General features: G+C 39.5%; 187 protein-coding genes, 1 tRNA gene and 6 pseudogenes. 94 read left to right on the top strand and 100 right to left on the bottom strand.

Features of this window, described 5'->3' with window-relative positions; all coding sequences use genetic code 11:
* Positions 1–62: 62 nt before the first annotated feature.
* From AC559H_RS18070 to AC559H_RS18055, 4 genes are all read right to left on the bottom strand, one after another.
* A complete protein-coding gene (locus AC559H_RS18070) occupies positions 63–506 on the bottom strand; it encodes a hypothetical protein (protein WP_026795381.1) in 444 nt (147 codons plus the stop codon).
* A gap of 66 nt (positions 507–572) precedes the next feature.
* Positions 573–2621, bottom strand: coding sequence for an FHA domain-containing protein (locus AC559H_RS18065; RefSeq protein WP_026795382.1), 2049 nt, complete (start codon positions 2619–2621; stop codon positions 573–575).
* 84 nt (positions 2622–2705) lie between these two features.
* A complete protein-coding gene (locus AC559H_RS18060; protein WP_148292257.1) occupies positions 2706–4325 on the bottom strand; it encodes a tetratricopeptide repeat protein in 1620 nt (539 codons plus the stop codon).
* Between the two features lie 218 nt (positions 4326–4543).
* Positions 4544–5140 (bottom strand): hypothetical protein, encoded by a 597-nt coding sequence (locus AC559H_RS18055; RefSeq protein ID WP_026795384.1) that lies wholly within the window; start codon positions 5138–5140, stop codon positions 4544–4546.
* Positions 5141–5542: 402 nt separating this feature from the next.
* Here AC559H_RS18055 and AC559H_RS18050 point away from each other — a divergent pair, with 402 nt between their 5' ends.
* Positions 5543–5812: an FmdB family zinc ribbon protein gene (locus AC559H_RS18050; RefSeq protein WP_026795385.1), complete on the top strand. Its 270-nt coding sequence runs from the start codon at positions 5543–5545 to the stop codon at positions 5810–5812.
* On the opposite strand, the gene AC559H_RS18045 is transcribed toward AC559H_RS18050, so the two are convergent.
* The 5 genes from AC559H_RS18045 to AC559H_RS18025 form a co-directional block, all read right to left on the bottom strand.
* Positions 5796–6347 (bottom strand): hypothetical protein, encoded by a 552-nt coding sequence (locus AC559H_RS18045; RefSeq protein WP_051319862.1) that lies wholly within the window; start codon positions 6345–6347, stop codon positions 5796–5798. The genes AC559H_RS18050 and AC559H_RS18045 overlap by 17 nt on opposite strands.
* A 32-nt stretch (positions 6348–6379) precedes the next feature.
* On the bottom strand, positions 6380–8536 hold the full coding sequence (locus AC559H_RS18040) for a DUF3769 domain-containing protein (RefSeq protein ID WP_237746369.1): 2157 nt from the start codon (positions 8534–8536) through the stop codon (positions 6380–6382).
* 245 nt (positions 8537–8781) lie between these two features.
* Entirely contained in the window at positions 8782–8898 is a 117-nt protein-coding gene (locus tag AC559H_RS18035) for a photosystem II reaction center protein I (protein ID WP_071782591.1), read from the bottom strand.
* A gap of 340 nt (positions 8899–9238) precedes the next feature.
* Entirely contained in the window at positions 9239–10672 is a 1434-nt protein-coding gene (locus tag AC559H_RS18030) for a hypothetical protein (RefSeq protein WP_026795386.1), read from the bottom strand.
* A gap of 91 nt (positions 10673–10763) precedes the next feature.
* Positions 10764–11999 carry an RNA-guided endonuclease InsQ/TnpB family protein gene (locus AC559H_RS18025; RefSeq protein ID WP_026795387.1) on the bottom strand — a complete coding sequence of 412 codons (1236 nt, stop codon included), beginning with the start codon at positions 11997–11999 and terminating at the stop codon, positions 10764–10766.
* Between the two features lie 153 nt (positions 12000–12152).
* Here AC559H_RS18025 and AC559H_RS18020 point away from each other — a divergent pair, with 153 nt between their 5' ends.
* A complete protein-coding gene (locus tag AC559H_RS18020; protein WP_052349348.1) occupies positions 12153–12800 on the top strand; it encodes a hypothetical protein in 648 nt (215 codons plus the stop codon).
* Entirely contained in the window at positions 12782–15415 is a 2634-nt protein-coding gene (locus AC559H_RS18015; protein ID WP_052349349.1) for an alpha-mannosidase, read from the top strand. Before AC559H_RS18020 ends, AC559H_RS18015 begins: the two co-directional genes overlap by 19 nt.
* Before the next feature lie 112 nt (positions 15416–15527).
* Here the strand turns inward: AC559H_RS18015 and AC559H_RS18010 are convergent, their stop codons facing one another.
* On the bottom strand, positions 15528–16142 hold the full coding sequence (locus tag AC559H_RS18010) for a LysR substrate-binding domain-containing protein (protein WP_027255188.1): 615 nt from the start codon (positions 16140–16142) through the stop codon (positions 15528–15530).
* Positions 16143–16167: 25 nt separating this feature from the next.
* Between AC559H_RS18010 and AC559H_RS18005 the strand changes: the two genes are divergently transcribed.
* From AC559H_RS18005 to AC559H_RS17935, 15 genes are all read left to right on the top strand, one after another.
* Positions 16168–16362, top strand: coding sequence for a hypothetical protein (locus AC559H_RS18005; RefSeq protein ID WP_026795388.1), 195 nt, complete (start codon positions 16168–16170; stop codon positions 16360–16362).
* A gap of 437 nt (positions 16363–16799) precedes the next feature.
* Positions 16800–17198 (top strand): fluoride efflux transporter CrcB, encoded by a 399-nt coding sequence (gene crcB, locus AC559H_RS18000; protein ID WP_026795389.1) that lies wholly within the window; start codon positions 16800–16802, stop codon positions 17196–17198.
* 60 nt (positions 17199–17258) lie between these two features.
* The gene (crcB, locus tag AC559H_RS17995) at positions 17259–17666 is read left to right on the top strand and encodes a fluoride efflux transporter CrcB (RefSeq protein WP_026795390.1); all 408 of its coding nucleotides are present in this window, start codon (positions 17259–17261) and stop codon (positions 17664–17666) included.
* 328 nt (positions 17667–17994) lie between these two features.
* A complete protein-coding gene (locus AC559H_RS17990; protein ID WP_233423100.1) occupies positions 17995–18801 on the top strand; it encodes a ligand-gated ion channel in 807 nt (268 codons plus the stop codon).
* Positions 18802–18807: 6 nt separating this feature from the next.
* Positions 18808–19266 carry a chemotaxis protein CheW gene (locus AC559H_RS17985; RefSeq protein WP_026788174.1) on the top strand — a complete coding sequence of 153 codons (459 nt, stop codon included), beginning with the start codon at positions 18808–18810 and terminating at the stop codon, positions 19264–19266.
* Positions 19267–19368: 102 nt separating this feature from the next.
* Positions 19369–20967, top strand: a complete 1599-nt coding sequence (locus AC559H_RS17980; protein ID WP_026795391.1) for a methyl-accepting chemotaxis protein — start codon at positions 19369–19371, stop codon at positions 20965–20967.
* Positions 20968–20975: 8 nt separating this feature from the next.
* Positions 20976–22259 (top strand): CheR family methyltransferase, encoded by a 1284-nt coding sequence (locus AC559H_RS17975; protein WP_026798565.1) that lies wholly within the window; start codon positions 20976–20978, stop codon positions 22257–22259.
* Position 22260: 1 nt separating this feature from the next.
* A complete protein-coding gene (locus AC559H_RS17970) occupies positions 22261–23970 on the top strand; it encodes a HAMP domain-containing methyl-accepting chemotaxis protein (protein ID WP_026795392.1) in 1710 nt (569 codons plus the stop codon).
* Between the two features lie 17 nt (positions 23971–23987).
* Positions 23988–24728: a chemotaxis protein CheW gene (locus AC559H_RS17965; protein ID WP_026795393.1), complete on the top strand. Its 741-nt coding sequence runs from the start codon at positions 23988–23990 to the stop codon at positions 24726–24728.
* Positions 24729–24730: 2 nt separating this feature from the next.
* Positions 24731–26977 (top strand): hybrid sensor histidine kinase/response regulator, encoded by a 2247-nt coding sequence (locus AC559H_RS17960; protein WP_026795394.1) that lies wholly within the window; start codon positions 24731–24733, stop codon positions 26975–26977.
* A gap of 87 nt (positions 26978–27064) precedes the next feature.
* A complete protein-coding gene (locus AC559H_RS17955; RefSeq protein ID WP_026795395.1) occupies positions 27065–28099 on the top strand; it encodes a chemotaxis response regulator protein-glutamate methylesterase in 1035 nt (344 codons plus the stop codon).
* 133 nt (positions 28100–28232) lie between these two features.
* A complete protein-coding gene (locus tag AC559H_RS17950; RefSeq protein WP_026795396.1) occupies positions 28233–28577 on the top strand; it encodes a hypothetical protein in 345 nt (114 codons plus the stop codon).
* 188 nt (positions 28578–28765) lie between these two features.
* Positions 28766–29104 carry an EF-hand domain-containing protein gene (locus tag AC559H_RS17945; protein WP_081694806.1) on the top strand — a complete coding sequence of 113 codons (339 nt, stop codon included), beginning with the start codon at positions 28766–28768 and terminating at the stop codon, positions 29102–29104.
* Positions 29105–29183: 79 nt separating this feature from the next.
* Positions 29184–31199 (top strand): histidine phosphatase family protein, encoded by a 2016-nt coding sequence (locus tag AC559H_RS17940; RefSeq protein WP_051319712.1) that lies wholly within the window; start codon positions 29184–29186, stop codon positions 31197–31199.
* 16 nt (positions 31200–31215) lie between these two features.
* Positions 31216–32502 carry a globin family protein gene (locus AC559H_RS17935; RefSeq protein ID WP_148292362.1) on the top strand — a complete coding sequence of 429 codons (1287 nt, stop codon included), beginning with the start codon at positions 31216–31218 and terminating at the stop codon, positions 32500–32502.
* Positions 32503–32724: 222 nt separating this feature from the next.
* On the opposite strand, the gene AC559H_RS17930 is transcribed toward AC559H_RS17935, so the two are convergent.
* The 5 genes from AC559H_RS17930 to hemC form a co-directional block, all read right to left on the bottom strand.
* Positions 32725–33246 (bottom strand): phycobiliprotein lyase, encoded by a 522-nt coding sequence (locus tag AC559H_RS17930; protein WP_026795399.1) that lies wholly within the window; start codon positions 33244–33246, stop codon positions 32725–32727.
* A 243-nt stretch (positions 33247–33489) separates the two neighbouring features.
* Positions 33490–34389, bottom strand: coding sequence for a S66 peptidase family protein (locus AC559H_RS17925; protein ID WP_026795400.1), 900 nt, complete (start codon positions 34387–34389; stop codon positions 33490–33492).
* A gap of 54 nt (positions 34390–34443) precedes the next feature.
* Positions 34444–35511, bottom strand: coding sequence for a glycosyltransferase family 4 protein (locus AC559H_RS17920; RefSeq protein ID WP_026795401.1), 1068 nt, complete (start codon positions 35509–35511; stop codon positions 34444–34446).
* A 6-nt stretch (positions 35512–35517) separates the two neighbouring features.
* Positions 35518–36165, bottom strand: coding sequence for a glycoside hydrolase family 108 protein (locus AC559H_RS17915; RefSeq protein WP_026795402.1), 648 nt, complete (start codon positions 36163–36165; stop codon positions 35518–35520).
* A 111-nt stretch (positions 36166–36276) separates the two neighbouring features.
* Positions 36277–37239: a hydroxymethylbilane synthase gene (gene hemC, locus AC559H_RS17910; RefSeq protein ID WP_026795403.1), complete on the bottom strand. Its 963-nt coding sequence runs from the start codon at positions 37237–37239 to the stop codon at positions 36277–36279.
* A 207-nt stretch (positions 37240–37446) separates the two neighbouring features.
* Between hemC and AC559H_RS17905 the strand changes: the two genes are divergently transcribed.
* The gene (locus AC559H_RS17905) at positions 37447–38538 is read left to right on the top strand and encodes a hypothetical protein (protein WP_026795404.1); all 1092 of its coding nucleotides are present in this window, start codon (positions 37447–37449) and stop codon (positions 38536–38538) included.
* A 331-nt stretch (positions 38539–38869) separates the two neighbouring features.
* The gene (locus AC559H_RS17900) at positions 38870–39100 is read left to right on the top strand and encodes a type II toxin-antitoxin system HicB family antitoxin (RefSeq protein ID WP_026795405.1); all 231 of its coding nucleotides are present in this window, start codon (positions 38870–38872) and stop codon (positions 39098–39100) included.
* Positions 39101–39193: 93 nt separating this feature from the next.
* On the opposite strand, the gene AC559H_RS17895 is transcribed toward AC559H_RS17900, so the two are convergent.
* Entirely contained in the window at positions 39194–39550 is a 357-nt protein-coding gene (locus tag AC559H_RS17895; protein WP_026795406.1) for a zinc ribbon domain-containing protein, read from the bottom strand.
* Between the two features lie 134 nt (positions 39551–39684).
* Here AC559H_RS17895 and AC559H_RS17890 point away from each other — a divergent pair, with 134 nt between their 5' ends.
* Together AC559H_RS17890 and AC559H_RS17885 are read left to right on the top strand one after the other, a co-directional pair.
* A complete protein-coding gene (locus AC559H_RS17890; RefSeq protein ID WP_026795407.1) occupies positions 39685–40011 on the top strand; it encodes a phasin family protein in 327 nt (108 codons plus the stop codon).
* 90 nt (positions 40012–40101) lie between these two features.
* Positions 40102–40662, top strand: a complete 561-nt coding sequence (locus AC559H_RS17885; RefSeq protein WP_026795408.1) for an FKBP-type peptidyl-prolyl cis-trans isomerase — start codon at positions 40102–40104, stop codon at positions 40660–40662.
* Between the two features lie 91 nt (positions 40663–40753).
* Here AC559H_RS17885 and AC559H_RS17880 read toward each other — a convergent pair whose 3' ends face one another.
* The 7 genes from AC559H_RS17880 to glnA form a co-directional block, all read right to left on the bottom strand.
* Positions 40754–44668 (bottom strand): replicative DNA helicase, encoded by a 3915-nt coding sequence (locus AC559H_RS17880; RefSeq protein ID WP_026795409.1) that lies wholly within the window; start codon positions 44666–44668, stop codon positions 40754–40756.
* A gap of 267 nt (positions 44669–44935) precedes the next feature.
* A complete protein-coding gene (gene rpoD, locus AC559H_RS17875; protein WP_026795410.1) occupies positions 44936–46126 on the bottom strand; it encodes an RNA polymerase sigma factor RpoD in 1191 nt (396 codons plus the stop codon).
* Positions 46127–46629: 503 nt separating this feature from the next.
* Positions 46630–49248 carry a M1 family metallopeptidase gene (locus AC559H_RS17870; protein ID WP_026795411.1) on the bottom strand — a complete coding sequence of 873 codons (2619 nt, stop codon included), beginning with the start codon at positions 49246–49248 and terminating at the stop codon, positions 46630–46632.
* Between the two features lie 147 nt (positions 49249–49395).
* Positions 49396–50550, bottom strand: coding sequence for a pyridoxal-phosphate-dependent aminotransferase family protein (locus tag AC559H_RS17865; protein WP_026795412.1), 1155 nt, complete (start codon positions 50548–50550; stop codon positions 49396–49398).
* A 216-nt stretch (positions 50551–50766) separates the two neighbouring features.
* A complete protein-coding gene (gene trpC / locus AC559H_RS17860) occupies positions 50767–51657 on the bottom strand; it encodes an indole-3-glycerol phosphate synthase TrpC (RefSeq protein ID WP_026795413.1) in 891 nt (296 codons plus the stop codon).
* A gap of 141 nt (positions 51658–51798) precedes the next feature.
* A complete protein-coding gene (locus AC559H_RS17855; protein WP_026795414.1) occupies positions 51799–54039 on the bottom strand; it encodes an FdhF/YdeP family oxidoreductase in 2241 nt (746 codons plus the stop codon).
* Positions 54040–54320: 281 nt separating this feature from the next.
* Entirely contained in the window at positions 54321–55742 is a 1422-nt protein-coding gene (gene glnA / locus AC559H_RS17850) for a type I glutamate--ammonia ligase (RefSeq protein WP_026795415.1), read from the bottom strand.
* 178 nt (positions 55743–55920) lie between these two features.
* Here glnA and apcB point away from each other — a divergent pair, with 178 nt between their 5' ends.
* On the top strand, positions 55921–56430 hold the full coding sequence (gene apcB / locus AC559H_RS17845; protein ID WP_026787797.1) for an allophycocyanin subunit beta: 510 nt from the start codon (positions 55921–55923) through the stop codon (positions 56428–56430).
* Positions 56431–56633: 203 nt separating this feature from the next.
* On the opposite strand, the gene AC559H_RS17840 is transcribed toward apcB, so the two are convergent.
* Positions 56634–56756, bottom strand: a complete 123-nt coding sequence (locus AC559H_RS17840) for a hypothetical protein (protein WP_267879853.1) — start codon at positions 56754–56756, stop codon at positions 56634–56636.
* Between the two features lie 60 nt (positions 56757–56816).
* Here AC559H_RS17840 and AC559H_RS17835 point away from each other — a divergent pair, with 60 nt between their 5' ends.
* The gene (locus tag AC559H_RS17835) at positions 56817–57650 is read left to right on the top strand and encodes a TlyA family RNA methyltransferase (protein WP_026787796.1); all 834 of its coding nucleotides are present in this window, start codon (positions 56817–56819) and stop codon (positions 57648–57650) included.
* 71 nt (positions 57651–57721) lie between these two features.
* Complete coding sequence (locus tag AC559H_RS17830; RefSeq protein ID WP_233423102.1) at positions 57722–58357, top strand: hypothetical protein; 636 nt, start codon at positions 57722–57724, stop codon at positions 58355–58357.
* 178 nt (positions 58358–58535) lie between these two features.
* Here the strand turns inward: AC559H_RS17830 and AC559H_RS17825 are convergent, their stop codons facing one another.
* Positions 58536–58949, bottom strand: a complete 414-nt coding sequence (locus tag AC559H_RS17825; RefSeq protein WP_026795417.1) for a hypothetical protein — start codon at positions 58947–58949, stop codon at positions 58536–58538.
* 199 nt (positions 58950–59148) lie between these two features.
* On the opposite strand from AC559H_RS17825, the gene AC559H_RS17820 reads away from it, so the two are divergent.
* A complete protein-coding gene (locus AC559H_RS17820) occupies positions 59149–59355 on the top strand; it encodes a hypothetical protein (protein WP_036834177.1) in 207 nt (68 codons plus the stop codon).
* A gap of 55 nt (positions 59356–59410) precedes the next feature.
* On the opposite strand, the gene AC559H_RS17815 is transcribed toward AC559H_RS17820, so the two are convergent.
* Together AC559H_RS17815 and AC559H_RS17810 are read right to left on the bottom strand one after the other, a co-directional pair.
* Positions 59411–60646, bottom strand: a complete 1236-nt coding sequence (locus AC559H_RS17815; RefSeq protein WP_026795419.1) for an RNA-guided endonuclease InsQ/TnpB family protein — start codon at positions 60644–60646, stop codon at positions 59411–59413.
* 263 nt (positions 60647–60909) lie between these two features.
* Positions 60910–61710: a class I SAM-dependent methyltransferase gene (locus AC559H_RS17810; RefSeq protein ID WP_043938054.1), complete on the bottom strand. Its 801-nt coding sequence runs from the start codon at positions 61708–61710 to the stop codon at positions 60910–60912.
* Positions 61711–62020: 310 nt separating this feature from the next.
* Between AC559H_RS17810 and AC559H_RS17805 the strand changes: the two genes are divergently transcribed.
* The 3 genes from AC559H_RS17805 to AC559H_RS17795 all read left to right on the top strand — a co-directional run bounded on the left by AC559H_RS17805 (position 62021) and on the right by AC559H_RS17795 (position 64879).
* On the top strand, positions 62021–62626 hold the full coding sequence (locus tag AC559H_RS17805; RefSeq protein ID WP_330943250.1) for a bile acid:sodium symporter family protein: 606 nt from the start codon (positions 62021–62023) through the stop codon (positions 62624–62626).
* Between the two features lie 547 nt (positions 62627–63173).
* Positions 63174–64115 carry a spermine/spermidine synthase domain-containing protein gene (locus AC559H_RS17800; protein ID WP_026795421.1) on the top strand — a complete coding sequence of 314 codons (942 nt, stop codon included), beginning with the start codon at positions 63174–63176 and terminating at the stop codon, positions 64113–64115.
* Positions 64116–64282: 167 nt separating this feature from the next.
* A complete protein-coding gene (locus AC559H_RS17795) occupies positions 64283–64879 on the top strand; it encodes a M23 family metallopeptidase (protein ID WP_026795422.1) in 597 nt (198 codons plus the stop codon).
* Between the two features lie 346 nt (positions 64880–65225).
* Here AC559H_RS17795 and AC559H_RS17790 read toward each other — a convergent pair whose 3' ends face one another.
* On the bottom strand, positions 65226–65603 hold the full coding sequence (locus AC559H_RS17790; RefSeq protein WP_026795423.1) for a hypothetical protein: 378 nt from the start codon (positions 65601–65603) through the stop codon (positions 65226–65228).
* A 387-nt stretch (positions 65604–65990) separates the two neighbouring features.
* Between AC559H_RS17790 and AC559H_RS17785 the strand changes: the two genes are divergently transcribed.
* From AC559H_RS17785 to AC559H_RS17765, 5 genes are all read left to right on the top strand, one after another.
* A complete protein-coding gene (locus AC559H_RS17785) occupies positions 65991–67460 on the top strand; it encodes a CIA30 family protein (RefSeq protein ID WP_026795424.1) in 1470 nt (489 codons plus the stop codon).
* Positions 67461–67541: 81 nt separating this feature from the next.
* Complete coding sequence (locus AC559H_RS17780) at positions 67542–68429, top strand: carbohydrate ABC transporter permease (protein WP_036831596.1); 888 nt, start codon at positions 67542–67544, stop codon at positions 68427–68429.
* 769 nt (positions 68430–69198) lie between these two features.
* A complete protein-coding gene (ppsA, locus tag AC559H_RS17775; protein ID WP_026795426.1) occupies positions 69199–71742 on the top strand; it encodes a phosphoenolpyruvate synthase in 2544 nt (847 codons plus the stop codon).
* Between the two features lie 135 nt (positions 71743–71877).
* Positions 71878–72705 (top strand): DUF8758 domain-containing protein, encoded by an 828-nt coding sequence (locus tag AC559H_RS17770; RefSeq protein WP_051319511.1) that lies wholly within the window; start codon positions 71878–71880, stop codon positions 72703–72705.
* 8 nt (positions 72706–72713) lie between these two features.
* On the top strand, positions 72714–73142 hold the full coding sequence (locus AC559H_RS17765; RefSeq protein ID WP_027255203.1) for a DUF488 domain-containing protein: 429 nt from the start codon (positions 72714–72716) through the stop codon (positions 73140–73142).
* Positions 73143–73505: 363 nt separating this feature from the next.
* Here the strand turns inward: AC559H_RS17765 and AC559H_RS17760 are convergent, their stop codons facing one another.
* The gene (locus AC559H_RS17760; RefSeq protein ID WP_026787781.1) at positions 73506–73856 is read right to left on the bottom strand and encodes a DUF5615 family PIN-like protein; all 351 of its coding nucleotides are present in this window, start codon (positions 73854–73856) and stop codon (positions 73506–73508) included.
* The gene (locus tag AC559H_RS17755) at positions 73840–74214 is read right to left on the bottom strand and encodes a DUF433 domain-containing protein (protein WP_026787780.1); all 375 of its coding nucleotides are present in this window, start codon (positions 74212–74214) and stop codon (positions 73840–73842) included. Before AC559H_RS17755 ends, AC559H_RS17760 begins: the two co-directional genes overlap by 17 nt.
* 529 nt (positions 74215–74743) lie before the next feature.
* On the opposite strand from AC559H_RS17755, the gene AC559H_RS17750 reads away from it, so the two are divergent.
* Positions 74744–80926, top strand: a complete 6183-nt coding sequence (locus AC559H_RS17750) for a translocation/assembly module TamB domain-containing protein (protein ID WP_026795428.1) — start codon at positions 74744–74746, stop codon at positions 80924–80926.
* Between the two features lie 13 nt (positions 80927–80939).
* On the opposite strand, the gene AC559H_RS17745 is transcribed toward AC559H_RS17750, so the two are convergent.
* Both AC559H_RS17745 and AC559H_RS17740 read right to left on the bottom strand, forming a co-directional pair.
* A complete protein-coding gene (locus AC559H_RS17745) occupies positions 80940–81437 on the bottom strand; it encodes an ATP-binding protein (RefSeq protein WP_026795429.1) in 498 nt (165 codons plus the stop codon).
* Positions 81438–81597: 160 nt separating this feature from the next.
* The gene (locus AC559H_RS17740) at positions 81598–81987 is read right to left on the bottom strand and encodes a hypothetical protein (RefSeq protein ID WP_026795430.1); all 390 of its coding nucleotides are present in this window, start codon (positions 81985–81987) and stop codon (positions 81598–81600) included.
* Positions 81988–82137: 150 nt separating this feature from the next.
* Here AC559H_RS17740 and AC559H_RS17735 point away from each other — a divergent pair, with 150 nt between their 5' ends.
* Both AC559H_RS17735 and AC559H_RS17730 read left to right on the top strand, forming a co-directional pair.
* The gene (locus tag AC559H_RS17735; RefSeq protein WP_158442079.1) at positions 82138–82275 is read left to right on the top strand and encodes a hypothetical protein; all 138 of its coding nucleotides are present in this window, start codon (positions 82138–82140) and stop codon (positions 82273–82275) included.
* Positions 82276–82294: 19 nt separating this feature from the next.
* A complete protein-coding gene (locus AC559H_RS17730; RefSeq protein ID WP_026795431.1) occupies positions 82295–82681 on the top strand; it encodes a hypothetical protein in 387 nt (128 codons plus the stop codon).
* Here AC559H_RS17730 and AC559H_RS17725 read toward each other — a convergent pair.
* Together AC559H_RS17725 and AC559H_RS17720 are read right to left on the bottom strand one after the other, a co-directional pair.
* Entirely contained in the window at positions 82678–86445 is a 3768-nt protein-coding gene (locus AC559H_RS17725; RefSeq protein WP_051319509.1) for a CHAT domain-containing protein, read from the bottom strand. The genes AC559H_RS17730 and AC559H_RS17725 overlap by 4 nt on opposite strands.
* The gene (locus AC559H_RS17720) at positions 86446–87900 is read right to left on the bottom strand and encodes a P-loop NTPase fold protein (RefSeq protein ID WP_237745547.1); all 1455 of its coding nucleotides are present in this window, start codon (positions 87898–87900) and stop codon (positions 86446–86448) included.
* A 48-nt stretch (positions 87901–87948) separates the two neighbouring features.
* Between AC559H_RS17720 and AC559H_RS17715 the strand changes: the two genes are divergently transcribed.
* Together AC559H_RS17715 and AC559H_RS17710 are read left to right on the top strand one after the other, a co-directional pair.
* The gene (locus AC559H_RS17715; protein WP_026795433.1) at positions 87949–88164 is read left to right on the top strand and encodes a DUF6888 family protein; all 216 of its coding nucleotides are present in this window, start codon (positions 87949–87951) and stop codon (positions 88162–88164) included.
* Complete coding sequence (locus AC559H_RS17710) at positions 88148–88372, top strand: DUF6887 family protein (RefSeq protein ID WP_026795434.1); 225 nt, start codon at positions 88148–88150, stop codon at positions 88370–88372. The genes AC559H_RS17715 and AC559H_RS17710 overlap by 17 nt, the downstream gene beginning before the upstream one ends.
* Before the next feature lie 115 nt (positions 88373–88487).
* Here the strand turns inward: AC559H_RS17710 and AC559H_RS17705 are convergent, their stop codons facing one another.
* The 5 genes from AC559H_RS17705 to AC559H_RS17685 all read right to left on the bottom strand — a co-directional run bounded on the left by AC559H_RS17705 (position 88488) and on the right by AC559H_RS17685 (position 90344).
* Complete coding sequence (locus tag AC559H_RS17705; protein ID WP_026795435.1) at positions 88488–88916, bottom strand: type II toxin-antitoxin system VapC family toxin; 429 nt, start codon at positions 88914–88916, stop codon at positions 88488–88490.
* Positions 88913–89182, bottom strand: a complete 270-nt coding sequence (locus tag AC559H_RS17700) for a hypothetical protein (protein WP_026795436.1) — start codon at positions 89180–89182, stop codon at positions 88913–88915. Before AC559H_RS17700 ends, AC559H_RS17705 begins: the two co-directional genes overlap by 4 nt.
* Before the next feature lie 201 nt (positions 89183–89383).
* Complete coding sequence (locus AC559H_RS17695) at positions 89384–89719, bottom strand: element excision factor XisI family protein (protein ID WP_026795437.1); 336 nt, start codon at positions 89717–89719, stop codon at positions 89384–89386.
* Entirely contained in the window at positions 89704–90123 is a 420-nt protein-coding gene (locus tag AC559H_RS17690; protein ID WP_026795438.1) for a XisH family protein, read from the bottom strand. The genes AC559H_RS17695 and AC559H_RS17690 overlap by 16 nt, the downstream gene beginning before the upstream one ends.
* 62 nt (positions 90124–90185) lie before the next feature.
* On the bottom strand, positions 90186–90344 hold the full coding sequence (locus AC559H_RS17685) for a hypothetical protein (protein WP_155806325.1): 159 nt from the start codon (positions 90342–90344) through the stop codon (positions 90186–90188).
* A gap of 45 nt (positions 90345–90389) precedes the next feature.
* On the opposite strand from AC559H_RS17685, the gene AC559H_RS17680 reads away from it, so the two are divergent.
* Positions 90390–90818, top strand: coding sequence for a DUF29 family protein (locus AC559H_RS17680; protein WP_026795439.1), 429 nt, complete (start codon positions 90390–90392; stop codon positions 90816–90818).
* Between the two features lie 127 nt (positions 90819–90945).
* Here the strand turns inward: AC559H_RS17680 and AC559H_RS17675 are convergent, their stop codons facing one another.
* The 4 genes from AC559H_RS17675 to AC559H_RS17660 form a co-directional block, all read right to left on the bottom strand.
* Positions 90946–91152: an element excision factor XisI family protein gene (locus AC559H_RS17675; RefSeq protein ID WP_026795440.1), complete on the bottom strand. Its 207-nt coding sequence runs from the start codon at positions 91150–91152 to the stop codon at positions 90946–90948.
* Positions 91140–91733, bottom strand: a complete 594-nt coding sequence (gene leuD, locus AC559H_RS17670) for a 3-isopropylmalate dehydratase small subunit (RefSeq protein WP_026795441.1) — start codon at positions 91731–91733, stop codon at positions 91140–91142. The genes AC559H_RS17675 and leuD overlap by 13 nt, the downstream gene beginning before the upstream one ends.
* 155 nt (positions 91734–91888) lie before the next feature.
* Positions 91889–93292 carry a 3-isopropylmalate dehydratase large subunit gene (gene leuC / locus AC559H_RS17665; RefSeq protein ID WP_026787770.1) on the bottom strand — a complete coding sequence of 468 codons (1404 nt, stop codon included), beginning with the start codon at positions 93290–93292 and terminating at the stop codon, positions 91889–91891.
* Between the two features lie 139 nt (positions 93293–93431).
* Entirely contained in the window at positions 93432–93614 is a 183-nt protein-coding gene (locus AC559H_RS17660) for a hypothetical protein (protein WP_148292126.1), read from the bottom strand.
* A gap of 557 nt (positions 93615–94171) precedes the next feature.
* On the opposite strand from AC559H_RS17660, the gene AC559H_RS17655 reads away from it, so the two are divergent.
* Positions 94172–96709, top strand: coding sequence for a glycogen/starch/alpha-glucan phosphorylase (locus AC559H_RS17655; RefSeq protein ID WP_026795443.1), 2538 nt, complete (start codon positions 94172–94174; stop codon positions 96707–96709).
* A gap of 93 nt (positions 96710–96802) precedes the next feature.
* Entirely contained in the window at positions 96803–97915 is a 1113-nt protein-coding gene (locus tag AC559H_RS17650; protein ID WP_051319508.1) for an S-layer homology domain-containing protein, read from the top strand.
* Between the two features lie 50 nt (positions 97916–97965).
* On the opposite strand, the gene AC559H_RS17645 is transcribed toward AC559H_RS17650, so the two are convergent.
* Positions 97966–98412 (bottom strand): SRPBCC family protein, encoded by a 447-nt coding sequence (locus AC559H_RS17645; RefSeq protein ID WP_026795445.1) that lies wholly within the window; start codon positions 98410–98412, stop codon positions 97966–97968.
* A 147-nt stretch (positions 98413–98559) separates the two neighbouring features.
* On the opposite strand from AC559H_RS17645, the gene AC559H_RS17640 reads away from it, so the two are divergent.
* From AC559H_RS17640 to AC559H_RS17615, 6 genes are all read left to right on the top strand, one after another.
* The gene (locus AC559H_RS17640; protein ID WP_026795446.1) at positions 98560–100710 is read left to right on the top strand and encodes a Tex family protein; all 2151 of its coding nucleotides are present in this window, start codon (positions 98560–98562) and stop codon (positions 100708–100710) included.
* Positions 100711–100764: 54 nt separating this feature from the next.
* On the top strand, positions 100765–100923 hold the full coding sequence (locus tag AC559H_RS17635; protein ID WP_158295768.1) for a hypothetical protein: 159 nt from the start codon (positions 100765–100767) through the stop codon (positions 100921–100923).
* A 77-nt stretch (positions 100924–101000) separates the two neighbouring features.
* Complete coding sequence (locus AC559H_RS17630; protein WP_026787765.1) at positions 101001–101240, top strand: hypothetical protein; 240 nt, start codon at positions 101001–101003, stop codon at positions 101238–101240.
* Positions 101241–101242: 2 nt separating this feature from the next.
* On the top strand, positions 101243–101590 hold the full coding sequence (locus tag AC559H_RS17625) for a DUF433 domain-containing protein (protein ID WP_026787764.1): 348 nt from the start codon (positions 101243–101245) through the stop codon (positions 101588–101590).
* The gene (locus tag AC559H_RS17620; protein WP_026787763.1) at positions 101568–101927 is read left to right on the top strand and encodes a DUF5615 family PIN-like protein; all 360 of its coding nucleotides are present in this window, start codon (positions 101568–101570) and stop codon (positions 101925–101927) included. The genes AC559H_RS17625 and AC559H_RS17620 overlap by 23 nt, the downstream gene beginning before the upstream one ends.
* A gap of 495 nt (positions 101928–102422) precedes the next feature.
* Positions 102423–104267, top strand: coding sequence for a hypothetical protein (locus tag AC559H_RS17615; protein ID WP_141293300.1), 1845 nt, complete (start codon positions 102423–102425; stop codon positions 104265–104267).
* 338 nt (positions 104268–104605) lie between these two features.
* Here the strand turns inward: AC559H_RS17615 and AC559H_RS17610 are convergent, their stop codons facing one another.
* Together AC559H_RS17610 and AC559H_RS17605 are read right to left on the bottom strand one after the other, a co-directional pair.
* The gene (locus tag AC559H_RS17610) at positions 104606–105004 is read right to left on the bottom strand and encodes a type II toxin-antitoxin system VapC family toxin (RefSeq protein WP_233427956.1); all 399 of its coding nucleotides are present in this window, start codon (positions 105002–105004) and stop codon (positions 104606–104608) included.
* Positions 105005–105015: 11 nt separating this feature from the next.
* A complete protein-coding gene (locus AC559H_RS17605; protein ID WP_036831580.1) occupies positions 105016–105636 on the bottom strand; it encodes a bilin-binding protein in 621 nt (206 codons plus the stop codon).
* Between the two features lie 132 nt (positions 105637–105768).
* Here AC559H_RS17605 and uvrA point away from each other — a divergent pair, with 132 nt between their 5' ends.
* Positions 105769–108900 carry an excinuclease ABC subunit UvrA gene (uvrA, locus tag AC559H_RS17600; protein ID WP_051319507.1) on the top strand — a complete coding sequence of 1044 codons (3132 nt, stop codon included), beginning with the start codon at positions 105769–105771 and terminating at the stop codon, positions 108898–108900.
* Positions 108901–108977: 77 nt separating this feature from the next.
* Here the strand turns inward: uvrA and mrdA are convergent, their stop codons facing one another.
* Complete coding sequence (gene mrdA / locus AC559H_RS17595; RefSeq protein ID WP_026795447.1) at positions 108978–110771, bottom strand: penicillin-binding protein 2; 1794 nt, start codon at positions 110769–110771, stop codon at positions 108978–108980.
* A 104-nt stretch (positions 110772–110875) separates the two neighbouring features.
* Between mrdA and AC559H_RS17590 the strand changes: the two genes are divergently transcribed.
* Both AC559H_RS17590 and AC559H_RS17585 read left to right on the top strand, forming a co-directional pair.
* Positions 110876–113266, top strand: a complete 2391-nt coding sequence (locus AC559H_RS17590) for a DNA phosphorothioation-associated putative methyltransferase (RefSeq protein ID WP_081694766.1) — start codon at positions 110876–110878, stop codon at positions 113264–113266.
* Between the two features lie 82 nt (positions 113267–113348).
* Positions 113349–114146, top strand: coding sequence for a pentapeptide repeat-containing protein (locus AC559H_RS17585; RefSeq protein WP_026787759.1), 798 nt, complete (start codon positions 113349–113351; stop codon positions 114144–114146).
* Positions 114147–114175: 29 nt separating this feature from the next.
* On the opposite strand, the gene AC559H_RS17580 is transcribed toward AC559H_RS17585, so the two are convergent.
* Positions 114176–116713: a phospholipid carrier-dependent glycosyltransferase gene (locus AC559H_RS17580; protein WP_026795448.1), complete on the bottom strand. Its 2538-nt coding sequence runs from the start codon at positions 116711–116713 to the stop codon at positions 114176–114178.
* A gap of 189 nt (positions 116714–116902) precedes the next feature.
* On the opposite strand from AC559H_RS17580, the gene AC559H_RS17575 reads away from it, so the two are divergent.
* A tRNA-Phe gene (locus tag AC559H_RS17575) sits at positions 116903–116975 on the top strand.
* Between the two features lie 25 nt (positions 116976–117000).
* Here the strand turns inward: AC559H_RS17575 and AC559H_RS17570 are convergent.
* The 4 genes from AC559H_RS17570 to AC559H_RS17555 form a co-directional block, all read right to left on the bottom strand.
* A complete protein-coding gene (locus AC559H_RS17570; RefSeq protein WP_026787757.1) occupies positions 117001–117432 on the bottom strand; it encodes an NUDIX domain-containing protein in 432 nt (143 codons plus the stop codon).
* Positions 117433–117554: 122 nt separating this feature from the next.
* Positions 117555–118106 (bottom strand): shikimate kinase, encoded by a 552-nt coding sequence (locus tag AC559H_RS17565; protein ID WP_233423105.1) that lies wholly within the window; start codon positions 118104–118106, stop codon positions 117555–117557.
* A 78-nt stretch (positions 118107–118184) separates the two neighbouring features.
* Positions 118185–118889: an ABC transporter permease gene (locus tag AC559H_RS17560; protein ID WP_026787755.1), complete on the bottom strand. Its 705-nt coding sequence runs from the start codon at positions 118887–118889 to the stop codon at positions 118185–118187.
* Between the two features lie 96 nt (positions 118890–118985).
* Complete coding sequence (locus AC559H_RS17555; RefSeq protein ID WP_026795449.1) at positions 118986–121280, bottom strand: ribonuclease R family protein; 2295 nt, start codon at positions 121278–121280, stop codon at positions 118986–118988.
* A gap of 436 nt (positions 121281–121716) precedes the next feature.
* Here AC559H_RS17555 and AC559H_RS17550 point away from each other — a divergent pair, with 436 nt between their 5' ends.
* The gene (locus AC559H_RS17550) at positions 121717–122505 is read left to right on the top strand and encodes a slr1353 family protein (protein WP_051319506.1); all 789 of its coding nucleotides are present in this window, start codon (positions 121717–121719) and stop codon (positions 122503–122505) included.
* Between the two features lie 8 nt (positions 122506–122513).
* On the opposite strand, the gene AC559H_RS17545 is transcribed toward AC559H_RS17550, so the two are convergent.
* Both AC559H_RS17545 and AC559H_RS17540 read right to left on the bottom strand, forming a co-directional pair.
* Positions 122514–122930, bottom strand: coding sequence for a secondary thiamine-phosphate synthase enzyme YjbQ (locus tag AC559H_RS17545; RefSeq protein WP_026795450.1), 417 nt, complete (start codon positions 122928–122930; stop codon positions 122514–122516).
* A gap of 52 nt (positions 122931–122982) precedes the next feature.
* On the bottom strand, positions 122983–124095 hold the full coding sequence (locus AC559H_RS17540; protein ID WP_026787752.1) for a hypothetical protein: 1113 nt from the start codon (positions 124093–124095) through the stop codon (positions 122983–122985).
* A 133-nt stretch (positions 124096–124228) separates the two neighbouring features.
* Between AC559H_RS17540 and AC559H_RS17535 the strand changes: the two genes are divergently transcribed.
* The 12 genes and pseudogenes from AC559H_RS17535 to AC559H_RS17480 all read left to right on the top strand — a co-directional run bounded on the left by AC559H_RS17535 (position 124229) and on the right by AC559H_RS17480 (position 134081).
* Positions 124229–125812 carry a B12-binding domain-containing radical SAM protein gene (locus tag AC559H_RS17535; protein WP_026795451.1) on the top strand — a complete coding sequence of 528 codons (1584 nt, stop codon included), beginning with the start codon at positions 124229–124231 and terminating at the stop codon, positions 125810–125812.
* A gap of 520 nt (positions 125813–126332) precedes the next feature.
* Positions 126333–128564, top strand: coding sequence for an adenylate/guanylate cyclase domain-containing protein (locus tag AC559H_RS17530; RefSeq protein ID WP_071782808.1), 2232 nt, complete (start codon positions 126333–126335; stop codon positions 128562–128564).
* A gap of 119 nt (positions 128565–128683) precedes the next feature.
* Positions 128684–128852: pseudogene (locus AC559H_RS17525) on the top strand (slr1658 family protein); the annotation flags it as partial.
* Positions 128853–128896: 44 nt separating this feature from the next.
* Positions 128897–129092 (top strand): annotated as a pseudogene (locus AC559H_RS17520) (slr1659 superfamily regulator); the annotation flags it as partial.
* A 187-nt stretch (positions 129093–129279) separates the two neighbouring features.
* Entirely contained in the window at positions 129280–130134 is an 855-nt protein-coding gene (locus tag AC559H_RS17515; protein WP_043937757.1) for a GGDEF domain-containing protein, read from the top strand.
* A gap of 172 nt (positions 130135–130306) precedes the next feature.
* Positions 130307–130987: a DUF305 domain-containing protein gene (locus tag AC559H_RS17510; RefSeq protein ID WP_036831574.1), complete on the top strand. Its 681-nt coding sequence runs from the start codon at positions 130307–130309 to the stop codon at positions 130985–130987.
* 122 nt (positions 130988–131109) lie between these two features.
* On the top strand, positions 131110–131433 hold the full coding sequence (locus AC559H_RS17505) for a hypothetical protein (RefSeq protein WP_026795453.1): 324 nt from the start codon (positions 131110–131112) through the stop codon (positions 131431–131433).
* Positions 131434–131471: 38 nt separating this feature from the next.
* Positions 131472–131606 (top strand): hypothetical protein, encoded by a 135-nt coding sequence (locus AC559H_RS17500; protein ID WP_264477055.1) that lies wholly within the window; start codon positions 131472–131474, stop codon positions 131604–131606.
* A gap of 79 nt (positions 131607–131685) precedes the next feature.
* Positions 131686–132081, top strand: a complete 396-nt coding sequence (locus AC559H_RS17495) for a phosphomannose isomerase type II C-terminal cupin domain (RefSeq protein ID WP_026795454.1) — start codon at positions 131686–131688, stop codon at positions 132079–132081.
* 70 nt (positions 132082–132151) lie between these two features.
* Entirely contained in the window at positions 132152–132667 is a 516-nt protein-coding gene (locus AC559H_RS17490; protein ID WP_026795455.1) for an adenine phosphoribosyltransferase, read from the top strand.
* A 58-nt stretch (positions 132668–132725) separates the two neighbouring features.
* Positions 132726–133715: an ABC transporter permease gene (locus AC559H_RS17485; protein WP_051319504.1), complete on the top strand. Its 990-nt coding sequence runs from the start codon at positions 132726–132728 to the stop codon at positions 133713–133715.
* Positions 133716–133796: 81 nt separating this feature from the next.
* Positions 133797–134081, top strand: coding sequence for a hypothetical protein (locus tag AC559H_RS17480; RefSeq protein WP_026795457.1), 285 nt, complete (start codon positions 133797–133799; stop codon positions 134079–134081).
* A 191-nt stretch (positions 134082–134272) separates the two neighbouring features.
* Here the strand turns inward: AC559H_RS17480 and AC559H_RS17475 are convergent, their stop codons facing one another.
* Together AC559H_RS17475 and AC559H_RS17470 are read right to left on the bottom strand one after the other, a co-directional pair.
* Positions 134273–134647: an HNH endonuclease gene (locus tag AC559H_RS17475; RefSeq protein ID WP_237157151.1), complete on the bottom strand. Its 375-nt coding sequence runs from the start codon at positions 134645–134647 to the stop codon at positions 134273–134275.
* Between the two features lie 116 nt (positions 134648–134763).
* The gene (locus AC559H_RS17470) at positions 134764–134979 is read right to left on the bottom strand and encodes a hypothetical protein (RefSeq protein WP_051319503.1); all 216 of its coding nucleotides are present in this window, start codon (positions 134977–134979) and stop codon (positions 134764–134766) included.
* Positions 134980–135085: 106 nt separating this feature from the next.
* Between AC559H_RS17470 and AC559H_RS17465 the strand changes: the two genes are divergently transcribed.
* The gene (locus AC559H_RS17465) at positions 135086–135244 is read left to right on the top strand and encodes a hypothetical protein (RefSeq protein ID WP_158442080.1); all 159 of its coding nucleotides are present in this window, start codon (positions 135086–135088) and stop codon (positions 135242–135244) included.
* Positions 135245–135317: 73 nt separating this feature from the next.
* The gene (locus AC559H_RS17460; RefSeq protein WP_026795459.1) at positions 135318–135560 is read left to right on the top strand and encodes a hypothetical protein; all 243 of its coding nucleotides are present in this window, start codon (positions 135318–135320) and stop codon (positions 135558–135560) included.
* Positions 135561–135585: 25 nt separating this feature from the next.
* Here AC559H_RS17460 and AC559H_RS17455 read toward each other — a convergent pair whose 3' ends face one another.
* Positions 135586–137259, bottom strand: a complete 1674-nt coding sequence (locus tag AC559H_RS17455) for an ABC transporter permease (RefSeq protein ID WP_081693742.1) — start codon at positions 137257–137259, stop codon at positions 135586–135588.
* 137 nt (positions 137260–137396) lie between these two features.
* Here AC559H_RS17455 and AC559H_RS17450 point away from each other — a divergent pair, with 137 nt between their 5' ends.
* Positions 137397–138485 carry an ABC transporter ATP-binding protein gene (locus AC559H_RS17450; RefSeq protein ID WP_026787741.1) on the top strand — a complete coding sequence of 363 codons (1089 nt, stop codon included), beginning with the start codon at positions 137397–137399 and terminating at the stop codon, positions 138483–138485.
* On the opposite strand, the gene AC559H_RS17445 is transcribed toward AC559H_RS17450, so the two are convergent.
* From AC559H_RS17445 to AC559H_RS17435, 3 genes are all read right to left on the bottom strand, one after another.
* A complete protein-coding gene (locus AC559H_RS17445) occupies positions 138469–139422 on the bottom strand; it encodes an alpha/beta fold hydrolase (RefSeq protein WP_087882108.1) in 954 nt (317 codons plus the stop codon). The genes AC559H_RS17450 and AC559H_RS17445 overlap by 17 nt on opposite strands.
* 88 nt (positions 139423–139510) lie before the next feature.
* Complete coding sequence (locus AC559H_RS17440; RefSeq protein WP_026787739.1) at positions 139511–139717, bottom strand: hypothetical protein; 207 nt, start codon at positions 139715–139717, stop codon at positions 139511–139513.
* Between the two features lie 86 nt (positions 139718–139803).
* Positions 139804–141309, bottom strand: coding sequence for a hypothetical protein (locus tag AC559H_RS17435; RefSeq protein ID WP_071782594.1), 1506 nt, complete (start codon positions 141307–141309; stop codon positions 139804–139806).
* A 662-nt stretch (positions 141310–141971) separates the two neighbouring features.
* Here AC559H_RS17435 and psaA point away from each other — a divergent pair.
* Together psaA and psaB are read left to right on the top strand one after the other, a co-directional pair.
* Entirely contained in the window at positions 141972–144227 is a 2256-nt protein-coding gene (gene psaA / locus AC559H_RS17430; protein WP_026787738.1) for a photosystem I core protein PsaA, read from the top strand.
* A gap of 91 nt (positions 144228–144318) precedes the next feature.
* Positions 144319–146547, top strand: coding sequence for a photosystem I core protein PsaB (gene psaB / locus AC559H_RS17425; RefSeq protein WP_026795460.1), 2229 nt, complete (start codon positions 144319–144321; stop codon positions 146545–146547).
* Positions 146548–146648: 101 nt separating this feature from the next.
* Here psaB and AC559H_RS17420 read toward each other — a convergent pair.
* Positions 146649–146987: pseudogene (locus AC559H_RS17420) on the bottom strand (MvaI/BcnI family restriction endonuclease); the annotation flags it as partial.
* Between the two features lie 52 nt (positions 146988–147039).
* The gene (locus tag AC559H_RS17415; protein ID WP_036831569.1) at positions 147040–147789 is read right to left on the bottom strand and encodes a DNA-methyltransferase; all 750 of its coding nucleotides are present in this window, start codon (positions 147787–147789) and stop codon (positions 147040–147042) included.
* A gap of 355 nt (positions 147790–148144) precedes the next feature.
* Between AC559H_RS17415 and AC559H_RS17410 the strand changes: the two genes are divergently transcribed.
* The 3 genes from AC559H_RS17410 to AC559H_RS17400 all read left to right on the top strand — a co-directional run bounded on the left by AC559H_RS17410 (position 148145) and on the right by AC559H_RS17400 (position 152011).
* Positions 148145–150157, top strand: coding sequence for a DICT sensory domain-containing protein (locus AC559H_RS17410; protein WP_026798563.1), 2013 nt, complete (start codon positions 148145–148147; stop codon positions 150155–150157).
* Between the two features lie 180 nt (positions 150158–150337).
* On the top strand, positions 150338–151297 hold the full coding sequence (locus AC559H_RS17405) for a protochlorophyllide reductase (RefSeq protein ID WP_026787734.1): 960 nt from the start codon (positions 150338–150340) through the stop codon (positions 151295–151297).
* Between the two features lie 156 nt (positions 151298–151453).
* A complete protein-coding gene (locus tag AC559H_RS17400; RefSeq protein WP_026795462.1) occupies positions 151454–152011 on the top strand; it encodes a Uma2 family endonuclease in 558 nt (185 codons plus the stop codon).
* Between the two features lie 31 nt (positions 152012–152042).
* Here the strand turns inward: AC559H_RS17400 and AC559H_RS17395 are convergent, their stop codons facing one another.
* Together AC559H_RS17395 and AC559H_RS17390 are read right to left on the bottom strand one after the other, a co-directional pair.
* The gene (locus AC559H_RS17395) at positions 152043–153467 is read right to left on the bottom strand and encodes an ABC transporter substrate-binding protein (protein WP_026795463.1); all 1425 of its coding nucleotides are present in this window, start codon (positions 153465–153467) and stop codon (positions 152043–152045) included.
* A 99-nt stretch (positions 153468–153566) separates the two neighbouring features.
* A complete protein-coding gene (locus AC559H_RS17390; protein ID WP_026795464.1) occupies positions 153567–154649 on the bottom strand; it encodes a PstS family phosphate ABC transporter substrate-binding protein in 1083 nt (360 codons plus the stop codon).
* Between the two features lie 146 nt (positions 154650–154795).
* Here AC559H_RS17390 and AC559H_RS17385 point away from each other — a divergent pair, with 146 nt between their 5' ends.
* Complete coding sequence (locus AC559H_RS17385; RefSeq protein ID WP_026795465.1) at positions 154796–155365, top strand: Uma2 family endonuclease; 570 nt, start codon at positions 154796–154798, stop codon at positions 155363–155365.
* A 17-nt stretch (positions 155366–155382) separates the two neighbouring features.
* Here AC559H_RS17385 and AC559H_RS17380 read toward each other — a convergent pair whose 3' ends face one another.
* From AC559H_RS17380 to AC559H_RS17370, 3 genes are all read right to left on the bottom strand, one after another.
* Complete coding sequence (locus AC559H_RS17380) at positions 155383–156780, bottom strand: protein kinase domain-containing protein (RefSeq protein WP_026795466.1); 1398 nt, start codon at positions 156778–156780, stop codon at positions 155383–155385.
* A gap of 178 nt (positions 156781–156958) precedes the next feature.
* Positions 156959–157972: a LysR family transcriptional regulator gene (locus AC559H_RS17375; RefSeq protein WP_042154343.1), complete on the bottom strand. Its 1014-nt coding sequence runs from the start codon at positions 157970–157972 to the stop codon at positions 156959–156961.
* Between the two features lie 76 nt (positions 157973–158048).
* The gene (locus tag AC559H_RS17370) at positions 158049–159038 is read right to left on the bottom strand and encodes a LysR family transcriptional regulator (RefSeq protein WP_026795467.1); all 990 of its coding nucleotides are present in this window, start codon (positions 159036–159038) and stop codon (positions 158049–158051) included.
* A gap of 127 nt (positions 159039–159165) precedes the next feature.
* On the opposite strand from AC559H_RS17370, the gene AC559H_RS17365 reads away from it, so the two are divergent.
* Together AC559H_RS17365 and AC559H_RS17360 are read left to right on the top strand one after the other, a co-directional pair.
* Positions 159166–159879, top strand: a complete 714-nt coding sequence (locus AC559H_RS17365; RefSeq protein WP_026787726.1) for an NnrU family protein — start codon at positions 159166–159168, stop codon at positions 159877–159879.
* Positions 159880–159927: 48 nt separating this feature from the next.
* Positions 159928–160305 (top strand): thioredoxin family protein, encoded by a 378-nt coding sequence (locus AC559H_RS17360; RefSeq protein ID WP_026787725.1) that lies wholly within the window; start codon positions 159928–159930, stop codon positions 160303–160305.
* A gap of 125 nt (positions 160306–160430) precedes the next feature.
* Here the strand turns inward: AC559H_RS17360 and AC559H_RS17355 are convergent, their stop codons facing one another.
* The 3 genes from AC559H_RS17355 to AC559H_RS17345 form a co-directional block, all read right to left on the bottom strand.
* Positions 160431–160871, bottom strand: a complete 441-nt coding sequence (locus tag AC559H_RS17355; RefSeq protein WP_042154337.1) for a hypothetical protein — start codon at positions 160869–160871, stop codon at positions 160431–160433.
* Between the two features lie 177 nt (positions 160872–161048).
* A complete protein-coding gene (locus AC559H_RS17350) occupies positions 161049–161291 on the bottom strand; it encodes a hypothetical protein (RefSeq protein WP_026795468.1) in 243 nt (80 codons plus the stop codon).
* A 19-nt stretch (positions 161292–161310) separates the two neighbouring features.
* Entirely contained in the window at positions 161311–162321 is a 1011-nt protein-coding gene (locus tag AC559H_RS17345) for a M28 family peptidase (RefSeq protein ID WP_026798562.1), read from the bottom strand.
* Between the two features lie 137 nt (positions 162322–162458).
* On the opposite strand from AC559H_RS17345, the gene AC559H_RS17340 reads away from it, so the two are divergent.
* Positions 162459–163559 carry a class I SAM-dependent methyltransferase gene (locus AC559H_RS17340; RefSeq protein WP_237745546.1) on the top strand — a complete coding sequence of 367 codons (1101 nt, stop codon included), beginning with the start codon at positions 162459–162461 and terminating at the stop codon, positions 163557–163559.
* Positions 163560–163815: 256 nt separating this feature from the next.
* Positions 163816–165996 (top strand): transglycosylase SLT domain-containing protein, encoded by a 2181-nt coding sequence (locus tag AC559H_RS17335; protein ID WP_026795471.1) that lies wholly within the window; start codon positions 163816–163818, stop codon positions 165994–165996.
* Between the two features lie 205 nt (positions 165997–166201).
* On the opposite strand, the gene AC559H_RS17330 is transcribed toward AC559H_RS17335, so the two are convergent.
* Positions 166202–166657, bottom strand: coding sequence for a GNAT family N-acetyltransferase (locus tag AC559H_RS17330; protein ID WP_026795472.1), 456 nt, complete (start codon positions 166655–166657; stop codon positions 166202–166204).
* A gap of 6 nt (positions 166658–166663) precedes the next feature.
* Positions 166664–168343, bottom strand: a complete 1680-nt coding sequence (locus tag AC559H_RS17325) for a glycoside hydrolase family 10-like protein (protein WP_043937749.1) — start codon at positions 168341–168343, stop codon at positions 166664–166666.
* Between the two features lie 238 nt (positions 168344–168581).
* Between AC559H_RS17325 and AC559H_RS17320 the strand changes: the two genes are divergently transcribed.
* Positions 168582–169028 carry a hypothetical protein gene (locus AC559H_RS17320; RefSeq protein ID WP_026787719.1) on the top strand — a complete coding sequence of 149 codons (447 nt, stop codon included), beginning with the start codon at positions 168582–168584 and terminating at the stop codon, positions 169026–169028.
* A 5-nt stretch (positions 169029–169033) separates the two neighbouring features.
* The gene (locus AC559H_RS17315) at positions 169034–169864 is read left to right on the top strand and encodes an Rpn family recombination-promoting nuclease/putative transposase (RefSeq protein ID WP_026795473.1); all 831 of its coding nucleotides are present in this window, start codon (positions 169034–169036) and stop codon (positions 169862–169864) included.
* Between the two features lie 11 nt (positions 169865–169875).
* On the opposite strand, the gene AC559H_RS17310 is transcribed toward AC559H_RS17315, so the two are convergent.
* Positions 169876–170595 (bottom strand): M15 family metallopeptidase, encoded by a 720-nt coding sequence (locus AC559H_RS17310; protein WP_026795474.1) that lies wholly within the window; start codon positions 170593–170595, stop codon positions 169876–169878.
* Between the two features lie 163 nt (positions 170596–170758).
* Positions 170759–171421 (bottom strand): class I SAM-dependent methyltransferase, encoded by a 663-nt coding sequence (locus AC559H_RS17305; RefSeq protein ID WP_026787716.1) that lies wholly within the window; start codon positions 171419–171421, stop codon positions 170759–170761.
* A gap of 156 nt (positions 171422–171577) precedes the next feature.
* On the opposite strand from AC559H_RS17305, the gene AC559H_RS17300 reads away from it, so the two are divergent.
* The 4 genes from AC559H_RS17300 to AC559H_RS17285 all read left to right on the top strand — a co-directional run bounded on the left by AC559H_RS17300 (position 171578) and on the right by AC559H_RS17285 (position 175396).
* Positions 171578–173101, top strand: a complete 1524-nt coding sequence (locus AC559H_RS17300; protein ID WP_026795475.1) for a DEAD/DEAH box helicase — start codon at positions 171578–171580, stop codon at positions 173099–173101.
* A gap of 78 nt (positions 173102–173179) precedes the next feature.
* On the top strand, positions 173180–173653 hold the full coding sequence (locus AC559H_RS17295; RefSeq protein WP_173401014.1) for a hypothetical protein: 474 nt from the start codon (positions 173180–173182) through the stop codon (positions 173651–173653).
* Between the two features lie 50 nt (positions 173654–173703).
* Positions 173704–174945: a DUF790 family protein gene (locus AC559H_RS17290; RefSeq protein WP_026795477.1), complete on the top strand. Its 1242-nt coding sequence runs from the start codon at positions 173704–173706 to the stop codon at positions 174943–174945.
* Between the two features lie 34 nt (positions 174946–174979).
* Entirely contained in the window at positions 174980–175396 is a 417-nt protein-coding gene (locus AC559H_RS17285) for a DUF29 domain-containing protein (RefSeq protein WP_051319502.1), read from the top strand.
* Positions 175397–175594: 198 nt separating this feature from the next.
* Here the strand turns inward: AC559H_RS17285 and AC559H_RS17280 are convergent, their stop codons facing one another.
* The 7 genes and pseudogenes from AC559H_RS17280 to AC559H_RS17250 all read right to left on the bottom strand — a co-directional run.
* Positions 175595–177535 carry an ABC-F family ATP-binding cassette domain-containing protein gene (locus AC559H_RS17280; RefSeq protein WP_026795478.1) on the bottom strand — a complete coding sequence of 647 codons (1941 nt, stop codon included), beginning with the start codon at positions 177533–177535 and terminating at the stop codon, positions 175595–175597.
* Positions 177536–177708: 173 nt separating this feature from the next.
* Positions 177709–178566, bottom strand: coding sequence for a prohibitin family protein (locus AC559H_RS17275; protein ID WP_026787710.1), 858 nt, complete (start codon positions 178564–178566; stop codon positions 177709–177711).
* Between the two features lie 82 nt (positions 178567–178648).
* Positions 178649–180163 carry a family 10 glycosylhydrolase gene (locus tag AC559H_RS17270; RefSeq protein WP_026795479.1) on the bottom strand — a complete coding sequence of 505 codons (1515 nt, stop codon included), beginning with the start codon at positions 180161–180163 and terminating at the stop codon, positions 178649–178651.
* A 115-nt stretch (positions 180164–180278) separates the two neighbouring features.
* Positions 180279–180680: a photosystem II protein Psb27 gene (psb27, locus tag AC559H_RS17265; RefSeq protein ID WP_026787708.1), complete on the bottom strand. Its 402-nt coding sequence runs from the start codon at positions 180678–180680 to the stop codon at positions 180279–180281.
* Positions 180681–180795: 115 nt separating this feature from the next.
* Positions 180796–181767 carry a carbohydrate kinase family protein gene (locus AC559H_RS17260; protein ID WP_026795480.1) on the bottom strand — a complete coding sequence of 324 codons (972 nt, stop codon included), beginning with the start codon at positions 181765–181767 and terminating at the stop codon, positions 180796–180798.
* 57 nt (positions 181768–181824) lie between these two features.
* On the bottom strand, positions 181825–182400 hold the full coding sequence (locus tag AC559H_RS17255; RefSeq protein WP_026795481.1) for a Uma2 family endonuclease: 576 nt from the start codon (positions 182398–182400) through the stop codon (positions 181825–181827).
* Between the two features lie 83 nt (positions 182401–182483).
* Positions 182484–182612, bottom strand: a pseudogene (locus tag AC559H_RS17250) (Uma2 family endonuclease); the annotation flags it as partial.
* Here AC559H_RS17250 and AC559H_RS17245 point away from each other — a divergent pair.
* Positions 182579–182773, top strand: a complete 195-nt coding sequence (locus tag AC559H_RS17245) for a hypothetical protein (protein ID WP_237745545.1) — start codon at positions 182579–182581, stop codon at positions 182771–182773. The pseudogene AC559H_RS17250 and the gene AC559H_RS17245 sit on opposite strands and share 34 nt — an antisense overlap.
* Positions 182774–182832: 59 nt before the next feature.
* Positions 182833–183168 (top strand): hypothetical protein, encoded by a 336-nt coding sequence (locus tag AC559H_RS17240; protein WP_026795482.1) that lies wholly within the window; start codon positions 182833–182835, stop codon positions 183166–183168.
* Positions 183169–183347: 179 nt separating this feature from the next.
* Here AC559H_RS17240 and AC559H_RS17235 read toward each other — a convergent pair whose 3' ends face one another.
* Positions 183348–185756, bottom strand: coding sequence for a DUF1565 domain-containing protein (locus AC559H_RS17235; RefSeq protein ID WP_026787706.1), 2409 nt, complete (start codon positions 185754–185756; stop codon positions 183348–183350).
* A gap of 167 nt (positions 185757–185923) precedes the next feature.
* Positions 185924–186919, bottom strand: a complete 996-nt coding sequence (locus tag AC559H_RS17230; protein WP_026795483.1) for a ribbon-helix-helix domain-containing protein — start codon at positions 186917–186919, stop codon at positions 185924–185926.
* A 484-nt stretch (positions 186920–187403) separates the two neighbouring features.
* Between AC559H_RS17230 and AC559H_RS17225 the strand changes: the two genes are divergently transcribed.
* Positions 187404–187667 carry a hypothetical protein gene (locus tag AC559H_RS17225; RefSeq protein WP_026787704.1) on the top strand — a complete coding sequence of 88 codons (264 nt, stop codon included), beginning with the start codon at positions 187404–187406 and terminating at the stop codon, positions 187665–187667.
* Here AC559H_RS17225 and AC559H_RS17220 read toward each other — a convergent pair.
* Positions 187654–189027 carry a helix-turn-helix domain-containing protein gene (locus tag AC559H_RS17220; RefSeq protein ID WP_026798561.1) on the bottom strand — a complete coding sequence of 458 codons (1374 nt, stop codon included), beginning with the start codon at positions 189025–189027 and terminating at the stop codon, positions 187654–187656. The genes AC559H_RS17225 and AC559H_RS17220 overlap by 14 nt on opposite strands.
* A 197-nt stretch (positions 189028–189224) precedes the next feature.
* Here AC559H_RS17220 and AC559H_RS17215 point away from each other — a divergent pair, with 197 nt between their 5' ends.
* From AC559H_RS17215 to AC559H_RS17205, 3 genes are all read left to right on the top strand, one after another.
* Positions 189225–190718 carry a DNA methyltransferase gene (locus AC559H_RS17215; protein ID WP_026795484.1) on the top strand — a complete coding sequence of 498 codons (1494 nt, stop codon included), beginning with the start codon at positions 189225–189227 and terminating at the stop codon, positions 190716–190718.
* Between the two features lie 156 nt (positions 190719–190874).
* The gene (locus AC559H_RS17210; RefSeq protein ID WP_026787701.1) at positions 190875–191165 is read left to right on the top strand and encodes a type II toxin-antitoxin system Phd/YefM family antitoxin; all 291 of its coding nucleotides are present in this window, start codon (positions 190875–190877) and stop codon (positions 191163–191165) included.
* Complete coding sequence (locus AC559H_RS17205) at positions 191149–191475, top strand: type II toxin-antitoxin system RelE/ParE family toxin (RefSeq protein ID WP_026787700.1); 327 nt, start codon at positions 191149–191151, stop codon at positions 191473–191475. The genes AC559H_RS17210 and AC559H_RS17205 overlap by 17 nt, the downstream gene beginning before the upstream one ends.
* 99 nt (positions 191476–191574) lie before the next feature.
* Here AC559H_RS17205 and AC559H_RS17200 read toward each other — a convergent pair whose 3' ends face one another.
* The 12 genes and pseudogenes from AC559H_RS17200 to murA all read right to left on the bottom strand — a co-directional run bounded on the left by AC559H_RS17200 (position 191575) and on the right by murA (position 199129).
* A complete protein-coding gene (locus AC559H_RS17200; RefSeq protein WP_081693744.1) occupies positions 191575–191979 on the bottom strand; it encodes a type II toxin-antitoxin system VapC family toxin in 405 nt (134 codons plus the stop codon).
* Complete coding sequence (locus tag AC559H_RS17195) at positions 191967–192224, bottom strand: AbrB/MazE/SpoVT family DNA-binding domain-containing protein (protein ID WP_026795486.1); 258 nt, start codon at positions 192222–192224, stop codon at positions 191967–191969. The genes AC559H_RS17200 and AC559H_RS17195 overlap by 13 nt, the downstream gene beginning before the upstream one ends.
* 36 nt (positions 192225–192260) lie before the next feature.
* On the bottom strand, positions 192261–192419 hold the full coding sequence (locus AC559H_RS17190) for a hypothetical protein (protein ID WP_158442081.1): 159 nt from the start codon (positions 192417–192419) through the stop codon (positions 192261–192263).
* Positions 192420–192431: 12 nt separating this feature from the next.
* Positions 192432–192833 carry a type II toxin-antitoxin system VapC family toxin gene (locus tag AC559H_RS17185; RefSeq protein WP_026795487.1) on the bottom strand — a complete coding sequence of 134 codons (402 nt, stop codon included), beginning with the start codon at positions 192831–192833 and terminating at the stop codon, positions 192432–192434.
* Between the two features lie 6 nt (positions 192834–192839).
* A complete protein-coding gene (locus AC559H_RS17180; RefSeq protein WP_026787698.1) occupies positions 192840–193136 on the bottom strand; it encodes a hypothetical protein in 297 nt (98 codons plus the stop codon).
* Positions 193137–193405: 269 nt separating this feature from the next.
* Positions 193406–193645, bottom strand: coding sequence for a hypothetical protein (locus AC559H_RS17175; protein WP_026787697.1), 240 nt, complete (start codon positions 193643–193645; stop codon positions 193406–193408).
* 37 nt (positions 193646–193682) lie between these two features.
* Positions 193683–194144: a hypothetical protein gene (locus AC559H_RS17170; protein ID WP_199918582.1), complete on the bottom strand. Its 462-nt coding sequence runs from the start codon at positions 194142–194144 to the stop codon at positions 193683–193685.
* A 177-nt stretch (positions 194145–194321) separates the two neighbouring features.
* Positions 194322–195338 carry a galactose-1-phosphate uridylyltransferase gene (galT, locus tag AC559H_RS17165; protein WP_026795488.1) on the bottom strand — a complete coding sequence of 339 codons (1017 nt, stop codon included), beginning with the start codon at positions 195336–195338 and terminating at the stop codon, positions 194322–194324.
* Between the two features lie 70 nt (positions 195339–195408).
* Positions 195409–195711: pseudogene (locus AC559H_RS17160) on the bottom strand (transposase family protein); the annotation flags it as partial.
* A gap of 330 nt (positions 195712–196041) precedes the next feature.
* Positions 196042–196842: pseudogene (locus AC559H_RS17155) on the bottom strand (ISAs1-like element ISPlr1 family transposase); the annotation flags it as partial.
* A gap of 147 nt (positions 196843–196989) precedes the next feature.
* Positions 196990–197646, bottom strand: a complete 657-nt coding sequence (locus AC559H_RS17150) for a DUF4340 domain-containing protein (protein WP_026795489.1) — start codon at positions 197644–197646, stop codon at positions 196990–196992.
* 136 nt (positions 197647–197782) lie between these two features.
* Positions 197783–199129: a UDP-N-acetylglucosamine 1-carboxyvinyltransferase gene (gene murA / locus AC559H_RS17145; RefSeq protein WP_026795490.1), complete on the bottom strand. Its 1347-nt coding sequence runs from the start codon at positions 199127–199129 to the stop codon at positions 197783–197785.
* A 217-nt stretch (positions 199130–199346) separates the two neighbouring features.
* Here murA and ald point away from each other — a divergent pair, with 217 nt between their 5' ends.
* Positions 199347–200432 carry an alanine dehydrogenase gene (ald, locus tag AC559H_RS17140; protein WP_026795491.1) on the top strand — a complete coding sequence of 362 codons (1086 nt, stop codon included), beginning with the start codon at positions 199347–199349 and terminating at the stop codon, positions 200430–200432.
* Positions 200433–200461: 29 nt separating this feature from the next.
* Here ald and AC559H_RS17135 read toward each other — a convergent pair whose 3' ends face one another.
* The 4 genes from AC559H_RS17135 to lipA form a co-directional block, all read right to left on the bottom strand.
* Positions 200462–201349 carry an ATP adenylyltransferase family protein gene (locus AC559H_RS17135; RefSeq protein ID WP_202806344.1) on the bottom strand — a complete coding sequence of 296 codons (888 nt, stop codon included), beginning with the start codon at positions 201347–201349 and terminating at the stop codon, positions 200462–200464.
* A gap of 291 nt (positions 201350–201640) precedes the next feature.
* Complete coding sequence (locus AC559H_RS17130; RefSeq protein WP_042154279.1) at positions 201641–202276, bottom strand: DJ-1/PfpI family protein; 636 nt, start codon at positions 202274–202276, stop codon at positions 201641–201643.
* 297 nt (positions 202277–202573) lie between these two features.
* Positions 202574–202690, bottom strand: a complete 117-nt coding sequence (gene psaX, locus AC559H_RS17125; protein WP_071782595.1) for a photosystem I protein PsaX — start codon at positions 202688–202690, stop codon at positions 202574–202576.
* 27 nt (positions 202691–202717) lie between these two features.
* Complete coding sequence (lipA, locus tag AC559H_RS17120; protein WP_026795493.1) at positions 202718–203677, bottom strand: lipoyl synthase; 960 nt, start codon at positions 203675–203677, stop codon at positions 202718–202720.
* A gap of 141 nt (positions 203678–203818) precedes the next feature.
* On the opposite strand from lipA, the gene AC559H_RS17115 reads away from it, so the two are divergent.
* The 3 genes from AC559H_RS17115 to AC559H_RS17105 all read left to right on the top strand — a co-directional run bounded on the left by AC559H_RS17115 (position 203819) and on the right by AC559H_RS17105 (position 206435).
* Positions 203819–204388 carry a response regulator gene (locus AC559H_RS17115; protein ID WP_026787687.1) on the top strand — a complete coding sequence of 190 codons (570 nt, stop codon included), beginning with the start codon at positions 203819–203821 and terminating at the stop codon, positions 204386–204388.
* Positions 204389–204451: 63 nt separating this feature from the next.
* Positions 204452–205477: a bifunctional heptose 7-phosphate kinase/heptose 1-phosphate adenyltransferase gene (locus tag AC559H_RS17110; protein WP_026795494.1), complete on the top strand. Its 1026-nt coding sequence runs from the start codon at positions 204452–204454 to the stop codon at positions 205475–205477.
* 259 nt (positions 205478–205736) lie between these two features.
* Positions 205737–206435, top strand: a complete 699-nt coding sequence (locus AC559H_RS17105) for a CADD family putative folate metabolism protein (RefSeq protein ID WP_026795495.1) — start codon at positions 205737–205739, stop codon at positions 206433–206435.
* The last annotated feature ends 82 nt before the right edge of the window (positions 206436–206517 follow it).

The following is a 206517-nucleotide window of genomic DNA, read 5'->3' as shown; positions in this document are numbered from 1 at the left end:
TCTAATCTTGGCTATAATTCAGAATGGTTGGGTTGAGTGCCATAAAACCCAACCTACGTTGGTTAAATCGGCCATTTTCCCATCCATTCTCCCCCCCGAAACCGCCAACGGGGAAATAATAACCGCATTATCACCCAAGCGGATAAATAAACCGCCAACCACACTAAACCATAATGTTTAATGAAGGTAATTAAATCAAATTCAGTTTTAGGAATATTGGGTAAACCGATATTGGCAATCAATAAAGCTAAAACTAATCCCTCCACAACTCCGGCATAAAATTGGAATATTCCGGGCCAATCATGATCCCACAAATATTTTTGTAGAAAATCATATAACACATCCCAAGCTATTCCCAATAAACCCACATAAAACACAATCCAAAAATAAACAAAATCAGACTTAACGCCTAAATATCCCCAAGAAAAAGGCAAAGAAACTAAAATTCCCACCGTTGCTAATAGAAAAATTCGTGTTTGCCAGCGTCCGAATAAAGTTGGAGTCATGATAATTAATATAGTAGGGAACAGGGAACAGGGAACAGGGAACAGGAAACACCGCAGGAAAAGAGTTCAAGGAGCGATATTCAGGGCCCATTTTAGCCATTGCCAGAGAGAATAAATCCCATCAATATAGCGAATTCGAGGCGCTCTGGCTTTAACCAAAGATTCCACAGACCGATGGGCAGCATATTGTAACCCTAAAAACGTATCCACTGGCGCATAAGGCCCCCCTAAAGTGATAATTCCGGCTGCATAAACGCGAGAATTTTGATTCCGCAATTTTTGAATTTCAAAATTATTTTCAACATGGAAGCGTCCCTGGGGGTTAAGGTTTAAGTCATAATGATCAATTAAATCTTTCAAAAGAGGACTTTCTAAGGGGTCTGAAACCAACCCCGTACAGTCTATTACAAAATCGGCTACAACGGTTTTTTCTCCTTGGTTAGTGACTAAATAGGTAACAACTTTACCCTGATTATTGCGTTCTAATTTTTTCACTAAACCATAAGGAGTGTCATACCATTTTTGGGATTTTCCTTGCTTAACAATGCGTCGCCATTTCTTCCGACTAGCTGTTGTTGTTCCACCCCAAGCCTGCAATAATTCCCGTCGTAGTAAGGGATCTGCCGCCTCTAACATAGCCCGCATATCACCGCCCCAAGTCCCTTTCGGCCAGTTAAAAGGTTGAAATTCCCAATCATTATCAACCTGGCGTTGGGCTGACTCAAATCGGTTGCCCTTGCGAGGTTCTCGGTTTAAATGAATTACTTTAATATTAGACTGGATTTTATGGGCTTCATACAACCGTTCAAATATTTGTGATGCCACAATTCCCGATCCTCGAATCACAACCGTACCGCCATATTTTTCTAACTTCTGATAAATATAATCATGGGATTCATAACCTTGAACCACTGTTTTTTGCTTTCCAGATTCTTCAGGATATTCTCGACGATATTGTTCCAGATCAGTCAACAGTTTAATAGCCGGATAACCCGTACTGAGATGAACATATTTAGCCAACAAAAATTGGTAATTATCCTGACCCGATGACGAGCCACAATAGGCAATACAATAGCGACCATCTTCTGTTTTCCGAATGCTGCGAATACTACCATATTCAAGCATTTTATCCCAACTAATGCGATCGCCTTCTCGATCCATTGAATCAAATACATCTTCAGCACGAGGAGTATAGGTATCTGCATAAATAGGTTCGGCAAAAATCTGCCACAAAAATCCTAACGCTGCACCAGCTTGTCCAGAAAAAAAGGCTTTCCAGGCATCTCTTAGGGCGTATCCCGGCCATCCCCAAATATTATCAGGACAGGAATCCGACCCAGAACGAATCCGTTTATATCGAGGAATTTGGCAATTGCGAAGTAAGGTTTCATAGCGTTTATAAGGCTTATCTTGAATGCTCAAAACCTTAATATTTTCTGGTTTAACTCCAGCAATTCTCAGCATATCAACCCAGACAAAACTGCCCATTCCTCCCCCACAAGCAACATATTCTGTTTCCCGGCATGGAATTCGACTATTACTAATTTTATCAACGGAAACCCGTTCTTCATTCCAAAAATCGAGAGTATAAGGAAAACTGGGGGGTTGACCCGATGCAGCAGGGCTGGTTTGCGGTTCTAAAATACCCGTATAGGGGTTAAAGGCGATAGAAGATTGGGGACTCGCTGACTGCTGGACATTCGATGCTGAAACCACCTGAGATTGGGGATTAAAAATCGTTGAAGTGCTTTGAATTACAACGGTCGCATTGGGATCTCCAGGTGGGATGAGAATAACCGTAATCGTGTAGTTTCCGATTCTGAGTATATCTCCATTTTTTAACGGGCGTCGTTCTTTCCGCAGCTTTTCATCGTTGAGTTCAGTGCCATTGGCACTTTTGTCCTCAAGATAAAATACACCATTTTCTAAGGTAATCTGAGCATGAAACCGAGAAACCTGCTGAGTAGAATCTAATAAAATCACAGGAGAAACCGTTTCGCCATTCAGGTTGGCTGGAAGTTGACTGAGATCTCGTCCTATCCCCACAGGTAGGTTGAAAACCTGCTCTTCCTGCTCCCCTGTAACCGTGTTTTCCGAAATGAGTTTGATTTGCATAAAGTTTGATCCTCCTATCTACACCGCTCACGTCTGATTATTTTACTGTGAAATTTCTGATTTCTGAACCAATTTGAGATCAGTTCATTTCTGAATCATTAATTGATAGCCTTGATGGATGATTTTTACAGACTCAGAGATAGTTTCAAGAAACTGATCAATTCCTTTACGAGTATCTTCTTCTGGATGTTCAGGATCTCGATATTCATAATCATCAAAAATTATAATTCCCCCCGGTTTTAGCAAATTCCAAGATAGTAAAGCATCCTGTAATACCACTGAGGCTAAATGACAGCCATCAATATAAACAAAATTGTAGGTATTAGGAGTAAGAGTTGATAATATTTCTTGGGAATACCCTTCTAATTTGGTTACTTTTTCAGCTACTCCGGTTTTAGCAATATTCCCATCAAATTCTGGCTTAAAACTTAAATCAATACAGGTTATTTTTGCCGTAGGATGGGTTAAAATATGATCCAGTAACCAACAAGCCGACATCCCTTGAAAACTACCAATTTCTAAGCCTTGAATTTCAGGAATATCCGCGAAAGAATATAATGCTTTTTCCCAGTTGGGAATATTAACACTAAACCAATCTTTGGTAAAATGATAATCTTTCTCCAGACTAGAATTCCATCCCCTTAAATGATGGGATTTTTGATGGGCTTGGATGGCGGTTTCTAATTCCCCAATTTCCGATAAAAAGTTACCTAAATGGGTATGAGCATGGGGTAAATTAGGACTTAATAGGAGGGCTTTTTGAGAAGCTGCGATCGCTTCTTCCCATTGTTTTTTATAACTATAAGCTCGACTTAAAGATAAATAGATAAATGGATTTTTATCTTCTACTTTCAGCGCATCTTGATAATAAGCGATCGCCTGATCCCATTGCTGTAATTTAAACTTAATTTCCGCAATTTGAAAATAGGGCAAATAGGCTGTGGGATTTAATTCTATAACTCTTTGATAAGAATGAATTGCAGTTTCCCACTGATTTAATTGTTTATTCGCATTTGCTAAACCCATATAGGAAGGAAACTGTTGATTATTCCTTTCAACAGCTTGACTATAAAATTGAGCCGCATTCTCCCACTGTTGGAGTTGAAAATAAACTTCCCCTAAATTGTGATAGGCTTCATAAGCATTAGGGTTGGCTTGAATCGCATTTTGATAACAAAAAATTGCTGGGTTAATTTTGCGTTTTTGAAATAGTCGATTTCCCAGGTTTAAATAGTCAGTAAATGTCCCTAAACTGGGCTCTAAATGTAAGGCTTTATACCAGAGTTCCTCCCCTTCATCCTGTTGATCAATTTGGATTAAAACCTTGGCTAAATTTAGATAAATTACCGCTAAATTAGGATTACATTCAATCGCTTTTTTGTAATTAAAAATAGCCGTTTCCCAGTCCTGTTTTTGACTATAAATATCTCCTAAATTCCCATAAACTTCTGCATAATTAGGCTGTAGTTTCAGGGCTTTTTGATACCAAAATTCCGCCTGTTCAAAATCCTCTTGAACTTGCCAAATTACCCCTAAAGTTTTAGAAATGGGTGCATATTCTGGATCTAAATTAAGAGCCACTAAACAAACAGAAAGGGCTTGATCAACCTGTTGATGGGCTAAATGATAATTAGCCTGTTGATACAAATACTTAACAAAATTCTGAGGATTTAAAGATGAGTCCATGGGGTCAGTTTGAGTCAAGGGTTGAGGGTTTAGGTTAACAGTTAGAGGTTAACTATAGCAAGTCTAAATCAGTTGTACAAATAGCTAGAAATCCAAATCATCGTAGGGGCGAGGCGCGCCTCGCCCCTACGCAACGAATTTGTGTCCATTTTTTGGGGTTAATAATCTTGATTATTATGAGTGTACAATTCATTTAGACTTGCTATATCTACCTAAACCACTATCTGTTTTTTTAATTAACCTAAGCGGTGATTACTTTCCATTTGAACAGTGCTTTCTTCAGGGGAAGGAGAAGTTAATAAAGGACTATTTTGGGGTTTCAATACTGCTTGAATGGTTCTTAAAAAACGATTAGGTTTAGGCGCTTGACCATTTAATAATTGACGTTCTTTAACTTTTTTAGCCAAATTACGCATCACGGATAAATCCAATTCATCAATGAAATGATCCGCTATTCTTTCCCCCATGAATTCAATCGCTTCAGAATACTGTTCCATCAAAGATTCTACAGCTTGGGAAGCGTCCGTTGTAATCTGATCAGAAACGGGATTTTGATCAATAATAGGTGGCTGAACTTCTACCGTAGCTTGGACTCGATTTAGGCGATGATTTAAGAAACTTTGATATTCGTCAACGGTCATCCCCAAATTATAAATATGATGATGAACATGATCAATTAAGTCAACTTCCGCCGGGACAAATATATCATTTTGTTGACAAATTCCATGCAAACTCGCCCAAGTTTTGAGGGTATTAGCATCATGGAGTTGATAGCGGTCTAACAGTTGAGTGGTTGTCATATTGGTTTCAGGAGTTGGCTTAAAATCACTCATAGATTTGTCCTCATTTACAGCTATATCTGACAGTTTGTTTAACACTTTTAATTACATTTAATTTAGCATAACAAGTACCAAAAAACCAAATATTTTGATCTGATTTTCCCTGAGATGTTCAAGGATATAGCAATGAGCAGGTTATTGTTCACAACAACTTCCGTGTCTTTGTGTCTTTGTGGTTAAATTAAGTCTTACCGTTGTCAACATAGCCACAATAACTGCTATAGCATCCCGTTGAGTCAATTACCTAAAATTATCACCTCAACTTTTGTATTATCACCGATTTTGGCAAAATTGTATCCGGTTTTCTTTCCCCTTCCCATTTCCTAAAAGTTTGGATAAAATTATCCATAATCGGGATAACACCAATTTGTCGTTATTGAAATCCAACCCTTTGCTATGCCAATCTACGATTATTTCTGTCCCAGCAACAACCAAACCATAGAAGTGATGCACTCCTATACCCACGAGATTACCACCTGGGGCGAGGTTTGTCAGTTAGCTAACTGTGACCTCGGAGATACTCCTAAAGATGCTCTAGTGCGTCGGGTGGTGAGTGCGCCGATGCTATCTATTCCCACTTCTAATGCTGATTACAAAAACGCCGGATTTACGAAGTTAGTCAAACGAGACAAAGGAGTTTATGAAAATGTCACGGATTCAGATTAACTGAACTAGATTGGTGTTTAGCTTTTTCTATTTTTGGATCACCCATAAATCCCTTTAACTTCCCGTGAAAATCAGGATGTTTTAGGGATAATTTATCGGTTTGATTTGGTTCTAATCCCTGGCTTTCTGGGGTTTCATCTATTATTAATGTATCTTCGTTTTGACTTTCTGATAACAAATTTTGGGGGAACCGATGACAAATTAAACGTTCAAATTCTGAAGTAAAATGATGAATTTTTTGTCCTCGTCTTTGCCAATAAATTAAGATATGTTCCACAGAAATTGCTTTATAACGTCCCTGATATAAAGATTCTAAAATAGCAGGTAAAAACCAATCTGGATCATACTTTTTTTCCCAGTTATCTATAATTTGTTCCGGTGTCTGCTCTGCTAATTCAAAACCATAATATTTAAGCAAATCAGAGGGTTTGACCGAACTAGAAATGTTCCAAGGATCTTCGATCGGCGCTGCTGCGAGATATTTACGAGGTTCTTCATCCCTAAAAGGAAATTCTAAAGCAAACAGAAAAATCACCTCCTTGATATTATCACAATAAACTTTATACCCTAATTTTCGGTTTTAGGAGTAGAACCCAAATAGGGGTCTGGAGTTCCGATCCAGTTAAAATCACTAATTCTGAGATTAATACTCCCAATCCGACGCACTGGATTAATCCTCAAAACCACCCCATAGGTACGGCGACTATATTCTAAGGTTAATTCATTATTTAATGATAAACCATTATCCAAATTAACCGCCGATTCAATCCCCGCCCTTAACCCCCCATAAATTTGTTGAACTAACCCCATACTTAATACTCGTTGATCCACTAAACGATCAAACAAAAAGGGTGATTGTCCATCTAATACAACTTGAGTATAAAAGAGGCTAAACCCCGTATAGTCTAAAAAGTCTTTAGAAAAATGACCTAATTGTCCTTGCACCCCGACGGAGGTACTCAGATAGGATTGGGAATAATCTTGACTATATTGGGTGGTGACTCCTCTGGTAATTAATGCTAATTGTACGAAGGGAATCACAGGTCGAGGGGTATAGCGTAAACCTTCCGTAGCCGTTGCTGGTAAGCCTTCCCCCCGCCACAATAATACCGGATAAATTAAAGTTCCCAACGCCTCATAACGATCTAAAGTAACTCGATTATTCAGACGAGTGGGTTTGAGTAATTCCGGGCGATCGCTATCAGCAGTTACTGATTGATAGGAGGTTTGAAAGCTAAATGTAGCGCCTTGTTCGTTTAAACGAATCTTAGGAGAAGTCAGCACCGTCCCTAAACTACTCCAAACGGTACGATACCCCAAAGTTCCATTAAACAAACGGTTACGATAACTATATTCTCCATTCAGAGCAAACCCAGCCCCCAATTCTTGGCGGACTCGGATACTACCGCGAAGGGCTTTTTCATTCAGATCGGGGAAATTTTCTAAGGTATTTATGGATAAAAACCCACTTAATGCCGTAGTTGGGGTAATTGATCCCGAAATCTTGGCTTCTAACCCCAAGGTTTTCGGATCGAAGGGGGTGACATGATCTTGAAAAGCCCGTTGGAGTAACAATCTAGGCGCCACTTGCAGGGTCAACGGGCCCAGGGGAACAGAGGGAAGATTGCCTTGAATATAATATCCCCCAAAGTCCTTGAGATCATAACCAAAGGAAAAGGGTAGGGGTTCTTTTTGGCTTCGATCAATGACGGTACGTTCTCGAAATAGAGGGACATTAAGGGATTGATCTAGTACCAGCCTTGATTTAGTGGTGATCAGTTCATCGCGTAGGGGTGAAACTCGGTTAAATCGGGCGGTATCGGCCCTTAATTCTAGTTCCGGGGGGGAAAAGGGATCGTTGGTAAGTCGCACCTGTTGGGCTTCCCATCCCCCATCCCCAAACAGATCAATTCGTTCGGCGGCAAATCTCAAGCGATTCACACTGCCTTTTACCCCAAAGGTTTCCCCCCCTCCGACCGAGACTCCGGCGTTAAGCCCCCCATCAGCTTTGACTTTGGCTAAGGGTTGGGCGGCGGTAATTCGGTCGCTGATCGGGGCATTTAGTAGGGGAGTAACCCCTGGAGTTAGGGGGTCAACTACGGTTAAATCGGTGTCGGCGGAGGGGGTATAAACAACGCCGTTGGCTTGGTAAACTGACCCGGTACCGACAACGAAGTTATAGTCCATGCGATCGCCCCGAATCACCTGATTTCCCCGGGTTAGGGCCACATTCCCTTGGGCAATCACTTGACGGGTATTTAGGTTAACTTGGGCCTGCTCTGCATTAATTAAGGACTGGCGAAACCTCACCATCACGTTCCCTTGGGCGGTGACGATTTGCCTTTGTTGATCATATTCTTGCCGATCGGCGGTGATTTCGACTATATCTGCGGGGGTGGGAACTGGAATAACGGTCGATTCTTGGGTGGGAGTTTTAGGGGGGGTGACAACTATTCTGTTACAAGGACTCTGACAGGAATTATCGCTATTGGTAAAGGAAAAGGAGGCATCAAACCGATATTGATTCTCGGTTAAAGGTGGGGCGGTTTCTATGGTGACGGCCGACCCCAGTAGTTCTGCGGATACAGGGTCGGATGCCTGAATCTGATCTTCAGGTAAAGGATAGCTGATGGTTCTTGGGGTTTTTACCCGGGAAGATATTTGTGGTTCTAATCCGATTATCCCCGTTTCAGTGGTCTGTGGTTGGGGAAGATGACGAATCATTGGGGGCAGGTCAGGGGGTGGTAGCGGGTAGGGCATATTTGCTGTAACGGAATTTCACAGAATAGCCAGAACTCAACCCCTTTAGGGAACAGGCTAAAACAATGTCATTAGCTATCAGCCCATCGGGATGATCACTAATGACACTCCAGGTTTTTATCATATCAGGGATTTTGTTCACAGAGGTTGTCGGCATCTGGTTTTGATTTTCAAGCCCTAACTTCTGTTTGGACAACTTCCATGTTTCTCTACTCTAAGTCTCTGCGTTTCGGGTTCCGGGCTGGGTCATTCGACAGGAATCCAAACACGAATAAACTAAAGAAGAACAGAACTACGATATTAACAACGATTTTTAGGGTCAGCATTTGTGAATTTCTCCGAGGCTGCAAGAGTTTATTTATAGCTGTTATGCCGTAAGCACAACTTTACCATCATATCCCAAAATACCAACTGGTTTAAGGATTCTTTTTCTACCCCCTTGACACAAGTTCATTTTGTGTTATTATTATAATGGGGAATCTATGCTCGCCTATAAAGCCTTTTTTCGGTTTCGGCATCTGCCAGAAGGGTTAGAACAATTACGTTACAGTATTCTTCCCATTACCCATTCCCGATCACGGATTTAAGAGGATGACGCAGATTAACACAGATTAAAATCCGTGAAATCTGTGAAATCCTCCTAAATCCGTGATCCCTATTACCCCATTACTCATAATGAGTTAACCAATACCAAGTTTTAGCGATCGCCTCCTCAACTTTAACCATAACCTGATCTAACCATCCTAAAATCTTCTCTAGGGGATGTTGAATATATCCGGTTGATGTCACCTGAGCTTCTAGCCAGTCGGGGGAATCGGTCGCAGTTGCGGTTTTCTTGGATTCTATAACACAGTTTTGCGTTTTTGTCAAGGGGTTTTGAGAATTTTCAGAAATTAAACCGATATTTTCCGGGGTCGTTTTTGTGGGGAAACGGTTTAAGGAAGATTGAAGTTTCTGAAAAATCCGATTATTTTCGATAGGGTTATTTTGGGTCTTAGGTTTTTTGAGTTTGGATAAAATATTATTTGTCCGAGTATCAATAGTTGACCAGGGGTCTTCTAGGGAAGAAGATTTTGAATTGGAAATTACCCCGGAATATTCTTCGGGGATATGCTCAGAATTAATAGTATGCTGATGGTCTTTGAAGAAATAATCTATCGCCGCCAGAATTAGGGACTGAACTTTATAAAAATATTGATCAAAACCCGTTTCTAGGGAAGATGAAGATTCTGATTTTACCGATAAATGGGGATGTTTCCAGGTTTGAATTACGGTTTTTCCCAGGGTTTGACTTTGTTGGACTAAGCTATGGGTAGCTTGGGAGATGGGAATAATAGAATAATCTTCGACTTGCGCGATCGCAAAATCTAAGTTATGAATAAATTCAGGAGAAGGCTGGGGGAGAGAAACCGACTCAACAAAATTAGATTCTCCAAAACAATTAATTTTGACTGCTACAGGACTGGTTTGTACCCAACATAGGACTTGCCAAAATCCTCGAATCGCAGATACAACATTAATAGGATGGCTAAAAGGTTGTAACTGGGGTTGAAAGGGTTTGGGATGTTGTGCTGAATTTCGATAATAATAGTGATAGTCTGCGACTTCTAAACTAATCCGTTGTTGAAGTTGATATTGTTGTTCAACGGTGAGACTATCTAAAATTTGATTATCTTTTTGAACTAATACTAAGGTTTGGGAATCAATTTTACTAGCTACCCCTTGAATTTCTCCTGCTGCGGGTTGGGAAATTATCGAATTTTCAAAGCCTCCCGTGTACGGGGGGTTTGGGGGAGCGGTTTCGGTGGTAACGGTATTTAGAATATGAATAATAGGAGTATCAACATTAGGAGGTTGGGACTTGACCTCAGAATTGAGTTGGGGTAAATGCTGTTTAATTGCCGTCCCTAATTTTTGGGTAGTGACTCGAACGGTTTGCAGGATAAAATAAACTGGGTATAGTGCTGTTTGCAGGGTAATCTCGGTGGCGAACTTAAAATAGCGCCAACTGCGACTGCCCTCATCGGTAAATTTCTGTGCCGTCTGAGAGATAAAATTAAAGAATCGACTTTTGTATGGCCCGGATTCAGCAACAGACATGGTTACACCAAGTTTGATCTATATTCTCCCCTATTAACTATAACATTGACATACTCCCCACGCATAAATGCGGGGGATTCTTGTTCATGGTTCACAGAAATCCACTTGCTATCTCTGGTTTCCCATCAATAGTAGAGGCGGTCTTCTCCCCATGCTTTCCCGATTGCTCGGCAGATCCCTTTTGCCCAAAGGTACTGTTTTGGCACCTTATTCCCAGAATTCCCATGCCTTTTTTAAGAATATTAATTGCCGCATTTGTATCACGACAAATCTCTATTCCACAATTAGCACAGGAATGGGTTCTGGTACTCAATGACTTTTTCGCCCGATAACCGCAACTAGAACAATCTTGAGAAGTATAGTTAGGCGAAACAGCCACAACTGCCTTATCCCATATTTTTCCGTAGTAGTCTAACCATTGGGTGAATTGATACCAACTAGCATCGGAAATCGACTTAGCCAAGTGATGATTCTTGACCATGTTCGACACCTTTAAATCTTCATAGACAATCACATCGTTAGAGTGAACTACGCACCGAGCTTGCTTAATCGCCCAGTCTTTACGCTGTCTTTGAATCTTTAGGTGGATTTTACCCAGTCTTTTCCGAGCTTTATGATAATTATTAGATTGGGGTTTTGCCCCTTTCACAAACTTTTTACTTAATTGTTTTTGAGCTTTTTTTAACTTCCGCTCAGATTTTCTTAGGAATTGGGGATATACTACAGCATTGTCATTTTGATCTTTAAAGAAATACTTTAATCCCAGATCTAAACCGACAACATTGCCAGTGTATTCAAATTGCTCTTGGCGGTCAGTATCAAAGCAGAATTGAGCGTAATACCCATCTGCTCTTTTGACCACGCGAACACGATTAATTTTTAATCGAAATAGGTCTTCCCTTGTTTCTTTGTTGCAATAAATAGACAAAGTTCCGATCTCAAAACCATCGGTGAAAGCAATATTCATGCAGTCATTAGATAGTTTCCATCCCGAAACTTTATATTCTACAGAGCGACAATGTTTTTTGAATTTAGGATAGCCTTTTTTCTTTTCTTTCTTTCTACAACGACTGTAGAAACTAGAAATAGAAGCATAAGCTCTTTCTGCACTAGCTTGACGTGCCGCCGAATTTAACTTTTTGGCAAAAGGAAATAATGCGGCTAAATCTTTGCATAGCGCATACAAACCAGCCTTACCTATTCCTTGATTATCCATCCAGTACCGAACACATTTGTTTCTGATAAATTGTGCGGTACGAATGGCTTCATCAAGAGCTAGGTATTGCTCCTTGGTTCCGTGCAGTAGTTTGGCTTCTCTAACTATCATGATTCTATTTTATCATAAGGTATTGCAGATAAAGCTATTTTTGTGACAAACTTCTTCAAGGTGGCTAAAGGCTCTCCTGAGCGTAGTCGAAGGGCCACCACCGTGTTCATCCCCACGCCTAAAGTCGGGGGCTTTCCACTCGCTTTTTGGTAAATGTCTTTTTCTACCCCTACCCTGCAATTAAAGATTTCGGAAGTTGCTCAACGGTTACGTCTGTTGACTCAAATTAATCTGCAACTCCATTGGCAAATTATCAACCCTGGGGAGTCTGATCACCCAGTTGAAATCAATGAAAAAGGACATATTCCTTGGGCGGCGGGAAAACAGGTTTTGAAATTAAGACAAAAAATTATAGTTCCCAGGGAGTTACAGGGTTATCCGTTAACAGGTTTAACTTTAAGATTAGTCTTAAGTTGGTGGGCACAGGATGCTCAAATCTATATTAATAACCAGTTTGTACAAGCCGGAGACTTGTTTGATAGTTATACCCGCATTCTATTAAGTTCGTCGGTACAGCCTGGGGATGAATTTGAAATAGAGTTATCTTTAATTAGTCCGGGACACGACCCCGGGGCAGTGGTTAGTTCTTTCTGTTGGTATGAGGTTTCGGACGCCTCCAAAATTGATCCTAGTTTCTTAGCTGACGAGTTAGAAATTTTAGGACTATTTTTAGCATCGGAAAATCACCAACCCGACCTAGAAACCGACTTAACTTCCCTAGGGAAGATTTTAGATATCATTTCTGGCTATATCCTCCCAAAAGTCCCCCGTACACGGGGGGTTTGGGGGGACAAAATCTAACTGAATTTGAAAATAGCCTGACCCAAGTTCGTCAGATATTAAAATCAGTTATCCCTAAATTAGACTCCTACAAAATTTCCCTACTCGGTCACGCCCATTTAGACTTAGCTTGGCTATGGCCGATAACAGAAACCTGGATAGTCGCGCAAAAAACCTTTGAGTCAGTTTTGCAATTACAAACAGACTTTCCAGAATTAATCTTCTGTCATTCCTCCCCTATTCTTTATGAATGGATAGAAAAACATCGTCCCGATTTATTTAGTCAAATTCAAGATAATATTGCAAAAGGAATCTGGGAAATCGCCGCCGGACTCTGGGTAGAACCGGAATTGAATATTATTAATGGAGAATCTATCGTCCGTCAGGTATTATACGGACAGCGATATGTTTTAGAAAAAATGGGTCAACTTTCCACCGTGGCGTGGCTACCCGATACCTTTGGTTTTTGTTGGCAATTACCCCAAATTTTCCAACAGGGCGGTATTGATTATTTTATTACCCAAAAACTGCGTTGGAATGATACAACTAAATTTCCCTACGGGTTGTTTGAATGGCAAGGGTTAGATGGGACTAAAATTATTAGTTTCATGACCGCTTTAATTGGAGAACGGGTTGACCCGGTGAAAATGTTTAAATATGCTCTGGAATGGAAAAACCAAACGGGATTAAATCAGAGTTTATGGTTGCCCGGAGTCGGAGATCATGGGGGAGGGCCGACCCGTGATATGTTAGAAATAACTAGACGCTGGAATCAATCTGCTATTTTTCCAGAGTTTAAGTTTCAAAAGGTCACAGACTATTTAACAGAAGTCCTAAATAATACCCCCGCACCCCTTCCGATCTGGCAGGATGAATTATATTTAGAATTTCATCGCGGTTGCTATACTACCCACGCAGATCAAAAACGGTTTAATCGTCGGGGGGAAACCCTATTATATGAAGCAGAACTATTTGCAACTATAGCTACCCTTTACTCCGGTTCTATTTATCCCCAAAAGTCAATAGAAATAGCTTGGAAGCAAATTTTGTTAAACCAATTTCACGATATCCTACCCGGAACTTCCATTACTGAAGTCTACCAGCAGGCAAATCAAGACTGGGAAAGTGCTATCAAAACCGCCGAGGAAATTCTCCAACAGTCCTTCGATGCCATTGTTGCGTCTATTTCTGTTAACTTCCCCTCCCAACCTGACGCGCAACGAATTTTTATCTTTAACTCCCTGAACTGGTCACGGTCGGAAGTTGTGGCTGTGCCTATTCCTAATTCCGATAGCTGTTGGCAAATTTATGACCATCAGGGAATACCCCAAACCGCCCAAACACGGGGGGAAAGGTCGGAAAAACCGCAACTGCTATTCCTGGCAAAAAATGTTCCGAGTCTAGGATATCAGGTGTATTGGTTGGGGCGCAAACAGGCTGAAACCCTTGAAATCTCGCAGAAATACCCCTATATGGGCAAACCTATTCCTAATTATACTGAAAGTATAGCAGAAAAAAACGAGGTTGTCAAATATTATCAGTTAGAACCTAAAAATATTAGCTTTGAAAATGATATTTTGCGGGTAATTGTAGATACGGAAACCGGAAATTTAGAACAGGTTTTCGACTTAATTAATCAAAGAAATATCCTCCAACTAGGACAGGGAAATCAATTACAAGTCTTTGCAGATTCAGGACAATATTGGGATGGGTGGAATATCAACCCCAATTATCAAGAATATCCCTTAGATTTACCGCAATTAGAATCAATTGAATGGATAGAATCAGGGCCGATAGTTTGGCGACTGAGAATTATTAAACGGTTAAATCAATCAGAGTTTTGCCAAGATTATATTTTAGAACAAGGTTCACCCCAATTAAAAATAGAAACCACCGTCAATTGGCAAGAACGTCATACTTTAATTAAAGTTGCTTTTCCCCTAACTATTACGGCGGATTTTGCTAGTTATGAAATACCCTGTGGTGTAATTCAACGACCTACTAACCCCAAAAACCCCCCAAGCCCCCCGCCCCCCCTGCCCCCCGTGTACGGGGGGTTTCCGGAGGGGAAAGCGAAATGGGAAGTTCCGGCAATTCATTGGGCAGATATTAGTACACCTGATTATGGAATTAGTATATTAAATGATAGTAAATATGGTTATGATGCTCAACCCGATCAACTGCGGTTAACATTATTAAGAGGTTCAACCTGGCCCGACCCAGACGCCGATTTAGGATGGCATCAATTTAGTTATGCAGTTTATCCCCATGGGGGAGATTGGAAACAAGCAAAAACTGTTCAACAAGGCTATGAATTCAATCGTCCGTTACAGGTTAAAGTCTATCCTCCCCGACCCTCAACCGCTAATTTAGAATCATCGAGTTGCCAGAGTTTCCTAGAGTTGGGTTCTGAACATTTAATTTTAATGGCATTCAAACAGTCAGAAACCCAGTCCGAACAATGGATATTAAGATGTTATGAATGTCAGGGAGAAGAAACTATGTTAGAATTAAAGAATAATCTGGGATTAACTATAGACTATTCTGTAAATATATTAGAACAACCCCAGGAAACAACTGTTTCTATATCCGCTTGGAAAATAGTTAGTTTTGCTCTAACTTCTAGGGAGAGCTAGATATAATATAGCAATCCTAAATAGGTTGTAATATTTTAATAGGGAACAGGGAATAGGGAATAGGGAATAGGGAATAGGGAATAGGGAATAGGGAACAGGGAATGATTGTTTCTTAGATGTCTTGAGTTTGGATTCTGATCAAATTGCGGAGCCAGATTTGAAAGGGAACATGATCAGAATGCTTAGACCAAATTTGCATATAGTTATACTTACCCAAATCAATTGGGGGGTCAAATATGGTGATATTAGCAATATTCGCAAATATCAAAGCAATCCGACGGGGTAAAGTCAAAATCATATCGGTTTGACCAACAATTAGAGCCGCAGATAAGAAATGGGGTAACTTTAACCTGACTCGACGTTCGACTCCCAATTCTTCTAAAATGTGATCAACATGACTTTTAGATGATTTCTTAATTGAGTTAATTGGTAAGCCTGTAACCGTAATTAAAGCGTGGGGCCAAGCAATATAGGATTCCAGAGTAATACCTTGTTTAATAATAGGATGCTCTAGCCTGACGATCGAAACAAAATCCTCCGTAAATAAATTTTCATATCCAAATTCATTAGTTTCATCTAAATTTGCTATCCCCAAACCGAGATCAAGCTCTCCACTTTTGATCCGATCCAAAGTTTCAGGATGCCAGTCATAACATTCGATATCAATATAAGGATTCTTCAAAGAAAGTTCTCTTAAAACCGATACAGGTAAAGGTTTTGTTAGCATTGACGGGCAGGAAGTAGGTTATAGCGTGACAGGGACTTACAAAGTTAACAATGATGGCACATTTTCTCTGGATGCTACCCAGTCTTATGAAGATGGAAGAACATCTCAACCATACAAACAGTTTGGTGTCGTGATTCGCGGTGGTAATGAAATCCTTGTCATCCAAACAACTGATGGTAAAAACCAAAGCGGAAAATATCAGAGCCAGACTGATTACTAAGAGAAATAAAGAGAATTTTTAAGTCAAAAGCTTAAATTGATCCTCACCTCCGTCAAGCTTAAACTTGCTTTGACGGAGGTTTCTCAATTCACAGGAACCTGATTTTGTATCCAAACACTAAGAATTTAGATTAACAAATTTAAGTCTATTTGTTGCATATCTATTTGCTGCATACCTATAATTAAAAATATTCATGTAGCCAAGATACAAATTTCCAAATTTCATAGTAAAATTCCGAAGCACAGGTAAAAGTTGTTTGAATTAAAAAAACACAACTTTTTTGGGAATAATGAATATAGATGAAACTGATGTTGATAAAAATAGAGGATTTTTGGTTCTCTAAAAACAACATTTTGTGCTTTCAGCTACATTTCCATCGTCAACCCAAAATATCCCAAAAAACCGAAACTTACTTAGCATAGGGTGAATTTTAACCAATGTCAGACATTACTAATGTTTTAGCGATCGCCGCCGGGGCAGTTCCTGGGGCGCTATCTCGGTATCAAATTACCGAATGGACGAAAGCTAAATTAGGGCCAAAATTTCCCTACGGAACATTTATTATTAATTTAACTGGATGTTTGGCTATGGGTTTCTTCTTCACTATTTCCAAAGGAATTACAGGCTATCCCAAAGAGTTAGATTTACTGATTAGAACTGGATTTTTAGGTTCTTATACCACATTTTCAACCTATGGTTTTGACACCCTAAGTTTATGGCGGAATAAAGAAACCTTTCTCACAGCTTTTTATTGGGCTGGGAGTGCAATTTTAGGACTAGGAGCAGTGATGATAGGTGTTGCGATCGCCAATGCTGTTGTCCCCCCTTCATCATAAAAAACAGTTGAGATGTAGCTGACAAAAACTAAACACAATCAATATCTTAGGAAAAAAATAATGGAATTTTTGAAAGGACGTTATTCACTAGCTATAGCAATCGGGGCGATTTTTGGTGCATTGAGTCGTTTCTATTTCACCGAAGCCGCCAAAGCAATTTTTGGTAAAGATTTTGGCTTTTATGGCACATTTTTTATTAACGTGACGGGCTGTTTGTTGATTGCTTATATTTTAACTTTAGCGATCGAAAATATTCGACAGATCTCACCTGAATTGCGACTAATGACAACAACCGGTTTCTGCGGAGCCTATACAACCTTTTCTACCTATGGTTTAGAAACCAATGGTTTTTTAGCCAAGGGAGATAACCAAACGATGTTCCTTTATTTTTTCGGAAGTGCCGTAGTCGGTATGATTTGTGTCCAAATCGGTGTTTTATTGGCAAGAGCAAGTCTGCAAAGGACTTAAATTGTAGGAGGTTTGTCGTCAAAGGAGGTAGACTTGCCGTGGCTCTAATTCTGATGAATAAAGGAGTTGAGGGTTGAGGGAAAATATTTCTAAACTTCAGCATCCTGCTGTCAGAGCAGTGGTCAATAAATTATATCTCATCGGTTGCTTACTGACCGTTAGTTTTAGTTGCTGGATATATCAAATTTTGCCCGTTCGTGCGGAGCCTTTGACCCCGCCCAAAACCTGTCAAATTGGAGTTTATTTGACATCATTGCGAGATTTTAATCCAGCAGAGAACTCATTTGCTGCAAATTTCTGGATCTGGAGTGTGTGTCCTTTTGATAATATGAAACCTTTAGAAACCCTGAAGGTTTTAGATAGCAAGGAAGTTAGCAAAAATTACGATAGGTTTTCCCGCAATGAAAATCTATCAGATCTATTTGGAGCGAGTAAAAATGTCTTCTGGTCTGGACAAGAGATCGGCACAACTCTCTATTACAACTGGGACACAAATAACTATCCATTTGATCGCCATATATTGCAAATTATACTAGAGGAAACCCAGTTAGACGCATCTAATTTTGTTCATACCCCAGATTATTCTGGCTCCAGCTATCAGAAAGATATGAATTTGGCGGGTTGGAAAATTACAGATTTTAAGATTTCTCAAGTTAATTTTCCTTATCAAACCAGCTTTGGTAATCCGTCAATCCCAAAAGATAACAATTACCGTTCCCGCATCGTGATTTCAGTTACGATTAATCGCGAGAGCAAAGTTAGCTTTTTTAAACTTTCTTTGGGGGTTTATGCGGCGGTAGCATTGTCAATCATTACATTGCTGCTGGATGAAGATTTTGGGGATCGAATGGGTATTTTTGTCGGGACTTTGTTTGCCGTTTTAGTTAATATGCAAACAGCAACATCCGAGTTAGGAAGTAGCAATTCCGTCACCCTAATTGATTTCATTCACATCATGGCAATTATTTACATTTTCATTACAGCCAGTCTGCTAGTTTATACTCGATTTTTAAGCGAATCAGAACAGGAACAGTTATCACGGGATTTAATGCGGCGCTTTGCTGTTCCGATCCTGTCCGGTTCATTTGTTGTGCTTAATATTGTTGTTATTGCTCACGCAGCAATCGTGGGTTAAATAAAAATGCTAATTCTACTTTTCTACGCTGGAAAAGACCTCTTTGCAATTAGTAGTTCCTATATTGTTGAGGTAATTCCGCGAGTTAGTTTCAGGAAAGTACATCATGTACCCGAATATGTCGCGGGTTTATTTAATTACCGAGGAGTAATTCTCCCCGTCATTGACCTGTGCCAATTAATCCAAGGAACTCCAGGGCGATCGCACCTTAGTACCCGGATTATTATTGTTAAATATCCTAATCAGAAAGGAGATCCACAATATTTAGGTCTGATGGCCGAGCGGGTGACGGAGACTCTAAATATATCAACTACAGACATTAAAGATTCCAGTATTCGGGTTGATGAAGCCCCCTACTTAAGCGGCACAATCATTGATGAAAAACGGATTATTCAATGTCTTCAACTTGAGAAACTTTTCAGTGATGAACAACACGCTTATTTGCTCATGGGTGAAAACACTTAATTAAATGGGCAATAGGCAATAGGCAATAGGCAATAGAAAAAATAACGATTGTCCAGTAAAGCTCAATTTCCAATTCATTTCCAATTCGTAATTCCTAATACCATGTTTAACAATATTACTAGCCGCCTGATCCTGGGTTTTTCCGTTCCGATTCTGTTTCTAATTATCCTAGGCTCGATGCTATTTTCCGGCATCGGAAACTTAGTCCAATTGCAGTTAGACTCAAAGCAAGCAGGTGATCACATCAGCAATACAGATGCCTATGCTTACGATGTCGCCAGGATTATCGCTAGTATCCGAGGATATGCTCTTTATCCTAAAGATCCTTACTATCGTGGGACTTATGAGAAAGCCCGAGAAAGTATGCTTGCGAACAAAGAGGAATTGGCAAACATTGCCGATCCACAGTTGCGAGAAGCCGTAAACGCCATGCTCCAGATTGGTGATGAGTACGATAGCGTTGCAGCAGGTGTTTATACCCTAGTCGATGCCGATAAGATGAATGAAGCCAAACAACAAATTTTAATTCCTCGGATTGCCAGACTAGCTGAAGCCAGCGAGCGGGCGCATACTATTCTTGAAGCTAAACTCAATGAGAATTTACTCCAAGCCCAGAAAGCCAAGCAGTTTCAGACTTTGCTAATCATTTTAGGAACCCTAGTAACGATTGTGGCAAGTCTGGCGGCGGCCTTTATGATCACATTGCCCATCCGACGAGATCTACCCAAGGTGGTGAAAGCAGCAGAGCAGATTGCTGAAGGAGATTTACAACAAACCCTTGAAGTCAGCAACGATACTACCGAAATTGGTAAGTTGATGGCCGCGTTTCACTATATGTCCAAAAAACTTAATTCCCTGATTCTCCAGATGCAAAAGTCAGGAGTTCAGATCAGTACATCTTCCACTCAAATTGCCGCCGCCGGGAAAGAATTAGAAGCCACCGTTGTTGAACAACTGGCTTCGACGAATGAAGTTAGTGCTACCTCCCAGCAGATTGCCGCCACCTCAAAAGAACTGGTCAGAGTCATGGAGCAGGTGACACAGATGGCACAGTCCACAGCCACATCCGCCGGAGCCAGTCATAATGACCTCAACCGCATGGAAACCGTCATGCGCGAACTTTCGGGAGCCACCACCAGCATTACCAGCAAACTGGGGGTGATGAATGAAAAGGCAAATAACATTAATAGTGTGGTGACTACTATTAATAAAGTTGCTGATCAGACGAACCTGCTTTCGTTGAATGCGGCGATCGAAGCCGAAAAAGCCGGGGAATATGGGGCCGGGTTTGCGGTAGTTGCACGGGAAATTCGCCGACTAGCCGATCAAACCGCCGTCGCCACCTTAGAAATTGCCCAGATGATTAAAGAGATGCAGTCCGCCGTTTCTACGGGTGTGATGGAAATGGATAAATTCAGTAAATCAGTGGTTGATAGCGTTGTCGATGTCAGCAAAATTAGCGAGCGGGTGACTCTGGTAATTGAGCAAGTACAAGGATTGACCCCCCGCTTTGAGCGGGTGAGTCAGAGCATTGAGGAACAATCCCAAGGAGCCCAACAGATTAGTGAAGCCATGGGACAACTCAGTCAAGCATCCCAGCAGACAGTAGACTCTTTACGAGAGACAAACAATGCTGTATATCAGCTTGACGAGGCGGCAAATGGATTACGAAAAGAAATTGCTAAGTTCAAAACCGCATAGGGTTAGATATGGTATTAGATAAAATCGCCAGATTGTTAAGCCAAACTATCGGCTTAGATCCCGATATCGCCAGCCCCAATCAGATTGCCAGATCGGTCGAGACTCGTCGAGTCAAATGTAAATTACCGGATCAGTCGAGCTATTGGGCAAGATTACAAACCTCTGCGACCGAATTAGAGGAATTGATCGAAATTCTGATCGTTCCCGAAACTTGGTTTTTCCGAGATGGTAAACCCTTTGATTACCTCAAAACTTATGTCACCTCAGAATGGCGACCATCGCCAAACCGCAATATTCTGCAAGTGCTAAGTGTGCCATCCTCTACGGGGGAAGAACCTTACTCCATCGCGATCGCCCTATTAGAAGCGGGTCTACATCCCAAACAATTCGAGATTGATGCCATAGATATTAGCCATCGATCGCTTGCCAAAGCAAGGCGGGGAGTCTACACTAAAAATTCCTTTCGGGGCGAGGACTGGAAACCGCGATCGCGCTACTTTCAGCAAACGGATCAGGGTTATGAACTCTCCGAATCTATTCGTAAGTTGGTTAATTTTCAGCAGGGAAATGTCTTAACCGCCCTTGCTCTGACTCAAAAGCAATACAACATTATCTTCTGTCGTAACTTATTAATCTATTTGAAATCCGAAGTTTGCGAACAAGTATTAGCAGCCCTTGATCGCTTGCTGATCCCCGGAGGATTACTGTTTGTTGGAGCATCTGAAACCGGAAAAATTGTCGCAGACCCCTATAAATCCATCCGTCAGCCCTTCACCTTTGCCTATCGCAAGCAAGAGGGAGTTGGGGAGCAGGGGGAGCAGGGGAGGCAGGGGGAGCAGGGGAGAGGGGGAGAGGGGAGATCAGGGGGAGCGTCCTCGCTCGCTGACAGTCAACAGTCAACCGTCAGTAGAGACGCGCCATGGCACGTCTCTACACAGTCAACCGTCAACCGTCAACCCTCTATTAATTTACAAGCCGTGAGACAACTGGCGGATGAAGGGCGACTAGCAGAGGCAACCACCCTTTGTCAGAGCTATTTGAGTGATCATCCCACCAGTGCGGATGCTTATATTCTTTTAGGGGAGTTATATCAAGCTAACCAACAAAATAGGCAAGCAGAACAGTGCTTTCAACGGGCTATCTATCTCGATCCCAATTCCTATCCCGCTTTAGTTCACCTAGCATTGTTGAAAGAAAATCAAGGCGATCCAGTTGGAGCCAACCTCATTCAGCAGCGAATTTCAGCCCTGGGATCACGGTTTCAGAACAGAATCTTAGAAGGGGAAACCTAATATGTTCAAAAATCAATCCATGCAGGCTCGCCTGATCGTCGCTTTCATCTTTATGGGGCTTTTGGTGCTGATTGTCGCCTTGGTCGGTCTGAGCGGTAGTTCTCGGTTGAGTAAGCATATCAATACCTTAGCCAAGAATAATGTTCCTAGTATTTCTGGGCTGTGGAAAATTAACGAAGGAAAAACCCAGATTCAATCATCAGAAAGGGGTTTGCTGGATATCAATCTCAACAAAGAAGGGCGACAGAATGAAATCGGTCGCATGGATAACGCTTGGAAGCAAATTCAAGAGGGATTTCATCAATACGAAGCGGCTCCTAAGTCGAACGCGGAAGAAGAGAAAGTTTATAAAGACTTTTTGACTCAGTGGGATGTGTGGAAGAAAGCCCATGATCAGTTTTTGAGACTTAATCTGCGGTTCGAGAGTCAGGGAACTGTCAATGTAGTGGACAATTTTACTGGAGGATTTCAGCCCGTAGACTCTGGATTAAAAGCCCTGGAGAACCAAGTTGAGGCAAACCGTCAACCCTCTCAAGCTGTAACGAATCTGCTATTGACACTGTTAAAAATTAATGAAGACTTGGCATCCCAAACCGAAAAAATCTCAGAACAAGATGTTTCTCAAGTCGGATTTTGGGCTTTTGTAGCGATTATTATTGGGCCGGGAACGGCTATTTTATTTGGAATTTTCTTTAGTAATACCATCGCTAAACCCCTTGGGGCAAAGATTGCCGGGGTTGTTGATATTGCTCACCGGATTTCATCGGGAGACTTAACCAGTGAAATTTCCCTAGCGGAACAGGAAGATGAAGTCGGGCAATTACAGAATGTCTTTTACACCATGAATAAAGATCTGAATGCCCTAGTTAATCGGATTCAACGCTCAGGAAATCAAATCACCAGTTCTACCGACTTAATTACCGCTTCTGGTAAAAACCTAGAAGCAACTGTGGCTGAACAGGTGGCTTCAACTAATGAAGTCTCAGCAACGGCCCATCAAATTGCCGCGACATCCAAGCAGTTGGTGAAAACAATGGAGCAGGTGGCGGTGATGGCTGAACAGACAACCATAGCCGCAGGTAACAGTAAAGACAATCTGCATCACATTGATTCTGTAATGCGCCAGTTGTTAGAAGGGACTCAGGTAATTTCTTCCAAGCTGGAAGTTATGCACCAACGGGCTAACAATATCAGCCAGGTGGTGACAACTATCACGGTTGTAGCCGATCAAACTAACTTACTGTCCCTGAATGCTGCTCTCGAAGCAGAGAGAGCCGGAGAATATGGGGCGGGGTTTGCGGTGGTAGCCAGGGAGATCCGGCGATTAGCAGATCGCACCGCCGTTGCTACTTTAGAAATCGAGCAGATGATTAAGGAGATGCAATTAGCCGTGTCTATTGGTGTAACAGAGATGGATAAGTTTACGAAATCCGTCGTTAACAGCGTCGAAGACGTAGACCGCATTAGCGACCAAGTGGCGGAAGTGATTCAACAGGTACAGGGATTAACTCCCCGCTTTGAACAGGTGAGTCAGAGCGTTGATGAACAATCTCAGGGAGCGCAGCAAATTAGCGAGGCGATGGAACATCTGAGTCAGGCATCTCAGCAGACAGCCGACTCATTACGAGAAACCAGTCATGCCTTAGAACAGCTTGACGAAGCAACTCATAGCTTAAAAACAGAGATTTCACGATTTAAAGTAATAGCATAAAAATGAGGAATTAAATCATGGAAAGTTATATTAATACGGTATCTATCATACCCGAAAATTCCGAGCCTCCAACTCTCAATGATTGTTGGAATAAAATTGGGGTGATGGGCGATCGCTCCTGTGGCGAACTCAAGACCGTGATCCACTGCCGAAATTGCAAGGTTTATTCGGCGGCGGGACGCAGTTTATTAGAGCGCGAGGCTCCACCCGAATATCTCCAAGAATGGACGGATATTTTATCAGAATCTTCCACCCAGCAAACCGAAGTGGGAGAAGGTACGTTAGTGCGGGCAACAGACACCCTTTCGGTGATTATTTTTCGTCTGGGTAACGAGAGACTGGCATTGCCCGTTAACATCCTCCAAGAAGTGACTCCCCTCTACACAATTCATACCGTCCCTCACCGTAGAAACTCGGTGTTTTTGGGATTAATAAATATTCGCGGTGAAACCCTGCTCTGTATTTCGATCAGAGACTTGCTGGGCTTAGAACCCGTCACCGAATCCGTAGATTTATCGAATTCGATTAATCCACAACGGATGATTGTAGCGGGGAAAAATGAGAACAAGTGGGTTTTTCCTGTGGATGAAGTTCATGGAACCTATCGCTTCCATCTCAATGAATTTAAAGACGCTCCCGTTGTCATTTCCAAGGCATCAGAAGCTTACACCAAAGGAGTTGTGACCTGGCAAGGCAAGAAGATCAACTTTTTGGACTCCGAACTCTTGTTCTACACCCTAAGTCATAAGGTTTTTTAATCATGAGTGATGATTCGATGATCGAGCTATTTCGCCAAGAAGCTCAGACGCAGGTTGCGATCTTGACTCAGGGACTCCTGATCTTGGAAACCAATTCTCAATCCGAGGAAATCTTACAAGCCTTAATGCGAGTCGCCCATTCCATTAAAGGTGCCGCTCGGATTATTTCTCTGGATGCGGTGATTAACTTGGCTCACTGTATGGAAGATTGTTTTGTAGCCGCACAGAACAAGATTATTACCTTGGGCCCAGAACAAATTGATGTTTTACTCCAAGCCGTTGACTTATTTCAGGCTATCAGTCAGGTTCCTGAAGCCGAGATGCTCTCTTGGCTAACTGAAAACATCGGAGAGTTTGAGGCTTGTTGTGCTGCAATTAGAGCACTGCTACCTCCAGATTTTAACGCTCGTCGATCATCCTTAGTCAACGTTGATCAGAGTTTGGAGATCACTCCAACTCCTCCTCAAGAAAAGGTCGCTTTAGAAGCAATTACCATCCCCAATGATCGGGTTGTGCGGGTGAGCGCCGAGAATTTGAATCGAATTATGGGGCTCGCGGGTGAATCTTTGGTTGAGGCCAATTGGCTGCAACCCTTTGCCGATTCCTTTACGGCCCTCAGATACCGCCAATTAGAGCTTTCCCGACTTCTGGAAACCCTCCATACTGCCTTAGCGAACACGGCGATTAGTCCCGAAAGCCAACAAGTTGTGGATACGGCTCGAGGGAAAGCCCAAGAATGCCGGGAAATTCTCACCGATCGTTTGAGTGAACTGGAACTCTATGCCCGTCGCACTACTAACTTGAGCGATCGCCTTTACCGAGAAGTGATTGCTTCCCATATGCGTCCCTTTGTGGATGGCGTACAGGGACTTCCGCGCATGGTTCGTGACCTCTCCCGACGATTAGATAAACAGGTGAAGTTCCAGATTGTCGGTCAGTCTACTCTGGTTGATCGGGATATTCTCAAAAAGCTAGAAGCTCCCCTGACTCATATAATCCGCAATGCTGTTGATCATGGGATTGAATCTCCAGAAGCTCGTGAGGCATCAGGGAAGCCAGTGGAGGGTAATATTCGCCTGGAGGCTTTTCATCGCGGTGGAATGCTGGCGATTAGTGTTTCTGATGATGGTAAAGGCATCGATCCCAATTACATTCGTCAACATATTGTTGATCGAAATTTAGCTTCATCGGAGACGGCGGCGCAACTGACGGAAGCTGAAATCATTGAATTTCTGTTTCTCTCTGGATTTTCTACCACTAACCAGGTGACGGAAATTTCCGGGCGAGGGGTGGGATTAGATATTGCTAAGAGCATGGTGCAAGAGGTGGGTGGCACTATCCGTGCTGTCTCTCAATTGGGGAATGGAACCAGTTTTCACTTTCAGCTTCCCCTGACGCTATCGGTGGTGAGGACGCTAATTGTCACGATTTCTGATGAACCCTACGCCTTTCCCTTGGCACGGGTGGATCGAATTGTTAAACTCGACAAGTCGGAGATTTATGTTGTCGAAGGTCGCCAATATTTTACCAAGGATGGTCAAAATATTGGGTTAATCGCCGCCCACGATATTTTAGATTTGCCAGAAACACTCCCCGATTCCGATGCGCTTTGTGTGGTTGTGATTAGTGACCAATCTAACGCTTATGGTCTTTTTGTAGATGAGTTTCTCGGTGAGCGAGATTTGGTGGTGCGTCCCCTTGACCCCCGTTTGGGTAAGGTTCGGGATATTAGTGCCTCTGCCTTGATGGATGATGGCTCCCCGGTTTTAATTTTGGATGTTTCTGATTTAGTCCGAACCATTGACAATATGCTCAACAGTGGTCAATTAAGACCTGTTGATATTAATAAAGCCAAAGCTAAAGCCAAAAAAGCCGACGACCATAAACGTATTTTAGTTGTGGATGATTCGATTACGGTGCGAGAAATGACCCGGAAATTGTTACAAAATCGGGGCTATAATGTTGATGTTGCCGTGAATGGGATGGATGCTTGGACGGCTATTCGCAGCAATCCTTATGATTTGATTGTTAGCGATATTGATATGCCTCGGATGAATGGGATTGAATTGGTGAAGCAAATCAAAGAACATCCTAAATTTCAGGTTATTCCTGTGATTATTGTTTCCTATCGCGATCGCGAGGATGACCGCATTCAAGGCATGGAAGCCGGGGCAAATTATTACCTGACCAAAAGCAGCTTTCACGATGATACATTAATCAATGCAATCATCGATCTGATTGGAAAATAAAAGGCTGAATCCCCCATTTATAATTCGTAATTCGTAATTCGTAATTCCCCATTCCCCATTCCCCATTCCCCATTCCCTATTAAAAGTATGAGAATCGCGATCGTCAACGATACAGCTATGGCTGTAGAAGCTCTTAAACGAGTGCTTTTAACTGTTCCTAATTATCAAGTTATCTGGATTGCCCGCGATGGTAAAGAAGCCGTTGACCGTTGTGCAAAAGATACTCCCGACTTGATTTTAATGGATTTGTTTATGCCTATTATGGACGGTGTGGAAGCGACCCGCCAGATTATGCAGCAGAGTCCCTGCATCATCTTGATCGTGACAGCAAGCGTGGGAAATCATGCCGGAAAAGTGTTTGAGGCGATGGGATATGGGGCGCGCGATGCGGTGGATACTCCGATTTTAGGAACTCAGGAAAGCTCAAATTCTCACCAACCCTTACTTGCCAAAATTGTTACCCTCAGCAAGCTGATTGGCAAATCATCGACCCCCTCCACACCCCCACTCCCAACCTCAAAACTGACTTCATTCTCCAAACCCTCTACCCCACTTCCTCGCCTCGTGACTATTGGCTCCTCAACGGGTGGGCCAAAAGCCCTGGCGACGATTCTCTCCCGACTTCCTGCCAATTTTGGGGCGGCAATTGCCATTGTCCAGCACGTCGATATGCAGTTTTCTGCGGGTCTGGTGGATTGGCTGAATCAACAAACCCCTCTGACGGTACGATTGGCTAATATTGGCGATCGCTTAGAAAAGGGTATTGTTCACATTGCCGGGACTAACGATCACCTTAGTATCCGGGCTGATCTCACATTGTATTACACAAAAGAACCTATTAACTATCCCTGTCGACCCTCAGTAGATGTTTTTTTTAAGAGCCTAGCCCAACACTGGCATCATAAAGAAATTGCTGTATTACTTACGGGGATGGGACAAGACGGTGCTGATGGACTCAAGGTTTTGCGTGAGACTGGATGGCACACGATCGCTCAGGATGAAAAAAGTTCTATTGTCTATGGTATGCCTAAAGCGGCAGTTCAGTTAAATGCTGCCATTGAAGTTCTGCCTCCTGAAGCGATCGCTAATACCTTAATTCAGCGAATTAATAATGGTAGTTAGTTAGATTGAGGTTAACTAAAATTAACAATTAGTAAAGATTTAAAGGGCAATATAATGGTAATCTATAATTAAATTCAGTCCTAAACGGGCAAAATATCCATCTGATATCACCTAACAATACTACGGAAGACGGATGAACAAGAAAAAATTAATTGATGCTGTAGAGAAGCTGTCAAAGGAAGCCCATCGCAGTCCAGAAGAACAGTTTTTTATTAGAATGCTAAAACAGGTTTGGGAAATTGACTGGTCTGTTCCTCCATCTGATGTCTGGCGTAATTTGATCGCACGGAATCAAGACTATTTCTTTGGTTTTATGGAACTTGATGATGGAGATGAAAAAGAAGAAAACTGGTTACTCGGTTCTTTAGATGCGATCGTTGAGTCGTTAATTCAGAAAAATAGCGATAGTCAATGGAAAACTAAAATTGTAAACACCATTGATGAGTTAAATCAATTGCGTTTAAAGATTCAAAAGTAAATAGCGATAGTAATTTTGATCATGCCGTATGAATAGATTTTTTAAAAGTTTAGAGAATTTTGTAGAACAATGTCTTTGGTTACTTCGATTTATCACACTGGTTCCAGTTGTCTTTAGTATCCTGAGTGTATTCATATTGTTTATCTTGGGAAGCATCGAGATTTTAGGAAGTTTACGAATACTTCTACATATTACATAAAGCCAATCAAACACTATCGGAAGCAGAATTGACTTATCTCTTTTCTAGTATGGATATTGACGGTAGTGGCGAAATTGATTTTGAAGAATTTGGTGAACTCATGTTACGGCATCGCCGCTTGATGTCAAAATATGAAGAGTTTATCACCTATTTTATACCTATTGATACTGATGAAGACGAGTCCATAAGTGTGGAAGAAATGAATATTGCCTTATCCAGTGTTGGAGAACTACCGTTAACACATGATGAGGTTAATTTTTTACAAGCAAAAACTGGGGGAAAACCTTTGACTTGGCATCGGTTTATTGAATTACTGCTTGTAACTTAGAAAATCTGTGATAATATAGACGCTATGTATTCTGTATGAAATTTTTACAATAGTTTCTGAAGTAAAAAAAGAGAAAAAAATGAAACAAGAGCATCTATCTTCAAATATAATTCCTAACTTGGAAACATCTGGCCCAGTAGCAGAAAATAATCACCAGGAAGGAAAGGTTTATTTTATTCGCCATGGTGAAAGTACCAGCAATGAACGCAATATTTTTGCAGGTGTATTAGATGTAGATTTGACTGCATTTGGTAGATTGCAAGCGCGTCAAGCAGGTTCTGACCTCAAGAAAAAAGGGATGAAGTTCGATGCAGTATATGTCTCTCACATGAGACGCGCAAGACAAACCTGCGAAATTGCCCTGGCTGAAAGTCAATCTTTGAAATCCGCCGATACTCCTATACAAATAGACCATCGAATTAGCGAAAAATCCTTTGGCATTTTTGCAGGTCGTAACCTAAATTTGCTGCGTTTAGCTTTGGGCTACGAAGGCTTTGAGGAAATGTTACATTCCCATAACGAAGCACCTCCGGCTGGCGAAAAAATTGCACAAGTTTATCGACGCGCTGCAAATTTTTATCAAGAGCGAATTGTACCACATTTAGAAAGAGGTGAAACTGTTCTGGTGGTGTGTCATCAATATGTATTAGAGCCTTTAGCACTTTATTTAAGTGATTTACCACCAACGGCTTATAAACATCTGAAACTTCCTAATGGTAAAGCCCTCAGTCAAGAGGAGTTAGTTAAGTTTCGTGATAAGGAATCCGGTGGTGCTTCTTCCCTACGTAAACAGATCAATGATCTGTCAATTATGTGGGCAATTTTTCTGTATGCTGCTGCTTTCCTATTAGGATGCTTGGTAAGGTCGTTAACTGCCTCGGAATGGGGAATGCCATCAGAACTATTTCGAGGAATAATTGTTGTTTGTTTGGCTGCTTCCACCTTTTATACTTACCTGGATATTGACTTTGCAGCGAGTAAACGCAAAGTAACTTCAACTGTAAAATATATAGTCTATGGGTGGATGTTAGTAAGATGGATAATTGGGCTATTGTTAATATTTTCGGGAATTTTGTATCAAAGCCCAGGGGATTTGTACAAAGTGATGTGGGTGCTGTTTTTGATGGTTCCACCCGCCCTTACTTCTCCAGTTTTATCGGTACTTTGGGGCGGTAATCTTTATCCTTCGGCTATTTTATCCAGGACTTTATCAATCATCACTCCCGTGGCACTGGTTGTGACATTTGACTTGGCAAAACAACTACCAATTAACAATTCAAGCCTGATATTTTTCGGGATTATTCTCATTTTTGGTCTGGCAATACCGGGAGCTTTAGCCCAATTTTGGCGTGATAAATCTCCTGTTGAATCAAACCACCACAGTAAAAACTGGAAATTTATTGGAGTGCTTGCTGTGGCATTCATGGCTTTGGCAACTGGGTTTCAGTTTACTCCATCAACATTCATTTCTGATTTATTTTCATCAACAGATCCGAATCGTTCACTAGCCTGTTTGCTACAATTAGCAGTAGCAACATTAGTTTTTATCTTAATCCGTGTCTCTGCCGTATTAACTTCAGTATTTACAACAGGCAAGCTGAATAAGGCAGAAGCTAAGGATGCTTATATTCTGCTTGTGAATCCCAACTTTTTCCTGTGGGCATCTCTTTTCCTGGGAGTTACTACAACTGCAAATCCAGAAGCTGTAAAATATGCAATTTTTTGGGCAGCATTAGGGTTTTTCTCTATACCACTCATCGAGCAGATATTGTTTATGAATTCATTTAGTAATGAATTATTGAGAGAAACCCTACGATCTTCGAGAATGGCAACAGAAGATATCAGAAAGCTTTTCCTTGAGTTGGATACAGATGGAAGTAAGTCCCTCGATAAAGAGGAAATTATGGAACTTTTAGGTCGAATAGAGGATATGACAACAGGTGAACGTAGCTCCCAAGAAGTCAGGAGATACATAACTGATTATCTGTTCAATACTCTTGACACAGATAAAAATGGCACAGTTGATTTGCAAGAGTTAGAAGATTATGTATCAACCTATGGGTTAGTTGCTAACCTTAATGTTGTTTCTGTATGAAACTAAGGAAAAAAATATGTCTTTAAATGTTGAAATTTTAGAACAAAGCTTTGATAAAGTCAAACCTCGCGCTAATGAATTTGCAGCCAGTTTCTATGAAAATCTTTTTCAAGATTACCCAGAAGTGAAACCACTGTTTACTAAAACAGATATGAAAAACCAAGAGAAAAAACTGTTAAATTCTCTGGTTTTGGTAGTAGAAAATCTCCGCAACCCAGAGGCTTTAAGTCCAGTTCTTAAGGCTCTAGGAGCTAGACACGTCGGCTATGGAGCCATTCCTAAATATTATGGGCCTGTGGGAGAAGCACTGCTAATGACGTTTGAGCAGTATCTCCAAGAAGATTGGACTCCTGAAGTCAAAAAAGCTTGGGTTGAGATTTATACAAAAACCTCTCAATTAATGTTAGAAGGGGCCGGGGTAGACATTTCTAAGTTAAGCACACAGTCAGAGACAGAAAAACCTCCCTCACCGCCTAAAGTGTCCGTTTCCTTAGCCCAAGAAACAACCCCGCAATTATCTACAACTGCACAAATAGAACTCGTTGAAACCAGCTTTGAGAAAATCAAGCCCCGGGCGGTCGAATTTGTCTCTAGTTTTTACCAAAATCTGTTTGAAACTTATCCAGAAACTCAACGTTTGTTTGGCAAAACCGATATGGATAAGCAAGGAAAAAAACTGCTTAATTCTCTAATTTTATTAGTAGAAGGTTTACGCACACCTGAAGCGCTGATTCCCGTGTTAAAAGATTTGGGTGCTAGACATAAAGGCTATGGTACAATTACAGAATATTATCCCCTGGTTGGCGAGATTTTACTCAAAACTTTTGCCGATTATTTGCAAGAAGATTGGACTCCAGATGTCGCACAAGCTTGGCTTGAGATTTATACAAATACCTCTAATTTAATGTTAGAAGGTGCAGGGGTAGATGTTGCTGTAAAATCAGAAAAACCGGAAATCAAAGCTATACCCTTTCCCTCATCAACTGGGGAAACGGTTTTCCCCCAATCTGGAAGAATGGGTAGGGAGAAAACTGCACCACAGCAACGGAATTTAAGTCAAGTCATTAGACTAATATTAAAACCCCTAAAACTAATTCAAAATAGTTTTAAATATATTTTCAAAAAAATTCTGGATTGGTTTTGGGAATCACCTACATGGGTCGTAGCCATTACCATTGCTTTTATGTTGGTGGTTTTAGTTATTTTTACCCCTGATGATTCGGTACTATCGAGAATTTTATCAGACATTGAACCGATTAGTATTATCGTGGCTATCATTATTTTGTGTAGATATGCAAAATAAAAATAATATAGCAGGGAACACCGGAACACCGGAACACCGGAACAGCCCCCCCAAACCCCCCGTGCACGGGGGGCTAGGGGGGGAGGGAACAGGGTGGAGGATGTGTAATTAATTTTGTTTAGGTACTTAGAGCGCTACGCACTAGGAAACAGGGAACAGGATTTAGAAGTATCCTAACTGTAATGCGTAGCGCTATAGATTAAACTTAACCCACCCTTAATATTATTGGACTCCCATGCGAATTTCCGAACAAAAAGAAGCCTGAGTTAGTCCAGTATTGTTTTTAACAATGCTAGTTCTAAGTCGGAGATTTGGCATCAAATACCATAACCTTTCTTCTACATAAAAGTTAGGAGATTCTGTAATTATGGTTAATACTTCATCCTCTCCGAAACTATAGCTTCCCGATAGAGATTGATTCGGGTTAGTACCTTGAGATTGGAGTAATTGACCTGTTTGGGGATGTTCAGGATTAATAATTGGAACTAAAATAGCCGAGCCTTTTTGTTGATTAGAGTTTCCTTCTGTTGTTCCATCCCAGGTCAAGCGAAACCCCTCGGAAATTGTGGTCGGGTCAATATGATGCTGTTGACAAAGTTGAATAACTTTAGCATCAGTTTGGGGTAAACTCTCAATAATCAGATTAGACTTACCCGCCTGTAATTGTCCTGATTTTAAATTGTGTAAAGTGCGTTGGGAAAACCATTTTCCAGCACTTAATTCAAAAAATTCAATAATATTCATCTTTGATAAACTAAAAAAGGAAAAGCTGATTTCACTTAGTTTTATTGCATAAAGAAGTTTGATGCAATTGCTTCTTATTGTAGCACAGTCTATTCCAAATTAGAAATAGGGGCGGGTTTAGATAGTTTTGGGGTGAAAATCAAAGATAGTCTCGAACCCGCCCCTACGATGATAATTTATATAATGTTTATAACAATTTCTTTGTGTCTTTGTGTCTTTGTGGTTAAATTAAATAAACTCTCCCTAACCCCAACTTAATGTTCCCTTTTCTCCATCAAGATTAACCATCATCCCAACGGGTAAAATAGGATTAGATCCTTGATGACCAAAGGGTAAATTAGAGACAATGGGAATGCCTAAATCCCCTAAGCGATCGCGTAATACTTCTTCTAGGGTAAAACTATTATTATTCCCTTTAGCATGACAATCACTAAATCTTCCTAATCCAATTCCTCTAACTCCTTTAAACCCTCCGACCATGCGCCAATAGGTTAACATTCGATCCAAACGATAGGGTTCTTCGTTAACATCTTCAAAAGCAATAATAGTATCAGTTAAATCCGGTTGATAGGCTGTTCCTAATAAGTTGGTTGCCACAGTTAAGTTAGCTGGAAATAATCGACCTGAAACCGATTTTCCACCCCAACCTTCTCCTTGTAAAGTATCAAAAAATCCGGTTTCTATTCCTTTAAATAAACGTTGAATTGACCAATCTGGCTCAGTAGCTAAGGTGGTAATAACTGGGCCATGAATGCCGATAATTTGGGGGTGATTTGCAAAAGCCCATAATAGTCCGGTAATATCAGAAAATCCGATTAAAAATTTAGGATCGGGGGAAATTTGGGTGATATTTTCCCATTTCCAACCTTCTAATAATCGAGTTGAACCAAACCCGCCCCTAGCGCATAAAATCCCGCGACAATTGGGGTCGGTTAAGGCTTCTATTAACTGTTGTCGGCGGTTTTCATCGGTTCCGGCTAAATAGCCTGTAACTTGATCAAAACCCGATGTTAATTCAATATTATAACCATGCGATCGCCAAATTTCAAGCCCAGCCTCAAACCTTTCCCATTCTCTTAATGCTCCACTGGGGGTAATTACTTTTAATTTATCTCTGGGTTTTAATCTTGGAAAATTGTTCATGATTGTTTGTTTGTGATATAAAATAATAATAATAAGAAAGCCCTGAAGGGCTTACTACGGGATGAGTTGAAATAACCATTGTTCCATGCGATCGCCTAATCTATCTAAAGAATATTCGGTTTCTGCCTGTTTACGACACACAGAACGGTCAATTTTATCTATATTATTGATAGCATGAACTAACTGATTAATATTATCAGGTTCTACTAACCAACCTGTAATTCCATCTCGAATAATTTCTGTTGGCCCGCCTCGACGATAGGAGATGACTGGAACACCACAGGCTAAGGCTTCAATTGCAACATTTCCAAAGGCTTCTATCCAGCGATGGGTCATTAGTAAAGCCCGACATTGACCTAGTTTTGCTTGCAGTTTTTCTGTTGATAAAAAGCCTAAATATTCCATAGGAGCATCGACATAATTATTCAGAATATTTTCCCAATAAACCGGGTCTTGAATTTTGCCCATAATTATTAAGGGTATACCCGTTTTAGCTGAAGCAGCCACCGCATCTTCTAAACCTTTTTCTGGCGAAATTCTACCTACCCAAGCCAATTGATTTTGGGGTTGACTGCAAAAACAATATTGAGATAATTCAATAGCACTACTTAAACAAAAATAACCCTCTTTTAAGCCAAAGGTTTCCCCTTGACTATGGGTATGAAAAGCAATAGAACCCGGACAGTGTTTGATTGCTTCTTGAACCGCCCGATCCATCACATCCGTTAAAGAAGCCATGCTGACTAAATGGATTAATTTACCTTTAAAAAAAGGTGTTAAAAATAAAGGCAACCAATCATAAGCAAAATTGACAATAATATCATACTGATCCGCTATTTTTATGGTATAATTCCACATATTGGCTAATACGGAATTATTGGGTAAAATTACTGGATCTTGACGACTTTGGGTTTGGGCTAAAGTTTGTAATTCTCCTGGAATTTCTACTATTGAAAATGATTCTAATTTAGAAGTTTTAGGAGCAACAATTGTAATTTTATGACCCCGTTTTCGCAAAATCTTTGCCAGATTTAATACCGTTAATTCCACACCTCCTCCCAACCCAGACCCCAAGGGCCCAACCGGAGTAGATACTAATAATAATTTTAAAGATTTGTTCATATATAGTTATTGTTTTTTGAGTAAATCCACGGCTTCTTGTAATAACTGAATAGCCTGTTCTACTTTACTCAATATTTCGGTTTGATTGACGGGTTTTGGTGTTGGTTTCGGTGTTGTTAATCCGCCTAATTCATTCACATAGAGCAATAAATCCTGATCTCGTCGTAACCATCCCGCTAAGAAAACTTCTTGACTGGGGTTAGCTTTTACCCGTTGATAGCGATAGTCAATTCGATTTTGACAATAGCGTTGGGCGGTTTGTAAATTATTGACTTTTTCTAAGGCGACTTTTGATTTGGCGCCGAAATTCCCATCAACTGTTAACCCGCCAATGGCTTCTTGGAGAAATTCTAAACTACCTTTGACACTAAAATTAACGGCGGTATCAAAATGGGCTACGGCTAAAGGTAACACCATTAAATCTGCTAAACAAGGTTTCCAAAATTGTTCATAATAGACTGCTTCTACTTCGGTTGAGGTAATTTGTAAAACTGACTTAGAAGCTAATTTTTTACCTTGTAAATAGTTATCATAGGTGGGTTGAGAAATGCCATAATTTACTGTACCTGCTAAATCTCTAGTATCACCTACGCCAGCTTCCCATTTTAAGGTAAATTTTAACGCGGTTTTAAAGGCTTCAGGATATTCAGGCATGATTTTAATTTAGGTAATAGGTAATAGGTAATAGGGAATATTGCAATAGCGAGGGGGGATGCTCGCACTACAACAAATGGAAAGACGATCAACCCCCAAATTTGATTAAAACTAGCTACGCTGAATTTCAGCAAAGATTTCGTTTAAGATTTCTTGGGCTCCTTGATCTTTGAGTTTATGGGCGAGTTGAATACCCAAATCTTCAGCATCAGTGGTATTTCCAATTACAGTATCTTTAATTAACCGTTTGCCATCAAGACTTGCCACCATTCCTACTAAAGTGAGTTGGTCGCCCTCAATAAAAGTATTAACTCCAATGGGAACTTGACAACCGCCTTCCAACTCGCGTAAAAATGCCCTTTCAGCATAACATCTTTGGGCGGTGGGAGTGTGTTCGAGGACTTTAATAATATCAAGAATATCGCTATCTCCTTCTCGACATTCTATCCCTAAAGCACCTTGTCCGACGGCGTGGAGAGAAATTTCTGGGGTGATGACTTGATGAATGCGATCGCCCATATCCAAACGAACTAACCCAGCAACGGCCAGAATAATTGCATCATATTCTCCATTATCCAATTTTTGCAAACGAGTATTCAGGTTGCCGCGAATATCTTTGAATTCTAAATGGGGATAATGATATCTAAGTTGGGCTAGGCGTCGCAGGGAAGAAGTCCCAATAATAGCACCCGATGGCAGGGTTTCCAGTTGTTTATCTTTGTGGTTTTCATGAACAACTAAAGCATCTGCTGGATCTTCGCGTTCCGAGACACAGCCTAACATTAATCCTTCGGGAAGTCGAGTTGGTAAATCCTTGAGGGAGTGCACCGCAATATCACTGCTACGGTCAAGCATCCCTAATTCTAATTCTTTGGTAAATAGTCCCTTATCGCCAATTTTAGCCAGGGCGACATCGAGGATGTTATCGCCTTGGGTGGACATGGTTTGCACTTCAAAAGTGATATCGGGGAAGTGTTTCTGAAGTTCTCCCTGTACCCAATGGGTTTGGACTAGGGCGAGTTGGCTTTTGCGCGATGCAATGCGGACGGTACGAGTCGGGGCAGATACAGACATACTAAAGCAATAATACAAGCTAATAAAGTCACTTGATCTAGCCTACCGCAAGGAGGGACGTCAATGTTGTTAAGGTGTGTGACGGGGGAGGGTGTTGAGTTAAAAGCAATAGTTGTTACAAAACTTAATATCTTTGACACAAAAGATCTATAGGTAGGAAAAGCCATCTAGCATTGTGAACAATAAAATTTTATGGAGACAATGATCATGGCTAGAACTCAAGATGTGATTACTAAAAAGTTACCTGAGCTTTTACAAAATTGGCCCAGTCAAGGTTATCTGCAATTATGTTTGACAGAAGACCAAAAGGAAGATTTGAAAAAAAATAGAGAATGGAATGTCTTACTTTCTCAAGCATTAGAAGCAAAATTTACAGGTCAAGATGGCATATTTGAGCAAGATTTGGAAGATAAAGGAATTGATCCTTTAAAAACACAAGCTATTTGGAAAACAATCGATCAATACATAATTTTATGGGAAATTATTCAACTAACAGAACCCTATTTAAAAAAATTCTATTCTGAAAGGGCTGCTTTACACTATCAAGAGCTACAGGATCAATCATCATTTCTAAATCGGTTTCGGTATAGAATATCGTCTAAAATGTTAAAAGAAGAATATAAGTTTTTATCTCCTGAAGATTTGTTTATAGCTACAGTTAAAGAAGAACAAGAAATGATATTCATGGATTCTTTAGGGTTGAACAATACTCAATTTTCGGTCAATAAACTTCGTGAAACTTTAACTAGCTTTAAAACTTGTATTTTTCCCAGTAAAAATGAAATCCTTTCTCCTTCTAAATATAAAGCCAAAGTTGATAAAGTGATTGATTATGTACAATTAAATCAACTCAGTTATGGTTGGAAGGAAATGATATTCTTTGTTTGTTTTTTTTATATCAGAACTGATTTTCGTTCATTTGATCGAGAATTACTAAAAAAATTAGGAGATTATTATCAATTAATTTTCTTTGGTATGATTCCTTTGGTTTTAACTGCTTTACGAAAGCGGGATTCAAAAACCTGGAAAAAACCTCGATCATATAGATGGAATAATGGTCATAAAATATATGGTAATCATCAGGTTAAAACTTTGCCTTCAACCTTTAATGAATACCAAGAAAAAAGCTATCATGAGCTTGAGAAAGAAAATCAAGAACAGAAAAGTGAAATAGGATACCTAAAAAGGGTGATTCAAGATAAAGATCAAAGAATTCAAGAGTTAGAATGTTTACAAAATCCTTATTCTTCTGATGGAGATGCAATTTGTAACTCATATTTTGAAGAATTAAGCGATTAATCTTGAAAAATGCGATCGCATTTCTTAAAATTAGCCTAATAAATTCCCCCTTGTCATGCTGAACGAAGCGCAGCGTAGTGAAGCATCTCATAGAGATTTCTGCTATCAGCAAATAACCCTTGAGATCCTTCGCTTCACTTCGTTACGCTCAGGATGACATTGAAGATTTAACGGTTTAAATTTGGGAGATGCGATCGCATTTATCCCTATAAAATTTCACAGCCAACGTAGGGGCGAGGTGCGCCGCACCCTTACAGGGTTTAGATTGTTAGCAAAGATTTAAAATGTTAAAATTAACAGATTATCCGTGTATTAGATTTGGAGATTTGGTATGCAGAACATAAAAACACAAAGTAAACCCTTAGAATATTACTTAAATTTACCTTATCCAATTACACTATATCCTGAACCCCAAGGAGGTTATGTTGCTGAAATCAAAGATTTGCCAGGGTGTATAACCCAAGGTGAAACCCTAGAAGAAGTTATGGCAAATTTGCAAGATGCGAAACACCTCTGGTTAGAAACTGCTTATGAATTTGGTGATAAAATTCCAAACCTATAAATAAGAATAAGGATTAATTGTTGTTGGGCTTTAGCCCAAGGATTTATGGGCTAAAGCCCAACAACGGAGTTTTTAAGTTAATCAAAAAAAAGGTTATAAAAGAGTTATAATAAAACTAATAATTAATAACCCTAAAACAACGATCCAAATAATATTCTGTTGTAGCCAAATTCTGAAGGCAACAGATAAATTTTGCTGAGATTTAATCGGATCAGAAACTAATAGTTCAGAACGATTTTGATAGAGGGTACATTCCTTGGCCAAAGGACGTTGGGGAAAGTTGCAGGTATCATCCTCATGATAGAGACAGGTTTCACAGAGATATTCCTTCCCCGTCGAACGATAGAGGGGAATACCGGGATGTCCAAAGGCTTTGAGTTGAGCTTGACAATGGGGACAACTTAACGCCTGAGAATCAATCAGTTGGTGACACCGGGGACAATGGGACATTTTGAAGATTTAAACCTGGAAAAATCGAATCGGCGAATTTGGGAAAAATACCACAAAATAGAAAATGTGAGTCAGTCTAAACATAAAGCCTAGCTTTATCTTTGCACTTTAGCAGCCTAATCAGGTGAGAAACAATGGATAATCAAAATAATTTACTCCGACAACTACTGATGATTGGAATTGGGACAACTTCCTTAGTAGCGGAAAAATTGCAGGAAGCCACCGATCAGTGGGTCAAAGACGGGACGATGAATACAGACCAAGCCAAAAAGTTTGTCGATGACATGATGCAGGGTCTCAAACTCGATCAAACCAGTTTAGAAGACCTGATGCAGCGCCAATTCCGCAATTTAATGCAGGATGTGGGGGTTCCCCGTCAGTCGGAACTTGATGAGTTACGCGGACGCCTAGACCGCTTAGAACGTCAGATGAGAGACTTGGAAAATCGTCTTTGGCGTTAAACAGTTACCAAATAATGTCAAACTTGAATCTTGGGTTTTCCCTGAAACAACAATCCTAAAGGTACATCAGTAGATGCAGGAGGATGAATTTTGCGAGAAATTCTAATTAGCTTAGGAGTGATTATTGTTTGTACGGTTGTGTTAGTTGTAGCTCAAATTACAACATCAATACAACAGGCACAAGCGGTTAATCAAAATACTCCAATTGCAGTGCAACAGACGGTAGCAACCTCTAGTATTCCTTTGTTTGCACCCGATATGGTTGCCAATGATCAAACTCTTATTGCTCAAAACATGACAAATTCAGAAGAAAAAGTAATTACAACTGACTCCGGTTTACAGTATGTGGATTTAATCGTAGGTGAAGGTGCATCTCCTAAGCAGGGTCAAGCAGTTACGGTTCACTATACGGGAACTTTAACAGATGGTAAAAAGTTTGATAGTTCTCGCGATCGCGGAAAACCTTTTGAATTCAAAATTGGTATTAGTCAAGTAATTAAAGGTTGGGATGAAGGCGTTATGAGCATGAAAGTGGGCGGACGTCGCAAGTTAATTATTCCACCGGAATTAGGGTATGGTTCTCGCGGTGCGGGCGGTGTGATTCCTCCGAATGCAACGTTAATTTTTGATGTGGAACTATTAAAAGCTTGATTATTTCATCCTTAAAGGTTAAATAAAAGCTCCAAAAAACCGGGTTTCTAGTCGTTATATATATGAAGAAACCCGGTTTCTGTGTATGAATTTAGCTAGAACGAGGATTGGCTAAATTTCTGAATTTAGTGAATTGAGGGTCAAATAATAGTTTAATGGTTCCTGTGGGGCCGTTCCGATGTTTAGCCATAATAATTTCGGTAATACCTCGGTCTGGGGTATCGGGATTATAATAGTCATCTCGATAGATCATCATCACTAAATCCGCATCTTGTTCGATGGAATTGTGAACAATGATGTTATTTGCTACAAAATTATGTAACCTAGGAACAGTTAAGTCAAATACTTCTTCTTCTCCATCAGGTATAATTGAAACTATTTCATCCCAATACACATCACTGTTGCTAAGGGCAAGTAGGTCATTTGATTGAACAATATTGGCAACTTTTAATGCTCTTTCTCGACTTAAATTTGCTTTGTAAAGCGTAGAGCCACAGTAGGACTGTCCTAGACGAGATTGTATTTCTCGTGTTGTCATACCAATAATTTGCATTGCAGGTACAACTTGGTTTTTCCAAACTTCTTTGGGAATTACATCTCTATTAGGGTTGTGAATGCAATTTTCAAAGTGTTCAGATATTTCTTGTAATGAACCTAGTTTGTATTCTCCTACTGCTCCAACTTTTTGAATAAATAATTCCAGATCAATTTTGCCTGTAATCGTGACATGATATTGATCTCTGCCCTTACCAGGTTGAGGAATCATTCTGAGTGTTGCATTAATACCCAGTCTCAATAAAAGTGTCTGAACATCAAACGCTAGTCTTTGACTACTACTTGCATAATAAGCAGTGGGTCTTGGTTTTTTTCCCGCAACCAACTTAATAGAACCATCTGTACTCCAAAGGTGTCTTAAAAAGCAAGCTATTAACTCTTGCGGTTGTGAAAACAAGTCTTGAGGCACAAATTTTTCATGAGATCTTAAACCAAAAATTCCAAGAGAGTCTAGCCATTTGGCTATTGGATTTCTAACACCATGAGTTAAGTGTTGTGTTGCTGGTAAGTAAACCTGATACCAGTCACGTTCAGGGGAAATTCTAGGAACAATGGCATCTCCAAACAATTCTTTTGACAGAAATGCAACATTTTCAGCTAAATCAATCTCCCTAGTCGTGTACTGTATGACATGACGTGGCAGTGTACAACCATCACCTATTAAATGTCCTAGTAATGCCACCTCAGAACAAGTCATGGTTTGCTTACCCGAAATAGACAGATATCTTGGTAAACAGATATGTTGTTTAAAACTTAACTCATCCAGTCTTTTCCAACCCTGAATTGTTAGAAATTTGTGATTAGCTGTGGCTCTAATTTTTCTTCCGAGTCGAGTTGTTAACGTAAATACAGGTTTTATACCTGTAGAAAAGGCATTACTCACAATAGCTGTTTCTAGCTTCATTGTTTCTTCATTTAATGCCCAAACTGGAAAACCAGATTTACCTATTAATTCTTTAATTGGTACTTGTAATCCGGTATCTGCTAATGTGATTAAGCTATCACCTGTTAAACATCCAGATTCTCTTAAATCCGATAACATCGGCCGTTTATTGGTACGAGATTCAACGCTACGACTTAACTGGGATAGGGCAATAACAGGTACACTTAATTCTCTGGCTAATCCTTTTAATGACCGGGTAATTCTCGATAATTCCTGTACCCGATTATCACTAGCACCTTCCATTAATTGTAAATAATCTATTAAAATTAACCCTAATACCCCCCCATTTTCAGCTTGCAATCTTCGAGCTTTGGAACGCATTTCGGTAACGGTAATATTGGGGGTATCATCAATAAAAATGGGTAATTCTGCTAAGGAACTAATTGCCATGGTTAAAGGTTCCCATTCCGATTGACTAATTCTACCTGAACGAATGCGGTTACTTTCAATTTTTGCTTCACTTGATAATAGTCTTTGGACTAATTGCCCTTTCGACATTTCTAAACTAAAAACGGCAATGGGGAGTTTTTGACCCTTAGCAATATTATGTCCTAAACCGACAGCAAAACTGGTATTATGAACACAAATATCATTTGCAACAAAATTATGGGTTTCAGGAATAGTTAAGTCATAAACCTGTTTTTCCCCCATAAATTCAATTGAGACAATTTCATCCCAATAAATTTCGCTGGTTGCTAACTGTTGTAAGGGTAAATTATCTAAAGTAGTGGCTAAACTCCAGAGTCTTTCCCGTGATAATTGCCGTTTACCAACATGAATATTACTATAGCCTGGAATCCCTGCCCTTTTTGCTAAACTTTGCCAAGATTCATCGCCTTTAACCGTTGCGATTTCTTGCCAAATTTCTATGGGAATCAAATCTCGATTGGTTTGATAGCGTTTATTCATTAACGCATTTTCTATTTTTAAAAGTGCTTCTTCTTTACTAAAAATCCCAATTTCTGAGATGAAGATTTTGATAGATAAAGCATCAGTAATATCCAGTTGCCAAGCCGTTTGAATCGTTTCTTTATATTTAACAGAACGCTTTTTCAGTGTTGCAATAATCCCAAATCGTAATAATAAGTGTTGAACTTGTCGGGCTAATTCTTCGCTAACACTGCCATAACCCAATTGACATTGACCACTGGCTAATATTGTTGCCCAGCCATCGGTTGCAAACAGACGATTTAGAAATAATGCTATTTGCGATCGCTCTAATTTAAAGATAATTTCAGGAATCGTTTTTTGATGAGAATTTTTACCCCAAAATCCAATTGTTTCCATCCAAATAACTAACCCATCCCTAACCCTCCCCTTAGTAAGGAGAGGATAAATTTCGGGTTTATTTTCAATCAATTGTTGAATAGACTCAACAAAATCCTGTTTAATTCTATAATTATCTCTCTTAGCCCCCACTTGACAAGGGGGGGATGGGGGGGTCGATTTAGGGGAATCCTTGAATGATATTCTATTAATATTCGTCAACCCTCCATCTCCTAGTAAATAACCTAAAATTTTAACTTGATATTCAGGTAATTTTTCCGATCCAAAGCTATTAAATTGACGAGGAACAGCAATTTTATCTCCGGGTTTAATTTCTCCTAAAGGTCGCCATCCTTGAATCGTTAAAAACGGATGGGTGATGGTAGATTCTACAAAACGCCCTAGTTTTGTGGTAACTCTAAATACGGGTTTAATTCCATCATCAATAAAGTCAGAAGGTTCAGTAATTTTGAATTTCCAATTATTTTCTAACGTTAAAATTTGAGCTTTTTGACGATTATAAATATCTTCAATCGTGACAACACTCCCATCCGATAAAACAATTTTACTATCAAAACTTAAACATTTACCCATCGACGGCCGACCCGCAATAATAATTAAATCAGACCGTTGAAAACCTCCTGTCAGGGCATCTAAATCATAAAATCCGCAGGGAATACCGGGTAAGGAAATTCCCTCATTACGGTCTTCAATTTCTTGGAAAGTATCAATTAAAGTTTCACCAATAGAAACTAAATCCTGTTGCGGTCTAACTTGAGAAATATTAAAGATTTGTTGTTCGGCTTTATCGAGAACTGTTTCTAAATCTTGACTGGTATCATAAGCTAATTCAATAATAGTGTGTCCGCCAGTAATCAGACTGCGACGGATTTTTTTAGCTACAACTAATAAACCATATTGATCAATATTAACCGCCGAAACCGTGCGATCTACCAGTTGAGTTAATTTTAATTGTCCCCCCACTTGTTCGAGTAATTTTTGATCCGCTAACCAAGTGGTAACGGTCATTAAATCGGTGGGTTTTCCTTGGGAATGTAGGGTTAAAGTTGCCCGATAAATAATTTGATGGGATTTGAGGGCAAAGGATTCTGGTTGTAATAATTCTGCTACCCGACTAATGGCTTCTGGATCGAGGAGAATGCCCCCTAAAATGTCTTCCTCCGCTTCTATATTTTGCGGGGGAAGGCGATCGCTACTACTGGAAAATTGAGGTTCATTCATCGGATGAGTTAATTGATCAGCAGATTAGACCATTTTATGTTAAACTCTATTATAGAATGGTTATTAGAACTCTTGCAAAATAATTTTATGGTATTATGATAAGTTTTGCTCAATAGTCCTGAGTATGTTTCAACAAGTTAATTTTTAACCTTAATCTTTCAAAAAACGGGTTGATAAATTGCAGCCTGAGTTATCCTCCGTTGAGGATAATTAAAAAATTTATTTCTCAGGATCAAATTGTTTCAACCCGAACAGAAATAACGGCAATTAACGGATATACTCTTTCAAAATACTATTGCGGTTAGGATGACGTAACTTTCTTAACGCTTTCGCCTCTATTTGACGAATCCGTTCCCGGGTGACATTAAAAATCTGACCAATTTCTTCTAATGTCTTCATCCGACCATCATCTAACCCATAACGCAGACGCAATACATCTCGTTCTCTGGGACTGAGGGTATCTAATACATTTTCTAAATCTTCTCGTAATAGATTCTTAGATACTTGATCTTCAGGAGTTTCGCCATCGGATTCAATAAAATCTCCTAAACGAGAATCTTCCTCTTTCCCAATCGGTGTTTCTAAAGAAATCGGAAGTTGAGCCGATTTAGCAATAAACCTTAACTTCTCGATGGTCATTTCCATGCGAGTTGCGATTTCTTCTTCCGTGGGTTTGCGACCCATTTCTTGAGACAATAACTTGGTAGTTTTTTTAATTCGAGAAATGGTTTCATACAGGTGAACTGGTAGTCGAATAGTCCGAGATTGATCGGCGATCGCTCTAGTAATTGCCTGACGAATCCACCAGGTCGCATAAGTGGAAAATTTGTAACCTTTTTCGTGATCAAATTTCTCGGCGGCGCGAATTAATCCTAAACTGCCTTCTTGAATCAAGTCTTGAAAAGAAAGACCCCGATTCATATATTTTTTGGCAATAGAAACCACCAGTCGTAAATTAGACTGTACCATCTTATCTTTTGCCCGACGGCCAATATAAAGACGGCGGCGGAATTCTGGCAACTTCATTTCAACGGCGGTTGCCCATTCTTGCTCATTGGGTTCGCGGTCGTAATGTTCCATCAATTTTTCCCGAATTCGCTCTAGTTCGAGTAAGTCGGCAATTTTACGAGCGAGTTCAATTTCTTCATCTGCGCGTAATAAACGAATCCGACCAATTTCTTGCAGATAGAGACGAATCGAATCTTCTGTAAAGTGTTTTTTCTTCGTCTGAGTTCGACGGCGAGATTTAGCTCCTTTTGCAGCTTTATTCTCGTCATCTTCCTCCCCGACCACATCCTCTGAAGTTTCTTCTTCTTCAATTAGATCTTCTGCATCTGGTTCTCCAATATCCTTTAATAAATCCTTGTCCCTGTCCCTGGCTTTATTGTCATTTTTAGGGATATCAACTTGTTTCTCCAGTGGAAGTGTGGTTGCGAGTCCGTTGTTACTTTGGGTCATGCCGCGTTCCTCATGCTCCTCAATTAGTAAAAATTAATTACAGAATAAAGATGTCTATTCATAGACTCCTGAACCAGTGAAACACCGAATCCAGGTTTAAATATTTACCCAGCGAGTTACTGAGTGAGTTATCGTAACCCACCTCAGTCCTAGCATAGTGAAGGTAAATATTCAAAGGTGATCATTGGATGACGCCAAGACCTTTTCGATTGTAGCCTTTTTAACAAAAATTGCACGGTTTGTCAAAAAAGAAATCTGATCATCGTTCATTCACCGACGGAGAATTGATCAAGTAGGGGGTTGAGTACAACTATCTAACCTTTCGGATTGTTCTTTACTGTAAGTTAACTCAAATCTCTCCTTTTGTGACTCAATCAAACGTTAAATCACGTTAAGTTTTTGACGCCGTTAGGTTGAATCATTATTCAATAGGGGGGAAATAAGTTCTATACAACGTTTATACCCTTCAAGATCAAGAAATTGATCGCGCCTAGCATCCGGTTTTACGATTTGCTGGATTTACTTTTTGCTTCTAAAGTTTCCAGACGACTGCGAAGGTCTTGATTTTCCTTTTTGATTTTGTCGAGTTCCTCCCGCAGTTTTTTCAATGCGGGTTCTGAACCGATTTTTCCCTGAACAGTCTGAATCGCTTCCTCTGCTCGACGGCGAACTCGTCCGTCTAGGGTTTGGTCTGTTAAGGACTGAAGTACATCCATGGCTTTCGGGGTTTCCATCTGTTCCAGGGAGGCAACAACAGCCACTTGCGTCAGGAAAAAGGCTTCATTAGATAGTTCTTCTAACCGTTGTACAATCCGTTCGGTATTTGTCGAGGTTTGACCAGTGGAAATACTGCCCAAAGCCCGAATCGAAGTTAACCGTAATGCCTGGGGAATACCGGGGGCGGTATACTTTAAAATCAGGTTTAAGGCGTCTTCTGAGGTTTTGATTTTACTCAGTCCTGAAATTGCCCCGGAACGCACCACTTCATTCCAGCCTTCCCGTTCTTTCAGGACAGATTTTAACAGTTTTACAGTTTGTTCAAGTAAATGTTTATCCTCCAGATGAGTTGCGGCGATTTCTCCCAGGGCTGCGGCGGTGGTCGCTTCAACTAAATAACTGGGATCTCCTTTTTCTAAAAGGGGTTTTAAGACTTGATAACTTTCTGTAGTTTTCAGTTTAGCTAAACTATTAATTACCGCCCGTCTGACCCGGGCATCCTGATCATTTAATCCTTCAACTAATCCTGGGAAAACTTGATCTAATTTTACTCGCACTAATTGTTTGGCAACTTCTACCCGTACCCCCCAAAAACCATCATTTTTTAGAGCATTTGATAGGGCTTTGACGGCTTCTAATCCACCTTTTTTAGCCAAAGATTTAGCGGCATAAATTCGAGAAATCGGATCGGGATCATAATGTAATTGAGCTTTTAACTCAGCCACAGCATAATCTAAAGTTACGGTTTTGAGGATATTATTATTCACATCAAAACTAATAAAATCGGGTTTTTTTTCTAAGGGGAAATAGAAGGTTTGTTCTTTTTCATGAACCTGCACCGTAAAGGTTTTGAGTTTTACTTCCGTTTCTGGGGATTTTTTATCGGGTTTATAGCCAAAACCAATCGGAATTTTTAAATCAAAGAGGTTTGTCTCGCTGAGTTTATCGCTATCTTTGGCTTGATTTTGTTTAATCGTGATTTTGGCTAATTTATCATGATTATCCCAACTGTAGGATACTTTATAATCAGGATGTCCGCCTCGGAATACATATTGATCAAACAGGGGAAGTAAATTAGCTCCGGTTGATTTTTCTAGCGCCCGTAATAAATCAATGGTTTCTACGGTTTTATGGGCATTATCCTGAACAAAAGTTTGAATTGCTTTTTGGAATAGTTCATCTCCTAATTCTGTTCTAATTAGATGATAAACACAGGCGCCTTTTTCATATAAATGGCGATCATAAAGTTCAATTGCTTCCCGATAAATATGGGTGACAATTGGGCGACGATAGCGAGAACTATCCTCAGAAAAATAGTTTCTGGCTTGATTTAAACGATAATAAGCCGCGTCGTCTTTGCCATATTCCTGTTCCGTCCATAATACCTCGGTATAGGTCGCCATGCCTTCTTTAATCCAGGCGTGTGACCAATGTTTAATAACGACTAAATCCCCGAACCATTGATGGGCTAATTCATGGGCAACTAAACTTTCTGTGTTACGATTATCTAGGGTAGCTCGTTCATCCAATAAACAGCGATCGGTTAATAAGGTAGTTGAGGTATTTTCCATCCCGCCAAAAATGAAATCATCTACACAAACTTGAGCATATTTAGGATAGGGATAGACATAGCCAAAATATTTAGAGAAAAACTCAATCATTTGCGGAGTTTTTCCCATGCTTCTTAGAGCATCTTCTTGGCGGTTTTTCTCAACATAATATAAAACAGGAATTCCATTCCATTCGTCTTTAATTTCGGCAAAATCTCCCACCGCTAAGGTCATTAAATAAGTGGGATGAACTTGTTTCTGTGACCAATGATAAATTTTAGTTTTGCCTTTGGTTTCAGTATTAATTAATTCGCCATTGGAAATAGCTAAATATTGTTTAGGAACTTGTACTCGAATTTCTGAAGTCGCTAATTGTCCGGGGTAGTCAAAGCAAGGAAACCAAAAGCGAGAATCTTCATCTTCTCCCTGTGTCCAAACTTGAATCGGTTTATCGGGATAATCTTTATTTGGACTAATAAAATAAAGTCCGCGTTGGGGATTGGTAACGGAATAATTAATGACAATTTTAATTAATTGATTGACTATTGTAGGTTGCTGTAGATAAATCTGTAATTGTTCGCCATCATAATCAAATTCTTGATTGATGTCCTCAATTTTTACCTCTTTTATTTCTAAGTTTATCGCATCTAAAGTTAAGGTTTCTATGCCACTTTTAACCGGATTCAAATGTAGGGTACAAGTTCCTTTAAAACTTTGATTAGGAATATCGATAACTAAGTCCAGAAAAATATGTTCTACCTGACCCGGACGGTCAGGGTTATAATGGGGACGAGCGCCTGGTAACTCAAAGGATTTGTGAGTATTGGTTTCTGGATCAAAGTAAAAATTCAGCATCGAATACAATCAAGCTCAAGAATAAGGGATAACAAAACGCGCTATGCGTATGGGTCTATTATATAGCTATAGCAATCCTAAATAGGATTACTATATATAAAAAAAGTGGGCTATTATTGCCCACCGATAGAATTCTCAAAAATTAAATTAAGATTCTGCTAACACCCTGGCCGCCGCAGCAACTCCCGCACCGGAAGTAAATCCTTGATAACCAAGTTCCTGTAATGCGGCTTCTAAAGATGCGATCGCTGTTAAAATATCGCGATCGCTAACAAATCCTAAATGACCAATGCGGAAAATTTTACCCTTAAGATGATCCTGTCCTCCGGCTAAAACAATATCGAATTTCTTCTTAACAATAGCCCGAATATCTTCAGCATCTAAGCCATCAGGAGGAACAACAGCCGTAATCGCCGGACTTGCACATTCATCGGCGGCAAATAACGATAATCCCAGGGCTTTAACCGCTTCCCGCGTAACTTTAGTTAAGCGTTGATGACGGGCAAAAATATTTTCTAGCCCTTCTTTTTTCATCATTTGTAAAGTGACTTGTAAAGCAAAAAACAAGTTCACCGGAGGAGTAAAGGGATTCGTATTTTTCTTAGCCGATTTGCTATACAATCCCAAATCTAAATAATAGCGCGGGAGGTTAGCAGTTTTATAGGCTTCCCAAGCCTTATCACTCACCGCCACAAATCCCAAACCAGGGGGAATCATATAGCCTTTTTGGGAACCGGAAGCCACCACATCAATCCCCCATTCATCAATAGGAAGATTAAACGCGCCTAAACTGGTGACAGCATCCGCAATCATTAACGCCCCATGAGCTTTTACATGGTGATTAATCGCTTTTAAATCGTTAATTACCCCCGTAGAAGTTTCGCTGTGGGTAATAATAACTGCCTTGATTTCTTTATTAGTATCCGCTTCTAATTTAGCCCGGAATTGTTCGGGGTCGAGGGGTTGTCCCCATTCGGCGGTGACGGTATCTACTTCTAAACCGTAGGCGGTGGCGACTTCAACCCAACGTTCTCCGAATTTACCATTAGAACCACATAATACCTTTTCCCCCCGACTGAGGAAATTAATAATTCCGGCTTCCATCGCCCCGGTGCCACTGACGGTTAAAATTAGCACATCATTTTTGGTTTGGTGTAACCATTTCAGGTTCTCCGTCACCTCGGCCATAATTTTGAAAAAATCGCCACTGCGATGTCCGATGGGGTGTTTGGACAGCGCTAATAAAGCCCCTTCAGGAACCGGAGTTGGCCCTGGAATCATCAACATTAATTTATCGTCCATGGTCTGTTTCTATTAATAAGGGTTCGGTGTTCTGCATAAGTCACGGAAGGAATATTTTCCCTCAAAATTGTGACTTAATTCTCAATTGGTGACTTCTTATTTCAACCCTTTATGCCTTGTAATTAATTAATCTTGTCTGGATTAACTTAATAAGCGGGAATAGGAATCGGTTCTACCTGAGAATAGCAGGGCTTTTCTGCCGTTTTTGTGATCATATCACTCAACGGCAATCAGTTGATTTAAGGCAACACCAGGATCGGGTTGCTTGATTAAAGATTCCCCAATTAAAACAGCTTTTGCCCCGGCTTGGGTGACTAAACTGATATCCTCACGGGTATATAGTCCCGATTCACTCACGACTAAAATATCCTGGGATTGCAGTTGGGATTGTCGGCTTTGTAACAGTTGGCAAGTGGTTTGTAAATCAACGGAAAAATCCTGTAAATCCCGATTATTAATTCCAATTAAGTTAACCCCATCAAGGGTTAATACTCGATCTAATTCTTCAAGGGTATGGACTTCTATTAAGGCGGTCATTCCTAAAACCTTAGCAATTTTTAGGAAATATTGTAGGTCTTGGTCGGAGAGAACTGCCGCAATTAATAAAACCGCATCGGCTCCATAATATCTAGCCAGATAAATTTGATAGGGATAAATCACAAAATCTTTACAAAGTAAGGGTAAATCAACAACATCCCGAATTTGAGATAGATTATCAAAACTTCCTTGAAAGAATTTTTTATCCGTTAAAACCGATAGACAAGTAGCGCCTCCTTGTTGATAGGATTTTGCGATCGCAACCGGATCAAAATCTTCTCTAATTACTCCTTTACTGGGGGAGGCTTTTTTAATTTCGGCAATCACCGCAGGCTGAGTTTTACTTTGTTTTAAGGCTTGAAAAAAGTTACGGGTGGCAGGAATTGTATTGACTTTTTGCTTTAATTTTTCTAAGGGTAAACGTTCCCGTAGGTCGGTAATTTCTTTTTCTTTATACCAAACAATTTCTTCTAAAATATTTTGGGGCTCCGCACCCGGTATAGCTACTTGATAGCGTAAACCTAAGACTTCAACGGCGGGATTAGGCTGACGACGACGAATTTGTACCATAGAAGTTGAGGAGGTTTACTTTTGTTTAACTCGACTTGATTAAATTAAAGCATAAAATGTGTTATTGTAGGGAACAGCCCCCCCAAACCCCCCGTGCACGGGGGCTAGAGGATTTGTAATTAATTTTGTTTAGGTAGTTATCTAATAAACAAAAATAGGGACTCTTTTATAGGCTGGGGTTTCCGATAAAGGATCAATTTGTGCCTTAAATAAAATATTGGCTTCAGGATAAAACATAAATGCTGCACCAGGTAAAATATTACCCGCAATGATTTCAATATGTTCTAATTCCCCCGCATCTCCTCGAACTTTTACCCGTTGATGGGGTTGAAAACCCGCGTTTTTTATATCTTCGAGATTCATTAAAATACAGTGACGGTGAGGCATTCCTCGATATTTATCCGCCGAATTATAAACAACGGTATTATGTTGTCCGTAACCTCGACCCGTGCCTAAAATTAATACTAAACCTGGAGTATCTTCTGTGACTCCAAAAAATTCTTTATCGGGAATTGTTAACTGTGGTAACGGGGTAATAGTCATTTGGGCTTTACCATTAGCTGTAGCAAAATGAGGTTTAGTAAAAATACGTCCATCAATGGTAAATTCCGTTTGAGATTGATCAATTTCAGCAATTTTACTGTAACCGGGAATGGTTTTAGCAATTAACTCTCGAATATATTGAGTATCTTGTAACCGTTTCCAATGAATCGGATTTTCTCCTAATAAGCGACTCGCAATTTCTGTGATTAATTCAACTTCTGAAATTAAATCAGCTTCGGGGGAGTTAAGATGGGTTGTACCGGGTTCATTTAAGCGGACAAAATTATTACCTGATTCGGTAGTTGTGCGGTGAGGATTTTCAAACCGATTAAATACAGGAAGAATAATAGTATTTTCCTGTGCTAAACCATGAAAATGACCTAAATTGGGTTTTGTGGCGACATAAAATATTGTTTCAATATTAGATAAAGCCTGTTTTGTCTCGGTTAAATCGGGATTAGCAGCATATAAATTTCCCCCTAAACAAAATAATGTATCAATTTTTTGCTCCAATGCAGCAGTAATTAAACCCCGGGCAGAATAACCTTTTGTTTCAGTAACAGTTTGTCCTAAAAGTTCCTTTAAGCCTTGTTTTATGGATTCACTTAATCTAATTGTAACTCCCATGGAGCCAAAACCCTGAACATTAGAATGTCCGCGAATGGGCATTGTCCCCGCCCCTAATTTACCCGCATTCCCCGTAATTAAAGCGGTATTGGCAATACTTTTAACGTTATCAACTCCGTTGGTATGGTGAGTAATTCCCATCGCCCAAGCAAAGACAACTTTACTTGATTTTCCAATAGTATAGGCAACTTCTTCGATTTCTTCTTGGGATAAACCGCAGGTTTGAGTAATGGTTTTCCAAGTTGTATTTTCCGCGTTTTGAATTACTTCTTGCCAACCATCGGTATGATGGTTTAAATATTCAAAATCAATTAAATTTTGTTCGATTAAGGATTTTTGAATCCCCACAAATACCGCCACATCACTACCAGGAATGGGTTGTAAATAAAGGGTAGAAATATCTGAGCCGCCTTTGAGTAAGGATTTAATTGGAAAGGCAGGAGAAGCAAATTTAACTAACCCGACTTCGATTTGAGGATTAATAATAATAATTTTACCATTTTTATCCCGAATTTTAATTAATTCATTCATTAATCGGGGATGATTAGCGGGGGCATTTGAACCGACTAAAACCACACAATCGGACTCTTTAAGACTTTCTAGGCTAACCATGGATGTGCCACTGCCAAAAACCTCTTTTAAACCTACGGTAGAAGGGGCATGACATAAATCGGAACAATCGGCTAAGTTATTACTCCCTAATGCCCTCATCATTAATTGCAGGAGAAAAGCAGCTTCATTTGAGGAGCGTCCTGAGCTATAACTGGCAATTCTTTCAGGGCTTTTTTGAAATTCTATTTCTGCAATTTGATAAACTTCTTTCCAACTAATTCGTTCGTAATAATTACTGTTTTTTCTTAAAATAATCGGATAGCTTAACCGACCTAAATGATCACATTGTTGAGAGTCTAATTGTTGTAATTCTTGAATAGTAAAGTATTGAAAAAAATCCGCTTTAATGCCTTCTTGTAACTCGGCTGCGATCGCTTCTACACTTTTCATACAACGTTGTAAATATTCCCCAGCTTCATTAACAAAACCGCCCTTTTGTCCTCCTGTCCCCCAAGCACAGGATAAACAACTACTTTGATGATTCAATTTTTCCCAGATTTTTAACCCTTGAGGCGAGATACTTTTTTCCACCCAATATTGCAACACGGGCAAACCGCCACCCGTAGACGGAGAATTGTGGGAGTCAGTTGGTTGAGTCATATAGCAGGGAACAGGGAATAGGGAATAGCCCCCCCCAAACCCCCCGTGCACGGCAGGCTAGGGGGGAGGTAACGCCGGATCTGGGGGGAAAATACTTCACCGTCTGGGTTCTAAGATCCGTCTGGTGTCCTAACTGCCTTGGCGGTTGCTATAGCAGCTACAAAAAAGAGATAGAGCAACTGCCAGGGAAGTTAGGACAAAGAATAATTGACCCCACGCCAACCCATTTTAGGTCAGCGTGGGGCTTTTCGTCAATTCCGCTCCCACGGATTTAATGAAAATTAACAGTCGTAGTAAAGAGCAAACTCGTAGGGAGTGGGACGTAACCGGGTGGGGTTAACTTCGTTATCGAGTTTGTAGGAAATCCAGTTAGCGATAAAGTCTTCCGTGAACACACCGGGTTCAGTTAAGAAGGCGTGATCCTGTTCCAAGGCTTCCAAGGCCAATTCCAGAGAACCAGGGGTCGAAGGAATCTTCCGCAATTCTTCAGGACTGAGATCGTAGATATCCACATCCAAAGGTTCACCCGGATCGATTTGGTTTTTAATCCCATCAATCCCGGCACAGAGCATGGCTGCAAAGGCCATATAGGGGTTAGCGGTGGCATCAGGACACCGGAACTCTAAACGTTTGGCTTTGGGGTTATTTCCCGACAGAGGAATCCGCACAGAAGCCGAACGGTTGCCTTGAGAGTAGGCCAAGTTCACCGGAGCTTCATACCCAGGAACTAAACGTTTGTAGGAGTTGGTACTGGGGTTGGTTAGGGCCAACAACGCTGGAGCGTGTTTGAGAATGCCACCGATGTACCACAGCCCCATGTCGCTGAAGCCCGCGTATTTATCGCCAGCAAACAGAGGTTTGCCATCTTTCCAAATGGATTGGTGGACGTGCATCCCAGAGCCGTTATCTGCGAAAACGGGTTTGGGCATGAAGGTGACTGTTCTGCCGTATTTTTTAGCGACGTTTTTGATCACATATTTGTAGATCATCAAGTTATCGGCGGATTCAACCAGCGTCCCGAATTTTAAACCGAGTTCGCACTGTCCACCCGTGGCCACTTCATGGTGATGTTTTTCAATGGGAACCCCACATTTAGCCATGGTTAATAGCATTTCGGTACGGATATCTTGGAACGTATCCGTGGGAGCTACGGGGAAATAGCCCTCTTTGTAGCCGGGTTTGTAGCCTAAGTTACCACCGGGTTCTTCCCGTCCCGAATTCCAACGACCTTCAACGGAATCGACATAGTAATAGCCGCAATGTTGGGTTTGGTCGAAGCGAACATCATCAAAAATGAAGAATTCCGCTTCCGGGCCAAAAAATGCCGTATCCCCCATTCCGGTCGAAACCAAATAATCAATGGCTTTTTGGGCAATCACCCGGGGACATCGACTGTAGGGTTCTCCGGTACGGGGTTCTTGAATACTACAAATAATGCTCAGAGTCGGTTCTGCCATGAAGGGATCAATCCAAGCTGTTTTTGGATCTAACACCATGGACATATCAGATTCGTTGATGGCCTTCCAACCGCGAATACTGGAACCATCAAACGGTACGCCGTCTGTAAAGGAGGATTCATCGATTTGGCTGTTGTGTACCGTTAGATGCTGCCAGGTTCCTAGCATATCCACGAATTTCAGGTCAATCATTTGAATCTTTTGGTCTTCGATTAACGATAAGACCTCTTGGGCTGTCTCTGGCATGGATGAATATCTCCTCAAAAATCTTCTTGATTATCTCTGACAGGTTTGGCAGTTGGACTGACAAAGCATCTGGCTGATCATAGTGAGTCAGATTGATTAAGTTTTGTATTGAGTGTTACAATACAACACGTCGCGACTTCAGAATAATTGAAAGATATTATATAGGGAGATAGACTTCATGCAAGATGCCGTTACCAGCTTAATAAAAAATTACGACAGAACGGGTCGCTATTTAGATCGGGACGCCCTCGATCAACTCAAGTCCTATTTTGCAACGGGGACAACCAGAGTTCAAGCTGCTGGGGTGATCAACGGCAATGCTGCGGATTTGGTTAAACAAGCTGCTATGGCTTTGTTCGACGAGGTTCCTGAGTTGATTCGTCCTGGGGGAAATGCCTACACTACCCGTCGCTATGCAGCCTGCTTACGCGATATGGGCTACTACCTGCGTTATGCTACCTATGCTCTGGTGGCCGGGAATACGGATGTTTTGGATGAACGGGTGCTTCAAGGTTTACGGGAAACTTACAATTCCTTGAGCGTTCCCGTTGGCCCTACTGTTTTCGGGATCGGGATTCTGAAAGGTTTAGTTACTGCTCAGGTTGCTGCTGCCGGGTTGCCCACTGGAGATTATTTAGAACAACCTTTTGATCATTTAATTCGCGAATTGAGTGAACAGGATATTTAACTCCTTGACTCGATTTTTTTTCAAGTAAATAAAACAGCCAACTCTTATTAAGCCCATGGGTATAATAGGGGTTAGGCTTGATTTGGCTGATAAAAAAATAGGGCGATCAATAATAACTTGGGAGCATCGCCTTAATTGGTTTCAAGGGTTTTGGGTTAAGAATTAAATTATAATTCCGCAGGAGTCTGGCTTTTAAACATTGCTTAAAATTCTTCAAATCGACCCCAAACTACACAGGTTTCCAGATCATATTCTTTCGGGTTGTTCTCAATATTTTGGGCGGTAGTCATTTCTACTTTGCCGTTGGGATAAATAATATGAATCAATTCTCCACTTAAAACGCATCAGTTATCAGTTTATGACCCATTCCCTACTCCCCCTGACCTGTGAAACAACGACTCGATACCTTATTAGTAGACCTGAATTTATGTGAGTCCCGCCAACAGGCTCAAGGTTTAATCCGGGCGGGATCGGTTTTAGTGAATCAACAAATGATTGATAAACCTGGGACGGAAGTTAATGTAGAAGCTAAGATTCAGGTGAAACAGCGATCGCGTTTTGTTTCCAGAGGGGGGGAAAAACTGGCTAAAGCGCTGGAGGAATTTAAAATTGAGGTGAGCGATCGCGTCTGTCTGGATGGGGGAATTTCCACTGGAGGTTTTACTGATTGTTTATTAAAAGCCGGGGCGACAAAAGTTTATGGTGTGGATGTGGGTTATGGACAAGTAGACTGGGGAATTAGAAATGATCCCAGGGTGGTTTTGAAAGAACGGACAAACCTGCGTTATTTAACTCCCGATCAGTTGTATGGAGAATTAGATCAAACCGAAAATTATCCTGATTTTGCCGTTGTGGATGTATCATTTATTTCTTTAACCAAAATCTTGCCCCCATTGTGGCAATTATTAAAGCCGAATCGGGAAGTGGTACTGTTAGTCAAACCTCAATTTGAAGTAGGTAGAGAACGGGTGGGTAAAAAGGGAGTTGTCCGAGATTCTAAGGATCACGCCCGTGCTATCTTTCAGGTGGGTTCTGTGGCGATATCCTTGGGATGGCAATATCGAGATTTAACTTGGTCGCCTCTCCAGGGCCCGGCCGGAAATATTGAGTATTTGTTATGGTTGCATACGGTCGGTCAACCCTTTCCTTCTGAGTTGGCGATCGCCCAAATTACTCAACTCGCCCAACAGTCCCTAACCCAATCCCAGAGTCACCCTTAATCTTTTAAATCTCTTTAATGAATTTACCCAAACTACTAAAGCGGATTACGATTTATGTCATCAGCGCTTTCATGTTTGTTTTCTCTGCATTGGTCTTGACGGTTGTGGCGATCGCAATTAAGGTTTTAGTCCTGAAACTCGCCCATAGATTTGTTTACCCCATTTTTATATTTGGCGATTTACTTAGGGGTTTGGAAATTATTGATTTACTCAATATTTTAGTGTTTGCGATTTTGGGGATGGGATTAGGAGTCGCAACGGGTTTGTTACCTACGACCGATGCTCGAAAAATTAGTCAAGTTTTTCTGATTATTTTAATTCCAATTATTTTAGCGGTTCCTCAAGTGGTTAAATACAATCTTTGGGTCGAGGATATTGCTCAGGATGATGATCTTTCCTTCCATCAAGCGCAAACGGTAGCTGATTCTTTTCTTAAACGTAGAATTAATCAGGATGGGGTTTTTGGGTTTTATTTATATACTGGACAATTTCCGATGGTTCCAACCCGACAACTGCAAATGCAGGAATTAGAACGTTTGGAACAGCAAATTAACTCTAAATTTGTGCGGGTAAGCGGGATTCCTCCGACTTTAATTACGATAATTATGGGGGTTTGTTTTTGGGGAATTCGGATGTTTTATTTTTCGGTTGCTGTGATTACGGCGATCGCCCATTATCGAGAAGGATTAAAGATTGTGGTGAAATAGTTGGATTTTAGAGGGTTAAGGGATTGAGTGGGTTATTGTGTTGACTAAAAAGTCAAGAGTATAGTCATGTTAGCCGTAAAGATATTATCTCCTAAATCGAGATTTTTGTCAAGTCGTCTGGGGAACTAATCTGGGGAAAAGTTGGTTTGGAGAAAAAAGACGAAACCGGGTGAGAATGTCAACGCCAATAGGGTCTACCTTTCCAAAATAGACCGATTAAAATTCCCATGGTGGTAATTTGAGAGGTACTGAGTAAAATCACAGGGGGAAAGATGGATTTATAGAGGAATAAAACAATTAATAAACTAATAAATAATGCCCATAAACAAGCAACATTAAGAATAACTTTAGAGGGCTGAACTTCTATTAAATAAATTGATAGGGCTCCCACCCCCACCCCCATTCCAAATATAATCAACATCCCCAGGGGAGGAGTCAATAAAAGAAGCATAATTTGTTTGAATGCTGGAGAGTGGGTGATTCCCCAGAGGGTAAAAATTTCTGCGATCGCAATTATTAAATAAGTCAAGGCGACACTTTGTAATAAAGATAGCCAAGGTAATTTTTTGAAACGGCGGATAAAATGACTCATAGGGACTCCGAGAAAAGATCTGAGTCTTAATTAAATTGCCCAATTCAACCTATTCTATCATATAATTAGTAATCAACTATTTTTTTAGCTGAAACTCACGTTAGAATTTTTAAAACGAACTTCAGAAGGTATGGGGTTTTGAATCCTAACCTGGAAGCAAACCTAAATCTAACACCGATAACGTGGAGACGAGAAACCGATGATAGAAACATCAATTAATTGTGCGGAAGCCTGTGTGAATGGCTGTGTTTTGGGGGATAAATGCCCTAATCGGGAATATATCCCAGACACGGAGAACTTTATCAATAATACATCCTTAGATCAAATGTTACAAATGGCGGAGGAAGCGATGCGGAAGAAAAGAACGCAGCCCCCCAAATGGATTTTACCGGATTTTCCTGAGTGAATCAATTGGTTGACATACTCCCCACGCATAAATGCGGGGGATTCTTGTTCATGGTTCACAGAAATCCACTTGCTATCTCTGGTTTCCCATCAATAGTAGAGGCGGTCTTCTCCCCATGCTTTCCCGATTGCTCGGCAGATCCCTTTTGCCCAAAGGTACTGTTTTGGCACCTTATTCCCAGAATTCCCATGCCTTTTTTAAGAATATTAATTGCCGCATTTGTATCACGACAAATCTCTATTCCACAATTAGCACAGGAATGGGTTCTGGTACTCAATGACTTTTTCACCCGATAACCGCAACTAGAACAATCTTGAGAAGTATAGTTAGGCGAAACAGCCACAACTGCCTTATCCCATATTTTTCCGTAGTAGTCTAACCATTGGGTGAATTGATACCAACTAGCATCGGAAATTGACTTAGCCAAGTGATGATTCTTGACCATGTTCGACACCTTTAAATCTTCATAGACAATCACATCGTTAGAGTGAACTACGCACCGAGCTTGCTTAATCGCCCAGTCTTTGCGCTGTCTTTGAATCTTCAGGTGGGTTTTACCCAGTCTTTTCCGAGCTTTATGATAATTATTAGATTGGGGTTTTGCCCCTTTCACAAACTTTTTACTTAATTGTTTTTGAGCCTTTTTTAATTTGCGCTCAGATTTTCTTAGGAACTGAGGATACACCACAGCATTGTCATTTTGATCCTTGAAGAAATACTTTAATCCCAGGTCTAACCCGACAACGTTACCAGTGTATTCAACCTGTTCCTTGCGGTCAGTATCAAAGCAGAATTGAGCATAATACCCATCTGCTCTTTTGACCACACGAACACGGTTGATTTTTAATCGAAATAGGTCTTCCCTTGTTTCATTGTTGCAATAGACAGACAAAGTTCCAATCTCAAAACCATCGGTGAAAGCAATATTCATGCAGTCATTAGATAGTTTCCATCCCGAAACCTTATATTCTACAGAGCGACAATATTTTTTAAATTTGGGATAGCCTTTTTTCTTTTCTTTTTTTCTACAATGACTGTAGAAACTAGAAATAGAAGCATAAGCTCTTTCTGCACTAGCTTGACGAGCCGCCGAATTTAACTTTTTGGCAAAAGGAAATAATGCGGCTAAGTCTTTGCATAGCGCATACAAACCAGCTTTACCTACTCCTTGATTATCCATCCAGTACCGAACACATTTATTTCTAATAAACTGTGCGGTACGAATGGCTTCATCAAGAGCCTTGTATTGCTCCTTGGTTCCGTGCAGTAGTTTGGCTTCTCTAACTATCATGATTCTATTTTATCATAAGGTATTGCAGATAAAGCTATTTTTGTGACAAACTTCTTCAAGGTGGCTAAAGGCTCTCCTGAGCGTAGTCGAAGGGCCACCACCGTGTTCATCCCCACGCCTAAAGTCGGGGGCTTTCCACTCGCTTTTTGGTAAAGCGAATATTAAACCCGACATACCAATGATCGGGGACTTACGACAATTGAGTTATTGAGAGGGAAAGGGATAAAATTGATTAGAATATTCCCTTTCCCCCGTGTAATTTACTACTTAATTTTATTAGCTACAATCCGAATCCGCTTGTAGTCAGCAATCCAAGTCCCATTCTTAAATAATTTGGGACGTAAGCGACTTTCGATATCGTTCATAATATGTATTTGTTCTGAGGCTGGAATCCCTTGAAAAAATTCTCCAGCAAACATTCTCAACCAATTATTTAAGCCTTTGTCTCCATCCGTTAATGGAGTGGGACGTTCCACCAACGTTGCCAGCTTTAACTCAAATCCTTGAGTTTCTAAAAGCATTCCATATTCGCTAATACTTGGAAAATACCAGGGATTCAGGGTTTTATTTTTAGGGTATCCCGCAGCATCTAAAGCCTGATCAATTGCTGTAATAATCGTATCAATATTGCCTTTCCCGCCAAATTCTGCCACAAAACGTCCGCCGGGTTTTAAGGCTCGACAAACTCCAGAAATGACTTTTTCTGGTTGCTTTATCCAATGTAAAACCGCATTGGAAAATACCGCATCAAACTGTTCTTTCCAGACTAAGTTAGCTCCATCAATAACCAAAAAATTCAGACCGGGATAGGTTTTATTGGCCTTTTTAATCATGGTTGAGGCCTTATCAATACCGATCACTTCAGCCCCGGTGTTTGTAATTTTGTAACTCAAGTTACCTGTACCACAACCGAGATCGAGAATGTGTTCCCCTATACGGGGATCAAGCAATTCCAAGAGATCCACAGCTAAATTGGAGACAAAGCTATGGTGACTATCGTATAATTGTGCATCCCAATAAGACACAGGAGCCATGGGCGCATAGTTTACGGTCTTAGTATTCATGGTAGAAGTAAGGCAGAATTTACTTGTCATTCTTTATTATCCAACATTCTGTTCGTGATTAACTACTATTATCCAGATAAATTAGATCAGCAGCTACTTTTTCTCCTTAGTATCCAGGACAGTTAATTTATGTTTCCCTTAAAATCCTATCTGATTTCTAAAAGAATTTCTAGCCAGGCTTTTCTGATCAGTGTTCTTGCAGTTTTCACAGTGATTCTAACCGTGACACTGGACTCGGTATCCTTGGCTATGACCCATCCTGATGCGGCAATCGTAGCGAGAATTAGATTAAACTAATCCTGTCCGCAGAATCGAGCGTGTCTTCAGACCTGAGAGTGTCAATAATTATGCCAAACTGACCATCTTTGCTCTGATGTTTTCGATGGCAATTCGCTGGAAGTTTGAGGATGTGATCTGGTTATGTCAACAACCATCTCTAATGCTGCGATCGCTAGTCTCGGTATTTATTGCCGTGCCCTTATTAGGGGCATTAACCATGTTGATTCCAGGTTTGACGGTGGCACAACAGATTGGGATGTGGGCGATGATTGCTTGTCCGGGTGCGCCGATGATTCCGTTTAAAAGCCTACAAGCGGGGGGAAATGCCAAATTTGTCGCCAGCTTACAGTTTACGGTGTGCATTCTGTCAATTATTAGTATTCCCTTAACGGCTCTGATTTTGGCTCAGTTCTCCCCCAATGAAGCCTGGTTGTCACCCCAAGAAATTGGCAAACAAATCTTTTTTGCTCAGGTGTTACCTATGGGAATTGGTGTTTTGCTGGCTGAATATGCACCCAAGTTGGCAGAGGATTTGTTAGAACCCGTGACCAAAATTGCCAAATTTATGCTGTTGTTGGTTGTGATTATCGAAAAAATGGGTTTAAAACCCCGTCGTTCTACGACGGCTTTTTATTAAGATAAATAACAAAACTACCGAATTGCTGTGGTTTTTTGTTAACATACCAGTGGTGTGAAAAAACCCACCCTATCAAAGATACTCCGAAACAAATATCAAGGTTGACAGTCCTGTGGGGTTGACGATGAGAAAGGGGAAGCGGATGTAAGGCAATGGTAAAGTCCAACCTTGAACGCATTGGTTAACAACAAATTTAACAAAAAGTTTAACTTGTAAACGAGGTTAAACTCAAAGTCGCGGGAGGGCATTCCGAGACTTAAAACGGGCGTGGAGACAGTATAAGACTACTTTTTGTGTAGCAACAGTCTATGAAGCGTCAACCCCATTCAGCGACCATCCTAAAAAGATGGCGTGGTGAGGAACCCCCGCCCGTTTTACGGCGGGGAGGATGTCAAACAATTTGGCGTAAACGAACAATGGTTAAAAATTAGAGACGTTTTAGTAAGTATAAGATTAAGGTTAAGTTAAGCCAATTTAACATTTTGTAGCAGATCCAGAATGTTCTACCCTAGAACATTGGATCTGTATTTTTTTAGGAGAAGTGATTATGTCGGGTAGCGAACTAAAAGCTGATTTTTGGGTAAGTGAGTATATCACACCTTGGGATATTTATGTTCATGGAATTACCAAGGTATTAGTCTATAAAAAAACCCCCTATCAAGATATGTATGTGGTCGAAACCGGGGCCTATGGAAAAGCCTTAGTTCTTGATGGTAAATGGCAATCTTGTACCGGAGATGAATTTCTCTATCATGAGCCATTAGTCCATGTCGCCTCCGTTTATCATGGCGCTCCTAAAAAAGTTGCGGTTTTGGGCGGGGGAGAAGGGGCGACCATTCGGGAGGTTTTACGCTGGAAAACTGTTGAATGTGTCGCGATGATTGATTTAGATGGGGATGTGGTCGAAGCCTGTAAAGAGTATCTGCCAGAAATGCACGAAAATGCCTTTGATGACCCCCGTACTCAATTGATTATCGGGGATGCGATCGACTTTTTAGATCAGACTGAGGAAAAATGGGATATTGTGATTTCTGATTTATCCGATCCGATTGAAGATGGGCCATCTTTTAAATTGTTCACCAAGGAATATTTTGAAAAAATTCGTCAAATTTTAACCCCCGATGGCTATGGGGTAATTCAAGCTGGCCCGGTTTCCCCGAATGAGATGAAACTGCACGTCCGCCTGGTGAATACCCTGAAAACGGTTTTTCCCCATGTTCACTCCTATACCAGTTATATTTCCACCTACGGAAGTCCCTGGAGTTTTATTATCGTTTCTGCCCAACCGATTAATACCCGTCCTGAACCGGAAAATGTTGATAAGATTCTACAAGAGCAAACCACCTCTGGGCTAAAGATGTTTGATGGGATAACGATGTTAGGAATGTTGCAAGTTCCCAAACATCTGCGGGATGCGATCGACGCCGAAACCGAAATTTATACCTTAGCTGAACCGCCGAAATTCTTTGGCAAAGGGACTAACGCTTAATCAATAGTCATCTATTTGAACACTTTCCCATTATTTTAAGGTGGGAGAGTGTTAACAATTCACCAAAATCTAGTACAATACATCCCGATACCCGAGTCCTGTGTACTGAAAATTTATAAAAAATCCCACTAATAACCCTTTTTTAGTGATTGAGGAGTCAAACATTGATGGCAAAATCTAAATTATTTCGTCCAGGTAATCTTATTTTACTAGCAGGATTAATCGGTCTGGGTTTTGGGGGACTGGGATGGAAACAACAGTTCGCCAAAGCTCAAAATGCTGAAGTGGCAACGGGTGTAAACTGGTCGGGAGCTTCTTTCCCCGTTGAAGGCTTTCAAGAATATACTTCCCCGTTTGGGTATCGGGGGTCGGGTTTTCACTATGGTTTAGATTTAGCAGCCCCCCAAGGCAGTTATATTCGTAGTTGGTGGCAGGGGACGGTGACAGAAGTTTGGCAAGATGACCGTTGCGGGACTGGAATTGCGATTCAGTCGGGTCAGTGGGAACATATTTATTGTCATGTTCAAGGTAGCGTGGAAAAAAACGCTCAAGGGACTTATTTTATTGACCGACAAGGAGGGATTCAACTCTGGGAGGGTCAACAAGTTCCTTCTGGGACGAGAATTGCTAGGGTGGGGATGAGTGGACGGACAACGGGCCCTCACCTACACTGGGGATTAAAGCATAATGGCAACTGGGTTGATCCCGGTCGGGTGTTACGCTCGATGTATAATCAACAAGTTCAACAAGCTAATCGGGGTTAATTGTTGACTCGTACCGCCTGAAGTTAAATTTTTGTCAAAAAAATGAGTAACCCTTGATACAATAGTTAATGTGAGATTTGAAAATCTATGCCCGCAGGCTGATTAAGAAACGCGGCGTTTAGGTATCTTCAAATCGAAACAACAACGGTATCCATAAACCCAGACCAGCAATTGAGATTTTGCGCTGGTCTTTTTTGTTAGGTAATCGGGATCACGGATTTAAGCGGATTTCACGGATTTCAAAGATTTTAATCTGTGTTAATCTGCGTAATCCGTTTAATCCGTGTTCAGATTTCAAAGATTTTAATCTGTGTGAATATGGATAGTTTCAGAAGATTCCATCGCTTTAGTTAAAAGCTGGATTCTGTAATTTGCCTAGTATTTTTTGAGCAAATGAAACTATTTTTTCGATAAAATACTTTAAATTATCAGGGGATTTAATCGCCCAAATATTAATCACTAAACAGGTTGTTCCTAGTGATAATAGGATATAGGTGGGAATCATTACCACACCAATCATAAACCAACTGAAAACGTGCAGTACCATCAATCCTGAATATAAACTAGCAAACCCAGAAATTAATAGGATTTGAGAGGTGGGACGATTTAGACCAATAAAAATTAAGGTTTGTAAGGTAGCTAATATATTAAATGGGATTAAAAAGGCACAAATTCCCAAACAGTTATTTCGAGAAAACTCAGCAATTGTTGTTAAATCTATCATGATTAAAACTCTGGTTTTTGAGAATAGCTGGAGATGAAATATTTTTTATACTTTTAACTTCTCTATTATAGCCTTTTTAATGGCTATCGTTTCTTGGTTGTCCAAAAATTGGTAAACATCATCAAAAAACTACCTACAACAATCACTAAAGCGAGTCCGACGGGGAGCGCTGTTTCTAAATCAATATTTTCCATTGTTTCCGTTTCTATACAATCAAGAGATACCTTAACACAGATATTTCTATTTGGGGAAGGGAAAGGCCATAATTTTGAGGATTGACGATTTCACAGACCTTGAGAAACTTTGGCTTTCTTCTGTTACCATTAAATTTGTTACATATCTTAATCTTTAAGCACAGTCCTTTAACAAAATTATCGGGAGAAGGCAATGGTAGAGCAACAAAAAGGACAATGGGATGGGGGAAGGTTTCTAAAAACCCTGGCTTATTTTGGGGTTGTTCCTTTTATTGGTAATATTAGTTGGATACAAAATTTATTGAGAATGGGTACAAAACAACCGCAACAGAAACCGAATATTATATTAGTAGTCGGGGCGACCGGAGGGGTAGGAAAACGAGTTGTTAAACGGTTACAACAACGGGGAATAACGGTGCGTTGTTTGGTTAGGGATATTAAAAGAGCTAGAACAATATTAGGAAATACGGTAGAATTAATTGAAGCTGATTTAACAATTCCCGAAACCTTAACCTCGGCTATTTTCAAAGATGTTACTGCAATTATTTGTTGTAATGGAACCAAAGTTCAACCTGTGGAGGGAGATACTCCTAATCGAGAAAAATATTATCAAGGAATTAAGTTTTATATGCCGGAAGTGGTTGATGTGCCGGAATTAGTCGAATATAAAGGCATCCAAAATTTAATTTATGCTGTACCTGTAACTCTCAAGAAAGCTGGGGATAAAATTCTGTTTGATTTTACCAAACCCACGGAGGAGATTAAGGAAATTTGGGGAGCATTAGATGATATTGTTATGGGGGGTATTAGTGAAAGTTCGTTAAAATTAATCCCAGATGGCGGATTATTTACGGGATATGTTTCAACGGCTAATTCTGGAGGTTTTGTTTCTATTAGAACTCGCAATTTTGAACCTGCTTTAGATTTATCAGACTATCAGGGAATCGAGTTACGAGTTAAAGGAGATGGAAAACGATATAAATTTATTATTCGCTGTAATGATGGTTGGGATAGTGTGGGATATTGTTATTCTTTTGATACGGTTTATAATATTCCGATTACGATTAGAATTCCGTTTACAGAATTAATTCCGGTATTTCGAGCTAAAACCGTAAAAGATGGAAAACCTTTTGATTCTAGTCAGGTATTTTCCCTCCAGTTAATGTTGAGTAAGTTTGAATATGATGGAGGTTTAAACCCTAAATTTCAACCGGGATTATTTCAATTAGAAATTGAGTCTATTAAATCTTATGGTGGGACAGTATTACCTCGATTTGTGCAGGTGAGTTCGGCGGGGGTAACTCGTCCAGGGAAACCTGGATTAAATTTAGCAGAAGAACCTCCTGCGGTGCGTTTAAACGACCAATTAGGAGGAATTTTAACTTGGAAATTAAAAGGAGAAGATGTGATTCGTTCTAGCGGTATTCCCTATACTATTATTCGTCCCTGTGCGTTAACAGAAGTGCCCGGAGGTTCGGCTTTAAAATTTGCCCAAGGTGATACGATTAAAGGGCAAGTTAGTCGAGATGATATTGCCGAATTGTGTATTCAAGTATTAACTCAAGCGCCAGCTTGTAATACAACATTTGAAGTTAAAACAGAACCGGATAGTCAGTTTTCAGGAAATTGGGATGAGTTATTTTCTGAGTTAAAATCCGACTAACATAATTCGTTGTTGCGCTTAAGCGCAATCTTGAGGGCTAAAGCCCAACAACGAACTTTATTAATTATTTAATAAAAAGTGATGTTAAAGTTTAAACCTGTTTTCACGCCTTATTTATTTTTATTTCCGGCTTTATTAATGCTTACCTTAACGGTATTCTGGCCAGCGTTACAAGCATTTTATCTGAGTTTATTTAGTTACGATTTACTCACACCTCCAGAATGGGTGGGGTTAAAAAATTTTCAACGGTTATGGACAGATGAGGTATTCTGGGAAACCTTAAAAAATACGTTTCTTTATTTAATCATAGTAGTTCCTGTGTTAGTCTTTGTACCATTAACCTTAGCAATTTTAGTTAACCAAAAATTACGAGGAATGAATGGATTTAGAACTGCTTATTATGTCCCGGTTGTGATTTCTATGGTGGTAGCGGGTATTGCTTGGAAATGGTTATATGCAGAAAATGGTTTTTTCAATCAACTTTTAAACGCTATTGCTATTCCGCCTATTCCTTGGTTAACCAGTCCGAATATTGCCTTATTTAGTGTGATGGCGGTGACGATTTGGAAAGGTTTAGGCTATTATATGGTAATATATTTAGCAGGATTACAAACTATTCCCTTAGAACTGTATGAAGCTGCTAGTATTGATGGTTCGGATGGGTTTAAAAAACACTGGGATATTACGTTACCTCTGATGAAACCCTATATGGTTTTAGTTGGGGTAATTTCGGCGATTTCCTCCACGAAAGTATTTGAAGAAGTTTTTATTATGACCCAAGGCGGGCCGAGAAATAGTTCTAAAACCATTGTTTATTATTTATATGAACGAGGATTTCAACAGTTAGAATTTGGCTATGCTTGTACTATCGGGTTAATTCTATTTTTAATTGTTTTAGGATTATCAATTTTACGATTAGCAATTGAACGATTTACGGAAAATATTAATAGCAGTAATCATTTAACGTAGGATGTTTGATGTCTCGAGGACTGTGGGGTGGGAAGGATTTTTCAGCGAGTGAGGACACTCTGACTGCGAAAAGGATAAAACCTGACAACAGTAATTTGATAGCATAAGTAGTTGCACAAAATAAATTACCTAGTTGAGAGAGGGAACACCGGAACAGCCTCCGTGCACGGAGGAGCCCCCCAAACCCTCCGTGCACGGAGGAGCCCCCAAACCCCCGTGCACGGAGGAGCCCCCAAACCCCCCGTGCACGGGGGGCTAGGGGGGGAGGGAACAGGGTAGAGGATGTGTAATTAATTTTGTTTAGGTACTTATTAAATTAGACAAGTATTTAGACTCAGAAGGCTTGTAGAAACCATATTGGATTTTTTGATACAATTGTTAATATTCATTTGCAACATTTGTTAATGTTAATTCTCAAGGTTTTGAGAACTTAATCTTTTTTAAGAATAGCCCAGAACTCCCTGGCAGCAATAATCTTTTACATTAGGTTACTATGGAAGTAAAAAGAACCTATATTGTAATAGGGATAGAAGGTGGTAGTCTTGAATATAGAGGGAAAAAAACCTCAGTTGAGAACAAAAGTTCAGACCTAGAGAGAAAAACCGGACGCAATCTTAAGAACTGCAAAGTTCAAGAATGATTTAGAGAAACTTAACTTAGAATGTACGAGTAAGTATTAATACGTTCTGACCTAAGTTTGAACTTAAATAAACAATAAAGATTGACTGAATTTTAATCAAACAGTCATTCCAATTGGAGGATTTTAAAAATGGTTAACACTTATGCAACGACTGAAACAGTAAATTCAGAAGCGAAAGAAACAGCTTTTGTACTGTGGTTTGATGAAGTGGGAATTTCTGATATTCCCTCAGTAGGTGGGAAAAACGCATCCTTGGGCGAAATGATTCGAGAACTCACTTCCCAAGGTGTTAATGTTCCGAATGGATTTGCCACCACTGCCTATGCTTATCGTTATTTTATTGAGTCTGCGGGTTTAGAGAAAAAACTACGGGAACTCTTTGCAGACCTCGACGTTGAAGATATGCCAAACCTGCGACAACGCGGGAAACAAGCTCGTTCATTGATTTTAGACACTCCGTTTCCACCAGAATTAGAAGCAGCGATTACCAGCGCTTATAAAACACTCTGCGAACGCTACAGTACCGATGGGGATTTTTGTAAACAATTTGGCGAAGAATATAAAGAAGAATGCAAACGCTATTCCAATGATGTAGACGTTGCTGTGCGTTCCTCCGCCACCGCCGAAGACTTACCCGATGCCAGTTTTGCCGGACAACAAGAAACCTACTTAAACGTTTATGGCGAAGAAGGAGTTTTAGAATCCTGCCATAAATGCTTTGCCTCGATTTTCACCGACCGGGCAATTTCCTATCGCACCATTAAAAATTTCGACCATTTTAACGTCGCCCTGTCCGTGGGTGTGCAGAAAATGGTACGGTCTGACCTCGCCTGTTCCGGGGTGATGTTCTCCATTGATACAGAAACCGGATTCAAGAATGCAGCCTTAGTAACTGGAGCCTATGGTTTAGGAGAAAACGTAGTTCAAGGCACGGTTAACCCCGATGAATATTTTGTATTCAAACCGACCTTACTGCAAGGGTTCCGTCCTATTTTGGAAAAACGCTTAGGCAGCAAAGAACTGAAGATGGTCTATGATATCGGAGGTTCTAAACTAACTAAAAATATCTCAGTTCCGCAGTCAGAACGGGATAAATACTGTATTACCGACGACGAAATTCTGCAACTGGCGAAGTGGGCTTGTATTATTGAAAACCACTATTCCCAAGTCCGGGGTACTTATACTCCGATGGATATTGAATGGGCTAAAGATGGAATTACCGGACAATTATTCATCGTCCAAGCCCGTCCTGAAACCGTGCAATCCCAGAAATCCGGTTCGGTTTTGAGAAACTTCAAACTGCTAGGCACCAGTAAAGTTCTGTCTCGCGGTCGGGCCGTGGGCGAAATGATTGGTCAAGGCAAAGCCCGGGTGATTCTGGATGTGCATAAAATTGATGAATTCCAAGCGGGTGAAGTGTTAGTCACCAACAAGACTGACCCCGACTGGGAACCGATTATGAAGAAATCCAGCGCTATCGTTACCAACGCTGGCGGACGGACGTGCCACGCAGCAATTATCGCCCGTGAAATGGGAATTCCCGCCATTGTCGGTTGCGGTGATGCCACCTCGGTAATTAAAAACGGTCAAGAAATTACCGTTTCCTCCTCTGAAGGAGAAGAAGGTCGGGTTTATGAGGGGTTAGTTCCCTTTGAAATCCAAGAAACTATTCTCGATAATCTGCCCAAAACCCGGACAAAAATTTTAATGAACGTGGGCAACCCGGAAGAAGCCTTCGGTTTGTCTTCGATTCCCTGCGATGGTGTCGGGTTAGCGCGGCTTGAGTTTATTATCGCTAACCATATTAAAGCCCACCCGTTAGCGTTGTTGAAATTTGACCAACTCGAAGATGAGTTAGCCAAACGGGAAATCGCTGAGATGACGAAAATCTACGACCATAAACCAGACTTCTTCGTTGATAAACTGGCCCATGGTATCGGGATGATTGCCGCGGCCTTCTATCCGAATCCCGTAATTGTGCGGATGTCCGATTTCAAGAGTAACGAATACGCCAACCTGTTAGGTGGCCGTCAGTTTGAACCCAAGGAAGAAAACCCGATGATTGGTTGGCGGGGTGCCTCCCGTTACTATGACCCCAACTACCGCGAAGCCTACGGGTTAGAATGTGTGGCCCTGAAACGGGTTCGGGACGAAATGGGTTTAACCAACGTCACCCCGATGATTCCCTTCTGTCGCACTCCCGATGAAGGTCGGAAAGTGTTAGCAGAAATGGAAAAACACGGTCTGAAACGGGGCGTCAATGGTTTGGAAGTTTATGTGATGTGTGAACTTCCCAGTAACGTGATTTTCGCCGATGAATTTGCCGCCGTGTTCGATGGATTCTCGATTGGGTCTAATGATTTAACCCAATTAACGTTAGGCTTAGACCGAGATTCTGCCTTAGTTGCTCATATTTTTGATGAACGCAATGAAGCTGTTCGTCGGATGGTGACTATTGCCATTAAAGCAGCTAAAAAATATGGTCGCAAGATTGGAATTTGTGGTCAAGCACCTAGTGATTATCCTGAATTTGCCCGGTTCTTGGTGGAGTTAGGAATTGATTCGATTAGTTTGAATCCTGACTCGGTGATTAAAACGATTCTGGATATTGGCAAAATGGAGGAATCTGGCACGTTGTTAGATGAAGTTATGGACGTTGCCAAAGCCAAATAAATTGTTGTAGAGACGTGCCACGGCGCGTCTGTCTACAAAGATAGTTTGCTTTAGGATTTAATATTATTAGGGTATGGCGATGCTGTACCCTTTATTTATTGGGGTTAATCTTGCCAGTGAATCTATTGGATTTTTATGGAAAGAAGAAAAATTTTGATTGCGACTAAAACCTATCCTTCAATTAGTACCAAGTACCGAGAAACCGTCTGTACTGCTGGTATTCTTCTGGATGATAACGAACAACCTTTAGAATGGATTCGTATTTATCCTATACGATTTAGAAAGCTAGATTTTGATAAACGTTATCCCCGTTGGTCAATTATTAGTGTTAAGATAGAAAAAAGTGATAAGGATTCCAGATTAGAGAGTTATCGGATTGATGATTCTTCTATCGAAATTTTAAGGCGCATAGGAACGCAAAATAATTGGTCAGAAAGGAAATCTTTTGTATTACCCTTACAATTTCAATCAATCCAAGATATTAGAGATCAAGGGAAATCTCTGGGAATTATCAAACCAGAGTCTATCCTAAAATATTATTATGAAAAAGACAAGCGTGAATGGGGAGATAAACAACAAGGCATATTAGATCAACTGGACTTCTTTGAAATTCCTTCAGACCTTGAAAAAATACCCTACAAATTTGGTTATGAATTTATTGAAAATAATCAAGTTAAACATAAATATTCAATTAGTGATTGGGAAATTTCTGAACTCTATCGAAAATGTAGAGATCGATCAAAAAAAGATACTTTAGAAGAACGAGAAGCAGAAGCACTAGAAAAAGTTCGAGAAAAATTAGAGGTTGACTTTTTAAACAAAAAAGATTTATACTTTATTGTTGGTAATTTAAAAGATCATCGACAAACTTTTATGATTATAGGTTTATTTTATCCACCTATTCCCAAAAAATCTGACCAACCCAATCAAAATTATAGCCAGTTAAAATTATTTGATTGTTAATCAAAAATATGAAAAACAATATTTCAAAACTCAAAAATAAGCTAATTTTAACCTTCGGATATGGGAATCGAAAAAACTATGATGTATTTTTAGAATATCTGAATAAATATCAGGTTAATTTTGTGATTGATGTGAGAATGACTCCCCGGGCTTGGAGTCGTAAATGGTATGGGAATAAACTTCAAGAAGTTTGTGAAGCTAATAATGTTAAATATATCTCTAAAACTGCTTTAGGTAATATATCTGGTCAACAAAATTGGATTCCTCCCGACTCAGAAGCAGCAGATATCGCTTTAGGTGAAGTTGCTGAACTCGCTGAACAAGGAACGGTTTTATTATTGTGTGCTGAAATGAACTTTCATAGATGTCATAGAACAGATGTTGCTACTCATCTAATTAAACTAATTTCCAATAGTCAAATCGAACATTTAGAGTAGATGAACATAACTTTTTAAATGAAAAATTATTATTTTAATTAAAAGTGCGATCGCAACTTCTTAAACAATGAATCAATCCTTAAAAATTTCTTTCCATAGGGATTTATTTAAGCCCACAATTCCCTATTTTCATACTCTGACTAGGAAAAGAGAAAAAAATGCGATAATGTTGTTTTGATTAGACCTCTTGCAAAAAAAATCTATGCTATAATACCAAATTTTCACTTTCAGACTAAGAGTATAACAGCAAAGTTGAGCGGCGGCAGTTAGCCTTGAACTCACCACCAAGTTCTCTCGCTCCGTCCGCTCCAACAACGTGTTAGGCAACTTAGATTTCTGGAGTAGAAAATGATAGAGATCGCATCAAGAGAAAGGAATGAAAAGAACCCGACCTTCACATTCTTCAGGTTCAATACAACAAATAAATAGTTCTAAATCATCAAGGATCTTACCAATGGGCGCTTTTGAGATCACCTCAACAACTCCAGTCATAGGTAGTCCTTGATTGACACGATTGTAGGCATACATCGTAATAGTGGCTACATCATGGGTGAGCAAGATGCGTCCCTCATTAGCCGCCCATTCTAAAATATCTGGATCGCCAGTGTTCATCAGTCCTACATCTTGGACGCGAATTATATCTAATTCAGGTAAACGCCTCACCAGCCCACGCAAGATGGCTCCATTAAAATTTTCGTCAGTTAGAAGGCGCACTTTGCCTCGACTCTCCTTTTGACTGATGACGAGCAAGCAAGCGCTGTCTTAAATCGACTAAGTTGTGTTTTTGAGTTAGTTGTTGTCTCAGTTGTTGAGCTTGTTGGTCACGTTGCTCCAAATAACTGTCAATTTCCTGACGGTGATTTAAATAATAAGCAATGGTACTGTATATATCTTCCAAACGAAGAACTGAAAACTGAATAGCGATTTCTTCAGGAGTGGAGCCGTTGTGGTATGAGGCAAGTATGCTATCCAGAGTCACTCGGCTTGAACCTATACGGATACCTCCCGCTTCATCCCAACGAAAAGGGGGAGAAGTTACTTGGAATTTGGCTGGGGTGTTCATTAGGGACATATTGCACCTGAGTTGAACTGCATAAAAATATTTTAGCAAAAATCAGAATACTTTGTCTGACACCGTATGATTGATTACCAAAGTTTTCCTGACCGCCTAACTATGTTATTACACTGAAACTTTCTGTTTTGTCAACCACTAGGGGACAAAAAGCCGAAAGTTTCGATATATTCACCTTATAGAGAATGATACCCAGAAACTTTCGGTATATTTTCCGATAGTGACCAAGAACTGCATCAAGATTTGCAAAAGGTAAATCCACCCCATTTAGTAGAAAAAATCGGTGGTTTTGATGTTGAAAAAGATTGGGATGATGTGCTTTTTATTTGGAGAAAAACATTTCGTTAATAATTTTTAGTCAAGACTTCAAAAAAAAGAAGATTTTTATCCCCGTTTCTAAATCTTCTTAACTTAACTTATCCCTATAATGTTCTCATTCTCCTTCTGTCCGATCAATGTCACTGCTAAAATGCTAAAGTCTGAATTGCTTCTATAATGTTGTTTTGATTTACTTACAGCCAGATTTGAGATGACTAATACACCGAATCCCAATTCTGAATCAATTTTACCCCGCCGACGACGGTTAAAGCGGATTTTGCTTTGGGGAGGTTTGGGCTGCGGAGTCACCCTGTTAGCCGTGGGGACAACCGCTAGTTGGTTGATTCGATATCGGTTAGCCCCCATAATTAGTAATGTTTTAGAAGGGATACTACAACGGCCCGTTGATGTTGGCCCCCTGGAACGATTTACCCTAAATAGTATTCGTTTTGGTCATTCGTCCATCCCCGCCACAGCCACGGATACGGATAGGGGGGAAGCGACGGCGGTAGAGGTTAATTTCTCTCTTTTATCCTTGTTTAAACCCAAGGTTCAACTTGATATTACCATAGTTAATCCTAATATTTATATTGAACAAAATTCATCGGGAAACTGGATTGATACTAAACTTAAATTAGATCCAAATCCTCCGGTTACATTGGTTTTTAGAACGATTGGGATTGAAAATGCTCAAATTAATTTAATGCCATATCAGCTTTTGAAAGCCAAAGAAAAGCCGATTGTGATTGCGGTGGATCAAATCAAAGCTAATTTAACCGAAGATCAGCAGAGCATTCAAGCGGATTTAAGGGGTAAATTTGCAGAAACAGGTACTTTTGTCATCAAAGGAGATGCTTTATTAGAAACAGGAAAAGTTAATGCTCAAATTCAAGCTAATCGTTTAGATTTAAGCCATTTAGCTTGGTTTGTAGATACTCCTGGGATTTCGATTAAACAGGGAAAACTCAATACAAATTTAAACGTTAAATTAAATAATTATAAACCATTAGATGTTCGGGGAACGCTGAATTTAGATCAAGTTAAAGTTGCTGTTGATAGTCTTCCCCAACCCGTTAATCTGAGTCAAGCTAAATTGCGCTTTTCAGGAACTAAATTGATCATTGATCAGTTGAATACTACTATGGCAGATTTGGCTCTAGGATTAACGGGATCGGTTTCAACTAATTCCGATTTAGACTTAGCTAAAACTCAAGTTGATTTATTAGCAAACTTACAACCTGTTCAAGTTTCCACCCTGTTAAAAACCGTAGAAACTATTCAGAAAAAACCTGTTACCCTTCCCTTTCCGGTGACGGGAGAATTGAAAGCTAATCTTAACTTAAAAGGAAATTTAAACAGTCCTAAAATTTCAGGAAATATCGCCACAACTCAAAAAACCTTATTAGATCGCGTTTATTTTGATCAGATTCAAACGGATTTTAATATCTTAACTAAACTTGATCCAAATTTTAAGATTTTATCTGATCCAATTATTGAGATTCAAAACCTATTAATTCAACCTTCCCTTGGGGGGTCAGTAACCGGAAAAGGGGAAGTTAAATTAGCAGGAATGACCGCGTTATTAGCACCCCCAATAAAACCCCAGGGGACGGTTGATCAAAAAACTTTGCCTAAATTACCCCCAAATCCTCAGATTTCACAACAAAAAACTGAACTTAATCCGATTGTTAAGTTAGATTTTAATGTTAATGATATTCCTGTGGATGCGATCGCTAAATCCTACGGATTTATCCCCAGTTTTCCGATTGGAAACCTATCAGCAAATGGTCAAATTTCTGGGAATTTAGACAACTTAAAAGCTAATACTCAATTCTCCTTACCTTCAACAATTTATCCGATTTTTGGGGAAGCTCAAATTTCAGGAAATACGGCGAAAGCACAGATTAAAATTGCTGAGGGTAATCTTAATATTATTGCTCAACCAACTAATAATCAGATTTGGAATGCTGAGATAATAGCTAATCAACTTTCCCTGACTCCATTAGTTGATTTGGGTCTATTATTTGCAGCCATTCCTGATCAAACTAAACAACAAATTCAATCTATTGATTTAACCGATGGTCAGTTAAATTTAGCCGCCAAGTTATCAGCAAATTTGCAAAATTTTTCTTTAAATAGTTTAAAAGCGGATAGTCAAATTCAACTTAATTTTCAGAATAGCACAATTAAGGCGATCGCCCAACTTCAAAACGGACTCCTACAAACGGATTTTTCTAGCAATAATTTATCCTTACCTCGATTAATTAATATTGGATTACCCTTTGCTAACTTAACTGATTCTATTACCTCCCAAATTCAGAGTTTAGATATCAGTCAAGGAACTTTACAAATTGATGGATCTCTATCCGGTAAAATTGATAATTTCAACCCTAATAACTTTACTGGAAATGCGAAAACAGTGATTAATTTAGGTCAATTGGGGGGAATTGTTACCGCCAATAGTCAACTAAATCAAGGACAATTTCAAGGACAATTCAACGCCAAGGAAATTCAGTTAAATCCTTGGATTAATTTAGGTTTACCCCTAGCTAATTTACCCCCTAACCTTCAGAATCAAATTCAAACCTTAGACTTTCGTAATAGTCGTTTAAACGGAGAAGGAAATGTTACCGGAAATTTAACTAATTTTAATCTTAATACTCTGATTGCTACGGGATTAGCACAGGTTAATTTAGGTAATTTTGGTGGAATTATTAACGCGGAAGGACAATTAGCGAATAATCAATTAACAGGTCAAGTAATCACCGATCAAATTCCTCTACAACCCTTAATTAATTTCGGATTACCCTTAGCAAATTTACAACCTAGTTTAGTAGCTGAAATTAACGCCTTAAATTTTCAAGGAGGATTCCTACAAGGGTTAGCAAAACTTAATGGAAATCTGACTAATTTTTCCCCTAATAACTTAATAGCTTTCCTCGATAGTAAGGTAAATTTAGGTCGAGACGGAGGTATAGTTTTAGCAACCGGAGAAACTCGACAAGGACAATGGAAAACAACCATTAAAGGAGATCAAATTGCTTTAGGTCGATTCTCTCAATTAGTTGAATCTCAAATACCAAATAGTTTACGTCAAAATGGACTATTACAGCAAGCTGAAAATATGCCTTTATTGCGAGGATTATTAACTACTGAAATCACCGGAGAAGGAAATATTGCCTCCTTTAATCCCAACACTATACAGGCATTAGGTCAATTAAGACTAACAGAATTACCGATTATTAAACAACCTTTTGAAGCCATTGCAAGCTGGAATGGTCGAGAAATTAATATTAAAAAAGCTGAAACCCAGGGATTTTCAACTGATGGCTTAATTGGAGTTGAATTTCAAGGAAATGGTATTCCCCAATTATCTAATTTAAACCTAAATGTTCGGGCTGATAATTTTGATTTACAATCTCCATTAGTGCAAAGTTTCTTAACTGCTTTACCCTTAGAAATTAGAACCGGAGATAGTCCTTTAGTGGCTGGAATTGTTGATTTTAATGGTAAATTAACGGGGACTCCTTCGGCTTTAAACCTAAACGGAAATTTAAGATTAAATAACTTTGCAGTTAGGGATGTCACCTTTGAATCCATTCTAGCAGGAACGGTTGATATTATTCCGAATCAAAAGGTTAATATTGCCTTGGCGGGAGAAAGGGATAAAATAGAATTAGCTTTAGATAATCAATATTTACCGACTTCCTTTTTAGTAAAACGGAATGATAGTCTATTGGTCGGAAATTCCCAAGGGAATAATTTAGAGATTAATTTAGATGATTTTCCTCTACAAACTTTAAGTTTATCTCCCCTTGCTGAATTAGAAATTGGGCAATTAAAAGGCATTGCATCGGGAAAATTAACCGTCTCCAATTTAGCTAGTTTTGATATTAATAAAATAGGAGTAATCGGAAATATTGCGATCCAGAACCTAATTTTAGGTCATATTGAAACCGATTTATTTTTGGGAAATTTTAGTTATCAAAATGGTATTGCTAAGTTAACCGATGCTGAATTGAGCAAAGGCATAACTCAGATTATAATTAATGGTCAAGCCAATATTTCTGATATTTTAGCCAGTCTTTCTACACCTCAAACCCAGAATTTATCCACTGTATCGAATCAATTTGAAGGTACAATTAAAATTCCCCAAGGAAGTTTACAGGATATTTTAACCGCCCTAAAAATCTTTAATTTAGCAGATTTAGGCAGAGGATTAACCCCTCCAAACTATGGAATAGCCGCCGATGTAAAGCCTGTTCCCGTAGGTTTACCCCCCACAGCTACGTTATTTGAACAGTTACAACGCCTAGAAGAAATTAGACGAATATTACAAGAATCCCTAGCAGAAATCGCGGCGGAGCCCTTACCTCCTTTACGAGATTTAGACGGAAAATTTACCGGAGAAATGGCATTTAAAGGTTCAATTCAAGGGGGAATTAATGCAGCAGCAACCATCAAAGGTCAAGATTGGAATTATGGCAGATATACCGCCGATCAGTTTTTATTAGAAGCGAATTTTGTAGATAATGTGGTGCGAGTTGAACCCATTCAATTGCGTGCTGGATCAGCATTATATGATTTTCGCGGACAGTTAAATTTAGCAAATCAACAAACATCAGGTCAGTTTCGAGGCAAAAATATCCGCTTAGAAGAAATTGAAAAAATTGTCGATTTGCCAAATGTGGATTTAACCGGACAATTGAATGTTCGGGCGAGTATTGGGGGAACTTTAGATAATCCCCAATCATCGGGGGAATTAACCTTATTAGAAGCAACGGTTAATAATGAACTAATTCAAGAAGCTCAAAGTAGTTTTAGTTATAATAATGCTCGACTAAGATTTGGCGGAAGTTTGTTAGTGACTGAAACCGATCCGATTAATTTTAGAGGGACTTTACCCTTTCAATTACCCTTTGCAAAAGTGACTTCTGAAAGTGATGTAGTTGATGTTAGAGTTGATATTAAAGATCAAGGATTAGCGGTAATCAATTTACTGAATCCCGAATTAAATTGGCAGGAAGGAAAAGGATTAGTTCAATTAAGAATTAGTGGTAGTTTACAACAACCGGAAACCGGAGGAATTAAACTCGATCTGACACCAGAAGGATTATTTAAAATCCAAGATGCCGTTTTAACCGCCCGCAGTTTAGAACAATCAATTGTCGGATTAAGTGGAACAGCTATATTTATCGGCGATCGCATTCAAGTAAAAGATATTCAAGGAGATTTACAAGGAGATAAAGGAACCGGACATATCCGATTAAGTGGGGTTTTACCCGTGTCTCATCCCTTAGATGAAAATGACCCAGATCTGCAAACTCCTCTACAATTAGACCTAGAACAATTAACCCTAAATTTACCCGAACTCTATAAAGGAAATGCCTCCGGTGCTATTCTTCTTACAGGAACATTATTAAAACCAAAATTAGGAGGAGAAGTCATATTAAGTCAGGGAAAAGTTACCTTACCTTCGGAACAAACCGCTACCTTACCCACAGATACTACCAATACAACTCAACCTCCTGTTGATGTCAGTCTGAACGGATTAAAACTAACTTTAGGCGACAATATTCAAGTCATGACTCCCCCGATTTTAAATGCACCTTTAATTAATTTTAATGCGAAAGGAACGATTGAATTAAATGGAAGTTTAGCCAGTCTTGATGATATTCGTCCTCAAGGAACGATTGAATTAACCGGAGGACAAGTGAATCTTTATACCAGTCAATTAAGGTTAGATCGAGGCTATCCCCAACGGGCAATATTTGTTCCTTCGGAGGGATTAAATCCAATTTTAGATGTCCGTTTAGTCACCCGTGTTCCTGAAACTTTAAGGTTTGTTTCTCCCCCTTCAGCTTTTCCGGCGGAACAAACCGAAGCCCTAAGTCCTTCTCGATTTGGAAGTGTTAGAACGATCCGAATTACCGCAATTGTTCGCGGCCCAGCTTCGGAAATTAATGATATTATTAAGCTACAAAGTTCTCCGTCCCGTTCTCAAAATGAATTGGTTGCTTTATTGGGGGGAAGTGTGATTCAAGGCATTCAAGATGATAGTACATTAGTATTAGCAAATATTGCCAGTACCGGATTATTTGGTAAACTCCAACAGAATGTGATTAACGCCACGGGATTAACGGAATTTAGGATTTATCCCTCGCGGGTAGCCGAACGAGGTTCTAAGGGTACAGCTTCCGCTTTAGGAGTGGGAATTGAAGTGGGTTTAGATGTGACTGATAATGCTTATGTTTCCTTGAGTCGGGTTTTAGCCGCTGATCAACCGTTTCAATTTAATATTAATTATCGTCTTAATGATAATATATTATTACGGGGAGTTACGAATTTTAGGAATGAAAGTGAAGTTCGGTTTGAGTATGAAACGAGATTTTAGGGAGTTTTAACTATTAAAACTCAAGCCGATTTTTTAATTCAGAATAATCGGGTTTTAAACTATAAACTTTGATAAATCCTTCTGAGGGAGTGGGAGGAAAATCTGCGATCGCTTTTCCCATTTGTTCAATCACAGATTCAGGAACTTGACGTTGGCGATTTTGATTTCGCAGTTTGCAAGTTTCTATGGGAGTTTCTAATACCCAAGCAACCCAAGATCGAGGGATTTCTGGATAAATTAGAGCGATTTTTTCTAATATATCGAGTCGCCAAGGTCGATAAGCATTAGTCGCATCATAAATAATTGGTTGAGAAGATGCGATCGCCTGTTCCATTTCTTGTAACACTTTTCGTTCAATTTCTAACCAATTCCCCTGAATAATTTCATCCCCATAAAGTTGTTCCCGAATCCGATCCGTTGAAATAATTAAACCCTGGGTGAGATCCGCAAGCTGTTGAGCAACCGTTGACTTTCCCGAACCCGGAATACCAACCATAAAATGACAAATCATATTGAATAAAATTAAAATATTTTGCTTGACAAATAGATTTATAAGTGTTATAATTTTGTCATATATTATTCTTTTAGAATTAGAATATTTTTCCCAGAAACCGCGTTTATCATTCAAAAACTCGGTTTCCGTATCGTCCCTATTTCAAAAGTTAACTGAATTAGAGCCGACAAGTTCCCCTCGCCCACTGTCCATCCAGTGAGACAGAAACCTGTGTCCCCGGTTGGACTGCTCCTTTTGATAAGTCGATAACGATGATATCAGCGCCTCCCATATCACCCCCCCGATAAACTAATTCTCCCCGCTCGTTGGGTCGATCATATTTTAATTGATTGGTGCGAGGTGGGCCACTTTGAGGAGTTAAAGTAATCGCTGTAAATCGGCCATCAAGATAACTCACAGAAAACTGCATTCTGTTTTGAGGAAATTGACCCGGACAGTTAAAATTTGTTGCGGCTTCTGCTTTGGGAATGGGTAAGAAGGTTAATGCTGCTATCCCATAGAGTAGGGTAGATAGGGAAAAAGCCTTAAATTTATTGAGTTTAGCCATCTTATTAAGAGTAATACATTGAACAGGGAAACTATATCATAATAAAATCAATATGAAAGTTAACTATCAAGAAATAATTGATTTAACATCAGAAGAATTAAAAACTTTACTGAGTCAGCAAAAAGGTTTGATAAATCGACATTGACAAGGGTGGCGACTTCTGCACGTTCTTTGGTGGTGGCGGCGGGTATTTTGTTGACGACTTTGGGTATAGGTGCTTTGATGGGATGGATGGGTTTAGTTTGGTTGCAAGGAGGGTTTGCACCAGAGCAGTGTAAATTTAGGTAGGATATACGTTAGGATAATTATGTTTTCTAAAATAATTGTTACACCAGACCAAATTGCTTTATATCGGGAACAACTAGCAGATAATCAAGAAGCATTAGCCGCTCTTGATGTGCTTGAAGAGTGTGAAGGCGATTTAGAATATGCCGCCGAAACTATCGCAATTGAGACAGGAGAATTACAGGATAATTTGGGTGAAGAAGACCCGAATAAGCCTAGCTGGTTAGAAAAGTTAGTCGAGAAATTGCGTCCTCATATTTGTACGCCAGCCTTTGAAAACGTATTGAGTCAAGGTTTTGCGGCTGCAATTGGTTTACTAATACCTGTTGTTGGCTCTCCTACATTAATAGTATTGGTGGTTGTCTATATAAGTCAGAAAGGTCTCGATACTTTTTGTAAAGATTGCTAAACACCAATCGCGGTAAAAGCAGCCCAGTAATGAGGTGCAGCAAAGGGCAACGGCTTGCGGTTTCGTGCGCCATTCTGAGGAGCATTAACAAAGCGTGTGCGTTCCTTTAGAGACAGTTCCTTAAATGTTTGATCGATTTGGGGTTTGAGGCGTTCCAATACAGCTTCAAGCCCCTCTGAGGTCAAATTCCGCAGCCATTGTTGTGCCTCATTGAGAGCAGCAACGGTTGACAAAGTTTTTATGTTCTCATAGAACCGAATTAGTAACAAAGTGCTGGCGAGTTGATCGACTTTCCAAAGGGTACTAACCATACTAGGGCTACCTGCTAAGAGAAAGCCAAAAGGTAAGCCGATATATTCATCGGTAGTGCTGGTTTTTGTTAATCCAGTTTCTTCGGCGCAGAGGGTGACAAGGCGACATTGATTTAGGTCAAGATTCAAGATGTCTAATAGTGTCAAACGTTCGTTATTTGCCAATATCAGGGCTGATTCCAAAGGCGAGTCAGGGTTAAACTTGCCGTGACAGCCGAAATGGACGCAGTTGGCAAGGCTGATGTTCGAGTTTAGAATTGCGTTCTTGTTGGCATTATCTCTTACGAACAAATCATTAGATTTGAATTGATGACCGATGTTAGCGGCTTGCAGTTCAAGTAAATAGCGATCGCTGGTAGGATTAGCAATAGCAAATAGGTGCGAGAAGTTGGGGCGGTGACGCTTTTTGGCAAGTTGCAACAGTTGACAACTGGGGGCATAGCTGACCCCATCCGAGAATAAGTCGAGGAGGCATCCCGTCGCGGTGTAGAGTTGGCTACTTTCTTTGTTAATCTTCTGCCTTTTACTTGGCAAAGCATGAAGGGGGAACAAATGCAGATAGCTATGGGGAATTAAAACCAGTCGATCGCAGATTGGGGGAATGAGGTTGAGGAGTTCGTCGAGATGCAAGATTTCAGCTAGGCGTTGGAGGTTGTCGGCAAGGGTTTGCTGCCACTGGGCGTTATTGTTTCGGTAATCTCCTACATATTCGTTATTCCAGTTTTCCAAGTTATTAAAATCTGCGGTTGCAGATTGCCAGACTATCGGGGCGAGGGAGTTGGGCGCAATCACGAAGGCAAGGAATTTATCTCTGGTGATGTACCACTCGATAATCGCGGTATTGTTGGCGGCTAAAGATTGAATTTCGCTGTAGGGGATGACTTCGACGCGCTGGGTTAAGTTGAAGTTAGGGTCAATTATGTTTATTTGCGCTAGGACGCGATCTAGCTGTTCTTGGAGCGTGGTTAATTCACTGCGTAATTGTTTCTCGGTGTGGTCATTCGATTCAGATGATTGGTTGGTGGTTTTTTGTCCTAACTGACGCTGTATCGCGGGTATTTTTCGCCGCAGGTTATCGAGTTGGTCTAAAATTTCCTGGGGAATGTTGCCTTTGGGGTATAAGTCGCGGGTTGCTAGGAGTTCGACCAAGTTGCGGGCTTTGGTGCGTTCGACGGTTTCAACGGCCTTTGCCAAATTTTCGGCATTGATGCAGGTTTGCAACATTTGGAAGTAGACATCAATAGCGTTTTCTTGAATTTCTTGCTTGGCGGCTTCTGTCCCTGCCCATTCGCGGCTTTGTTCGACGGCGGTGATGGCGTTTTCATAGCCGTAAATGGCGTTTTCCCAGTCTTGGAGTTCAAAGGCAAGGTTGCCGAGGTAGTATCCTGATTGGAGACAGTCAAGAGGAAAGGCAGAAGGAGTCCGAATTTCTAAGGCTTGTCGGTAACATTTGATCGCAGTATCTATATTCTCTGCCCGGTTGCCGGTGATTTTGTCCGAGTAGGCAACTGCCAGATTATTTTGCGTCTGTGCCCAATCTTGGGGAAAAGCTTCGCGGGTGAGAACTTCTAATGCAGCAGTGTAAAATGCGATCGCAGATTCGATATTCTGTCCTTTCTCTCCCCTGATTCTGTTACCGTAGGCAAGTCCCAGGTTATTTTGCGTTATTGCCCATTGTTGGGGAAAGGCATCGCGGGTGTACACTTCTAATGCCGCAGTGCAAGATGCGATCGCAGATTCGATATTCTCAGCTTTCTCTCCCCTGATTCTGTTACGGTAGGCATTTGCCAGATTATTTTGCGTCCCTGCCCAATCTTGGGGAAAGGCATCGCGGGTTCTCACTTCCAAGGCAGCAGTGTAAGATGCGATCGCAGATTCGATATTCTGTGCTTTCTCTCCCCTGATTCTGGAATAGTAGGCAAGTCCCAGATTATTTTGCGTTATTGCCCAATTTTTGGGAAAGGCATCGCGGGTGTACACTTCTAATGCCGCAGTGCAAGATGCGATCGCAGATTCGATATTCTCAGCTTTGTCTCCCCTAATTCTCTGACAGTAGGCTTCTCCCAGATTATTTTGCGTCATTGCCCATTGTTCGGGAAAAGCTTCGCGGGTGTAAACTTCTAAGGCAGCGGTGTAAAATGCGATCGCATATTCGATATTCTCTGCTTTCTCTCCCCTGATTCTGTTTCTGTAGGCTTCTCCCAGATTATTTTGCGTCATTGCCCATTCTTGTGGAAAGGAGGTGCGGGTGAGGATTTCCAAGACAGCAGTGTAAAAGGCGATCGCAGATTCGATATTCTCTGCTTTCTCTCCCCTAATTCTGTTAGAGTAGGCAACTCCCAGATTATTTTGCGTCTGAGCCCAATTTTCGGGAAAGGTATCGCGGGTGTAGACGGATAATGCAGTAGTGTAAAATGCGATCGCCTGCTCTAAGTTACTAGCACGAGCGCCTTGAGGATATTCTTGGTAAAGATTACCCAGTCGCCCCAAAGCAGCCGCCTCTCGTAGGCGATCTTTCAAATTCCTAGCAATTGCTAAAGACTGCTCATATAGAGCGAATACCCGTTCCCACAATCCTAAGTCACGGTAAATATCACCTAACTGTAACAAAGTGTCAGATTGCGTCTGGGGTAAGTTCAATTTTTCTTGTAAGGCAAGTGACTTATCAAAGAAATGAATTGCGCGATCAATTTCCTGTGAATAATCCTGTGGTTGGCGCGTCTTTACCCGACTTGCATAAGCATTAGCAACTCGATTATATAAGGTTGCTAATGCAGGAGTTTCCATAGCTTGTTTCTCCAGATTTTCAACCTGTTCTAACAGTTCATCTAGGGGTAAACTCAATCTTTTCTCTGGCTCAATTAGAGGAGAAATTTCCTTGGTTCCATGAACCACATCTCCTTTTTCCAACACAGGCGCTACAAATCGAAATACGCCACTCCGCCAACTCCAAAAATCGGGCGCTTTGATACTCAATCGGCTCAAAATCTTCGGCGTAACCCAAAGTACGATCGGATAAGCAAACTCCCGCAATCCCTCCCGCGTCCATTGCAAATAGCCGAAAAAACGGCTTAACTCAGACTGATGATTAGAGTCAGCATTTAACGGTGAGCTTGCCGAATCCGTTGACGCAATTTCCATCAAAGCCTCCGTTCCCGTTACAGTAATCGCGGCTAATGCCTGGGGCGTTTTTAGCTTTGGATAATCCTTAATCAGTTGCTCCAACGCCGCTCTCAAGCTAGGTTCCTTTTGATTCAATACCACACGATAACAAGGGATATTGGGGGCAAGTTCTGCCTCGTAACGATTAATAATCTGGGTTTGAAAATTTCCAGGTTGACAGGAGGCAATTAACAATGACAATACACCTTGACTTGCTTCAATTAAAGAAACAAGACCATCGTAACTATCCTCATTAATCAATCGATCGTCTGCGATCTCACTGTTAAGCATTTACCCTGTCACTCCGATTAACCCACGTTTCTGTAATATTTCCTGAACTACGGGATGCACTCCAAACCACAAATCAGCATTACGATATTCTAGGATGTAGAGGTTGTGCAATAAATCTAGAAAATCCTGATCCATTCCATCGTTGGGTAAATAATTTTGGTATATATCCACGAGAATTTGATAGCGGTTTTGTCCAAGGGGTTCTGTTAAATTAATCCGATAGTCTGTAATAGCATTTTTCAAAATTTCAGACGTAATTATCAAATCTTGCTTATCTGGTGTGCGACGTAACTGCTTCAAACATAACCCACAGCACTGACTAGCCAAACGAATAAATTCTCGCAAGGCCCCACCACTTTTGACAATCATCATCTGAGTTGCTTCCGGTTCAATCAAATCTTGAGGAAGTCGCTTGTAAAGAATTTGCTCAAATACTTTTACAGCTTCTTCGACAGGAGAAGCATTTGGAACTCTATCTTCTCCACGCGGAAACAACTTTGTCGCCCACATGGATTGAATCTTATTATTGGTAGCATTATGAATAATTCCTCGCAACGACATATCTCGTGTCGCAGCCATTGGAATTGTATAAATAATCCGAAACTGGGGCTGAAATAACGCACTGATATTATTTCGATAAACGCGATCGACAATCTCTAAATCAAGTTTATCAAGATCGTCAATCACGACCATGATTTCTTGTCCGCAGGCCGATTGAATCGCACTAGCGATATCGTTAATACGATCGACCAAATCTGAAATCCGTCTCGCAAACTCAGTCGTAATTTCCTCACGAATCACAGAGTTTGCCTTCAAAGTTGCTTTCAACTTAGCAAAGAATTTCACAAACCAAGCATTTACACCAGCTTCTGCACTTGTTTCTAGCTCAATGCTAGAATCAACTGAACTTCCCTCAGTTCGAGTATGCTTACTAAACCACTGATAAAAAGCTTTTTTGGTTTTAGAACCGATTTTGATATGGCGTTCTTCTGCTGCTTCCATAAGCTGTACTGCCATAGCAAACAAAATATTGACATGATTCACATCTGACATTTCAATCAGGTCAGAGATGGAAAAGAACACTACAAAGTAGCGATTTTTCGTGTGCTGGCAAAATTGACCCAGCAATGTTGATTTGCCTGACCCACGATGCCCCGTAAAAATAATTTTGTTATTGTCCGGTGAGCAATCTTCAACCAAATGCTCCAATTCTTCTAAAATCTCAGTACCATATTCCACATGAAATTTATTCAGTTGCTCTGGGGTTATCAAAGGAAGTAACTGAAGATTCTGGAAGGCGGTTCGGAAGGATTCGAGGCGGTGGTTGATCATAGGAAATATTATATATGGACTATAATTCTTCGTTAGACTGTAAATCTCAAGTTCCTCACTATTACGGCAACTCAGGAGTTTTTGAATCTGATTGGCATAAGCTTGGGCGTGGTTTTCATCCACGATCGCAATGGGGTAGGCAATAACACCGAGTCTATCTTATCATAATTTATGCCACAATTGGAGGATACCGCTATTCAGCCAACCGACAAACAAGCCCAAACTTGCCTACGAGTCTGTCAGAAGTTGTCCAACTACTACCGGGACATCCAGCTATTTAGTATTAACGAACAAAAGGGATATGTCTACATTTTGACCTCTGACAATTTAGAAATCATAGTATATCGCGATGGAAATTGGGAGTTTATCAATGAAACCACAATTTGAACAAATGACTCGAAAAGAATTGAGAGATTACGTGCGGGTACATCGGGATGATTTAGAAGCTTTAGATGCTTTGGTAAATCGCCGTAGTCCCGACGCAGAAGTGATTATGTTCCACCCGCCAAAGAACAAGGAAGAAGAACAAGAACAATTTGAATTATTCAAGCGGATAGTCGATGAGAAAACCCGAAATAAAACTGCTGAGAATTAAATATAGAGAGGGCGATCGAAAGTGGCCAGAAACCGGGTTTTTGCGAGATACTTCGTTACATTGCAAAGATTTGGGAAAAAACCCGGTTTCTTTGATTCCGGCTGTCATTCATTATTTATTCTTCAGGTAAAAACACCCGTTCAAAAGCTTGCTTTCGATAACGTCGATAAACATCAAAATCACTATCTAAAGTAGCAATAGCCGGAATATTCAGCCGTTCAGAAATAGCAATTAGAGACAAATCTGCAAAATCACCCGGCAAATCTGCATACCGTTCATTCAGTTCAGCAATGCGCGAAAAATCTTCAGGAAGCAGTGGGATAGGTTCAAAAACTCCCCTAGCAACTCCCTGTAAAAACCGATTCTGTATTCGCCAATTAGGACTTAAAAGCCATACCACTTCAGTAACGCAAGCAGTGGTAGTTACTAGGTTACTGGTACATCTCTCAAAGAAGACTCGCACCTGTTGATGATAGCGATCTTTTACACTGTAGTAAGCTACTAGAATTCCACTATCTACAATAATTACGGGATGATAAGTCATTGCGGATCGTATTGAGGATATTTTTTCTGCAAATAATTAGCGATCGCCTTTTTTCGATTTGCTCGTTCTGATAAATCAGGTGGCGCATCTTCTAACAGATGTTCGGGATGTCCTCCCAATCTTTCGACAATAGTTTGGCGCGGTTGTAAACTTAACCAACGTTCTTTAACCAAGCGTTTAATCAATTCATCGCTGGTAGTTTTTTCCGTTCCCAAAATTTCCACTAAATACGCTTCCGTTTCTTGATCTAATTCTATACTCAGCATGACAACCTCCGAGCAATGTGTATTTACAGATTTTTTTAATCTATTTCCGTTGTTTTCATTATAAAATAGCTTAAAGAAACCGGGTTTTTGGGTTTCATTCCAGTTTATACAACCCACCCCCATACACGCGATTCTAACCTATTAGTGTCTCATTAGAAATGCGATCGCGTCCAGCTATTAAAAAATGATTCTAAATATACTTCACACCGCCTGAAACACCACTGGACTACCACCACTTTCATAATCAAGGCTAGTCACAATATGCTCTGCTTGGATACCTGCGGCAATAAGTGCAGAGGTTAACCCTTCCTCAAAGTTATCTTCTTCAATGATTACATGGCGATCAACTAAACGAGCGTGAAATAGAATAGTATCGAGCCAGCGTTGCTTATCCCAGCCTGTAGCTAGAATCAAAAAGTGACCGGAATCGGTATCGCAGACGGGATAAAGCTGAATCGCTTGTAGGCGAGGTTGGGCTTGCGTTGCCTCTTGTAGCGTTTTTTTCAGAATATCTGCATAACTTAATGAGCACTCCATTGAATAATAGCCTCCCGCTCTGGTTCGTAAACTAATAAGTTAATTCTATTCCTCTGGACGGCTAACTGAAAAATTGGTTTTTGGAAGTGTCGAATATAGACGGCTTGACTAATAGCTAAAAATAACTGCCGTTCGGGTTCTTGCGCCTCCAAAGCCCATTGGTAAAGCTGCAACTGCCCCATCGTTTTTTCCAGTTCACTAATGACTGAAGGAGAGTCGAAGTCTTTGATTTCTACAGCAATTTTTCGTCCTTCTTTTTCGGCTGCGAAAAATTTTTCGGCTCCTAAATCAGCTTTCAAAAGCGTTTGTTCTAACACTAAAATTAACGGGTCATCCGTAATCGTCCACCCATCTTTTTCGAGAGTGCGGCGCAGGGATAAATGTAAATTATCACGTCTGGACATTAGTTATAAAAGCGTGATATGTCGTTGCTGCCAACAGCAATGTTTACAGAAATAGCGATCGCTCATATCCTCTTTTGCCCCTTAATAGTCTCTGCTGCTTGACCTTTACCTTTACTTTTAAGTCCAGCCAGACGTTGCGATCGCAGACCAGTTTCTACCATCGCAATTAACTCATCAAGCTGGAGTGTGAGCAAGTCGATTGCTTTTAAGTCATACTCCATTTTACACTATAATTAATAACCAGCACCACTGCAAAAATAACGAATATGGAAGAACTACTTACCATCAAAGAACTCCTGCACCAAGGCAATATAACCGAAGCTTTGTTAATTGTAGAAGAATTAGAAGAAATGAGCAAATCTGATAAACTGAATAAAATATTTAGCTATGGGATTATTTTGCTTCTGCACCTGATTAAGCAATCTGCTGAAAACCGCACAACTAGGTCTTGGAATCTTTCTATTCGCAATTCTGTCAAGCAAATTCAACGCACTAATTCTCGTGAAAAAGCAAAAGGAACCTATATGAGTGAGGCAGAATTAGTAACAACCCTGGAAGATGCTTATGATTTGGCATTGGAAAAAGCAGCCATCGAAGCTTTTGAAGGTAAATATGAAGCAGAAGGATTAAGTCAATTAGTCCAACGAGAGGAGATTATAAAAAAGGCAATTAATTTAATCTTGGAACGAGAATAGATACATAACTTATATCGAATACAGTTTCTTATTATACAGAAATAACTTGAAACTGATTAGACGAAATTAAATTAATATCAATCCCGTTTAATTTGGAAGACGCTATGCGATTCTCTTGCTTGAGAGGCTACGCCAACGCATATCCAGTATGCTCTCGAACTTGGGGAGGATGAAAGGCAAGGACGATACGATCTTTAGGTACTCCAGCAGCGACAAGTTCATCTTTAGTATCCACCCCTAATCCCATTAAACTAATCGGTTTAGATCCTTGGGGTTGTAGATTTTCTTCTAATTCAACCCTTTCCGTGCCCTTTTGGGAATTTAACTGACCCAATTCAGATAGGGTAATTTTGTAGCTGTTTCTCGAATTTCCGCAACATTCGCAATTAACTGTCCACAACTATCCCACATTCCGGTGATAAAAGATTGACGAGAACCTGCATTCATATTCACATCAATAGTTAAATCTCCACAATGGACTTTCATTGATTCTAAATCTAGGTTAATAGCCACTTTAGGATTAACTTTTAACGCCTCTTGAATCGCCTTGATATCCTCTGGTTCTGCGGTGACACAGGGAATCCCAATTGAGACACAATTGCCCAAAAATATCTCGGCAAAACTTTCACCAATAATCCCTTGAATCCCCCATTTATTGATAGCTTGTGGCGCGTGTTCTCGGGATGAACCACAACCGAAATTCGCATTAACAACTAATAGATTGGCTCCTTGATATTCGGGTAAATCAAAGGTATGTTTTCCCTGCATTTGTTGGCGATCATCGGCAAAAACCTGTTCCCCTAATCCATCAAAGGTAACACACCGTAAAAACCGGGCTGGAATAATCCGATCGGTATCAATATCATTCCCAACTAAAGGAATCCCTTTTCCTGAAATACTTTTAATTTTGCTCATGGTTGAAATCTTTTAGTTTGTGTGAAGAATTGATCACCATTTTATAGTCAATGTTGATCAATTGAAATTTTGATGAATTCACTCCATCTCCCTATCTTCTCCCCGTCTTAACCGACAACGAAATAGCCCTGGCTTACTCAGGGGATGAAGTGTGTTCATAACCACTCCCGTACATCCGTAATTACCCCGTTGACCGCAGCAGCCACCACCATTACCGGACTCATTAACAATGTGCGTCCTTGGGCCGAACCCTGACGACCTTTAAAGTTGCGGTTAGAGGAAGATGCACTCAGTTGATTTCCCTGTAATTTATCGGGGTTCATCGCCAAACACATCGAACACCCGGCTTCGCGCCATTCAAACCCTGCCGCTTCAAAGATTTTATCGAGCCCTTCGGCTTCGGCTGCAACTTTCACCCGTTCTGAACCAGCAACTACAAAGGCTTTCACCCCATTGGCGACCTTCCGACCCTGGGCAAATTTAGCAGCTTCGCGCAGGTCACTGAGGCGGCCATTGGTACAACTACCAATAAAGCAGACATCTACTTTTGTCCCTTGAATTGGGGTTCCGGGGGTAAACTCCATATATTGATAGGCTTCTTTTGCAACTTCCCGATCAGTTTCGGTAATCTGCTCTAAAGTCGGAATCAACTCATTAACGGCGATACCCTGTCCCGGGGTAATCCCCCAAGTTACGGTGGGAGCAATCTCGGCGGCATTAAATTTGACTACATCATCATAAACTGCATCCGTACTACTACGGATACTATTCCACCCAGCCACCGCTTTTTCCCAGTCCTCCCCTTTGGGGGCAAAATCCCGACCTTGTAAATAGTCGTAAGTCACCTGATCAGGATTCACATAGCCACATCGAGCACCCCCTTCAATGGACATATTACAGATCGTCATCCGTTCTTCCATGGACATCCCCTCAAGGGTACTTCCAGCGAATTCATAGGCGTAACCTACGCCCCCTTTTACCCCCAATGTTCGGATAATATGGAGCACCACGTCCTTTGCGTATACTCCAGGGGCTAGTTCCCCATTTACCTCAATCCGGCGCACTTTCAGTTTCCCTAACGCTAGGGTTTGAGACGCCAACACATCCCGCACTTGAGATGTCCCGATGCCAAAGGCGATCGCTCCAAATGCCCCATGGGTGGAGGTGTGGGAGTCCCCGCAAGCAATGGTCATCCCGGGTTGAGTTAATCCCTGTTCCGGTGCGATCACATGAACAATCCCTTGATTCCCAGAACCAATATTATAAAAACGGATATTGTGTGTTTTGCAGCTTTGTTCTAGGGACTGCATCATTTCTTCCGCCAAGGTATCCACAAATGGACGAGCCTGGTTATCCGTGGGAACGATATGATCTACTGTGGCGACTGTGCGTTCAGGATACAGGACTTTGAGATGGCGATCGCGCAACATGGCAAACGCCTGGGGACTGGTGACTTCATGAATCAGGTGCAAACCAATAAAAAGTTGAGTTTGTCCTGATGATAGGGTTCCAACGGTATGCAACTCCCATACTTTATCAAATAGTGTTCTTTCGCTCATAGAATTCAGATTTAGATGCTCAACAGTTTAGCTCACAAATATTATAGCCGTCGCCATCACAATTAGGACAGGGATTCGGTGCGTGGGCACCGAATGACAGCCTATATATTATCTTAATAACTAATCGCGGTTGCTATATTTAATTCGGAGGAACAATCGGATCATCCTCGCCATGTTTGCGAACTTGAGCTAGAACTATTAATGATTGGGGAGAAACAGGTATTTTAACCATAGAATTACTCCCAATATTGGTGATCATTCGAGAATATTCAGGTAAAAAAACAGTCCCATTGACAACACAAGACAACACAAAAGTCAACATAATTTTATCGTCTCCATTCAAGTGAAAAAAAACACAAAAAACGGGCATCACAAATGCTTCCGTTGCTTTTGTCAGTTATGCCTAAACAGTACGCAGCAGAAATTAATTAAAAAAATCCAGTAGTGTGATTCCTAAAAATTGTCCATTGGTAACAAGGAAGACAAGATTAGAAATCTAGTTGAAAGATGTGTGGTTGTTGAGTAGCAGGTCGAAAACAGCAGAACTAACCCATGGAGCTCCCTGAGTCCAGTGATTCCATTACCAGTATATATTGAATTCAACACTTATACAAATACCTATACAAATATTGATATTCTGGGACTATCCCCCAATGTCAGGATTTCCCCAGGGGGATGATCTAGCCAAGAGAAACAGGCTAAAATATGTCCCAACTTGATCAACCCTAAGTTCTCAATAAGTTTTCCGCTATTAGAAACATCCAGAGGGGAAATATCAGCAAACCATCATGAATACAACATCACGAACTCAGCGCGAGTCTGTATTCTATTAACTGGATGATCCTTTACCATTGATTGATGCCCACGAAAGGAGAATAAATGACTGAACCGTTAATTCCTGTTAATGAATGTCCCATCCAAATTGAGGATGATCGGACTGGAACCAGTGTGGAAACCCTGAAGCGGGCGTTTGCCGATAATCTATTCTATGAGCTTGGCAAATATGAAGCGATCGCCACCAAGGAAGATTTTTATATGGCCTTGGCCTATACCCTGCGCGATCGCCTCTTAAGCCGCTGGTTGAAAACCCTGAAAACCTACTATGACAATAACGTCAAAGTCGTTTACTACCTATCGGCCGAATTCCTGATGGGGCGACATCTGGGGAATAGTTTAATTAACCTACACCTGTACGATCGCGTCCGTCAGGCTGTGGAAGAATCGGGACTCGATTTAGATGAACTCCTCGAACAAGAACCCGATCCCGGCTTAGGAAATGGTGGCTTAGGACGGTTAGCCGCCTGTTTCCTCGACTCCCTCGCCACCTTAGAAATTCCCGCCGTGGGCTACGGAATTCGTTATGAATTTGGGATTTTTCACCAAATCATGCAGGATGGTTGGCAAGCCGAAATTCCTGATAAATGGTTAAGATTTGGTAATCCTTGGGAAATTCCCCGCCCTGACCAGGCAATTGATGTTAACTTTGGGGGCCATACCGAAACTTATCACGACGAAAAAGGCCGGGAACGAATTCGTTGGATTCCGGCTAAAACCGTGATTGGGATTCCCTACGATACGCCCGTTCCCGGCTATGATACCAATACCGTCAACCCCCTGCGACTGTGGAAAGCCGAAGCTAGTGACGCTTTTAACTTTGACGCCTTCAACGCCGGAAATTATGATGGGGCGGTCGCCGATAAAATGCGATCGGAAACCATCTCTAAAGTTCTATATCCCAATGACAACACCCCCCAGGGTAAACAATTGCGCCTGGAACAACAATATTTCTTTGTGGCTTGTTCTCTGCGGGATATTATCAAACGCCATCTCAAACACAACAGCAGTCTTTATAACCTGAATGAAACTGCTGCTATTCAGTTGAATGACACCCACCCGGCGATTGCGATCGCGGAATTAATGCGATTATTGTTGGATGAATATGGGATTGATTGGGATTCCGCCTGGCGAGTCACCCAAAAAACCTTTGCCTATACCAACCATACTCTGTTACCCGAAGCCCTAGAAAAATGGTCTGTGGGTTTGTTTGAGTATTTGTTACCCCGTCATTTGCAAGTCATCTATGAAATTAACCGCCGTTTCATTGAAGATGTGCGCCGTTGGTATCCTGGGGATAATGACTTAATTGGACGGTTATCTCTGATTGAAGAAAGCGGAGAAAAATACGTCCGCATGGCCCATTTAGCCTGCGTCGGTAGTCATGCGGTCAATGGCGTCGCCGCCCTACATACGGAATTGTTGAAACAAGATACCCTGCGGGATTTCTATAAACTCTGGCCAGAGAAGTTTTTCAATAAAACTAATGGTGTCACCCCTCGACGGTGGATTTTATTAAGTAATCCCACCTTGTCCGAATTTTATAGTTCTAAAATTGGGGACGGTTGGCTGAAAGATTTAGACAAACTGCGTCAATTAGAGGCCTACGTTGATGATCCCGAATTCTGCGAACAATGGCATCAAATTAAACTGTACAACAAGAAACTGTTAGCCGATTATATCTGGAAATTTAATGGGATTGAAGCTGACCCCCATTCTATTTTTGATATTCAGGTGAAACGGATTCACGAATACAAACGTCAACATCTGGATGTGCTGCATATTATCACCCTGTATAACCGGATCAAACAGAACCCCAATACCCATATTTGTCCTCGGACTTTTATCTTTGGAGGAAAGGCAGCCCCCGGTTATTTCATGGCAAAATTAATCATTAAATTGATTAATGCCGTTGCGGAAGTTGTTAATAAAGATCCCGATGTCCGGGGACGCTTAAAAGTGGTATTTTTGGCGAACTTTAACGCTTCTTTGGGTCAACGCATCTATCCGGCGGCGGATTTATCCGAACAAATTTCTACGGCTGGAAAAGAAGCCTCTGGAACTGGAAACATGAAATTTGCCATGAATGGTTCCTTAACTATTGGAACTCTGGATGGGGCAAATATTGAAATCCGTGAAGAAGCCGGGTTTGAGAATTTCTTCCTGTTTGGATTAACCGCAGAAGAAGTTTATAATTTGAAATTAAAGGGCTATAAACCCAGCGATTACTATAATAATAACCCGGAATTAAAAGCCGTGATTGATCGAATCTCCTCCGGTTATTTCTCCCATGGTAATCAGGAAATGTTTAAACCCTTGGTAGATTCCTTGATGTACCACGATGAATATATGCTTTTTGCTGATTATCAATCCTATATTGATTGTCAACGGGAAGTTAGTGTGGCATTTCAAGATTCCAAAAAATGGACGAGAATGTCGATTCTCAATGCCCTGCGGATGGGTAAATTCTCAAGCGATCGCACCATCGGCGAATATTGTAACGAAATCTGGAACGTTAAATCCGTACCCGTAGAAATGGAAGGATATAACCCAGAATCCGCCGGATTGCGAGTTATCAATTAGTCTTTGGACTTGTTAAAACGAGGTGGATTTTATCCCCTAAATTCCCCTCGTTTTTTGTCTATTTGAAAGGCACTCCTTCATCCCAATTAAGGGGTGCTTTATTATTCCGAAATTAATTTAGCCACCGAATCCATGTCACAATCCTATCCCCCCAATCCTCGGTCTAATCTCCCCCTAGATGAGATCATCGCCATTGTTGTCGCCCTGGCCACAATTGGGACAATTTTATATTGGGTTTTAAGTCAATCCAACCGAAAATTAGTTTTCAACCCCAATTTAACCTCCCCCACAACCCTAATCCCTTCAACCAATCCAGGTGTCGCCAAAATCCCAAAAGATTCCCCTCCCGATGGGGTTTCCCCTCTCTCGGAAACTCCCACCCCAGCAATAACAACCCCCATTTCACCGACACCACAGGTGAAACAACCTGAATCAGCTATTTTGGGATTAGTCTTTGTAACTCCGGCACAGAAACCGATTCAGCCCGCCCTCAAACCCCAAATTATCCCAGGCACTCAGTCCCAAAACAAAACTTCAACAAAAACCGCTTGTTCGGTTCAACCCACGACAGGAAATATTTGTACAACCCCTTTACCTTCTGCCGTTGTCCCATCTTCCACAACGACCGAATCCTATTGGGCGACTCCATTTATCCTGTATTTTGCTAATCAAAATCGGGCTGTTCAATCGGATCAAAAACAGTTTAAACCCGATGAAAAAATTACCCGGGAACAATTTGCAACTGAACTACAAAAAGCGTTTAATCCTCAACCTAAACAACCTGCTATTCAATTTAAAGATATTCCTCAAAACTCTGCGAATAAATCCGATCTGAAATCGGCTAATCAATCGGGTTTTTTGGCGGGATATCCCAATGATATATTTAAACCCCAACAGTCGATTCCTCGGGTTCAAGTTTTAGTGGCTTTAGCGAGTGGTTTAGGCTTAAAACCTGCGACTAATTCCCAAGAAACCCTAAAAATATTTAAGGATGCGGATCAAATTCCGCCTTGGGCAATTGAAGGTGTTGCAGCAGCAACAGAAGCCGGATTAGTGGTTAATTATCCTGATCAAAATACCTTAAATCCAAACCAATCGGCGACTTATGGGGAAGTTACCTCGATGATTTACCAAGGGTTAGTCTATCAAAAAAAAGCAGAACCGATTTCCTCTGACTATTTAGTCAAACCGGTTCAACAAAAATAGTAATTCTAATGGGGAATTACGAATTACGAATTACGAATTACGAATGGGTTTTAGGTTTCACATTCCTTTTTTGTGACTTGATGACGATAATGAAACATATCTTGTAAACGACTATTAACCCAACTTTGTAATATTTGTTCTGCTAAGACTCCACCGGGTAGGGAAAATGCGATCGCATCCGTTAGACGGGTGTGACCATTTTCCGCCACAAATTGATGTCGATGCACCCAACTTTCCAGTATTCCTTCCTGTTGTTCATCGGTAAATAACTGATATAGTTTATATTCAGTATGAACCGCAAGCCATGGCACGGAAAATAACCCTAATCCTATCCGAAATTCAGACATTGCCCCTATTTCTAATCCTCCTTCCCGTCGCAGAATTTCTACAGGTTGCCAAGGGGGAGTTAACACTTGCAAAATATCGGGGCGGGTATGAAACTCCCAAACTACTTCTACAGGGGCATGAATAATCGACGAATATTTAAAGTGTTGCATAACGTTCTAAAATTCAGATAACTTATAACTATAAGCTATTTTGCTAGTTTCTATCGAGTTTGGTAAAATACAAAATTTAGGGCTATTCTTTTGAATTAAATATGATAGAATTAAGGTTAGATACAGTCACTATTAATTTTGAATCCTATGCTCAATATTTCTCAAATTCTCGCTCAAGAACTGTCTCTTAAACCCTTTCAGGTAGAAAACGCCCTACAACTGTTTTCCGAGGGAGCAACCATTCCTTTTGTAGCGCGATATCGGAAAGAAATTACGGGTTCCTTAGATGAAATTCAACTGCGGGATCTCTCAGAACGTTATACCTATTTAACGGAATTGGAAGACCGGAAAAAAAGTATTTTAGAAGCGATCGCATCCCAAGAAAAACTTACCGATGAACTCCGAGAACAAATCGAAACCTGTTTACAAAAAACCGAACTAGAAGATTTATATTTACCATACAAACCTAAACGCAGAACTCGCGCCACCGTTGCCAAAGAAAAAGGATTAGAACCCCTAGCTCAATTTATTGCTAATTTTAATCAACCCAATTCCCCAAGTTTTGATTTAAACGCAGAAGCAAAAAAATATATTTCCGAAGAAAAAAGCGTTAAAACTATTGAAGATGCCTTAAATGGAGCCTCTGATATTTTAGCAGAAATCGTATCGGAAAAAGCGAATTTACGAGCCTATTTAAGAGAATATTTAATGAATCGAGGGGTATTTGTTTCCCTAGTTAAAGACGACTATCCCGAAGGAAGCACTAAATTTGAAATGTACCGCCAATATCGAGAAAATGTACAGGATATTAAACCCCATAATCTGTTAGCATTATTGCGGGGAGAAACCGAAGGAATCTTAAAAGTTGAGATTGAATTTGATCAAGATTTTGTTCTATCTCATTTAGAATCTCAGGAAATTAAAACTAAAAATCCTATTATTAAAAGCATCTATCAATCGATGTTAAAAGATGCTTTTAATCGGTTAATGAAAACATCTTTAATCAGTGAAGTTAGAAGCGATCGCAAAACCTACGCCGATTTAGAATCAATTAAAACCTTTGAATCAAATTTAAGAGAATTATTACTCGCCTCCCCTGCGGGAATGAAACCCACCTTAGCTATTGACCCCGGGTTTAGAACTGGGTGCAAAGTTTCAGTATTATCAGAAACCGGAAAATTCTGTGAATATCATAATATTTTTCCCCATCAAGCAGCAGGTCAACGTCAAGAAGCAGCAAAAAAAGTTAAACAATTAATTGATAAATATAAAATAGAATTAATCGCCATTGGAAATGGCACCGCCGGACGAGAAACCGATGAATTTGTAACGGAAATTATCGCTAAATTAGAGCGAAAACCGATAAAAGTTATGGTAAATGAATCCGGTGCATCCATTTATTCCGCCAGTGATGTAGCGCGGCAAGAATTTCCCGATTTAGACTTAACGGTGCGGGGTGCAATTAGTATCGGACGACGGTTACAAGATCCCCTAGCAGAATTAGTAAAAATTGATCCAAAATCCATTGGTGTCGGACAATATCAACACGATGTAGATCAGAAGTTATTAAAGAAAAAACTGGATGATACTGTGGAAAGTTGTGTTAACTATGTGGGAGTGGAATTAAACACCGCCTCTAAAGAATTATTAACCTTTGTATCAGGAATTACCCCAACAGTTGCTCAGAATATTGTCAATTATCGCAATGAAAATGGAGCCTTTAAAACCCGAAAAGAACTGTTAAAAGTCGCTAAATTGGGCCCAAAAGCCTTTCAACAGGCGGCGGGATTTTTAAGAATTAGAGGAGGTGTTAATCCTTTAGATAATACCGCAGTTCACCCCGAAAGTTATGCGGTTGTGGAAATTATGGCGAAGGATGTAGGCGTTACCTTAAATAATATTAGTCAATTTAAGGATAAAATTAAATCCGTTAAACTGGATAAATATGTTACTGATACTATCGGTATTCCTACTTTAAAAGACATTATTAGCGAATTAGAAAAACCCGGACGAGATCCCCGGGCTGAGTTTAAATATGCGACTTTCAGAGAAGGAATTAAAGAAATAACCGATTTAAAAATCGGAATGGAATTAGAAGGAAGTGTGACGAATGTGGTGGCTTTTGGTGCATTTGTTGATATTGGAGTCCATCAAGATGGGTTAGTTCATATTTCCCAACTCGCCGATCAATTTGTCGATGATCCGAATAAATTTGTTAAAGTGGGACAAGTTGTTAAAGTACGGGTGATGGAAATTAATGAGAAGTTAAAACGGATTAGTTTAACCATGAAATTGTAATCAAGGAGTTAAAAATTCCTCTGAATTGGGGTTTAAAAGTGTATAGTTTTAACAATGCAGTTACAAGATTATTTAGAATTTATTAATCCTGATGAAATTCACCTGAAAAGTCATCGCATTGGTATTGAGGATGTGATCAAAATTGTTCTGCGATGGATGCTTGTTTATTGCGATTATGGAAACAGCGATAACAGCATTATCAAGAGTTTATAACTCATCCTTCACCTAGCGATCGCTCTAATTTCTTGCTATAATACCCTGTAAAGGTTAACAACACTCAAAAAATATTTATGTCAATTGTTGTAACACTGACTCCCGAACTCGAAGCAAAACTACGAGAAAAAGCCACCAAGCAAGGACAGGATATTAATTATGTTGTCACTGAACTTCTCAATCAAATCTTAACATGGGAAACGGATGATATAGAAGCAGCGATTGAGGGCATTAAACGAGGGTTAGAAGATTTTGAACAGGGACGGTTTAGAGATTTTGAGCAATTTGCTGAAGAACAATATAAGGTATCGTTTTAACCATGCAGTTACAAGATTATTTAGAATTTATTAATCCTGATGAAATTCACCTCAAAGGTCATCGCATTGGTATTGAGGATGTGATCAAATATTATCTGGATGGATACACCCCAGAACAAATTTTACAGGAATTACCCACCCTGAACCTTGAAAAAATCTATGCTGTGATAACCTATTATTTACAAAATCGTTCTGCGATGGATGCTTATTTATTGCGATTATGGAAACAGCGAGAACAGCATTATCAAGAGTTTATAACTCATCCTTCACCGTTAAGACAACGTTTACAAGCGATTAAGCAACAGAGAGAACAGGAGAAATTAAAATATGAAAGTTCGGTTTCTCCTTGATGAAAATTTACCGCCAAAATTGAAGTTAGCGGTACAACGTTTCAATACAGATATTGATATCATCCGAGTGGGAGAACCAGAAGCACCCCCATTAGGAACTCTTGATCCAGAATTGCTGAATTATTTGGAAGTATCGCAACGATTATTAGTAACCGATAACCGCAATAGTATGGGAGGACATTTGCAGGATCATTGGGGAGAAGGAGGTCATATTTGGGGATTAGTTTGGCTACGTCCAGGTGGTACAATTAGAACTTGGTCAGAATCTTTAGTGTTAATTTGGGAAATCACTGAGGCTCAGGAGTGGTTAGACAAATTAGACTGGATTCCTTATTAACTATTATCATAATATATTATCATAATAACTTAGAGCGATCGCCTCCTAAAACTTCTCTCCTCCCCTAGTTTCTAGGTTCTACCTAGAAATGATATTGGGGTGGCTCTGCCACCTTTAACAAGAGGCGGAGCCTCTATTATATATTCCCAGGCATGAGCCTGGGAACTAGAAAAAAGTTCAGCAACGTCTCGTTCTTTCATTTCTAGCATTTCTAGGTTCTACCTAAAATGCTTATAAGGTAGCAGAGCCTGTAGCAGATGTTCCCTAGAACCAGGGGAACTAGGAAAAAAAATAGCCTCGGTCGTTTCCGAAATTCTGGGAGCAGGCTGTGTAGTAAGCTGATATAAAATTGATTCAAATTCTATGATAAACCACCATTCGCAATTTTCCCTCGAATATTTTGTAGCCCTCAAATCTAAGTATCAAGCAACTGATTATGAAAATTCATCCCTCTCTAGTCTTTTGTATTTGATCTTGCGAAAAGCAGATTTAGGAATGGATATCAATGACATAGAATGGAATTGGTTACTCGACAACCAACTATTAGAAACGATTACAACCATTAAAAAAGAACAAGAGGATAAAGCACAAGCTATCCGTCAATTAGATCGAGAATTTGATCAGTTAAGGGTAAAGTATAATGTCACCCATAGAATGAACAAGAATTATAGTCCTGTTTATTCTATTCTTTGGAAGCTAGATTCAGAACATGAAATTACCGATTCAGAAATTGATTTTCTAATAAAAAATTCTCTTAAATATGTTGCTGATCAATCTTTACAAATTACAGAATTTAAACAGCTAAGAATTAAGTATAAAGTAGATCAATTTGATGGTTATTTACCTAAAGACTCCCCGTTGTATTCAATTTTAAAAAAATTAGAATCTGAAGCAGACTTAAATGAGAAAGATGTTGAATTTATCCAACAACAAAAATTGTTAGAAATTTCAGCAATTGTTGGTCAAAAACAAGCAATAAAACAAGCTGAATTTTCACAACTTAAAGAAAAGTATAAAGCGACAATATACTTGGATTTATCTGTTTTTAGTCCCCTATATCAAATTCTAAAAACTCTTGATTCTAACCAAAAGTTAAGCTCGTCTGATATTAAATGGTTAGAAGATAATAAACTCAATGAAACTCTTAGTATTGTTTTAGAAATTGAACAAAAAGAACAGTTTAACGAACTAAAAATTAAGTATAAAGCAACCAGTTTTCAGGATAGTTTACCCTCTAGTCATTTGTATAGAGTTCTGAAAAAAGTTGATGCCGATATGAAGCTAATTGATCAGGATATTAACTTTCTTAAAAAGCGTAAACTCATGGATACAATAGTGATCGCTATTGAAAAATATGCTGATCATTTAAAGTCTACTATCAAAATAGGTGAGGAGTTAAGTCAGGCTGATATTGATTGGCTTCAACAGAATGGGCGTGAAGATATTATTGTTTTTGCTATTGAAAAATATGCTGATCATTTAAAATCTACTATCAAAAAAGGCGAGGAATTAAGTCAAGCTGATATTGATTGGCTTCAACAGAATGGGCGTGAAGATATTATTGTTTTTGCTAAAGAAAAACACTTTGCAACTCTCAAGTCTAAGTATGATCTTTCAGACTATCCAGATAAAGTAGTTTCTAGTCGCTTGTACCCAATTTTAAAGAAACTAGAAAAAGGAAATCGACTTGAGGAAATCGAGGTGGCTTGGCTGATAGAAAAGAATCTTTTCTATCATTCATATTATAGTAATAATAGTTTCTATAATATCTCTAATAGAACTGATAGTAATAAAAGGAGTAAAATTTTCATTGCTTATCATAAAATCGAAGCAACTTTCTATGAACAAGAGTACCAACAAACAGGAAATCAATGGAAACTGCCTAATGCGAGTAGTCATTGGCGTAAAGCAAATGAACCACAACGAGCCTTAAAATTAACAGAAAATATAAATTTTAATGCGATTAAAGAAAATAAGCTAAAATCAGCTTTATTAACAACAAGAGGCGGTGCTTTTCGTGATGTTGATAAACTAGATCAGGCTGAAACTTGTGCGCGAAAAGCAATTGAGTATCAACCCAATAGTCATCATCCTTACACTTTAATGGGTGCAATTTGTTTTGAGCGAGGGGAATTTTTGGTGGGTGAACATTGGTTTGAAGAAGCGATTAAACGGGGTGCTTCACCGAAAGATCAGGATGCGGAAATGAAGCAAATTGTTAAAAATGCTAAGGATGAAAATAAGCGCCGAACAGTCGTGGAATATCTACTGAAAAAAGATCCTCATCGATATTCTTGGGCTAAATCTTATTTGAAATCAAATAAAAATCTAGGTAAGTAATTATATCTCTATCGTTTCTAGGTTTCTCTTGTTCTTCTCGTCAATGGTTCATAGCGATAAATATGGTAATTGTTAGAGGTAAAAATATTTTCAGCACTGGGATAAAGCTGTTGCCCAAAATATCAAGTTTGTTCTGATTTCAGCAACAGCAAATCAGTTTTGTTTACGGTTTGGTGATGGGATGTGTGAGATGATCAAGTTGTGTCATAGCGATCGCTATTTACTGTAAATCCCATTTTTAAAAGCTATATTAAGCAGAAATGAGGTTAGTTATTGATTACCTTTTGACTTAACCTCTTTTTACAATTTTCTTTCTATAATAGCCTCTAAAGGTTATCTTATTCTCTAAGCAACGCATTAAACCCTTCTTGCAGGAAATGTTTATCATAAGTCAAAATATCTTGAATTCCTTTTTGACGCATAATTAACATTGAAGCACAGTCTGTTAAGCTGTAACCTTTATCCAATCTTTGGCTATAAAATTCAACAGCACTTTTAAACAATTCGCTGGTTTGAAGAACTATTTCAACCTGTGAATCATTTTGTAATTTAGTAGTAATCTCAAGTGCAATTTGTCGCAAATACCGACCTTTGCTCGATAGGGCATTCAAAAGTTCAGTAAGTACCATTTCACTGGTGACAGGAACAAATGCACCCAGCTTTTCTGTTACTTCTATTGCACGTTGATGTAAATCATCACCTGGATTAGCTAAAGCTTGTAAATAAGAAGTATCCAAGAAAATAAACTTCATGAATCTTTAGCAACCCCATACAAATAATGTTCAAAGTTTTTAGAAAAATCTTTGGGTAATTTTTCCCATTCTGCTTGAGAAACAGTTGTCCCAATTTCTATGATTTTTTGCCAGAAAGGAAGCTGATAATTGTCGTCTTCTAAATTCTTGCTTTTGTCCTTTTCAATAATTTTTTGTATGGCATAGTTTATATACTCTAAAATCTCTTGCTTTGCATTTTCTTTAAGAAAAATATTATTTTTAATTAAATTGAGAGATTCAATTAAGCAGCTAGGAGATAAAGATAAAGTATCAAGGATATTGGGTTTTAACGCTTCACCTAATGCTGTTTTATTACTTACGACTAAAGAGTATCCAATTAAATGTAGATAAAAACTAATATCACCAGTTATTTTTTCCTCCTTCTGTGAAGTTAAAAATAGATCGGGATGACTGTGCTTCAAAGATCGAATTGTATTTTCAATGATTAGTTTTTCATACTCCCCTAAATACTTGGCTGCTTCCCAGGGAGTTTCATTTGATTTTAACCATTCCATAAACTGCTGGAGTTCATGACTTGTTGGAAAAGGTTTTTCAGATTTCACTGATGGGATTGTACTATTAATGTTGATTTCCATTTTTTTAAGCTGTATTTTATTACTAGGATTTTTACTATCTCATAATATAGTAACAGTCCCTTTTCAGATTCACAACTCCCAGATGCCAATGGTAACGCTAAGATAATTAAGGACTGTACCACTCGAAATGTAGTGAACTCAAAATTACTCTCTGACCCCCTACCCTATCCCAACAACTCCCCCAACACCATCCGCATTCGGGGGGCGAAACAACATAACTTGAAAAATGTTGATTTGGAGTTACCGCGCGATCGCCTGATCGTTTTTACCGGGGTTTCCGGCTCTGGGAAATCGTCCCTCGCCTTTGATACCATCTTCGCCGAAGGTCAGCGCCGCTATGTGGAGTCCCTGAGCGCCTACGCCCGCCAATTCCTCGGACAACTGGATAAACCCGATGTTGATGCGATCGATGGCTTGAGTCCCGCCATTTCCATTGACCAAAAATCAACCTCCCATAACCCTCGCTCTACCGTTGGGACGGTGACGGAGATTTATGATTATTTGCGGTTGCTGTTTGGTCGCGCTGGACAGCCGCATTGTCCGATGTGCGATCGCAATATTGCGCCCCAAACTATTGATGAAATGTGCGATCGGATCATGGAACTTCCAGACCGGACAAAATTTATTATCCTGGCTCCGGTTGTTAGGGGGAAAAAAGGAACTCACCGCAAGCTATTATCGAGTTTAGCCTCCCAAGGATTTGTGCGGGTTAGGGTGAATAATGAGGTTTTTGAACTATCAGAAAATATTGAATTAGACAAAAACCATACCCATAATATTGAAATTGTTATTGACCGCTTAATTAAAAAACCAGGACTACAAGAACGTCTTACCGATTCCTTAACAACCTGTTTAAAACAGTCTAATGGAATTGCGATTATAAAAATATTAGATGATACACCTAATACTAATGATACACCAATAACATCAAAACAGGCAAGATTTGAAAACCAAAAAGATCCAGAAAATAGCGACGAACTGACCCCCTCAACCCCTCTTGGTAATGGGGGAGTTAGTATTGAACATACCCCCTCAACCTCTCTTGGTAAGGGGGGAGTTAGTATTCCGACCCCCCCAGCCCCCCTTGGTAAGGGGGGAGTTAGTATTGATAATTTCAATGAAGGGATAGGATCTTTACAATTGGTATTTTCAGAAAATTTTGCCTGTCCCGAACATGGGGCGGTGATGGAAGAACTTTCTCCTCGGTTATTTTCGTTTAATTCTCCCTTTGGTGCTTGTCCGAGTTGTCATGGTTTAGGACATCTAAAAACCTTTTCCCCAGAGTTAGTAATTCCCGACTTAACTCAACCAGTTTATACTGCAATTGCTCCTTGGTCAGATAAGGATAATTCCTATTATTTATCAATATTGCATAGTATCGGTCAAGCCTTTGGTTTCGAGATTACTACTCCTTGGAATCAACTCACAAAAGAACAACAACATATTATCCTTTATGGTTCAGAGGAACCTATTTTAATTGAAACCGATTCTCGCTATCGAGAAAATAAAGGATATTATCGACCCTACGCCGGGGTAATTCCATTATTACAACGTCAATATCAAGATAGCGCTTCCGAATTACAAAAGCAGAAATTAGAACAATATTTAATTGATCAACCTTGCGAAGTTTGTTTAGGAAAAAAACTAAAACCCGAAGCCCTATCGGTGCGAGTCGGACAATATCAAATAGATGAATTAACGGGGGTTTCTATTCAGGATTGTTTAAACCGAATTAATCAGTTAAACCTAACCGAAAGACAGGCAAAAATAGCGGAATTAGTCCTACGGGAAATTAGAGCCAGATTGCAATTTTTACTCGATGTAGGATTAGACTATTTAACCTTAGCTAGAACCGCATCTACCCTATCAGGAGGAGAAGCCCAACGCATTCGGTTAGCGACTCAAATTGGGGCGGGTTTAACGGGGGTTTTATATGTATTAGATGAACCGAGTATTGGGTTACATCAACGGGATAATACCAAACTATTAAATACCTTGATCAAATTACGGGATTTAGGTAATACTTTAATTGTGGTTGAACACGATGAAGAAACCATTCGGGCGGCGGATCATTTAGTTGATATTGGGCCGGGGGCGGGAGTACATGGAGGCGAAATTGTTGCTCAGGGAAATATAGAGGTTTTGTTAAAAACTGAGCGCTCTTTAACAGGTGCTTATTTATCAGGAAGAAAACAAATCGAAACCCCTACGGAAAGAAGAAAAGGAAATGGAAAACGGATTAAATTAATTAACGCTACCCGCAATAACTTAAATAATATTACCGTGGAAATTCCGTTAGGAAAACTGGTTAGTATTACCGGAGTTTCTGGTTCGGGAAAATCTACCTTAATGAGTGAATTACTGTATCCGGCTTTACAACATCATTTTACCAAAAAAGTGCCTTTTCCCAAGGATTTAAAAGCCATAGAAGGATTAGAAGTATTAGATAAAGTAATTGTAATTGATCAATCTCCCATTGGTCGAACCCCCAGATCTAACCCCGCAACTTATACCGGAGTTTTTGATATTATTCGAGAGGTTTTTACAGAAACAATTGAAGCAAAAGCCAGAGGTTATAAAGCCGGACAATTTTCTTTTAATGTTAAAGGAGGGCGGTGTGAAGCCTGCGGAGGACAGGGTGTTAATGTGATTGAAATGAACTTTTTACCCGATGTTTATGTGCAGTGTGAAGTGTGCAAAGGAGCCAGATATAACAGGGAAACCTTACAGGTAAAATATAAAGGATATTCGATAGCAGATGTGTTAAATATGCCCGTAGAAACAGCTTTAGAAGTGTTTCAAAATATCCCCAGGGCGGCAGGTCGGTTACAAACTTTAGTGGATGTCGGTTTGGGTTATATTCAGTTAGGACAACCCGCCCCAACGCTATCAGGAGGAGAAGCCCAACGGGTTAAATTAGCATCGGAATTATCTAAAAGAGCCACGGGAAAAACGTTATATTTAATTGACGAACCTACAACGGGTTTATCCTTTTATGACGTGCATCAATTATTAAATGTATTGCAAAGATTAGTGGATAAAGGTAATTCTATTTTAGTAATTGAACATAATTTAGATGTAATTCGTTGTGCAGATTGGGTAATTGATTTAGGGCCAGAGGGGGGAGATAAAGGGGGGGAATTAATTGCAGAAGGAACCCCGGAAGATATTGTTAAAAATGATAAATCTTATACCGGGATTTATTTAAAACAGGTGTTAAAACAACATGATTCTACAAATATAGCAGTCGCGCCTGGGGTGTGAGGCCATAAAATGTCAGTATAGCAGGGAACAGGGAACAGTTCCCCTAGCCCTGCCCGTACACGGGGGGTTTGGGGGGGCTATTTCCTATTGCTAAAATAGGTTTTAAAAATATCCTGAGCAATTGGAGCCGCAGAAACCGCCCCATATCCCCCGGCTTCGACGACAACGGCGATCGCAATTTCTGGTTTATTCGCAGGCCCAAACCCCACATACATCGCATTATCAGGCTGTCCATGGATTTCCACCGTTCCTGTTTTTCCTCCCGTTAAAGGAATTGAACCATCATTTAAACCCCGTCCGGTTCCTTTTTTTACTACATCAATTAACCCAGCCTGAATCAGATTTAAAGTAGATACAGAAATCTTAGTTTTAATCGGTTTTGTTTGAATTGTATTAGTTTGAGATGTTAATAAATGGGGTTGAACTCGCCAACCACTATTAGCCACGGTAGAAACCATCACAGCTAATTCTAACGGGGTGACTAAGACTAAACCTTGACCAATTGCCATGGTCACCGTATCCCCAATATACCAAGGTTCGCCATATAATTTTTCTTTCTCTTTAGGAGTAGGAATTTGCCCGGGATTTGCGCCATCTAACCCCAATAAATCCAAATTAATTGTCCCAGCAATTCCTAATTCTTTACCCCATTTAGCAATATTTTCTGGCCCCGTTTTCACCCCAACCTGATAGAAAAAGGTATTACTACTAAAAGCTAAAGCTTCTTTAAATCCAATTATACCATAACCTTTTCCATGTTCATTAAAAGAAATTCCCCCAAATTTAATTGATGTAGCAGTAGGGATTTTAGAAGTAATGGAAAAATTCCCCGATTCAATTCCCGCCGTGGTGGTGACAATCTTAAAGGTACTACCCGGAGGATATCCCTGTAAAGCTCGATTTAATAACGGTTGTTCCGCACTTTGTAGCTTTTTCCAGTCCTGATTTGTTACCTGATTTATAAATAAATTAGGATCAAAAGTTGGGCCACTAGCTAATGCTAAAATAGCTCCGGTTTTAACATCTAAAACCACCACCGCTCCCCGACGATTTGCTAAGGATTTTTCGGCGGTTTTTTGTAATTCTAAATCTATGGTTAACTGCACCGATTGACCCGGTTTAGGAGATTGCAACCCTAACTCTTGAATTTCCTGACCTTTGGCATCGACTTCAATTAATCTATTCCCCCAAATACCTTTGATTTGGGAATTTACTAATTTTTCAACTCCCATTTTTCCGACCATCATTCCCATCGGATAATTAGGATTTGCTTTTAATTCTTCCGGTGTTGCCTCTCCAATATAACCTAAAATATGAGCCGCTAATTTTCCATTAGGATAATGACGCCGAGATTCTCCCCGCACTTCAACACCATGTAAATTTTCCACTTTTTCTGCTAAACCAATAAACATTTCAGCAGAAAGATTCGGACTCACTCTGACTGGAATTCGAGATCTATATCCAGTTTTTTCTAATTTTTGCAGAATCTCAGAAGCGGGAAGATTTAAAATAGTATGGAGTTGTTCCGCCGTGATTTTCCATTGTTCAGGAGACTGTTCTTGGGGCCATAAATATACGGAACGCGAGAGTTGACTTCCCGCTAATAAATCCCCTTTTCGGTCTAAAATTTGACCCCGTTTAGCCGGGACAGGAATCAGACGTAAACGGTTATTTTCCGCCCGAATACGATTATATTCTCCCTCGATTAATTGTAACTGTATCAGTTTAATTCCTAAACCTCCAAAAAAACACCCAATTAACAATAATAAAATCACCCCTTTATGAGTCCGACGACGTTGGATGATTGAATTTTGTTGGGTTGGGATTGTCAGATATGGAGATTTAGACGGAAATAGAGATTCGTTAGCCATAGTTAAGAAATTCTTAGGTTAAACTTCATTATTCTTAATTGTTAATTCCGGTTTCTTGCCTTAAAATCAGAACAAACTGCCGCGTTTTCATGGGGGTCAGATGAATGAGTAGTAGTCATCATCTTGTTTTTCCTCCCCAGAGTTACTCTGGGGAATCCCTTACCACCTCTGAGGTTTTAACTCAACTGAATTCTCCTAACCGTGATGTTGCTGTTGGGAATGATTTGCTGATGTTTTTGGCTATACAAGCTCTACAAAGACAAGTTCCCCCCCGTCTGAAAGCTTTTGATGATTTTACGACCGAATTTCAACGGGAAATTTGCAACTATTTTGGCAGTTATCAACAGACCTGTATTTTGATCAATCAATTATTAATAACTGTTGAAAATCTGAATATTATTACTCAATATTGTCAACAAAGTTCTCTAGGAAAAAAACTACCCAACGCTTTATATATTCATCGTTCAGCTTTACCTGAGTTAAATATTGTATTAAGAATATACGAACAATTAAGTCGCTTTTATTTACCTTCATTCAAACCATTTACTCTGATTAAATTTCATACCAATCAATCATTAATTTCTTATTTGTTTTATCCTGATTTTGATCAAGATCCCCATCCTGCCTTAACAGCTAGTTTTCAAGTAAATGTTAAAACCGGACAGGTAAATATTATGGATTATTCTAATAGTGATAATCCTCCAATTTTACATCGAAAAGAAACCTTTGTAACTGCCAATTATCCCAATTACCAAACGTTTAAACAACTAACCAAAACCGAAGAACGATTAGGATTATTAGAAATACCTAAACTTTCATCACTTCAAGAATTTGTTCACCTAGAAACCCGTTTATATCGAACCATTGGAACTCGTAAAGGTTGGCAACAACACTTACATAAACATGGGGTAGAAATCCATGATCATCGGGTGATGAAACTTTCAGAAATAACTAATAATTTAACCGAATTTAATTCCGAAAATGCCTTACATTTTTCACCCAAAATTGAACGCCATCGTGCCGCTATTCCCCGTAAAAATTTATCCCGTCCGGTGCGTTTAGCCCTGGAAGCGGAAGTATTTCAAGAACATAGCACTTTTTTTGATTATGGTTGTGGATATGGGGGAGATATTCAACGATTAACAGAACAGGGGTATAAAGGGAGCGGATGGGACCCTTATTATTCTCCCCAGACTCCCCAAATAGAATCGGATATTGTGAATTTGGGATATGTAATTAATGTAATTGAATGTCAAAATGAACGACGGGAAGCCTTAATTCAAGCATGGAATTTAGCTCAAAAAGTTTTAATTGTTGCAGCCCAAGTATTAGTGGATGCTCAAGAAAAAGGGATCATGGTGTATGGGGATGGGGTGATTACCAGTCGCAATACCTTTCAAAAATATTATCAACAAGAAGAACTTAAAGTTTATATTGATCAAGCCTTAACTGTTGATGCAATTCCCTTGGATTTAGGGGTTTATATTGTATTTAGAGATGAGAGCGAAGCCGAAAAATTTCGAGCTTCTCGCTTCCGATCTCGGTTAACTTCTCCCCGAATTCGTTTAAACTTAAAACGGTTTGAAGATTATCAAGAATTACTCCAACCTTTAATTAAATTTATCAGCGATCGCGGTCGTTTACCCATAGAAACCGAACTTCCAGAAGCCGAACAACTTCAACAGGAATTTGGCAGTTTGAAACGAGCCTTTCAAATTATTTTACAAGTCACAAATCCCGAAGAATGGGACGTAATCGCCCATAAACGCCGTCAAGATTTACTGGTTTATATTGCCTTAAGTCGATTTAGTCGTCGTCCGAAACTGTTTCAACTTTCAGAAGCAATGAAAAATGATATAAAAGGTTTATTCGGTAGTTATAGAAAATCTTGTGATTTAGCAGATTTAATGTTATATACTCTGGGTGATCCTAAAATTATTGCCAATCATTGCCAAAACAGTGAAGTAGGTCAAAAACGAGCCAATTCCCTCTGGATTCATATTTGCGCACTGGAAAAACTATCTCCATTACTGCGACTATATGAAGGATGTGCTAGTCAAACCCTGGGTCGTCCTGAAGGGGCAAACTTAATTAAGTTTCATATCAAAACTCCCAAAATTTCCTATTTATTTTCCGCCGATTTTGATCTCGAAACCCATCCGACCTTGAGTAACTGTATGCAAATTGACCTGCGGGATCTTCATGTTAGCTATCAAACTTATGATGGCCCCAACCCGCCAATTTTGCATCGTAAACACACCTTAGTCACCCCAGAGTATCCCCACCATCAACAGTTGGTAAAACTCTCTGACCAAGAGGAAAAATGGGGACTGTTCGATAACTTTGGATTGATTCAAACGCGCCTGGGTTGGTTAAAATGTTTAGAAGATCATTGTGCTCAAATCAGGGGTTATCGTGTCTACTGGCGTACTGATGCCGATCCTTATCGGGTAAAATTATTACGTTCCGCTCGTCGGAATCGCAATAAATTATAGATTTTAACCCCGATATCTTTGTTCATCAGTAGCAAATTTATTGTCGAGTCAGGGTAACACGAATTAGATTGAACATTAAACAATGGATATTAAACAATTACTAGAAAAATACGCCCACGGGGAAAGGGATTTTCGAGGTGCCATCTTAATTGGGATTCAACTCAATGGCGTTGATTTAAGTAGTGTCGATTTAAGTGGAGCAAATTTGATTAATGCCGACTTGCAAGAAGCGGATTTAAGCGAAGCCGATTTGACCGGAGTTAACCTAATTAATGCTAATTTAAGTGGCGCTGATTTAAGTGGTTCTGATCTAAGTCGCGCCTATCTGAATGGAGCTAAATTAGTTGGTGCTTATCTTAACCGCACCCATTTAATTAATACCTATTTAAGTGGAGCTAATTTAATTTATACTAAACTAATTGGAGCTAATTTAACCGGGGCTAATCTAACTAATGTTAAATTAATTAATGCGAATTTGACTAGGGCAATTTTGACCAATTCTAATCTCACTGGAGTTAATTTAATTGGGGCTGATCTCACAAGTGCTAACCTTTTAGGGGCCGATCTTAGGGGGGCAAATTTAAGTGGAACCTTAATTGATGAAACCACCCAACTGAGTGATAAATGGCGACTGGTTCAAGAAATTGTCACCCAGGGGGGAATAGAACGGGATTTACGTTATGCAGATTTGAAAGAAACTAATTTAATTGGAGCAAATTTAACCCGCGCTAATTTAAGTGATGCGGATTTAAGCGGTTCTAATTTAAGTGGAATTTATCTCACCGATACAATTGTTGAAAATGCCAAATTTGTCGGTGTTGTCGGACTCTCTCCCGAAGCTAAATTAAACCTCAAACAACGGGGGGCTATATTAGATTAGGAATGAATTTTCTCTTGATCAATCTCTACCTAATTGTTGATTTTATTCAGGACTTGTAAATTCTGCCAAGCTTGAATAAAATTACCCTGCATCAGTTGAGAAACCCCGGTTAAAATCTTAAATTCAGGTTGATTGGGGTTTAACTCTAAAGCTGGTTTTAAGGCCTGTTCTGCTAATTTTGCTTGTAAATTATACAGATAAACAAATCCTAAATAGGCGTGAGCATTGGGGTTTTTACTATCAAGTTGAGTCACTGTTTTTAAGGCTGCGATCGCACCTTCAGCATCCTGTTGTAAAACATTAGCCAAAGCCAAATTATAAGCAAAATCCAATCTATTAGGTTCCTGTTTTAAGCGATATTCTAACGCCTTTTCCGCTTGAATGGTATAATCTTGAGTCGGATCATATTGATTAATTCTTCCCACCTGAGCAAAAATCGGATCTAACCCCTTAATTCCTGCGGGTAAATTCACAATTAATAATCTTAACTGCGTCACTAAATCCAATTCTGGGGCGACAATAGGAGGAGCTTTAGGATCAATTTTTAAAGTAATATTAGGAGTATTAATTTTATAGCTTTCCCCCGTTTCTCGGTTCAAATAAGTGGCTTCTAATTGATAATTTCCCGGAATCAAATCAACCGGAGGAAACATCGCCATTCGTTCTGTGACTTGATAACTTTGATCCGGTGCATCCCCATATAATTGTCCTGTTCCTATACCATGATCATGAATCCAAGATGATAAACCTTTGGGGTTAGGAGGAGTTAACTTCCAATTTAAAATCACAATTCCCTGCTGCAAATCCTGTAACGATCCTCGCCATTGATAACTAACCGGAACCGGAAGTCCGGGGGGTGCTTCAGTCGGAATTAAAACCCGTTCTAACTCTATTTTGGGAATCGACTCTTTTAGAGGTAAAACTTCTACAAAGGGAATAATTCTTTCATATAAATTTAAAAAACTATTATCGGGTAATAGCCATTGTTTATTTAGCTTAAATTCGGGACTGGTTTCTAAGGTTTGCATCGTCATTTGTTGAGCATCCTGAACCCGATTTACTGACCCCTGTTGTCCGGTTTTAGTCACAAACCAAGACATTGATCGCACATCCTGTAAAACATTCTTTTTATTCGTTCCCACCTGTCTCCCGTGAACCTGAGAACCTTGTAAGGAACCATAATAGTTTAAATTATGTTGATTAATTTCTGGCGTTGAAGGTAATACCCCTAAATTGCTTTTTAAATAGGGTTGTGCTTCAATGATTGCAGTAATCACTTGTTCATGGGGCCAAGGATTTCCTAAATAAACATGATGTTCATTTCCTGGGTTTAAAGTTCTAATTACCTGTCTAACGGGATAATTACCAATCGGCCATAAATTAAACATCATTAATATTATTCCTAAACCCAAGGTTCCCCACCGAATTTGTCGCCCCCAACCTTGAGGAAATAAGGTTAAAAAATAGGCTAAAACAATTGCTAAAACCGGAAGTAAGGGTAAACTATAGCGGAAATCTTTGTTAGGATTTAGGGAACAGAGGAGATATCCCCCAAACCAAAATATTGCTAACCATTTTAAGGATATCCAGTTTAATTTTAACTTTGAGAAATGTTGAAAGGGATGGTGCTGTTGATTCCAAGATAAAGAATAGTGTTTAATAATATAGAATAAAAAACCAATAATCGGAATAATTAATAGAGGGAAAGAAACATGGGCGGGAAGTAATTTAAAATAATATGTCCAAGCATCTAAACTGGTTAAACTCGGATCACCTTCGGCGATCGCAGAATCAAGGGTCGCTCGTTTTCCTGAAGTTAACATTAATAACCAATTAGTTTTCGCCCAAGGGAAAATAATCGCTATTGATAATAATAAGGCTACGAATAATTGTAAAAAACGGTTCCACTGACGATGTTTTAACACTCCCACCGTTACCCATAATAGGGGAGTAAATAGGAAAAAAAGAGCCGTTTGTTTAGTCAAAAGAGCTAACCCAAAAGTTAACCCAAATAGAATAGCCCACCGCCAAGAATGAGTTGGTTTTTTATCGGAATTATTAAGATCAGAAAACCACCATAAAGTCAAGCTATAGAAACTTAATGTCACCATAGCCGTTAAGGGATAATCAAGCAAAAATTGTAACCGATGTTGATAAAGTCCGGGTAAAATTGCACATAACGCCGTTGCCCAAAATCCCACAGAACGATTAAATAATAATGTACCTAAACCATAAACTGAAGCAAATAAAATAGCACTAAATAATAGATGAACCCCGTTAGTTTGATCCGGCCCTATTCCTAATAGATTCTGAAAGGGAATTGTTAATAAATAGGTCAAGGGGGGAATTTTAGGGGACATCATCCACATCTGAGTCCACCAGTCCCCGGAAAACCATTGGGGATGTTGCCAAACTTGCCAATAATTTAACGCCTCATTCAGATAATCCGCCTGATCCCAAGCGGGAACAGACCGATCCATCCTAAACCATAGGCGATCGCTCACGGCCACCAGCAGCCAAATTAAGCCAACCCCAATGAGCTCTGCGGGGGGTTTGTTGTGCTTCATCGTTGTACTTTCTAATAAGATTTGTGAACCCAACCCCGAGGGCCGAATCTCCAAAGTCAATTAATCACAGGGTTTGGAGACTCAACCCCTCCAATAAAATACTACGATCGATTCCGATTAGAAAAAATTTCTCCACAGGGGGGTTGCCAAACTCGATCAGATTTGCTAGATTAGTGAAAGTGAAAACAAGCCGGGATAGCTCAGTCGGTAGAGCAGAGGACTGAAAATCCTCGTGTCGGGAGTTCAAGTCTCCCTCCTGGCATCCTTCAACACTAGACCGTTGCTGATTAACTCAGTTGCGGTCTAATTTTGTAATGGCGATAACGCCAATAGTCTTTGAGAATCCGATCATGATCAAAACAGAGGTTTTGCGGGATTCTCCAGGGTTCAAAAAGTTCTAAATCTTTCGCGTCATCGGCGGCTTGGGGTTCACCAATTGCTGTGGCTAAAAAAACCACACTGAGGGTATGTTGACGGGGATCTCGATTCGGATCGGAATATACATAAAATTGTTCAATTAATTCGATATCTAATCCCGTTTCTTCTTTTGCTTCCCGAATGGCGGCGGTTTCAACGGATTCTCCATAATCCACAAACCCCCCAGGAATTGCCCATCCAAAGGGCGGATTTTTGCGTTCAATTAATACAATCGGTCTAGCTGGGCGATCGCTTAATTCAATAATAATATCAACAGTTGGAGCAGGATTGCGATAATTCATAAATCAGGGAATAGGGAATAGGGAACAGGGAACAGGGAACAGGGAACAGGGAATGAGCTATATCCGTAGAGACGTGCCATGGCGCGTCTCTGTCCTGGCTGTATCAGTTTATCGGGATCGAATTAATTTAAACCATAAGATTGAGGTTTTAAAATGGTGGGAATTTTTTCTAAGATTTGGGTAACAACCTGTTGCGGGACACCACCAGGATTAATTTTAATTTCGAGATCGGCTTGAGCATACAAAGATTGACGTTTTTCTAATAGAGTTTGTAATTGTTGTAACGGGTCGGGATGTTGTAATAAGGGTCGAGTTTGATCTTCTTTTAAACGGTCATAGAGTTCTTCAACAGGAACATTAAGCCAAATAATCATTCCATGTCTGAGATAACTCCAATTCATTTGTTTAAGAATAATTCCTCCTCCTGTCGCCACCACAAATTTTTTATAGGCACAAATTTCCGATAAAACTTGAGATTCTAAATCTCTAAAAACATCTTCGCCTTCCGTGGCAAATATATCAGTAATAGACTGATTAGTTGTTTTACTAATTATGTCATCGGTATCTATGAATCTATACCCTAACTGTTTGGCTAATAATCCGCCAATGGTACTTTTCCCTGAACCCATCATCCCAATTAAATAAATATTGATGCCTTTTAATCGTTCTTGCAAAATTATTAGATCTCCTGAGAAATTAGCTATCAATTATATCATTTTATAGTTTAAATTTTTTAACAACAAATCTGAATTTTAGGGAAGATTGGGTTGATCCTCCTCATCTTCTAATCCCCAATCTTCTTGATCATAATTATTATGACTTTGAGGTTTAATATCATCTTGAATTTTCGTTTTAGGAGGCGGGGTAATAATTCGATAATCAGCATCATACACCGTTTCAACTTTCCCGACTCCGGTACTACTAGAATCTCGATCTTCGTAGGAATAGGCATAGGATGAATCCGAATCCGTTGCGGTTTGGGGTGATTTTTCTGGGGTTTCTCTCCCTTCTCGCTCCCAAGCAGGGTCAAAAGGTTTTACTTCTGTTTCCCAATCATCATCATCCGCAAAACGACTCCGACGGGGTTCAGGTTCAGAAGGACTCACGGAACTATGGGCCGTATAAACCGCTTCTGGAGTGGGTTCGACGGGTTCGGGAGTATAACCCCAAGAAGACTGATTAACAGGGTCTAGGGGCGGTTTAGCAACGGTTTCAGGGGATGTTTTAGAGGGAGAAAACGGTTTAACCTTCTGATGATTAATTTGAAATAAATTATGAATGATTAAATAGGTTAATATTCCCGCAGCGATCGCAATTAAAATCCAAACAGAAATAGGTAAAGTTGGCAATTGATTTCCTAAAAAAATCAAAGGTAAAGAGGGGGATAGATTTTGGATCGTAAAGATCGCCAAACCCCCCACCAGAATCAGTAAACTAATTAATTGTGTAATAGACATTTTACTAATTACGAATTATGAATTACGAATTTAAGAGGATGACGCAGATTAACACAGATTAAAATCCGTGAAATCCTCTTAAATCCGCGTTAAGATTTAGGAAAAATAGGGTTCGTCGTTATCCTCTGAGGCCTCACTACCACCACCGACTGCGACTAAATCAATTTGTTGACGATAGTAGTCTACACTTTTTACCTGGACTTCGACATTATCCCCAAGACGGTATTGGTTGCGATTTTTGCGACCGACTAAGGTTTGTTGACGAGAACGGTATTCATACCAGTCATCCTTGAGGGAGGAAACATGAACCAGTCCTTCCACCCGTAAAACCTTACCGCCGGGGGACTTCACCTCAATTTCCACAAAGAATCCATAGGACTGAACCCCGGTAATTAAGCCAATGAAGTTTTGACCCGTGCGTTCCTTCATGAACCCGGTTTTCTTGAGTCCTTCTAAGTCCTCCTCCGCATCCACAGCCACGCTTTCCCGTTCACTCAAATGAATCACTAACTGGTTAAACTGACTTTCTAATTCATGGTGAATTTCCGGGGGGAGAACATTCCAGGTAATTTTCCCATGACAGGAAGAATGGCCCAAATCCACACCCTCCTTAGCCCGGGTGGAACGGCGATCGCGTCCTTCCTCAAACACGCTTTTGAGTACCCGCAAAATCTGTAAATCGCAATAGCGAGACAGAGGGGAAGTGCAATGGGTATAACAGGGAAGGGCCAAACCAAAATGAAGTTTAGCAGTGGTGCTATAAACCGCAGGTTTGAGAGTTTCCTCTAATAAATAACTCAAAACCCTTTCCGCCCGACTATTTGCCAATTCCTCCGTAAATTGTTGGAAGGTACTGGGTTCTACTTCTTCATCCTCATCCAAAAATAATTCCGTCCCCAAATGGGTTGCTAATTTCGCTAACTCCGAGACATCAGACGCTTCTGGAGGTGGTTGGACGCGGTAAATCGCCGGAACACCCAAAGTATGTAAATGACTCCCGACAATTTGATTCGCCAAAACCACCAATTCAGAAACCATCGCCCGGGCGGGAGATAAAGATGAGAGAACAATTGGCCCAAGTTCCCCTTCATCATTAAAATGACAATGACTATCGGGTAAATTTAGTTCAAAACTTCCCCGTTCTAAGCGAATTTGGCGTACCGCCCGACTTAGTTCCAAGAAATTTTCTAGGACATTCGCAAAAGGCGAGGGTTCACCATCGAGAATGGTCTGGGTTTGTTCAAAGCCGAGTTGATGATCAACCCGGATCACACTGGGTTGGATCTCGTATTCCGTTACCCGTCCCGCCATATCGAGGGTGATCATAATTGAGATGGCCAATCGTTCCTCGTCGGGAACTAGAGCCAAGCGATCACCAGAAATGGTTTCGGGATAAATCGGAATTAATTTATCCGCTAAATGAATCGCCGTTCCCCGTTTGCGGGCTTCTCGGTCAAGATCACTATCGGGAAGAATATAATGGGCAGCATCAGCTAAATGAATCCCTAATTGCCAATGATCGGATTTTGTTTGTTCAATACTAAAGGCATGATCGATACAGGGTGGATGGTTCGGTCGTTCTGAATCCTTGAAAACCGAAAATTCAGGATTGCCTAAATCCGGTTGAAAACTAATCGTTAAAACATTGCGAATATCAACCCGATTTTTTAAGTCACTTTTTTTCGGGTTACGGTCAATCGCCTCCGCTTCCCGTAGGACTCCGGCGGGCCATTTGCGGGGTAAATCGTGTTTACAACAAACAATATCCAAATCATCGGCATCTTCGGCATCGGAACCGAGAATTTGGACAACGTGACCTAGGGGACGATGAACACCAATGGGATAACGCAGGACTTCTACATGAACCAAATGATCCACAGCCCCGGACAGTTCCGACGGATCATTAATTAGGTCTAATTCAAATAACAACCGATCATCTAAAGGAACCGCCCGATATCCGGTTTTGGATTGTTTAATTCTGGCTAAAACCGAAGGATTCGCCCGTTCTAAAATCACATAAACTTCCCCTTCGGGAGAACGGCGACGACTGCCTTCTTTAATGATTCTAACCAGAACCCGATCGCCATTCCAAGCGGTACTTAGATGACTTTCCCGAATATAAACATCTTCGGCTCCTTCAGCATCTTGAATGGCAAAACAGAAGCCTTTACTGGAACATCGGAGTTTGGCTTCGACAATTCCTTCTTCGGGAACCCGACGATAGCGACCTTTATCTTTTTCCAGAATTCCAATTCTTTCCAAAGCATCCAAAGCAATCTGAAACCTTCGGAGACTTTCCTCGTCGGGGGCGAGTTTTTTCTCTAAAGCCTTGGGGGTGACTAATTTATCATCGGAAAAATAGGCTAATAGTGTAGCGATTGAAAATTCCATGTAGCGATTAATCCTCTTTTTGTCAGAATCAGGTTTTGGGTGTTAGGGATAGGATATTGGGTGTTAAACGGGTGAAGATTGAGCAAAGAAGTGATTTGGTGCTTTCCACACATCGGACACCCAACACCCAATCCCCAAAACCCCATCTTTAAAACACCTGGGGGGGAACTTCTCACGGGCTGATTGTACCAACCCCATAGGGACAGTGTTACAATCAAGGATGCACAAAAGCCGTCCGTTAGATATAGAGGCTACAGGCTAAACAGAGGAGACCCTAGTATCTATTCCCTTGGGCAATGCTAACTTCGAGCTTATGAAATAGCACCTAATGTTGATTCCCTTGGTGCTTGTGAGATAGGGTATAGAATTTGTGACGTTTAGCTTTGTGAATGACTAATCTTTAAGTATATCGTAGTTTGTTTAGGAATTATTTATTATGTTGGCTCAATTGCGATCGCGTTATCCGACGGCAAGTTTAATTTCTGAGTTACTCACCATTTACCTAGGAAAATATGTGGTACGGGCGGTGGTCGAAATCAACGGGGTGATCCTAACCACGGGATTAGCCGCCGCCGATACCGTTGAGTTAGCAGAGGATCAAGCCAAAAAACGGGCGATTCAATCCCTAGATATTGATACCACCCGACCCCAAGCTTCTACCCCCAGGGAACCTTTAAAACCGACACCCATGGAACTCAAACCGGAGGTTGTGACGCCTGTTTCAGTTCCCACAGCCTCTCCTAACCTTGAGAGTCCACCCCCCCTCGCCCCATCTTCTATCCCCAATCAAGATTCTGAGGGAATTCCCTCCGCGTCTCTCACCTCCGATGATTGGTTATCAGCTACCTATATTCAGCCCAAAACCGACAAGACCCCGGACAAGGATACGGAGAGCAAATCGTCCTCTGCTAAGGGTTCTAAAGGACGTAGTGCTTCCTTACCTCCGGTTCCTGCAAATCCCGAAGTTGTCCCCACCTATCCCGATGAACCCGAATTTAGCCAAGCCTCGGCGGGTTCTGGTCGTTCTTTAGAAACAACGGATTTTTCCTCGGATATTGCTAAAACGGATATTGAATTAAAGCGGCTACAATGGACTCAGGAACAAGGTCGCGCCCATTTACTCAAAACCTATGGGAAACGGTCTCGCCAGCATTTAACTGATAATGAATTATTGGATTTTCTGCACTATTTAGAGTCCATTTCCATACCGACCGAATCCCCCTAAAATCGGTTTTAGTCTCCCGTAATATGTACGACTAATTCCCGTGTTTGACGATGACGTCGATGTTCCCAGAGATAGATTCCTTGCCAGGTTCCTAATAGTAACCTTCCCTGGGAAATCGGAATTTGTTCAGAAGTATGGGTCAGAACTGTGCGAATATGGGCGGGCATATCATCTGGCCCTTCGGCATCATGAATATAATAATTGCCTTCGGGAACCAACTTAGATAAAAAGTTCTCTAAATCCCTCAAAACATCAGGATCAGCGTTTTCTTGGATAATTAAACTGGCGGAAGTATGACGTAAAAATAGATGGCAAATTCCGATTTTTATCCCAGAATTATTAACCACTTCCTGTACATAAGCCGTAATTGTAGAAAAGGATTTTCCACTGGTTTGTATTTCCAAAATTTCTTGATAATGCGCCATAATTTCACCCGTAGTATGCCCTTCAGGGCTTAATTATCCTTAAATAGTAAAGTTAACCCATAAGATAGTCAATCACCCCTTGAGCGATCGCTTCATTCCCATTTTTATCTAAGGTTTCAGATAAACGGGGTTTAATTAAAGGTTGGTGTAGAAAATTCCAATCCTGTTCAAAAAATTCCGTCGCCGGAATAATCTGATGTGTCCCATAATTTTCTAACCATTCTAATAAAACTGGAGCTTCTGCAAATCCCTCTCGGGTTAAAGAAACAACCGGAATATCTAACCGTAATGCCTCCGCAAAGGTACTATAACCGGGTTTAGAAATTACCTGCCTACATAGGGGCATTAAATCCACCGGACGCAGATGGAATAGATGGGAATTGTGATCGGGTAATTTCAGAGAATTACTGACTTGAATTAAATTCGGAAAGGGGGGTAAATGTTGATCAAAGGTAATAAAGGTATAATCCGATAACCGTTCAATATTATGATAGGGAATTGCCGATAATCCCAAACCACCAAAAGTTAATAATATGGTTTTTTCCGGTGGGGTTTTAATCCCTAATGTTTTTCTCAGATAGTCTAAATCAAACCGAGGATTTCCCCCGGTTAAACCTACATCAATTTGATGGGGAAAAGCCGTCATCGGTTCATGGAGAGGAAACCGAAATAGGCGATCGCATTGACTAAAACAACCGGAAATCCAATCTGCTAACTCGATAAAATCTTCCCCCCAATCTCGATAGATAAAATCCCAACCAAAATTACCCATCATCCAACAGGGAACCCCCGCAGCCTTAGCAATTTCCGTAGCCAGGGGAGAAATATCAGCTAAAATTAAATCAACTTTATTTTGTTTAATAAAATTCACTTCCCCGGCAATAATCGCCCGTTGCTGTTGACGGATTTGTTGCCATTGTTCCCGGGTTGCTGCTGTATCCATCGTCAAACTATCGGACTGTACCACCCCCACATCAAAACCGCGAGGACGGATAATAAAATCTCCCTCCAAATAAGATTCTAATAACCATCGGGGGGCTGTTGTGACGAGAATTAATAAAACATCAGGACAACGCCTTTGGATTTCATTGGCAACCGCAGAGGTTCTAACCGCATGACCAAATCCATGATTGGTAATTGCTAAATATACAGTAGGTCTTGACATTGTAAAAAAAATTTAGTTTAGATTAGATTAACAGAAATTCAATTTTGGTGATTTGATCAAATAATCATACTTAAGATAGATAAAAATTAAGCCAATTTTACCTACACTCAATAAAATTAGAAACTAAAAATCCATGAAAATATTGCTGATTTATCCTCAATTTCCCCAATCTTTCTGGTCTTACGATCGCTTCATGGAAATTGCTGGTCTCAAAGCAGTAATTCCACCATTAGGTATTATTACAGTTGCAGCCCTGTTACCGCAAGACTGGGAGATGAGATTTCGCGATCGCAATGTCGCCTGTGAAACCCAAGCCGACTGGGACTGGTGCGATCTGGTGATTCTTTCCGCCATGCTAGTGCAGAAACCCGACTTTCAAGCCCTAATTCAAAAAGCCGTGCGCCTGGGTAAAACCGTAGCCGTGGGTGGCCCCTATCCCACCTCCGTCCCCCAAGACGCCCTCGACGCCGGGGCTGATTTCCTGATTCTTGATGAAGGGGAAATGACCATTCCCCTATTCCTAGAAGCTCTGAGTCAAGGTCAAACCCAGGGGATCTTTCGCTCCACTGAAAAGCCCGATGTTAGCCAAAGTCCGATCCCGCGTTTTGACCTGCTTCAGAGGGATAGCTATTTTATGATGGCGATGCAGTTTTCCCGGGGCTGTCCCTTCAACTGCGAATTTTGTGACATTATTTCCCTGTATGGCCGCAAACCCCGCACCAAAGAGCCGTCTCAGGCCCTAGGGGAGTTACAAACCCTCTATGATCTGGGGTGGCGCGGTTCTCTGTTTATTGTCGATGACAACTTTATTGGTAATCAGAAGAATGTTAAGTCCTTTCTGCGGGAATTGATTCCCTGGATGGAGCAACATAACCATCCCTTCACTTTTATTACCGAAGCCTCGGTCAATTTAGCCGAAGATGATGAACTCTTACAATTGATGGGGAAAGCGGGTTTTTATGCGGTTTTCCTAGGAATTGAAACCCCTGACCAAGATAGCCTGAAATTCACCCGCAAACAGCAGAATACCCGTAGTCCCTTATCCGAAGCCTGTCGTAAAATTAACCAGGCGGGGCTACTGATTTATGCCGGGTTTATCCTGGGTTTTGATGGAGAGAAGGCGGGCGCGGGCGATCGGATACAAGCCTTTATTGAAGAAACCAGTATTCCGCAACCGATGCTTGGTATCCTTCAGGCCCTCCCCAATACGGCCCTTTGGGATCGGCTGAAACAAGAAAAACGCTTAATGGCGGGAAACGGCCATCCCACTGGCGACCAAAATACCCTAATGAATTTCATCCCGACTCGCCCCATGGCCGATATCGCCCAGGAGTATATCGAAGGGTTTTGGACGTTATACGAGCCAGAGAATTATCTGCGTCGCTGTTTGCAACAATGTCTGAAAATTAACTGCTCCACAACTAAAAAACAAACCATGCAGTTTCCCCTGGGTAAAGGGTTAAGATTAGTAGCCCAGGTGATCTGGCATCAGGGGATACGGCGGCCTGAGATTAGAGGACAGTTTTGGAGTCAGCTTTGGATCATCCTCCAGAAAAAACCCCAAATGCTGAATCTGTATCTGGGGCTATGTGCGGCTGGGGAACATTTCTGGGAATATCGGGCCTTGGCCAAAGAAAGGATTAATCAACAGATGAATCTTCACCCCTTAGCAACCCCTGAAGTTGAGATTCTCACCCCCTTACCCCTATCGGTCTAAAAGTATTCAGGACTTACGGAAATTTGGGGATTTAAGCCCATAAGTAGGGGTAATTCATGAATTACTCCTATTTTCTATAGAGGTGATGCGTAAGTCCTGAATAATTCAGAAATTGAATATAGTATTAATTTAGGAAATGTACCGAATCATTAAAAAAGTAGGGTGCAGACGTTTTATGCTAAGTATTGAGGGAGTCAGCACCCCGCACTGAAGTGACGGGGCTTCGTGCCTCTAACTTCAGTTAGTTGACCAGCCTAAGTCTTAACTGACTACGTTTTTTGAGTCATGACACCCTGTTGGATGCGATAGCGAAGCGTGGCGTCAGCCATAGCTAGTCCCTGGCTCTGTCGTTAGTAGTTAAACAGTTTTACGAGGGGTAAGACATTGCTACTAGCCTAACAAGCTCTTAAAACATTGGCGAAGCTAACTTTACCCTAGAAATAGGAGTTAGGAGGGTAACCATACCCTCCTCCCTGAAAAGGGAAAAATATAAAGCCGTCCTAGAAGGCCTGCCCTGAGCTTGTCGAATGGGACGGGGTTTCTACCCATTTTTCTGATTGTTTTTTCTACTAATCCCAAATCCGAAGGTCAATATCGGGATCAAGAAAAATATTTTCAATCTGGTATTTACAAGACTTTTGTTCAAAATCTTTATATTTCATCTATTACAAATAAACTAAATTTAACGATCTCGACACCAATTAAGGGATCTAATCAGGATGTATTTGGGGTGTTGGTAGTACACCTGAATATGAAAAAAATGGAAGAAATTGTTTTTGATAAAACAGGTTTAAAAACCACGGGAGAAACCTATTTATTTGATCGATCTCAGATATTTTTTACCGCCGAACAATTTGGTCGGTATGAATTTGCAAAAAAAGTTAATAGTCCAGGTATTCAAGATGCTTTATCGGGAAAAAATGGCTATAAAACTTATATTAATCATGCCGGGATTCCGGTGATTGCAGCCTATCGTTGGCTGGATAGACAGGAATTAGCGTTATTAGTAGAAATGCACCAATCTGAAGCAAATGAACCCGCCGAAAGATTAGCTTGGATTATTTTATGGGTGGGATTAACTTCGGCGGTTATTTTAGCAATTGGAGTTTATATTTTAGCACTACAAATTACTCGCCCAATTATCAATATTACTGAAATAGCAACTCAAGTCTCCGATGGAGATTTGACGTTAGTGGCTCCAGTGGTTACTGATGATGAAGTCGGACAATTGGCTATTTCTTTTAACCAAATGACCCGCCAACTACGCCGTCTCTATCAGGGTTTAGAAGAAAAACTTTTTCTCCTTGAGAAAAAAGAAATTGAATTAAAACAGAGTTTAAATCAACTCAAAGCCGAGAAAAAAATTAGTGAGGTTCAGAAAAATCAATTAACTCAAGCCTATCAAGAAATTAGTCTGCTTAACGAAAGGCTGAAAACTGAAAATTTGGATTTGATGTCAGAATTAAAGGTTCAAAATCAACACCTCTATCAATTTTTAGAGGCGATTCCTTTAGGTGTTGTGGTTATGGATGCCCTGGGAAAGTTATATTATAGTAATAAAGTGGCTCAAGAGTTATTGGGAGTTGAGGTTTTATTTTCTAATCCCCCGTTACAATTGAACGTTTATTCAAATTCATCATCAGCCACAAAAACACCTTATATTTTAGATAATTTACCCATTTTTAAAGCCCTGCGTGATGGCGTTTGCTGCATTGATACCTTAGAAATCATATCCTTAGATCAGACTATACCTTTGCAAATGTGGGGAACTCCAATTTTTGATGAATTTGGTCAAGTGACCTATGCCATTGGTGTGTTTCAAGATGTTAGTGAACGCCGAAAAGCCGAGGAAGAACGCCAACAGTTTATTGAGGAGATGTTTGAGGTTAATTGTAATTTAGAATTGGCTTTAGATCAAGAAGAACAATTAACCGATGCGGCGGGAAGATTTGTTCCGAATCAGTTTTTATCGTTTTTAGGATATGAAAGTTTAGTGGATGTTAAATCCGGGGATGCGGTACAGAAACGAATGTCGATTTTATTCTCAGATATTCGGAGTTTTACCCAAATGTCGGAACGGATGACCCCCGAAGATAATTTTAAATTTATTAATGCTTATTTATCCCGCATGGAACCTGCTATTACTGAAAATCGAGGCTTTATTGATAAGTATATTGGCGATGCAATTATGGCACTCTTTGGCGGGAGTGCTGATGATGCGGTGAAAGCGGGAATTTCTATGTTACAAAGATTATCAGAATATAACCTGACTCGTCAACGTCCTGATCGCCCTCCGATTAGCATTGGGATCGGAATTAATACCGGGGATTTAATGTTAGGGATCGTGGGTGGACAACATAGAATGGATAGTACCGTGATTAGTGATGCGGTTAATTTAGGATCTCGCTTAGAGGAATTAAGTAAACAGTATGGAATTCCTTTATTAATTAGTGAACATACATTTTTATCCCTTGAAGATCCTAATAGTTATTCCTTCCGAGTGATTGATAAAGTTAGGGTAAAAGGGAAATCAAAAATGGTCTCGGTTTTTGAAGTTTTTGATGCCGATCCGCCCTTACTTTATCAAAAAAAAGTAGAAACAAAAACCTTGTTTGAGCAAGCCTTAACCCTATATCATCTGGAAGCATTTTTTGAATCGGCTCAGTGCTTTGAAGCCTGTCTACAAGAAAATCCCTCGGATCAAGTCGCTCAAATTTACTTACAGCGTGTGATTCAATCCTTATCAATGTAATTAAAAAGAGTCCTAATTAATTTTTATTGAATGAGTAAATTTTTTTACCCTGACATGATAAAATGAGCTAACGGAGTTTTTTGGATCAGCCGATAATGGGTCAGTTAACAAAAGGATTTATGACACAAATTTTTGGCGACTTTGTTGAAGTTCCTCCAACCAGCAACGAATTTCTTGTCATTGGTTTCTCTCCGAGTTCCATTCCCATGAAACACCGTTGGCGCAATAATGGATTATCCGCTAATTTTATGGCTGATTATGTCACCACCTTTTTTCCTGAAAATCAAGATGATCCCACGACGGTAAATCTACAAAAAGAAAACCTATCCCTGATTACTATTAATCTCCAAGAATTAGAGTTTTTAAATAGTTCTGGTATTAATATGCTGTCTAAATTTGTAATTGAAGTTCGCAATAAAAAAGAGACTAAGATTAAAAGTTTTAGCCTCAAAAAAAATTTCCTGGCAAGGAAAATCTCTCAAAAATCTAACAAAACTCATGCCCTCTTTAGAACTAAACATTGAATAGAATTTTATCCCCATTTAGACTTTGATTTTAAATCTAAACTGGATATTTATAGATTATATAAACATTATAAAGATGTAGTATCCTATCCCCAGGAGATTTATTTTTTTTAATAAAATGAATTTTTGAATTAATATTAAATCAATAATGTTATAAATCTAATTTCATCCTTTATGGTAAGTATAAGTTAATGAAAAATGAGCATCTTTCTGAAAAACAACTGTTAGACTATATCAGCCGACTTCGCCAAGATATAGAAACTCTTAAACAAGAAAAAGCTGATCTGGAAATTCTATTAGAAGTTATCATTGATCACGGAGATTTAGTCGAAACTCAGTTACGCGAATCCCAGAAAAAACTCAAAGCCGAAATCGAACAACACTATTTAGCCCAACTCAAACTCGAAGCATCTCAAGAACATTTACAATCCTTAGTCACTTTATTAAGTCAGGAAAAAAATGACTTAGAGTTAATCCTAGAAACAACCATCGAACATAGTAATATTGTCGAAGAATCCTTACATTATGATAGTATTCATGATCCCCTAACCGGGTTATTTAATCGGAGATATTTAGATCTCGTATTACCCCAGGTATTCAAATCAGCCCAAAAAATACAAGAGTGTTTAAGTATTTTAATTGCGGATATTGATCATTTTAAGCAATTTAACGATAATTTCGGTCATAAAGCTGGAGATATTGTTTTAAAATTAGTCTCTCAAGCGGTACAAGGAGTGATGCGAACTTCTGATCTGGCTTATCGTTATGGGGGAGAAGAATTAGTCTTTATTTTACCCAATACAAATGTTGAAGTTGCTGAAATTATTGCGGAAGAAATTCGTCAAAAGATTAAAAACTTACAGTATGAGTATTCCTATGATTTTTTAATAGGAGTAACTATATCAATTGGGGTCGCGGGGTTTCCTGAACATACCCAATCCTGTGATAATTTATTACAATTTGCAGACCAGGCATTATATCAAGCTAAAGCCCAGGGACGCGATCAGGTTGTTGTTATTAATCCTAATATGAATCAGCAATTTTAAATTGATATTTTCAGTAAATTTTTAACCACTTGCTAAGAATTAGAGTGGTAATTATTTTTGCTCATTTCATTTTTTTTGTGTTATAATAAAGTCAAAGATTTAAGCGTTAAATCAAATTTTGATTTAATCTTAACTTACTGATCCTTTTCTTGCTAATTTTGACATCAAAACTATGAAAATTAATGCTCGGTTTTTATTACCCATCCTAGGTCTTCCTATTACCTTGATTTTGGGAGCTTGTACAATGCTTCAATCCCATTCTAAACCCATGACTTCAGAAACAGCAACTCCCGTTAGTTCGGAAACAGTTCTAGCCCAAAATAACGGCATGATGCCAGGAAATCATAGCATGATGATGGATTTGGGGCCGGCTGATGCTGAGTATGATTTACGCTTTATTGATGGGATGATTCCCCACCATCAAGGGGCGATTAAAATGGCTGAACAGGTGCTTCAAAAATCTAATAATCCTGAACTTAAAAAATTAGCAGAAGAAATTATTAAAGCCCAGAAAAAAGAAATTGCTCAGATGCAGGAATGGCGGAAAACATGGTATCCCCAAGCGAAAGATGCCATCATGTATCATGCCGCTATGGGTCATAGTATGTCCATGTCTAAGGAACAGATGGAATCAATGATGATGATGGTTGATTTAGGCGCTGCTGATGGCGGTTTTGATCAACGATTTGTTCAGGCGATGATTCCTCACCATGAAGGGGCATTAATTATGGCAAAAGATGCTCAATCGAAGTCAAAACGACCTGAAATTCAGCAACTTTCCCAAGCTATTTTAGTTTCCCAAGCAGCAGAAATTAAGCTGATGAAACAATGGTTAAAACCTGGATCTAATTAATGTATTATCCCTGTTCCCTTTTGCCCAGGAATAATGAATGTAAAGAGTTAATAAAAATTAATTAAAAAAAGGGGTAAATCCGTTAAAATAGCTGTAGAAAAATCTGGGGGAAGTTAGACAAAATGAAAACCAATCAATTAACAGCTAGATTGATTACACTTTTCGTTTTCAGCCACCTAACCTTTCCAGCAGGGGCTCAAATTCCTGTTTTTCCCTCCAGTGTTATTGCTCAACTCGTTCCACCTCCGGTGCTGACTAACCCTAATTTTAGACCATCAAATCCAGCACCCGCGCTATTTGTTCCTCCGATTCCGATGAATAAATACCCGGATTTAGTTCCCAACCTTTCTATTCCAATTCCGGGGAATATGAATCCAATGACCCATCCAAATATTGAAACCTTATTATTAAGTTTAGATGCCGGATTACGCAGTCTACTGCGTTAAGAAAAGCACAAATTAAACTTTTAAAAGGAGAGATAAAATTGGAAAATGGTTATTTACAATTAGACGATAAACAAGCCATTCCTCTACCTCCAGAATTGCAAAATTTACCCTCTAAAAGTCTGACTCACCCCTATTATTGGTCGGGTTTTACCTTAATTGGTAGTCCTTGGTAAATCGAGATATAATATTTAATATCCATATTGACCTTAGACGCTTTAAAATTAATAACCAATCAATTACCCACAAATAATTATGAGCCAAGATAAAACCCCATCACCGACCCTTAGTGAAGAATCAACGACTCGGACACCGCCTTGGGGTCAGGTTAGCCTACTAGAAGAAGGCGAGCGCTATCGGATTAATCGAATTGTGGTAAATCCGGGTTATCATATCAGTACCCAAATGCACTATCATCGCAGTGAACACTGGATTGTTGTGGCTGGAACCGCTAGGGTAATCTGTGGCGGACAAGAAACCTTATTACTTCCAAAACAGTCCACCTATGTTCCCATGAATACCCCCCACCGCCTAGAAAATCCTGGGGTAATTCCTTTGGTGATGATTGAAGTCCAAAATGGCGAATATTTAGGAGATGATGATATTACTCGTTTTCCCGAAGAAGATACCAAAAGCCAGACTAAAAAATAACTCGACAGAACGGACAAAATGAGAGACAATTGCCCTGAGTCAATCAATTTTCTTATTTACTAAAATACTCATGGATTTAAAGTCTCTCATTCGCAATATTCCCGATTTTCCTAAGCCTGGAATTTTATTTCGAGATATTACTACCCTGTTACAAAACCCCCAGGGACTTCGATATACAATTGATTCTTTAACAGAAAAATGTCGTCCTTTGTCTCCTGACTATATTCTGGGAATGGAGTCGAGGGGTTTTTTATTTGGAATGCCTTTAGCCTATCAATTAGAAGTAGGTTTTATTCCAATTCGTAAGCCCAAAAAATTACCCGCAGCCGTCTATCGGGCAGAATATGAATTGGAATATGGGACAGATTGTTTGGAGATGCACCAAGATGCCCTTTCATCGGGGGATAAAGTCTTAATTGTTGATGATTTAATTGCCACTGGAGGCACAGCCAAAGCCACCGCAGAATTAGTTAAACAAGCCGGGGCTACAATAGTAGGATTTTGTTTTGTGGTTGAACTTACAGGGTTAAAAGGACGGGAACAATTGCCCGATGTTCCGGTAATTAGTCTATTACAATATGATTAATATTTTTAGAGTTTTTCTAGGGTAAATTTGTTAGTTATCAAGGGGTAAAATTAGGATTATGAGTGAAACATTAGTCTATATTGGTAAGCGATTATTACAGGCGCTTTTAACTCTACTTTTAGCATCGGCTTTATGTTTTACTATTACTCAACTTGCCCCCGGAGATTACTTAGATAACCTCTCAAATAATCCTCAAATTTCCCCCGAAACTTTAAAACAACTGCGACAACAATTTCACCTAGATAAATCTCCCCTAGAACAATATTGGTATTGGTTAACCCAAATTGTCACTAGGGGAAATTTTGGCTTTAGTTTTGCCAATCAACGTTCCGTTACTTCCTTGCTAATAGAACGAGTTCCTGCTACATTATTATTAGCATTTTCATCGTTAATTTTAACCTGGATAATCGGCATTCCATTAGGGATAATTGGGGCGGTGAATCAGAATCGTTTTACTGACCGATTTTTGCAAGTTATTAGTTACACCGGACAGGGTTTTCCCAGTTTCATCACCGCTTTATTATTATTATTTTTAGCTCAAAAAACCTCCCCCCTATTTCCCGTTGGCGGCATGACCAGTATTAATTTTCCCGATTTATCACCCCTGGGAAAAATAGCCGATATTGCTTGGCATAGTATTTTACCGACATTAGCATTAAGTATTACCAGTTTTGCCGGGTTACAAAGATTAATGCGAGGACAACTTTTAGATGTTTTACGCCAAGATTATATTCAAACGGCGAGGGCGAAAGGACTCCCAGAAAATCGGGTGATTTATGTTCACGCCCTACGGAATGCCATTAACCCTTTAATCACATTATTAGGCTTTGAATTTGCCAGTTTATTAGGGGGAGCTTTTATCGCCGAAACCTTTTTTAACTGGCCAGGATTGGGTAAATTAATTTTACAAGCGGTACAACAACAGGATTTATATTTAGTTATGGCGAGTTTAATGATGGGGGCGGTTATGTTAATTATTGGGAATTTATTAGCGGATTTACTCTTAAAAGCCGTTGACCCTAGAATTAAATTAGAAGATTTACGTTGAAATTTTAGCGGTAAAATAGAGATAATAGGATCAAAATAAATTGGGTTAAACCTAGTTTGCAATTTTAAGGAGACGGTTTAAATGCTCTCTGAAGTTTATTATATTCTGCGCTCAAAAGCCGATGGACGTTATGTTACCTCCCATCCTGAACCCGATAGTCCATTGGCTTATTTATTATTATTTTCAGAAAATTTTGATGCTTTGAGTTATTTAAACAAACACGCTACGGATGTCAAAGATCGGTTTGCGGTAGAATCAGTTACGGGTTATCAAATTAAACCGATTTTACAGCGTTGGGGATTTACTGGTATTGCAATGGTTAAAGAACCCCTTTTACCGCAGATTGAATTTATCCAAATTAAATAAAATTAAGCGGGTAACAAAACAAAGTAAACTGATAGAGTTTGATAGCGATCGCAATTTTGTCTTGGGTAAATTAGAACAGGATCAAAATATTTGTTAGGGTTTTTATCCCTAGAAAACCTCTATGTGTACCAGCGAGCGAGGACGCTCGCACTACTTTTTGATCAATTTTCTATATTTATTTCTAAACTAATTTAGTCTAAATGACGGGCTCCTTTACCTCGATTGCAGTCAATACAAAGCGTCTGCAAGTTATTGATCTCATGGCTTCCTCCTTGTGAAAAAGGCTTAATATGATCAACTTCTAGCTGTATTTTTGTAGAGCTTCGACCACAAAAACGACATTTATAATTGTCTCTAGTTAAAACAGAAACTCTGATTGAAGCCGGAATATAACGAGAGCGTTTGTTCTGTTTAGATTTAGGATCTAATTCGAGATTTTCAACAACCAGTTTTTTTCGTTTTGGTTTTGAAGATTTATCGGGTTTTTGATCATTCGTCTGATTAATCATATCCCTAAGAAATCCTCGCACCATTTTTTGTAAAGGATTCGGCTGTTTTTTTGCCATAAATTATTTAAGATATTAAACTTTAGTAGGGTGGGTGATCAACTGTGACTTGATGCTTCAGATTAAAACAGTTGTCAAGTTACCCACCCTATAGTTAACAAAAATTGCTATTGGCTTTAGTCTTTAGATGTTGCTTTCATCAGTCCATAGGCAGCAAGTCCAACAATTGCACCTAAGCCCATAACAGGCGCCATCCCAATCCCAACAGCAGTTCCACCGATAGCTAAACCCATTCCTCCCAATAAGGCACTTGCTCCTGCTCCTGCTGCTGCTCCTCCGGCGGCAAAACCTGCGGCTTCTTTTAGATTGTCTTCCGGCGGTTGTTTACTCATAACCTTAATCCTCTTTCAAAGGGAACTTGTCAATTCAACATTAACAAAAATAACCATAACTGGGAATTCGTATTTATACGGAACTTTAATATCTTTAATATAATTAGTGATACATCAAGAAAAAGCTGAGTCACCTTTTAAGTATTTAGAATGGACTCAGTTATTTTTGCAACAGTTTCAACAACGGTTGCGTTATCTAGTTTGGTTAAATCCTGTTCCTAAAGAGCGTTGGAATCATACGACGGCGGGGGTTGTTAATAATTAGCTTAAGCACTCTATAAATATACAATAGAGATTATGATCTAACCACCTAATAAAATTTCTTGAGAAATCTCTTAATGAAAGTTCAAGAACTCCTCAAGGCGGCTCAACAATTGAGCTTACCCGATCAAATTCATCTAGCCAGTCAAATTATGCAGTTAGTCCAACAAAAAATGCCACCCCCTACAGGAGAAATTGTCCCAGTCCTCCAGTCAGAAGACCCCTTAATTGGTCTTTTTGCAGGTTCCCCCGATTTGGCAACCCAGTCTGAAGAAATCTTGAATCGAGAACTGAACTCAACTTCTGACCACTGTTCTTAAGTGCCTGAGTTTTCTGGGATTTTTCTTATTGGTGATGGGATTGACTGATTTTTAAACTTAAGAAAATAACCGGAATCATCCCCACTAAAACAATCGCTAATGCGGGTGCAGCGGCTTCAGCTAATCGTTCATCGGAAGCTAAATTATAAACCCGAACTGCCAAGGTATCAAAATTAAATGGACGAATCACTAAGGTCGCTGATAATTCCTTCATGACATCAACAAAAGTTAACATTCCGGCTGTTAATAACCCACTCCACATAATCGGGGTATGCACCTTAATTAAAGTGCCAGTCGCCCCGTATCCTAAGCTACGGGCAGCTTCATCTAAATTAGGTTTGATTTTACTTAAACTCGATTCCACTGTCCCAAAAGAAACTGCTAAAAATCGGACTAAATAGGCATAAATTAAAGCGATAATTGTGCCACTCAATAACAATCCTGTAGAAATACCAAAGGTAGACCGCATTACCCCATCAATTGCATTATCTAATCTACCAATAGGAATTAAAATACCCACCGCAATTACCGAACCTGGAATCGCATATCCCATAGCAGCAATACGGGTGGATAATCGCATCAGGGAATTAGCATTTAACCGGACACCATAGGCCATAATTAAGGCGATCAGAACCGCTAAAATTCCGCTAATAGTCGCTAAAGTTAAACTGTGTAAGGCATAACTCCAAAACTCAGAATTAAAAAAGGTTCCTAAATTTTCTAAGGTCATTTTCAATAAAATAATACTAGGAATCAGAAACCCAAAAACAATAGGGAATAAACAGATAAAAAAAGCTAATCCTGCCCGAAATCCCGTGAGTTTAAATTGATTTAAAGATTGAAAGCGATTTCCCGTTTGATAATATTGGGCTTGACGACGTGACCAAAGTTCGAGTAAAATTAATCCTAAAATAAATAACATTAAAACCGCCGCTAATTGGGAAGCCGCCACCCGTTCTCCCATTCCGAACCAAGTTCGATAGATTCCGGTTGTAAAAGTATCAACTCCGAAATATTGAACGGTTCCAAAATCGTTTAATGTTTCCATTAATGCTAAAGCTAATCCGGCAATAATAGAGGGACGGGCTAGGGGTAAAGCTACGGTAAAAAAACTTTGCCAAGGGTTACAACCGAGGGAACGACTTGCTTCTAAGGTGCAGGTTGATTGTTCTAAAAACGCAACTCTAGTTAATAAATAAACGTAGGGATATAAAGTTAAAGATAATAAAAAAATTGCCCCCCAAATCGAACGAATATCAGGAAACCAATAGTCATCAATTCCGCTCCATCCAAAAGTGTTTCTTAGGAGGGTTTGCACCGGGCCATAAAATTCCAACCATTCAGTGTACACATAGGCGAGAATATAACTAGGGGCGGCTAGGGGGATTAACAACCCCCATTCAAATAAACGGCTACCCGGAAACCTACACAGGGTCACTAACCAAGCACTACTCACCCCCAGCAGCAACACAAGACTACCAACGCCAAAGATTAGCAATAAGGAATTAAGGATATAACCGGGGAGAACCGTTGAGCCTAAATGGTTCCAGACCTCGCTAGAATTAACAAAAATACTACTTAATACAAATAATACCGGAGTCGCAATCAAAACAGCGATCGCTACCACAAAAACAGTCCAAACGTCCAGCTTAAAGCTACGCAGGGCTTTGCTCAAGGACTCCCAGGACAATAATGACACAACCAAACACTCCTAAAAATTTAATTAAGTCTTAGTGAGAATATATCCTAAAAAGGGAGTATAATTGGAATGAAGTTTCAGCAATATTAGTTTCAACAGTACCGTTGAACCCTAAGATCAAATTAATGCCTGTAAAGATGACTCAATCTGTAATTCTGCATTTAGAGGACGTCGGTAAACAGTTTCCTCAAAACCAGACCCCAGCCGTTCAAGCCGTTAACCTAGACTTACATGAAGGGGATATCCTCGGACTATTAGGCCCTTCTGGGTGTGGGAAAACCACGTTATTGCGAATGATTGCCGGATTTGAACAACCGGACACCGGAACAATTACCCTAGCGGGGCGGGAAGTCGCCGGCTTGGACTATTGGATACCGCCAGAACAACGAGATGTGGGAATGGTGTTTCAGGATTATGCCCTATTTCCCCATTTAACCGTTGCTAAAAATATTGCCTTTGGCTTGAAAAATAGTAAGAAAAAATCTAGTTTAGGGATTAACAGACGGGTAGCAGAAGTTTTAGAATTAGTGGGATTATCGGGTTATGAAAAACGCTATCCCCATGAAATATCGGGAGGACAACAACAACGGGTCGCCCTAGCCCGCGCCTTAGCTCCCCATCCAGCTTTAGTATTATTAGATGAACCTTTAAGTAATTTAGATGTACAGGTTCGGTTAAGATTGCGGCAGGAATTACGCGATATTTTAAAAGTAGCAGGAACCACCGCAATTTTTGTTACCCATGACCAAGAAGAAGCCCTAGCCATTTCTGATTGGTTGGCGGTGATGCGAGACGGACACCTAGAACAGTTTGGCACACCGGAAACGATTTATCGACAACCCGCCTCTCGGTTTGTGGCAGAATTTGTTACCCAAGCTAATTTTATTCCCGCCAAACGTCGAGGAGATTTTTGGGAAACGGAATTGGGTTGTTTTGCTATTAACCCCTATCTTGTAGATGCTGTTAACCCAGATTGGGATAAATTAGACCGGGTAGAATTAATGGTACGACAAGAGGATTTTATTCTTAAACCTGATGATAACGCCCCGGTTGTGATTCGCGATCGCCAATTTCTCGGACGAGAAAATCACTATAGTTTGCAGGTTCCATCCGGTCGGGAACTCATCGCCAGAACCAGTGCGACAACGGCTTTACCTGTGGGAATGCGGGTTAATGTTTCTGTCCTTGAAAATGCTTTGCGGGTGTTTCCTAGTCGGAAAAATTAGGGGTTAGTTGACGGATAAATTTGGCAACAATTTTAACAAATTCTGAGGTCGATTCGTAGGGTAAAACATTACGCCCTGGAATTATAGCAGATTGGCAATTTTTCCAGCCTTTTTCATAAAGTTGACAACGTTGTTCTGGGGTTTCTGAAAATCCACTGCGACTAATACTAGATGCAGTTGTCCCAAAAACCGCTAAGGTGGGAATCGAAATTTCTGCCATAATATCCATATAGTTTTGTCGCCAAAATCCAGCTAAAAAGGAATAAACGGCATAACGGCTTTGATCATTTTTGGCTCCTGTTTCTAATAAGTCTAACCAATTTTGATCGACATCTTCGGCTTTGGCAAAAAGTTGACGAATGGAGAAGGATTCGATAAATTGACGACGACGGGCATACAGCCAGAATAAATTGCCAATGGGAGAATCAAAGAATAGATTCCAGACGAGTTTTTGCTGTTTTTCTGAACTGGGTTCGTTCATGACTCGCCAAGCTGGGGGGCCGGATAATATTAATCCTTTAATTAAGTTAGAATTAGATTTGTTTTGGAGTTGAGTTAGGGCGATCGCAACGGGTAATAAAGCTCCTTGTACTATTATAATAACAGGTTTTTGAATAATATTCTGTAAAAAATAATGCAATTGTTCCGCCCAATCTTGGGGATAATAGGCAAATTTTGGAATATCAGAATTTCCACAACCGATTAAATCGGGATTATAAATGGCATGATTTAATCCATTTTCCCGCGATTCTTGACAAAATCTATACCAAAAATTTCCAGATAATCCCACTCCAATCGGATGAATTAATAATAATGAAATATCATTATCAATATTAGGATTAACGGTCGGATAATATTCATAATAACATTCATATCCCTGCCAATTATAGGATTTTGATTCAGGAGTAAATAGGGAAGATTGGGAATTAGCTTTCATAATATCGGTAAATAATTAATTGAATGAATTTTACAGATTACATTAACCTTTAAACAAACTATTAACGTAATCTGTAAAATTAGATAGTTTACTCGATGTCAACGGTTTGGGTTTCTTCGGTGATGATTTCGGGTTCAATTATTGATTCTGGTGTGGAATCTTCTATTGAGGGAAGTTCGGGAACTAGATTAATATTTTCTGACCGTTGGGGTTCGGTGACAGGTTCTGAAATGGAAACTTGATCAACAATTTCAGGTGAGGGTATCGGAGAATTAGATGTTATAGCAAGAGGCAATAGGGAATAGGCAATCTCGCTATAGGTAAATACTTACTGTGAGCAGTTTTTAGCTTTCAAGAATGTCCTAATAGATGCGGCAACTGCTATACCTGAACTGGATTTAAAAAAGGAAGATGAAAACGACTCAAAAACTCACCTAATTGTTTAATTAGGGACTCAGGGGAAATATCCGGCGTGGTTTTTTCTGCTGGAATTTCAGTTGCTATAGTTTCCAATGGAGTAGTTTCAGATTCTACTATTGATTCTATAGTTTCCGATGGAGTAGTTTCAGATTCTACTGTTGATTCTATAGTTTCTGATGGAGTAGTTTCAGATTCTACTGTTGATTCTATAGTTTCCGATGGAGTAGTTTCAGATTCTACTGTTGATTCTATAGTTTCCGATGGAGTAGTTTCAGATTCTACTATTGATTCTATAGTTTCTGATGGAGTAGTTTCAGGTTCTACGATTAATTCTATAGTTTCTGATGGAGTAGTTTCAGGTTCTACGATTAATTCTGCTTCTGGTGTCGTTTCCTCAAGGGGTTCGTCTACGGGAGTCGAAATAACTTCGGGTTCGGTGTTAGGAAATTCTTCCGGTTCAGAGGTTTCAATCAAGTCTTGAGTGGCAAAATTAGGATTCAGGATTCCTTTAACTTCTGCAAAGGACAATTTTTCTTGAGTCAGTTGAGATATGGTATTTTTGAAATTGGGATTATAGGTAATCACCCGGGCGGTTTTATTAAAAACATTATCAACGGGATTTCCCTGTTCATTCAGATATTCAATTTGTACCCAATTTTTACCCGGTTTTAAGCCTTTTAAATATAGAGGTTGCCATTTATCGGTGGTGAAACTTTCGCCATTAAGGGTAATCCGAATTTGCCAATCTACTATTTCGTCCGTTGGATTGTCTTGAGCCACAATATGTAGAGGAGCGTTATTCAGGTGGAAGTCTAGTAAAATTGGTTCCGCCCCATATACCCCTTGGGGACGGTTATAGGTTAGTAAAGGTAAATTTTGATCGGGGTCATGATCAGGGGTTTTTGTGAAAACATGAAAGGTAGTTTGGGCAAAAGACCCTTCATTTTTGTAGCTTTCATCCCAGGGATAGGCTGCAAACACCCTGAGAGTATGGGTTCCGGGGTCTAAGTTGGGGAAGGTTATGGGGGTAGTGATATCGTAAATATCAATATTGGGCTGGTTATCGAGGATTACTTGTAAATGTGGCCCTAAACCGAATTTAGGATCTTGGAATAGTGGTAAACCCTGAACTTGGAGTTGCAGGTTAATTGTATCGTCTTCGATTAGTTGATCGGGTTTAGGATTGAGGATGGTAACTTGAGGCTGGTAAGCATCCAAGGATTGATGCAGTTTCTGGATTAGTTTTGGGGGAGAAACTTGGGAAATCGGTGGCGCGGATTTGGATATCGTCAGGGTTGGAGGAGTTTGGGGCGGAACTTCCGAGGAGGAATTTCCACATCCAGCCAGACTGACGATTATTAAGAGTGCTAACAGGGTTTTGAGTTGGGTTTTTACTCTTGTCCATATCTGAAGTATGGGATTTAGCACCTGATTTTTTTGAAAGAAGCCCAATCTAATTTTATCCATAAGTTTTTTATTGAAAATCATAAGCCCAGCCTTAATCTATCGGTTTTAGGGGGGTATTTAACCTCCCTGGGTTCGGTAGGGTGCCACTTGAGGAGTTCAGACCAATCCTAGCGCGGAATCGGGACATCAAGCACATAGAGATGAAAGTCCGGTGGAATTGATTTTGATTCCATCTGGAAATGGACAAGGTTTTCAACCTTCTAAGTTATTTTGATAAATTTTAAGTTTTGTAACATTTATTGAGAAAGATTTGACTTTTTGAAACCCTTATGGAAACTAAAATGATGATTTTGTAAAGAATGAGACGAAATTTTAATTATTGTTAACAAGTAGTTCCCCCCGGATTCAAAAAGATGATATATCATTTAAAGACAACAGCTACCCCAAACGGAAAGCCATTGCTATGCAAGGGTTTAAGTCTGGGTTAGTTGTGGAAATAAAATTTTAAAAGCCTTAAGGCAAACACAGGGGCGTCCTGTTGCCCCCGAACAAAGGTTGGTTTTAGTGCAGGTATAAACCTGAATAATTAGTCTCATAGAAATTTATCTATGGAACAAGTTAACGAAACACTAACTTTTGTTAAGGATTTTGAAAAAGGGGTATAACTTCTGTCAAAATCTGCAACGTTACTTATTTTTTGTCACAGGTCGAGGAGAGTCTAAATGACAATCAGTCCTCCAGAGCGTGAGGCAAAAGTAAAGGTTACGGTTGATAAAGATCCGGTTCCTACATCTTTTGAAAGATGGTCTAAACCTGGACACTTTCGCCGTGACCTCGCCAAAGGGCCAAATACCACCACTTGGATTTGGAACCTACACGCCGACGCTCACGACTTCGATAGTCATACCAGCGATTTAGAAGATATTTCGCGTAAAATCTTTAGCGCCCATTTTGGTCATTTAGCCGTGATTTTTATCTGGTTAAGTGGTGCCTACTTCCACGGCGCTAAATTTTCGAACTACGAAGCTTGGTTGGCTAACCCTACGGGGATTAAGCCTAGCGCTCAAGTTGTATGGCCAATTTTCGGCCAAGAAATTTTAAACGGTGATGTTGGTGGTGGCTTCCACGGGATTCAGATTACCTCTGGGTTATTCCAACTGTGGCGAGCTTCTGGTTTCACCAACACATACCAGCTTTATTGCACCGCCATTGGTGGGCTGGTAATGGCAGGTTTGATGCTGTTTGCTGGTTGGTTCCACTATCACAAACGCGCTCCCAAACTGGAATGGTTCCAGAATGTGGAGTCGATGATGAACCACCACTTAGCTGGCTTGTTGGGTCTAGGCTGTTTGTCTTGGGCAGGACACCAAATTCATGTGTCCTTACCCGTGAACAAATTGCTGGATGCAGGAGTGGCGGCGAAGGATATTCCTTTACCCCATGAATTCATCCTCAATCCCAACCTGATGGCAGAACTGTATCCCAGTTTTAAACAAGGTTTAACACCATTCTTTACCTTGAATTGGGGAGTCTATTCCGACTTCTTAACCTTCAAAGGTGGATTAAACCCCCAAACAGGCGGTCTGTGGTTATCCGATACTGCACACCATCACCTGGCACTGGCAGTCCTGTTCATCATTGCTGGCCATATGTACCGGACAAACTGGGGCATTGGTCACAGCATGAAGGAAATCTTAGTAGCCCATAAAGGCCCCTTCACTGGAGAAGGCCATAAAGGACTCTATGAAATCCTGACCACCTCTTGGCACGCTCAGTTGGCGATTAACCTCGCAATGATGGGTTCTTTGAGTATTATTGTGGCTCAACACATGTACGCAATGCCTCCCTATCCTTACATTGCGACGGATTACCCCACGCAGTTGTCCCTGTTCACGCATCATATGTGGATTGGTGGCTTCCTGATTGTGGGTGCGGGCGCTCACGCTTCCATTTTCATGGTGCGTGATTATGTTCCGGCCAACAATGTCAACAACTTGCTTGATCGGGTGCTTCGTCACCGCGACGCAATTATCTCCCACCTAAACTGGGTCTGTATCTTCCTGGGATTCCATAGCTTTGGGTTATATGTCCATAACGACACCATGCGTGCGTTTGGTCGTCCTCAAGATATGTTCTCGGATACAGGGATTCAACTCCAACCCGTATTTGCCCAATGGATACAAAACATTCACACTCTGGCCCCTGGTAGCACTGCTCCCCATGCCTTAGCCAGTGTTAGCCCCGTGTTTGGTGGCGGTGTCGTAGCCGTCGGTGGCAAAGTAGCAATGATGCCGATTGTGTTAGGTACGGCGGACTTCATGGTTCACCATATCCATGCCTTCACAATTCACGTCACGGTTTTAATTCTGCTGAAAGGCGTTTTATACGCCCGTAGCTCTCGCTTGGTTCCTGACAAGAGTGAATTGGGTTTCCGGTTCCCTTGCGATGGGCCAGGTCGGGGTGGTACTTGCCAAGTCTCTGGCTGGGATCACGTTTTCCTGGGTCTGTTCTGGATGTACAACTCCCTCTCCATCGTAATTTTCCACTTTAGCTGGAAGATGCAATCCGATGTCTGGGGAACAGTTGGTTCAGACGGCACCGTTTCTCACATCACCAGTGGCAACTTTGCCCAGAGTGCCATTACCATCAACGGATGGCTGCGTGATTTCCTGTGGGCGCAAGCTGCTCAGGTAATCAGTTCCTACGGATCAGCCCTCTCCGCCTACGGTCTGTTGTTCTTGGGTGCCCACTTCGTTTGGGCGTTCAGCTTAATGTTCCTGTTCAGTGGCCGCGGTTACTGGCAAGAACTGATTGAGTCCATTGTTTGGGCCCATAACAAGCTGAAATTAGCCCCAGCAATTCAACCTCGCGCTCTGAGTATTACTCAAGGTCGTGCGGTTGGTGTAGCTCACTACCTCTTAGGAGGCATTGCTACAACTTGGGCATTCTTCCTAGCCCGAATTATTTCAGTAGGATGAAAACTCTCTGCTCAGGGACTGGGAAAGGCTGAATCAGCTTTCTCCCTCCCCCTGAAGCGGAATCACAAAGAACACGATTTAGTTAGGACTTATGGCAACTAAATTCCCAAAATTTAGCCAGGACTTGGCCCAAGACCCGACAACACGTCGGATTTGGTACGGGATTGCCACAGCCCATGATTTCGAGACCCATGATGGCATAACAGAGGAAAATCTTTACCAAAAGATTTTTGCTTCCCACTTCGGTCACCTCGCTATCATTTTCCTCTGGACTTCAGGCAACCTGTTCCACGTGGCTTGGCAAGGTAATTTTGAACAATGGGTTAAAGATCCTTTAAATGTTCGCCCCATTGCTCACGCCATTTGGGATCCCCAATTTGGCCAACCTGCGGTAGAAGCTTTCACCCAAGCGGGTGCTTCTAACCCAGTTAACATCGCCTATTCTGGGGTGTACCACTGGTGGTATACCATCGGAATGCGCTCAAATGCTGACCTGTATCAAGGGTCTATCTTCCTGTTGCTTTTGGCTGCTACCTTCCTGTTCGCAGGTTGGTTACACCTACAACCGAAGTATCGTCCCAGTCTGTCTTGGTTCAAGAATGCTGAATCTCGTTTGAACCACCACTTGGCAGGTCTGTTCGGGGTTAGTTCCCTGGCTTGGACTGGTCACTTGGTTCACGTTGCCATTCCTGAATCTCGCGGACAACACGTGGGTTGGGATAATTTCCTCAGCACTCTGCCCCACCCGGCAGGTCTGGCTCCCTTCTTCACGGGTAACTGGGGTGTGTACGCACAAAGCCCAGATACCGCCGGTCACATTTTTGGAACCTCTACAGGTTCTGGAACAGCTATTCTGACCTTCTTAGGTGGCTTCCATCCTCAAACCGAGTCTCTCTGGTTGACGGATATGGCTCACCACCATTTGGCGATCGCAGTGTTATTCATCATTGCGGGCCATATGTACCGGACAAACTTCGGAATTGGTCATAGCATCAAAGAAATGATGAATTCCAAAGATCCTTTGTTCGGATTTAAAAATGAAGGGCCGTTCAACCTGCCTCATCAAGGGTTGTACGACACCATGAATAACTCCCTGCACTTCCAGTTAGCATTTGCTCTGGCTGCGCTGGGTGTGATCACCTCCCTGGTGGCGCAACATATGTATGCGCTGCCTCCCTACGCCTTCATCGCTAAGGATTACACCACGATGGCGGCGCTGTATACCCACCACCAATATATTGCTGGGTTCTTAATGGTCGGGGCTTTCGCTCACGGGGCAATCTTCCTGGTGCGCGACTATGATTCCGAACAGAACAAAGGCAACGTCTTGGATCGGATGTTACAGCACAAAGAGGCTCTCATCTCTCACTTAAGCTGGGTGTCTCTGTTCCTGGGTTTCCACACTCTGGGCTTATATGTCCATAACGATGTGGTGGTTGCCTTTGGAACTCCTGAAAAGCAAATTCTGATTGAACCGGTTTTTGCTCAATTCGTTCAAGCTGCTTCTGGTAAAGTGCTGTACGGCATGGATGTTTTATTGTCCAACGCTGACAGCATCGCCACCACTGCTTGGCCTAACGCTGGTAACGTTTGGTTGCCCGGTTGGTTAGATGCTATCAACTCCGGTAGCAACTCCTTATTCCTGAGCATTGGCCCTGGGGACTTCTTAGTTCACCATGCCATCGCTCTAGGTCTGCACACCACCACCCTGATTTTGGTCAAAGGTGCGTTGGATGCCCGTGGCTCTAAGCTGATGCCCGACAAGAAAGACTTCGGTTATGCCTTCCCTTGTGATGGCCCTGGCCGTGGTGGTACTTGCGACATCTCCGCTTGGGACTCTTTCTACCTGTCGATGTTCTGGATGCTGAATACCATTGGTTGGACTACCTTCTACTGGCACTGGAAGCACCTGGGCGTCTGGCAAGGAAACGTTGCTCAGTTCAACGAATCCTCTACCTACCTGATGGGCTGGTTCCGTGACTATCTGTGGCTGAATTCGGCTCAGTTAATTAACGGCTACAACCCTTATGGAACTAATAACCTGTCGGTTTGGGCTTGGATGTTCCTATTCGGACACCTAGTTTGGGCGACTGGATTTATGTTCCTGATCTCTTGGCGGGGTTACTGGCAAGAGTTAATCGAAACGATTGTCTGGGCCCATGAGCGGACTCCTCTGGCGAACTTAGTTCGTTGGAAAGACAAACCCGTGGCTCTGTCTATCGTTCAAGCTCGTGTGGTTGGTTTGGCTCACTTCACCGTTGGCTATATCCTCACCTACGCGGCGTTCCTAATTGCCTCGACTGCGAGTAAGTTTGGTTGATGTAACTGTTAACTGAATCCTCGTTTAATTGGTAATTAAAAATATCCCCTGCCTTCGGGTGGGGGATTTTTATTTGTTATTTTTTAATAAGTAAAATAATCCTAAATTTCCTCTACTGAATCATACAAATCTGCCAACCGGTTCCGCCTTAGTCGAAACTTTGTGCCATGATTGTGTCCAGTTCTAGCATCAAAATCCACAAGTATAAATCCTTGCTTAATTCCTTCAAGGAACTTAACTAAACTAAATCCTTGAAGCATAGAAATTTTCGTATAGTGATAAAATTCATGCCCGTTTTCTTTCTTTACTTCTGCTTGTACATAAAAACAGTTAAGTAATTTTGTACCCGCCTTGTGGAATATGTCATCAAATCCCCAATAGGGCTGAGGATTTAACTGATTAATTCCTACCCCATTTTCAACTCTTTGTAGCCATTGATCATGTTTTTTAGCTACAAATTGATAATCATTAGTTCATCTTTGGTGTATATTTTCATGAAAATGATAATTCTAATTGAGGTGTATCAGTTCTTAGCCTGTGTTCGGCTTGTTGACAGTATTCTGCCGATAGATCAATGCCAATAAAACTTCTTCCTAGCCTTTTTGCTGCTACTGCTGTAGTGCCACTTCCCATAAAAGGATCAAGAATTATTTGGGCATTTGTTGACTCAATACATCGCTTTGCTAATGCTATCGGAAAAGGTGCGGGATGGGAGTTATTCATTTCTTGCATGAATTCCCAAACATCACCATGAGCATTAGCTTTAGGTGTCAACTTAAATTTGGGTTTCGTTATTAAATAAATGACTTCGTAGGTGGGTAAGAAGTAACCACGGTTGAAGTTAATTCCTCCTTTTCGTCTCCAAATGATAATTTGTCGGACTGGAAAACCCGAAACTATATCTTGTCTGTCTTGAAGCAAACCATCTTGAACCCGCCATTTATGGTTGTAAAATATTGCCCCATCATCTTTTAATAAACGTATCATTTGCGATAGACATTCTCTTTGCCATTCCACATATTTTTCGTGGGGCATATTATCATCATAGTCTGAATAACCATGCACAAGTTGAGCATTTTTCCACTTGCCACCTCTGCCATCATTCATCCCATTTCCGGTAGAATTTTTCAGGTTGTAGGGTGGGGAAGTTACAACTAAATCCAGACAATTATCTGGCATTTGACTCATTATGGATAAGCAATCTCCACAAATAAACTTATCTAATAATTCATTCTGATTCATTATTTATTTCTGATAATAACTTAAAGGTCTTTTATTTGAGTAAAAATAACTAGATATTGACCTGCATTTGCTTTAAAAACACAGCTTTTGCCTCCAGTCAAGAGCTACTCAAAAAAATTGATTATTTTCCAGTATCCATGATTTACGGTAAAATACTTATAGACCCAAAGGGTAATGGAAAATGAGTTCAGCTAATGATCAACTTTCCCTTAACTTTGAGCTAGTTTTAGCCTTGGTCAAACAACTGCAACACTATCATAACCCATAGTGAAGATAACCTCCATTTGCTCGGCTAACACTAACATAAATACGTCTTTAGTTAAAAATCCAGTTAAAGCTATAGATTTAATATAAAATGAGTGTCTCCACCTCGGTATTAACGGAATTGGTGCAGTTTTTGCCCAGTTTAAAGCCCCAAATTTATTTTAAATCCTCTTTAACTGCGTTATCCCATGCGATGGAGGATCAGGTTTTAGCTGGAACTGAACAACCTCTGGTGATTGCCACCTTTCAACAGGAAAGATTTTATCGTCAAGAAGCTCAACGTTACCAAAAAATTGCGGAACTCACACCACAGGTCTATGTAATGGCGGCGCTAGAAACGGAGTTTCAAAACTCCTCTGATATTCACGAAACAGTAGCATTTGATCCCCAGGATAAACTGAGTCAAGAATGGAATTTATTGGTTTTAGGACAATATTATGCAACCTGTTTAGTTTGTGTTGAACGCGAAGATTTAGTACAGAATTCCGATATAACCGAAAAATTATTAATGGATCAGGCTCGTCCCTTTGAAGGGATTTGGACATCCGATCGGCAAGTTTCGATTAAGGTTGCCGAATTACTATTAGAACGGACTTTATATTACCGTCCTGAATTAGCTGAAAAAGTTGAACAAGCCTTTCTATTTTATAATATTCGTTCCGCAACTAAAAAAAGTAAAAAATCTTCAAATCGAACAAAATCTAATTCGAGTTCTAGCGATTATTCTTCCCTGAATGATCCCTTTGCTTATCGTTTAGTCACCTATTTACAAGCGGGTCAACATAAACTTTTACGAGTTTATCGGTCTTTAGCTGCTAAGGAACGAAAAGAACGTTTAGTTAATTCTATTACATCCACCATTCGCCAATCTCTCAATCCTCAAGAGGTGATTAAAGTCGCAACTCATGAGTTAGGGGAAGCTATGGGTGCTTGTCGTTGTCTGATTTATCGCTGCAAAGCCACGGATAATTCTGTTAAAATTTCTAATGAATATTTATGTAATGATGTAGTTTCTATCATCGGAAAAACTTGGCTTTTGCGAGAAAATCCGCTCTTTCAAGAAGTTGTTAAACGTCAAGAACCAATTTATATTAATCAAACGGATGAAATTGACATAGACTGGCTTAATAACAATAATAATAATTCAGTAAAATCCCAAGAATCCTTAAAAAAAATAACCCAAAAATTGGAAATTAAAGGTTGGTTAATGATTCCTATTTTATACCAAGGTCAACTTTTGGGAATGGTAGAATTACACCAATGTAATTGTAATCTTTCCGAGTGGCAAGAAGATGATTTATTAATGGTAGATGCGATCGCAACTCAACTAGGTGCTGCAATTATTCAAGCGGAAACCTATGCCAACTTAGAAGATCTAAACCAACAATTAGAAGCATTAGAACGGACTCGTAGTAATTTAATTGCGATTACCGGCCATGAACTTAGAACTCCCTTATCCACCATTTTAATTTGTTTAGAAAGTTTGAATCAAGAACCAGATATGCCCGTGGAAATGCGAAAAGTAATGTTAGATACGGCCTTAGAAGATGCAGAAAGGTTAAGAAAATTAGTCCAAGATTTTTTAAAATTGTCTCATTTAGAAAGTGGTCGAGTTGATTGGAACCCCGAATCTTTAAGACTCAAAGAATGTATTGATTTAGCAATTAGTGGAATTCGTACCCATCATAATCAAAATCAAGTTCCCGCGATTCAAACAGAAGTTCCCTCGAATTTACCTTTAGTTCAAGCCGACGGCGAATGGTTAGTAGAATTACTCTCTAAACTATTAGATAATGCCTGTAAATTTACCAATTCTGATGGTAAAGTTAAAATTAACGCCAAATGTAATGGAGATCAAATGATAGAAGTGACGATCTCCGATACCGGACGGGGGATTGAACCCAATCGTTTAGACGCGGTATTTGAGCGGTTTTATCAAGAAGAAGGTTCCTTGCGTCGGAGTGTGGGTGGAACGGGCCTAGGATTAGCGATCAGCAGACAAATTGTGAATGGTTGGGGCGGGGAAATTTGGGCAGATTCTCAGGGGAAAAATCAAGGGAGTCAGTTCCATTTTACGATTCCTTATGTTGAAAGTGATTCTTGACTTGTAGTAAGTCTTTTAGGGCTATCTAACTCTGAGTCCTGAAGGACTCTACGAGTTTTGTAGTAAGCCCTTTAGGGCTATCTAACTCTGAGTCCTGAAGGACTCACTACAATAGTGACCAGTGTGGTAAAACATGAGATCCTAGAAAGAGTCAACAATAGTAAATTGAGTTAGAATTTCATGGCAAATCAAGCAACAGTTGTGATTACGGGAGCGTCTTCGGGCGTTGGTTTGCAAGCCGCTAGAGCCTTGGCCGAAAAGGGTTGGTATGTGGTGATGGCCTGTCGGGATTTAGCCAAAACCGAACGGGCGGCCCAATCCGTGGGAATGTCCAAGGACAGCTATACCATTCTTCCCATAGATTTAGGATCTTTAGCCAGTGTAAAACAGTTTGTTGCTAATTTCCGGTCTTTGGGTCGCTCCCTGGATGCCTTGGTCTGTAATGCGGCGATTTATATGCCCTTAATTAAGGAGCCTTTATGGAGTCCAGAGGGCTATGAATTAACGATGGCGACCAACCATTTAAACCATTTTTACCTCTGCAATGTGATGTTAGAGGATATGAAAAGATCAACTTTTGCTGATCGCAGAATGGTGATTTTAGGAACAGTTACTCACAACCCCGACGAGTTAGGAGGTAAAATTCCCCCGCGTCCAGATTTAGGAAATCTCGAAGGTTTTGCGGAAGGTTTCAAAGATCCGATTACGATGATTAATGGCAAACAATTTGAACCTGTTAAAGCCTATAAAGATAGTAAGGTTTGTAATGTGTTAACGATGCGAGAATTACATCGCCGTTACCATGATTCGACGGGGATTACTTTTACTTCTCTTTATCCGGGTTGTGTGGCAACAACGGCTTTATTCCGCAACCATTATCCCCTATTTCAAAAGATTTTTCCCCTATTTCAAAAATATATTACCGGGGGATTTGTCACGGAGGAATTATCGGGCGATCGCGTCGCAATGGTGGTGGCCGATCCTGAATATAAACAGTCGGGAATGTATTGGAGTTGGGGAAATCGTCAGAAGAAAGATCGCCAGTCTTTTGTGCAGAAGGTTTCTCCCCAAGCCAGTGATGATGAAAAAGGCAAAAAAATGTGGGATTTAAGTGCTAGGTTGGTGGGATTAGCTTACTAATAAAACGCTTTTAATTGTTGGTAAATAGAACCCCTCCCCTCCCCCCCCTAGCCCCCCGTGCACGGGGGGTTTGGGTGGCTGTTCCCTGTTCCCTGCTATACAATTCATTTAGGATTGCTATAGATTATAATTATATTAATAAACAAGGAGGTTGAAATGTCAATCCAAGTTTTAAAACGACGTTTTACCGTTGAAGATTATCAGAAAATGGGAGAATTTGGGGTTTTTAAAGCCGATGAAAATAATGAATTAGTAGCAGGAGAAATTATTAAAATGTCACCAATTGGAAAACGTCATGCGGCTTGTGTACGACGGTTGGATTATTTATTGAATCGTCAGTTAGGCGAGCGCGTTATTATTGATACTCAAAACCCCATTCAATTAAATAATTTATCACAACCTCAACCCGATTTAGTTCTACTGCAACCTCGTCCAGATTTTTATGAAGAAAGACATCCACAACCCTCAGATATTATATTATTAATAGAAGTCTCAGATACAACAATTGATTTTGACCAACAGGTAAAAATTCCTCTCTATTGTCAGAGTGATATTCAGGAAGTTTGGTTAATTGACCTGAATCAAAATATTGTCCGCGTGTATCGCACTCCCACCGCCAACGGTTATCAATCTATTCAGTTTTTTACAGTAGAACAAACCTTAACTTTAGCTGCTTTTCCTGAATTTAATATTAACATTAATCAGATTTTTTGACAATTATCTAAATTATTTAAAACCAATAAAATTAAGGAACTGGAACAAAATCATAACCCAATCCCGAAGTATTTCCGGGTTCAATTGTAACTAATTGTAAGGGTTGATTGCGATCGCCCGATGGTAAAAATCTAATCACACCCGTTGCACCTTGGGGAGTAAAATCTGGGGCGGAAAGTGCTTGTTGAACCCCGGTTCGGGTAGGGTTTTTAGTAATAGCAGCAACCAAGGCTTTTGTAGCATCATAGGCGGTGGCGGTACGCCAGTTAACACTCGCTCCCCAGAGTTGATTTGCTGTTTGAGCAAAAGCCGAATTAGGATTAGCTAAAATATGCCAAGCAATTGCTATTACCATCCCCAACGCATCACTTCCAACCTTCAATGTTTCCGGTCGATATAAACTATCCCCGCCCAATAAAGGTAACTGTCTCCGATTAATTCTCACCACTTGTAACGCCTGTTCAATAGTAGAAGAATCGGGAGTTAATACAATTACTTCTGCTCCCTGTTGGCGAGCTTGTTCTAAGGCTTGAAGTGGGTTAAAATCAGGTTTTGCAATATCAAAAATACTGACTATTTCGCCCCCATCTCCACTTAAAGCAGTGGTAAATTCCGTTTGTAAAGAGTTACTATATTGATTAGCACTATTAAAAAATATAACCGCTTTTTTTAAGTTTAACTTATTTAGTAAATATCGAGATAAACTACTTCCAGCAAAGCGATCACTAGGAACAGTTCTAAAAATAAAGTCTCCCGCATTAGAAATATTTGTTGATGTACTGGTAGGAGAAATTAAGACTAATTTCCCGGCTTCATAAATCGGTGCTGCGGCTTCGGTGGTATTACTCCCAAAATGACCAACTACTCCTAAAACTTCTGAATTATTGACTAATTTTTGAGCAACTTCTTTAGCAACTTCAGGACTATTATCATCATTGACAATAATCACATTTAATGATTTTCCTGCAATTCCTCCCCCTTGATTGACTTCTATTTGAGCTTGAGCAACTCCCCTTAAAATCTCCTGGGCGGTATTAACAGAAGTTCCAATTGGAATAGATACTGCTATAGTATAAAATTGCTGATTATTTTGCAGAATTTGGGCATTATTTCGATAGACTAAGGCTTCAGGATCATTTTTATTTTGTTGTAATGCGGCGTTAAATTGTTGAACAGCATTCTGATATTGACGAGACGCTAAAGCCGCTACTCCCGCCTGTTTGAGAGCTAAATTTCCTGAAGCAATTAAAACTTTTTCCCCTTGACTAATTCGAGTTTCGATAGACCCAACCGCAATATTAGGCGAGGACGTTGGGGGTAAAGTTCCAGAGGGGTTATTCGCATTCAATAGGGGTTTAGGAGAAAATACGAAAAATAAAAAATAACCCGCCCCTAATAAACTCCCTGTAATTAGGAGGGCTAAAAATAAAATTAGAGATTCATTTTTTTGAGACATCGGATTCTAAATTGATGCTTAGGTTCTATTTTAACATTTTTTTCTGGGATTAACCTCTAATCTAAGTTAACAGACAGAAACATACCCAGCCCAGAAAACTTAACGGATTCTAATAAATCCCAGTTTTTCAATTAAATCTTGACCTTGAGAAGTTAATAAAAGTTGAGTATATGCTTCCCCAGCTTGTTGTTCAATTTGATTATTTTGTTTGACAATAATAAATAAACTTCTGGTGAGGGGATAGGCTCCATTGGTAAACACAACCAAATCAATTTGATTCCGTTGTTGAGGACAATTTTCCGGGGGAATTAAGGGATTTTTATAGGGTTGAATTAAAGCATCAGATGTTAGACCAATGGCGATGGGTTTAATCGTACATTGTTCGACAACTTCCGGGGCGGAAGCATAATATATTCCTCCAGGGTTATTGGAGATAGCTCTTAGGGCTTCTGTGGTGGTAGGAATAAATTTTACCGCTTCTCCAAAAGACTCTCCTCCTAATACATTCATAATAAAAAATTCCGTTGTTCCTCCGGCTTCTTTAGTCCGAGAATAGGCAATAATTGGTATATTTTCGCCTCCGAGTTGATTCCAATTAGTGATTTTACCCGTATAAATTTGTTTTAATTCGTTGATAGTTAACCCTTGAATATTCAAGTTAGGATTAACCGCCACTACAATCCCATCAATAGCAATAGGAACTTCGATTAAATTTAATCCTTTTTGTCCAGCTTGTTGATATTCAGATTCTTGCAAAGGACGGGAAGATTCAGCAAAGGTAATTTGATTATCAATTAACATTTTAATCCCACTTCCTGAACCTGGGGATTGACTGGGATTTTGAAAATATCGTAATTGAAATTGAGGAAAACTATTTTGAATTTCGGGATTAATTACTTTACGAATAGGTGCAAATGTGGTACTTCCGCCATAGGTAAAAAGTCCATTCGGAACATTAGGAATTTCAGCAAAGGTTTTAAAATCTTTCGTGGAGGTTTGAGGGATAGAGGTAGGTGGAATTGGGGTAGGTTTAGGTGGAATTGAACTAGAGGGAGAGGGATTAGAATTTAAGACTGTTGACAAATTCATATTGCGAGTAAACCACCAAATTCCGCCACTAATTAATCCTCCGGTAATCAGTAAGGCTAGGATTAAAGTTGTAGTGTCATTTTTTTGAGCCATAAATCTCAAGTATTTTGGATATTAGGTAAAATTTTAACACTTTTGTAGGATTGTCGGGGCAGTTATTGATATAATATTACTAAACGGGTCAAAAAAGTTAATTAAGACACAAAAATCATCTAGGATAATCCAAGGAATAATTGCTTATGGTGTCCTCAATAGAGCCTCAATCTAAGTTATCTTTAGACGAGTTTTTGCAATTACCAGAAACGAAGCCAGCGAGTGAATATATTAATAGTCATATCTATCAAAAATCTATGCCACAAGGAGAACATAGTATTTTACAAACTCGCTTAGTGACTGCGATTAATCGAGTGGGTGAACCGCAGAAATTAGCCTATGGACTGACGGAGTTACGTTGCACCTTTAGAGGGAGTTCAATTGTTCCAGATATTGCTATTTTTGAATGGGATAATATTCCTTTACGCCCCAATAAACGAATTGGAAATTGGTTTGAAATTCCTCCAGATTGGATTATTGAAATTCTCTCTCCAGAACAATCTCCTAATCGAGTAATTCAAAAAATTGCTTTTTGTCTCAATCATGGAACAAAGTTAGGTTGGTTTATCGATCCTGAAGATGAATCTGTCAGTATTTTTCAACCAAATTGCATTCCAGAAGTTAAATTAGGTATGGATAGTTTACCTGTGCTGAATGTGTTAAATAATTGGCAATTTTCGGTAACAGATTTATTCAGTTTACTCTATTTAGTTTAGTATTTTAGTATCCTCGTTTATAGAAATCGTTTGAGCATGATATAAATTAAACGGAATAAAGTAGTTACAGCTACGCTAAATACAGCCACAATTAAAGGAACTATTATTAACGGGAACAGGCTATCAGGACTGAATGTTAATAAAATAAAGTATAAAACTCCTATGGAAATTAAGGGGATAATGATAGAATCTAATCCGGCTTCGAGCCAACGGTGATACAGGGCAAATATTAATCCCGTGACCCCGACTAAACCAATAATTAATAAAACAATAGGGTTAAAATTAAAACTTTTAAATACAGCAAATCCTAAGCTGGCAAAAACCCCAACTTCAAACCCAATAAAGGCGGCATTAGATAACAATTCTAAGGTAGAAAAAGAACGAGTTGTTGCTAAAGGTTGAACGGGAGTTACAGGAGGAGAAATAGCAGGAGAAGGAATTGGAGGCGGTTGGGGAATTGGTATAATTTGGGGAGGGTTTAAGGCGGTTAAAACTTGAGTAGCCGAACCAAAGCGATCGCTAGGTGTAGGTAATAACATTTTATCTAAAATATTAGCTAATTCATCGGAAACCCCAACAAATTGTTTCCAGTTCCATTGATTACTATAACTATCAAATAGATCTTGGGGTTCTTTTGCTGTTAATAAGACAAGACAAGTCACCGCTAACGCATATAAATCCGTGGAAGGAAAGACAGTATAACCTCGCATTTGTTCAGGGGGTGCAAACCCTAAAGAATAAATTCCAGTTGATGTTCCCCCTGGACTTTGGGTAACTTGTTTAACCGCACCAAAATCTAATAAATGCAGAAGACCTTGGCGATCGCGCATAATATTAGAAGGTTTAATATCGCGGTGAATCACATCATGATCATGAACAAATTCTAGGATTTTAAGAATTTCCTGTAGCACTTCTCGGACTTCCGCTTCCGAAAATTGTCCCTTTGAATTTATTTCTGCTTCTAAATTTTCGCCATTAATATACTCTTGAACAATATAAAAAAATTGTTCCGTTTTTGATGTTCGCCATCCGGGTGCTTCTAAAGGAAAATAGGCAAATAAATCGGGAATTTGGGGATGCTTATTACCTAATTGTTCCAAAACATGAGCTTCTCTTTCAAATAAAATCTGAGCCGTTGCTAATTGTTGGGGGTTTAAATCCGATGAGGGTTTAAATTGTTTAACTACACAATATTTAAAGGTAGGAGAACGGCGATCTTTAGCTAAATAGGCTGTCCCAAATCCTCCTTGTCCTAATAATATTTCTGGTAGATAACGACCATCTAAAATTAAAGGCATTCCACAGGTGGTACAGAATTTTTGCTGTACGGTTTTGAGGGTCATTTGATCCTCTAAATCTGTAAAATTATTGCGATCAGCACCCAAACAACCCGGACGAGTACAGTAAATTTTCATAGTGTTACTGCCGATAAAAAATTATAAACGGAGGTTGTAACATTTTAATACTAATATGAAACAGTCAGAAGTATTATCCGGTGTTCCGGTGTTCCGGTGTTCCGGTGTTCCGGTGTTCCCTATTCCCTGTTCCCTTTTGATCAAGACAACTCAAATAAGATTGCTATAGGTCTTGAGTTTATTCAAAATCCGTAGGAGAAACAAACGTCTCAATGTTAATCAATTTTTTAGAAGAATTTGAGGAAAAACTATGGGTGTTTAATGTCCAATTTTGAGCCGTAAACAAGGGTAAGATATCTCGAATAAAAGCCTCAGATGCCTTGGACTGATAGCGATGGTGGTTAACAATGACTGAAAGCATTCGTTTAACCACAATATCTTCAATCACCATGCGGTGTAAAACTTTCATTTCTAATTCTTTTTCAATGGCTGAAGTCGAAACAAAAGCAGCCCCTAATCCGGCTTGTACCGTATTTTTAATCGCTTCAATAGAATTTAACTCCATTTCAACTTTTAAACAGCGTGGATCAATCTCGGCACGGGTTAAAACTTGATCAATGACTTTGCGAATAGTAGACTGAGAATCTAAAGCCACAAATTCCAATTGATATAAGTCTTCTTTTTGAATTTTATCTAATTTGGCAAAGGGATGGGAAGGGGGAATAATTAAGGCTAATTCATCTTCAATATAGGGTTGAATTGTCAAAGCATCTTGCAATTCCGGCGGCACTTCCCCGCCAACAATTGCTAAATCAATTTGTCCATTTGCCACACTCCAAGCGGTGCGTCGAGTCGAATGAACGTGCAGTTGCACCGCGACATCGGGATATTTTTCTCGAAATAAACCAATCATTCGAGGGAGTAAATAGGTTCCGGTAGTTTGAGAAGCCCCGACAATTAAAGTTCCCCCTTGCAGATTTTGTAAATCCTCAATAGCGCGGCAGGTTTCCTGACATAAACTCAAGATTTTTTCGCCATAATTTAATAAAAGATGTCCAGCTTCTGTTAATTTAGCTCTGCGTCCTCCTCGATCAAATAAAGGAACATTTAACTGTCGTTCTAAATTTTGGACTTGTAAACTAATAGCGGGCTGGGAAACATATAAACTATCCGCCGCCCGCTTAAAACTTCCCTCAGCCGCGATCGCTTTGAGAATGCGTAATTGATCTAAAGTAAAAGGAACATCTGTCATTGTGAGAGTGGGTAAAGAATTGAACAAAAATAGAATCAAAAATCAGTCAGAAAGGGTAAAAAACAACCCAGTGAAATCAATCTGATAAAGGTAAAGCCGTATATTCAGTTGGGTATTGAACATCTATACTATGTTTGTTAAAATCGGGGCTGGCAAACTTGGGTAAAATTTCATTAGTAAATGCCTCGGCTGCCTTGGATCGATAGCGATTCGGATTATAAATCACTGATAATGTCCGTTTGACAATTACCTGATCAATTTTAACCCGTTTGATTACCCCCATTTGTAACTCTTTTTCAATGGCAGATATAGAAACAAACGCGACTCCCAACCCCGATTGAACTGCATTTTTTATCGCTTCAATCGAACTGAGTTCCATTTCTAATTGCAGATGGGTGGTATCAATACCACAACGGGTTAAAACTTGATCAATGACTTTCCGAATGGTTGATTGAGAATCCAAACTAATAAATTTTAAAGAGTATAAATCCTCTTTTAGAATCGTTTCTTGTTGGCTAAATTCATGGGAAGTAGGAACAATTAACGCCAGTTCATCCTCCGCATAGGGAACAATTTCTAAAGCTGACATCAATTCCGGGGCAATTTCTCCCCCCACAATAGCTAAGTCAATTTGTCCATTCACCACACTCCAAGCGGTGCGCCTGGTCGAATGAACGTGCAACTGTACCGAAACATCGGGGTATTTTTCTCGAAATAACCCGATCATCCGTGGTAACATATACGTCCCGGTGGTTTGAGACGCCCCAATAATTAAAGTTCCCCCCCGCAAATTTTGTAAATCTTCAATGGCGCGGCAAGTTTCTTGGCACAGGGACAAAATTTTATCCCCATAATTCAGGAGCAAATGACCGGCTTCGGTTAGTTGGGCACGGCGTCCCCCTCGGTCAAATAGTGGCACATCCAACTGTCGTTCCAGGTTTTGTACCTGAAGACTAACGGCGGGTTGGGAGACATAAAGACTATCAGCAGCACGTTTGAAGCTACCTTCAGCCGCGATCGCTTTCAGGATGCGTAACTGATCTAAAGTAAATGGAACGTCAGACATATTCCTCAACCTCGGTAAAATAAGGAAGCGTGATGACTTTTAGGATGGGGGATCAAGTTCTTTCAGCATACTGCAACCATGAAGGGTAATTGAAATTAAGTTTATTATTAATGGAGAAAAGGTCAAAATGTCTGAGTATTGGCTAACATCTAGCCATTTTGTGATGTTGGGTTTAATTTTAGGGTTTGCGATCGCCCATAGTGGGTTAGCAGCCCTACGACCCTGGGGAGAATCAAAAATTGGGGCGAGGGCTTATCGAGTTTTATTTGCTTTGGTGAGTATCCCCTTCGCCACGGTTTTGATTATCTACTTTTTTAATCATCGTTACGATGGATTACAACTTTGGATGGTACAGGATCGGGTTATTGTTAAACCCATGGTTTGGATTTTATCAGCAATTTCATTTGTTTTTCTCTATCCAGCCACGTTTAATTTGTTAGAAATTGCGGCTATTCAAAAACCGGAAGTCCATCTCTATGAAACCGGAATTATCCGCATTACCAGACATCCGCAAATGGTGGGTCAAGTAATTTGGTGTGTGGGTCATAGCTTATGGTTGGGGACAAGTTTCACCCTGTTAACCTCCCTGGGGTTGATCTTGCATCACTTATTTGCCGTTTGGCATGGCGATCGCCGTTTGTTGGCCCGTTATGGCAAATCCTTTGAAACCGTGAGATCTCGCACCTCAGTAATTCCATTTTTAGCGATCGCCCAAGGTCGCCAAACCCTTGAATTAAAAGAGTTTTTCCGATGGTCTTATTTAGGAGTCAGTATTTTTATCCTGTTACTCTGGGAAATTCATCCCTTATTAATGCGTGCAACAGGTAACATAGACTGGTAGCATAATCTCAAGGATATAAAAACAGTGATTAATAAAATTTGAGAAATGATGCTATTGTCAGTCAATGAGCAGATGTTTACTCAAGAAGTTCTGAAATCTTCTTCTCCGGTTTTAGTACATTTTTGGGCGCCTTGGTGTGGACTGTGTAAGCTGATTACGCCTCAACTTTGTCAATTCCAGCAGGACTGGCGAGGCACAATTAAAGTGGTTGGTGTGAATGCAGATCAAAGTTTAAAGTTAGCGAATACCTATCGCCTCCAAACTTTACCAACATTAATTATTTTTGATCGAGGTCAAATTTTATATCGGCTCGAACATTTTCAAGGTCGAGAAGATTTACGACGTCGCCTTGATAGTTTTATGGTTAGTGATCTGAATTATCGAAAAATCCGTCAAGCTCAAGAAGTTTTACCCTTAGAAGTTTGACGGACTCCGAGATTAATTTTTTTCGATTCCCAAGCTAGAGCTTGGGAATGCTTTTTTTCAGGGTTAAAAGGTTATTCCTGTTTTTCTTGAAGTTTGCAAGTAGGGGATGGGGGTGTATTTTTGATTCAGTCTTCGACAACAATAGTAATTATTGGTGGAGTATCAATAATATTATTGTCTGGAGCTTTTTCCTGACTGAGTTGGCTTTTTATCTTAAGTTTCAAAGAGTCTGTAACCGGCAAAATATCAATTTCTTTGAGCAAATTGTCTAAAATTTCAGTTTTGCTCCGCTCTACATAAAAGGTGGCAAGAATGATCTCGATTCCATAGCCGGTTAAACCATCTCCAATCACACCAATTGAGCCAGACAAAGCGGTGGCGAGAGTAACTATCAGTCCTGTACCACCAAATGTGGTAAATGTAGCTGCCAGGAGGATGCCAGGCAAGCTGAGAGAGGCAAACTTTTTAGCGATTTCGTCAAGAGAAATTCCCATTGACACCAGTTGTTTAGAAATTTCCTCTGGAGAAAATCCTAGATCGCTTAGTTGTTTATTGATTTCGTCCATTGATTTGCAACCTTCCCGAATTTTAGTAAATTTTGTGGTTCGATCTTAACTGGATCACAGTATACCGGATTGGGTAATTGTAATCAAACGTTATACTTTTGCCGATCGGTTGAAAGATGATAATTTGTTAAGATTCCAAAGGTTAAGTGTTCAAGCGATCAGAAAACCCGTATTCTTCTAGTTGTCCATCCCGTCTGACATCAAAGGTTTCGGGGCTGTTGTCCACTTGGCTCCTTGTTGAAAATACTCCTTAACTAAAGAACGATAGGCACGGTATTCAAAAAAACGCGATCGCCATGCCATCGGAGCTTCAATAATTTCATCTCCCACCACCAGCAATATATCCCGGGGCATAGCTGCATACATCCCAGACGCTTCAAAATCTTGTGTCTTATAGGGTTGGGAAAAATCTATAATCAATATTTGCGGATCTGCTAGATTACTCGATTAAATCTTGAATGACAGACTCCAATCCAGATATCACAAGGGTTAAGCCATAATAGTCAATTTGCTCGGGAGTATCATGCTGAGTATGATAATAGGGATAGCGAAAGGGGGCAGTATCTGTAACCATCAAAGCGGGATAGCCAGCTTCCCAAAATGACCAATGATCTGACCATCCTACCCCGGGAATAAAATTAGGTAAACTCACGCCTTGGGAGGGAAATTGAGCCGAATTGCGAAATTTTCCGATCGCTTGATGGATTAAGGATCGAGAGCTAATATTGCCAATAAAACTGATAAAATTGCCTTGGTTGGGATAAATTAATTTTAAAATATTTACCGGATATTGTTGACTATTCGAGGCTTGAGAGTAAAAGCCCATCGTTTCTAAACTGAGCATTGCTACAATATTTTCCTGGCGTTCTTTGCAGCGTTGGGCATAAACCCAACTTCCCATATTTTCTGACCAGAAAAAAGGAGGTTCTTCATTGACAAATTCCACAAACCTTAAAGTTCGTTTCGGTTTAAGGGTAGCAAATTTTTCGGCTAAAGCCAAGATAGCAACGGCTCCGGTTCCATTATCATTAGCTCCTGGAGAACCAACAACTGAATCATAATGAGCACCAACAATCACAATTTCATCGGGTTTTTCAGTCCCCCTAATTTCTATTTCTAAGTTGCGAAAAACCTTTCCATCAACGGAATACTCTTGAGTTTTTACGGCATAACCAGCCTGACTCAACCGTTCATTTAAAAAATTTTCTACTTGAATCAACTGATTATAAAAAATATAATTATGTTCACCAATATCATCGGCAATTATTTTAATATATCGGTTTAACTGCTGCGATACCTGTTCTTGAGAGGGGGTCAATGGGGGTAACTGTCCTGAATAACTTTTTCCCGGCATGGATATCATTAAAGAGCCGATCGCTATTAGAAAAAACATTAAACCTGCTAACAAAATCCCCAGGCGGATGAGAGCAGCTTTCGTGATCAATTGCACGTTTGTTAACCTCCAAATTCTCTTAATAAGTTATTAGTTATCGGTTATCAGTGTCAGAGTTGATCAGTTTTTATTGGTTAGGCGCAAACCCCACTTGTTTTCAATCTCCCATGTTATTGTTGTAAATTAGAATAACAGTGCGACTCAGTATACAGCATTTAGAGGATATTGCATTGGTGGAGACAGTAAATCAATCGATGGCCGTGAATGATCAAAATCTGATTGAAAAAGCACTTTTACTGAAAGTGAAACGACTCACTTCAGCCCGGGGACAACTGGTTCTCCCTTGTGCGCCAGCTTTGATCGATGAATATATGACTCAGTTTAACGCTCTGCTGGCGGCGTTGGGACAGAACTTTACCCCGGAGGAAATGAATGGGTTACGTCAACTTGTCGAACGCAAACTGCATGAAGGATATCAGGCTTCACCCCATGCCCGTTTAATCTTTAGATATGAACCTCCCGAACCCACTCAAGGCTTAACCAGTGGTTTAAAACTAACCGTAACCACCGAAGTCGCCTCTTTAGAAAACAAATATCAACGCTGGTTAACCACCCGCGAGGGGCCATTATTTGGAGCCCATCCCGATACCAAATTAATGGCCGTGGTGTCGGAATTTTCTGATCCAGCCCGAATTCCGATTTTAGATGTGGGGGCGGGGGTGGGCCGTAATACCTTACCTTTAGCCCGCAGGGGACATCCGGTGGATGCGGTGGAACTCACCCCAGACTTTGCTCAAATTATTGCCAAGGAAGCGAAAGACGCCAGTTTACCGATTCGGGTGATCCAAAGTAATATTCTCAACCCGGCTTTAGTCCTTCCGGCTAATTATTATCGGTTAGGGTTAATTGCAGAAGTGATTTCCCATTTTCGCAACTTGGATGATGTCCAAACCCTGTTAAGCAAAGTCTGTGATGCGGTGGCGGCCGGGGGTTTAATTTTATTCAGTACGTTTATCACCGATGCCGATTTCGAGCCGGATGATAAAATTCGAGAAATGGGTCAAATTCAATGGTCTTATGTGATTACCCCAGGTGAGATGAATTCCTTGCTCCAGGGTTTACCGCTACAATTGATTTCTAACGAGTCGGTGTATGAGTATGAACGCACTCACCTCCCCCCGGAATCCTGGCCGCCAACGGGTTGGTTTGAACATTGGTCACAGGGTCGAGATGTTGTTCCGATTCAAAAACCCCCGATGTCCTTGCGTTGGTTATTATGTCGGGTAAATAAATGAAGTTTGAGTTTGAGGGGGAGATCATGTCTTCTCATAATTACGAATTACGAATTAGAAATTACTAATTATCTTAATTATTCTGTAATTCGTAATTCGTAATTTTCTGTTTCTAAACATCTAAGTACCTAAACAAAATTAATTACACATCCTCCACCCTGTTCCCTCCCCCCCTAGCCCCCCGTGCACGGAGGGTTTGGGGGGCTGTTCCGGTGTTCCCTCTCTCAACTAGGTAATTTATTTTTTGTAACTACTTATTATGATTAAGCGAAAAATCTCTAAAGTTTGGATTTTGCCCGTGATCGCATCTGGGGCTTTGTTGGTGGGTGTGTTCTTTCCGATGGCGGTCTTTCGGGGATGGAAACAGTCCGTTGAACAAAGTTATTCGGTTGATCAACAAATCCCTGAGTCAAAAGTATTACGATTGGCTTTATCCCCAGTTTCTGAACGTCAAACGGAATTAGAAGCGATCGCCCAAGACCGAAATCCCTCTTTAGAAAGAAGTCGAGCACGATATTTATTAGCTAGTGATACTTTAGCTGAAAATCCCGAAACAGCGATTAAATTATTAAAAGGATTAGAGCAGGATTATCCCATATTAGGAGGTCATATTTTAGTCAAACGGGCGCGGGCTTATGAAAAAATTGGAGATGTGGAAAAAGCCGGAAAAACTTGGCAGGAATTGTTAACAAACTATGGTGATCAACCCGTTGTAGTCGAAGCATTATATACATTAGGAAAAACAAATCCTGAATATTGGGATCAGGCGATCGCCAAATTTCCCAGTCATCCCAGAACTATAGAAATTGCTGAAACTCGCCTAAAACAAAATCCGAATCAACCGGAATTATTATTCTTAATTGCAAACCATGGATTATCTTTAAAAGACTATGGAACCTATTTAGAACAATTAAAAGCCAAATTCGGAAATCAACTCACCCCAGAACAATGGGAAATTGTGGCATTTGGCTATTGGGAAAAACAGGATTATGGGAAAGCTGCTATTGCCTATTCTAAAGCCACCAAAACCCCTAAAAATCTCTACCGTCAGGCTAGAGGATTATGGTTAAATGATAAAATTCCTGAGTCTCGAATTGCCTATAAACAATTAATTAATACCTTTCCCCAGGAAATAGATCCTCAAGGAGAAGATGCGGGATTTGGTTTATTGCGTTTATCACGGCTTTCTGATCAAAAAGATGCTTTAGTTTATTTAGATCAAGTTATTGCTAAATTTCCCCGTCATGCAGCCGAGGCTTTATTAGATAAATCTAAACTATTAGATCAAATGCGATCGGAAAAATTAGCCTCCGAAAACCGTCAACAATTACTTAGTAAATATAGTGATTCTGAAGCCGCCGCCCAATTGCGTTGGGAACTCGCTCAACAAGCCTTAAAAGCTGGGAATTTAAAATCAGCATCCGACTGGGCAAAACAAGTCTCAACCAAAAATCCCGATAGTGAATTTGCCCCAGAAGCGACATTTTGGGTAGGGAAATGGGCGGAAAAAATTGGCAATTCTCAAGAGGCAAAAAAAGCCTTTGAATATTTAATTGTTCGTTATCCTTCCTCCTATTATACTTGGCGTTCTGCGGTGCATTTAGGATGGCCTGTGGGGGATTTTACCACCGTTCGACCTCTCTCTCCCCATGTGGAACATCCTGATATTAGAGAAGTGCCTCCGGCTGGTTCTGAAACCTTACAAGAACTGTATGCGTTAGGACAAAATCAACAGGCTTGGAAACTATGGCAAACGGAGTTTAAACATAAGATGCAGCCCTCGGTTGCCGAACAATATACCGATGGTTTAATGCGGATGGGAATTGGGGATAATTTAGAAGGAATTTGGATGTTATCGAGTTTAAGTCAGCGCGATGATTCTCAAGAGCGATCGCAATATTTAGAACTTAAACAAAAACCTACTTATTGGGAAGCATTATATCCATTTCCCTACTTAGAAACTATTGTTAATTGGTCAAAAGAACGGCAACTAAATCCGGTATTAGTAACAGCATTAATTCGTCAAGAATCGCGGTTTATGCCGGGGATTAAATCCGTTGTTGGAGCTACTGGATTAATGCAGGTGATGCCGGAAACGGGGGCGGATGTGGCTAAACAAATTAAATTGACGGATTATGCCTTGGATAATGTCAATGATAACATCAATTTAGGAACCTATTATCTGGATTTTACCCATCGAGAATATAACAATAATTCGATGTTAGCAGTAGCTAGTTATAATGCTGGGCCGGGGGCTGTTTCGGGTTGGTTACAGCGCTTTGGATTTCAAGATCCCGATGAATTTGTGGTTAAAATTCCCTATCCTGAAACTCAAGATTATGTGAAATCCGTATTTGAGAATTATTGGAATTATCTCAGGATTTATAACCCCGATATTGCTCAATTAATGCAAGATCATGCTAAGAATTACAAAAATTAATTAGGGATCACGGATTTAAGAGGATTTCACGGATTTCACGGATTTTAATCTATGTTAATCTGCGTAATCCGTTTAATCCGTGATGTGGATTTAAGAGGATTTCACGGATTTTAATCTGTGTTAATCTGCGTAATCCGTTTAATCCGTGATGCGGATTTCACGGATTTTAATCTGTGTTAATCTCCGTAATCCTCTTATTAAAAACCTAATTTGTTGAACAAACTAAACGAATAAATTGACAGGGATAACCGGAAATATTGCTGTTAAAAGTGCCAATTTCTTGAAATCCGGCTTTTTTATAAAATGCGATCGCCCGTTGATTTCCTGCCATTACAATTGTATAAATAGGAGAACCAATTAGTTTTAAAGCTAAGTCTAACAACCGTTTACCAATGCCTTGATTTTGATAATCTGGATCAACATATAATAAAGCAATACAGTGAGAATCTAGGGCAACAAAAGCGACAACTTTTTTGCCTTTACAGGCCACGAATTTATCGTAAGTATAGCAAATATGATGAACATTGGGATTTTGTTCCAGAGGTCTCATCGCCCTTAAATCACAAGACCCTTTAAATTCATCGGGTTGGGAGCGATCATGCACCTGACAAATAGCCGACCAATCTGTTTCTAAATAAGGACGGATAGTAATTGTTTTCATTCATGTTTAGACAAATTGTGGACGTTCTAAAACCTGGGAAAATAGGGTTTTAAATTCAACTTTTTGGGTTTCTAATTCCATCATTTGTTTCCAGGTTTCATAGAAGAAAAATGTGGTTCCGGCGAATTGGCGATCGCGAGTCAGTTGAATTTGTTCTTTGACATTAACAAAAGACATCGGTTTAATTCTTAACCCGGTTAAAATACCAATACTAACAGGAATATGGCTTTTTGCTTCCAAAAGTTCAGGACGTTTTAAATCCGCTAAAAATCCATTGATATCATCCCGATATACTTGTAAAACTAATTCTTCTAAATAGCCTTCTTGTTCCCAGGTTTTCCAATCTTGTAAAAACTGAGAATAGGCAAAAAGATAGGGATTTGGGGATAAAGAAAGAATACAATTCGGTTTATAATCTTTGATCACCCAGAAAACTCTATTCACAAATTCTGTGATCTTTTTCGCTCTCCAACTTACCCAATTTACATCTTGAAAGTCTGTGGGGGGTTGGGGATTTCCCGTTTCTTTCCGATATAATTGGATTGTAAATTCATCATAGCCTAAATCGACAGGTAAACCAAAATGATCATCAAATTGAATCCCATCAACATCATAGGTTTTGACGACTTCAATGATTAAACCTAAAAGAAACTGTTGTACTTGAGGATGGAAGGGATTTAACCAAAATTGATTAACTTGACTTTCTTTATATACTTTCGTACCATCTTGACGACAGGTAATCCAATGGGGACGCAGTTGGGCAATTTGAGAATCCGGGGGAACCATAAATCCATATTCAAACCAAGGAATCACACTAATCTTTTTTTCTTTGGCTAAGGGAATCATTTCCTTGAGGATATCTCGATCTTTTAATTCAGGAATCGGATATATTTTGGTTCCGGTAAACCGTTCCATTAAAACACTTGGATAAAGGGTATAACCGTTATTCCAAATGGTAGGATAAATGGTATTAAAATTATATTCTGCTAATAAATTAATAGCATTAGTTAAGGTATTTTTAGAGAACAAAACATCACTATCAATATTTGTTAACCAAACTCCCCTTAATTCACCCCTAGGAACGGGAATAATTGGCGGTTTAACAATATACTGTTCAGCAATAGTTAAGGGCTCCTCAACTTGGCGCAAGGCTTGACAGAAAAACACAGCGACTTCGGCGCGAGTTGCGGGTTTATTAGGGTTTAAAAGTTTCACCTCTGGATAATTAACCACTAACCCAAATTCAATCGCTGCCGTGATCGCATTTTTAGCATAATTAGGAACATCTTTAGCATCATTTAAACTTTGATTTAGGGTTTTAATAATAGACTGACTGGGTTCATAATTTAACCCCTTAACTAAAGCGACTAATGCTTGTACTCTAGGGATATTTTGTTGGGGTTTAAAACTTTGGTCTTCATAGCCACTCATAAACCCCGTACTATAGGTTTTTTGAATCACACTATGAGCCCAAAAATCAGCCGAAACATCCTTAAATTGGATGGTTTCTCGAATGTCTAAAAGTTGGGGAAAGGCTTTAATCAGCATCGTGGCAAACTCAGCACGAGTTAAGGTAGCATCGGGCTTAAAAGTTCCATCTCGATAGCCACTAATAATGCCTTTATTTGCCAGAGTTTCAATACTGTTTTTCGCCCAATGATTTGTGATATCTGTAAAGTTTACCATAGCGTTTAAAAGGGGTAAAAATTGATAAAATTAGTTAGACATTCGTTAAAGATTTCCGTTTAATTGTTAATATTTTTGAACAAAACGATACGATCTATTAACTTTGCCTCTAATTTGATTCAGAAAGAATATAATAGCAGTATGAATTGTACACCAAAGTAGGATAAGTTACAATCTTTAAAAAATGTCAACTTGTCCATATTTTTTCAATCCTTGTTTAGAGGTTTAGAGCTAAATTATGAAACTCATTTCTATCCTGTTTTCTGGAATTACCACCTCGATTACCGCCCTGACCTTGGTGACAGGTCTAGCCATGGCTCAAATGGCCGAAGTCCCCAAACCCAATATGAAAGGAGATTTTATCACAGCAAAAGTTCAAGGAAATCGAGGACTTTATAATAATATTAACTGGTTAGTTGTCGATCCTGAATATTTGAACTGTCGCAATACTCCCGAAGGAACGGTTAAGGCTCGCTTAGAGTCGGGCGCAATGATGACAGCCCTGTTTTCTAATGATGGAAAAGGTGATGCTATTGTACTTAAAAATGGTCAATCTTGGTTAAAAGTAGAAAGTATTCATCCTTATGGGCCTCGATTAAATTCTGGAGTCTGTTATGTTCGGGCTAATTTGAAATATATTGCCCCAATTAATGGTGATTATTTCGATATGTTAAAAAGGAAATAAAAGCTATGCGTTTTATCAATCCCAAAACTGATTTTGCCTTTAAAAAAATATTTGGTTCTTCGGAAAGTAAGGATATTTTAATCAGTTTTCTGAATGCAATGGTTTATAATTCTGAGCTAGTTATTCAGGATTTAGAGATTATTGATCCTTACCTTGCGCCCAAAGTTACCGGATTAAAAGATACTTATTTAGACGTTAAAGCTCAACTAAATACGGGTGAAATTGTCATTATTGAGATGCAGGTAATCAATGTAGAAGCCTTTACAAAACGAGTCTTATATAATGCAGCTAAGACCTATTCTCTACAATTAGATGTAGGACAAGGCTATCGTTTTTTAAAACCTGTGATTGCTTTAACAATTACGGATTTTATCCAATTTGAAAATACGGATTCTGGGATTTCTCACTTTATTTTTAAGGAAAAAAATCAAAACTTTAATTATTCTGAGAATGAATTAGAGTTAGTGTTTGTGGAATTACCTAAATTTCAAAAATCCTTAGAACAATTAGAAACTTTAACGGATAAATGGATTTATTTTATGCAAAGTGCTAGAATCTTAGAAACTGTTCCTGAAACCTTAGAAACCGTACCTCAAATTCAACGGGCTTTTCAAATTGCTAATCAAACTAATTTAACCCGTGAGGAACTCGATGAAGTTGAAAAAGTAGAACTGTTTTTACAAGATCAAAGAAATGCAATTAGTTTTGCAGAAAATGAAGCTAGACAAGAAAAAGCGATAGAAATTGCTCGTCAACTTTTGAATATTTTAGATGATCAAACTATTAGTCGCACAACGGGGTTAAGTTTAGCAGAAATTCAAAAATTAAGATCCTAATTTTTCAAGAATTAAGAGGAATATCGACCGTATTTTGCGATCGCATTTTCCTCTGGATTTTGTTGATTTATTAACCACGCCCAAAGTTGATCACCCAGGGAAAAATGCCACCATTCATTCGGATGTTGTTGAAATCCTGTTAATAGCATAATTTGGGATAAAATCAGACGATTTTGATGATATTCTTTCTCTATTTGATCAGAACTATGCTCAAAATAATTAGGATAGGATCGAGGAGAAATCTGATCAATTTCCGAACCCATATTTAATATTTTCCCCTTATGATCAACTAAAGTAATATCCAAAGCCGCACCCGTACTATGGGGGGGAGGAGTGGCGGGATCTAAGCTCGGAGCCGCCCAAAATTGATCAACTTCTGTTAATATAGATTGGTGTTGTTCTGCTGAAAGATTGTCTGGTGTTAATCCCCGTTCTTCTAATAGTTGGTTGTATGAATAATTTACCATAAATTGTTGCACTTCTACGGGACGATAGGCGTCAAAAATCAATATCTTCCAGTTAGGATAATTATTCTCTAATTGTAGTTGTGCTGCGAGTAAACTTTCTAAAATACCTTGTCTTAAATAATAGGGAGAATCTACCGAAGAAAAATGATAAGGCGCTCCTAATTTTTGATAAGCATGGGGAGTTTCTACTACAAATTTTTCCAGGGGTATATTAACCAAAGGTTCGCCACATTCTTGAATCAAAATTTGTTGATAAGGTTTCATAATATTTGTTAATTCTAAGTAGTAAGCCCTTCAGGGCTTAGAGGTTTAGAGAGAGCCCTGAAGGGCTCACTACGGGGCTTAGAGGTTTAGAGAGAGCCCTGAAGGGCTCACTACAACTACGGGGCTTAGAGGTTTAGAGAGAGCCCTGAAGGGCTCACTACGGTTAAGATTGTCGGGATGCAATTAAAGCATAAAATGGGTCGCTTCCTCCCATTCCTAACATTTGCATAAATAGGGGGGTTTTAGATTGACTAGCAATAACTTTGGGGCTATTAAATCCGGGTAAATTATTAATTTTAACGGAATTAATATAGCCTTTGACTAATTCAATTCTATCAGGTTCTGTTGCTTCTCGCCAGGCGGAGATCGCTTTTTGATAAAACATTCGATTAGAAAAGCTAATAATGGTAATTCCACCGGGTTTTAAAATTCGATGAATTTCGGATAAAATTGCTTCAGGATATTGTAAATATTGGATGGAAACACAAATTAAAACCGCATCAAAATCTTGATCAGATAGGGGAAGTTTGAGATTTTGGTTTAAGTCTTGAATAAAATAATGATCAAGTTGAGAATTTTTAGTTAATTCTTCTTCATTCATTCCATGTCCTTCGACATGGGAAAATTGAATTTCAGGGGGAAGGTGAGATACCCAACTACTCATTAAATCTAAAATCCGAGTTTGGGGTTTAAGATGCTTTTGATACAGAGTTGTTAATTGACCAATAAACCCTTGATCAACGTGGGTTACAAAGCGAGGAAACGAGTAAAATAGTGAGTCCTCTGTTTCATCTAATTTAATCCGTTCATGGCGTTGGAGTAACATAATTCTATTGATCCTGATAGATGCTATGGGTCTGTCAATCTGAATATTAAGAATTGTATACTAATTTTGATCCAATGGGTATAATTATTCTAATATTGATTAATAAGTCAAAGATATCTTGATTCAAAATCGCTATTAAAAATACCATAGAAACCCATGCCTCGCACGCCTACATTATCCTTTGATCGGGGTACACTTTTATTACATCCTCCCCCAAAGGGAAAAAGTTGGATTGATTTTGTGACCTGGGATGATCGGGTAGAAAAATTTAGAAGTCCCGCTTTTTATTATCGCAATTTAGTAGAAACTTTACGCAAAAATCAAGTAGATTTTATTGATCAAGCTCATAATTTTAACCGACTAGAATTAACTCCCAGTTTTGAAATGCCCCCCTATCTTCATCAACAGGAAGCATTAGCAGCTTGGCAAGCGGCAGGAAGTCAAGGAGTGGTGGTTTTACCAACAGCTTCAGGGAAAACCTATTTAGCTCAATTAGCGATGCAAGAGACAGGATATAGTAGCTTAATTATTGTGCCAACCTTGGATTTAATGCACCAATGGTATGCCCATTTATTAGCGGCTTTTCCTGATATTGAAATTGGATTATTGGGAGGAGGATCGAAGGATAGAACCCCGATTTTAGTAGCAACTTATGATAGTGCAACGATTAATTCTGAGACATTAGGAAATAAATATGGACTGTTAATTTTTGATGAATGTCATCATTTACCCACGGACTTTTATCGGGTTATTGCGGAATATTCCCTCGCCCCTTATCGTTTAGGACTAACAGCAACTCCTGAACGTTCAGATGGTAAACATAGTGATTTATCCTTGTTAATTGGGTCTACAGTTTATCGCAAAACCCCGGAAGATTTAGCGGGATCGGCATTAGCAAATCATCGAGTTGTACAAATTTTAGTTAAACTTTCTCCCAAGGAAAGAGAGACTTATCAAGAACAAATGAAAGTCAGAAATGAGTTTATTAAAGAGAATAATATTAAATTATCGAGTTTAGAAGGTTGGAAACAATTTGTGATGTTAAGTGCGCGATCGCCTTTAGGAAGAAGGGCAATGTTAGCCCACCGACAAGCTAAGGAAATATCATTATGTACTAACGGAAAATTGAGGATATTAGCAGATTTATTGAGTCAACATCATCTCGAAAAAACCCTAATTTTTACCGCCGATAATTCAACGGTTTATAAAATTTCTCAAAGTTTTTTAATTCCAGCTATTACCCATCAAACTCCCGTAAAAGAACGCCATGAAATCTTAACTAAATTCCGAACAGGAGACTATAAAACCCTAGTTGCATCCCATGTTTTAAATGAAGGAGTGGATGTTCCCGATGCTAAGATAGCAATTATTTTATCAGGGACAGGTTCAGAACGGGAATATATTCAACGGTTGGGGCGAGTTTTACGCAAAGGAAATACCCCCAATAAACAGGCGATTTTGTATGAAGTAGTTACGGAAGATACCAGCGAAGAGCGCACATCCCAACGTCGCAAAGGTGAAACAAAATCTCAACCTCAACCGCCCAAAAAAGTGCCTAAATCTGATTATCAGCAGTTGGATATATTTCAACCTAAACCTTTATATGGTGTTCAGAATTTTCCAGGTAAACGAGTTGCAGAATCTTCAGAAATATGGAATAATCAAGAAGAATCCGAATAAAAATATAGGCAATAATTTTAAGGTGTGATATAATTAGTAATTATTCGTATAGTTTGCTTATCTCAGAGGAAAAAAGTAATGAATTTGACCAACCTGCCTTTATTAAAAGACTTTAGCATTTTTCCTAAACATATAGGAACTTGGCAAGGAAACTGGATAATTTTCGATGAAAATGGGCAAGAAAAAACTCGATTTACGGCGGTTGTAACCCAAAATATTGTTGAGAATCAGTGGGTGCAAACAAATGTTCAAACCTATAGTAATGGTCAATCAGAAACTCGAAATTTCATTGGTACGGTTATCGGAGAAGGGGAAGTCTTAATTGAAGGTTCAGATTCGGCTTTTGTTAATTATAAATCTATAGCAACAGAACGAGATGATGATTTAATTATTTTCAGGGTTTGGGATAAAATAACAGGTAAATTAAGAGCCGTTGAAACTATCAATCTGATTAGTCCCTCCGAACGAATTAGAACTACCCAAAGTTTTCATCCCGAAACTGGGAAATTTAGAGGATTTATGGTAATTATAGAACAAAAAATTGCTGAATAAAAGTTAGTAAAATTTCAGTTTTACCCTAAATTTATGAGTTGGAATTTCTGATGCTACCTTCTGAACTTTTAAGTTATAAACAACAGGGAGAAACAGTAATTCCCCTGCGGCTAAAAATTGATCAAAAACATATTAATTTAGCAACGGATGTGATTCAATGTTTTGAAGAATCTGTGAATAAAACCCAAGGGGAATTAAATAAACGCTTACAGGAATTTGAAGGAGATAGTCCCGACTATAGGTTAAAAAGAGGGTTGGCGCATTTATTAAGAAGTGGTTTTTGTACTTTTGAGATAGTTAGTCCCCTAGAACCTGTGGAATTACGACAAAAAGTATTTACATTATCCGCGAAAACAATACCGAGTTTAGACGCAACAGAACAGACCTTAGAACAGTTAGCAACTCAACTAAGTCAAGACTTAAATCGAGAGGTTTTACCCCATCAAATTTTATCGGGTCTTTATGCAGATTTACAGGAAAATCGGATTTTAACCCAATTAGATTCTCCCACTCCAGAAGCATTATTACATCGGTATAATTTATCTCAAGTTCAGGGAATTTTCTATCAAGCGAGTCAAATTATTATTAACGCCTATCGGAATGATCCAGGGGAATATAAACTCTTATTTCGCTATTTAAAATTATTCCAATTAATGACTTATATTGAAGGAGATGCAGATCACGGTTTTACTTTAACTATTGATGGCCCAACCAGTTTATTTAAAGCCAGTACCCGCTATGGTTTATCTTTAGCTAAAATGATTCCCGCCTTACTTCATGTTACCAAATGGAGTTTAAAAGCTAAATTACAACAACGTGATCCCTATACTCGCGTGATAAAAACTGGTTATTTTAGTTTAAATTCTGATTGCGGTTTAGTCAGTCATTATCCCCCCGGTAAACCCTATGATAGTATGATTGAACAGTCTTTTGCCGAGCGCTGGAATACCTTAAAAACCGAGTGGAAATTAGAACGGGAAGTCGATTTAATTCCAATTCCAGGGAGTGTAATGATTCCTGATTTTCGCTTAGTTCATCCCGATGGTAGAATGTTTTTATTAGAGATTATTGGTTATTGGCGACCGGAATATTTACAGAAAAAGTTTTATCAAGTTCAATCTTCTGGCTGTGACTATTTAATATTAGCAATTTCTGAACGATTGAATTTAGAAAATGCCGGAATTAATATTAATCGTCTCCCGGTTCCTGTGGTTTGGTTTAAGGATAAATTATCTCCGAAGGCGGTATTAGAAATTTTAGAAAATCAGGTTGACAATTTTAACAAAAATTAGCTATAATTAATGAGAGGTTTAGGTTTTTATGTTTATGTTGGCTCAATCTCCCCGTCCGACTGAAACGTTATACGACCAAGACTATTATCTCTGGTTGAAAACAACAATTAACCAACTGCGTGCTAATCAGTTTTCCCAGGTTGATTTAGAGAATTTACTGGAAGAATTAGAGGCGATGGGGAGAAGCGAAAAGCACAAGATCGAAAGTTTATTAGTGAAGCTATTTGAGCATCTCCTAAAATTGCAATTTTGGCAAGGAGAAAGGGAACGAAATCAAGGACATTGGAAAGGAGAAATTATGGCATTTAGGAGACAAATTAACAAGCAACTTAAAAGCAGTCCTAGTCTAAAACCTTATATTTTAGAAATCTTTGATGAATGTTATGAAGATGCGCGAAAAGAAGCGAGCGCTCGTTCTCAACTTCCGTTAGATACTTTTCCGGTAATTTGAATTGGATCTTTAGAACAAATTTTAGATGAAAATTTGTTTCCGATTTAACTTTTCTCTAATTATGCTCACCTCAATTCTCCACTTATTTCGAGATTCATTTCTTTCAGCAATATGATTGATTTTCGAGATTTAGAGTGTTTTTTTAGTATAAATTATTATTTGCTTGTTATGTAATTAATTTTGTTTACCTACTTATAATTAGCTAGAAGCATCAATTTCCGCTAATTCTAACCATCTTTCTGTGGCATTATCAATTTCTATGATAATATTTTCCACCTGTTGATGCAAGTCTTGAACATTAGAAACCGCCCCCGGAGGTGCATAATATAATTTCTGTTCTAATTGGGCTTTTTTCCCTTCTAGTTCAGCAATTTTTGTCTCTAACTTTTCATATTCTCGCTTTTCTTTAGAAGATAATTTCCGTTGTCCGCTTTTATCCCAAGAATACCGTTGAGACTTTTCCGAATCTGTACCCGCAGATAAGTTTTTTTCTTCTGTTTTTACCCCTTGACGACTTAACTCTAATTCCTCGGCTTTTTTATAATCTAAATAAACCGAATAATTCCCCGGATATTGTCGTAAAATTCCCCCTGCTTCAAAGGAAAAAATGGTTTCTACTGTCCGGTCTAAAAAATATCGGTCATGGGAAACCACAATTACACAACCATTAAAATCCTCTAAATAATCTTCTAAAACCGATAATGTTTGGACATCTAAATCATTAGTAGGTTCATCTAAAATCAACACATTGGGCGCACTCATTAATACCCGCAATAAAAATAACCGTCGTTTTTCACCCCCAGAAAGTTTATTTAACGGAGAATATTGTTGATTAGGAGGAAACAAAAACCTTTCCAACATTTGTGATGCTGTAATCTGGGTTCCATCGGCAGTTTTTACAAATTCTGCAACTTCTTTTAAGTAATCAATCACACGCTGATTTTCATTCATCGCCGCCAACAAATCCTCCGAATGTTGGTCAAAATAACCGATATGAATGGTTGACCCAATTTCTACTATTCCCTCATCGGGTTTAATTCTACCCGTAATCATATCTAATAAAGTTGATTTTCCTACCCCATTTCCCCCAATAATTCCTAAACGGTCATCAGGATTAAAACTATAGGTGAAATCTTGAATTAAAGGTCGATTATCATAGGACTTAAAAACATGGTTTAATTCAATAACTTTTTTACCGATGCGACGACCGGGCGTGGAAATTTCAACTTTCCCTTGAACTTGTTTAAACTCCGTATCTTGCAGCCCTTCAACCCTTTGAATCCGGGCTTTTTGCTTGGTACTCCTAGCTTTTGGCCCCCGTCTTAACCACTCTAATTCCCGACGCAAAACCCCCCGATGTTTGCGTTGTTGACTAACAGCAACATCCTCGGCTTCGGCTTTCTTTTCTAAAAAATAAGAATAATTTCCCCCATGGGTAAATAAATCCCCTCGGTCTAATTCTAAAATTCGATTGGTTACTTGGTCTAAAAAGTAGCGGTCGTGGGTAATTAATAATAAAGCCCCGCGATAATTTTTTAAATAATCCTGTAACCATTCCACGGAAGCTGCATCTAAATGGTTTGTAGGTTCATCCATTAATAAAACATCCGGTTCTACTAATAATGCTGTTGCTAAAGCAATGCGTTTGCGATATCCCCCCGATAACTGGCGAATGGGAGTATCAAAATCTTCTATTCCTAATTTTGTTAAAATAATTTTAGCTGTGTTTTCTAATTCCCAAGCATTGGTGGCATCCATGCGTTGCATAACTTGGGAAAATTGCGTTAAGAGTTGGGAATCTTCAGGATGTTTTGCTAATTTATGAGATAGGTCTTCATATTCTTGAATTAGGTGCATTTGTTCGCCACTATCGGCGAAAATTTGTTCTAAAACCGTGAGGTTTTCATCTAAATTAGGTTGTTGGGGTAGATAGATAACTTTTGCCCTGGGATTAACCCAAAGTTGCCCTTCATCAATAGATTCTTGTCCCGCAATCATCTTTAATAAAGTTGATTTTCCTGACCCATTGGTTCCAATTAAACCGACTTTATCCGTCGCATCTAAACTAAAGTTAGCATCTCGGAGAATTTCTTTGGTTCCAAATTCTTTTTTAACGGATTGTAAGGTAAAAATAGACATAAGCGTTAAGGGATTAAAAATAAATTAATTTATGGGAATCTACTATCATTATACTATAATATACCGGAATAGAACGAGAATATATTCTAGCTTGTATTGCTGATGGTGCTGAATAATTAGAGGGTTTAGTAATTCCTTCTGCTATAAACCCTCTAATTATTTAGGAATTGTGGTTATTCATAACTCATTTCTGAAGTATTCCCTAAATTAAATAAGAAGGGAATCATGCTTTTATCATCCCCATTCATAATTAACACTCTTGGCATTTGAGAACCGCCTTGTTTCCAAGCTTCAATTGCTTCTTTTTGTAAGACTAATTCTCCTCCGGTTGCTTTCAAAGTTTCTGCTAATAAACGTTGAGCTTCCGCCGTTCCTTTTGCTCGGTTAATATCAGCTTGAGCTTGTTGTTCTGCTTCCTGGGCAATATAAACAGCCCGTTTTGATCTTTGTTCAGCAATTTGTTTTTCTTCAACTGCTTTAGCAAATTCAGGAGAAAATGACAAATCAACCACACTGGTATCTAAGACAATAATTCCATATTTATCTAATCGTTCATTCAAGGCTTCATCAAAGTCTGATTTTAATAATTCCCGTTGAGTAATGGCTTCTTCAATGGTTCGTTTTGCCGCTGCAATTTTAAAGCATTCTTGGGTTTGGGGAGCCACAACTTTAGAAACAACATTTTGTAAAGTTCCCTGTTCTCGTCTAATTCTGACTACTTGTATCGGGTCAAGCCTAAAGTTAATGGCAAAACTTGCCGATAATTCTTGTAAATCTTTTGTAGAACTTTGAGCCGGAACTTCAAATTTTTGTACCGTCAAATCGTAAATATCAACAGCAGAAATTAAGGGCGGTTTGAAATGAATGCCTTCTAATAATACCCCATCTTGAGCTTTTCCTAAAATACTCAATACCCCCGCTTGACCTGGGTTAATAATCACAAAAGAATTGACAGAAATCAAAGCTAATATTGCCAAAGCAATTCCGAAAATAATACTGGTTAACCCAGCTTGTGGTTCTGCACTTTTCATGAAACTTACTCCAATTGATAAAATAATTATACCGTTATTGATCAAATCTGAACCACAGCTAAGGTTAATCCGATAGAATTGATTATTGTTTACAAAATTTTCTTTGTCTAGTTTCTTCAGTATCTTGCCAGTCATAACCATAATGACTAAAAGCATTAATTTGAGGAATTGTGCTGTAAATATCTATCATTTGTTGTTCCAAAGACGGGCGATTTTTGATCGATTTTCCCCAGTCTCCCGCTAAAGCTGGGATAACTTGAGTTCCTGGGGGCGCCTGAGTCACAACTTGCTGCACTTGAGCCGTAATACAATTCACCTGACCACAGACAGCATAGGACATGGGATGCCATTCAATCGAGGGCGAAAATTGATCCCAAGGCTGCATTCGAGAGTCAAAACCCATCTGTCCAATTCTGCGATTTCCTTCGGGAAAAAATACCGCTCCGGCTGGAATTCCTTGGCTTTGTACGGGTTGAGTTGCTATTGCTAAAAAATCTAAAACTCCCTGTCTAGCATGGGCAACACTTAGCCGCCATAATTGTAGTTGTAAAGTTTCTCCCATCTTAGGAATAGAGGCTAAAGTCTTCCACTGTTTTTCATCAAGCCAATAGGGTTTATCCTTTTCATCAGGATGCTTTTCATTCACCGTTTTAACATCTATTTCGGTAATAAATCCCTGCTGTAAAAATCGCTGCATCAAGTCTCGTCCTTTCTGACTGCTGGCTCGATTTAAAAATGCTTGTTGAGAATATTCTCCATAAATCCATAGGTCTTTGACTTTTGAGGCAACGGAATCTGCTCCTAACCCTTTGGGATAGCGAACATAGTCAAATAAAACCCCATCGGGACGACGTTGTAAGATGGCATTTAATAAGGTTAAATAATCTTGTCTGGCTACGGGATGATAGGGGTCAACAAACCCTTGATTAACAAAACTTTCCCCATATTCGTCTATTTTGGTTTGGTCTACTACTGCTGTTGTGGTGGTTTCTCCTTTCCCATTTATGGCTAAAACTGATGTTCGATCTGGTTTTAAAGTATAAGTATAGCCATAATTTAACATAAACATCCAAGCATAGACTTTTAACCCCCGTTGTCTACCTTTTTGGATAGTTTCTGCTAATAAATCTTGGTTTTCTGTTCCCGGTTTTCGGATGGCTGCTGGCCATGCAGTGGGATTCTTTGCCGAAGGTAATAATACTTGACCATCATAAAAGACTTCTAAATAAACTTTGTTATAACCTTTATTAATAATATTATCTAAAATCCGATCAATTTCTCCAGTTCTGGTATCACAGGGATATAATCTTAACCAAATGGATTGATTTTTAGGGGTAATTTGTTGACGACATTGATTGACTTGTTGGGCGTGTTGTGTTAGAATAGTATTGTAGTTTTTTATAGCTTCTGAATCTCTCGTTAATGCTGCTTGTCGTAAATTTTCTTTTTGGGCGATCGCTTGAGGAGATAATTTGCACTGAGCCAGGGTTTGAGAATTAGCTACAGAAATCAATAAAAAAGGATTCAAGGAAAGGGTTATTAACAAATTTAATAATAACCCTGAAAGACGACGTTGCTGAATCATTAAATTTGACATAAAATTTTATTGGATTTTACTACATTTTCAAGCATTCACAACGTTCCAAATAAAATCAGTAGGGAAACACACTGATAAATAGAACCCGCCCGTATAACTGATAACTGATAACTGACTATGCTCCTCGACTAACTGCGGTTTCTACTTGTTTAAATTCCTGTTGTAAACGTTCTTTTAATTTATCTGGAATGGGACGGTTGGGATAGGAGCTATAATGGCCCGCTAAGGCATTGAGGGCTGTACGCATAGTGGTAAATGAGCTTAGGGTCGTAACAGCACTATCCCGACGGTAACGAGCAATAAATTCGTTAATTACCTCCCGAGCTTGACCTTGGGCTTCAGCCTTCTGGGGAGCATCATCAGGTAAGAGAATAGCGGTTCTCAGGCTATCGACAACGGCTAAAGTATCTTTAGAATAATTGCCCGTTAACATTCCCGAAGGACTCCCACCGCATCCGACTAGAGTAACGGCAGCCACGAGAACTAGGGCTAACAGACGAGAAATGTATTTTTTCATGAGCTTTATTACAATTGGCATTAAAAATTATAATCAAAATCCGGGTCTATCCCAATACTAAAATAGATTTTTCTTGATTTCCCCCTATTTTTGATTAACAATAGGGGGAAAATTATTACAAAAATTGATCTAAAAAAGTTTCAACTTCTGTTAAGGTAGGTTGGGCTGAAATCGCACCGGGTTTTGTTGTGGTTAATGCCCCGACTGCACTGGCAAATTTGACTATTTTTTCGGCTATTTGAGGATTATTAATAGATTCTATCCCTAATTTACAAAATTGATAAATAATTCCGGCGGTAAAACCATCCCCGGCTCCGGTCGTATCTTCTACTGTAACATAAAATGCGGGTATTTTTCCATAATTACCTGCTAAATAATAGCTACAACCTTGTTCTCCGGCGGTGACAAATACTCCTTGAATTTGTAACTGTTTAGCGATCGCTTTTGGATCTATGGTATTAAATAATAATTCTGCTTCTTCGTCGGTTAACTTGAGAAAATCGGCATTTTGAACAAAGTTTAAAATCAGTTCAATTGCTTGATCTGGATCTAGCCAAAACATCGGTCGCCAGTTAATATCAATAAATAGTTTAATTTGATAATATTTTGCTAATTTAATTGCTTTTAAAATAGAGTTTTTACTATTTTGATAGGCTAATTCTAATGTTCCTAAAACCAGAAACTGTGCGGTTTTAAATAAGTCTTCATGAAGTTGTTCTGATTGTAAATAAGTATCAGCAAATTCAGTAGTTTCTCTATCTCCAAATCCAGCAAAACTGCGATCGCCTTTTTCATCTCTAACCACATAAACAATCCGAGTCGGTGCGCTAGAATGCCGTTGAACTCCGGTAATATTAACCCCAGTTTTAGTTAATAATTCTACTAATTGACCTCCCTGTGTATCTTCCCCAATACAGCCAATAAAAGCCGTAGGAATCCCTAATTTTACTAATCCACAAGCAGTATTAGCCGGAGCGCCTCCGGGGTAATCTGTCCAAAATTCAACGGTTTCTAAGGGTTTTCCCAATTGATTAGATAATCGATCAAATAGGATTTCACCCATACAAATTACTTGCGGATGAGTCATAATACAGAAGCTGAACAACAGAAACTTGACGCAATAATTTTGTTAAAAATAGGCAATTTACCAAATTAATGAAAGATTTAAAACAAATCCCGGTAAAATATCTTCTCCTGATAATATGGTTGGATTTTCTAAAATTTCTTTTTCTCTCCCCTGACGATAAATTTCTACTTGACGGTTTTGGCGGTTAATTAACCAACCTAAACAAGTCCCATTATCAATATATTCCTGCATTTTATCTTGTAGGGGTTTTAAAGAATCACTAGGCGATCGCAATTCTATGATAAAATCAGGGCAAATCGGCAAAAATTTCTCTTGCTGTTCGGGGGTGAGAGATTCCCATTTTGCTAAGGGTATCCAAGCCGCATCTGGGGAACGATCTCCACCATTAGGAAGTTTAAAACAAGTAGAAGAATCAAAGACAATTCCTAATTGAGTTTGTCGGTTCCACAAACCCAAATCTAGGTTAATATCTGAGTTACGTTTTCCTGTTCCCCCTCCGGTGGGTGGCATAATAATTAAGTCTCCTTTGGCAGTTCGTTCTAATTTTAATTCGCGGTTGGCGACACAAAGTTGATAAAATTGCTCATCGGTAATCGGGGCAGTTTCTGGATTATTTAAAATTAATGCCGTCATATTTTTATCTCCTTAATTTAACTTTATTTCTTGTTGCTAGGTTCTACCTAGCAATACTTTAATCAGGCTCCGCCTGCTGTTCCTCGGAAGGAATCACTAGGCGATCGCAATTCTATGATAAAATCAGGGTAAATTGGCAGAAATTTCTCTTGCTGTTCGGGGGTGAGAGATTCCCATTTTGCTAAGGGTATCCAAGCGGTATCTGGCGAACGAAAGTTTAGAAGAATTTGAACAAGGTCAAGGAATTCCTCTAAATCAAGCCTTTGCAGAATTTCAAGAAAAATATGACTTACCAGTAGGACTTACGCACTGCAATGAAATCTCGTTGCTCTGGGCATCGGTCATGAGGCTGAAAGGTTTATTCTCTCGTTGAACACTTGACTGAGTACGTAAGTCATGTTAAAATTTAATTAAATTTTAGGAGTCATAATTATGTTTAATCCATTAAATAAGATTATTAAAGACTTTGTTGGGGGCCTTGTTAATATTGAAAAAATTGTTGAAGTAACGGGTGAAGCAACGACAAAAATTATTCAAACCAGTAATCTTCCTGCTAAAAATTCTAATGAAAGTGAGGAATCTTATAAAGCCAGACTTGAACATTTACAAAATAAAGAAAATCAAAAAACTGAAAGATTAAAAATAAAATTAGAGAATAAACAACAAATGGCACTTTTGAAAGACGAACATAAAAGGGTTAAAGCTGAAGAAAAAGCTGAACAAAAAGAAGAAAGAGCTTTAGCTCGTCAACAAAAAAAAGAAGAATAAAAGGAAAAAAAGCTTTAGCTCATCAACAAAAACTAGAAGAAAAAATGCGTAAGTCCTGACCAGATATTTCTTGTTGCCAGGTTCTACCTAGCAATACTTTAAGCAGGCTCCGCCTGCTGTTCATCGGAGGCAGAGCCTCCCTGAGTGGGTTCCCAGGTAGAACCAGGGAACCAGAGTTTTTAAACAATATAAGGAGAATCAACCGCTTGCGCCCGATTAACTGCTACCAAAGTTTGATAGAAAATCGCCGCAATTTCCCCACGAGTCACATCTTTTAATGGGTTAAAAACCTCCTTTTTCGGGTAATTGACCACTATATTTAATTCCGTTGCCGTAATCACTGCATTAGTAGCAAAAGATTGAATTTGAGCCCTGTCAGTATAAACACCCAAACTATTAGATGTTCCCCCGGTTAATTTCAACCCATTGACTAAGGAAACAATCGCTTGAGAACGAGTTAAATTTTGATTTGGTCTGAAAGTTTTATCGGGATAACCTGATAGGAACCCGGCCCGATTTGCTTTATCAATTGCCTCTTTTCCCCAAAAATCCGCCGCCACATCAGTAAACACAATTCCTTCCCGAATTGGTGTTAATTCAAACGCCGACTTTAACATCGCAGCGTGTTGGGCGCGGGTTAAGGTAGCATCGGGTTTAAACGAACCATCGGGGAAACCGCTAATAATCCCCATATCCGCTAACCTTTCAATAAAAGTTCTCGCCCAATGGGAACCAATATCGTTAAATTTCGCCCCTCCGGGTGGCGGAGTTGGAGTCGGTGTGGGAGTAGAGCCGCCGGGGGTTGGGGTCGGGCTAGGACTAGGGCCAGGAGTTGGGGTTTGATTGGCGGTAAACTCAATACTTCCCAAAGTTCGGGTCGGGTTAATTTGATTTCCCACCGAAATTAAGGTAAATTTACTGGCATTTTGAACATCATATTTGCCATTATCAACAAATACATTCCCGCCATTATCTTGAGGGCTACCAATATCCGGGGCAGAATCAGCAATTACCGTTAAACCATCTTGAAGATTTTTCTTAATTTGATTTTTTCGTAATACCGGTTTAGACTGTCCTGATAACACAATCCCAGACCGATTTTCCAGAATTTCGTTTTCAATAATTAAGGGCGAAGCTTGGGCTTGGACAGAAATCGCATATCCGGTATTTTGGAATTTATTCCCCCGAATTTCCCCCTTAGCATTCCCCCCCAAAGCAATACCATTACCCACATTTTCGATAAAATCACTATTCGTTACCGCAGCAATGGCTGTTCCCGTGGCAAAAACCCCTTCCCGTTTGGATTTCGTCAGGGTACAACTACCGATATTACAGTAAACCGATTCTACCCAAATTCCCGTTCCCCGGGTTTGGTCATTGGTAACGCTAACCCCCTTAACCGTTGAGTTATTTTCCATCAAAATCGTCACATTTTGAGCCGCCGAACTGGGACTACTGAAGCGACCACTTCCCAGAATTACCACATCTTTGCCCTTGGTCGTTTCATTCCCAACAATAGTTACTCCCGACCGCACAATTAACGGAAATACTTCCCCAGTAGCGGCGTTATAGCTCCCAGGAGCGACTTGAATCAGGGTTCCCGACTGGGCTTGACTAATAGCCTTAGCAATGGTTTTTAAAGGAGTAGATTGACCGCCTGTGGCCGAATCATTCCCGGTAGCCGAATTAACAAATAGGGTTGCAGATGCGGCTGTTGGTACGCTTTGAGTCACGACTTGTATATTTCCTTTAACGCGAGTAGAACTAAGAATATTTCCAAAGGAGGTTAAGCTGGTGGTTCCGGCATTTTGGACATCAAAACCGCCATTATTCCGAATAGTATTTCCCCCTGGGGTTTGGGCGGTTCCTAAATCCGGTGTAGCTTGATTCATAATTACCACCCCATCCCCGGTATTGCGTTCAATTAAGTTTTGGCGCAAAATCGGTTGGGAGTCCCCGGCAATTAATATCCCAGAACGGTTTTCTACAATAGCATTATCCCGAATTAACGGAGCAGCTTGATTTTTAAGAGAAATCCCGTATCCGGTGTTTTCAAAGGTATTTCCTCCGATTTCTCCTTTGATATCCCCTTCGATGGAGACTCCATAGCCTTCATTTTGGACAAAAATACTATTGAGAATCTGAGGATTTCCCGAACCTACGGCATAAATCCCTTCTCGTTTGCATCGGGTAAAGGTAGAATTAGCAATTACAGGAGATTGAGATTCAATCCAAACTCCCGTTCCTCTAGTTTGAATATTGGTAACGGTGACGCCTCGCAATTGGGCGTTATTTTCCATCAAAATTGTGATATTTTGACTCCCAGCACTGCTACTGCTATGGAGTCCATTCCCTTCGATTAAAATGCCACTGCCTTTTCCTGACTCATTCCCGATGACTATGACACCATCTGCGAGGATAAGGGGAAAGGTTTCACCACTTAAACTACTATAAGTTCCTGGTTCTAGGTAAATTGTGGTTCCCGACTGAGCTTGGGAAAGGGCTTTTTTTAGGGTTTTAAAGGGTTTATTCGACTCCCCGGAACTAAAATCATTTCCAGTGGCGGGGTTGACGTAAAGAGTTACCATAGTTTTGTTTTTGTTGAAACTATCTGCGCTTTATTGTAAACTTTAGTTACACCCTTCGTGTTAGGGATTCGGTCAAAAAACCGGAAAAATTCAATTTATTTTAATATTATTGTTTTGTTAGTTACACCCTTAGAGGGTTTGAGCCATTAAGGGTGTTTGTTGTAATTTTAACCGTTGAATGTGCGATTTCGCCATTTGGATAGTTGAGATTCTCCAAAGGAAGCTAACCCATGCAGTTCTAAAACCCGTTTTTCCAAAACATTAATTAAATCATCTTGTTCTTGCAGATAGTTTTTTAGGGCATCATAACTAGCAGTTCCTTGATGTTGGGTTTTAGTGGAAATTAAACTCGCTAATTTTTGTTCCAGAGTTGCCATTTGTTTTTTTTGAGTCGCACAGAGATATTCTAAATTATGATAATTATCTTCTGAAATACTATGAGATAACTTTGCTTCTAATTCCGCAATTCTCCCTTGTTTAACTTGCAGTTCAGCTAGAGAACTATTGCTTTTTTCCACTTCTTTTTCCAGGGTTTCAAGGCGCTGGTTGAGTTGCAATATAGTATTTTGTTCCTGTTCTAACTGGCTTTGTAAAGCCTGGTAAGTTTCTGCGGGAATAGTTGTTGTTAATTGTTGCTCCAATTCAGGAATTCGATTTAATTGAGTTTGTAATTGAGCAATTGTTGATTCTTGTTCTTTCGAGGTTTCTTGTAAAGCCTGATACGTTTCTTTATCAACGGTTTGTGTTACCTTATTTTCTAGTTGTTGTTGTAAATCAGCAATAGTTTGTTTTTGTTGTTCTGCTTCTTGTTTTAAGGTTTGATATGTTTGGACGGCAATAGTTTGGGTGAGTTGCTGTTTTAACTCTTGAATTGTATTAGCTTGGGCTTCAATCTCCTGTTTTAAAGCAGTATCATCAGTCGCAGGCGCAGAAGATTCTACGTTAAGGGTAGCTGTGGTTTCTTCTCCTGGGGTAGCTTGGTTTAAATGTTCTTTAGTCAGACGTTCAAATAATTCTGATTTTGATACTCCTAATTCTTTGGCGAGCGCCTCTACCTGTTGAGCAGAATCAGCCGTTAAAGAAACCGTAACTTTTACTTTGTCACTAATGGCAGAAGTGTTACGGGTAGCAGGAGTCGTGCGTTTTTTTCTATTGGTGGACATGACAATATATTCCTTAAAAATTTCACTGAGAATGCAAGGATTTAGGATTGGGGATGTTCTATGAACTAAACCCGAAATTTAAAATCATTTATCCCAAATTGTTAATTTGATGGCGGTAGACTTTCAATTGTGAGGTTATAGGGCTCACTTTTGGGCAGGATAAACGTTGACGCTTTGAATTCCGGTTCAACATTATCCCGCAATCGCCTACATTTAGCAGTATAGGTTGGTGCAAACACAAAAAACTGTAAATTTTGTAAAGAATGAAGAAGGCGGTCTGTGGAGCGGGTATCGTCGCTCGCTAAGGGTGTAGGGAAGATTATAGCAATCCGTGTATGAAAAAAACAATGTAGGGTAGGGGTTTAGAGACCAAACCCCGACGAGAAAATATTACTACCTCGGCGGGGATTGCTATATAATTATTAGTCTAGGCTTCTTGTGGGGACTCACCAGAATTATCAACTTATTAATTAGTGAAAAAATCATGCTAAAAACTTTCAATGCTATTTTAAAAAACAATTCTATTCAATGGCTGGATCAAACTCCAGATATCAACTTAGATAATTCAGTTGAAGTTAAAATTACTTTTTTAGAAGAAGAAATATCAACGAATGCAACTAAATCTAATGGTCAAAAAATGTCTGAAGCCTTAAATAAATTAGCAAAAAACAATGTCTATTCTAAAATCAATCCTCAAAAATGGCAACAAGAAATTCGTCAAGATCGTTCCCTTCCTAATCGAGATTAAAGTTTTTTACATATTTCCCAAAAATAGAAGACAATTTAAACATAATTTTATCCTGTTTTATTTTGGTAACTAAATACCGTTGTTGTAAAGATTGTAACCCATTAATTAAATCCGTTGATGATAATTCTACACTTTCTCTCAATGTTTCTCTGGATAAAGATTGCTCAAATTGACTTAATTTTAAAACGATTTGTTGTTCAATGGGTGAGAGTCGGTTAAATAGTTGGTTAAAGTGCGATCGCATCTCTTGAGTAATCACTAACTCATTCTCCTCTAAAAACTCAGCAACATCACCATCAAAAATATTTTTAATTAAAATAGCAATACTTTTTAAATAAACGGGATTACCTTCATATAAATTAATTAAATCTAACCAACACTCGTCATTTTTTAATCGTTTATTATTCAGAATTTCCAGATCATATAAACCTGATAACTCTAAACAATTAATCGGATATAATTCGTTTTCCCAACCTTCCATTTCTGCACATTGCTCTTGACTGATTAAAATTAAACTACTCTGATGTTCAACTTCTGTTACCAGGGTAAAAAAGTTTTGATAACTTTGATATTCCGGTTGATATTGTCCCGCAAATTGACCCGGAGTAAAGATATTCTGCACATCATCAAGGATAATTAAACATTTTTTATTAATGAGTATATCTAATAATTGTTTTACTTGATCATCTATAGTTTGTTTGTCTTCTAGTTTAATAATATTCAATAAATCCTTAACCAGCAATTCTAAAGGTTTAGGATATTTTAAACTTCTCCAAATAATGACTTCAAATTGATCTAAGTTTAAATCAATAAATCTTTTAACAAGAGCAGTTTTACCAATTCCCGATAATCCCAATATTGATATTAAGCGAGTATTTTGCTTTAATATCCAATTAGAAAGGGTTTCAAGTTCTGTTTCTCGGTTATAAAAATTTATGATTTGAGGAGCTAAGGTTAAATCGTGATAAACTGATTTAGTATTTAGGTTTTTTTCTTGATTGTTATTAGATTCGTTTAGACTTGGCAGACAAAAATTAAAAGTATGATTATTATTTTGCCTACTATGGTTACTGTTTGTGTGTATGATAAGCGGTGATGATTTTAGTTGTAATCTTTCTATAGTCCAACAAAAATTAGATTTATTAATATTTTCTCCTAACTGTTCAGATAAAATTTTAAATAACTTCCTACATTCATCACCAATATAACCCTCATCATAATCATAAATGTCTGCAATTTGCTGATAAGTTTTACCTTTAAATATTTCTTCAATAATCTTTTTTTGCAGATCATCTAAATGCTTCTCTGTCTCAGAAAATACTAAGCTATCTACAAATTGTAAAATTTCTGTAACAGTCATAAAAGTTAGATGGGGTAACACTTTTAGTCATTATAACTCAATTTTCTTCCAGATTATCAGGTTTTTTCAGGTATTTTCTTAATACTTCTTAATAAAACATCAGGTAATATCAGATATTTTCTGCTATGACAAAAAATCAATTTAGTATAAAAATGATTAATCAAGTTTGACTCAAGCAAAGTAATTTGCTAAAAATAATGGTTAATCAACTTTATTATGGCGATAATTTAGAAGTTTTAAGACGTTACATTAAAAGTGAATCAGTTGACTTATGTTATATCGATCCTCCTTTTAATTCTAAACGCAATTATAATCAAATCTATAATAATATTGGTTCAGAGGATAAAGCACAAGCACAAGCATTTATTGATACTTGGGAATGGGATGATCACGCTATTCATGGAATAGAAGAAATTACTACTAATTATAATGGTAAATTTACCCATCAATGTATTGCTTTAATTATAGGTTTAAAGAATGTTTTAGGAACAGGAAGTTTACTTGCTTATTTAGTGAGTATGACTTTAAGAATAATAGAAATTCATCGAGTTTTAAAACCTACAGGTAGTTTTTATTTACATTGTGATCCCAATGCAAGTCATTACTTAAAGTTAATATTAGATGCTGTTTTTTGTTCTCAAGGTGGAGAATTTAGAAATGAAATTGTTTGGTGTTATCGTGGTGCTGGTTATCCTAAAAAAGATTTTGGTCGTCGTCATGATTTAATATTTCGTTATTCTAAAGGTAAGGAATTTACATTTAATTTAGATAGTGTAAGAGAAGAATATGCTGAAACTACTAAAGAGAGATTTCGTCACCGTATTGGGAATAAAAGAGGTAAAAAAGATTTCGGTCAACAGTCTTTAAATCCATTAGGTAAGCAACCTGATGATTGGTGGGAAATACAACCAATAGCACCATCAGCTAGAGAAAGATTAGGATATCCAACACAAAAACCAGAATCATTATTGGAAAAAATAATTAAAGCCAGTTCTAACGAAAATGATACAATATTAGATGCTTATTGTGGTTGTGGTACTACTGTTGCAGTTTGCCAAAGATTAGAGCGAAAATGGATAGGAATTGATATTACTTATCAAAGTATTAGTTTAATCTTAAAAAGATTAGAAGATAGCTTTGGAAAAGAGGTTTTACAAATTATTAAACTGCATGGTATTCCTAAAGATATAGAAAGTGCAACAGCATTAGCAAATAAAGCAGATGATCGCACTCGAAAAGAATTTGAAAAATGGGCAATCTTAACTTATACTGATAACAAAGGAATCATTAACACTAAAAAAGGTTCAGATCAAGGTGTAGACGGAATTGCTAACTTTCAAGGTGATCAAAATGACCCAGAAAAGATAATTTTTCAAGTAAAATCAGGAAAAGTAAAATCAGGAGATATCCGAGATTTAATAGGAACAATGACCATAGAAAATGCTAGTATGGCCATATTTATAACTTTAGAAAATCCCACTAAAGATATGATCAAAACGGCAAAAACTGCTGGTTTTTATCAGAGTAAATACATGAGTCAGAGTTGTGATAAGATTCAACTTGTCACTGTCCAAGATATTATTGAAAATCAAAAAAGATTAAATATTCGTTTAAGTTTAGAAGTTGTTAAAAGTGCTGAAAAACAAAAAGAAGTGAAAGTTAATCAGATGGAGTTAGACTTAGATATTTGATCAATCTCATCCTGATCAAATTTAATCTTGTTTGGGGTATGTGGGAGTTAGGAATGCGATCGCTTCTTGAGATGTAAGGGAATTAGGAGTGCGATCGCTTTTGCTATTTTGTGCTAACATTAAATTAAATGCAAATTTAGTGCCAAATCCCCAACCATGATTAATCTAAATCGAGATATTCAATCCCTCTCAACTTTTAAACGGAATACAAATGAAATGATTACCCAGATGAAAGAAACAGGTAATCCTATCGTTTTAACTGTTAATGGGAAAGCCGAATTAGTAGTACAAGATGCTGGATCTTATCAAAAATTACTGGATTTTATAGAGAAATTAGAAACTATTATTGGGATTAAAAAAGGATTAGAAGATATAGCAACAGGTGACACACAACCTCTAAATCAATTCATCGAAGAAATGCAGCAAAAACATGGAATTTCAAGTTAAATTAACCCGGAATGCTAAACTAGAAATAGAATCTGCTTATCTTTGGTTAAAAAATCTTAACCCTAATTATGCTGATCAATGGTTTAGAGATTTAATGAATACTATTGCTACTTTACAAGATAAGCCAAAACGTTTTGCTTTAGCTAGAGAAAACGATGATTTTCCTGAAGAAATCAGACAAATTATTTATGGGAAATCAAGGAATAAATACCGGATTATTTTCACCATTCGAGAGGATATAGTTTATATTCTTTATCTTCGTCATAGCGCACAATCTTTAATTACTTTTAATCCCCTTGATCTGGAGTAAAATTATTAATGCGATCGCTTTTTATTGTAGGGTTGTTAATGGTGCGATCGCTTTTTAGTCTAAGGCAGTTAGGAGTGCGATCGCTTGAAGTACACTAATTTACAAGTCAGGATGTTTTACTGTTGAAATAGATAAACTTTGAGACTTTTTAATAAATTTTTCATCAAAAGTATAAAATTCTAAACAATGATTACTTGAAGCTAAATGAAAAGCATCGGCAAAATCTATACCATTTTCATGCCATTTAATAATTTGTAGAATTAACTTTTCATTTGTTAAATAAACATTCGGTAAACCCAAAACCTTTCTAAAAGATTGGCAAATTTCTAAAGGTTTAAACTTGTAAGCAAACCGCAAAACCCATTCAGTTTCCAAGATGACAGTATCAGGAATAAAAATATTTTTATTTTTGAACAATTCTAAACTTTGTTGATACTGTAATTCATCATCTCTAGTAATAAATCTAACAATAATATTAGTATCAATAGCAATCATTGATTCCATAATTCTTCTATTCCCTGAGCAATTGCTCGATCCATTTCTTCAATTGTTTTGGCTTTTCCTTGATACTTCAAACACCCAGCAACTTCATCTAATGTTGTTTCTGGGAAAGTTTTTTTAGGCTTTAATAAAATTCCATCACCTAGATTAATTATGATTAATTCTTGACCCGCTTCCCAATGATACTGATCTCTTAAGATTTGAGGAATAGTAACTTGACCTTGACTTGACAATTTAGTAGTTTCCATTGAAATAATATTTACATACTTTTTCCTATCTTAAGTTTAACATAAATTACTGTGTGTATCAAACCGATCATTATGCGATCGCTTTAGGGTTGTTGAGGGTGCGATCGCTTCTTGAGATGTAAGGGAATTAGGAGTGCGATCGCTTTTTATTGTAGGGTTGTTGAGGGTGCGATCGCTATATAACACCTCTAACAAAACTTTAACTTATCACTCTACCCAATTCTCTAAACTTAAACCCTCAACTCTCAATAAATCACTATCATTAGAAACCAGAATTAAACCTTTAACCATAGCAGTAGCAGCAATTAAAATATCTTCTGTTTGGATCGGTAATCCTCTTAACCTTAAATTGGCATGAATTTCGGCTGCTTTCTCTAAAATTGCTAAATCATCTAATAAAATAATTTTATAATCTTGGCAAAATTCATTAAATCTCTCTAGTTGTTTAGTTGCTTTTACTGCAAATAATCCTCTTTTAATTTCAAAATAAGTAATGCAACTGATACAGAGTAATTCTTTTTGAGATTCTAATTGTTTGAGCTTTTCCTTAACTTTAAGATTATTTTTCAGGGATAAGGAAACAATATTAGTATCTAATAAATAACTCATACTCATCTATTTCCGTTTAATTACTTCATCAAAAATAGCCATTTGTTCAGGTGTTAATTCATTCAAAGTTCCCGCCACTGCTTCTGTCACCATAATCAGACTACAATGTTTCTTTAATTCCTGATCTGACATCGTGTTAAATTTTTCAAAAGGTAAGTTTTCTTGAAAGAGTTTAAATAACTCTTCAATCATTTTTGACTGATTCAGTTCTTCTTTAAACAAAGGACGTTCTTCCATTAAAATCGAAACAACTTGCTCAATTCTTTTGATCATGGATTCTTGTCTAACATCAGTTGATAACATATTGATTGCCTCCATTCAAATACAATTAGATAACCATTCTAATCTTAGCATATTACAGAAATCTTGTCCAATGATGTTCAAAGATATACTTTTGTTGGTGTAAGGGGTTTAGGAGAATTTGGGATATGGGGTGTAAGGGAGTTAGGAGTGCGATCGCTGCTATAATATACACAGGTAACTTTAGGTTAGGAAAATATTATGAACTTAGTCACCTTAAATCAATCAGGATTTATTGAAATTCCCGAAATTATTAGACAACAATTTAAAAATCAAGAAGCCCAACAAGTGTGGTCAGGAAAGTTACCCGCTTTCCAATGTTGACGTAACTTAACCTCTGCTCTAACTAAAAGATGTTGATAATTTTCACTATTAATAGGTTCAATTTCTTGAATTGTTCCCTGATGTTTATCAAGATGAATCTTTCCTAAATGTTCAGAGTCACTTCCAAAATTATAAGTAACACCTTGCTCATCTTCGTTGACCTTAATTAACATTACATAAAAAGCCATAAAACATTCCTCTAAATAAAGTTTAAATTGATACTCATTAAGGAGTCCATGTTCTCCCTGACTTAATTGTAGCATTATGGGAAGTCCGATAATCAGTTTGAAATATTCCCTCAAAACGAGCTTCAAAATATTCATGCTTCAATAACCTTAGATCCTGATCATTATAATCTCCTTCTTGTAACCTAAACCAAGCATCAGCAATATCAGGATCAGGATCAAACAACCTGATACCATCATCTAATTGATGTTCTTTAAAAAATATATGTTCCTTAATTTTTGCAATTTTAACCTGAGAAAACCCCGTCTTTTCAGCAATTATCTGAATATCATTGGTTGCTCGTATTTTCTGGTAAGATTGTGGTGCATAAACCTCCCATCGGTTAAGATATTCATCAAGTTTACCACCAGTAAAACTAGATAAAATTCCCCGTTTTCTAATTCCAAATAAGACTAAAATTAGGATGATTATGAAAACAATAATAAAGTCAATAAATGTCATTTTTATCAGGAAACAATATTAGTATCTAATAAATAACTCATACTCATCTATTTCCGTTTAATTACTTCATCAAAAACAGTATCAGGAATAAAAATATTTTTATTTTTGAACAATTCTAAACTTTGTTGATACTGTAATTCATTATCTCTAGTAATAAATCTAACAATAATATTAGTATCAATAGCAATTATCAGGAGGAATTTTAACAGAACGCAAGAATGCAGCACTTTCTTCGGGTAAAGCGGTATTAATATACATTCCACTACCTAATTCAAATCCGGCGGATAAAGAAACCCGAGGAATTAAGGCAATATACCAATGGGAATAATCAGTGCGTTGTTCGGCGGTGGGAATCGAACGAATAGTATAATTATAATCGGGATTATTTAACCCATAGTAAAATTTAGCTAGAACATTTTTTAAGGTTTTAGCTAAATCCAAGATTTCCACATCTGTAATTTCATCAAATGAGGAACTATGACGACGGGGAAAAATCCAAGTATGGAAGGGAGAAAGGGCGGCATAGGGAATAAAAGCAACGAAATGTTCACTGGTAAAAACAATTCGTTCTTGGGCTTCTAATTCTTCCTTTAATGTGCGACAAAAAATACATTCTCCGGTATCATCATAATGACGAATTGCTTCCCTAACACGGTCACGCCATTGATAGGGAACAATGGGAATTGCAGCAATTTGGGAATGAGGATGTTCTAAAGAAGTTCCCGCTCCTTGACCATGATTTTTAAAGATAATAATAGTTTCTACCCGAGCATCTTGGCGAATATGAATATAACGTTGGCGATAAACTTGAATCACATTTGCTATATCTTTAATTTCCATTAACGCCATTGTTAAATCATGGCGAGGATGTTCAATGACTACTTCATGAAACCCAAACCCTGATAAAGAGTGAAAAATACCATCGGTTTCTCGGACTCTTTCACCTTCAGGAGATAAAGCAGGATACTTATTAGAAACAACGCGAACTTTCCAGTTTAAATCATCCGATAACCGCAATATTTCTCGACCTCCAGTTAACAATTCATTCCCTGGACAAAAGGGACAATTAGAACGATATTCAGGAGTGGGAATAAGTTGGGTTTCAGTTTTAGTAAATTCATCGGGTCGTTTTGCCCTTTCGGTGGCAATAATTACCCAATCTCTGGTGATTAGATTCTGTCTGAGTTCAGTCATATAGAAGGGAACAGGGAACAGGGAACAGGGAATAGCCCCCCCAAACCCCCCGTGCACGCAGGGCTAGGGTTAATTTAGGAGAATTCTCTCTTGACCATTCTTTTACTATTTTGCTTAAATCCTTCTCGTCTACTCCTCTCATCACCCTCCTTATTGTTGAATAAGATGGCATTCCTTGGCTATAGATATTGAATGTTCTTTTCAGGATAACTTCGTTGGCTTTGACAAAATATTCCATCTCTCGATATCCTTGATGCCCTGACATCACCCCTAAAACTACTACTAATAGCACTTCCCATAAACTATACCTTTTTCCCTGATTTTTTCGGAAATCCTTGACTTCTTTTAAATTTTCTATTAAACTTGTTAGCATCTTTATTTTAGAAAAAAATGGTGATCGCTCTCCATTTTATCAGGTGGCGATCGCTCTTTCTTTACTCTTTTTCACCTGACTTTGAAACAGCCCTGAGGGCTGTTTCATGTTTGAAAATTATAGCCTACTTTTGGGTCATAATTCTCAAACATGATAGCTATTTTCCGAATAATTAATATTTCATATAATTGCTATATTAATATTAATTATAGGAGGTATTATCTAAGCAGCATAAATATTCTTATTCCCTATGGAGTAAGACTTACATTCCCGATTTTTATCTATTTTTCCTAAATTAATTGCTCTATTTTTTCATTTTTAACTTTCGGATTAAGAGATAGCCACTAATTTCTCCCAATGATTTCCTAACCACCTTCTTCCCTCTGTTATTGACAAAAATCCTAAACCTCTGAAAATATTCAATCCTAGGGTGTTGAGCAGTGCCCAATTAGTCGCGGCTTGTACTTGATGAATTTTCATACTATCCTCTTTAAATAACACATCTTTTACCCAATGAACTTGATTCTCAATCCCCCAATGCCCTTTAATTTTTTTGGAAAAAAAATCCGCCTTTTCCCAGATACTACTTATATAATAAACCGTTTCTCTATAAGGCTTTTTTCCTCTGTATCCCCACCTTTCTACCTGAATTATACTTTGAATATGTTCCCAAGGGCTTTCAATTTTTATCGAATTTTTAAACACTGATACCCGACGAGTTATTTCTCGTCCATGACCCCTCTCTTTTTGAGTATCTATACTTTCAGCTTTCGTCGTTTTTGTAATTTTTTCAATTTGATTATACAGTTTGATTTGATTCTTTTTAACCGCGATTAAATAATCGTTTTCACTCTCGATAATCTTTCGGACTGTGGTGACATTACAATGTAACGCATCCGCAGTTATTAACTTTCCTTTTAGACCACATTCTTCTATTATCCCTTGGGCTACAGCTTGTTCTGAACCGGTTTTACTCTCGAACTTTTCCGTCGCTAATACTAATCCGGTTTCTTGACTAAATAGAGATACCATTATTACCATGTTTTGCTGCTGATTGCCTGGGTCTTTTACCGTACTTCTTAAACTTTTTCCATCTATTGCTAATCCCTCTATTCCCGTGCACGGGGGGTTTGGGGCGGGGGGCTAGAGGGGAGGGAACAGGGAATGGGGATAATACTTTTGACTGTTTCATAGTTGCGCTCGTTGTTGCGCTCGTTGTTGCGCTCGTTGTTGCGCTCGTTGTTGCGCTTCAGCGCACTCTTAACAGCTAAATTAGCATTATTTAGGACTAGCGGAAGGTGTAGGAGTGGGTTGAGGTGTAGGAGGTGTTTGCGGAATTTCTGGGGGCAATTTCCACTCCTCCAGAGAACGATTAACAGTAGATAAAATATCATTAGAAATGACTAAAATAGTTACTTCTTTTGTAGAAAGTTGAGGGGAATCAATTTGAGCATATAAAGAATCTCCGCGAAAATCATTTTTTCCTAAACTTAATTTATGGATAGTATTATTTTTAAGTTTAATTTCTATTTTATCCGTAACCGCATCTAACCCATAATCCTTAAGTTTATCCGTAGAAACCGTTAACTTCTGAATCCCCGAGTTAACATCCGAGGGATTACTTTGATTTTTAAATAGTTCCCTAAGCAAATAATCTACCGAAGCCGGATTAGCTAAAAATTGTATTGGGGCTGTAATTTTCCAAGGAGATTTTTTCAACTCATCGGCATTACTCACCCGTTCCAAAGTAACTGTTTGTTGGGGAGTTGTAATAGTAAAAGATTGAATTTCATCCTTGGGAAAAGAAAAAATTTGTTGTTGTTTAGCTTGAATTTCTTGCTGTTGAGTTTTCCCCTGAATTTCAAATACATAAACAGCCCCGGTCAAACCCAAAGCTAAACCCATTAAAATTAATGTTGAACGTTGAAATTTCATCAGTTATTAATTATTAGTTATCAATTATCAATTCCCATTTATTAGTTATCAATTATTAATTATCAATTATCAATTACCAGTTATCAGAAATATTAACCCTTACACTGATAACTGATAATTGTTTACTGATAACTGATTATTCCGTAGGTGTAGGATCAAAACGCTCGAGTTTAGCACCCAATTGTCGGAGTTTAGCTTCCAATTGTTCATAACCCCGATCCAAATGTTTTAATCCTTGAATCGTCGTTTCACCTTCGGCGGCTAAGGCTGCTAGAACTAATGCAGCAGAAGCGCGTAAATCCGTCGCTGTCACCGGAGCACCCGAAAGCAAAGGAACACCTCGGACTAAAACCGTATTCCCTTTAACCCGAATATCAGCACCCATGCGACTAAGTTCAGGAACATGACCAAAACGATTTTCAAATACCGTTTCACTGATCAAACTATTGCCTTGACACAGCGTTAACAGTGCCATAAAGGGGGCTTGCATATCCGTAGGGAAGCCCGGATAGGGTAAGGTTTCAATATCCGTCGCCTTTAGCTGTTCTCCAGCCAGAATACTTAAATGGTTTAGCCCTTCCATGCGGATTTTGACACCCATGGCTTTAAGTTTAGCCAGTACAGGAGTTAAATGCCCTGGAATAATGGGGGAGAGGTTGATTTCAGAACCTGTAATCGCCCCAGCTATTAAAAAAGTTCCGGCCTCTATTCGGTCAGGAATAATCGAATAATCAGCAGAATGTAGACTCGGAACCCCAGAAATGATAATAGTTTTGCTGCCAGCCCCATGAATTCTGGCTCCCATCGCCCGACAGAAGTTCGCTAAATCAATGACCTCCGGTTCTTGAGCCGCATTTTCAATGATGGTTTCCCCATCCGCTAGGGTGGCCGCCATCATCAAAGTTTCCGTCGCCCCGACACTGGGATAATCCAGGTAGATGCGAGCACCCTTGAGCCGACGGTTCGCCCCAACGACATGGGCATGAACAACACCATGCTCGATGTGTACTTCCGCACCCAGGGCTTGAAGTCCGCGAACATGAAGATCTACAGGTCTAGCTCCAATGGCACATCCCCCAGGTAAAGGAACCCGGGCTACCCCTAAACGGGCTAATATTGGCCCAATAGCAAAGAAACTCGCCCGTAGTTGACTCACCAGTTCATAGGGGGCCTGTGATTCAGATAACCCACCCGCCTTAATGTCGATGATGTCGCCCTGGCGGTCAATCTTGACACCCAGAGTCATGAGAATCTCACTCATGCTATTAACATCAGCTAAAGAGGGAACATTCCGTAGCCGACAATCTTCGGAACAGAGTAATGCACCCGCCATTAGGACTAAAGCAGAATTCTTAGCTCCGCTAATCGGAACATGACCTTGCAGGGGTTGACGTCCCCAAATTTTAAGACTGGACTGGTTAGCGTGGGACGCAGTTGAAACATTCGATGAACGTATAGCTAGTGTAATGGGTCTATCCTCCAAAAATGGTTTGTACGTTTACGATACTTAGATTTTTTGTTCTGATTCTACCGAAAAGATTCTAAATGTCTAGGGGTTAGACAAATTTTATGTCCCTTATAAACCCAAAATCAGGCCTTGGGAGGGTTTTATAGGAATATCGTTCTTGGTATCCCAAAAGTCTTATCGATCTTCCATCCAGTGTCAAAATTGAATCAAGACTTAGGAGAAATCACAATTTATGGAAATCGGTATTCCCAAAGAAATCAAGGATCAGGAATTTAGAGTGGGCTTGAATCCTGATAGTGTCAGGGTTTGCACGGAACGAGGTCATCAAGTTTTTGTAGAAACAGGTGCAGGGGAGGGTTCGGGGTTTAGCGATCGCGATTATACACGAGCCGGGGCTACAATCGTTAATTCTGCGACCGAGGCCTGGAGTCGGGAACTTGTGGTTAAAGTCAAAGAACCTTTACCCGCCGAATATGGGTTAATTCAAAAAAATCAACTGTTGTTTACCTATCTGCATCTGGCGGCTAATCGGGAACTCACCGAACAGTTAATCCAAAGTGGTGTCCATGGAATTGCTTATGAAACCGTAGAACTTCCCGATGGCCGATTACCTTTATTAACGCCCATGAGTATCATCGCCGGACGTTTATCAATTCAGTTTGGCTCCCGTTATTTGGAACGACAACAGGGCGGGAGAGGGGTACTTTTAGCCGGAATTCCTGGGGTAAAAGCCGGAAAAGTTGTGATTTTAGGCGGGGGAATAGTCGGGACTGAAGCAGCAAGAATTGCAATCGGAATGGGGGCAAAAGTTCAAATTTTAGATGTCAATTTGGATCGGTTAGCTTATTTAGAAACAGTCTTTGGATCGAGTGTGGAATTACTCTATAGTCATCCATCTCAAATTGAAGAAAGTGTTCCTGAAGCAGATTTATTAATTGGTGCGGTTTTAATCTTAGGAAAACGCGCTCCTAAATTAGTTTCTCGTAATTTAGTCGCCCAAATGCGCCCCGGTTCCGTGATTGTCGATGTGGCGGTAGATCAAGGGGGATGTATTGAAACTCTACGTCCGACCTCCCACACGAATCCTACCTATATTGAGGAAGGTATCGTTCATTATGGTGTTCCGAATATGCCTGGGGCTGTGCCTTGGACAGCAACCCAAGCCCTAAATAATAGTACATTACCTTATGTTATTCAGTTAGCCGATAAGGGACTCAAGGCTTTAGAATTAAATCCTATTTTAGCCAGGGGATTAAATGTGGAAAATCATCATCTAGTTCATCCTGCTGTTAGGGAAGTTTTTCCTGATTTAATTTAATTCCTATTCTGGGCGAGGTTTACTCGCCCCTACAACGCTACTTGTTTTAAAACTGTTAAGGGATGATAGGATTTAAGCTGTTGCAGTTGTTCTGAATTTTTAACTAATAACGTCCCCCCAAATCCCAAAGAATTAATCGAAATTCCCTCAAATTTTTCTTGAGATCGAGGAACAATCATCATCCAATTTCGGGTAGCTAATAAATTATAAGCCCCAGATTGAAAGGGATTATCCCCGACAGATAAACCCACTTTTGCTAATAGCTCAAAATACAATTCTAAGGTAAAAATAGCTGCTTCTGATGGGTGATTAATCCAGTCAGGGTTGAAAGCCGCGATCGCATGAACAAAAGGAAACTCAGGAATGATACCAATAGAATTATTAAACTGTACAGAAGCGATCGCAGGTTCAATCGGAAGATTGATTCCATCTGGAACTAAAGGAAACGGAACTAATTGTAAATGCTTATGACGTTGACTCGCCCCAGCTAATTTTCCCCCATTATAAAAAACCAAACCATCAATTTCCGCTAAACCCAGCCACATAGCTGCAAAATCTGCTTGAGTTAGCCAGGTTTTCTGTTCTTCAAATTGTCGGGTAACTATCAATAAATGATGATCAACAACATTAAATTTATTCAGTAAACATAAATGAGTTTCTGACAAATTACCTACAAATAAATCCTGTTCATAAGGCAGAAATGGATTAAACTCCTTACCGGATTTAGCTAATTTTTTTTGCTGTTTTTTCTTGGCTTTCTGCTTTCGAGCTAAGTTAGACAGAATTCTCACCAAAAAGTGAATATTCCCCTCCTCTATAAAATCATAATCCGTTGGAATTGATGCCAATGCACCACAATTAAGAGCAGATTCGGTTTGAGTGATTATCCGTTGCCATAATGTCCCCGATGGTAACATCAATTTTGCAGTTTTTGTACTGATCATTTCAGTTTAGGCTGTAGCCTAGATTACAATCTTCTTTTTTTATCCTACAGGAGTTAGGGAAACAAGAAACAAGAAGATCCAGCGATTGAAATCGTGGCTACACAAACGAAGTCCGCCTGCGCGGACTATTAACCTCCTTTGCGGCGAGGGTTTGTTCTTCGATTAACCTCCTTTGATCAAGGGTTTAAAACCCGCGCAGGCGGGTTTTGTTTGTGTAGCCACGGTTTCAACCGATGGATCACTGGATCTTTATGGGTGGGAGTGTCAAAACCCGATAGAATTTGATATTTTAGGAATGGGGGTAACTTTGGTTTTCGGTTTCCAGTCATACTCCATATATTGAGCCGTTTTTAAAGCCTTACTATCCCCTAAAAGTTTAGCCACAACATAAAGAGACATATCAATTCCTGCCGAAATTCCCCCAGCCGTAATAATTTTTCCATTATCAACAAATCGTTGATTATCAACAACAGTGGTTTGGGGTGCCATCGCCTGTAATTGATCTAATGCTTGATGATGAGTTGTCGCTACTAAACCATCCAATAAACCGACTTTTGCTAACAGTAAAGCACCCGTACAAACTGATAAAATTAACTCGGCATGATATCCTTTAGATTGAATCCAAGCTAGAATTTGCAGTTGATTCAGAGCCTCTCTAGTCCCTATACCACCAGGAATAATAATAATATCGGGAGGAGGACTATCTAATAGAGTACAATCTGGATTAAAGCTCAAACCATAATGGCATTGAACTGAATTTAAGGTTTCTGCGACTAGAAACACATTAAAAGGTTGATCCTCATTAATTTCTGATGTAATCGAAAATACCTCAAAAGGGCCGATAAAATCTAATAGTTGCACCCCATTAAAAATTAAAATAGCAACATTTGTTTGAGTCATTGGTCAGTAATCCTAAACGCAAAGGGATAAAAGATTAAAATATGTTAAAAAAGTGTCTTAAGCTCCAAAATATTATTCTGGTTATTCTGATTACTCTAGCAATTGTACTAGGTTGGAATAATTTAACTTTAGCACAAGGTTCTACCACTCAACTTGAATATCGCATGAGCCGCATGAGAAACTAAATAATTCATAAAAAAATAGGTGCTGCCATGATCTGAGGAGTTAAAGATGTTCTCCTCATCTTAGAAGATTGATCAAGAGCAGCACAGTCTTTAAAAATTGATGATGTTTAAATTACACAATGATACCGAAATAGTAAGCGGCAACTAAAAAGTTAATTCCTAACAGAAGAATTGCCCAAAATGCACGAAAGGTATAAGAGCCACTGGATGTTTGAGTTTTGGTAGCCATATTTAGTTCCTAAATACAATGATTCAATTAAACCACAGAAGCAACTGCATCGGGATCGGACTCTCCAGCATGATAGGAACTCCGCACTAATGGCCCAGAGCGGACGTGAGCAAACCCGATTTTGGTGGCGATCGCTCCCAAATGCTGAAATTCTTCCGGTGTCCAATATTTTCGCACGGGAAGATGTTTCAGGGACGGACGCATATATTGACCCAGGGTAATTCGGTCACATCCGGCTTCCCGTAAATCTTCCAGGGTTTGAATAATTTCGGCTTCGGTTTCTCCATGTCCTAACATTAAGCCGGATTTTGTGGGAATGCCGGGATCAAGTTGTTTCACAATTCTTAATACATCTAGCGATCGCCCATACTTAGCTCCCCGTCTCACGGGTGCTTGTAGTCTTTGGACTGTTTCGACATTATGGTTATAACAGGCAGGTTCCGCTCCAACTACGGTGGCAATCCGTTGATATTGGAGTTCTTGGAGATTACCGCCCCCTTGACCGCCCCAAAAATCCGCCGTCAGGACTTCAATCTGGGTTTCGGGGTTAAGCTCTCGAATTCTGTCCATTGTCGCCACGAACCAGCCCGCCCCCCCATCGGCCAAATCATCCCGCGCCACGGAAGTTAAGACCACATAGCCTAACCCTAAAATTTGTACAGCTTCGGCCACTTTTTGGGGTTCTTCGGGATCAAGGGGCATCGGTGCATGACCCTTATCCACTTGACAAAAGCCACAGGAGCGGGTACAAGTTGGCCCCATTAATAAAAAAGTTGCGGTTTTCTGGGCATAACATTCCCCCCGGTTGGGACAACGACCTTCCTCACAAATCGTATGAATTTGGCGCTGTTTGATAATCCGTTGTACAGAGGATAATTCACTGGCCTTACCGATGGGACGACGTAACCAGGCCGGGATAGGTTCAATGGCATTTTGATCCCGATCACGATAAGATTGTTCTAGTGCTAAATCAGAAGGGGCGGACATATTCAAGTTCCGTTGTTGTTTTGGCTTCTTCTCAGATTAATCTAGTTATGTATTCTAAAGATGCAGGTCTTTTTAATCATTGGATCACTTTAACCCAATATAATAATAGTTAACGCATCATTATCGTTATGGGAGTTAGTTGTGGCAGGTCGGAAAATACTGGTTATTGATGATAGTAAAGTAATTAGAGTTCGAGTCAGAGAAATGTTACCCCCTGGTAACTTTGAGGTATTAGAAGCCAAAGATGGCAAAGAAGGACTCGAATTCGTGCAAAAAGAACATCCCAATTTAATTATGCTGGATTTCCTCCTGCCTAAGTTAAGTGGCTGGGATGTGTTTCAGCGAATTCAAGCGGATGAAACCTTGCGGCGCATTCCCCTTGTCCTGATGTCGGGACGGAAGGAAGAAGTCACCGAAAAAATTTCTGAACCCTTTCAATATTTTGAATTTATTGAAAAGCCCTTTGAGAAGAATCAACTGATTTCTGCAATTAAATTGGCCTTCCAAAAAGCCAATCTCCCCCGGCCACCCCTATCCACCCCTGGAACTCCTGCACCGACTTCTGCACCTGCTCCTCAAGTTTCTCCTGCTGGAGACGCGACGGATATTGCAGCAATTAAGGCTCAAATGGATACAATGCAGGCGGAACTGGATGCCTTGAAAAAACAAGTGTTGCAACTGAAAAGATTCATTCAGGGGAAATTAAAGTAGAAATATTGACAGTTGACTGTTGATAGTTGACTGTTAATAGTTGACCGACAACTGATCAGAAATATGATACTGGATGCTTCATTTTTGACCCAATTAAACGCCGCAATGGATTCATTATTAAAACGAATGAATCTATTTTCCCAGGCGCGGGTTTTGGTGGTAGGGGATTTAACTTTAGATGAATTTTTGACAGGTCAAGTAGAACGTTTATCCCGTGAAGCTCCGGTATTAATTCTCCGTCATGAACATACCCATCAAATTCCTGGGGGGGGTGCGAATGCGGTTTACAATTTGGCAAAATTAGGCGCCTCGGTCAAGGTTGCTGGACTGGTGGGAAATGATGATCAAGGAATTGCCCTTTGTGGAATTTTTGAACAGGCGGGAATTGATATTGGGGGAATTTTTATTGATCCCAACCGTCCCACGGTAACGAAAACTCGGATTTCGGGTCATGCGCGTCAATCTGTTACCCAACAAATTGTCAGAGTTGATCGCAAATCTGACGAATTACCGGATATTAAATTACAGTTAAAATTAGCTGAATATATTAGTGAAAATATTGATACTGTAGATGCGGTGGTTTGTTCAGATTATGGGGATGGAGTTTTAACCCAATTGGTAATTGAATCGGCATTAAAAGCTCCTTTAACTATTGTTGATACTCAAAAAGATTTACCTAGATTTACGGGTGCAACTTTGTTTACTCCTAACCTTCCTGAAGCGGAAAAAGCTGTGGGATATTCGATTAAAAATCAGCGAACTTTACAACAGGCGGGACAGGATTTATTAAGATTAACTCAAGCTAGTTCAATGTTAATTACACGCGGGGAAGAAGGAATGAGTTTGTTTGAGGGAGAGCAACAATTTCAAATCCCGCCTTTTAATCGCACGGATGTTTTTGATGTTACCGGGGCTGGGGATACGGTCGTGGCGGCTTTAACCTTGGGTTTATGTACGGGTTCATCGTTGTGGGAAGCGGCAGTTTTAGGGAATTTAGCCGCTAGTTTAGTTGTGCGTCAATTTGGAACAGCAACAACAACAATTGAGGAAATGAAAGAGGCTTTGCGATCGCTTTTAAATCCAGAATAATCAATAGGGATCACGGATTTAAGAGGATTTCACGGATTTCACGGATTTTAATCTGTGTTAATCTGCGTAATTCTCTTAAATCCGTGATGGGTAATGGGTAATGGGTAATAAACTGATAACTGGTAAGTAAGGGCGGCTTGGTGTTAGATATTTGTTAATCACCGCGCATCTCGATGAACCCGCCCCTACAAATGATAATGCTTGACAAATATTGATTTTAAGATAAGATTCTGGGGAACCGATATTTATAGGAAAGCGAATGTTAACCCAAGATCAGCCTTTAACTGAAACGGTATTTCTGGCTAAACTCAACGAAATTATTGAAAGTAATCACCTGCTCAAGCACCCCTTTTATCAAATGTGGACGGAAGGGAAGCTGACATTAACCATGTTACAAGAGTATGCCCAGGAATATTATTTGCACGTTCATAACTTCCCCACCTATGTCAGTGCCACCCATGCGGCTTGTGATGACATCAACATTCGCAAAATGTTATTAGAAAACCTGATTGAAGAAGAACGGGGCTCGGCCCATCATCCCGAATTATGGTTACGGTTTGCAGAAGGTTTAGGGGTAGAACGCAGTGCTGTTCTTGACCGCCAACGATTAAATAAAACCCAAGAATCTGTTCAAATTCTGAAAAAATTATCGCGTAGTGAAGAAGCAGAAAAAGGGTTAGCCGCACTATACGCTTATGAATCCCAATTTCCTGAAGTTTCCACTACCAAAATTTCTGGATTAGAAGAATTTTATGGTATCAATGAAGAATCGGCTTTATCCTTCTTTAAAGTTCATGAAAAAGCTGATGAAATCCATAGTCAAATGACTCGTAAAGCCTTGTTACAACTGTGTCAAACCACCGAACAACAACAAGCCGCATTAGACTCCGTACAAACGGCCGTTAATGCGTTTAACTTGCTTTTAGACGGTGTTTATGAAGAATATTGTCAGAATTAAAATTTTAGGCTAAATTTCGCTTAATTTTTCCTAAAATTTTGATCCTTCTTGTTCCCTACTTTTGATAAATGGGAGCTAGAAT

Source organism: Planktothrix prolifica NIVA-CYA 540, assembly GCF_963864145.1.
Taxonomy (GTDB): Bacteria; Cyanobacteriota; Cyanobacteriia; order Cyanobacteriales; family Microcoleaceae; genus Planktothrix; species Planktothrix agardhii.
This window is presented reverse-complemented; position numbering and strand designations above follow the sequence as displayed.

Excerpts from the sequence above, each read along its gene's own strand:
- AC559H_RS17105 (WP_026795495.1), top strand. The coding sequence starts at position 205,737 with ATGTTAACCCAAGATCAGCCTTTAACTGAAACGGTATTTCTGGCTAAA.
- AC559H_RS17150 (WP_026795489.1), bottom strand. The coding sequence starts at position 197,646 with ATGAAATTTCAACGTTCAACATTAATTTTAATGGGTTTAGCTTTGGGT.
- AC559H_RS17895 (WP_026795406.1), bottom strand. The coding sequence starts at position 39,550 with ATGTCCCATTGTCCCCGGTGTCACCAACTGATTGATTCTCAGGCGTTA.
- AC559H_RS17755 (WP_026787780.1), bottom strand. The coding sequence starts at position 74,214 with ATGTCCCTAATGAACACCCCAGCCAAATTCCAAGTAACTTCTCCCCCT.
- AC559H_RS17225 (WP_026787704.1), top strand. The coding sequence starts at position 187,404 with ATGCTAAAAACTTTCAATGCTATTTTAAAAAACAATTCTATTCAATGG.
- AC559H_RS17330 (WP_026795472.1), bottom strand. The coding sequence starts at position 166,657 with ATGAAAACAATTACTATCCGTCCTTATTTAGAAACAGATTGGTCGGCT.
- AC559H_RS17615 (WP_141293300.1), top strand. The coding sequence starts at position 102,423 with ATGGATATCAATGACATAGAATGGAATTGGTTACTCGACAACCAACTA.
- AC559H_RS17405 (WP_026787734.1), top strand. The coding sequence starts at position 150,338 with ATGGCAAATCAAGCAACAGTTGTGATTACGGGAGCGTCTTCGGGCGTT.
- AC559H_RS18025 (WP_026795387.1), bottom strand. The coding sequence starts at position 11,999 with ATGATAGTTAGAGAAGCCAAACTACTGCACGGAACCAAGGAGCAATAC.
- AC559H_RS18055 (WP_026795384.1), bottom strand. The coding sequence starts at position 5,140 with ATGAGTGATTTTAAGCCAACTCCTGAAACCAATATGACAACCACTCAA.
- AC559H_RS17865 (WP_026795412.1), bottom strand. The coding sequence starts at position 50,550 with ATGGACGATAAATTAATGTTGATGATTCCAGGGCCAACTCCGGTTCCT.
- AC559H_RS17435 (WP_071782594.1), bottom strand. The coding sequence starts at position 141,309 with ATGGATAAAATTAGATTGGGCTTCTTTCAAAAAAATCAGGTGCTAAAT.
- AC559H_RS17495 (WP_026795454.1), top strand. The coding sequence starts at position 131,686 with ATGAGCCAAGATAAAACCCCATCACCGACCCTTAGTGAAGAATCAACG.
- AC559H_RS17765 (WP_027255203.1), top strand. The coding sequence starts at position 72,714 with ATGAAAAACAATATTTCAAAACTCAAAAATAAGCTAATTTTAACCTTC.
- AC559H_RS17170 (WP_199918582.1), bottom strand. The coding sequence starts at position 194,144 with ATGACATTTATTGACTTTATTATTGTTTTCATAATCATCCTAATTTTA.
- AC559H_RS17370 (WP_026795467.1), bottom strand. The coding sequence starts at position 159,038 with ATGTCTGACGTTCCATTTACTTTAGATCAGTTACGCATCCTGAAAGCG.
- AC559H_RS17605 (WP_036831580.1), bottom strand. The coding sequence starts at position 105,636 with ATGGAAATCAACATTAATAGTACAATCCCATCAGTGAAATCTGAAAAA.
- AC559H_RS17305 (WP_026787716.1), bottom strand. The coding sequence starts at position 171,421 with ATGTTACTCCAACGCCATGAACGGATTAAATTAGATGAAACAGAGGAC.
- AC559H_RS17925 (WP_026795400.1), bottom strand. The coding sequence starts at position 34,389 with ATGAACAATTTTCCAAGATTAAAACCCAGAGATAAATTAAAAGTAATT.
- AC559H_RS17660 (WP_148292126.1), bottom strand. The coding sequence starts at position 93,614 with ATGTTGACTTTTGTGTTGTCTTGTGTTGTCAATGGGACTGTTTTTTTA.
- leuC (WP_026787770.1), bottom strand. The coding sequence starts at position 93,292 with ATGAGCGAAAGAACACTATTTGATAAAGTATGGGAGTTGCATACCGTT.
- AC559H_RS17130 (WP_042154279.1), bottom strand. The coding sequence starts at position 202,276 with ATGACTCAAACAAATGTTGCTATTTTAATTTTTAATGGGGTGCAACTA.
- rpoD (WP_026795410.1), bottom strand. The coding sequence starts at position 46,126 with ATGACCCAAAGTAACAACGGACTCGCAACCACACTTCCACTGGAGAAA.
- AC559H_RS17625 (WP_026787764.1), top strand. The coding sequence starts at position 101,243 with ATGCAGTTACAAGATTATTTAGAATTTATTAATCCTGATGAAATTCAC.
- AC559H_RS17445 (WP_087882108.1), bottom strand. The coding sequence starts at position 139,422 with ATGAAAGCTAATTCCCAATCTTCCCTATTTACTCCTGAATCAAAATCC.
- AC559H_RS17295 (WP_173401014.1), top strand. The coding sequence starts at position 173,180 with ATGAATTTGACCAACCTGCCTTTATTAAAAGACTTTAGCATTTTTCCT.
- AC559H_RS17690 (WP_026795438.1), bottom strand. The coding sequence starts at position 90,123 with ATGTCCAGACGTGATAATTTACATTTATCCCTGCGCCGCACTCTCGAA.
- AC559H_RS17590 (WP_081694766.1), top strand. The coding sequence starts at position 110,876 with ATGAGTAGTAGTCATCATCTTGTTTTTCCTCCCCAGAGTTACTCTGGG.
- AC559H_RS17260 (WP_026795480.1), bottom strand. The coding sequence starts at position 181,767 with ATGACTCATCCGCAAGTAATTTGTATGGGTGAAATCCTATTTGATCGA.
- ald (WP_026795491.1), top strand. The coding sequence starts at position 199,347 with ATGGAAATCGGTATTCCCAAAGAAATCAAGGATCAGGAATTTAGAGTG.
- AC559H_RS17990 (WP_233423100.1), top strand. The coding sequence starts at position 17,995 with ATGAAACCTTTAGAAACCCTGAAGGTTTTAGATAGCAAGGAAGTTAGC.
- AC559H_RS17580 (WP_026795448.1), bottom strand. The coding sequence starts at position 116,713 with ATGAAGCACAACAAACCCCCCGCAGAGCTCATTGGGGTTGGCTTAATT.
- AC559H_RS17730 (WP_026795431.1), top strand. The coding sequence starts at position 82,295 with ATGTTTTCTAAAATAATTGTTACACCAGACCAAATTGCTTTATATCGG.
- AC559H_RS17355 (WP_042154337.1), bottom strand. The coding sequence starts at position 160,871 with ATGGACGAAATCAATAAACAACTAAGCGATCTAGGATTTTCTCCAGAG.
- AC559H_RS17705 (WP_026795435.1), bottom strand. The coding sequence starts at position 88,916 with ATGACTTATCATCCCGTAATTATTGTAGATAGTGGAATTCTAGTAGCT.
- AC559H_RS17555 (WP_026795449.1), bottom strand. The coding sequence starts at position 121,280 with ATGGAATTTTCAATCGCTACACTATTAGCCTATTTTTCCGATGATAAA.
- AC559H_RS18030 (WP_026795386.1), bottom strand. The coding sequence starts at position 10,672 with ATGTCTGTTGCTGAATCCGGGCCATACAAAAGTCGATTCTTTAATTTT.
- AC559H_RS17880 (WP_026795409.1), bottom strand. The coding sequence starts at position 44,668 with ATGAATGAACCTCAATTTTCCAGTAGTAGCGATCGCCTTCCCCCGCAA.
- AC559H_RS17905 (WP_026795404.1), top strand. The coding sequence starts at position 37,447 with ATGGCTAGAACTCAAGATGTGATTACTAAAAAGTTACCTGAGCTTTTA.
- AC559H_RS17725 (WP_051319509.1), bottom strand. The coding sequence starts at position 86,445 with ATGCTTAACAGTGAGATCGCAGACGATCGATTGATTAATGAGGATAGT.
- AC559H_RS17470 (WP_051319503.1), bottom strand. The coding sequence starts at position 134,979 with ATGAGTAAACAACCGCCGGAAGACAATCTAAAAGAAGCCGCAGGTTTT.
- mrdA (WP_026795447.1), bottom strand. The coding sequence starts at position 110,771 with ATGGCTAACGAATCTCTATTTCCGTCTAAATCTCCATATCTGACAATC.
- apcB (WP_026787797.1), top strand. The coding sequence starts at position 55,921 with ATGCAAGATGCCGTTACCAGCTTAATAAAAAATTACGACAGAACGGGT.
- AC559H_RS17395 (WP_026795463.1), bottom strand. The coding sequence starts at position 153,467 with ATGTCTCAAAAAAATGAATCTCTAATTTTATTTTTAGCCCTCCTAATT.
- AC559H_RS17380 (WP_026795466.1), bottom strand. The coding sequence starts at position 156,780 with ATGAAAATTTACTGTACTCGTCCGGGTTGTTTGGGTGCTGATCGCAAT.
- AC559H_RS17685 (WP_155806325.1), bottom strand. The coding sequence starts at position 90,344 with ATGGAGTATGACTTAAAAGCAATCGACTTGCTCACACTCCAGCTTGAT.
- AC559H_RS17830 (WP_233423102.1), top strand. The coding sequence starts at position 57,722 with ATGTTTGTTTTCTCTGCATTGGTCTTGACGGTTGTGGCGATCGCAATT.
- AC559H_RS17365 (WP_026787726.1), top strand. The coding sequence starts at position 159,166 with ATGTCTGAGTATTGGCTAACATCTAGCCATTTTGTGATGTTGGGTTTA.
- AC559H_RS17810 (WP_043938054.1), bottom strand. The coding sequence starts at position 61,710 with ATGAATACTAAGACCGTAAACTATGCGCCCATGGCTCCTGTGTCTTAT.
- AC559H_RS17175 (WP_026787697.1), bottom strand. The coding sequence starts at position 193,645 with ATGGCTTTTTATGTAATGTTAATTAAGGTCAACGAAGATGAGCAAGGT.
- AC559H_RS17505 (WP_026795453.1), top strand. The coding sequence starts at position 131,110 with ATGAAAACCAATCAATTAACAGCTAGATTGATTACACTTTTCGTTTTC.
- AC559H_RS17770 (WP_051319511.1), top strand. The coding sequence starts at position 71,878 with ATGGAAAGAAGAAAAATTTTGATTGCGACTAAAACCTATCCTTCAATT.
- AC559H_RS17280 (WP_026795478.1), bottom strand. The coding sequence starts at position 177,535 with ATGTCTATTTTTACCTTACAATCCGTTAAAAAAGAATTTGGAACCAAA.
- AC559H_RS17890 (WP_026795407.1), top strand. The coding sequence starts at position 39,685 with ATGGATAATCAAAATAATTTACTCCGACAACTACTGATGATTGGAATT.
- AC559H_RS17240 (WP_026795482.1), top strand. The coding sequence starts at position 182,833 with ATGTTTAATCCATTAAATAAGATTATTAAAGACTTTGTTGGGGGCCTT.
- AC559H_RS17800 (WP_026795421.1), top strand. The coding sequence starts at position 63,174 with ATGTCGGGTAGCGAACTAAAAGCTGATTTTTGGGTAAGTGAGTATATC.
- AC559H_RS17950 (WP_026795396.1), top strand. The coding sequence starts at position 28,233 with ATGAACAAGAAAAAATTAATTGATGCTGTAGAGAAGCTGTCAAAGGAA.
- AC559H_RS17255 (WP_026795481.1), bottom strand. The coding sequence starts at position 182,400 with ATGACGGCATTAATTTTAAATAATCCAGAAACTGCCCCGATTACCGAT.
- AC559H_RS17825 (WP_026795417.1), bottom strand. The coding sequence starts at position 58,949 with ATGAGTCATTTTATCCGCCGTTTCAAAAAATTACCTTGGCTATCTTTA.
- AC559H_RS17230 (WP_026795483.1), bottom strand. The coding sequence starts at position 186,919 with ATGTCCACCAATAGAAAAAAACGCACGACTCCTGCTACCCGTAACACT.
- AC559H_RS17785 (WP_026795424.1), top strand. The coding sequence starts at position 65,991 with ATGGTAGAGCAACAAAAAGGACAATGGGATGGGGGAAGGTTTCTAAAA.
- AC559H_RS17870 (WP_026795411.1), bottom strand. The coding sequence starts at position 49,248 with ATGCTGAATTTTTACTTTGATCCAGAAACCAATACTCACAAATCCTTT.
- AC559H_RS17400 (WP_026795462.1), top strand. The coding sequence starts at position 151,454 with ATGTCAATCCAAGTTTTAAAACGACGTTTTACCGTTGAAGATTATCAG.
- AC559H_RS18070 (WP_026795381.1), bottom strand. The coding sequence starts at position 506 with ATGACTCCAACTTTATTCGGACGCTGGCAAACACGAATTTTTCTATTA.
- AC559H_RS17475 (WP_237157151.1), bottom strand. The coding sequence starts at position 134,647 with ATGGCAAAAAAACAGCCGAATCCTTTACAAAAAATGGTGCGAGGATTT.
- AC559H_RS17620 (WP_026787763.1), top strand. The coding sequence starts at position 101,568 with ATGAAAGTTCGGTTTCTCCTTGATGAAAATTTACCGCCAAAATTGAAG.
- AC559H_RS17275 (WP_026787710.1), bottom strand. The coding sequence starts at position 178,566 with ATGAAAAGTGCAGAACCACAAGCTGGGTTAACCAGTATTATTTTCGGA.
- AC559H_RS17715 (WP_026795433.1), top strand. The coding sequence starts at position 87,949 with ATGCCACAATTGGAGGATACCGCTATTCAGCCAACCGACAAACAAGCC.
- AC559H_RS17300 (WP_026795475.1), top strand. The coding sequence starts at position 171,578 with ATGCCTCGCACGCCTACATTATCCTTTGATCGGGGTACACTTTTATTA.
- AC559H_RS17450 (WP_026787741.1), top strand. The coding sequence starts at position 137,397 with ATGACTCAATCTGTAATTCTGCATTTAGAGGACGTCGGTAAACAGTTT.
- AC559H_RS17535 (WP_026795451.1), top strand. The coding sequence starts at position 124,229 with ATGAAAATATTGCTGATTTATCCTCAATTTCCCCAATCTTTCTGGTCT.
- AC559H_RS17745 (WP_026795429.1), bottom strand. The coding sequence starts at position 81,437 with ATGATTTGTCATTTTATGGTTGGTATTCCGGGTTCGGGAAAGTCAACG.
- AC559H_RS17980 (WP_026795391.1), top strand. The coding sequence starts at position 19,369 with ATGTTTAACAATATTACTAGCCGCCTGATCCTGGGTTTTTCCGTTCCG.
- AC559H_RS17790 (WP_026795423.1), bottom strand. The coding sequence starts at position 65,603 with ATGATAGATTTAACAACAATTGCTGAGTTTTCTCGAAATAACTGTTTG.
- AC559H_RS17205 (WP_026787700.1), top strand. The coding sequence starts at position 191,149 with ATGGAATTTCAAGTTAAATTAACCCGGAATGCTAAACTAGAAATAGAA.
- AC559H_RS17820 (WP_036834177.1), top strand. The coding sequence starts at position 59,149 with ATGATAGAAACATCAATTAATTGTGCGGAAGCCTGTGTGAATGGCTGT.
- AC559H_RS17635 (WP_158295768.1), top strand. The coding sequence starts at position 100,765 with ATGCAGTTACAAGATTATTTAGAATTTATTAATCCTGATGAAATTCAC.
- AC559H_RS17510 (WP_036831574.1), top strand. The coding sequence starts at position 130,307 with ATGAAAATTAATGCTCGGTTTTTATTACCCATCCTAGGTCTTCCTATT.
- AC559H_RS17220 (WP_026798561.1), bottom strand. The coding sequence starts at position 189,027 with ATGACTGTTACAGAAATTTTACAATTTGTAGATAGCTTAGTATTTTCT.
- AC559H_RS17985 (WP_026788174.1), top strand. The coding sequence starts at position 18,808 with ATGCTAATTCTACTTTTCTACGCTGGAAAAGACCTCTTTGCAATTAGT.
- AC559H_RS17585 (WP_026787759.1), top strand. The coding sequence starts at position 113,349 with ATGGATATTAAACAATTACTAGAAAAATACGCCCACGGGGAAAGGGAT.
- AC559H_RS17460 (WP_026795459.1), top strand. The coding sequence starts at position 135,318 with ATGAAAGTTCAAGAACTCCTCAAGGCGGCTCAACAATTGAGCTTACCC.
- AC559H_RS17695 (WP_026795437.1), bottom strand. The coding sequence starts at position 89,719 with ATGGAGTGCTCATTAAGTTATGCAGATATTCTGAAAAAAACGCTACAA.
- AC559H_RS17655 (WP_026795443.1), top strand. The coding sequence starts at position 94,172 with ATGACTGAACCGTTAATTCCTGTTAATGAATGTCCCATCCAAATTGAG.
- AC559H_RS17900 (WP_026795405.1), top strand. The coding sequence starts at position 38,870 with ATGCAGAACATAAAAACACAAAGTAAACCCTTAGAATATTACTTAAAT.
- AC559H_RS17110 (WP_026795494.1), top strand. The coding sequence starts at position 204,452 with ATGATACTGGATGCTTCATTTTTGACCCAATTAAACGCCGCAATGGAT.
- AC559H_RS17410 (WP_026798563.1), top strand. The coding sequence starts at position 148,145 with ATGAGTGTCTCCACCTCGGTATTAACGGAATTGGTGCAGTTTTTGCCC.
- AC559H_RS17630 (WP_026787765.1), top strand. The coding sequence starts at position 101,001 with ATGTCAATTGTTGTAACACTGACTCCCGAACTCGAAGCAAAACTACGA.
- AC559H_RS17645 (WP_026795445.1), bottom strand. The coding sequence starts at position 98,412 with ATGCAACACTTTAAATATTCGTCGATTATTCATGCCCCTGTAGAAGTA.
- lipA (WP_026795493.1), bottom strand. The coding sequence starts at position 203,677 with ATGTCCGCCCCTTCTGATTTAGCACTAGAACAATCTTATCGTGATCGG.
- AC559H_RS17545 (WP_026795450.1), bottom strand. The coding sequence starts at position 122,930 with ATGGCGCATTATCAAGAAATTTTGGAAATACAAACCAGTGGAAAATCC.
- AC559H_RS17235 (WP_026787706.1), bottom strand. The coding sequence starts at position 185,756 with ATGGTAACTCTTTACGTCAACCCCGCCACTGGAAATGATTTTAGTTCC.
- AC559H_RS17480 (WP_026795457.1), top strand. The coding sequence starts at position 133,797 with ATGCTCTCTGAAGTTTATTATATTCTGCGCTCAAAAGCCGATGGACGT.
- AC559H_RS17955 (WP_026795395.1), top strand. The coding sequence starts at position 27,065 with ATGAGAATCGCGATCGTCAACGATACAGCTATGGCTGTAGAAGCTCTT.
- AC559H_RS17815 (WP_026795419.1), bottom strand. The coding sequence starts at position 60,646 with ATGATAGTTAGAGAAGCCAAACTACTGCACGGAACCAAGGAGCAATAC.
- AC559H_RS18050 (WP_026795385.1), top strand. The coding sequence starts at position 5,543 with ATGCCAATCTACGATTATTTCTGTCCCAGCAACAACCAAACCATAGAA.
- AC559H_RS17390 (WP_026795464.1), bottom strand. The coding sequence starts at position 154,649 with ATGGCTCAAAAAAATGACACTACAACTTTAATCCTAGCCTTACTGATT.
- AC559H_RS17415 (WP_036831569.1), bottom strand. The coding sequence starts at position 147,789 with ATGAATCAGAATGAATTATTAGATAAGTTTATTTGTGGAGATTGCTTA.
- AC559H_RS17310 (WP_026795474.1), bottom strand. The coding sequence starts at position 170,595 with ATGAAACCTTATCAACAAATTTTGATTCAAGAATGTGGCGAACCTTTG.
- AC559H_RS17935 (WP_148292362.1), top strand. The coding sequence starts at position 31,216 with ATGTCTTTAAATGTTGAAATTTTAGAACAAAGCTTTGATAAAGTCAAA.
- AC559H_RS17180 (WP_026787698.1), bottom strand. The coding sequence starts at position 193,136 with ATGTTATCAACTGATGTTAGACAAGAATCCATGATCAAAAGAATTGAG.
- AC559H_RS17795 (WP_026795422.1), top strand. The coding sequence starts at position 64,283 with ATGGCAAAATCTAAATTATTTCGTCCAGGTAATCTTATTTTACTAGCA.
- AC559H_RS17195 (WP_026795486.1), bottom strand. The coding sequence starts at position 192,224 with ATGGAAACTACTAAATTGTCAAGTCAAGGTCAAGTTACTATTCCTCAA.
- AC559H_RS17930 (WP_026795399.1), bottom strand. The coding sequence starts at position 33,246 with ATGAATATTATTGAATTTTTTGAATTAAGTGCTGGAAAATGGTTTTCC.
- hemC (WP_026795403.1), bottom strand. The coding sequence starts at position 37,239 with ATGTCTGTATCTGCCCCGACTCGTACCGTCCGCATTGCATCGCGCAAA.
- psaX (WP_071782595.1), bottom strand. The coding sequence starts at position 202,690 with ATGGCTACCAAAACTCAAACATCCAGTGGCTCTTATACCTTTCGTGCA.
- AC559H_RS18035 (WP_071782591.1), bottom strand. The coding sequence starts at position 8,898 with ATGCTGACCCTAAAAATCGTTGTTAATATCGTAGTTCTGTTCTTCTTT.
- AC559H_RS17490 (WP_026795455.1), top strand. The coding sequence starts at position 132,152 with ATGGATTTAAAGTCTCTCATTCGCAATATTCCCGATTTTCCTAAGCCT.
- AC559H_RS17640 (WP_026795446.1), top strand. The coding sequence starts at position 98,560 with ATGCTCAATATTTCTCAAATTCTCGCTCAAGAACTGTCTCTTAAACCC.
- AC559H_RS17325 (WP_043937749.1), bottom strand. The coding sequence starts at position 168,343 with ATGGTAAACTTTACAGATATCACAAATCATTGGGCGAAAAACAGTATT.
- glnA (WP_026795415.1), bottom strand. The coding sequence starts at position 55,742 with ATGCCAGAGACAGCCCAAGAGGTCTTATCGTTAATCGAAGACCAAAAG.
- AC559H_RS17185 (WP_026795487.1), bottom strand. The coding sequence starts at position 192,833 with ATGAGTTATTTATTAGATACTAATATTGTTTCCTTATCCCTGAAAAAT.
- AC559H_RS17700 (WP_026795436.1), bottom strand. The coding sequence starts at position 89,182 with ATGCTGAGTATAGAATTAGATCAAGAAACGGAAGCGTATTTAGTGGAA.
- AC559H_RS17940 (WP_051319712.1), top strand. The coding sequence starts at position 29,184 with ATGAAACAAGAGCATCTATCTTCAAATATAATTCCTAACTTGGAAACA.
- AC559H_RS17710 (WP_026795434.1), top strand. The coding sequence starts at position 88,148 with ATGAAACCACAATTTGAACAAATGACTCGAAAAGAATTGAGAGATTAC.
- AC559H_RS18010 (WP_027255188.1), bottom strand. The coding sequence starts at position 16,142 with ATGCTAACAAAACCTTTACCTGTATCGGTTTTAAGAGAACTTTCTTTG.
- AC559H_RS17360 (WP_026787725.1), top strand. The coding sequence starts at position 159,928 with ATGCTATTGTCAGTCAATGAGCAGATGTTTACTCAAGAAGTTCTGAAA.
- AC559H_RS17780 (WP_036831596.1), top strand. The coding sequence starts at position 67,542 with ATGTTAAAGTTTAAACCTGTTTTCACGCCTTATTTATTTTTATTTCCG.
- AC559H_RS17570 (WP_026787757.1), bottom strand. The coding sequence starts at position 117,432 with ATGAATTATCGCAATCCTGCTCCAACTGTTGATATTATTATTGAATTA.
- AC559H_RS17210 (WP_026787701.1), top strand. The coding sequence starts at position 190,875 with ATGATTAATCTAAATCGAGATATTCAATCCCTCTCAACTTTTAAACGG.
- psb27 (WP_026787708.1), bottom strand. The coding sequence starts at position 180,680 with ATGAAAAAATACATTTCTCGTCTGTTAGCCCTAGTTCTCGTGGCTGCC.
- trpC (WP_026795413.1), bottom strand. The coding sequence starts at position 51,657 with ATGGTACAAATTCGTCGTCGTCAGCCTAATCCCGCCGTTGAAGTCTTA.
- crcB (WP_026795389.1), top strand. The coding sequence starts at position 16,800 with ATGTCAGACATTACTAATGTTTTAGCGATCGCCGCCGGGGCAGTTCCT.
- AC559H_RS18065 (WP_026795382.1), bottom strand. The coding sequence starts at position 2,621 with ATGCAAATCAAACTCATTTCGGAAAACACGGTTACAGGGGAGCAGGAA.
- AC559H_RS17315 (WP_026795473.1), top strand. The coding sequence starts at position 169,034 with ATGCGTTTTATCAATCCCAAAACTGATTTTGCCTTTAAAAAAATATTT.
- AC559H_RS17965 (WP_026795393.1), top strand. The coding sequence starts at position 23,988 with ATGGAAAGTTATATTAATACGGTATCTATCATACCCGAAAATTCCGAG.
- AC559H_RS17285 (WP_051319502.1), top strand. The coding sequence starts at position 174,980 with ATGTTGGCTCAATCTCCCCGTCCGACTGAAACGTTATACGACCAAGAC.
- AC559H_RS17335 (WP_026795471.1), top strand. The coding sequence starts at position 163,816 with ATGATTAAGCGAAAAATCTCTAAAGTTTGGATTTTGCCCGTGATCGCA.
- AC559H_RS17215 (WP_026795484.1), top strand. The coding sequence starts at position 189,225 with ATGGTTAATCAACTTTATTATGGCGATAATTTAGAAGTTTTAAGACGT.
- AC559H_RS17970 (WP_026795392.1), top strand. The coding sequence starts at position 22,261 with ATGTTCAAAAATCAATCCATGCAGGCTCGCCTGATCGTCGCTTTCATC.
- AC559H_RS17550 (WP_051319506.1), top strand. The coding sequence starts at position 121,717 with ATGTTGGCTCAATTGCGATCGCGTTATCCGACGGCAAGTTTAATTTCT.
- ppsA (WP_026795426.1), top strand. The coding sequence starts at position 69,199 with ATGGTTAACACTTATGCAACGACTGAAACAGTAAATTCAGAAGCGAAA.
- AC559H_RS17975 (WP_026798565.1), top strand. The coding sequence starts at position 20,976 with ATGGTATTAGATAAAATCGCCAGATTGTTAAGCCAAACTATCGGCTTA.
- AC559H_RS17515 (WP_043937757.1), top strand. The coding sequence starts at position 129,280 with ATGAAAAATGAGCATCTTTCTGAAAAACAACTGTTAGACTATATCAGC.
- AC559H_RS17375 (WP_042154343.1), bottom strand. The coding sequence starts at position 157,972 with ATGACAGATGTTCCTTTTACTTTAGATCAATTACGCATTCTCAAAGCG.
- AC559H_RS17560 (WP_026787755.1), bottom strand. The coding sequence starts at position 118,889 with ATGTCTATTACACAATTAATTAGTTTACTGATTCTGGTGGGGGGTTTG.
- AC559H_RS17680 (WP_026795439.1), top strand. The coding sequence starts at position 90,390 with ATGGAAGAACTACTTACCATCAAAGAACTCCTGCACCAAGGCAATATA.
- crcB (WP_026795390.1), top strand. The coding sequence starts at position 17,259 with ATGGAATTTTTGAAAGGACGTTATTCACTAGCTATAGCAATCGGGGCG.
- AC559H_RS17740 (WP_026795430.1), bottom strand. The coding sequence starts at position 81,987 with ATGGCTAAACTCAATAAATTTAAGGCTTTTTCCCTATCTACCCTACTC.
- AC559H_RS18020 (WP_052349348.1), top strand. The coding sequence starts at position 12,153 with ATGTCTTTTTCTACCCCTACCCTGCAATTAAAGATTTCGGAAGTTGCT.
- AC559H_RS17485 (WP_051319504.1), top strand. The coding sequence starts at position 132,726 with ATGAGTGAAACATTAGTCTATATTGGTAAGCGATTATTACAGGCGCTT.
- AC559H_RS17385 (WP_026795465.1), top strand. The coding sequence starts at position 154,796 with ATGGTGTCCTCAATAGAGCCTCAATCTAAGTTATCTTTAGACGAGTTT.
- AC559H_RS17750 (WP_026795428.1), top strand. The coding sequence starts at position 74,744 with ATGACTAATACACCGAATCCCAATTCTGAATCAATTTTACCCCGCCGA.
- psaB (WP_026795460.1), top strand. The coding sequence starts at position 144,319 with ATGGCAACTAAATTCCCAAAATTTAGCCAGGACTTGGCCCAAGACCCG.
- AC559H_RS17270 (WP_026795479.1), bottom strand. The coding sequence starts at position 180,163 with ATGTCAAATTTAATGATTCAGCAACGTCGTCTTTCAGGGTTATTATTA.
- AC559H_RS17915 (WP_026795402.1), bottom strand. The coding sequence starts at position 36,165 with ATGCCTGAATATCCTGAAGCCTTTAAAACCGCGTTAAAATTTACCTTA.
- AC559H_RS17290 (WP_026795477.1), top strand. The coding sequence starts at position 173,704 with ATGCTACCTTCTGAACTTTTAAGTTATAAACAACAGGGAGAAACAGTA.
- AC559H_RS17920 (WP_026795401.1), bottom strand. The coding sequence starts at position 35,511 with ATGAACAAATCTTTAAAATTATTATTAGTATCTACTCCGGTTGGGCCC.
- psaA (WP_026787738.1), top strand. The coding sequence starts at position 141,972 with ATGACAATCAGTCCTCCAGAGCGTGAGGCAAAAGTAAAGGTTACGGTT.
- AC559H_RS17855 (WP_026795414.1), bottom strand. The coding sequence starts at position 54,039 with ATGACTCAACCAACTGACTCCCACAATTCTCCGTCTACGGGTGGCGGT.
- leuD (WP_026795441.1), bottom strand. The coding sequence starts at position 91,733 with ATGAGCAAAATTAAAAGTATTTCAGGAAAAGGGATTCCTTTAGTTGGG.
- AC559H_RS17135 (WP_202806344.1), bottom strand. The coding sequence starts at position 201,349 with ATGTTACCATCGGGGACATTATGGCAACGGATAATCACTCAAACCGAA.
- AC559H_RS18040 (WP_237746369.1), bottom strand. The coding sequence starts at position 8,536 with ATGATTCGTCATCTTCCCCAACCACAGACCACTGAAACGGGGATAATC.
- galT (WP_026795488.1), bottom strand. The coding sequence starts at position 195,338 with ATGACTGAACTCAGACAGAATCTAATCACCAGAGATTGGGTAATTATT.
- AC559H_RS17540 (WP_026787752.1), bottom strand. The coding sequence starts at position 124,095 with ATGTCAAGACCTACTGTATATTTAGCAATTACCAATCATGGATTTGGT.
- AC559H_RS17320 (WP_026787719.1), top strand. The coding sequence starts at position 168,582 with ATGAAACTCATTTCTATCCTGTTTTCTGGAATTACCACCTCGATTACC.
- AC559H_RS17960 (WP_026795394.1), top strand. The coding sequence starts at position 24,731 with ATGAGTGATGATTCGATGATCGAGCTATTTCGCCAAGAAGCTCAGACG.
- AC559H_RS17200 (WP_081693744.1), bottom strand. The coding sequence starts at position 191,979 with ATGGAATCAATGATTGCTATTGATACTAATATTATTGTTAGATTTATT.